The 230686-nt window shown below is 46.5% G+C and carries 218 protein-coding genes and 7 tRNA genes (2 of these 225 only partly in view); 78 read left to right on the top strand and 147 right to left on the bottom strand.

The genetic code is table 11. The annotated features are described in order from the left end of the window. The 6 genes from L0Y31_RS07700 to serS form a co-directional block, all read left to right on the top strand. Nucleotides 1-704: the 3' portion of a pyridoxine 5'-phosphate synthase gene (locus L0Y31_RS07700; RefSeq protein ID WP_234736536.1), read on the top strand. It extends 10 nt beyond the left edge of the window; only the last 704 of its 714 coding nucleotides appear in the window; its start codon lies off the left edge, out of view; its stop codon occupies nucleotides 702-704. A gap of 11 nt (nucleotides 705-715) precedes the next feature. Then, the gene (locus L0Y31_RS07695; protein WP_234736535.1) at nucleotides 716-1216 is read left to right on the top strand and encodes a cupin domain-containing protein; all 501 of its coding nucleotides are present in this window, start codon (nucleotides 716-718) and stop codon (nucleotides 1214-1216) included. Between the two features lie 45 nt (nucleotides 1217-1261). Further along, complete coding sequence (locus L0Y31_RS07690) at nucleotides 1262-3202, top strand: glycoside hydrolase family 9 protein (protein WP_234736534.1); 1941 nt, start codon at nucleotides 1262-1264, stop codon at nucleotides 3200-3202. A 60-nt stretch (nucleotides 3203-3262) separates the two neighbouring features. Beyond that, nucleotides 3263-5173 (top strand): RecQ family ATP-dependent DNA helicase, encoded by a 1911-nt coding sequence (locus L0Y31_RS07685; protein ID WP_234736533.1) that lies wholly within the window; start codon nucleotides 3263-3265, stop codon nucleotides 5171-5173. Nucleotides 5174-5186: 13 nt separating this feature from the next. Further along, complete coding sequence (locus tag L0Y31_RS07680) at nucleotides 5187-6572, top strand: DUF5723 family protein (protein ID WP_234736532.1); 1386 nt, start codon at nucleotides 5187-5189, stop codon at nucleotides 6570-6572. Between the two features lie 145 nt (nucleotides 6573-6717). Next, nucleotides 6718-7989, top strand: coding sequence for a serine--tRNA ligase (gene serS / locus L0Y31_RS07675; RefSeq protein ID WP_234736531.1), 1272 nt, complete (start codon nucleotides 6718-6720; stop codon nucleotides 7987-7989). A 54-nt stretch (nucleotides 7990-8043) separates the two neighbouring features. On the opposite strand, the gene L0Y31_RS07670 is transcribed toward serS, so the two are convergent. From L0Y31_RS07670 to L0Y31_RS07660, 3 genes are read right to left on the bottom strand one after another with little or no spacing between them, the layout of a single operon-like run. Beyond that, entirely contained in the window at nucleotides 8044-9462 is a 1419-nt protein-coding gene (locus L0Y31_RS07670) for an energy transducer TonB (RefSeq protein ID WP_234736530.1), read from the bottom strand. Nucleotides 9463-9511: 49 nt separating this feature from the next. Continuing rightward, on the bottom strand, nucleotides 9512-10957 hold the full coding sequence (locus L0Y31_RS07665; RefSeq protein ID WP_234736529.1) for an energy transducer TonB: 1446 nt from the start codon (nucleotides 10955-10957) through the stop codon (nucleotides 9512-9514). Nucleotides 10958-11017: 60 nt separating this feature from the next. Then, nucleotides 11018-11959: an outer membrane beta-barrel protein gene (locus L0Y31_RS07660; RefSeq protein WP_234736528.1), complete on the bottom strand. Its 942-nt coding sequence runs from the start codon at nucleotides 11957-11959 to the stop codon at nucleotides 11018-11020. A 38-nt stretch (nucleotides 11960-11997) separates the two neighbouring features. On the opposite strand from L0Y31_RS07660, the gene L0Y31_RS07655 reads away from it, so the two are divergent. Genes L0Y31_RS07655 through L0Y31_RS07640 form a run of 4 tightly spaced genes read left to right on the top strand, consistent with a single transcriptional unit; the run spans nucleotide 11998 to nucleotide 17125 of the window. Then, on the top strand, nucleotides 11998-12966 hold the full coding sequence (locus L0Y31_RS07655; RefSeq protein ID WP_234736527.1) for a gliding motility protein GldB-related protein: 969 nt from the start codon (nucleotides 11998-12000) through the stop codon (nucleotides 12964-12966). 57 nt (nucleotides 12967-13023) lie between these two features. Then, nucleotides 13024-14826, top strand: coding sequence for an ABC transporter ATP-binding protein (locus tag L0Y31_RS07650; RefSeq protein ID WP_234736526.1), 1803 nt, complete (start codon nucleotides 13024-13026; stop codon nucleotides 14824-14826). Between the two features lie 55 nt (nucleotides 14827-14881). Then, the gene (locus L0Y31_RS07645; RefSeq protein WP_234736525.1) at nucleotides 14882-15298 is read left to right on the top strand and encodes a Fur family transcriptional regulator; all 417 of its coding nucleotides are present in this window, start codon (nucleotides 14882-14884) and stop codon (nucleotides 15296-15298) included. Between the two features lie 12 nt (nucleotides 15299-15310). Then, entirely contained in the window at nucleotides 15311-17125 is a 1815-nt protein-coding gene (locus L0Y31_RS07640; protein ID WP_234736524.1) for a MutS-related protein, read from the top strand. Here L0Y31_RS07640 and L0Y31_RS07635 read toward each other — a convergent pair. The 9 genes from L0Y31_RS07635 to L0Y31_RS07595 form a co-directional block, all read right to left on the bottom strand. Then, complete coding sequence (locus L0Y31_RS07635) at nucleotides 17116-18051, bottom strand: hypothetical protein (RefSeq protein WP_234736523.1); 936 nt, start codon at nucleotides 18049-18051, stop codon at nucleotides 17116-17118. The genes L0Y31_RS07640 and L0Y31_RS07635 overlap by 10 nt on opposite strands. A 129-nt stretch (nucleotides 18052-18180) precedes the next feature. Then, nucleotides 18181-19392: an ATP-grasp domain-containing protein gene (locus L0Y31_RS07630; protein ID WP_234736522.1), complete on the bottom strand. Its 1212-nt coding sequence runs from the start codon at nucleotides 19390-19392 to the stop codon at nucleotides 18181-18183. A 49-nt stretch (nucleotides 19393-19441) separates the two neighbouring features. Further along, nucleotides 19442-20905, bottom strand: coding sequence for a leucyl aminopeptidase family protein (locus L0Y31_RS07625; protein ID WP_234736521.1), 1464 nt, complete (start codon nucleotides 20903-20905; stop codon nucleotides 19442-19444). A gap of 9 nt (nucleotides 20906-20914) precedes the next feature. Then, on the bottom strand, nucleotides 20915-21982 hold the full coding sequence (locus tag L0Y31_RS07620) for an alpha/beta hydrolase (RefSeq protein ID WP_234736520.1): 1068 nt from the start codon (nucleotides 21980-21982) through the stop codon (nucleotides 20915-20917). A gap of 10 nt (nucleotides 21983-21992) precedes the next feature. Next, entirely contained in the window at nucleotides 21993-22913 is a 921-nt protein-coding gene (gene miaA / locus L0Y31_RS07615; RefSeq protein WP_234736519.1) for a tRNA (adenosine(37)-N6)-dimethylallyltransferase MiaA, read from the bottom strand. Next, complete coding sequence (locus tag L0Y31_RS07610; protein ID WP_234736518.1) at nucleotides 22910-23824, bottom strand: hypothetical protein; 915 nt, start codon at nucleotides 23822-23824, stop codon at nucleotides 22910-22912. Before L0Y31_RS07610 ends, miaA begins: the two co-directional genes overlap by 4 nt. Before the next feature lie 110 nt (nucleotides 23825-23934). Then, entirely contained in the window at nucleotides 23935-25365 is a 1431-nt protein-coding gene (locus tag L0Y31_RS07605) for an alpha-L-fucosidase (RefSeq protein ID WP_234736517.1), read from the bottom strand. Nucleotides 25366-25392: 27 nt separating this feature from the next. Continuing rightward, a complete protein-coding gene (locus L0Y31_RS07600) occupies nucleotides 25393-25902 on the bottom strand; it encodes a thioredoxin domain-containing protein (RefSeq protein ID WP_234736516.1) in 510 nt (169 codons plus the stop codon). After that, the gene (locus tag L0Y31_RS07595) at nucleotides 25899-27137 is read right to left on the bottom strand and encodes an ROK family transcriptional regulator (protein ID WP_234736515.1); all 1239 of its coding nucleotides are present in this window, start codon (nucleotides 27135-27137) and stop codon (nucleotides 25899-25901) included. The genes L0Y31_RS07600 and L0Y31_RS07595 overlap by 4 nt, the downstream gene beginning before the upstream one ends. Before the next feature lie 194 nt (nucleotides 27138-27331). Here L0Y31_RS07595 and L0Y31_RS07590 point away from each other — a divergent pair, with 194 nt between their 5' ends. From L0Y31_RS07590 to L0Y31_RS07560, 7 genes are all read left to right on the top strand, one after another. Next, on the top strand, nucleotides 27332-30637 hold the full coding sequence (locus L0Y31_RS07590) for a SusC/RagA family TonB-linked outer membrane protein (RefSeq protein ID WP_234736514.1): 3306 nt from the start codon (nucleotides 27332-27334) through the stop codon (nucleotides 30635-30637). Nucleotides 30638-30662: 25 nt separating this feature from the next. Continuing rightward, the gene (locus tag L0Y31_RS07585) at nucleotides 30663-32372 is read left to right on the top strand and encodes a SusD/RagB family nutrient-binding outer membrane lipoprotein (protein WP_234736513.1); all 1710 of its coding nucleotides are present in this window, start codon (nucleotides 30663-30665) and stop codon (nucleotides 32370-32372) included. Nucleotides 32373-32471: 99 nt separating this feature from the next. Further along, entirely contained in the window at nucleotides 32472-33803 is a 1332-nt protein-coding gene (locus L0Y31_RS07580; RefSeq protein ID WP_234736512.1) for a c-type cytochrome, read from the top strand. 12 nt (nucleotides 33804-33815) lie between these two features. Then, nucleotides 33816-37208: a VCBS repeat-containing protein gene (locus L0Y31_RS07575; RefSeq protein WP_234736511.1), complete on the top strand. Its 3393-nt coding sequence runs from the start codon at nucleotides 33816-33818 to the stop codon at nucleotides 37206-37208. Next, nucleotides 37205-38542 carry a vanadium-dependent haloperoxidase gene (locus tag L0Y31_RS07570; protein ID WP_234736510.1) on the top strand — a complete coding sequence of 446 codons (1338 nt, stop codon included), beginning with the start codon at nucleotides 37205-37207 and terminating at the stop codon, nucleotides 38540-38542. Before L0Y31_RS07575 ends, L0Y31_RS07570 begins: the two co-directional genes overlap by 4 nt. A gap of 48 nt (nucleotides 38543-38590) precedes the next feature. Continuing rightward, the gene (locus L0Y31_RS07565; protein ID WP_234736509.1) at nucleotides 38591-41113 is read left to right on the top strand and encodes a carboxylesterase family protein; all 2523 of its coding nucleotides are present in this window, start codon (nucleotides 38591-38593) and stop codon (nucleotides 41111-41113) included. Between the two features lie 29 nt (nucleotides 41114-41142). Beyond that, entirely contained in the window at nucleotides 41143-42318 is a 1176-nt protein-coding gene (locus L0Y31_RS07560) for a glycoside hydrolase family 18 protein (RefSeq protein ID WP_234736508.1), read from the top strand. Between the two features lie 308 nt (nucleotides 42319-42626). Here the strand turns inward: L0Y31_RS07560 and L0Y31_RS07555 are convergent. After that, nucleotides 42627-42699, bottom strand: a tRNA-Phe gene (locus L0Y31_RS07555). A gap of 133 nt (nucleotides 42700-42832) precedes the next feature. Here L0Y31_RS07555 and L0Y31_RS07550 point away from each other — a divergent pair. The 4 genes from L0Y31_RS07550 to L0Y31_RS07535 all read left to right on the top strand — a co-directional run bounded on the left by L0Y31_RS07550 (nucleotide 42833) and on the right by L0Y31_RS07535 (nucleotide 46073). Continuing rightward, a complete protein-coding gene (locus L0Y31_RS07550) occupies nucleotides 42833-44173 on the top strand; it encodes a 4Fe-4S dicluster domain-containing protein (RefSeq protein ID WP_234736507.1) in 1341 nt (446 codons plus the stop codon). A gap of 65 nt (nucleotides 44174-44238) precedes the next feature. Continuing rightward, nucleotides 44239-45045, top strand: coding sequence for a (Fe-S)-binding protein (locus L0Y31_RS07545; protein WP_234736506.1), 807 nt, complete (start codon nucleotides 44239-44241; stop codon nucleotides 45043-45045). A 3-nt stretch (nucleotides 45046-45048) separates the two neighbouring features. Beyond that, on the top strand, nucleotides 45049-45588 hold the full coding sequence (locus L0Y31_RS07540) for a hypothetical protein (RefSeq protein ID WP_310587139.1): 540 nt from the start codon (nucleotides 45049-45051) through the stop codon (nucleotides 45586-45588). Beyond that, nucleotides 45588-46073 carry a GAF domain-containing protein gene (locus L0Y31_RS07535; RefSeq protein ID WP_234736505.1) on the top strand — a complete coding sequence of 162 codons (486 nt, stop codon included), beginning with the start codon at nucleotides 45588-45590 and terminating at the stop codon, nucleotides 46071-46073. Before L0Y31_RS07540 ends, L0Y31_RS07535 begins: the two co-directional genes overlap by 1 nt. Here L0Y31_RS07535 and mnmD read toward each other — a convergent pair. Further along, nucleotides 46065-46742 carry a tRNA (5-methylaminomethyl-2-thiouridine)(34)-methyltransferase MnmC2 gene (mnmD, locus tag L0Y31_RS07530; protein WP_234736504.1) on the bottom strand — a complete coding sequence of 226 codons (678 nt, stop codon included), beginning with the start codon at nucleotides 46740-46742 and terminating at the stop codon, nucleotides 46065-46067. The genes L0Y31_RS07535 and mnmD overlap by 9 nt on opposite strands. A 35-nt stretch (nucleotides 46743-46777) precedes the next feature. Between mnmD and L0Y31_RS07525 the strand changes: the two genes are divergently transcribed. Next, entirely contained in the window at nucleotides 46778-47248 is a 471-nt protein-coding gene (locus tag L0Y31_RS07525; RefSeq protein WP_234736503.1) for a DUF4293 domain-containing protein, read from the top strand. A gap of 38 nt (nucleotides 47249-47286) precedes the next feature. Here the strand turns inward: L0Y31_RS07525 and L0Y31_RS07520 are convergent, their stop codons facing one another. Beyond that, the gene (locus L0Y31_RS07520; RefSeq protein WP_234736502.1) at nucleotides 47287-48255 is read right to left on the bottom strand and encodes a KpsF/GutQ family sugar-phosphate isomerase; all 969 of its coding nucleotides are present in this window, start codon (nucleotides 48253-48255) and stop codon (nucleotides 47287-47289) included. A gap of 84 nt (nucleotides 48256-48339) precedes the next feature. On the opposite strand from L0Y31_RS07520, the gene recQ reads away from it, so the two are divergent. The 3 genes from recQ to L0Y31_RS07505 all read left to right on the top strand — a co-directional run bounded on the left by recQ (nucleotide 48340) and on the right by L0Y31_RS07505 (nucleotide 53269). Beyond that, nucleotides 48340-50553: a DNA helicase RecQ gene (gene recQ, locus L0Y31_RS07515; protein ID WP_234736501.1), complete on the top strand. Its 2214-nt coding sequence runs from the start codon at nucleotides 48340-48342 to the stop codon at nucleotides 50551-50553. Nucleotides 50554-50632: 79 nt separating this feature from the next. Beyond that, complete coding sequence (gene purD / locus L0Y31_RS07510) at nucleotides 50633-51922, top strand: phosphoribosylamine--glycine ligase (RefSeq protein ID WP_234736500.1); 1290 nt, start codon at nucleotides 50633-50635, stop codon at nucleotides 51920-51922. Nucleotides 51923-52138: 216 nt separating this feature from the next. Continuing rightward, a complete protein-coding gene (locus L0Y31_RS07505) occupies nucleotides 52139-53269 on the top strand; it encodes a PSP1 domain-containing protein (RefSeq protein ID WP_234736499.1) in 1131 nt (376 codons plus the stop codon). A gap of 31 nt (nucleotides 53270-53300) precedes the next feature. Here the strand turns inward: L0Y31_RS07505 and L0Y31_RS07500 are convergent, their stop codons facing one another. From L0Y31_RS07500 to L0Y31_RS07485, 4 genes are all read right to left on the bottom strand, one after another. Next, nucleotides 53301-54068 carry a carboxypeptidase-like regulatory domain-containing protein gene (locus L0Y31_RS07500; RefSeq protein WP_234736498.1) on the bottom strand — a complete coding sequence of 256 codons (768 nt, stop codon included), beginning with the start codon at nucleotides 54066-54068 and terminating at the stop codon, nucleotides 53301-53303. 92 nt (nucleotides 54069-54160) lie between these two features. Then, complete coding sequence (locus L0Y31_RS07495) at nucleotides 54161-55165, bottom strand: hypothetical protein (RefSeq protein ID WP_234736497.1); 1005 nt, start codon at nucleotides 55163-55165, stop codon at nucleotides 54161-54163. Nucleotides 55166-55194: 29 nt separating this feature from the next. After that, the gene (locus L0Y31_RS07490) at nucleotides 55195-57045 is read right to left on the bottom strand and encodes a M56 family metallopeptidase (RefSeq protein WP_234736496.1); all 1851 of its coding nucleotides are present in this window, start codon (nucleotides 57043-57045) and stop codon (nucleotides 55195-55197) included. 2 nt (nucleotides 57046-57047) lie between these two features. Next, nucleotides 57048-57410, bottom strand: coding sequence for a BlaI/MecI/CopY family transcriptional regulator (locus tag L0Y31_RS07485; protein ID WP_234736495.1), 363 nt, complete (start codon nucleotides 57408-57410; stop codon nucleotides 57048-57050). Between the two features lie 189 nt (nucleotides 57411-57599). Here L0Y31_RS07485 and L0Y31_RS07480 point away from each other — a divergent pair, with 189 nt between their 5' ends. Together L0Y31_RS07480 and L0Y31_RS07475 are read left to right on the top strand one after the other, a co-directional pair. Further along, on the top strand, nucleotides 57600-58070 hold the full coding sequence (locus tag L0Y31_RS07480) for a gliding motility lipoprotein GldH (protein ID WP_234736494.1): 471 nt from the start codon (nucleotides 57600-57602) through the stop codon (nucleotides 58068-58070). Then, nucleotides 58070-58699, top strand: coding sequence for an LON peptidase substrate-binding domain-containing protein (locus L0Y31_RS07475; RefSeq protein ID WP_234736493.1), 630 nt, complete (start codon nucleotides 58070-58072; stop codon nucleotides 58697-58699). Before L0Y31_RS07480 ends, L0Y31_RS07475 begins: the two co-directional genes overlap by 1 nt. Nucleotides 58700-58713: 14 nt before the next feature. Here L0Y31_RS07475 and L0Y31_RS07470 read toward each other — a convergent pair whose 3' ends face one another. Next, nucleotides 58714-59850 (bottom strand): AI-2E family transporter, encoded by a 1137-nt coding sequence (locus L0Y31_RS07470; protein WP_234736492.1) that lies wholly within the window; start codon nucleotides 59848-59850, stop codon nucleotides 58714-58716. 15 nt (nucleotides 59851-59865) lie between these two features. On the opposite strand from L0Y31_RS07470, the gene L0Y31_RS07465 reads away from it, so the two are divergent. The 5 genes from L0Y31_RS07465 to L0Y31_RS07445 all read left to right on the top strand — a co-directional run bounded on the left by L0Y31_RS07465 (nucleotide 59866) and on the right by L0Y31_RS07445 (nucleotide 63999). Then, nucleotides 59866-60735: an SdiA-regulated domain-containing protein gene (locus tag L0Y31_RS07465; protein WP_234736491.1), complete on the top strand. Its 870-nt coding sequence runs from the start codon at nucleotides 59866-59868 to the stop codon at nucleotides 60733-60735. A gap of 160 nt (nucleotides 60736-60895) precedes the next feature. Continuing rightward, nucleotides 60896-61603, top strand: coding sequence for a response regulator transcription factor (locus L0Y31_RS07460; RefSeq protein WP_234736490.1), 708 nt, complete (start codon nucleotides 60896-60898; stop codon nucleotides 61601-61603). 158 nt (nucleotides 61604-61761) lie between these two features. Next, on the top strand, nucleotides 61762-62796 hold the full coding sequence (locus tag L0Y31_RS07455) for a sensor histidine kinase (RefSeq protein ID WP_234736489.1): 1035 nt from the start codon (nucleotides 61762-61764) through the stop codon (nucleotides 62794-62796). 76 nt (nucleotides 62797-62872) lie between these two features. After that, the gene (locus L0Y31_RS07450) at nucleotides 62873-63595 is read left to right on the top strand and encodes an RluA family pseudouridine synthase (RefSeq protein WP_234736488.1); all 723 of its coding nucleotides are present in this window, start codon (nucleotides 62873-62875) and stop codon (nucleotides 63593-63595) included. Nucleotides 63596-63699: 104 nt separating this feature from the next. Continuing rightward, complete coding sequence (locus L0Y31_RS07445; protein ID WP_234736487.1) at nucleotides 63700-63999, top strand: Dabb family protein; 300 nt, start codon at nucleotides 63700-63702, stop codon at nucleotides 63997-63999. Between the two features lie 39 nt (nucleotides 64000-64038). Here L0Y31_RS07445 and bioA read toward each other — a convergent pair whose 3' ends face one another. From bioA to L0Y31_RS07415, 6 genes are all read right to left on the bottom strand, one after another. Continuing rightward, nucleotides 64039-65322, bottom strand: a complete 1284-nt coding sequence (gene bioA / locus L0Y31_RS07440; protein ID WP_234736486.1) for an adenosylmethionine--8-amino-7-oxononanoate transaminase — start codon at nucleotides 65320-65322, stop codon at nucleotides 64039-64041. Further along, a complete protein-coding gene (bioD, locus tag L0Y31_RS07435) occupies nucleotides 65300-65938 on the bottom strand; it encodes a dethiobiotin synthase (RefSeq protein ID WP_234736485.1) in 639 nt (212 codons plus the stop codon). The genes bioA and bioD overlap by 23 nt, the downstream gene beginning before the upstream one ends. A gap of 1 nt (nucleotide 65939) precedes the next feature. Then, a complete protein-coding gene (locus L0Y31_RS07430) occupies nucleotides 65940-67070 on the bottom strand; it encodes an aminotransferase class I/II-fold pyridoxal phosphate-dependent enzyme (RefSeq protein WP_234736484.1) in 1131 nt (376 codons plus the stop codon). A 210-nt stretch (nucleotides 67071-67280) separates the two neighbouring features. After that, nucleotides 67281-68063: a polyprenol monophosphomannose synthase gene (locus L0Y31_RS07425; protein ID WP_234736483.1), complete on the bottom strand. Its 783-nt coding sequence runs from the start codon at nucleotides 68061-68063 to the stop codon at nucleotides 67281-67283. Between the two features lie 105 nt (nucleotides 68064-68168). Next, entirely contained in the window at nucleotides 68169-69503 is a 1335-nt protein-coding gene (gene hemG, locus L0Y31_RS07420) for a protoporphyrinogen oxidase (protein ID WP_310587138.1), read from the bottom strand. Between the two features lie 19 nt (nucleotides 69504-69522). Then, the gene (locus L0Y31_RS07415; RefSeq protein ID WP_234736482.1) at nucleotides 69523-70041 is read right to left on the bottom strand and encodes a DUF4296 domain-containing protein; all 519 of its coding nucleotides are present in this window, start codon (nucleotides 70039-70041) and stop codon (nucleotides 69523-69525) included. Between the two features lie 149 nt (nucleotides 70042-70190). On the opposite strand from L0Y31_RS07415, the gene L0Y31_RS07410 reads away from it, so the two are divergent. The 5 genes from L0Y31_RS07410 to L0Y31_RS07390 all read left to right on the top strand — a co-directional run bounded on the left by L0Y31_RS07410 (nucleotide 70191) and on the right by L0Y31_RS07390 (nucleotide 74475). Next, on the top strand, nucleotides 70191-71057 hold the full coding sequence (locus L0Y31_RS07410) for a DUF58 domain-containing protein (protein WP_234736481.1): 867 nt from the start codon (nucleotides 70191-70193) through the stop codon (nucleotides 71055-71057). Then, the gene (locus L0Y31_RS07405) at nucleotides 71054-71971 is read left to right on the top strand and encodes a hypothetical protein (RefSeq protein WP_234736480.1); all 918 of its coding nucleotides are present in this window, start codon (nucleotides 71054-71056) and stop codon (nucleotides 71969-71971) included. Before L0Y31_RS07410 ends, L0Y31_RS07405 begins: the two co-directional genes overlap by 4 nt. Next, entirely contained in the window at nucleotides 71964-72977 is a 1014-nt protein-coding gene (locus tag L0Y31_RS07400; protein ID WP_234736479.1) for a VWA domain-containing protein, read from the top strand. The genes L0Y31_RS07405 and L0Y31_RS07400 overlap by 8 nt, the downstream gene beginning before the upstream one ends. Beyond that, nucleotides 72977-73552 (top strand): ribonuclease HII, encoded by a 576-nt coding sequence (locus L0Y31_RS07395; RefSeq protein WP_234736478.1) that lies wholly within the window; start codon nucleotides 72977-72979, stop codon nucleotides 73550-73552. The genes L0Y31_RS07400 and L0Y31_RS07395 overlap by 1 nt, the downstream gene beginning before the upstream one ends. A 62-nt stretch (nucleotides 73553-73614) precedes the next feature. Next, entirely contained in the window at nucleotides 73615-74475 is an 861-nt protein-coding gene (locus L0Y31_RS07390) for a hypothetical protein (RefSeq protein WP_234736477.1), read from the top strand. Here L0Y31_RS07390 and L0Y31_RS07385 read toward each other — a convergent pair. The 5 genes from L0Y31_RS07385 to rpmH all read right to left on the bottom strand — a co-directional run bounded on the left by L0Y31_RS07385 (nucleotide 74472) and on the right by rpmH (nucleotide 78143). Then, entirely contained in the window at nucleotides 74472-74984 is a 513-nt protein-coding gene (locus L0Y31_RS07385) for a DUF2480 family protein (protein ID WP_234737140.1), read from the bottom strand. The two genes, L0Y31_RS07390 and L0Y31_RS07385, sit on opposite strands and share 4 nt — an antisense overlap. A gap of 2 nt (nucleotides 74985-74986) precedes the next feature. Continuing rightward, nucleotides 74987-75682, bottom strand: a complete 696-nt coding sequence (tsaB, locus tag L0Y31_RS07380; protein ID WP_234736476.1) for a tRNA (adenosine(37)-N6)-threonylcarbamoyltransferase complex dimerization subunit type 1 TsaB — start codon at nucleotides 75680-75682, stop codon at nucleotides 74987-74989. 73 nt (nucleotides 75683-75755) lie between these two features. Further along, nucleotides 75756-77411, bottom strand: a complete 1656-nt coding sequence (locus L0Y31_RS07375; protein ID WP_234736475.1) for a S41 family peptidase — start codon at nucleotides 77409-77411, stop codon at nucleotides 75756-75758. Between the two features lie 92 nt (nucleotides 77412-77503). Next, nucleotides 77504-77896, bottom strand: a complete 393-nt coding sequence (gene rnpA, locus L0Y31_RS07370) for a ribonuclease P protein component (RefSeq protein ID WP_234736474.1) — start codon at nucleotides 77894-77896, stop codon at nucleotides 77504-77506. A gap of 79 nt (nucleotides 77897-77975) precedes the next feature. Then, nucleotides 77976-78143: a 50S ribosomal protein L34 gene (rpmH, locus tag L0Y31_RS07365; RefSeq protein ID WP_234736473.1), complete on the bottom strand. Its 168-nt coding sequence runs from the start codon at nucleotides 78141-78143 to the stop codon at nucleotides 77976-77978. A 215-nt stretch (nucleotides 78144-78358) separates the two neighbouring features. Between rpmH and L0Y31_RS07360 the strand changes: the two genes are divergently transcribed. From L0Y31_RS07360 to L0Y31_RS07345, 4 genes are all read left to right on the top strand, one after another. Continuing rightward, nucleotides 78359-79810, top strand: a complete 1452-nt coding sequence (locus L0Y31_RS07360) for a M61 family metallopeptidase (RefSeq protein WP_234736472.1) — start codon at nucleotides 78359-78361, stop codon at nucleotides 79808-79810. Between the two features lie 180 nt (nucleotides 79811-79990). Next, nucleotides 79991-80365 carry a BlaI/MecI/CopY family transcriptional regulator gene (locus tag L0Y31_RS07355; protein ID WP_234736471.1) on the top strand — a complete coding sequence of 125 codons (375 nt, stop codon included), beginning with the start codon at nucleotides 79991-79993 and terminating at the stop codon, nucleotides 80363-80365. Continuing rightward, entirely contained in the window at nucleotides 80362-82308 is a 1947-nt protein-coding gene (locus tag L0Y31_RS07350) for a M56 family metallopeptidase (RefSeq protein WP_234736470.1), read from the top strand. The genes L0Y31_RS07355 and L0Y31_RS07350 overlap by 4 nt, the downstream gene beginning before the upstream one ends. Before the next feature lie 136 nt (nucleotides 82309-82444). Further along, nucleotides 82445-83227 (top strand): TonB family protein, encoded by a 783-nt coding sequence (locus tag L0Y31_RS07345; RefSeq protein WP_234736469.1) that lies wholly within the window; start codon nucleotides 82445-82447, stop codon nucleotides 83225-83227. Between the two features lie 34 nt (nucleotides 83228-83261). Here L0Y31_RS07345 and L0Y31_RS07340 read toward each other — a convergent pair whose 3' ends face one another. From L0Y31_RS07340 to L0Y31_RS07325, 4 genes are all read right to left on the bottom strand, one after another. Next, on the bottom strand, nucleotides 83262-83714 hold the full coding sequence (locus L0Y31_RS07340; RefSeq protein ID WP_234736468.1) for a hypothetical protein: 453 nt from the start codon (nucleotides 83712-83714) through the stop codon (nucleotides 83262-83264). 103 nt (nucleotides 83715-83817) lie between these two features. Next, nucleotides 83818-84348, bottom strand: coding sequence for a SixA phosphatase family protein (locus L0Y31_RS07335; protein WP_234736467.1), 531 nt, complete (start codon nucleotides 84346-84348; stop codon nucleotides 83818-83820). Between the two features lie 5 nt (nucleotides 84349-84353). Next, the gene (locus L0Y31_RS07330; RefSeq protein WP_234736466.1) at nucleotides 84354-85544 is read right to left on the bottom strand and encodes a M20 metallopeptidase family protein; all 1191 of its coding nucleotides are present in this window, start codon (nucleotides 85542-85544) and stop codon (nucleotides 84354-84356) included. Nucleotides 85545-85607: 63 nt separating this feature from the next. Next, entirely contained in the window at nucleotides 85608-86312 is a 705-nt protein-coding gene (locus L0Y31_RS07325; protein WP_234736465.1) for an RDD family protein, read from the bottom strand. Nucleotides 86313-86453: 141 nt separating this feature from the next. Here L0Y31_RS07325 and L0Y31_RS07320 point away from each other — a divergent pair, with 141 nt between their 5' ends. From L0Y31_RS07320 to L0Y31_RS07285, 8 genes are read left to right on the top strand one after another with little or no spacing between them, the layout of a single operon-like run. Continuing rightward, the gene (locus L0Y31_RS07320; RefSeq protein ID WP_234736464.1) at nucleotides 86454-87401 is read left to right on the top strand and encodes a stage II sporulation protein M; all 948 of its coding nucleotides are present in this window, start codon (nucleotides 86454-86456) and stop codon (nucleotides 87399-87401) included. Continuing rightward, complete coding sequence (locus L0Y31_RS07315) at nucleotides 87394-88263, top strand: hypothetical protein (protein WP_234736463.1); 870 nt, start codon at nucleotides 87394-87396, stop codon at nucleotides 88261-88263. Before L0Y31_RS07320 ends, L0Y31_RS07315 begins: the two co-directional genes overlap by 8 nt. After that, nucleotides 88247-88960 (top strand): DUF4129 domain-containing protein, encoded by a 714-nt coding sequence (locus L0Y31_RS07310; protein WP_234736462.1) that lies wholly within the window; start codon nucleotides 88247-88249, stop codon nucleotides 88958-88960. The genes L0Y31_RS07315 and L0Y31_RS07310 overlap by 17 nt, the downstream gene beginning before the upstream one ends. Then, nucleotides 88957-90141 (top strand): DUF4350 domain-containing protein, encoded by a 1185-nt coding sequence (locus tag L0Y31_RS07305; protein ID WP_234736461.1) that lies wholly within the window; start codon nucleotides 88957-88959, stop codon nucleotides 90139-90141. The genes L0Y31_RS07310 and L0Y31_RS07305 overlap by 4 nt, the downstream gene beginning before the upstream one ends. Nucleotides 90142-90146: 5 nt before the next feature. After that, nucleotides 90147-91121, top strand: coding sequence for an AAA family ATPase (locus L0Y31_RS07300; protein ID WP_234736460.1), 975 nt, complete (start codon nucleotides 90147-90149; stop codon nucleotides 91119-91121). Beyond that, nucleotides 91118-92455 carry a DUF58 domain-containing protein gene (locus L0Y31_RS07295; protein ID WP_234736459.1) on the top strand — a complete coding sequence of 446 codons (1338 nt, stop codon included), beginning with the start codon at nucleotides 91118-91120 and terminating at the stop codon, nucleotides 92453-92455. Before L0Y31_RS07300 ends, L0Y31_RS07295 begins: the two co-directional genes overlap by 4 nt. Nucleotides 92456-92479: 24 nt before the next feature. Next, nucleotides 92480-93940, top strand: coding sequence for a M20 family peptidase (locus L0Y31_RS07290; protein ID WP_234736458.1), 1461 nt, complete (start codon nucleotides 92480-92482; stop codon nucleotides 93938-93940). Between the two features lie 25 nt (nucleotides 93941-93965). Then, nucleotides 93966-94355, top strand: coding sequence for a RidA family protein (locus L0Y31_RS07285; protein WP_234736457.1), 390 nt, complete (start codon nucleotides 93966-93968; stop codon nucleotides 94353-94355). Here L0Y31_RS07285 and L0Y31_RS07280 read toward each other — a convergent pair whose 3' ends face one another. The 5 genes from L0Y31_RS07280 to L0Y31_RS07260 form a co-directional block, all read right to left on the bottom strand. Further along, the gene (locus L0Y31_RS07280; protein WP_234736456.1) at nucleotides 94356-95285 is read right to left on the bottom strand and encodes a dihydrodipicolinate synthase family protein; all 930 of its coding nucleotides are present in this window, start codon (nucleotides 95283-95285) and stop codon (nucleotides 94356-94358) included. A gap of 34 nt (nucleotides 95286-95319) precedes the next feature. Then, a complete protein-coding gene (locus L0Y31_RS07275) occupies nucleotides 95320-96909 on the bottom strand; it encodes a sodium:solute symporter family protein (RefSeq protein ID WP_234736455.1) in 1590 nt (529 codons plus the stop codon). Nucleotides 96910-96970: 61 nt separating this feature from the next. Further along, nucleotides 96971-98350 (bottom strand): alpha/beta hydrolase family protein, encoded by a 1380-nt coding sequence (locus L0Y31_RS07270; protein ID WP_234736454.1) that lies wholly within the window; start codon nucleotides 98348-98350, stop codon nucleotides 96971-96973. Nucleotides 98351-98437: 87 nt separating this feature from the next. Then, complete coding sequence (locus tag L0Y31_RS07265; RefSeq protein WP_234736453.1) at nucleotides 98438-99817, bottom strand: Gfo/Idh/MocA family protein; 1380 nt, start codon at nucleotides 99815-99817, stop codon at nucleotides 98438-98440. 105 nt (nucleotides 99818-99922) lie between these two features. Further along, on the bottom strand, nucleotides 99923-100459 hold the full coding sequence (locus L0Y31_RS07260; RefSeq protein ID WP_234736452.1) for a hypothetical protein: 537 nt from the start codon (nucleotides 100457-100459) through the stop codon (nucleotides 99923-99925). 231 nt (nucleotides 100460-100690) lie between these two features. Here L0Y31_RS07260 and prfA point away from each other — a divergent pair, with 231 nt between their 5' ends. Continuing rightward, nucleotides 100691-101764, top strand: a complete 1074-nt coding sequence (gene prfA / locus L0Y31_RS07255; protein ID WP_234736451.1) for a peptide chain release factor 1 — start codon at nucleotides 100691-100693, stop codon at nucleotides 101762-101764. A 54-nt stretch (nucleotides 101765-101818) separates the two neighbouring features. On the opposite strand, the gene L0Y31_RS07250 is transcribed toward prfA, so the two are convergent. Further along, complete coding sequence (locus L0Y31_RS07250) at nucleotides 101819-102607, bottom strand: SDR family oxidoreductase (RefSeq protein ID WP_234736450.1); 789 nt, start codon at nucleotides 102605-102607, stop codon at nucleotides 101819-101821. Between the two features lie 180 nt (nucleotides 102608-102787). On the opposite strand from L0Y31_RS07250, the gene L0Y31_RS07245 reads away from it, so the two are divergent. The 3 genes from L0Y31_RS07245 to L0Y31_RS07235 all read left to right on the top strand — a co-directional run bounded on the left by L0Y31_RS07245 (nucleotide 102788) and on the right by L0Y31_RS07235 (nucleotide 104680). Then, nucleotides 102788-103369 carry a LemA family protein gene (locus L0Y31_RS07245; RefSeq protein WP_234736449.1) on the top strand — a complete coding sequence of 194 codons (582 nt, stop codon included), beginning with the start codon at nucleotides 102788-102790 and terminating at the stop codon, nucleotides 103367-103369. A 63-nt stretch (nucleotides 103370-103432) separates the two neighbouring features. Further along, nucleotides 103433-103867, top strand: a complete 435-nt coding sequence (locus L0Y31_RS07240; RefSeq protein WP_234736448.1) for a TPM domain-containing protein — start codon at nucleotides 103433-103435, stop codon at nucleotides 103865-103867. Further along, a complete protein-coding gene (locus L0Y31_RS07235; protein WP_234736447.1) occupies nucleotides 103868-104680 on the top strand; it encodes a TPM domain-containing protein in 813 nt (270 codons plus the stop codon). Between the two features lie 10 nt (nucleotides 104681-104690). Here the strand turns inward: L0Y31_RS07235 and L0Y31_RS07230 are convergent, their stop codons facing one another. Both L0Y31_RS07230 and gpmI read right to left on the bottom strand, forming a co-directional pair. Beyond that, nucleotides 104691-105233 carry a hypothetical protein gene (locus L0Y31_RS07230; protein WP_234736446.1) on the bottom strand — a complete coding sequence of 181 codons (543 nt, stop codon included), beginning with the start codon at nucleotides 105231-105233 and terminating at the stop codon, nucleotides 104691-104693. Nucleotides 105234-105317: 84 nt separating this feature from the next. Further along, nucleotides 105318-106853, bottom strand: a complete 1536-nt coding sequence (gene gpmI / locus L0Y31_RS07225; protein WP_234736445.1) for a 2,3-bisphosphoglycerate-independent phosphoglycerate mutase — start codon at nucleotides 106851-106853, stop codon at nucleotides 105318-105320. A gap of 225 nt (nucleotides 106854-107078) precedes the next feature. Between gpmI and L0Y31_RS07220 the strand changes: the two genes are divergently transcribed. Continuing rightward, a complete protein-coding gene (locus L0Y31_RS07220) occupies nucleotides 107079-107324 on the top strand; it encodes a hypothetical protein (protein ID WP_234736444.1) in 246 nt (81 codons plus the stop codon). A gap of 1 nt (nucleotide 107325) precedes the next feature. Here the strand turns inward: L0Y31_RS07220 and L0Y31_RS07215 are convergent, their stop codons facing one another. From L0Y31_RS07215 to eno, 3 genes are read right to left on the bottom strand one after another with little or no spacing between them, the layout of a single operon-like run. Next, nucleotides 107326-107847 (bottom strand): low molecular weight protein-tyrosine-phosphatase, encoded by a 522-nt coding sequence (locus L0Y31_RS07215; protein ID WP_234736443.1) that lies wholly within the window; start codon nucleotides 107845-107847, stop codon nucleotides 107326-107328. A gap of 57 nt (nucleotides 107848-107904) precedes the next feature. Beyond that, nucleotides 107905-108219 (bottom strand): septum formation initiator family protein, encoded by a 315-nt coding sequence (locus L0Y31_RS07210; RefSeq protein WP_234736442.1) that lies wholly within the window; start codon nucleotides 108217-108219, stop codon nucleotides 107905-107907. A 55-nt stretch (nucleotides 108220-108274) separates the two neighbouring features. Next, a complete protein-coding gene (gene eno / locus L0Y31_RS07205; protein ID WP_234736441.1) occupies nucleotides 108275-109552 on the bottom strand; it encodes a phosphopyruvate hydratase in 1278 nt (425 codons plus the stop codon). 203 nt (nucleotides 109553-109755) lie between these two features. On the opposite strand from eno, the gene L0Y31_RS07200 reads away from it, so the two are divergent. After that, nucleotides 109756-110463 carry a thioredoxin domain-containing protein gene (locus L0Y31_RS07200; RefSeq protein WP_234736440.1) on the top strand — a complete coding sequence of 236 codons (708 nt, stop codon included), beginning with the start codon at nucleotides 109756-109758 and terminating at the stop codon, nucleotides 110461-110463. Nucleotides 110464-110557: 94 nt separating this feature from the next. Here L0Y31_RS07200 and carA read toward each other — a convergent pair whose 3' ends face one another. From carA to L0Y31_RS06835, 72 genes are all read right to left on the bottom strand, one after another. Next, nucleotides 110558-111670, bottom strand: a complete 1113-nt coding sequence (gene carA / locus L0Y31_RS07195) for a glutamine-hydrolyzing carbamoyl-phosphate synthase small subunit (protein WP_234736439.1) — start codon at nucleotides 111668-111670, stop codon at nucleotides 110558-110560. Between the two features lie 155 nt (nucleotides 111671-111825). Beyond that, nucleotides 111826-112371: a 50S ribosomal protein L17 gene (rplQ, locus tag L0Y31_RS07190; protein ID WP_234736438.1), complete on the bottom strand. Its 546-nt coding sequence runs from the start codon at nucleotides 112369-112371 to the stop codon at nucleotides 111826-111828. A 65-nt stretch (nucleotides 112372-112436) separates the two neighbouring features. Continuing rightward, on the bottom strand, nucleotides 112437-113426 hold the full coding sequence (locus L0Y31_RS07185; protein WP_234736437.1) for a DNA-directed RNA polymerase subunit alpha: 990 nt from the start codon (nucleotides 113424-113426) through the stop codon (nucleotides 112437-112439). A 129-nt stretch (nucleotides 113427-113555) separates the two neighbouring features. Further along, entirely contained in the window at nucleotides 113556-114161 is a 606-nt protein-coding gene (rpsD, locus tag L0Y31_RS07180; RefSeq protein WP_234736436.1) for a 30S ribosomal protein S4, read from the bottom strand. 114 nt (nucleotides 114162-114275) lie between these two features. Continuing rightward, nucleotides 114276-114671 carry a 30S ribosomal protein S11 gene (rpsK, locus tag L0Y31_RS07175; protein ID WP_234736435.1) on the bottom strand — a complete coding sequence of 132 codons (396 nt, stop codon included), beginning with the start codon at nucleotides 114669-114671 and terminating at the stop codon, nucleotides 114276-114278. A gap of 85 nt (nucleotides 114672-114756) precedes the next feature. After that, nucleotides 114757-115134: a 30S ribosomal protein S13 gene (gene rpsM / locus L0Y31_RS07170; protein WP_234736434.1), complete on the bottom strand. Its 378-nt coding sequence runs from the start codon at nucleotides 115132-115134 to the stop codon at nucleotides 114757-114759. A 9-nt stretch (nucleotides 115135-115143) separates the two neighbouring features. Then, the gene (gene rpmJ, locus L0Y31_RS07165) at nucleotides 115144-115260 is read right to left on the bottom strand and encodes a 50S ribosomal protein L36 (RefSeq protein WP_038119933.1); all 117 of its coding nucleotides are present in this window, start codon (nucleotides 115258-115260) and stop codon (nucleotides 115144-115146) included. Nucleotides 115261-115300: 40 nt separating this feature from the next. After that, nucleotides 115301-115519: a translation initiation factor IF-1 gene (gene infA, locus L0Y31_RS07160; protein WP_234736433.1), complete on the bottom strand. Its 219-nt coding sequence runs from the start codon at nucleotides 115517-115519 to the stop codon at nucleotides 115301-115303. 8 nt (nucleotides 115520-115527) lie between these two features. Then, nucleotides 115528-116340 (bottom strand): type I methionyl aminopeptidase, encoded by an 813-nt coding sequence (map, locus tag L0Y31_RS07155; RefSeq protein ID WP_234736432.1) that lies wholly within the window; start codon nucleotides 116338-116340, stop codon nucleotides 115528-115530. Nucleotides 116341-116343: 3 nt separating this feature from the next. After that, entirely contained in the window at nucleotides 116344-117657 is a 1314-nt protein-coding gene (gene secY / locus L0Y31_RS07150; protein ID WP_234736431.1) for a preprotein translocase subunit SecY, read from the bottom strand. Nucleotides 117658-117753: 96 nt separating this feature from the next. Continuing rightward, nucleotides 117754-118200: a 50S ribosomal protein L15 gene (gene rplO, locus L0Y31_RS07145; protein WP_234736430.1), complete on the bottom strand. Its 447-nt coding sequence runs from the start codon at nucleotides 118198-118200 to the stop codon at nucleotides 117754-117756. Nucleotides 118201-118207: 7 nt separating this feature from the next. Next, nucleotides 118208-118387 carry a 50S ribosomal protein L30 gene (gene rpmD / locus L0Y31_RS07140; protein ID WP_234736429.1) on the bottom strand — a complete coding sequence of 60 codons (180 nt, stop codon included), beginning with the start codon at nucleotides 118385-118387 and terminating at the stop codon, nucleotides 118208-118210. A gap of 12 nt (nucleotides 118388-118399) precedes the next feature. Then, nucleotides 118400-118915 (bottom strand): 30S ribosomal protein S5, encoded by a 516-nt coding sequence (gene rpsE, locus L0Y31_RS07135; RefSeq protein ID WP_234736428.1) that lies wholly within the window; start codon nucleotides 118913-118915, stop codon nucleotides 118400-118402. A gap of 9 nt (nucleotides 118916-118924) precedes the next feature. Then, nucleotides 118925-119281 carry a 50S ribosomal protein L18 gene (rplR, locus tag L0Y31_RS07130; RefSeq protein ID WP_234736427.1) on the bottom strand — a complete coding sequence of 119 codons (357 nt, stop codon included), beginning with the start codon at nucleotides 119279-119281 and terminating at the stop codon, nucleotides 118925-118927. A 31-nt stretch (nucleotides 119282-119312) separates the two neighbouring features. Next, nucleotides 119313-119870 (bottom strand): 50S ribosomal protein L6, encoded by a 558-nt coding sequence (gene rplF, locus L0Y31_RS07125; RefSeq protein WP_234736426.1) that lies wholly within the window; start codon nucleotides 119868-119870, stop codon nucleotides 119313-119315. 9 nt (nucleotides 119871-119879) lie between these two features. Further along, nucleotides 119880-120278, bottom strand: coding sequence for a 30S ribosomal protein S8 (gene rpsH, locus L0Y31_RS07120; RefSeq protein WP_234736425.1), 399 nt, complete (start codon nucleotides 120276-120278; stop codon nucleotides 119880-119882). A 157-nt stretch (nucleotides 120279-120435) separates the two neighbouring features. Beyond that, entirely contained in the window at nucleotides 120436-120705 is a 270-nt protein-coding gene (gene rpsN, locus L0Y31_RS07115) for a 30S ribosomal protein S14 (protein ID WP_234736424.1), read from the bottom strand. A gap of 24 nt (nucleotides 120706-120729) precedes the next feature. Continuing rightward, nucleotides 120730-121284 carry a 50S ribosomal protein L5 gene (gene rplE, locus L0Y31_RS07110; RefSeq protein WP_234736423.1) on the bottom strand — a complete coding sequence of 185 codons (555 nt, stop codon included), beginning with the start codon at nucleotides 121282-121284 and terminating at the stop codon, nucleotides 120730-120732. Nucleotides 121285-121316: 32 nt separating this feature from the next. Beyond that, complete coding sequence (gene rplX, locus L0Y31_RS07105) at nucleotides 121317-121655, bottom strand: 50S ribosomal protein L24 (RefSeq protein WP_234736422.1); 339 nt, start codon at nucleotides 121653-121655, stop codon at nucleotides 121317-121319. A 3-nt stretch (nucleotides 121656-121658) separates the two neighbouring features. Next, nucleotides 121659-122027: a 50S ribosomal protein L14 gene (gene rplN / locus L0Y31_RS07100; protein ID WP_234736421.1), complete on the bottom strand. Its 369-nt coding sequence runs from the start codon at nucleotides 122025-122027 to the stop codon at nucleotides 121659-121661. Nucleotides 122028-122030: 3 nt separating this feature from the next. Next, entirely contained in the window at nucleotides 122031-122294 is a 264-nt protein-coding gene (gene rpsQ, locus L0Y31_RS07095) for a 30S ribosomal protein S17 (protein WP_234736420.1), read from the bottom strand. A gap of 26 nt (nucleotides 122295-122320) precedes the next feature. Continuing rightward, nucleotides 122321-122515, bottom strand: coding sequence for a 50S ribosomal protein L29 (gene rpmC / locus L0Y31_RS07090; protein ID WP_234736419.1), 195 nt, complete (start codon nucleotides 122513-122515; stop codon nucleotides 122321-122323). A gap of 35 nt (nucleotides 122516-122550) precedes the next feature. Further along, nucleotides 122551-122976, bottom strand: a complete 426-nt coding sequence (rplP, locus tag L0Y31_RS07085; RefSeq protein WP_234736418.1) for a 50S ribosomal protein L16 — start codon at nucleotides 122974-122976, stop codon at nucleotides 122551-122553. Nucleotides 122977-123032: 56 nt separating this feature from the next. Then, nucleotides 123033-123893 carry a 30S ribosomal protein S3 gene (gene rpsC / locus L0Y31_RS07080; RefSeq protein ID WP_234736417.1) on the bottom strand — a complete coding sequence of 287 codons (861 nt, stop codon included), beginning with the start codon at nucleotides 123891-123893 and terminating at the stop codon, nucleotides 123033-123035. Between the two features lie 9 nt (nucleotides 123894-123902). Continuing rightward, nucleotides 123903-124298 (bottom strand): 50S ribosomal protein L22, encoded by a 396-nt coding sequence (gene rplV, locus L0Y31_RS07075; RefSeq protein ID WP_234736416.1) that lies wholly within the window; start codon nucleotides 124296-124298, stop codon nucleotides 123903-123905. A 67-nt stretch (nucleotides 124299-124365) separates the two neighbouring features. Then, nucleotides 124366-124644 carry a 30S ribosomal protein S19 gene (gene rpsS / locus L0Y31_RS07070; RefSeq protein ID WP_234736415.1) on the bottom strand — a complete coding sequence of 93 codons (279 nt, stop codon included), beginning with the start codon at nucleotides 124642-124644 and terminating at the stop codon, nucleotides 124366-124368. A 7-nt stretch (nucleotides 124645-124651) separates the two neighbouring features. Then, the gene (rplB, locus tag L0Y31_RS07065) at nucleotides 124652-125476 is read right to left on the bottom strand and encodes a 50S ribosomal protein L2 (RefSeq protein WP_234736414.1); all 825 of its coding nucleotides are present in this window, start codon (nucleotides 125474-125476) and stop codon (nucleotides 124652-124654) included. A 38-nt stretch (nucleotides 125477-125514) separates the two neighbouring features. Further along, the gene (gene rplW / locus L0Y31_RS07060; protein ID WP_234736413.1) at nucleotides 125515-125802 is read right to left on the bottom strand and encodes a 50S ribosomal protein L23; all 288 of its coding nucleotides are present in this window, start codon (nucleotides 125800-125802) and stop codon (nucleotides 125515-125517) included. A gap of 6 nt (nucleotides 125803-125808) precedes the next feature. Then, nucleotides 125809-126435: a 50S ribosomal protein L4 gene (gene rplD / locus L0Y31_RS07055; RefSeq protein ID WP_234736412.1), complete on the bottom strand. Its 627-nt coding sequence runs from the start codon at nucleotides 126433-126435 to the stop codon at nucleotides 125809-125811. Nucleotides 126436-126439: 4 nt separating this feature from the next. After that, on the bottom strand, nucleotides 126440-127060 hold the full coding sequence (gene rplC, locus L0Y31_RS07050) for a 50S ribosomal protein L3 (RefSeq protein WP_234736411.1): 621 nt from the start codon (nucleotides 127058-127060) through the stop codon (nucleotides 126440-126442). Between the two features lie 399 nt (nucleotides 127061-127459). After that, nucleotides 127460-127765 carry a 30S ribosomal protein S10 gene (gene rpsJ, locus L0Y31_RS07045; protein WP_234736410.1) on the bottom strand — a complete coding sequence of 102 codons (306 nt, stop codon included), beginning with the start codon at nucleotides 127763-127765 and terminating at the stop codon, nucleotides 127460-127462. Between the two features lie 156 nt (nucleotides 127766-127921). Continuing rightward, complete coding sequence (gene fusA, locus L0Y31_RS07040) at nucleotides 127922-130024, bottom strand: elongation factor G (RefSeq protein ID WP_234736409.1); 2103 nt, start codon at nucleotides 130022-130024, stop codon at nucleotides 127922-127924. 508 nt (nucleotides 130025-130532) lie between these two features. After that, nucleotides 130533-131000, bottom strand: coding sequence for a 30S ribosomal protein S7 (gene rpsG, locus L0Y31_RS07035; protein ID WP_234736408.1), 468 nt, complete (start codon nucleotides 130998-131000; stop codon nucleotides 130533-130535). Nucleotides 131001-131069: 69 nt separating this feature from the next. Next, entirely contained in the window at nucleotides 131070-131495 is a 426-nt protein-coding gene (rpsL, locus tag L0Y31_RS07030; RefSeq protein WP_234736407.1) for a 30S ribosomal protein S12, read from the bottom strand. A gap of 132 nt (nucleotides 131496-131627) precedes the next feature. Then, on the bottom strand, nucleotides 131628-131948 hold the full coding sequence (locus L0Y31_RS07025) for a DUF3467 domain-containing protein (RefSeq protein ID WP_234736406.1): 321 nt from the start codon (nucleotides 131946-131948) through the stop codon (nucleotides 131628-131630). Nucleotides 131949-132077: 129 nt separating this feature from the next. Further along, nucleotides 132078-136406, bottom strand: coding sequence for a DNA-directed RNA polymerase subunit beta' (rpoC, locus tag L0Y31_RS07020; RefSeq protein WP_234736405.1), 4329 nt, complete (start codon nucleotides 136404-136406; stop codon nucleotides 132078-132080). Between the two features lie 78 nt (nucleotides 136407-136484). Next, nucleotides 136485-140345, bottom strand: a complete 3861-nt coding sequence (rpoB, locus tag L0Y31_RS07015; protein WP_234736404.1) for a DNA-directed RNA polymerase subunit beta — start codon at nucleotides 140343-140345, stop codon at nucleotides 136485-136487. Nucleotides 140346-140530: 185 nt separating this feature from the next. Continuing rightward, on the bottom strand, nucleotides 140531-140917 hold the full coding sequence (gene rplL, locus L0Y31_RS07010; RefSeq protein ID WP_234736403.1) for a 50S ribosomal protein L7/L12: 387 nt from the start codon (nucleotides 140915-140917) through the stop codon (nucleotides 140531-140533). Between the two features lie 97 nt (nucleotides 140918-141014). Continuing rightward, nucleotides 141015-141551 carry a 50S ribosomal protein L10 gene (rplJ, locus tag L0Y31_RS07005; RefSeq protein WP_234736402.1) on the bottom strand — a complete coding sequence of 179 codons (537 nt, stop codon included), beginning with the start codon at nucleotides 141549-141551 and terminating at the stop codon, nucleotides 141015-141017. Between the two features lie 2 nt (nucleotides 141552-141553). Beyond that, nucleotides 141554-142252 (bottom strand): 50S ribosomal protein L1, encoded by a 699-nt coding sequence (gene rplA / locus L0Y31_RS07000; RefSeq protein WP_234736401.1) that lies wholly within the window; start codon nucleotides 142250-142252, stop codon nucleotides 141554-141556. 24 nt (nucleotides 142253-142276) lie between these two features. Beyond that, nucleotides 142277-142723 carry a 50S ribosomal protein L11 gene (rplK, locus tag L0Y31_RS06995; protein ID WP_234736400.1) on the bottom strand — a complete coding sequence of 149 codons (447 nt, stop codon included), beginning with the start codon at nucleotides 142721-142723 and terminating at the stop codon, nucleotides 142277-142279. 82 nt (nucleotides 142724-142805) lie between these two features. Then, nucleotides 142806-143363, bottom strand: coding sequence for a transcription termination/antitermination protein NusG (gene nusG, locus L0Y31_RS06990; protein WP_234736399.1), 558 nt, complete (start codon nucleotides 143361-143363; stop codon nucleotides 142806-142808). A 26-nt stretch (nucleotides 143364-143389) separates the two neighbouring features. Then, nucleotides 143390-143581: a preprotein translocase subunit SecE gene (secE, locus tag L0Y31_RS06985; RefSeq protein ID WP_234736398.1), complete on the bottom strand. Its 192-nt coding sequence runs from the start codon at nucleotides 143579-143581 to the stop codon at nucleotides 143390-143392. A gap of 12 nt (nucleotides 143582-143593) precedes the next feature. Continuing rightward, nucleotides 143594-143667 (bottom strand) — tRNA-Trp (locus L0Y31_RS06980). Nucleotides 143668-143792: 125 nt separating this feature from the next. Further along, entirely contained in the window at nucleotides 143793-144980 is a 1188-nt protein-coding gene (gene tuf / locus L0Y31_RS06975; protein WP_234736397.1) for an elongation factor Tu, read from the bottom strand. Between the two features lie 64 nt (nucleotides 144981-145044). Next, nucleotides 145045-145116, bottom strand: a tRNA-Thr gene (locus L0Y31_RS06970). Between the two features lie 78 nt (nucleotides 145117-145194). Next, nucleotides 145195-145270 (bottom strand) — tRNA-Gly (locus L0Y31_RS06965). 53 nt (nucleotides 145271-145323) lie between these two features. Beyond that, nucleotides 145324-145406: transfer RNA gene (locus L0Y31_RS06960), tRNA-Tyr, on the bottom strand. Nucleotides 145407-145658: 252 nt separating this feature from the next. Further along, the gene (locus tag L0Y31_RS06955; RefSeq protein ID WP_234736396.1) at nucleotides 145659-146708 is read right to left on the bottom strand and encodes an outer membrane beta-barrel protein; all 1050 of its coding nucleotides are present in this window, start codon (nucleotides 146706-146708) and stop codon (nucleotides 145659-145661) included. A gap of 15 nt (nucleotides 146709-146723) precedes the next feature. Then, nucleotides 146724-147557 (bottom strand): hypothetical protein, encoded by an 834-nt coding sequence (locus tag L0Y31_RS06950; protein WP_234736395.1) that lies wholly within the window; start codon nucleotides 147555-147557, stop codon nucleotides 146724-146726. Continuing rightward, nucleotides 147538-148125 (bottom strand): RNA polymerase sigma factor, encoded by a 588-nt coding sequence (locus tag L0Y31_RS06945; protein ID WP_234736394.1) that lies wholly within the window; start codon nucleotides 148123-148125, stop codon nucleotides 147538-147540. The genes L0Y31_RS06950 and L0Y31_RS06945 overlap by 20 nt, the downstream gene beginning before the upstream one ends. A gap of 151 nt (nucleotides 148126-148276) precedes the next feature. Then, nucleotides 148277-148546, bottom strand: coding sequence for a DUF983 domain-containing protein (locus L0Y31_RS06940; protein WP_234737139.1), 270 nt, complete (start codon nucleotides 148544-148546; stop codon nucleotides 148277-148279). Between the two features lie 348 nt (nucleotides 148547-148894). Next, the gene (locus tag L0Y31_RS06930; protein WP_234736392.1) at nucleotides 148895-149437 is read right to left on the bottom strand and encodes a DUF420 domain-containing protein; all 543 of its coding nucleotides are present in this window, start codon (nucleotides 149435-149437) and stop codon (nucleotides 148895-148897) included. Next, on the bottom strand, nucleotides 149424-150155 hold the full coding sequence (locus tag L0Y31_RS06925; RefSeq protein WP_234736391.1) for an SCO family protein: 732 nt from the start codon (nucleotides 150153-150155) through the stop codon (nucleotides 149424-149426). The genes L0Y31_RS06930 and L0Y31_RS06925 overlap by 14 nt, the downstream gene beginning before the upstream one ends. A 2-nt stretch (nucleotides 150156-150157) precedes the next feature. Then, nucleotides 150158-150484 carry a cytochrome C oxidase subunit IV family protein gene (locus tag L0Y31_RS06920; protein WP_234736390.1) on the bottom strand — a complete coding sequence of 109 codons (327 nt, stop codon included), beginning with the start codon at nucleotides 150482-150484 and terminating at the stop codon, nucleotides 150158-150160. A 21-nt stretch (nucleotides 150485-150505) separates the two neighbouring features. Next, entirely contained in the window at nucleotides 150506-151285 is a 780-nt protein-coding gene (locus L0Y31_RS06915; RefSeq protein ID WP_234736389.1) for a cytochrome c oxidase subunit 3, read from the bottom strand. Nucleotides 151286-151301: 16 nt separating this feature from the next. After that, entirely contained in the window at nucleotides 151302-151868 is a 567-nt protein-coding gene (locus L0Y31_RS06910; RefSeq protein ID WP_407084068.1) for a cytochrome c oxidase subunit 3, read from the bottom strand. A gap of 36 nt (nucleotides 151869-151904) precedes the next feature. Then, complete coding sequence (gene cyoE / locus L0Y31_RS06905) at nucleotides 151905-152795, bottom strand: heme o synthase (protein ID WP_234736387.1); 891 nt, start codon at nucleotides 152793-152795, stop codon at nucleotides 151905-151907. 3 nt (nucleotides 152796-152798) lie between these two features. After that, nucleotides 152799-153818 carry a COX15/CtaA family protein gene (locus tag L0Y31_RS06900; RefSeq protein ID WP_234736386.1) on the bottom strand — a complete coding sequence of 340 codons (1020 nt, stop codon included), beginning with the start codon at nucleotides 153816-153818 and terminating at the stop codon, nucleotides 152799-152801. Next, nucleotides 153793-155673: a cytochrome c oxidase subunit I gene (locus L0Y31_RS06895; RefSeq protein WP_234736385.1), complete on the bottom strand. Its 1881-nt coding sequence runs from the start codon at nucleotides 155671-155673 to the stop codon at nucleotides 153793-153795. The genes L0Y31_RS06900 and L0Y31_RS06895 overlap by 26 nt, the downstream gene beginning before the upstream one ends. Before the next feature lie 33 nt (nucleotides 155674-155706). After that, a complete protein-coding gene (locus L0Y31_RS06890; protein WP_234736384.1) occupies nucleotides 155707-156807 on the bottom strand; it encodes a cytochrome c oxidase subunit II in 1101 nt (366 codons plus the stop codon). 36 nt (nucleotides 156808-156843) lie between these two features. Then, nucleotides 156844-158145, bottom strand: coding sequence for a quinol:cytochrome C oxidoreductase (locus L0Y31_RS06885; RefSeq protein WP_234736383.1), 1302 nt, complete (start codon nucleotides 158143-158145; stop codon nucleotides 156844-156846). Between the two features lie 34 nt (nucleotides 158146-158179). Beyond that, nucleotides 158180-158791 carry a c-type cytochrome gene (locus L0Y31_RS06880; RefSeq protein ID WP_234736382.1) on the bottom strand — a complete coding sequence of 204 codons (612 nt, stop codon included), beginning with the start codon at nucleotides 158789-158791 and terminating at the stop codon, nucleotides 158180-158182. A gap of 15 nt (nucleotides 158792-158806) precedes the next feature. Further along, a complete protein-coding gene (locus L0Y31_RS06875; protein ID WP_234736381.1) occupies nucleotides 158807-159337 on the bottom strand; it encodes a DUF3341 domain-containing protein in 531 nt (176 codons plus the stop codon). 43 nt (nucleotides 159338-159380) lie between these two features. Continuing rightward, on the bottom strand, nucleotides 159381-160808 hold the full coding sequence (gene nrfD, locus L0Y31_RS06870; protein ID WP_234736380.1) for an NrfD/PsrC family molybdoenzyme membrane anchor subunit: 1428 nt from the start codon (nucleotides 160806-160808) through the stop codon (nucleotides 159381-159383). A 61-nt stretch (nucleotides 160809-160869) separates the two neighbouring features. After that, nucleotides 160870-163971, bottom strand: a complete 3102-nt coding sequence (locus L0Y31_RS06865; protein ID WP_234736379.1) for a TAT-variant-translocated molybdopterin oxidoreductase — start codon at nucleotides 163969-163971, stop codon at nucleotides 160870-160872. A gap of 48 nt (nucleotides 163972-164019) precedes the next feature. Beyond that, complete coding sequence (locus L0Y31_RS06860) at nucleotides 164020-165198, bottom strand: c-type cytochrome (RefSeq protein ID WP_234736378.1); 1179 nt, start codon at nucleotides 165196-165198, stop codon at nucleotides 164020-164022. 377 nt (nucleotides 165199-165575) lie between these two features. Next, nucleotides 165576-165646 (bottom strand) — tRNA-Cys (locus L0Y31_RS06855). Nucleotides 165647-165721: 75 nt separating this feature from the next. Then, entirely contained in the window at nucleotides 165722-167515 is a 1794-nt protein-coding gene (rpsA, locus tag L0Y31_RS06850; protein ID WP_234736377.1) for a 30S ribosomal protein S1, read from the bottom strand. 156 nt (nucleotides 167516-167671) lie between these two features. Next, on the bottom strand, nucleotides 167672-168190 hold the full coding sequence (locus L0Y31_RS06845; protein WP_234736376.1) for an HNH endonuclease: 519 nt from the start codon (nucleotides 168188-168190) through the stop codon (nucleotides 167672-167674). A gap of 125 nt (nucleotides 168191-168315) precedes the next feature. Then, complete coding sequence (gene smpB, locus L0Y31_RS06840; protein WP_234736375.1) at nucleotides 168316-168783, bottom strand: SsrA-binding protein SmpB; 468 nt, start codon at nucleotides 168781-168783, stop codon at nucleotides 168316-168318. Between the two features lie 153 nt (nucleotides 168784-168936). Then, complete coding sequence (locus L0Y31_RS06835; protein ID WP_234736374.1) at nucleotides 168937-169533, bottom strand: OmpH/Skp family outer membrane protein; 597 nt, start codon at nucleotides 169531-169533, stop codon at nucleotides 168937-168939. 103 nt (nucleotides 169534-169636) lie between these two features. Here L0Y31_RS06835 and L0Y31_RS06830 point away from each other — a divergent pair, with 103 nt between their 5' ends. Genes L0Y31_RS06830 through L0Y31_RS06820 form a run of 3 tightly spaced genes read left to right on the top strand, consistent with a single transcriptional unit; the run spans nucleotide 169637 to nucleotide 173364 of the window. Then, a complete protein-coding gene (locus L0Y31_RS06830) occupies nucleotides 169637-170527 on the top strand; it encodes a glycerophosphodiester phosphodiesterase family protein (protein ID WP_234736373.1) in 891 nt (296 codons plus the stop codon). 45 nt (nucleotides 170528-170572) lie between these two features. After that, entirely contained in the window at nucleotides 170573-172102 is a 1530-nt protein-coding gene (locus L0Y31_RS06825) for a GH3 auxin-responsive promoter family protein (protein ID WP_234736372.1), read from the top strand. A 32-nt stretch (nucleotides 172103-172134) separates the two neighbouring features. Beyond that, complete coding sequence (locus L0Y31_RS06820; RefSeq protein ID WP_234736371.1) at nucleotides 172135-173364, top strand: 4-hydroxy-3-methylbut-2-enyl diphosphate reductase; 1230 nt, start codon at nucleotides 172135-172137, stop codon at nucleotides 173362-173364. Between the two features lie 13 nt (nucleotides 173365-173377). Here the strand turns inward: L0Y31_RS06820 and L0Y31_RS06815 are convergent, their stop codons facing one another. Then, nucleotides 173378-174937: a glycoside hydrolase family 10-like protein gene (locus L0Y31_RS06815; protein ID WP_234736370.1), complete on the bottom strand. Its 1560-nt coding sequence runs from the start codon at nucleotides 174935-174937 to the stop codon at nucleotides 173378-173380. 287 nt (nucleotides 174938-175224) lie between these two features. Between L0Y31_RS06815 and L0Y31_RS06810 the strand changes: the two genes are divergently transcribed. Beyond that, complete coding sequence (locus L0Y31_RS06810) at nucleotides 175225-175695, top strand: Lrp/AsnC family transcriptional regulator (protein WP_234737138.1); 471 nt, start codon at nucleotides 175225-175227, stop codon at nucleotides 175693-175695. Nucleotides 175696-175779: 84 nt separating this feature from the next. Here the strand turns inward: L0Y31_RS06810 and L0Y31_RS06805 are convergent, their stop codons facing one another. Further along, complete coding sequence (locus L0Y31_RS06805) at nucleotides 175780-176994, bottom strand: tetratricopeptide repeat protein (RefSeq protein ID WP_234736369.1); 1215 nt, start codon at nucleotides 176992-176994, stop codon at nucleotides 175780-175782. A 123-nt stretch (nucleotides 176995-177117) separates the two neighbouring features. Between L0Y31_RS06805 and hpt the strand changes: the two genes are divergently transcribed. Next, nucleotides 177118-177666, top strand: coding sequence for a hypoxanthine phosphoribosyltransferase (gene hpt / locus L0Y31_RS06800; RefSeq protein WP_234736368.1), 549 nt, complete (start codon nucleotides 177118-177120; stop codon nucleotides 177664-177666). A gap of 5 nt (nucleotides 177667-177671) precedes the next feature. On the opposite strand, the gene L0Y31_RS06795 is transcribed toward hpt, so the two are convergent. Next, nucleotides 177672-178958 carry an anthranilate phosphoribosyltransferase gene (locus tag L0Y31_RS06795; protein ID WP_234736367.1) on the bottom strand — a complete coding sequence of 429 codons (1287 nt, stop codon included), beginning with the start codon at nucleotides 178956-178958 and terminating at the stop codon, nucleotides 177672-177674. Between the two features lie 206 nt (nucleotides 178959-179164). On the opposite strand from L0Y31_RS06795, the gene L0Y31_RS06790 reads away from it, so the two are divergent. The 10 genes from L0Y31_RS06790 (at nucleotide 179165) to L0Y31_RS06745 (ending at nucleotide 189537) form a co-directional block, all read left to right on the top strand. Further along, a complete protein-coding gene (locus L0Y31_RS06790) occupies nucleotides 179165-179716 on the top strand; it encodes a YceD family protein (RefSeq protein ID WP_234736366.1) in 552 nt (183 codons plus the stop codon). Nucleotides 179717-179821: 105 nt separating this feature from the next. After that, the gene (gene rpmF, locus L0Y31_RS06785; protein ID WP_234736365.1) at nucleotides 179822-180016 is read left to right on the top strand and encodes a 50S ribosomal protein L32; all 195 of its coding nucleotides are present in this window, start codon (nucleotides 179822-179824) and stop codon (nucleotides 180014-180016) included. Between the two features lie 196 nt (nucleotides 180017-180212). Then, nucleotides 180213-181151, top strand: a complete 939-nt coding sequence (gene plsX, locus L0Y31_RS06780; protein WP_234736364.1) for a phosphate acyltransferase PlsX — start codon at nucleotides 180213-180215, stop codon at nucleotides 181149-181151. A 108-nt stretch (nucleotides 181152-181259) separates the two neighbouring features. Further along, a complete protein-coding gene (locus L0Y31_RS06775; RefSeq protein WP_234736363.1) occupies nucleotides 181260-182249 on the top strand; it encodes a beta-ketoacyl-ACP synthase III in 990 nt (329 codons plus the stop codon). Between the two features lie 56 nt (nucleotides 182250-182305). Then, complete coding sequence (efp, locus tag L0Y31_RS06770) at nucleotides 182306-182869, top strand: elongation factor P (RefSeq protein WP_234736362.1); 564 nt, start codon at nucleotides 182306-182308, stop codon at nucleotides 182867-182869. A gap of 68 nt (nucleotides 182870-182937) precedes the next feature. After that, complete coding sequence (gene accB, locus L0Y31_RS06765) at nucleotides 182938-183420, top strand: acetyl-CoA carboxylase biotin carboxyl carrier protein (protein ID WP_234736361.1); 483 nt, start codon at nucleotides 182938-182940, stop codon at nucleotides 183418-183420. Nucleotides 183421-183500: 80 nt separating this feature from the next. Continuing rightward, a complete protein-coding gene (gene accC / locus L0Y31_RS06760) occupies nucleotides 183501-184844 on the top strand; it encodes an acetyl-CoA carboxylase biotin carboxylase subunit (RefSeq protein WP_234736360.1) in 1344 nt (447 codons plus the stop codon). A 110-nt stretch (nucleotides 184845-184954) separates the two neighbouring features. Then, nucleotides 184955-186688, top strand: a complete 1734-nt coding sequence (locus tag L0Y31_RS06755) for a glycoside hydrolase family 43 protein (RefSeq protein WP_234736359.1) — start codon at nucleotides 184955-184957, stop codon at nucleotides 186686-186688. A 90-nt stretch (nucleotides 186689-186778) separates the two neighbouring features. Continuing rightward, nucleotides 186779-188416, top strand: coding sequence for a sodium/sugar symporter (locus L0Y31_RS06750; RefSeq protein WP_234736358.1), 1638 nt, complete (start codon nucleotides 186779-186781; stop codon nucleotides 188414-188416). 8 nt (nucleotides 188417-188424) lie between these two features. Then, nucleotides 188425-189537, top strand: coding sequence for a serine hydrolase domain-containing protein (locus L0Y31_RS06745; protein ID WP_234736357.1), 1113 nt, complete (start codon nucleotides 188425-188427; stop codon nucleotides 189535-189537). 1 nt (nucleotide 189538) lies between these two features. Here the strand turns inward: L0Y31_RS06745 and L0Y31_RS06740 are convergent, their stop codons facing one another. After that, nucleotides 189539-191968 carry a TonB-dependent receptor gene (locus tag L0Y31_RS06740; RefSeq protein ID WP_234736356.1) on the bottom strand — a complete coding sequence of 810 codons (2430 nt, stop codon included), beginning with the start codon at nucleotides 191966-191968 and terminating at the stop codon, nucleotides 189539-189541. 897 nt (nucleotides 191969-192865) lie between these two features. Between L0Y31_RS06740 and L0Y31_RS06735 the strand changes: the two genes are divergently transcribed. Both L0Y31_RS06735 and L0Y31_RS06730 read left to right on the top strand, forming a co-directional pair. After that, nucleotides 192866-196048, top strand: a complete 3183-nt coding sequence (locus L0Y31_RS06735) for a TonB-dependent receptor (protein ID WP_234736355.1) — start codon at nucleotides 192866-192868, stop codon at nucleotides 196046-196048. A gap of 21 nt (nucleotides 196049-196069) precedes the next feature. Further along, nucleotides 196070-196933 (top strand): glycerophosphodiester phosphodiesterase family protein, encoded by an 864-nt coding sequence (locus L0Y31_RS06730; RefSeq protein WP_234736354.1) that lies wholly within the window; start codon nucleotides 196070-196072, stop codon nucleotides 196931-196933. 162 nt (nucleotides 196934-197095) lie between these two features. Here the strand turns inward: L0Y31_RS06730 and L0Y31_RS06725 are convergent. The 4 genes from L0Y31_RS06725 to L0Y31_RS06710 all read right to left on the bottom strand — a co-directional run bounded on the left by L0Y31_RS06725 (nucleotide 197096) and on the right by L0Y31_RS06710 (nucleotide 199483). Continuing rightward, a tRNA-Asn gene (locus tag L0Y31_RS06725) sits at nucleotides 197096-197169 on the bottom strand. 123 nt (nucleotides 197170-197292) lie between these two features. Further along, nucleotides 197293-197586 carry a hypothetical protein gene (locus tag L0Y31_RS06720; RefSeq protein WP_234736353.1) on the bottom strand — a complete coding sequence of 98 codons (294 nt, stop codon included), beginning with the start codon at nucleotides 197584-197586 and terminating at the stop codon, nucleotides 197293-197295. Between the two features lie 62 nt (nucleotides 197587-197648). Continuing rightward, nucleotides 197649-198287 (bottom strand): 16S rRNA (guanine(527)-N(7))-methyltransferase RsmG, encoded by a 639-nt coding sequence (gene rsmG, locus L0Y31_RS06715; RefSeq protein WP_234736352.1) that lies wholly within the window; start codon nucleotides 198285-198287, stop codon nucleotides 197649-197651. Then, nucleotides 198284-199483: a glycosyltransferase gene (locus L0Y31_RS06710; RefSeq protein WP_234736351.1), complete on the bottom strand. Its 1200-nt coding sequence runs from the start codon at nucleotides 199481-199483 to the stop codon at nucleotides 198284-198286. Before L0Y31_RS06710 ends, rsmG begins: the two co-directional genes overlap by 4 nt. A 107-nt stretch (nucleotides 199484-199590) precedes the next feature. Here L0Y31_RS06710 and tgt point away from each other — a divergent pair, with 107 nt between their 5' ends. Together tgt and L0Y31_RS06700 are read left to right on the top strand one after the other, a co-directional pair. After that, nucleotides 199591-200721 carry a tRNA guanosine(34) transglycosylase Tgt gene (gene tgt / locus L0Y31_RS06705; RefSeq protein WP_234736350.1) on the top strand — a complete coding sequence of 377 codons (1131 nt, stop codon included), beginning with the start codon at nucleotides 199591-199593 and terminating at the stop codon, nucleotides 200719-200721. 191 nt (nucleotides 200722-200912) lie between these two features. Next, nucleotides 200913-202373, top strand: coding sequence for an OmpA family protein (locus L0Y31_RS06700; RefSeq protein ID WP_234736349.1), 1461 nt, complete (start codon nucleotides 200913-200915; stop codon nucleotides 202371-202373). A gap of 94 nt (nucleotides 202374-202467) precedes the next feature. Here L0Y31_RS06700 and L0Y31_RS06695 read toward each other — a convergent pair whose 3' ends face one another. The 19 genes from L0Y31_RS06695 to L0Y31_RS06605 form a co-directional block, all read right to left on the bottom strand. Continuing rightward, nucleotides 202468-203589 carry a DegT/DnrJ/EryC1/StrS family aminotransferase gene (locus L0Y31_RS06695; protein WP_234736348.1) on the bottom strand — a complete coding sequence of 374 codons (1122 nt, stop codon included), beginning with the start codon at nucleotides 203587-203589 and terminating at the stop codon, nucleotides 202468-202470. Beyond that, entirely contained in the window at nucleotides 203586-204194 is a 609-nt protein-coding gene (locus L0Y31_RS06690) for an acetyltransferase (protein WP_234736347.1), read from the bottom strand. The genes L0Y31_RS06695 and L0Y31_RS06690 overlap by 4 nt, the downstream gene beginning before the upstream one ends. Before the next feature lie 2 nt (nucleotides 204195-204196). Next, entirely contained in the window at nucleotides 204197-204802 is a 606-nt protein-coding gene (locus L0Y31_RS06685) for a sugar transferase (RefSeq protein ID WP_234736346.1), read from the bottom strand. Then, the gene (locus L0Y31_RS06680; RefSeq protein WP_234736345.1) at nucleotides 204775-206028 is read right to left on the bottom strand and encodes a glycosyltransferase family 4 protein; all 1254 of its coding nucleotides are present in this window, start codon (nucleotides 206026-206028) and stop codon (nucleotides 204775-204777) included. The genes L0Y31_RS06685 and L0Y31_RS06680 overlap by 28 nt, the downstream gene beginning before the upstream one ends. Nucleotides 206029-206031: 3 nt before the next feature. Continuing rightward, entirely contained in the window at nucleotides 206032-207933 is a 1902-nt protein-coding gene (locus L0Y31_RS06675) for a heparinase II/III family protein (protein WP_234736344.1), read from the bottom strand. Nucleotides 207934-207935: 2 nt separating this feature from the next. Further along, nucleotides 207936-210104: a bi-domain-containing oxidoreductase gene (locus L0Y31_RS06670; protein WP_234736343.1), complete on the bottom strand. Its 2169-nt coding sequence runs from the start codon at nucleotides 210102-210104 to the stop codon at nucleotides 207936-207938. Continuing rightward, entirely contained in the window at nucleotides 210101-210847 is a 747-nt protein-coding gene (locus L0Y31_RS06665; RefSeq protein WP_234736342.1) for an FkbM family methyltransferase, read from the bottom strand. Before L0Y31_RS06665 ends, L0Y31_RS06670 begins: the two co-directional genes overlap by 4 nt. Nucleotides 210848-210877: 30 nt before the next feature. Continuing rightward, the gene (gene asnB / locus L0Y31_RS06660) at nucleotides 210878-212767 is read right to left on the bottom strand and encodes an asparagine synthase (glutamine-hydrolyzing) (protein ID WP_234736341.1); all 1890 of its coding nucleotides are present in this window, start codon (nucleotides 212765-212767) and stop codon (nucleotides 210878-210880) included. A 7-nt stretch (nucleotides 212768-212774) separates the two neighbouring features. After that, complete coding sequence (locus L0Y31_RS06655) at nucleotides 212775-213902, bottom strand: glycosyltransferase family 4 protein (protein ID WP_234736340.1); 1128 nt, start codon at nucleotides 213900-213902, stop codon at nucleotides 212775-212777. A gap of 10 nt (nucleotides 213903-213912) precedes the next feature. Next, complete coding sequence (locus tag L0Y31_RS06650) at nucleotides 213913-214893, bottom strand: glycosyltransferase family 4 protein (RefSeq protein ID WP_234736339.1); 981 nt, start codon at nucleotides 214891-214893, stop codon at nucleotides 213913-213915. Further along, complete coding sequence (locus L0Y31_RS06645; protein WP_234736338.1) at nucleotides 214890-216251, bottom strand: hypothetical protein; 1362 nt, start codon at nucleotides 216249-216251, stop codon at nucleotides 214890-214892. The genes L0Y31_RS06650 and L0Y31_RS06645 overlap by 4 nt, the downstream gene beginning before the upstream one ends. Nucleotides 216252-216303: 52 nt before the next feature. Beyond that, the gene (locus tag L0Y31_RS06640) at nucleotides 216304-217581 is read right to left on the bottom strand and encodes a lipopolysaccharide biosynthesis protein (protein WP_234736337.1); all 1278 of its coding nucleotides are present in this window, start codon (nucleotides 217579-217581) and stop codon (nucleotides 216304-216306) included. A gap of 73 nt (nucleotides 217582-217654) precedes the next feature. After that, nucleotides 217655-218695: a glycosyltransferase family 4 protein gene (locus L0Y31_RS06635; RefSeq protein ID WP_234736336.1), complete on the bottom strand. Its 1041-nt coding sequence runs from the start codon at nucleotides 218693-218695 to the stop codon at nucleotides 217655-217657. Between the two features lie 150 nt (nucleotides 218696-218845). Next, nucleotides 218846-219853, bottom strand: a complete 1008-nt coding sequence (locus L0Y31_RS06630; protein WP_234736335.1) for a CgeB family protein — start codon at nucleotides 219851-219853, stop codon at nucleotides 218846-218848. A 5-nt stretch (nucleotides 219854-219858) separates the two neighbouring features. Next, complete coding sequence (locus tag L0Y31_RS06625) at nucleotides 219859-221052, bottom strand: glycosyltransferase family 4 protein (protein ID WP_234736334.1); 1194 nt, start codon at nucleotides 221050-221052, stop codon at nucleotides 219859-219861. A gap of 39 nt (nucleotides 221053-221091) precedes the next feature. Then, the gene (locus tag L0Y31_RS06620; protein WP_234736333.1) at nucleotides 221092-223464 is read right to left on the bottom strand and encodes a GumC family protein; all 2373 of its coding nucleotides are present in this window, start codon (nucleotides 223462-223464) and stop codon (nucleotides 221092-221094) included. 32 nt (nucleotides 223465-223496) lie between these two features. Then, nucleotides 223497-224306, bottom strand: coding sequence for a polysaccharide biosynthesis/export family protein (locus tag L0Y31_RS06615; RefSeq protein WP_234736332.1), 810 nt, complete (start codon nucleotides 224304-224306; stop codon nucleotides 223497-223499). An 11-nt stretch (nucleotides 224307-224317) separates the two neighbouring features. Beyond that, the gene (locus tag L0Y31_RS06610) at nucleotides 224318-225598 is read right to left on the bottom strand and encodes a nucleotide sugar dehydrogenase (protein ID WP_234736331.1); all 1281 of its coding nucleotides are present in this window, start codon (nucleotides 225596-225598) and stop codon (nucleotides 224318-224320) included. Nucleotides 225599-225807: 209 nt separating this feature from the next. Further along, a complete protein-coding gene (locus L0Y31_RS06605; protein WP_234736330.1) occupies nucleotides 225808-226254 on the bottom strand; it encodes a thioredoxin family protein in 447 nt (148 codons plus the stop codon). A gap of 300 nt (nucleotides 226255-226554) precedes the next feature. Here L0Y31_RS06605 and L0Y31_RS06600 point away from each other — a divergent pair, with 300 nt between their 5' ends. Both L0Y31_RS06600 and L0Y31_RS06595 read left to right on the top strand, forming a co-directional pair. After that, the gene (locus tag L0Y31_RS06600) at nucleotides 226555-227424 is read left to right on the top strand and encodes an aldose 1-epimerase family protein (protein ID WP_234736329.1); all 870 of its coding nucleotides are present in this window, start codon (nucleotides 226555-226557) and stop codon (nucleotides 227422-227424) included. 181 nt (nucleotides 227425-227605) lie between these two features. After that, nucleotides 227606-227968 carry a hypothetical protein gene (locus L0Y31_RS06595; RefSeq protein WP_234736328.1) on the top strand — a complete coding sequence of 121 codons (363 nt, stop codon included), beginning with the start codon at nucleotides 227606-227608 and terminating at the stop codon, nucleotides 227966-227968. 52 nt (nucleotides 227969-228020) lie between these two features. Here L0Y31_RS06595 and L0Y31_RS06590 read toward each other — a convergent pair whose 3' ends face one another. Beyond that, nucleotides 228021-228389, bottom strand: a complete 369-nt coding sequence (locus L0Y31_RS06590; RefSeq protein WP_234736327.1) for a hypothetical protein — start codon at nucleotides 228387-228389, stop codon at nucleotides 228021-228023. A gap of 1302 nt (nucleotides 228390-229691) precedes the next feature. Here L0Y31_RS06590 and L0Y31_RS06585 point away from each other — a divergent pair. Beyond that, nucleotides 229692-229937 (top strand): hypothetical protein, encoded by a 246-nt coding sequence (locus tag L0Y31_RS06585; protein ID WP_234736326.1) that lies wholly within the window; start codon nucleotides 229692-229694, stop codon nucleotides 229935-229937. Between the two features lie 249 nt (nucleotides 229938-230186). Further along, nucleotides 230187-230645 (top strand): GNAT family N-acetyltransferase, encoded by a 459-nt coding sequence (locus tag L0Y31_RS06580; RefSeq protein ID WP_234736325.1) that lies wholly within the window; start codon nucleotides 230187-230189, stop codon nucleotides 230643-230645. Here L0Y31_RS06580 and L0Y31_RS06575 read toward each other — a convergent pair. After that, on the bottom strand, nucleotides 230642-230686 hold the 3' end of the coding sequence (locus L0Y31_RS06575) for a DUF72 domain-containing protein (RefSeq protein ID WP_234736324.1). It continues 882 nt past the right edge of the window; only the last 45 of its 927 coding nucleotides appear in the window; its start codon lies beyond the right edge, outside the window; its stop codon occupies nucleotides 230642-230644. The genes L0Y31_RS06580 and L0Y31_RS06575 overlap by 4 nt on opposite strands.

The raw sequence follows: 230686 nt of genomic DNA, 5'->3' as shown, positions 1-230686 counted from the left end.
TTAGTGTAAATATCAATAAAATTGCGACCCTACGGAACGCGCGGGGCGGCGATAACCCCAATGTTGTCAAAGTAGCCATCGATTGCGAACGGTTCGGTGCGCAGGGAATTACGGTTCACCCCCGGCCCGACGAGCGCCACATTCGTTTTCAGGATGCCCTGGATTTAAAGGAGGTGGTTACTACCGAGTTTAATATCGAAGGGAATCCCGACGACCGCTTTATCGAATTGGTGAGCCGCGTTCGTCCCGAGCAGGTAACGCTGGTGCCCGACGCGGTAGATGCCATTACGTCCAATGCCGGTTGGGACACCATCAGCCACAAGGATTATTTAAAAGGGCTGGTCAGCCGCTTTAAAGACCTCGGCATTCGGGTATCGATTTTTGTTGATCCCATTGAAAAAATGGTGGAAGGTGCCAAAGAAGTAGGAGCCGACCGCATCGAACTATATACGGAGCCTTACGCAGCCCATTATTTCACCGACCGGGAAGCAGCCATTGCCGACTACGTGAAAGCAGCCAAACTAGCGAACGAGCTGGGCTTGGGCATCAACGCCGGTCATGATTTGAGCCTGGAAAACCTAAGCTTTTTTAAGCAGCAAATCCCCGGTCTGCTGGAGGTTTCCATTGGCCATGCCCTGATTGCCGACGCGCTTTATTATGGCCTGGAGAACACAATTCAGTTGTACCTGCGCGAATTACAATAGCCCTCCAAAAAATGAGCCAGCCAGCATCGTATTGGATCGAGAAATACAACATGCAGCCGCATCCGGAAGGGGGCTATTACGCGGAGACGTACCGAGCCGCTGAAACCATTCCGCAGGGAGCCCTGCCCGCCCGTTTCTCAGGTGACCGGAGTTTTAGCACCGCCATTTATTTTTTGCTGGAAGCCCACCACGTCTCGGCCCTGCACCGAATCCAGGCTGATGAGGTCTGGCATTTTTACGCAGGTGGCCCGTTAAATGTATACGTTATTGATCCGACAGGTGAACAGCAACTTATTCGCCTGGGAGCCAATCCAGACCAGGGCGAAGTCTTTCAGGCAGTTGTTCCGGCGGGCTGCTGGTTTGGCTCAAAACCGGCGGAAGGAACCGCGTATTCGCTGGTTGGCTGTACGGTGGCTCCGGGCTTCGATTTCGCCGATTTTGAACTGGCAGAGCGCGCGAGTCTCCTGAAAACGTATCCCCATTGTCATGAAGTAATTCGGTTACTGACTTAAATCAGGCGCTTTACTCAAGCTGTATTTGTCGTAACTTGTGCCCTGATGAAGAAATTGTTGTTGCTGGTTGGGCTTGCCCTGTTTGTTTTCTCTTTTATTCAACCACAGGAAGAACCTCAATCCTGGATTCGTATCAACTGGCTCGGATACCAGCCGCACGGCATAAAAGTGGCGGTTTGGGGAAGCAAAATGCAGGACAGCTTGCAGCGTTTTCAGGTTATTGAGGTAGCCAGCGGGAAGGTGGTTCTGGAGCAGGCCGCCGGACAGGCGTTCGGGGCTTACGGCCCTTTCCAACAAACCTACCGACTCAATTTTTCGACACTTACCAAACCCGGAAAGTATTACCTGCTGGCCGGTACCGCCAAATCGCCGGAGTTTACCGTTGCCGAAAACGTCTACGACGGAGCCGCTGATTTTTGCCTGCGGTACATGCGCCAGCAACGCAGCGGTTTCAATCCTTACCTGAAAGATTCCTGCCACACGCACGACGGCTATACGATGTATGGTCCCATGCCCGACAGCACACACATCGACGCCTCCGGAGGCTGGCACGACGCCTCAGATTACCTCCAATATGTGACGACTTCGGCCAACGCCACCTACCATTTGCTAGCCGCTTTTCGGGATTTTCCGAAAGCATTTGGGGACAAACACGAAGCCAACGGACTGGAAGGAACGAATGGTTTTGCCGACGTACTCGATGAGGCTAAGTGGGGACTGGACTGGCTCCTGAAAATGCACCCCACCGACGACTGGATGTTCAACCAGCTCGGCGACGACCGCGACCATGCGGGTCTGCGGATTCCTAAAGAAGACAGCTTGTACGGCAAAGGCTTCGAACGGCCTGTCTATTTCGCGTCGGGGAAACCACAGGGTCTATTCAAGTACAAAAACCGCGCGACGGGCGTGGCGTCTACCGCCGGGAAATTTAGCAGTGCTTTTGCGCTGGGATATCAGTTATTCCGCACAAAAAATGTTTTTTACGCCGAACAGCTCTGGCGGCGTTCGCAGAGTGCGTATACCATCGGAACCCACAAACCAGGTGTAGCGCAGACGGCTCCGGGACGATCCCGCTATTTCTACGAAGAAGACAACTACGTCGATGATATGGAATTGGCGGCGGTTGAGCTTTATAACGCCTCCCGGATAAAAGGCCAAAAATCAGCCGATTACCTGAACAGTTCATACGCCTACGCCCTCATTGAGCCCATAACGCCTTGGATGGGAACCGACACGGCCCGGCATTACCAGTGGTATCCGTTCATTAACGTCGGACACTATGAACTGGCTAAAAAGCTGGACCCGGCCCGCAAAAAACACATTGTCGATTATTACCGGGAAGGCATTCAAAAGATTCAGGAACGGGCGCAGGGCAATGCCTTTCAGCGGGGCGTTCCGTTCATCTGGTGCAGCAACAACCTCACAACGTCCTTTGCCATTCAGTGTTATTGGTACCGCAAACTAACGGGCGACAAGCAATACCTTGACCTGGAACAGGCCGCCTTCGACTGGCTGTTTGGCTGCAACCCGTGGGGAACGAGTTTTGTGTATGGCCTGCCTTCCTGGGGTGATACGCCCGCTGATCCGCATTCGGCGTTTACGCACCTGAAAAATTACCCGATTGACGGCGGGCTGGTAGACGGCCCGGTTTACGCCAGCATTTATAAAAACCTAGTTGGTATTACCCTAAAAGACGCGGACGAGTATGCGCCTTTTCAAAGCGATCTGGTGGTTTATCACGATGATTACGGCGATTATAGCACCAATGAGCCAACTATGGATGGTACGGCTTCGCTGATTTACCTGCTGGCGGCCAAGCAAACTGATACTAAACCAGTCGTGGTCGCACCGGTCAAAGTGACACCAAAGGCAAAGCCAAAAATCAAGGCGAAGTCCAAGTCAAAAGTAAAATCCCGGAAGTCATCTTCGCGGCGGAAAACAAGCAGCCGGGGCCGTTCGTCGAAATCAAAGAAGCGGCGGCGCTAAATACGGGCTGCTTCGGACGCCGGAATCGGTTATCTTTGTCGAAGGAATAGGACCGTACGAATGACGATTCATCAAATACTGAAGCAAATCTGGGGTTACGATGCTTTTCGGCCTTTGCAGGAAGACATTGTCCATGCCGTCATGCAGGGACAGGATACGCTTGTGCTGATGCCCACGGGCGGCGGAAAATCCATTTGTTTTCAACTCCCGGCCTTAGCGATGGGTGGCGTCTGCATCGTCGTTACACCTTTGATTGCCCTGATGAAAGACCAGGTAGAGCAGTTGCGGCGGCGCGGCATTTCGGCGGCAGCCATCTATTCGGGCATGCACTGGCGGGAAATCGACTCCACGCTGGACAACTGCATTTACGGCAATATCCGGTTTCTCTACGTTTCTCCCGAACGCTTACGAACGGAGGTTATGCTCGAACGGGTGAAGCAGATGAAGGTTTGTCTGCTCGCTATCGACGAAGCGCACTGTATTTCGGCCTGGGGGTACGATTTTCGTCCGCCTTACCTGCAAATTGCGGAGTTTCGGAAGCTCATTCCCCAAACGCCCCTGATTGCTCTAACCGCTTCGGCCACCCCCGACGTGCAGACGGACATCGTCACGAAGCTGGAAATGCAGGAGCCTCAGGTATTTCGGCAATCGTTTGCCCGGGCCAATCTATCTTACTCCGCTTTGTATGAAGAAGCCAAAGAAACCCGGCTACTGAAGATTCTGAATAATGTGCCCGGCACCGCCATTGTTTACGTGCGAAGTCGCCGCCAAACGAGTGAAGTAGCCGAATGGCTCTATCACCACGGCATCAGTGCCGATGCGTACCATGCGGGCCTGACGACCAAGCAACGCGCCGAAAAACAGGACGCCTGGCTGCGTAACCAAAAGCGCGTGATCGTAGCCACCAACGCCTTTGGGATGGGAATCGACAAGCCCGATGTACGCACCGTGGTGCATTTGGACGTGCCGGACAATCTGGAAGCGTACTATCAGGAAGCCGGGCGGGCGGGCCGCGATGGAAAAAAAGCCTACGCGGTTCTGCTTTATAATCAGAAAGATTTGACGGACATTGAGCAACGGGTTGAGCAGCAGTACCCTCCCATAGATGTTCTACGACGGGTTTATCAGGCATTGGCTAACTACGCGAACCTTGCCATTGGCAGTGGCGAGATGACAAGCATAGACTTTGATCTACCAGCTCTCTGTCAACGGTTTAACTTAGCCGTTACCGAAACGCATTACGCCATTCGCCAGCTTGAACTAGAAGGATTTGTCGAACTAAGTGAGGGCTATTACCATCCTTCCCGACTGATGCTTTCGCTCGATAATCGGGCTTTGTATGAATTTCAGGTACTAAATCCCCGCTACGATCCGTTCTTGAAATTGTTGCTTCGGATGTACGGCGGCGAATTGTTCACGCAGTTCATTACCATTTCCGAAAGTGCCATTGGCAAAGCCTTTTTGACGCCCGAACTGGAAATTCGGTCTTTGCTCGACCAATTGCACCAACGAGATGTACTGATTTACGAAAAACAAAAAGACAAACCACAGTTGACCTTCCTGACACCCCGCTTCGATGCCCGCCAGTTACCGATTAACGTAATGGGTATGGCCGAAAGTAAGCAGCGAAGCCAGGACAAGGTTCAGGCGGTAATTCAATACGTACAAAATCCGGTGCAGTGCCGGACACGCATGCTTCAGGCTTATTTTGGCGAAGAGCCGGGAGCAGCCTGCGGTGTTTGCGATACCTGTCTGAAAATGGCTTCCGGAAAAACCACCGATCTGGTAGCTTTACGGCAACAGGTTCATCAACTGGTAGCTGCTAAAAATGGGCAGGGACTTCCCCCCCGCTTACTGGCTGATTCTCTCAACGTTTCCAACGATCACTTAGCTGAAGTAATCCGGCAACTTTTGTCCGATGAAGAGTTGCAGTACGATGCAGCGGGCAATTTGCGCGTCAAATCGAATTAACTTTATCCATTCCATGAATCAGTTTCGATTAAGTCTCTCTGTACTTACCCTCCTGACTAGCTTTGCCTTTTCGGCTCAGGCTCAATTTGTTCCGGGATTATCCAGTAGCAATTACGGGGGTTTATACCGCGTTTTGCAAAATCCGTCGGCCGCCGCCGGTAGCCGTTATCGGTTTCAAATTATTCCCGCAGCGGGTATGGCTACGATCAATCCAGTCGTGTTTAAGTACCTGGTTTCGGATGACTACATGGGTACCCTGCGCTTGCCCTACAGCAACCAGCTAGCCCGCGACCTGCGCGCCGTCGGCTCACTGACCGATGCGCCTAACACCAATTCTTACTCCGAACTTATTGGGCCTTCGGCCCTGATTCGCTTTGGGGGCGTTCATGGTTTGGCGTTACATACCCGTATGCGCAATTACGTATACGGAACGTCTCTGCCTGAGCCACTGACCGAAGCCTATCGCCGTGGCCTGGGTAGCCGGGTTTTGCAGCCAGCATCGGGTAATTTTGCGTTTAATCTGACCAACGAAAGCTACGCCGAAGCGGGTTTAACTTACGGACTGGTTGTCTTCGACGGCCAATTGCACCGCCTCAGAATAGGCGCAACGGGTCGGCGAATTGTGGGTGCTCAACGGCAGTCGTTGAACGCCGCGGGTGGCTACGCCATTCGGGATGTGGCGGGTGCCGACGAGAAGGCACTCGATTTCATCAACGCGCAATATCTGGGCAGTTATACCGTTGCTCGTCAATCATTTAGTCTATCAGGGGGTTACGGCACAGGCTGGGCCTATGACCTGGGTGCTACCTACGAAATAGGTTACAACCGATCCGGCAAAACTTTTGATCCACACACGACCTATACCGACGACCGTCCGGCTTATCTGCTCCGTTTATCGGCGTCGGTAATGAATGGCGGCTCCATTAAATACCCTGGCAGCCAAGCGTTTGCCGGTTCATTGAGCCAAAGCATGAATCAGGAAACCCTGGATGCGTTCGGAAATAATCCAGTTGATTATCTCGTCGCCAATTCAACGCTTCCACCCCGGCCATCGGCGGAAGGCGCCACCACCGTCTCCTTGCAGCGTCAACTTCATCTGGAAGCCGATTTGCGGGTTATGCCAGCGATTTACATCAATGCCATTAAAACCACAAGCATAACCGATGGTCCCAAGCCTTTGCCCGATTTGTTCATCATTACGCCCCGCTTTGAAGACGAAGATGCCGAGCTGGCTTTTCCGGTTTCGATCATTGGAGAAGACAAAAAGGTAGCCGTGGGAATGTCCGCCCGACTTGGACCAATTTCACTGGGAATGAGCGATTTAAACCATTTCATCAATAAGAAGGCAGAAAACCGCAGTACTTTGTTCTGGGTTGGCCTTTCCTTTTGGGGTAAATGATTGTGCCGGTTGCCCGATAAGTTTTCAGGAGGATGCTTAGAACTAAGGCGCACGGCTATTAGTTTTGTTTCATTTATATTTACGCTGGCAGCCCAGAAGTTGCCTGTAAATCAGATTTTGAATAGCAGTCAATAGCAAAATACCCATGCTTCAAGTCCCGTTCATCCGCGAAAATAAAGAAACCACTATAGCTGGCCTGAAAAGAAGAAACTTTCCGCAGGCAGAAGCCATTGTTGAGCAGGTGTTGGATATTGACCAACAGCGGCGCGATACCCAAAAAGAACTTGACAATGTACTGGCCCGCTCCAACGCGAAGGCCAAAGAAATTGGTGCTTTGATGAAAAGCGGCCAAAAAGAAGCTGCCGAAGCCGCCAAAACGGAAACCGCAGATCTTAAGTTTATCTCCAAAGGGCTGGAAGATGACCTCAAAGCCATTGAGCAACAGTTGCAGGACGTGCTGGTAACAATTCCGAACCTGCCCCATAGCAGTGTCCCGGAAGGTCGCTCCGCCGAAGACAACGAGGTGGTGCTGACGCATGGCGATGTTCCTACCCTACCTGCCGATGCACAGCCTCACTGGGAGCTTATCAAAAAATACGACATTATTGATTTTGAATTAGGCGTTAAGATTACAGGCGCCGGTTTTCCGGTCTACAAAGGTAAGGGCGCGCGTCTGCAACGGGCCTTGATCAATTTTTTCCTGGACGAAGCGCTGGCGGCTGGTTATTTCGAAATTCAGCCCCCGATTGTCATCAATGAAGAGTCAGGTTTTGGAACGGGGCAATTGCCAGACAAGGAAGGCCAGATGTACTACGTCAAAGAAGAGAAGCTGTACCTGATTCCTACCGCCGAAGTACCCATTACCAACCTGTACCGGGATGTCATTGTCTCGGAAGACCAGTTGCCGATTAAAAATGTGGGCTATACGCCCTGTTTCCGGCGCGAGGCTGGCTCCTGGGGAGCGCACGTGCGCGGCTTGAATCGCCTGCACCAGTTTGATAAAGTAGAAGTGGTGCAGATTCGAAAACCCGAAGAATCGTACCAGGCGCTGGAAGAGATGAGCCTGCACGTTCAGTCGCTGTTGAAAAAGCTGGAGTTGCCGTATCGGGTGCTGCGGCTCTGCGGCGGTGATATGGGCTTTACGTCGGCGCTGACTTTCGACATGGAAGTTTATTCAGCTGCTCAACAGCGTTGGCTGGAAGTAAGCTCTGTTTCCAACTTCGAAACCTACCAGGCCAACCGCTTAAAACTGCGGTATAAGACAGAAGGCAAAACCCAGTTACTACACACGCTAAACGGATCGGCGCTGGCTCTGCCACGTATTCTGGCCTCTATTTTAGAGAATAATCAGACACCGGAAGGCATTCGTATTCCAGCGGTACTGGTTCCGTATTGCGGCTTCGACACGATTTCCTAAAGGTAATTTTATCTAATGAAAAGCCCGGCTGGTTGGCCGGGCTTTTTTGTTAATCTAGAAACTGATCGGGATTTGAAAACCGACCTCGGTGGGACGTCCGCGCCGCACGGCGGGCTTCCACCTTCCGCTAGTCTCCTGCACTAGCTGTAACGCAGCTTCATCGATGTCTTTCCGAATTCCTTCCACAACTTTCAAATTACACAAGGTTCCATCTGTGCATACGGTAAACGCTACCTTGACCTGACCATGCATACCCTTAAAGGCAAAATCAGGCGAAGACTCTATTTTCCGTCTGATTAAATTGAACATTCCCTTCAGCCCGCCGCTAAATTCAGGCAGCTGAGCTATTCTTTTATATCGGACAGAATCGAGATCCGAGCCGTAGGAGACGCCGCTTACGAACTTCCCTTTGGTGTATTTATCGCGATAACTTAACTGGCCGTTTACAGTTCCGACCCATATTCCTTCCTGCAAACCGCTTTTGATTTTTCCTTCTTCGATAACCCACCCCCTAAAGTTGAAAAATTCGGTTCGAGCCATGCCTTCACCTAACTTAACGTGTTGATTTCCGAGCGAGTCCCACTGATCGATGATCGTAGTTTCCCAAGGCATGTCCCCGGTTACCGTCGCCACTTGCTTTACCTGACCATTGGCGTACCATCTGTGTTCGAGCGGCTGAGCTTGATTGTAATCTGTTTGTAAACGGACCAGCCCATTTGGGTAATAGCAGGTTGTCTTTCCTTTCGACTTTCCGGCTTCGTACAATTCGACAGAATACAGCGCGCCATCAGGATAGAAAGAGTATTGCAGCCCCTGATAGCGGCTATCTTTGTCTTTAATTGCTAACAGCTTGAGATGGATCGTATCGGCTACCGGGCGCTTCTGGCCTAAGACGAAACGCGTTTCGACCGATAAACTATCGGTCTGATGCAATTTCCAGTCAGCATCCTGACGCTTGTATACGCTGGGCCCTGCTATTGGATAACCCAAAGAATCGACCAAAGTAATCTGGCGGAATTGGGCCTTTTGCTCGTCGATCACTAAATTTCCATGCTCGTCGTAGAAGTTAACGATCTTGTCCGGCTCAGCCCCCGTCCGTGTGGGCGAGAATTTTACGCTGTAGGTAAACTCCTGCCGAACGGGCTTGCCATCTTTCAAGGCGGGCTCCCAAGCTTTAAACAGACTCACCACCCGAACGGCCTCCCGGTCGCAGGCGGGTTCCAACGGACGCGTTACATGGACATCTGAAACCGAACCGTCGGGTTCGACAACGCCAGAGACATAAAGGGTGCCTTTAACCTTCTTCACCTCCGCCGAGTAAGGCATATGCTGGTTGGCCTGAATGAACTTTTCCAGCAGCGCATACCCGCCTTTGGGAATGGCTTCCTTTTCAACCGCAAAGGGCTTGTAGATTTCCTGGGCAAACGAAGTAGTAAAGGCGACAAAGAGGAAACAGGTAAGAAATGTTTTCATAAACGTGCGATATGCCGTATTTGAGGTTTTACCGTGTCTTCTGGCAGCGCTAGTATTGAAGATCGAAGTTAATGGGAAGATTAAATAGCGTCCTAACGGGCTTGCCATGCCGAATACTGGGAGTCCATCTTCCGTTCATGGCTTTAACTACTCTGACGGCTTCTTTCTTAAGACTCTCTTCCTCAAGCCCCGAGGCTTCATAATCGCACAAGGTTCCATCGGTACAAACAACAAAACTGACTATTACCTGCCCCTTGATCTGATTACGCGCTGCCTCCGGCGGATAGCGCATAGTTTGTCCTAGAAACTGATACAATGCCTCTTTCCCGCCTTTAAACTCTGCGGATTGAACTGACTGTTTGTAAACCGTAGAATCGCCCGTTGTGGTAAAAGAAACCCCTCCCAGACACAGCCCGTTCGAATAGGTTTCCCGGTAGAAAGGCCGCCCCTCTACCTTCCCAACCCAGATACTATCTCTTTTTCCGTCAAAAACCCTGCCTTCTTCAATCAGCCGACCTTCGTCTTCTACTTGGGATTCGAACCGAGCCACGCCTTGCCCATCTTTAACCCGTTGATTTCCGGACGCGTCCCATTGACTCAACAGTTCAGTCTGGTCCGAAAATTCACCCTTGGAAGCCTGTTGAATCATGATCTGTTTGATCTGTCCATTTGAGTACCAGTTCCAGATACGCACCTTGTCTTCGCCTAGTTGTTCTTCTTCCCGTTTTACCACACCATTTGGATAGTAATATCGGGACTTCCCGGCGGGTCTTCCCATATCATATCGTCTCACCGCAAACAAACTACCATCCGGATAATAGCTATACTGCTCTCCTTGCAACCGCCCCATGAACCGGATGAATATATGCTTCACACGAATGGAATCGGTGTCTGACGTTTTATCTGGATTATCAATGAATTTTTCTTTCTCGGAAAAGGCATACTTTTCACGTTCTTTCCAGCCTTTTCCCCGCCGTTCATAGATTGTGGACCCAGCGGTCGGATAACCCAACGAGTCGACAGGTGCAATTATCTGATAAGCCGCCTGCGCTTCATCCACAACAAGTTGCTGCTGCTTGTCATAATACGCCACAATCCTGTCTGGCTCGGCGCCGATCAACTGCGGACTAAATCTTACGGCATACGTAAATTCCTGACGAACGGGTTTTCCTTCCTTTAAGGCTGGTTGCCAGGCCTTAAATAACTTCAACACACGCATCGCTTCCCGGTCGCAGGCAGGATCGAAAGAGCGCGTTACACGAAGGGCCGAAACCGAGCCATCCGGCTCGACCACACCTGACACAAAAGTGACTCCCTTGATTTTTCTGACCTCGGCAGAATAGGGCATTCGCCGGTTTACCTCAATGAATTTTTCGAGCCATGCTGGGCCGCCTTTGGGGACTGCCTCGCGCTCCACTGAAAAGGGTTTGTAAATTTCCTGGGCAAATGAGGGAGTAAGAACTACAGCGAGTAAAAGAGTAATTATTCTATTCATAAATGTTTGCTTATAGCGACCAATATACTACAAGAAACATTTATTTTTTTAGACTAAATGTTAAAATTTTAGGCCCAATTCCAGCGAGACAATCCGACTTTTTGAGACCAGCGCTGATCCCCGAGCGACATTGGTTAAACCACGCTGGTAGGTCATTCCAATAATAACCGCCTGCGAATTATTCAGCTTGTACTGAATGCCCGTACCTAACAATAACGCAAAATCGCCCCGGCTATACTGGCGCGTCCGGCCTGTTTGTTCCGCCACCTGATACAGGCGATTAATGCCTTGGTTCAGTGGCTTTTCGGCTAATTTGATGTCGAGTACGCCACCGGTCTGGATGTAAAAACGGGCATCGGGAAACAAATTGTTTGCGTACATCTTGGCCGTTAACGGAATTTGTACGTATTGCAGGTTATACACCGATTCTTTCATGGTTGCGCCCGGATTCCAGGTGTCTGAACCATAACTTCCCGGAATCCGATACCCCGACCGAACAATCGTGTACCAAATTCCCGAACTGAAGGCGTAACGATCCTTGAAGAAATAATAATCCAGCGTCGGCCCAATACTCATTCGTACGCCCATTCCGTTGTTGGTGAAACCCGCGTACTCACCTGTACCGTGCGCCGTATTCAGCGTCAAGGAAGGCGCTACGCGAAAGCTCATTTCGACCAGCTTGGACGGACGGTCATAATCGGGCCCTTCGTAGTCATCGCCCTGAATGCGACGGAATACCTTGTCAGCCGCGCTGTTTGCCCGCCGATTGGGCTTACTCCCAGACTTATGCGTCCATTGATCGTCCTGTTTTTTGTCGAACTCATTCTTCGATGACTGTGTTCTACTTCGGGGCTTCTGAACAGTTACTTGGCCATACGTTGGGGTCAAGAGGAATAACCCTACAAGGAGCAATCCACCCATTACTATTCCCTGTTTCGTGCTTCCGAGCAAAAGTAACGCGCGACGGCACGCCAGGTGGTCGAGCGGGTAGGTTTTTTTCATAATTTTGTATGTTTTACCCAGAACCCCCAAAAGTGCGAATGAAGGGTCTGCCACTTATTATCGGCTTAGTAAGTTTACTGATTTTCAATGCCTGTTCCAAACAGGAGCCCGTCACTGTCCAGCGTGCGGATGATCAATTGTTCCAGACCCGAAAACCAGAAGATATACAGGAATGGCTCAACAACAACCGGGATGTGGCGCGCGCTTATTTTGGCACAACGCACTACGGTCAGGACACGGCCTTAGTTAACGAACTATCCAAACGGGTAAACGATAAGGAATTAAGAGTATTGTATGATCAAACGCACGAAACCTTCGGTACGGCAGGTGATCTGGCCGGGGCGTTGTCGGAGGCGTTTACCAATATCCGGGCAAATTTCCCTGATTTTCACCCGCCAAAAGTGGTCGGTATCGTCACGGGTTTTATGGGTCCTGATCTGGCCATAACGGATAGTTTGATTGTTATTGGTCTCGACTGGTTTACGGGACCGAGTGCTAAATACCGCCCTGATGTTCCGAATTACATCCTGAAAAGATACCAGAAAGAATACATTGCTCCCGCTATTGTCCTCGCGATTTCCAAACGATATAATTCCGAAGATCGCCGCGATCAGACGCTGCTGGCCGACATGATTTACTACGGCAAGAGCTACGTTTTTGCCAAAACCATGCTGCCTGACGTACCCGACAGCCTGGTGATTGGCTATTCTGACAAGCAGTTAACGGCTACTTATGCTGCTCAGGAAGCAGTCTGGGCGCATTTTATTGATGCACAGCTTCTGTACCAAACGAATCCAAACATAAAAGAGCGTTATTTGGCCGACCGTCCCTTTACGTCGGAAGTGGGTCCGAAAGCACCCGGTGGCATTGGCCGCTGGTTGGGCTGGCGGATTGTGGGCAAATACAATGATGATAAAGACCCTGGCATCCAGGAACTGATGAACAATGCCAACGCCCGACAACTGTTTGAAGCATCGGGCTACAAAGGGCTAGCTGATGAAAAGTAGTAATTGAAAACAAGTAGCTGAAGAGTTCTGACTCTACCGCTCAATTAACAAGTAACAATGGCAAAACGAGGTGGGAGGTCCGGCCAGGAGGTCGCTCCAGAAGATAAAAAGAAAATCAACAAGGAGAATTTGCAGAAGACCTTGCGCATTTTCCGGTTTGTCCGGCCTTACCGGACGTATTTCATCATTGGTTTCATTTTCCTGGTATTCTCCACGCTAACGACGCTTAGCTTTGGAAAACTAGTGGGGCTGGTAACCAGCGTTATCAGCGGCCAGTCGAGCTTTACCCTGAACGAGGTCGTACTGATTTTTGTGGCGATCCTGATCGTCCAGGCGTTCTTTTCCTTTTTCCGAATTTATTTCTTTGCCCAGGTTAGCGAACGGGCCATGGCCGATGTGCGGAAGGCGGTTTACAGCAAGATCATTACGTTGTCGGTGCCGTTTTTCGAGAAACACCGCGTTGGTGAGCTAACCAGCCGCATTTCTTCGGACGTGGCTCAGTTGCAGGATGTTTTATCCCTCACGCTCGCCGAGCTGTTCCGCCAGGTTGCGACGCTGGTGGTTGGTACGGCGATCATTTTCTACCTCTCCTGGAAATTGACCCTTTTCATGCTGGCGACCTTGCCCCTGCTGATTATTGCGGCCATTATTTTTGGGCGTTATATCCGGAAAATGTCGCGGCAGGTGCAGGACGAATTGGCAACGGCTAACGTCATTGTCGAAGAAACCCTGCAATCGGTTAACGTGGTGAAAGCCTTCACGAACGAGCGTTTTGAAATTAACCGGTATTCAACCGCCATGCAAAAAGTCGTTTCGATTGCGCTGCACGCGGTTCGGTACCGGGGCGCCTTTGTTTCGTTTGTCATTTTTGCGCTTTTCAGCAGCGTGATTGGTATCATGTGGTACGGTGGAAACCTGGTTCTTTCGGGCCAAATGCCGCTGTCGAGCCTGATTGAGTTTATCTTCTATACCGGCTTTATTGGCGGTTCTGTGGGTGGTATGGGCGACATGTACGCGCAGGTGCAACGCATCATTGGTGCCTCGGAGCGCATTTTGGAAATCTTGGAGGAAAAATCAGAGGTCAATACGGACGATGTTGTTACTGCCAAGCCAATTCGGGGCGACATTACGTTCCAGGATGTGCATTTTTCGTATCCTTCCCGCCCTGATGTTCCAGTTCTGGAAGGCATTTCTCTGCGGGTTGATGCCGGTCGTAAAATTGCGCTCGTTGGGCAAAGTGGTGCGGGTAAATCCACCATCATTCAGCTGCTGCTGCGTTACTACGGCATCGATACCGGAAGCGTTACGGTTGACGGGCAGAACATTCAGGATTACAACATCACGCACTTACGCCAAAATATTGCCGTTGTTCCGCAGGAAGTCATGCTTTTTGGCGGTACAATTCAGGAAAATATTGCCTATGGTAAGGCCAACGCGACCGAACAGGAAGTACTGGAAGCCGCCCGCAAAGCCAACGCTCTTGAATTCATCGAATCTTTTCCAGAAGGATTTCAGACGATTGTGGGCGAACGGGGCGTTAAGCTATCGGGAGGTCAACGGCAGCGGATTGCTATTGCCCGGGCCATCCTGAAAGATCCGGCCATTTTGATTCTTGACGAAGCAACCAGCTCGCTGGACGCCGAATCGGAGCGATTGGTGCAGGATGCGCTGGATGAGCTGATGCAGAACCGAACCACGATCATTATTGCCCACCGTCTGGCAACGATTCGTAAGGTAGATATGATTTACGTCATTCGTGACGGCCAGATTATTGAGTCGGGTAAACACGATGAGCTTAGCCTGCTGGAAGATGGTCTGTACGCAAATTTGGTTAAATTACAGTTTGAAATAACAGAATAAACCAGTTTCCGGGGTAGCTAACACCTGTCTGCGGCCCCGGACCTGCCGATATACCATGCATCCATCTGTTGAAAAAACCCTGGACGATTTCCGCCTCCGCCATACGGGCTGTCGCGAAGAAGTGCTGAATGCATTTCTGGAATCCGGTTACGCCCTGGCGCACCACGATATTGAAGAACGCCTGAAAGACAACTTTGATCGGGTTACCATTTACCGAACCCTGAAAACCTTTGTCGATAAAGGAATTTTACACAAAGTTCTGGATGATGAAGGGGGCTTGAAATATGGCCTTTGCCGGGAAACCTGCGGACACCAGGAACACCACCACGACCATGTTCATTTTAAATGTGAAGAATGTGGCCAGACCAACTGCCTGGAAAACGTTCTGATTCCCCGCGTTGATCTGCCCGACGGATACCAGCGTAAAGAAACCAATTTATTGATTCAGGGAGTTTGCCCGCAGTGCCAGTAATTGATGCAACGAATGTCTCTGAACCCCACCTTTTCTGCCCGCCAGCAACAATTTTCGGAATTTAAACAGGCTGCCCAGCAACGCTATAACCAACTGGCTATTTTACGGTTAGTCTGGTTTGTTGGTGTGCTCATCCTGCTTTATGTTTTTTATAAGCAAGATCAGATTAGCTGGCTTATTCTGACTGGCCTCGTTGGGATCGCGGGATTTTTGGCTTTACTTAAACGGCATCAAAAAATACAGCAGGAAAGGGACCGTTATCATTGGCTTGCCTATATCAACGAGGACGAAGCTGCCCGCCTTGAACGAAAATTTAACCGCCCCGAAACCGGCGCGGACTACCTGGAACCCACCCACCCCTACGCGGGTGATTTGGACGTATTCGGGAAGCATTCGCTGTTCCGGTTGCTCAACCGAACGCATACGCAGGAAGGCGAGCGAAAGCTGGCTACGTACCTGCTCTACCCTGCGCCGGAAGACGCAATTGTGCTGCGTCAGGCCGCCGCTGCCGAACTGCAACCCCAGCTCGACTGGCGACAAGACTTTGAAGCCTTGGCCTACCTCAATGAAAACGTCGGGCAACCCTCCGACGAGCTAAAAAAATGGGCCAAGCAACCCGAACTACCAATTCCTGGCTACGCTCAAATCCTTCGGTGGGTATTTCCACTCATAACCGTCACACTCATCGGTTTCTGGCTGTCTGACCTCGTACCGGGCTGGGCGGTGGCGGCTTCGCTACTGCTTCACGGCATTTTATTGAGTCGAGTCGCTGAGCAGACCAAACAAGTGAGTGAGCAGACTTTCTCTATTTCACGCTCGCTCCGAACCTACCGCGATTTGTTCCGGCATGTGTCGGACCTAAAGGTAGAGGCCGCTATTTTGCAACGGCTAAAACTGCGCTTGGAAACCGACCACACAACGGCTGCGGAAGCCATTGGACAGCTAGGCAAGCTGGTCGAAAACCTGAATTACCGACGGAACCCCTACTTTTTTCTGTTTTTTGGTTTGATTTCGCTTTGGGATATTCATTATCTGGTAGCGTTAGAAAGCTGGAAAAAGAAACATGGCCCTCAGCTAGCCAACTGGATCGACGCCCTGGCCGAATGGGAAGCCATCAACAGCCTAAGCGGATTTGCTTACGCGCATCCTACCTACATTGTACCGGCAGTTCGCGAAAATGAATTGCATGTTGAAGCCACACAAGCTCGGCATCCTTTGCTTCCACCGACGAAAAGCGTGGCGAACTCGCTGGCTATCGAAGGCAATGGCCAGACGGTCCTGATTACGGGTTCCAACATGTCCGGGAAAAGTACGTTTTTGCGAACCATCGGCACAAATACCATTCTGGCGCTTTCGGGCGCGGTTGTGGCCGCCGAGCGCTTTGGCTGTTCGCCCGTGCAGGTTTTTACCAGCATGCGCACGCAGGATTCGCTGGAAGAAAGCACCTCTTCGTTTTATGCCGAATTAAAGCGCTTAAGGGCTTTAATCGAGCGCACGCGACAGGCACAAGGCTATCCTGTTTTCTATTTCTTAGACGAGATTTTAAAAGGAACCAATTCGGCGGACCGCCACCAGGGAGCAAAAGCCCTGATTCTGCAATTGCACCAGACAACAGCCTCCGGCTTCGTTTCTACCCACGATGTCGAGCTGGGCGAACTGGCCGAAACACACGATTTTATTCACAACTACAGCTTCCACTCAGACGTAGTAGACGGGCAGTTGCATTTTGATTACACGCTTCGCGAAGGCGTCTGCCGCAGTTTTAACGCCAGCCAGTTAATGCGTTCTATTGGCATTGACATGGAACTTGGACAAGCTCAGAAATAGAGCCAGTAAAACCGCATTTTAGGCCTGACTCTTAAGGTTGGAGCCGGAATTTTGATGTATTTCAAGACTTTGAAGGCAGTTTTGGCAAACGTACTTTTCGGCTTAAATAATTTGATCAGATTAATATCCGGCGCGATATACCACTCGTGACGACCGCCTTCGCCCGTATGCCCGATGCTCCACGTTTCGGCCTCCAACCCCATTCCAACGGACAACTGCAACCAGTCGGGCCAGAAATTTCGAAAGCCTTCGCCCCCAAAATGCTCCGGCGAAAATGAAAACCAGTACGTTTGGTTGATGTAGTCATCGATGGAAAAGCGCTGAATGGCAATCCCTCGCTCTGTAAAATATTTAGGCGTCCGCTGCCAGTAACTCGCCTTCCATTGTGCATCGCGCAAAAAGCCAGAGCGATTTTGCAGCATTGGCCAGAAGCCCCCCACTGTTCCAAAAGCCACATCCCGCCAGCTAAAGCCGTAGTAGGGCGCAAACCCGTCTTTCACTTCAATACCGGCCTGCACAAAGGCGGCCGCGCCCAGCGCCAGCCATTCCGCTTTCCGCTCCGAAGCACCCGCCCAACGAAACGCGTCGTAGTAGACATCAGCGGTGAACACACCACCCATCCAGTGGGCTACTTTATCCAGGTTGCTGGCATAACGTCCGTCCCGCCCTTTGTCAAAATGAAAGGCAGTGCCGTTTTCGTTCCACCATTTTTTTTGCAGGTATACGTAAGTAGAACCAATCGTCAGCGCCGACGAGCCATAAACGATCCAGGAACGGATTCGGCGCGTTTGCGTAGAAAGAGACAGGGAGTCGTCAGGTACTATACGCGTGCTGTCTGGCCCGGCTGTATTTTGTACAGCAAGACTATCCTGCGCCCAACCAGTCAAGGATAGAAGCACCAGATAAACAGACAGCAAAGATTTCAATGGCGAAGCGGTAAAGGTCAAAATAAAATAAGCGCAATGTTACTGCAAAGTACACAAACTTTCTTATTAGGTGCACTTTACGCTAACTTTTACGCTTATTGTTTTGTGTACTTAAAAGTAAGTTACAAACTAGCTCGTGGGTTTATCAGGCACGGGAGCCGATGCGTGGAAGTTATTGTAAATCCGATGCATGTACTCATCGAGTAACGCTAAAATCCGCTCCCGACTGGGGGACTGTACAATGGCGCCAACGTGGTATTCTTTATTGATTTTCCACCAGACTTCCGGGTCTGCAAAACCCGACATATCCGGCCACTGTTGCCGCGCTAACGATACAATCAGGCCCGCATACAAGCCTTTATCTTCGGGAGCGACATACGGCTGACCCAACGCCACGGCGGTTTCGAGCCGCGCCCATTCGCGCCACAAATTAATGCCCGACGACGCTTCAACCATCTCGGCGATGTGCGCCCCGCCTACCCGGGAAGACGTTTCCAGAAAATAATACTGACCGTCGTGGTCTCCCTTGATGTATTCCGAATGCGAGGCGCTATACTGCATACCGAAAGCATTCATCAGTTGGTTGTTCAGCTCGGTTAAAGCCACCGTATCGGGATCGTCGAACGGCAGTACACCCGTCCTGAATACGCCCCCGCCGTGGGCTACCTCCATGGGCGTTGCCAGGTATTGGCTCACCCGTGTAAAAGCCGCTTTTCGATCCACCAGCAGCGCATCGACGTGGTATACTTTGCCGGGTCGGAATTGCTCGATGAGGTAATTGTGACGCCCGTCCCCCAGGGAATGAATCACCTGCCAGGCTTCGTCCAGCGAGTGCACTTTTTTGATGCCGGTTGCCGAGGCTTCCGAACGAGGTTTGATGAGCCAGGGCGCTTCGGTAGCTCGCAGAAAATCCGTAATACTCTGATCATGGAACAAATTGCTAAAGGCGGGCACCCGAATTCCCGCCGAGGCGGCCTGCATCCGCATCGCCAGTTTATCCCGAAAATAATTGGACGTAGTTTGCCCCATGCCCGGAATCCGGAATTTCTCGCGAATTAAGGCTCCTTTTTCCACGTCAAAATCATCCAGTGACACTACCCGGTCAATCTTTCGCGAACGCATCGCATGGGCCAACCCCAAAATCATTTTATCTAGATTTTCCGTCGAATTCGACTGAGCCGGCAAGTAAAATACCTCATCAATCGACTCGAAAGGCCAGGGATAGCCCGCGAGTTTCTCCACTGTTAGCAGATAAACCGTATTTCCCAGCTCTTTACAGGCTCGCATGAACTCTTCGCCCTTGAAATAGGAAGCAATGCACAAAAATGAAAGTTGGCTCATTGGTGTTGAAAGTCGGTTGATGTCCCTGAAAGTATTAAAAAAGCGCTAATCAGGAAAGGTGACGCAGGAAATCAATTAGTAGGCGAATTCCGTAGCCCGTTCCGTTTTTCTGGCTACCAAACTCATTGTCACCGTAAGCCATACCCGCGATGTCGAGGTGCGCCCAGGCTTCGTGCCCTTCCGCGAACACTTCGAGAAATTTTCCGGCGCTAATGGCCCCGGCAAAAGGCTTTCCGCTGTAGTTTTTTACGTCGGCTACGTCCGACTTGATGTCCTCTTTGTATACGTCCCAAAGCGGCAACCGCCAGAGGCGTTCGCCCGTGCGGTCGGCAGCGGCTATCAGAGCATTGGACAGCGCATCGTTTTGAGACAATAAGGCGGCGGCGTGGTAGCCCAGGGCGGCAATGCTATTCCCCGTCAGCGTGGCCAGATCAATCAGCACATCCGGCTGGAAATTGCGCACCATATAGCCCAATCCATCGGCCAGAATAACGCGTCCTTCAGCGTCTGTATCGATAATTTCAATGGTTTTCCCAATGTAGGAGCCAATCACATCACCGGGTTTGGTCGCGCTGCCATCCACCATGTTTTCCGTTGAAGGAACGATACCGATCAAATGCACCGGTAGTGCCAGTTTAGCGGCCACTTCCAGCGTTCCCAGTACGGCTGCTGCTCCGCCCATGTCGCTTTTCATGAGGTGCATGTTCGTCGATGGCTTGATGGAAATTCCACCCGTATCAAACGTGATGCCCTTCCCGACCAAACCAACCTTTTTCAGACCTTCCTGCCCGACTGGTTTGTACTCGGCAATAATGAACGTTGGCGGCAAATCGCTTCCCTTATTCACGGCCAAAAGTGCTTGCAACCCCTGCGCTTCGATCTGTTCTTTATTCAGCACCGTTACCGAGTAACCGTATTTTTCTCCTGATGCCAGCGTCCAATCCGCCAGGGTTTGCGGCGTTTTGTAATTGGATGGTGCATTCATCAGATTCAGAATTTCGTGGTGCGTAGCAGCAATGGCCTCAGCCCGATCCAGAATTTCCTGCGCGGCCTCTTTCTGCGTATCTGGCAGAATAAGCGATAGATGGCCTTCTTGCGTATAAAATGCAGGAGCCGCCGCTTTATCCGTCTGGTATAATTTTAAATCATATCCACCCCAGCGAATCCCCAAAACAACCGCTTCCACTACTTCCGCGCTGAAAGCCGACAAATCGACGCTGACGCTTTGAGAAAGCTTCTTTTTCTGGCGAAAAAAAGTTTCCCGAAACGCCTTTAGCCAATCCATTGCCGTCGGATTTTCCCCTAAACCCAGCAGGTAAACCTTACGTCCTTCCGCCCGATAAACCGGCAATAACTCCTTGGAATCAGCCTTAAAATCCTGTTGTAAAAGAGCTGCCGGAAGATTTACCTCCCCGGCAATTTGGACTAGTTGCTCCGCTAAATCGTCGGTTTGCGCCAGAGGAATAAGGGTGGTTTCCGCGTCTGTTCGCTGGGTATGCAGTTGAATATGCATTGTTTCGTTTTATTGTTGCTCGTAAAATAACCACTCAATGGCCTTGGGAAACTCCCGCCCCCAACGCGCTTCATTATGCTGCCCGTCCGGGTCAATGGTCAACTCAACCGTCAGATCGGCGCACCCCCCGTGGAGGCAGGCACTTTGCAGCCGCTGGAGGTTGGAAATCATATAGGTCGATTCGGCTCCACCTCCGTAGATGTACACTTTTGTCTGCGTAGAGCGCCGAAACTGAATAGCATCAAAATAAATTTTCGGCGCAATCCAAAGGGAAGGCGAAAAAATCATCAGCCGCCCAAACATTTCAGGAAACATCAAGCCGGCATAAATACTAATTAAGCCACCCATCGAGCTGCCGCCAATTCCCGTGTGCGTAGCGTCGGAAAGGGTCCGGTAACGCGCATCAATCTGCGGTTTTAGGGTTTTCGCAATAAAATTCAGGTATTGACGCCCTTTACCACGCCCAAAACGAGTTCGATGCAGAGAAAACTCACTAATTCGTTCCCCTTCCCCGTGATCAATGGAAACAATAATGACTTCATGGCGGCGACGGGCAGCTAAAATAGCCATTTTCTGATCGACATTCCAACTGCCATATTCGGCACCTTCGCCAAAGAGATTTTGCCCGTCGTGCAGGTACAAAACAGGGTATGGCTTACCGGTTGAGTGGTAATCATGGGGCAACAGGACATGAATACGCCGTGTGGTTTCGAGCTGTGGAATCTCAAAATCTTCACTAAGCAGCTCCACGTTAGGTACCTTTTCCGGATCAAACGGCAACCCGTTCCATTGCCAATGGGCCACATAATCAGTGCGGTAGGACTCCGATAAATGAATCGTTCGGTTCGGAATTCCTTCTCCCGTAAAATCCAGTTCAACGTGTTCCCAGCCACCCCGATTGTACTTATATTCAATCAGTTCGGGCAACGGGACTTGTTCGGGAAACTCACAAAAAAAGGTGTTTGGGCCCGTCCGCTGCATCTCAAACAGCGTAGCATCCCAATCGCAAAAGTTACCGGATATATAAACTGGCCGATCATCGTCTACCGGCGTTGTCAGTTCAAAATGTAGAGGCATGTTAAAGTCGTTATCGTTCCACTAATTCCGTTACTTCGCCAACCAGTTCCTCCGTTACTTTTCGTCCATCCAACCAATGAATGGGTATGCCGTCGCGTTCCATCTTCCGAAAAAACGTCATTTGCCGTTTAGAAAACTGATGGATAGCCGTTTCCAGCCGTTGCACCATGATTTCGTACGGTAATTCACCAATCAAATACTGCGTAATAAATTTGTATTCCAGACCGTAAAACACCAGTTTATCAGCGCTAACACCCTTCTCCAATAAGTGCTTTACTTCTTCAATCATGCCGTTGTTTAGCCGTTCGTGCAGGCGGTTGGTGATTCGCTGCCGACGCATTTCAGCCGAAAGACTAATACCAAACACTTGAAAGTCCGGCAAGGACGGCAAACCGGCTAGTTTTGTATCAGGATGCTGCTTGAGGTAAGTCGCGATCTCAATGGCCCGAATCGTACGCTTCCGGGTAGACGTATCGGCCAGCTCCGAATAAATGGATGGCGTCTGGTGAAATACCGTTAATAACCCATCATCCGTTTGAGTTTCCAGCCTTGCCCGAAGACTTTCATCAATCGGAATAGCCGTGAACTGGTGTCCTTTCAGCACCGATTCCAGGTAAAGTCCCGACCCACCGCACGCTATCGGCACCCGCCCCCGCGCCAGAATCTGCGGAACAACGCGGTAAAAGTCCTGCTGAAATTCGTACAGATTATAAGACCTTCCAGCATCAACCAGATTAATCAGGTGATAGGGAATTGACTGGCCATCAACCTGATATTCGTCCAGATCTTTGCCCGTGCCAATGTCCATGTCGCGGTAGACCTGCCGGGAATCTACGCTTACAATTTCACCGTTCAGCTGGTGAGCAAGTTGTACGGCTAATCGCGTTTTGCCACTGGCCGTCGGCCCCAGTATAACAAGTAGCTTTTTCATGCCAGCATTTTTACAAACTTAATACTGCCCGCATTGTAAACAGGTACGTAACCATGTAGCAGCAGTTCTGTTTCGGCTAGGCCAGCGGGCAGACGGTGCGGATAATAACGAATGGCCTCGTTAGGGTGTAGCCAGAAAGGCTGTGGCTCAGTTAATTCCAGGCGTGTAAAGCCCAATTTCTCGTAGCTGCCGCCATCCGACCAATCGCGGTCGGCATAGGTCATCACATCGTCAAAGACAGAGCCATTTGTCTGACGGTCAAGCAGAAAGGCTTTCAGTAATTTGTCTAGACCGCCGATTACCGTACTGTTCAGTTGGTTGGCAAAACGCACCAATTCGACCGAGCGATAGGGCGTTCCATCTCGAACCACTTGTCGGGGGTAACTAAATGTGGCAACGGCCACCAGCAACTCCGTTATTCCCTCCGAAACAAGCTCCGCCTGGGCAGACGCTGACAAAACGCGGAAATAACGTGCGGGCAAAAAAAGACCGTATTTGTATTTGGCGGTAACGGGTGCCTGAAGGTGCGATTTTTCCAGAAAAGCCTCGGCAGTGGGCCGATCAATGCGCCGGGCTTTGGTCAACCGCGCCGGAATCCGCTCCGACTGACCAGCCAGCGCCCGCAAACGCGACTGAACAACCGCGGGTTTCTGTCGCCAAACGTCTTCCCAGAGGTGAATCAGGCGCTTGCCTTCCTGAGAAAAAGCTTCGGATAATTGCTGAAAGAAAAAGCGAACGTCTTGTTCGGACTGAAATACCGTGTAGGTGTCCAAATCAATGAAATGCAGCACCAAAGACGAGTTGACCAGTTGGAATAAAGCAAACGGCGTACGCTTATTTGACAAAAGACGCTCTAATTTTATGCCTTCTAACGATAACTGGCTGACAATCTGCTCTGCAAATAAGGACATTCTTCAAGGGATAAAACGAAGTAGTGGCCCATCCCCTGTTTTTGAAACGGGCAGGCTACAGGCTAACAAAAATAGCGCGTAAACCTACCCGTTTATACTGAACGTTTGAATTAGCTTACTTTAAAGACCCAAACGGGCTGATCGCGTAGCTTCTTCCGCGCGGCTTCCGGGACCGAAACAGTGATTCCTGTAGCGGTTTTCTTCCACGATAGGGTTTGTTTATTACCCAGCAAAGTCACCGATTTGGTCGGCACGATGGGCAGCGTTACCGTAGCGGGCAGGGTCGTTTCCGATTCAGTTGGCAGGTATGAGGCATAGCGAACCGCGCCTTTGCCTGTTAGTGCCCATTGACCCTGGCGGTAGGGAGCCAACGGTTTCGTTTCGTAAATAGACTCCCCGTTGACCTGCATCCAGTCGCCAATTTGCCGCAGGCGGTTGTAGGCTTCTTCATGCCATTCGCCGTCGGGACCGGGCGCTACGTTCAAGAGTAGGTTTCCATTTTTAGACACCACATCAACCAGCGTCTGCACCAGCTTACGAGCCGATTTGAAATTTTCCTTTGGAATATACGACCAGCTATCCCCCATGGTCATGCACGTTTCCCAAGGGATAGGCATGTAATGATCGGGGATTTGCTGCTCGGGCGTTACGTAGTTTTCAAACTCACCCGAGACGGTCCGGTCAACCACCAGCAAGCCGGGTTGATGCTGCCGGGCCATACCGGCGATGCGGGCCATGTCAATATCCTGATTGTATGGAATGGTGCGTTGCCAGCTAACCGTCGAATCGATGGTACTGAACGGTCGCACCCAACCGCCGTCAAGCCAGAGAATATCGACTGAGCCATAGCCCGTCATTAACTCCTGAATCTGGTTGTAGGTAAAGTCCTTGAATTTGTTCCACTCGTCCGGGTATTTTTTCGGATCGTAGTTGACATTGCGGTCTTTAGGCGGAAAATAAGGCTTCCAGTAATGCTCGTTGTGCCAGTCAGGTTTCGAGAAATAAGTCCCCAGCATGAAATCCTGGCTTCGGAAGGCGGCCAAAATTTCTTTGGTGACATTTCTGCGCGGGTTTGCCGAAAATGGCGACTTGGCGTCCGTGATTTTGTAGTCGGTTTGTTTGGTATCGAACATGCAAAACCCGTCGTGGTGCTTGGTCGTAAACACGAGGTATTTCATGCCCGCTCCCTTGGCTGCATTCGCCCACCGCTCCGGATTAAACTTCACCGGATTAAAGGTCGTTTGCAGCTTTTCGTAAGCATTTTTGTAGTCGTACCAGTTCGCCGAGTGCGGCCCTTTGCGCTCGCACCAGCCTTCGTCTTCGGGACAAAGCGACCAGGATTCCACGATGCCCCACTGGCTGTAGGTCCCCCAGTGCATCAGCAAACCAAATTTTACGTTCTGCCACTGGTTGAGTTTCTGCTTTACTAACTCGTCCTTCGGCCAGACGTACTTACTGTGATTTTGTTCCGAATGCTGCTGGGCAAAAGCCGCAACCCCCAGTTGCAGAACCATGAAGAGCGTCAGGTAGCTATGTTTCATTGTGTAATCTTTTTATAATCGAAATACTTATTGGTTATTAATCAGGCACCCAACGGCTGTGGTCTTGGGAACAGCCACCGCCCGGTTGTGTAGGGCGGCCTCGATGGCGTCTTTGAGGTAGAACTGAGTGGGCGCCGGACGGTATTTACCCAATTGATAGAACTGATCATCAACGCTTCCCCGGTACAGAATTTTATCCGACCCAGAAACCAGAATAACTTCGGGCGTGGTGGTAGCCTGGTAGCGCTTTACCAGCCGGTGCTGGGGGTCTAGTCGGCGCGGAATCCGCAGCGAATAAGCCCGTTCGAACGCACCCACCTCCTGCGGGGTTACGGTTTCGGTGGGATAAACCGCTTCGAAAGTCACTCGCCCGGCGTAGGCATCGGCCAGCGCCTGAATGCGCTGGGTTGTTTTCTGGGAAATCGGGCATTCTGTTTCCAGAAAAATAAATACCCGCAGCGAAGGGTCCGGTTTCAGAGCTACTAACCCAACGATCAGCATACCCAGAATAGCCTCAAATAGATAGCGTTTCTTCATCGGTCAAAAGCAGTAAACAGATTTTCCATGACATACGCATGGGTCCCCAGCCATTTGGCTGTGCCGTTAAGTTTCGTCACTTCGATGGTTAGCTCCTTGCGGAAGCCGCTCAGACAGTATTTATTAATAGCCTGCTCAATTGGATTTGTAATGAAGATAGCCGCCTCAGCCAGCACCCCGTCAACGATGATGATTTCGGGATTAAACAGATTGACCGCAATGGAAAGTCCTTTCCCGAGCTGGTACCCCGTCTCGTGCAACAGGTCAATGGCAAAGGAGTCTCCCTGGTGAGCCGCTTCAATAACGTGGTTAATCGTGATTTGGCTAACGTCTTCCTGAAAGGCCGACAATTTCGAGACGCGGTTACTTAATACAGCTTGCTGCACCCGGCGAACCAGCGACGAAGCCGACGTGATGGTGTCCAGACAACCTACTTTCCCACAGTAGCACAGCTCGCCTTCCGGGTCAACCTGGATGTGTCCCAACTCGCCCGCAAAACCGGAAGCGCCCTGAAAAACTTCCCCGTTCAGAATAATTCCGAGGCCAACGCCCCAGTCAATGTTGATCGACAAGGCGTGCTTTTTGCCTTGTCCGCCTCCGAAGCGATTTTCGCCCAGAGCCGTCGCTTTAGTATCGTTGATTAAATAGGCCGGTATTGATAGTTGTTGTTCCAGCCATTCGGTGAGTGACTGATCTGCTTTTTTAAGATTGGGGTAGGTCAGGTTTAGTCCCCGGTTTGTATCAATCAAACCGGGCATGGCCAGCCCTATCGCCAGAATATCCGATTGGGGAATGGCCGAATTGGCCAGCGTCTCCGTCACAAATTGAACCAGAAAATCCAAATACTCTTCCTTATCCGCCAATCCATGCGCCGTGGTGTGCTGAAAGATGATTTGACGCACCGGATTGATAATCATTAAGCCGGTTCCATGCGTACTGATGTCCAGCACCACCACATAATGTCCGTCTGGCTTAAGGCCAAACAACACCGGACGACGGCCGCTGTTGCCCGTAGCCGTGCCAATGGTATTCACCCACCCATTACTTGTAAGCTGTTCTATCAGGTTTGTAATCGAAGGCACACTGGTATGAATGGTTTCAGCTAAACGGGCCAAAGTACAAGCCCCCTCCTGATACAAACAAGACAGCACATTTTTCTGATGCTGGCTTTTCTTGTAAAGAACAACTGATTTTTGGTTTACAGATTCATCATTAATGGGGATAACTGGAAGCATGGTTGTATTTTGGTATTAAGAGAATGTGACTTATAAGTCCAATATTTAACAAATATATTTCCTCATCACGATTCAATTTTAAAAAAATTAATTAACAACGTTTGAGTTATACAAAAAAAGAACAAAATTTGGCTCTATAATTATTTTCCTTAAAATCATTTTAGATTTTTCATGTAAGCATCATTATTCCATTTATGAACAGACTACTACTCATTTTTTCTTTCCTGGCGATTTCAGTGTTCGCGGGAGCACAAAACCGACCCACTATCTCTGGTGTCGTTAAAGATGAACAGGGGGGTACTTTGCCGGGCATATCGCTTTTGGTGAAGGGAACCACCACCGGAACCAGCACGGATGCCAACGGCGCATTCCGGCTGACGCTTCCCAACGCAAACGCCGTTCTGGTTGTCTCTGGCGTAGGTTATTTACGGCAGGAAATACCCGTAGGCAATTCAACAACGCTTGCGATTACCATGAAAGAAGACCCTAAGTCGCTCGACGAAGTGATTGTTACGGGCTTCGGGGTAAAGCAGGAAACACGCAAGCTAGCGTACGCGGCGCAGGAAGTTCAGGGTACCAGCCTAACGCGGGCAAACACGCCTAACCTGGTGAATGCCTTACAGGGTAAGGTAGCCGGGGTACAAATTGACCAGGGATCGGGTGGCCCGATGTCTTCTTCACGGATTCGTATCCGGGGTAATGCATCCTTGAGCCCGAACACGCAGCCTCTTTTTGTGGTGGATGGCGTTCTGATTCGTCCGGCCACAACGGGTGCCGACTCATGGGGTGCCGCGCAGGATTTCGGGAACATCATGAAAAACCTGAACCCTGACAACGTGGAGACCATGACGGTTCTGAAAGGTTCTGCCGCCAGTGCACTCTACGGCTCAGAAGCCCTGAACGGGGTTATCGTTATCACTACCAAAAAAGGCCGCGAACAGAAAGGCTTGGGGGTTTCATACAACCACACGTCTTCGTTCGAACACGCTTACCGCTTCGTGGATGTTCAGAATCAGTACGGTGCCGGTTTATCGCCTACGTTCCCTAAAGCAGCGGATGGCGTTGAAACAGTTGAGTCGCAGAACAGCGCCTGGGCTTATTCATTCGGCCCTAAAATTGACGGACGCATGGTTCGTGACCTGGACGGTCGCATGGTGGAGTGGAAAGCCAATAATCCGCTCGACTTTTTCCAGACTGGCCGTTTCACAAACCATAACGTAGCCATCGAAGGCAGCAACGACCGGGGTTCATTCCGGGCGTCGTACTCGAACCTGTACAACAACACCATCATGCCGGGCGGTGCAGAGTTAAAGCGGAACAACTTTAACATTCGCGCTACGCAGAAACTCGGAAAGGTGCTGAACCTGGACGTAAGTGCTGACTATACGCTCAATGACAACCTGAACCCAATTCGGCAGGGTGGTACGTACAATCCAGTTTTCCGGTTTGTGTATGGTCGTCCCCGGACGCTTGACATCAACTACTGGATGGATAATTACAAGTCTCCCCTGGGTGGCCGGAGAACGGGCAGCGTTGATGATCCATACAGCATCAGCCAGTTTTTGTGGGAAACATTCCAGTACACGACGTCTCGCAACGAGAAAATCTTCCGGGGAAATATTGACGTAACAGCTAACATCACCCCTTGGTTGACGGGACTTGTACGCGCCAATATCCAGAACGAATTATACGCTACTGAAAATAAAAACTTAGGTGCTGGGGTAGGTTTCGCAGGTGGAGAATACTCGCAATATTCACAGGCTAACACACAGTCCCGTGTCCAGGCTTTGCTAACGGCAAGCCGTGACTTCGGTCCTCTTTTCCATTTGAACCTGACACTCGGTGGCGAGACCAACCGCATCAACGGTGGACGTGAATACCGCCTACGGACGGATGGTGGCCTTCGTATTCCTGGCGAATTCAACCTGCCAAACTCGGTTAACCCTGTTGTTGCCGATATTTCAGGAGGGCGACTAGCTCCGTCAAAGCGTACGGATGCAATCTATGCTTATGGTGACCTGAGCTACAAAGACGCTTTGTTCCTGAACTTCACAAACCGGCTTGACTATTCATCGGCGTTGACCTACGCCAATGGAACAGGCCAGTATTCGTACTACTATCCATCGGTAGGTTTGGCCTGGGATTTCACGCAATCCATCAAAGGCTTACCCAATCAGCTTTCATTCGGTAAACTGCGCGGTAGCTACGGTTTCACGGGTGGTGATACAGATGCCTGGATTACGAACCAGACTGGTTTCTACTCAGCGGGTAATATCTTCACGTCAATCAACGGACAAATCCAGCGCTATGGTTTCCGGGATAACGTATTGCCTAACTACAACTTGCGGAACCGTCTGGCCCGTGAGTGGGAAGTGGGTGCTGACCTGCGGTTCTTCGGCAACCGGTTGGGCCTCGACGTGGCAGTTTACAACAAGCTGACCCGGAACGAGATTTTCCGCCTACCTGTCGCTCAGGAGTCTGGCTTAAACGAACGGTTGGTTAACGCCGGTAAAATCCTGAACCGAGGTGTCGAGATTTTGCTGACAGGTACCCCAATCAAGACGAGCAAATTCCAGTGGAATACGTCGTTCAACTTTAGCCGCAACCGGAACAAAATTCTGGAATTGGCCGATGGAATTAGCACCTACGAGTTGAGCCTTGCCTTCGGAAACGACGTTCGGTCGATTGCAAAAGCAGGTGGTGATTACGGAACAATTATTTCGGGGTATGCTTTTGCCCGGGATGCCCAGGGCCGGAAACTGATCGGACCTGCCAGCGGTACAACCGGTGGTTACATGACCTTCCTGCGTAGCCAGGCCGCCGGACAAGGCAGCAAGGAACTGGGTACGCTGCTGGAAAACTTCCTGCTCAGCAATGTAAACAACTTCCAATTCGGTCCTTTCGCCGCGACGTTCCAGGTTGATTCTAAAATTGGTGGTGTGATGGCCTCATCGACCCACGCTTACGGATCGGCTTTCGGTAGCTTCAGCAACAGTTTGTCTGGCCGGGATACAGAGTCAGGCGGTATTACGTTTACTGACGCTCAGGGTGTTGTGCGCAACGACGGTATCATTCCAGATGGCGTCCTGAACGCGGGTGTAACCGCAACGGTTGATGGCCAGCAGATTGATCTGGGCGGTATGAGCTACAAAGATGCCGTTGAAAAAGGGTACCTCAAGCCTATTCCTGCTTACGCTTACTACGACAACTTGTCGAACTGGGGCTCAGGGATTCGGGAATATTCTGTTTTTGAAAATTCTTGGGTAGCTGTTCGGGAAGCTTCTATAAGTTATGAGCTACCGGCTTCGTTATTAAATAAAGTAAAAGTGCAGTCGCTACGTGTCAGTCTGGTTGGTCGTAACCTGGGCTACCTGTACCGCACGGCCAAGGATGGCATCAACCCGCAAGGTCTGCTGAGCAACAAGGCAGGTGAATTTGCTGAGTATGGTGGATTGCCTTTCAGCCGGAACATCGGCGTAACGGTAAACGTCGGACTTTAATTCTTAAATCGGACTTTATATAAACATGATAACGTCATATAAAAATTATGTTTCTGGATTCCTGGTAGCAGGTACGCTATTGTTCGGAAGCTGCCAGAAAGAATCTTTTGTCGAAACAAACGTCAACCCAGAAGGGTTGACGAGCGTTCCGCCGGCGAGTCAGTTCCTGAATGCAACAGTTAGCATTCACGATCGCGACTTCGAAGCTTACTACGATTTTTACCGCCGCATCATGCCCTGGATGCAATATTCAACGGGCGTAACGGGCAACGGTCAGAATTTCACCCAGGTTTACGACAACTTTGGCCAGCGCTATAACGCACTTTACACCACTGTTGGAAACGCCCTGAGCGATGTCGAAAGACTGGTGGCCAACCTGCCTGCTGAAGAGCAGCCTCGGTATGTTCACATGATTCGGATTGCCCGGGTATTGAAGGCTTATTACGCTTTCTACGTAAGTGATGTTCACGGCAGCATTCCTTATACAGAAGCTTTCCAGGCCCGTTACGGAGGTACCCAGACGCCAAAGTATGACACACAGGCGACTCTTTTTGCCACACTGGATACAGAGCTAAAAGAAGCCATTACGACGTTAAAGACGCCGCAGACGGCTCCGCAAGTGGCCCTCGGGACCAACGATCAGTATTACGGTGGAAACACCCAGCAGTGGGTAAAAGCGGCGAATGCGTTACGCCTTAAAATCGCCATGCGCCTGAGCAAACGGGATCCGGCCAAGTTAAAAACAATTGCTCTGGAAGTATTAGCTTCTCCCGCATCTGATCTGATGGGTAGCAATGCCGATAGCTGGGTATTCACTACTCCTGCTGGTTTCACGGGAGATGCCAACTCCAACTTCTTTCCGGAAGTGTTGCGGGCATCCAAGCCGTTGGTTGATTTCATGTGGGAAACGCAAGACCCCCGCAATGATGCTTTCTTTACGCCGAATGGTTACTCACAAGCCAACATTGACTTGCTGATTGCGAACCGACAACTACCAGCAGGTACAAGAGAGTCAACGCGGCGGTATGTGGGTGGATTTACCAGCCCTGACCAATCGCAGGCCGCTCAGAACATCCAGCGCTTTTATACCGCGCGGACGGTGCGGGTCAATAATGCCACGACTACAATCGATACCCTTTCGTTCATTCAGCCCCGCTTATTCCAGGCTTCGTACGCTGTTAACGGAACGGTCGGAACAGGTCGTAATTATTTCCCAGTGATTAACTACGCCGATTTCTGCCTGATGCGGGCTGAATTAGCCGCTACCGGCATCACAACCGAAAGTGCTAAAACGTGGTATGATACCGGCGTTACGGCATCCCTCGACTGGTATGATTCAGTGGCCCAGGGCGCTCAGGTAGCGAACTATACGCCCATGACGGCAGCCGAGAAAGCCGCGTATCTAGCCCAGCCTAAAGTAGCCTTTAACCAGGCGAAAGCACTGGACCTGATTGCGAGCCAGCAATACATCCACTTCCTGCGTCAGCCAAGCGAAGGCTGGGCAACCTGGAAGCGGACCGGTTATCCCAACGCCACCTCAACGCTGGTTCTGCCTCCGCTGGTATCGAACGGAGCCGTGCTGACTATACCGCGTCGCGTTCCACTGGGTATTCCGTCGCCAACGGAGCCTAACTACGAAAACCGGAAAGCTGCTTACGACGAAATGGCGAAGGAGCCTGGTTTTGGCCGGGATTTACAGGACGCCACGGGTCGGGTATGGTGGGATAAACTCTAACCCAACTTTGCTGGCTGATTTCGCCGGATAGTTTGTATTTTCGTCAATCAATAGTCCACCCCGCCAACGTTGGTGGGGTGGTTATTTTCTTTTATAGCCATGCGACAGCTTTTTGCGGGTAGCCTGATTGGATTGATTTGCCTGGTTTGGGGGCAAGCCGCGATTGCACAGAAACAAACTTTTTACCAGGATATTCAGCCCCTAGTTCACGAGAAATGCGCTGTCTGCCACCGCCCCGGCGAAGCGGCTCCATTTTCGCTTATTACTTACGAAGATGTGGCAAAACGCGCTACATTCATTAAAAAAGTAATCAGTAGCGGCTACATGCCTCCCTGGCGTAACGACGATCATTACGTAGCCTTTGCCAACAAGCGCAGTTTAACCACTGAGCAAGTCAATGCCATCACCAGCTGGATCGACGCAGGGCTGCCGAAAGGCAAAGTCCGGCGTGAGGCGGAGGAAAAATTTCAGGCCCGCGCTCAAGTCGGTACGGGTTACCACCGAGCCCCCGATCTGACCTTAAAGCTAGCCAAACCGTTTATGCAGCAGGGCGATGGCAAAGAGCGGTTCATGGTGTTTAAAATTCCTTTTGAACTTGCTCAGGAAGCCAACGTTGAGGCCTTGGAATTTACCTCGACCAATAAAAAAATCATTCACCACGCCAACTTCGCGATCCACCCAGTCCCCGACACCACTATTTCCCTGACCAAAACCATTGAACAGGTGGACCTGAATTCCCCAGACGCCTGGCATTATCAGGAGTGGATGCCGTACAAGAAAAAAATGACGTATTACGGCGGCTGGATCCCAGGCGCTTCGGCAGAAACCTACCCGAGCGACATGGGCTGGGTGATGCCTAAACGGGGTGTCGTGCTGTTAACGGTCCATTTTGGTCCAGCCGGAAAAGACGAAGAAGCCATTAGCGGCGTGAATTTCTTCTTTAAGAAAACACCCATCAAACGAACCGTCAACGTGATTAGCCTCGGTTCGGGCGGAATTGCTGAAAAAGAAATCAAGCCGCCTCTATTGCTGTTTGGTGGGGAAGTGAAAACCTGTAGCCTGAAAGTTGCCTACCAGAACAAACCCATCACACTGCTCTACGCCTGGCCGCACATGCACCAGATCGGCAAGGAATTTACGGCCTTCGCCACCTTGCCCAATGCCGACACCCTGAAACTGGTCCACATCCCGGAATGGGATTTCCGCTGGCAGGAATTATACCGCTACGAGAAACCGGTCATCATCCCAACGGGCGCGGTAGTCAATGTGGTTGGCACCTACGACAACACCGACGCGAACCCGATGAACCCTAACAAACCGGCCCAACTCATCACGTCGGACGGGCAGATGCGGAGCGATCAGGAGATGATGACCCTGATTCTAATTTACACGACTTACGAACCCGGAGACGAGAACCTGCGCTTTCACTAACTTCGCCGCCTCATGCCCCGTTTATCCATTCTTGTGCTGGTTGTTCTGCTGGCCGTTCCTGGCTGGTGGGCCATGCGCCCAGCCTCTCCCCCGCTGTTTACCCGCCTATCGGCTAAGGAAACGGGTGTAACGTTCACAAACCGCATTCAGGAGTCTGACTCGCTGCATATTTTCCATTACGAATACCTCTACAACGGCAACGGCGTCGGCGTCGGCGATTTTGATGGGGATGGAAAACCGGATTTGTTTTTTTCGGGAAATACGGTCCCGCATAAATTATACCTGAACCGGACGCCGACGGGGATTCAGCCCGCCAACTGGAAATTTGAAGACGTAACGGTCCAGGCAGGGGTCAGCGGAAATGGCACCTGGGGGACGGGCGTGAGCGTGGTGGATATCAATGCCGATGGCCTGCTGGATGTCTACGTTTGTCACTCGGGTAAGTTTAGGGCGGATAAGCTGGTAAATGAGCTGTTTATTAATGAAGGCGTCAAGAACGGCGTACCCCACTTTCGCGAACAAGCTCATCAATACGGCCTCGATTTGCCCGGAACGCAAACCACCCAAGCCGCTTTTCTCGACTACGACCGCGATGGCGACTTGGATGTCTTTATCCTCAATCATTCCAACCACACTTTCAATCCGTTACTGAACACCCGCAAGCTGCGGGCCACGCCTGATATGCGTTACGGCAATCGGCTGCTGCGAAACGATCAGGGGCAGTTTAAAGATGTAACTCTCGAAGAAGGCATTCTGAATAATCCCATCAATTTCGGTTTAGGCATTGGCGTAGCTGATATCAACAACGATGGCTGGCCCGACATTTACACAACCAGCGATTACACCGAACAAGACTGCCTTTACCTCAATCAACACGATGGTTCGGGCAAACATACGGGCTTCCGGGAGTCGATTCGGAGCAGTATGGCCCACACCTCCAAGTTTTCGATGGGCTGCGATATTGCCGATTACAACAACGATACGCTACCTGATATCGTCACCCTGGACATGCTGCCAGCAGACAACCACCGGCAAAAAATGCTGAAAGGAGCTGACGAATACGATATGTATAAGCTTCTGATTGACAGCGGGTATGTACGGCAGCAAATGCGCAACATGCTCCAGCTCAATCAGGGCACCGATTTGCAGGGAGCGCTTCGTTTTAGTGAAGTGGGGCAACTCGCGGGCGTATCGACCACCGACTGGAGTTGGGCGGCATTACTGGCTGATTTTGACAACGATGGCTGGAAAGACCTTTTTGTTTCCAACGGGTATTTGCGGGATTTTACTGATCTGGATTTTATGAAATATACCGTCGCTGACGCCAAACTGGCCGAGGCCGCGCGGGGCAACCTGAATTTCCAAACGTTGGATCTGGTCAAGAAAATGCCGTCCAATCGGCTGTCCAGCTATGTATTTCGCAACAACCACGACTTGACCTTTAGCGACCAGTCGACGGCCTGGGGCATTGACCGACCCGCCGTATCGGGCGCTTCGGCTTACGCGGACTTCGACGGTGATGGCGATCTGGACCTGGTTGTTTGTCATCAGAATGAGCCGGTTTCGCTTTACCGCAATAATGCCAATCAGCAACCCAATGCGAGTCATTTTTTGCGTCTGCGGCTAATGGGCGATGGAGCTAATACGCAAGCGTTAGGGGCGCGGGTGGTACTAGAAACAAATAACGGAAAACAATTGCAAAGCGTCTCGCCAACGCGCGGTTATCAGGCCTCCGTCGAAACAACGCTTCACTTTGGCTTAGGTGCCGAAACCACCATCAAACGACTGACCGTCTACTGGCCCGACGGACGGCAAACCGTGCAGCTTGCTCCACCTATTGATCAAACGCTGGTAATTAATTCGAGCAGCAAACAGGCTGTTTCAGCCTTGACAACTGCGTCCCCTACGCCCTGGTTCCGGCCTTTGTCCATGCCTTCGATTCTGCCTTACCAGCATCGGGAAAATGATTTTATCGACTTCAAGGTTGAAGTGCTGATTCCATACCAGCTATCTCGTTTAGGCCCCGCTTTAGCGGCGGCTGATGTTAACGGCGATGGACGCGACGACCTGTACCTGGGTGGAGCGGTGGGTCAGTCTGGTGAATTATGGCTTCAACAACCCAATGGAAACTTTGTCCGCAGCAGACAGCAACCCTGGCAGATAGAAATCGCCAGCGAAGACGTTAACGCCCTATTTTTCGACGCTGACCGCGATGGTGATGCAGATCTGTATGTCGTTAGCGGCGGCAATGAATACGAAGCGGGCGCGCCCGAATACCAGGATCGCTTGTACCTGAACGACGGGCAGGGCGGCTTTAGCCCCGCCGTAAAAGGCGCTTTGCCCACCATGCGCGATAGTAAAATGGCCGTGGCGGCGGCTGATTTTGACGGCGATGGCGACCTGGATCTATTTGTCGGTGGACGCGGGCAGGCGGGTTCATTTCCGAAGCCATCGGTTAGTTTCCTACTTCGTAACGACACTCCGGCCAACGGCCCCGTTCGCTTTACGGATGTGACGGATGAGCTGGCGCCAGAATGCCGGCAAGCTGGGATGGTGCAGGCCGCCGCCTGGGCCGACCTTGACGGCGATAAAAAGCCGGAACTCGTGTTGGCCGGCGACTGGATGCCCGTACGGATTTTTCGTAATCAACGCGGGAAACTGACGGACAACACAAAACAGGCCGGCCTTAGCCAGAGCAACGGGTTGTGGGCGGCTCTTTTACTAACCGACATCGATCAGGACGGCGATATTGATATTGTGGCGGGCAATGCCGGACTTAATAACCCTTTCAGAGCTAGCACAGCCGAACCGATGTCTGTTGTGGCGGGCGATATGGATCAGGATGGCATAATTGATCCGGTCTGGACGTACTATGTTCAGGGCAAGTCCTACCCCGCTGCTTCGCGCGATGAAATGCTTGATCAGGTAGTACCGCTACGGAAGCGATTTTCCCGCTATCAGCAGTATGCTGACGCCACCGTTGAGACAATTTTCGGCCCGCAAGCGCTTGCCAAAGCCATGAAAGTTGAAGCGTACGAACTGGCTTCGGGCGTCTTTTTAAACCAGAACAACGGCACCTTTGCGTTTAATACGTTTCCGCTTGAAGCCCAATTTTCGCGGGTTAGCAGCTTGCTGGCGAACGATTGGGACGGCGACGGTAAGGTGGATTTGCTCCTGGCGGGCAATTTTCATCCGTATCGGGTGCAGCATGGTCCATGTGATGCTAGTTTTGGGGCTGTTTTGCAAAATACCGGTAGCGGAAAATACAAAGTACTTCCCCCCCGGCAGTCTGGCTTATGGGCCAGCGGCGATGTCCGAACGGGCATTCAGCTACGCACCAGTTCAGGGCGCAAACGGTTTGTTTTTGCCCTGAATGATGGTCCATTAATCGGTTACGAACAATGAGAAAGAGGGCTTTTTTTTTACTGCTGTTAGCTACGCTGGTATACGATCGAAGTCACGCGCAGAAACCTACTCGTGTTCCTTATGACCGGCAGCTATTGCACCAGGCACACGAAGCCTTGACTCAGGTTATTGTCGCCGATATTTTTTCGCCCCCGGTGGCTTCCCGCATCTATGTTTATGCACACGCAGCAGCCTATGAAACACTGGTTTTGTGGCCAAATGGTCCGTACCGGTCAGCGGCGAAGCAGTTACCGGGTCTGACGCCATCACCTTCCATCGACCTGACTGGCGCTGATCCAGCGTTAGCCGCTACAGAAGCCTTTTTGGCCGTCGGACGCGCTTTGGTTTTTTCGGAAAAACGCCTGGAAGAATCCGCACAAACGATTTGGAATCAGGCAGGCAAGAAGGGCTATTCAGCGCAGAAAATGGCGGCTTCGCGGGCAGTGGGACAGCAAATGGCCAGCCACATTCTGGCCTGGGCGGCGGGGGATTCCTACCGGCAGACTCGCTCGCTCCGACGTTATGCCCCCAAGAAACAGCCCGGAACGTGGTTTCCAACGCCACCGGGCTATATTGCTGCTATTGAACCCTACTGGGCAAAAATCCGTCCGCTGGTGCTGGATTCTGCCGCGCAATTCAAGCTGGTAGCACCACCCCCTTTCGCCACTACGCCGGATAGTCGGTTTTATAAGACTGCCCGCGAGGTGCATGATGTGGTCAATCAGTTGACACCGGAGCAACGCCTGATGGCTAATTTCTGGGATTGCAACCCCTTCTTTATCAATACCCAGGGGCACATGAATTTTGCCAGTAAAAAACTGTCGCCGGGTGGACATTGGCTGGCCATTGCGGGTCAGGTATCCCGGCAAACGGGCGCTGATCTGCTTAAAACCAGCGCGGCTTATTTCCTGACCGCAGTAGCCTTATTCGACGGGTTTATTAGCTGCTGGGACGACAAATACCGCTACAACCTGATCCGCCCCGAAACCTACATCAATGCCTATATCAACGAAAGCTGGAAACCGGTTTTACAAACGCCCCCGTTCCCGGAATACCCCAGTGGCCACAGCGTTATTTCGACCGCTTCGGCGGTGATTTTATCGCATTTATTTGGTAACAAAATCGCTTTTGTAGATAGCACGGAAGTGCCCTACGGTTTGCCTACGCGAAAGTTTACATCCTTCAAGCAGGCAGCCGATGAAGCCGCTATTAGCCGACTTTACGGCGGAATCCACTACCGGGAAGCCATCGAAAATGGACAGCAACAGGGCGAACAGGTGGGTAATCAGGTATTAAATAAACTTCAGTTAAACCCTTCATACTCAAAAAAATAATCCTTTTCCAAGCGTGTATAAAACAAACGACCTGATCAGTTACATTTCATGAACAAACGAATTACAAGTGCTTTACTTTTACTCTTACTAGGTGGGCAGACACAGGCGCAGACTACCCAGCCAGCCCCTTCCGAAGGCTTTCAATTTAAGAAAGGCCTGATCGCGCTGACGGGCAGCCGCTACGGCCGGGAGGCGATTTATACCGACCCACTCGCCTATCAGTTGTATACTGGTTCGCTCAAACAACCAGCCGCCGACGCCGTATTCGGGCAGGACGAGCAAGGGCGGGAAGTCAAATGGCTCCCCGTTACAGCGGACAGCTTGAACCGGCTTCGTCCCCAGCGTAACGCGTTTCGGAGCGGAGGCGCGCCGGCGGGTCCCGGCGTGGTGGCGGGCAGCCTGCGGGGTGGTATCGGCGGCGGTGGCGGGTACACTTACCTGACTTACCCAGCTACGCGCGAGCAAGTAGCACTGCTGAATATTAAAGGCAACAGCAACGTGTACGTAAACGGCGAACTGCACATGGGTGACGCCTACAGCATGGGGTACATGCATATTCCCGTTCGGCTGAAAAAAGGCGTGAATGAGTTTTATGTTCGGGGTATCTCGATTACAGCCGGTCTGGAATTCTCAACGAAAAAAGCGTTACTCCGCACCGATGACCCAACCTTGCCCAGCATCCGGTTGGGTGAGTCAAACGCGGCGCTGCAAGGTGCTATTGTGGTCGTAAATATGTCGGTTACTCCGCTGACCGATCTGCAATTGAAAAGCAAAGTTGCCAATAAAGAGGTGACCACTACCTTACCCGCCATACCACCCATGTCGAGCCGCAAAGTAGCATTCGGATTCAACGGGACGGGAGTCAGTGCCAAAGGGGCGCAAACTTGCAACCTGAGCCTGTCGCAAAAAGGCAAGTTGATCGACGAAGCAAGCCTGTCTGTTGAGGCGACTGCCCCCGGTGCGTCCTACAGCCAGACGTTTATTAGCCAGATTGATGGAAGTTTGCAATATTACGCGGTAACGCCCCAGCCGACCAATTCAGGTCCGGCGGCCTTGTTTCTGTCGGTACACGGAGCCGGTGTTGAAGCCAGTGGGCAGGCGCGCGCGTACAAACCAAAAGACTGGGGCACGCTGGTAGCCGCTACCAATCGCCGCCCGCGTGGGTTCAACTGGGAGGACTGGGGTCGTCTGGATGCGCTGGAGGTACTGACCATCGCTAAAAATCAGTTTAAGCCCGATCCGCGCCAGATTTACTTAACCGGCCACTCGATGGGCGGGCACGGCACCTGGTTTCTGGGCGCTACTTATCCCGACAAGTGGGCAGCCATTGCTCCCTGCGCGGGTTACCCAACGCTCAAAGAATACGGTTCTGCCGACGGCGTGATTCCCGATGGCAGCAGCAATCCGCTGGAGCAGATTTTGTTGCGCGCCGGGAATCAGAGCGATGTACTGAAATTGACAAACAACTATAAACCACTGGGCGTGTACATCTTCCACGGTGATGCTGACCGGACTGTGCCCGTTACGTATGCCCGTCAGATGCGTAAAATGCTGGGCGAAACACAGCCGGATATGAGCTACTACGAATACCCCGGCGGAAGCCACTGGTTTGGCGATCATAGTGTGGACTGGAAGCCTTTGTTTGACTTCTTTAAATGGCACCAACTGCCTGTCGATTCGACCGTCAACACGATTGATTTTACGACGGCGAACCCCGGCATTTCGGCGAGCTATCGGTGGGCTTCAGTGGAGCAGCAGCTTCAACCGCTGGTTTATAGCCGAATTCAGCTAAACCGCACTGCTCAGGGAATTTCTGGCACAACCAGCAACGTTGCGGTTCTAAAGTTGGCCCTAAATGAGTTTGGCGCTAATAAGGCCGTAAAAATTACGCTGGACAGCCTATCTGCCATTGACTACAAGACAGCCAGCGCCAGCGACACGCTAATCCTACGCAGAGAAGGGGGCAAATGGAGCCAGACGGATCGGCTTAGCCTAAAGCAAAAAGGACCTCACCGCAACGGAACGTTCAAGGATGCTTTTAATAACCGAATGGTGTTTGTGTACGGTACAACCGGAACAGCGGCGGAAAATGAATGGGCGTACAACAAGGCCCGCTTCGATGCCGAGACTTGGTATTACCGGGGCAACGGCGCGGTAGACATCATTTCCGACAAAGCGTTCGACGCGGCGCGCTACGCCAACCGGGGCGTAGTTCTTTACGGCAACCAGACTACCAATCGGGCGTGGAATTCACTGCTGGCGGCCTGTCCGATTCAGGTTAGCCGGGGTCAGGTAACAGTCGGGAGCGAGCGTTTCACGGGTGACGGTCTGGGGGCTTATTTTGTCTGGCCACGCGCCGACAGCCCTACGGCTTCGGTAGCCGTTGTGGCTGGAACGGGTATGCCGGGTATGAAAGCGGCTAATGCTAACCAATACTTTGCGGGTGCGAGCGGCTTCCCGGATTTTATGGTGTTCGACATCAGCATGCTCCGGGACGGTGGAAAAGGCATTAAAACCGCCGGTTTCTTTGATAACAACTGGTCTTTAACCAATCAGACATCCACCAAGTAAGCTCGCCATTTCATCACCAGATACACACTATGAATCGTTATTTTCCAATACTTGGTTTTCTGCTTACGGGCCTGTTTTTCGTTGGTCAGGCTACCTCCACGCAGGCACAAAAAGCGTCAAAGCCTTACGTGATTATCGGTTACGTAACGGACAAAGGCTGGACGAAAGAGCAGATTGAGGCGAACAAACTAACGCACATCAATTATGCCTTTGCAGTGCCTGCCCAGAACGGCGAGCTAGCACCGCTCAATGCCCGGGACTCCGTAAACCTAGCTGCGCTGACTTCGTTAAAAGCGGTTAATAAAGACCTGAAGATTCTCATCTCGATTGGCGGCTGGGGCGGCTGCAAATACTTCTCCGACGTTGCCTTAACCGATGCAGCTCGTCGCAAGTTTACCAACAGTACGGTAGCGCTGCTCCGCAAACACAAACTCGACGGAATTGATATCGATTGGGAATATCCGGCGCAGATTGGGGCAAACAACATCTATCGGCCCGAAGACAAGCAGACCTATACCCTGCTGCTGAAAGCCTTGCGCGAGGGTTTGGACGAGCAGGGTAAACGGGACGGCCGCACGGGTAAAAACCACTACCTGCTAACGACCGCGACCGGCGTAGACACGGCGTTTGTCAACCACACCGAACTCGGTAAGGCCCAGAAATACTTGGATTACGTCAATATCATGACGTACGACATTTATCACGGCAACGACAAAACGACGGGCCACCACAGCAACCTGTACCAGTCAGCAAAAGGTAATCAGTCGCGGAACAGCTCGGCAGATGGCGTGGAAGGCCACATCCGGGCGGGGGTTCCGGCTAGCAAAATTGTTTTGGGGATTCCATTCTATGGACGCGGCTGGGCTAACGTGACCGACAAAGACAATGGGTTGTATCAACCGTCAACGGGAGAGCATTCATTTATCAGCTACGATAAATTGGCGGCGGAATACATCAACAAAAACGGTTACACCCGCTATTGGGATGCCGACGCCAAAGCACCGTATCTCTGGAACCCGCAGAAGCGTTCGTTTATTTCCTACGCCGATGCGGAGTCGTTTACGCCCAAAATCGAGTATGTAAAAGCGAAAGGACTAGCTGGCGTGATGTTTTGGGAGTACTTATACGATCTGGAACAGAAGAAGCTTTTGAATAAGTTAAGCGAGGGCTTGTCGGCTCCCAGTAATGCCAAAAAAGGCAAATAGCCGGCACTTTTGATTATTAGTTCGGCCCGGGAGCAATTGCTGTTCTCGGGCTTTTTCTTTTCGAAGCGTTGGAAACATTGTAGAGTTTTTCCAGGTATTACTAGTATGCGCGCCCCTATCCACTTAAAATATCCTTTTTTGTCCCTCTTCCATCCTACTTTTTACTATTTCTGCTTGTAGGTACTGAGCGATCAATTATATTTGAGTATAAATAGTATGCAAGCATACCTTTCTTAAACAAATGGACTGTATTTTTTGTCAATATGAACAAATAAAAAGCCCCGCTGGTGGGCGGGGCTGTCTGGAAGTGGTGATGGACGGAGTCGAACCGCCGACACAAGGATTTTCAGTCCTTTGCTCTACCAACTGAGCTACATCACCGTTACCGCGAACGGTCATCGTTTGTGGGTGCAAAGGTAGCGCAATTATTTGCTTTCATGCAACACTTTTGACCAAATAAATTTAATAAATAATCGAATATTGACTCAATACGCTGATAGACAAGACACAAAACATGACAATAATTCAGCAAATTTTATTCATTATCGCTTTAGCCACTGTATCCTGGCTGATCGCAAAGCGCGTTAAGCTTATTCAACGGACCATTCGACTGGGTAAACCCGAAAACCGGACCGACCATCCTCAGGAGCGGCTTAGCATTATGCTGCGCGTTGCCTTTGGCCAGAAAAAAATGATGACCAACTGGACGGTTGGCATCATGCACTTCATTATTTACGTTGGCTTTCTGATCATCAATATTGAAGTGCTGGAAATTATTCTGGACGGCATTTTTGGAACTCACCGGCTTTTTGCCCCTTACCTGGGTGCGGTCTATCCGTTTCTGATCAACGTCTTTGAAGTGCTGGCCGTTGGAGTTCTAACGGTTTGCGTGGTCTTTCTTTGTCGCCGCTACCTGACGCGGGTAGGCCGGTTTCAGCCCGAAAGGCACCGGGAAATGGGCCGTTGGCCCCGCCTGGACGCGACTTTAATTCTGACCCTTGAAATTCTCCTGATGATTGCCTTCCTGACCTGGAACGCTTCGGACAGCGTTTTACGAGAACGCGGCGTTGAACACTACGCCCAGGCTTCGACAGGTGATTTTTTTGTAAGTCAATTTCTGAAGCCGCTGTTCACAAACTGGGATACCACGGCCCTGATTGTCTACGAGCGATTTGCGTGGTGGTTCCACATTCTGGGTATTCTGGCTTTCGGGCTTTACGTCACGTATTCAAAGCACCTGCACATCGTGCTGGCCTTCCCAAATACGTATTTCTCGGATCTGAAGCCCAAAGGCGAGATGAACAACATGCCCGACATTACGAAGGAAGTTCAACTAGCCCTTGGCGTCGCCCAGGCCGACCCGAACGAAGCCCCTGCTGAAATTGGTCGCTTCGGAGCGAAGGACGTATTTGATTTATCGTGGAAAAGCCTCATGGATGCCTATAGCTGCACAGAATGCGGTCGTTGTACGGCGGCCTGTCCCGCCAATATTACCGGCAAAAAACTGTCGCCCCGAAAGATCATGATGGACACCCGCGACCGGCTGGAAGACATTGGCCGCAACATGCAGGCGCATAACGGCACCTTCGAGGACGATAACAAAACGCTTCTTAATGATTATATTCTGGTGGAGGAAATCAACGCTTGCACCACCTGTCAGGCCTGCGTGCAGGAGTGCCCCGTGAATATCAATCCGCTGGAAATTATTCTGCAATTGCGCCGCTATAAAGTCATGGAAGAAGCCCAGGCGCCCGCCGCCTGGAACGCCATGTTTAGCAATGTCGAAAACAACATGGCGCCCTGGAAATTTTCGCCCGGCGACCGATTCAACTGGGCCGACCAAGTCAATCAATAAATTTCACGCATTTCGGGTCTGTAACGTTCGCTTTGAAACAGCCCGATAACCGAAGTAAATAACCTATGGACGCAACCCCTGAAAAAACATATAAAGTACCGACCATGGCCGAACTAGCCGCCAACGGCGAAGAACCAGACGTTTTGTTCTGGGTCGGCTGCGCCGGTTCGTTCGATGATCGGTACAAAAAAGTAACCATTGCTTTTGTCAAAATCCTGAATCACGTTGGGATTAAGTTTGCCGTTCTGGGTACCGAAGAAGCATGTACGGGCGATCCGGCCCGGCGTGCGGGCAATGAGTTTTTGTTCCAGATGCAGGCGATGGGCAATATTCAGGTTTTGAATGGCTATAACGTCAAAAAAATCGTGACAGCCTGCCCCCACTGTTTCAATACGCTCAAGAACGAATATCCAGAGCTGGGCGGAAACTACGAGGTCATTCACCATTCACAATTCCTGCAAGGGCTGATTAATGAAGGAAAAGTTACGCTCAAAGGCGGAGGCACCTTCAAAGGCCGGAAAATTACGTTTCATGACTCTTGCTACCTGGGCCGGGCCAACAAAATTTACGAAGCCCCGCGCGAAGTTTTGCAAACCCTGGACGCCGAACTGGTGGAGATGAAGCGGTGTAAAACCAAAGGACTTTGCTGCGGAGCGGGCGGCGCTCAATACTTCAAGGAGCCGGAACCGGGCCGGAAAGACATCAATGTCGAACGCACGGAAGAAGCGCTGGCGACGGGTGCAGATACCATTGCAGTTGCCTGCCCGTTCTGCATGACGATGATGAGCGATGGCATCAAAAACAAAGAGCGGGAAGATTCTGTAAAAGTATACGACTTAGCGGAACTCCTGGCGCAGGCTCAAAGTTTGTAAAGTGTGTTCGGGCAAACTGAACACAACGAACGAGCAATTACGGCCATGTGGATTGATTTTGATCAACTTTCTGATACCGCGCGGATCTGGATTTACCAATCTAGCCGCCCCTTAACTGAGGCCGAAGCGGCGGCCATCGAGCAGAATTTGCAACCTGTGGTAGCCAATTGGGCAGCGCACGGTACGCCGCTGCTGGCCTCGGCGGCGGTTTATCACAATCGCTTTGTGGTTATTGGTGTCGATGAGGGGCACCACCAGCCTAGCGGATGCTCCATTGATGCTTCGGTAGGCTGGGTTCGCGAAATGAGCAAGGCGCTCAACGTAGACTTTTTCGACCGTTCGGTGGCTTATATTGCTGCGGATGGATCGGTACAAACGCTGGCTTTACCGCAATTGAAAGCTGCCGTAGCGGAGGGGACCATTTCGCCAGACACCACCATTTTCAATAATTTAGCCGCAACAAAAGCCGAACTCCAGCGTAACTGGCAGGTCAAAGCTTCCGAATCCTGGATGAAGCGGTATTTTAAAAACCAGACGGTCTAATGGCAGAAACTCTTGTTCTTCCGCAGACAGCTGACCGCCAGGAAGTATACGATAGCTTGTTGCCCCAACTGGAAGCGCTGACTACCGACGAACCAGATCTGGTGGCTAACCTGGCAAATATAGCCGCCGCCCTGAAAGAAGCTTTTGGCTTTTTCTGGGTGGGTTTTTACCTGAAAAAAGAGTCGCAGTTGGTACTTGGGCCGTTTCAGGGGCCAATTGCCTGCACGCGGATTCAGCTTGACAAAGGCGTTTGCGGAGCCGCTTATTCCCGCCGGGAGACGATGCTGGTGCCAGATGTTGAGCAGTTTCCAGGGCATATTGCCTGTAGTTCCGCCTCCAAATCCGAAGTCGTCGTTCCTGTATTCGACAAAGACGGCCAGGTCGCGATGGTGCTGGACGTAGACAGCGACGAACTGAATGATTTTAGCGAAACCGATGCACGAGCGCTGGAAAAAGTAGCTAGCCTGATTACTGCTTTACTGTAATATTGCCCGGAGTACTTCTCGTTTTCGGGCGGGACCGGGATGTTTTTCGACCAAAAATCCGGCGGCTTTCAGATTACGCTGTACGTATCCTTTCGAACAGTATGTGGTTAGAATGCCGCCGGGTTCCATCATTCCCGCAACCAATTCGAAAATTTCCTGCGTCCAGAGTTCGGGCTGGCCTTCCGGTGCAAAGGCATCGTAATAAACGAGATTGTAAGTCTGCATCGCCCGAAAATCCTGTAGCTTTCCGTTGTGTTTCCACAGCTTAAAGAAAAGCGTTAGCTCAACCCACTGATTCCAGGCGGCCTGGTGCAGGGCTACCGTTTGATCGGTGTGAAGGACCTCATCAAAATTCAACTGTTCGGCTTCGCTTAAAGGCAGCGGGTAAGCCTCAATCGACGTATACTCAACTGATTTCTGCGCCTTTTCTACTTCGTTTAGAGTTAATAAGGCGTTCAAGCCTGTTCCGAAACCCATCTCAAAAAGCCGTATCTGGTCGAAACGAGCAAAGGCCGCCTGTAGCCCTAATTCAATAAAAACCCGTTGTGATTCCTGCCACGCGCCGAATATAGAATGGTAATGCTGCCCAACTTCAGCGTTCCAGACTGAATGCGAGCCATCGGCCGTGATTACTAAGCGCTCCTGCGTTTTATTTTCCGAGTTGCTCATTGTATCTTCGCGGGGTTAAAATTTGCATAATTTGTATGATACAACGTGTTCAAAGCATATTTCTGTTTTTAATTGCCGTGTCGATGGGTGTTTTGCTAAGTACGCCCATTTGGGAAAAATCAGGCCTAAATAACGAAACGGCTCAACTAACGGCCTTACGCCTCACACACACGCAGGGAACGTCTTCAGTCATCACGCCCACGTATTATTTAGCCATTCTGGCCGTTCTGGTGCTTGGCATTTCTATTTTTACCATTTTCAAATTCCGCAACCGCCTGCTGCAAATGGGTATGTGCGCGGTAAATGCCATTTTGCTGACAGCAACGATGGGTGTCGTTCTGTACCTGACGCTTTACAAAGCCAAAGAATTCTTCAATCCTACTGATCAGGGAAACTTTACCTTTGGCTTCTATGCGCTGGTAGCGGCCCTGATTTTTAACATGCTGGCCAATCGTTTCATTCGTCGAGACGAAAAACTGGTGCAAGAGTCGAACCGGTTGCGCTAAGACACGACGGCCTCGGTGGCTAAGCCGAGGCTACTTTCTTACACCAGCCCTTCCTTCAGCAAATCGTGCAGGTGGACAAATCCTTTCAGCTGGTTTTCTTCTATCACGATTAATTGCGTGATGCTCCGATCCTGCATGATCTTCAAGGCTTCGGTAGCGTAGTCATCCGGCGCCACGGAAATAGGCGATGCAGTCATAATATCACGAGCGTGAAGGCCTGTCAGGTCATCATGCTGATTGAGCATTCGGCGGAGATCACCGTCGGTGACAATACCCAGCACTTTCTCTTCATCAACAACCGCCGTACATCCCAATCGTTTGGACGTCATTTCTAGAATAACTTCGTGGATGGTGGCTTCCGGCGAAACGGCAGGCAAGGCGTTGTGCGGGTAAATATCACAAACTTTGAGGTACAGTCGTTTGCCGAGCGCCCCGCCGGGATGGTAACGGGCAAAATCCTGTCGGGTAAATCCCCGCGCCTCCAGCAAACTAACGGCCAGCGCATCGCCCAGCGCCAGGGTTACCGTAGTGCTCGTTGTTGGTGCCAGATCGAGCGGATCGGCTTCGCGGTCGCAGGGAGCCACTAAAACAAAATCGGCGTGCGTGGCCAAATAAGAATTTGTCTGGCTGACCAGCGCAATAAGCTGTACACCGGTTCTTTTCAGAAGCGGCACCAGCACTTTAATTTCGGGCGTATTGCCACTTTTGGAGATGGCAATGACCACATCGCTGGCCTGAATCATGCCTAAATCCCCGTGAATTGCATCGGCGGCGTGCATAAATAGCGCCGGAGTACCGGTCGAATTGAGGGTGGCAACTATTTTTTGGCCGATAAGCGCACTTTTTCCAACCCCGGTAATGACAACCCGACCCGAGCTTTGCAGGATAGCTTCAACAATTTGTTCAAATTCATCACCAATAAATTCAATTGCCTGATGAATTGCGGCGGCTTCGGCCAAGAGAACATTCTTAGCCGTTGACTGAATATTTTTTTTAAGTAATTTCAACGTTGCTTTAGTCAAATAGTTTTTACCTAACTTTATAGACAAAGATACAGCTAAAAATAGGACAGTAATTCTCTGTGATTTGAGATGATAACGCAGCAGGTAGACCAGACAATACAAGTCACTCTAAAGGATAAGCTTAAAGAAATATTCGGATATAGCCAGTTTCGGGGCGATCAGGAGATTATTATCCACAATATTCTGGCCGGGCAGAATACATTCGTCATTATGCCGACGGGTGCCGGAAAATCATTGTGTTACCAGTTGCCCGCCCTGGTGTGCGAAGGAACGGCTATTGTGATTTCTCCCCTTATTGCGCTGATGAAAAACCAGGTGGATCAGTTGAATGCTTTTGGCATCAACGCCCAATTCCTGAATTCAACGCTGACCAAGGCCGAAATCAACAAGGTAAAGCGCGACACGCTCGACGGTACGCTCAAACTACTTTACATTGCGCCGGAGTCGCTGACAAAAGAAGAAAACTTAGATTTTCTTAAAAAGGCGTGCATTTGCTTCGTCGCCATCGATGAAGCGCACTGTATCTCTGAGTGGGGACACGACTTCCGGCCCGAATACCGCAAGATACGGGGCATCATCGACAGCATCGGTAACTTACCCGTTATTGCCCTGACGGCCACCGCTACGCCTAAAGTTCAGCAGGACATTATCAAAAACCTCCAGATGGAGGATGCATCGGTATTTAAAACGTCATTTAACCGGAAAAATCTTTACTACGAAATCCGCCCGAAGATTGATGAGAAAAAACAGCTCATCAAATACATTAAAAACAACAAAGGAAAATCGGGTATTGTCTACTGCCTGAGTCGCAAATCGGTTGAAGAAATTGCGGAGCTGCTGACTGTCAACGATATCAAAGCCCTGCCCTACCACGCGGGTCTTGACCCACAAACGCGGATGCACAATCAGGATGCCTTCCTGAATGAAGAGGCCGACGTTATTGTGGCTACCATTGCCTTTGGAATGGGAATCGATAAACCAGACGTGCGGTTCGTGATTCATTACGACGCGCCCAAATCGCTGGAAGGCTATTATCAGGAAACGGGCCGGGCGGGCCGCGATGGGCTGGAAGGTAACTGCATCATGTTCTACAGCATTGACGACATTGTTAAGCTGGAGAAATTCAACAAAGACAAATCGGTTACTGAACGCGACAACGCCAAACACCTGCTCATGGAAATGGTGTCGTATGCCAATCTGGGTGCCTGCCGTCGCCGCCAGCTTCTGAGCTACTTCGGCGAATACATGGACAAAGATTGCGGCTTCTGCGATAACTGCCTGAAACCGACCGAAAAATTCAAAGTACAGGATGAAGTAGTGCTGGCTCTCCAGACCATTTTTCAAACGGGCCAGCGCTTCGATGCCGACCACATTGCCGATGTTCTGACTGCCACGGACAACCAGTACATCAGTAGCTACGAGCATGATCGGCTAGACGTTTACGGCAAGGGCAAGGAGATCAACGAAAGCCAGGAATTCTGGTGCTCGCTGATACGTCAGTTGACCATTTACGGATACATCGATAAAGACGTTGATAACTACGGCATTCTGAAATTGAGTGCTAAAGGAGCGGCCTACATCGAAGACCCTTATTCGGTAGCTCTCTCGAAAGACCACAATTACACGCAGGCGGAAGAAACCAAAAGCGAAGACGAGGACAAAGATGCCGGTCCTTCGTCGGGGAACGCGTACGACGAAGCCTTACTTGGCTTGCTAAAAGCGCTCCGGAAAAAAATAGCCAAAGAGAAAAACCTGCCCCCTTACGTAATCTTCCAGGATCCGTCGATGGAAGAAATGGCAACGACTTACCCGACTACGCGCGAAGAAATGGCGCAGATCAACGGGGTCGGGATGGGGAAAGTGGCCAAATTTGGCAAACCGTTTATTGACCTGATTTCCAAATACGTAGAGGAAAACGACATCGAAACCGCGAAAGATGTGGTCGTGAAGTCGATGGTTAATAAGTCGAAAGTAAAAATTTACATCATTCAGCAAATCGACCGTAAAGTAGACCTCGAAGAAATTGCCGAAGCCAAAGGCTTGTCGATGGAAGAGCTTACGGAAGAAATTGAACACATCTGTTACTCCGGTACGCGCCTCAATCTGGATTATTACATTAACCAGATCATGGACCGTGACCGCCAGGAAGAGATTTTCGATTACTTCATGAGTGCTGAAACGGATAATATTGGTGTTGCCATGCGTGAGTTTGCCGGTGATGACTTTTCGGAAGAAGAGCTCCGGTTGATGCGCATTAAATTCTTATCAGAAGTTGCTAATTAGCGTGAATGATGAACCATGAACCCGACAACGTGCTCACTGCGCGCTTCGCTTCATCGTTCATCATTCATTAACTTTCCTAATGAAAATACTAATACTCGGTTCGGGGGGAAGAGAACATGCCTTTGCTTGGAAACTATCCCAAAGCCCCCTTTGTGATCAGTTGTTTGTAGCGCCGGGAAACGCCGGTACCGCTCAAGTTGCTACCAACCTGCCAGTGGCCGCCACTGATTTTGAAGCAGTTGCAGACCTTCTTCGCCAGCATCAGATCGATTTGCTGATTGTTGGGCCAGAAGAACCACTGGTCAAAGGCATCGTTAATTTCCTGCGCGCCAAAGAGGAATTTGCTAGTCTGCGGATTGTTGGCCCTGACCAGCAAGGCGCGCAATTGGAAGGCAGCAAGGACTTTTCTAAAAAGTTCATGGATCGCTACGGCATTCCAACGGCGGCTTCCCAGACCTTTACGACGGAAAACCTGGAAGAAGGCATATCGTACCTCGCAGCTCATTCCCTGCCGATTGTGCTGAAAGCCGATGGTTTGGCCGCCGGGAAGGGCGTGATTATCACAGAAGATCGGACGGAAGCGCAGGACGTGCTTCGTCAGATGCTGAGCGGCGAAAAGTTTGGTGCGGCCGGCAGCAAGGTCGTTATAGAACAATTCCTGCGTGGCATTGAGCTGTCCGTTTTTGTTTTAACCGACGGAACCAATTACAAAATCCTGCCCGAGGCCAAAGACTACAAGCGGATTGGCGAAGGCGATACGGGTCCTAATACGGGTGGTATGGGCGCCGTGTCACCGGTTAAGTTTGCGACGAATACCTTCCTGAAAAAGGTAGAAGAAAAGGTTGTTCAGCCAACTTTGTCTGGTTTGCAGCAAGAAAATATTCATTATCAGGGCTTTATTTTTGTGGGCCTGATGAATGTGAAAGGCGAACCTTATGTTATTGAATATAATACCCGGATGGGTGATCCCGAAACCGAAGTGGTGCTGCCCCGCATTCAGACTGACTTTGTTGAACTCATGGCTGCTACAGCCGACGGCGAACTAGACAAAGTAAATCTGAACGTTTCTCCGCAAACGGCGGTGACGACCGTGGTCGTGGCAGGCGGTTATCCAGACGCTTACGAAAAAGGCCATAACATTACGGAACTCGCTTCGTTAGAAGATGTGACAGCATTCCACGCGGGCACAGCCACCGGCCAAAATGGGCATGTCACCACCAATGGCGGGCGTGTTTTGGCGCTGACGGCTTTGGCTAATTCGCTGGAAAATGCCGTTCAGAAATCTCAGAAAGCTGCCCGAACCGTGCAGTTTGACGGGAAATATTACCGGAAAGACATCGGGCTTGACCTGATCCGGTATCAGGATTAGTTAAGAGTTAAGCGTTAATAATTTGGCTTACAATCCAATCATGCTTGTTAACTCTTAACTCCTAACTCTTAATCGTGCTGGTAAAACCAGCCTTAACTATAAAGAGTTATGGGATGTAAATCATGTACAACCGGAGGGTGCGGTTCGCGAAAAGCGGACGGAGCCGTATCTGGTTGCCGCAATAATGGGGCCTGTGGCACTGGCGGATGCAATAAAATGAACGTTTTTGACTGGCTGAGTAACATGGAGGCTCCCTCCATTCACCGGTTTGACGTAGTAGAAGTTAAGTTTAAAGGAGGTCGGAAAGAATATTACCGCAATCCGCACCAATTGGATTTAACAACGGGTGATTTTGTGGTAGTTGAAATGCAGACAGGTTTTCATATTGGCTGTGTTTCGTTGCAAGGAGAACTGGTTCGGCTGCAAATGCTGAAAAAAGCCATCCAGGTAAATGACGATTTAAAGGTAATTCACCGGGTTGCGGCCCCGAAAGACCTGGAAAAGCATGATCAGGCTATTGCTCGTGATTTGCCGACGATGTACCGCACGCGCGAAATCGTTAAAGAGCTAAAACTGAACATGAAGCTGTCGGATGTAGAGTTTCAGTCTGACAACACTAAAGCCACGTTTTATTACTCTTCAGACGAGCGGGTTGACTTCCGGGAACTGATTAAATTGCTGGCATCTGAATTTAAGATTCGGGTCGAAATGCGTCAGATTAGCCTCCGGCAGGAAGCAGGGCGGCTCGGTGGGATTGGCTCTTGTGGTCGTGAACTGTGCTGCTCGACCTGGCTAACCGATTTTAAAAACATCACGACTTCGGCGGCGCGTTATCAAAACCTGTCGCTGAATCCCAGTAAACTGTCGGGCCAGTGTGGACGCCTGAAGTGCTGCCTGAATTACGAGCTTGAAACGTACATGGATGCGTTGCGCGATATTCCGCAGGTAGAAAAGCCTCTGGAAACACAGAAAGGCCGCGCTACGCTCCAAAAGACGGATATTTTCCGGAAAATCATGTGGTTCGGGTATAGCACCGAAAGCACCTGGTATCCGCTTCCAATCGCTCGGGTATTGCAGATCATTGAGCTTAATAAGCAAGGAGTTATTCCTGAATCGTTTGATGTGCTTGAGCCCATGGGCGAGAAAAAAGAAGGCCTGAAAATAGCCGCCTTAAACAGTGATCTCGAACGGCTGGATAAAAAATTCAGCACGAAAACGGATCCTAAAAAGAAGAAACGCAAGAAAAAACCATCCGATGGTCAGGCCGTTCAGGCCAATGCTAATGCTGAAAAGCCGAAGCATAATCAGAACGGCCAGTCTTCAGAAAGAAGAGGGCCACGGCAATAAAAAAGCCCCGACTCACTGAGTCGGGGCTTTTTTAACTTTTTTGTTCCTGGGCCAGGAAATCTCTCAAACAGCTTCGAATGGCCACAATCAGATCATATTCTGTGGCTTTGAGCACTACTTCTTCGGGTAACTTACAGAACTTGACAAAAGCCGACAGACGAGGTCCTTTCAAATCCGTAATCCGGGCGAGCCAGACTGTATCCATGCGTGTTTCGTATTGCTGCTGCCGGATTTCCTGCTGGAATATTTCCTGTGTTCTGCGCTCACGTTTGGCCTGTCGGCTGAACTTACCGTAAAGGGCTGAAACGGGACCCTTAAAAGTCATTTTCGGGGCCAGATTCTGGTAATCATACCCCGCACGCCCGTTCTTGCCCAACGATATACCCGCAATGTCGCGCGGTGCTTCAATAATAATTTTGGGTTTTATGACAGGATTTAGCTTTAGAAACTGGCGCTTAAATTCTTCTTCCGTCCAGCCTTTTAGGGTAAACTCCCTCAGATTAACCACATCAGGAACCAACTTTATGATAAGCTCTGCTTGCTCCGGCAGAACAACTATCTTCACTGTTTTATAGCCTACACACGATACCTGCAAGGTGTCGCCCGCTAATGCGCTTAGCCGGAAATACCCGTTTTCATCGCTCAGCATTGCACGTCGGTTTTGCCGGTTCTGCACGGTTGCCTGCGGGATGGGTTTGCCGCTCGGCTCATCCCGGACATAACCGGTAAGAGGGACTTGCGCCAGAGCAGCCGATTCAATTCCTAGCCCGATAATTAGGAACAGTAACCATTTTTTCATGGGAGTAAGGTTTTGGCCTTCCCAACATAACGAAAAAGGACGGCATGCCGCGTACCGTCCTCTCTTTTTAACATTTTTTAGTAGCAACCGCCTTAAAAATCACCGGAGTAGAACGGGCTGAACACGTAATAGGTGCTATCGCGCCGCTCCCGTTTGGGGGCCGTTTCGATAAAAAGCACGTAACGTCTGTCTTTTTCTATGTTGTTGCCCTCAGGCGACAAGGTACCCGGAGCCCATTCGTAGTAGGGCCGCTCACGGGAATAAAGCATTTTCACCTGACGAACATGAATTTTCTCAACCGCCGCCGCATCAACTTCCTGATCATCAATGAATACCGTCATGTCTTTGCTAAATTCCTTGTAGACCTGGAGGTAATGATTTTTGGTTCGCTCAACAAGCGCGTCTCTCCGCTTGAAAAAAGTAGCCTCCAGCAAACCGTTCATGGTATAGGAACGTGAATTGCCCGTTGGATGATCGGTAAGTGCCATCGCCTTCGCAAACGCGAAAAAGTTTGTCCGCAGCGAGTCTGTTGCCATACTTGCAGCAGGGCTAGTTTCAACCAAAAGCTTGTAGCTGGTTTCAGCCATTTCAGAATTTTTGCTGAGCAGAAAAATTTCCACCACGCGATTCGGGTCAACCTTAGCAAACGGGGTAGAATCTACCTGAACCCCATTGATGTAGTAATCGATGCTTTTAAAATTGGCTCCTTTCAGAGAGAGCCGATTCTTTTCCATAGCCAATGTAAGACCACCATGTAAGCTAGTGTTGGATTGATAATTTCCTTCTTTGGATTTGTACAGCCCTTGCTCAAAAAACCAATTTTTGTGTCTGAACTGATTAAAGAGAACGCGACTTTTATTTGTTTCCGGCAGCTTTGAAGGACTATCTCCCATTAAGACTTCTTCTACCAGGTTAACCTCTTCCGGTTTTTTCTCTTCCCGCCAGTTTTGGCAAGCCATGATAACGGCAATCGTCAATAACCAAAGCAGTCCATAACGCCACCAGGCCCGGTCGTGGTCGGTGGAGTTGATCATCCGAATCCGTTCTTTGACCCCCGAACGCTCGAAGTGATTCGTGAATGTATATCGATGTTTCATTAGTAGGACGTACTTGTTAACGAAAACCATTACTCATTGACATAAAGCAATACATGCCGGTCTATACCCTTAGAGGTACTTTTTGTTACGACAGCATGAAGCTTTTCCAGGTTTATACTCCGTACGGCCTCGACGTTTACAGGCTGGTTATTGATGTAGTAAGCAGCCGGTTTATCGTAGGGTGCCAGCTTACCCGCATCATCAATATAAACACCTAGATTTGAATTACGCAGTTTAGGATTATTTCTCAATACATCACCACTGGCCGATGACGAACCATATCCTTCTCCCTGACCTATCGATTTCTCACCTTCATAAATGAGATAATTCATTTTGTGGGCTTTGATCCAATCGGTGACTTCCTGTTCATCGGCGGCAACCTGAACCGCTAATTCTGAAGGCAAGCTAAATAATTTTAGTTCTGCAACCGGACCAATGCCGCATTCTCCTTTTGTGCCAATATAGCCTCCCATAGACGCAATCGGCTTCATGGTTATGCTTGTTTGACTTCCATCGTCTATCTCACAATAGCCACTTCGTTTCATGCTTACTTTGGCACGAGTGACGTAATGATTGAGCGGATCGTAGCGAATCTCACTTAGATCAAATGTGTAGCCAAATTGCTTCGCTTCCTGCCGCAACGCCATCAGATCATCCAAGGTAATATTGGGTGTAACAACCCAGTATAGTCGATCTCCCTGCCGTTTAAAAAGCTGGCGAACTGGTGCTTTTTTAGCTTGACCACTAGCCACAGAATCAGCAATCGTTACTAACTCTGGTTTATTGACAACTTCGTCAAGAACGGATTCGTGCTGGCTTGAGTCAACCGCAGGGAAGGCTAACCCTGTTGGTTCTTCTGTTAGCACTTTTTCGGCCGGCTCTTCCCGCTTGTCCGCTGTTTTTTGTAGCGTTTCTCTGGGTGAGGTCAACAAAGTCACTGTGGATTTTTTTACGTTCCCGCTGCCGATAGCCAGGGTTGCTGTACCAAGCATAGCTAGCAGAACGCCCCCATAACCCCAGGTAGAATAGTTGGAAAAACGTCGATTCATCATGGCAATTCGCTGTTTAATGCGGTGACTATTGAATGAATTAGCCAAGGCCTTCGGCTTTGAATTGGCCGAAAAACTGGCTTTTAGCAAGTGATACTGATACGCTTTCCGGTCAACGCCTTCCTCCAGCACTTCCCGATCAACTAAATATTCCAGATTTTCCTGAACAAGTCGCTGGTGCCACCACACAAACGGATTTATCCAGAACACGATTCGCAGCATTTCACTGGTTAAAATATCCAGACTATGCCATTGCCGACAATGCACCCGCTCATGCGCTAAAATTTGCGCTAACTCATCAGGATCGTACCGGTTACTGTCTATCACAATCCAGTGAAAGAATGAAAACGGCGAGCTCACGGCCTCATTTTCAACTAGCCAAACATCTTCTTCCCGCTCTTTCTCCGAGCGTGTAATCAGTCTTGTCAGCGAAGTCAGTTGCAGCAGAAAATGCAACCCTAGCAACCCTACTCCTACCGCATACAACCAGCCCAACACCACCAGCCAGTTGATGGATTGATCTACAGAGGGTGCCCTCATGTCAAGATGTGCGCCCGGAAAATCGTTTATGGGCTGCCGAAGGACTACCGGGGGCGTTGCCGCCTGAAGCTGGGGTAGAGCGGGTAAGGTTTTCTGCACCAGCTGACGAACAGGCTCTGGCCGAAAATCGGGTAGCTCAACCAGCGGCAAACCCAATGACAGGACAACATTGAACCAGAGCAAATAGCGATTCAGCTCAAACCACGTAGCCCGACGAAGCAAAAACCAGTAGCTGAGCGTCAGCACGCCCATAATCAGACTCGCTTGCAACAGATAGATAGGGAGACTCATAGCTACTCACCTTTTTCGATCATTTTGATGATATCCTTTAATTCGTCTACGGAAATTTTATCCCTGCGCGCGAAATAGCTGACCAGATTTTTGTACGAATCATCAAAATAATCCGACACTACTTTTTTGAGTACAAAGCGATTTTGGTAATCTTCCTTAGCAATAATCGGGTAATACTGGTGCGTATTGCCGTAGGCCTGGTGGCCCACATAGCCTTTCTCCTCCAGATTTCGAACAATGGTCGAAACCGTGTTGTAGTGAAGCGGCGGATCAGTAAAAAAAGGCAGCATGTCCTTTACAAACGTCTGCTCTAGTTTCCACAAGACTTGCATCACCTCTTCTTCTTTAGTGGTTAATTTTTCCATTTCGTTAAAATTATTTATTGGATTGACCCGCTTATTTAGCCGGATCGTGAACTGACTTAAATCCAAGTTATAACGATTTATATAGTTTGCAAACTATTTTTATAGTTTTTTATTTAACGCTTTTTTCCCGGGAGCACGCGAAATTGGAATCTTAGACAGACACTTGTAGTTTTGTAAAAAAAGGAAAGCATGAAAACCTATAAGCATTGGCTCCTTGGCCTGGTTTTTCTGATTGGCGGCTGCGATACCAATGCGGTTTTCAAAGAAATTTATGACATTGAAGGCGGGAAATGGCATGTGACGCAGGTGCCGTCTTTTTCTTTCCAGATTGCAGACACAACGGCCACCTATTCCATTTACTACAATGTGCGCAATAGTGTATCGTATCCTTATTATAATCTGTATATCCGCCGCAACCTAATCGACTCTACCAAGAAAAATCTGGAATCGCGGCTGGACCAGCTCATTCTGCTCGACCCTAAAACGGGTAAACCCTATGGTGATGGCCTCGGCGATTTATTCGATCACAAAATAAAAGTGGTTAGCCAATACCGCTTTCCTCATGCGGGTACTTATACGCTCCAGTTGCGGCAATACATGCGCCAGAACCCCCTGCCCGAAATTTACAGCATAGGAATCAGCGTGGAAAAAGACATCTAATGGAAAAATACCTCTCTTTATTTCCGCTTAATCTGGTTGCTTATCCGGGCGAAGACCTGAATCTGCACATTTTCGAGGAACGATACCGCCAGCTCATCAACGAATGTCTCGCTACGGGCGAAACGTTTGGGCTGCCAGCCTTCATCAACAACAAGATGCCGGGTTACGGCACCGAAATGCGCGTAACTACGTTGCACAAACGCTATGATGATGGCCGCATGGACATTAAAACCCAGGGGTTGGGCATTTTTCGGATAGTAAATCACCAAAACCCGGCACCCGGTAAATTATTCGCGGGAGGCAATGTGGAGACGATTGATACGCCTGCCGAACAAGGCGCGTTCCAGTCTGAATTGCGGAGCCAGGTCCTGCGGCTTTACGAACTGCTAAAAATTGAGGCGACTGTCGATTTCGAGCCGCCTCTGCTCTCCTACCGGATTGCGCACAAAATCGGCCTGTCCGTCGAGGAAGAATACAAGCTTTTAACCATTGCAAGCGAAGACGAACGGCAGCAATTTCTGATTCGTCACCTCAAACGCGTGATGCCCGTTGTGTCGGAAATGGAACGTACTAAAGACCGCATTCGGATGAATGGCCACTTCAAGAATCTGGATCCGCTAAGTTTTTAACGCAAAACGCCCCGTCAATCCACTAACTTTTTGACCGGCTTGGGTAACTTCTGCTTGATTTCTTCGACGTTCATGGGTCGGGTTTTCTGTCGTTCGGCTTCGCCGATCAGGAATCCGTACGGCTTGAGCGGTTCCACGGCGTCGAAGATTACTTTCAGAATGGCCGTCATCGGCAAGGCCAGCACCAAACCGGCTACGCCCCATAACTGCCCCCACATCAACAAAACGATAATGGCCGCCAGTGGGTTGATACTTACTTTAGAGCCGACAATGTAGGGCGTTATGAAATTCCCTTCCAAAATCTGAACAAACAGAAAAACGCCGACAACGCCCAAAGCTACCAGGGGATTATCGTTCGACAGCAGGGTAAAAAGAGTTGGTAGCAACGATCCGATCAAAATACCGACGTAGGGAATCAGGATCATAACGGCCCCAAAGAAGCCAAAAAACACCGCGTAGTCGACGCCCAGAATAAACAGGCCCGTTGTGTTCAGAATGCCCACAATCACGATTACAGAAACCAAGCCAACCAGGTAATCTTTGACGACTTCGTAAATCCGACCCAGAACCGAGTCCAGTTTGGCCCGCTTCGTCGAGCTAAATACTTTGTAAAAAAAGGATCTAAAAAAGTCCCGGTACAGCATCAGGAAAAAGATGTACAGGGGCATCAGGGAAATGGTAGACAGCGTATTAGTTGTTGCCAGAAGCGTGGTGGTAAGGATCGAGCCACTTTCGCGAATCAGGTTATTGAAATAACTCCGGGCTTCGTTCATCTGCTTCTTCCGGTCGATGTTCAGGTTATTCTCCCCAAACTCCAACGCCTTGTCAATCATCATGTTTGCCTTCTCCATTAACTTAGGGGCTTCGCTGGTGAAGTTGGAGATCTGGAGTGAAATCAGATAGAAAAACAAATACAACGTCCCAATTACCAGTATGAGACAGATAATAATTGCCAGCACCCGGGGCACTCGCCAGGATTCCAGTTTGCGGTCGATGGGATAGAGAATCATCGCCAGCAGCACCGAAAAAATCAGTGAAACGACTAATTCCTGCATGACCGACATCCAGTAAACCAACAGCGTAATTGTAATTAATAAACAGGCAAATTTGACATAAGCCGGTAACTTTAGCTCCGCGTATTTATTCTCCATCTTTATTCTTGAATAATGCCATCATTTTTAATTTTTCTTTTCTCGCTTAAAGTAGCTTTTTGCACCTGCCATGCCGAAAATAAACAGAGCGGTTTTCGAAGCGGTCGATCGCACTACACGGTCAAACGCCTGGGAAGGTTGCCAAAAGCCATTAACGAAAGTTCGGGTTTAGTGTACCGCTCCGGTTCCAATACGTTCTGGACCCACAACGACAGCGGTGGCCGTCCAACACTGTATGAGGTTTCTCCAAATGGTATGCTGCTTGATTCATTACCGTTGCCCTTTCTTTCGAACATCGATTGGGAAGCCATTAGCCAGCGGGACTCAACGGTACTCTTCATCGGTGACATTGGTAATAACCAGAATACACGCCGAAAGTTGACGATTTATCGCGTTCGAGTTAAACAACCCGATCAACCGGAAGTAATTACGTTTCAATACGCTAACCAAAGGGATTTTCCGCCGGCGAAAGATACGCGGAATTTCGATAGTGAAGCCCTGGTGTATGCCCACGACTCGCTGTTTATTGTCTCAAAAAACCGCTCCCAGCCCCGGCGACCCGTGAATCTGTACGGCATGCCCAGCCAGCCCGGCGACTACAAACTGCTTCCAAAAGATAGCGTCTACCTGAAAAGTATGGTAACCGATGCCAGCCTCAGCCCCGACGGCAAAACGCTGGCTGTTCTGACGTATGGCAAGATTTTTCTGTTCGAAACCAAAGACGGAGAGGTGTCTTTTGGTAAACCAAACCGCTGCCTGCGTATCCCACGCGGGCAAACCGAAGGCATCAGCTTTGTCAACAACACAGATTTTGTGATGTCTAACGAACGGGGAAAGCTTTTTCTGGTCAAAAAGAAACAAAGGAAACAAGCACCGAATCGGTGACACTGAGTTCAAATAGTTATCAGCCGCATGTGCTTCGGAGTGAGGATAATATTTTCTTACTCAGCGCCTTTATTAAGTTTTTGTTAAGACTTATATTGTCTTCATAAAATTGCTGATACACAGCGTACCTTCGAATTCTATTTTACCAACAAGCAAACCAATGAGCGCAGCCAAAGCTTCGCAACAACTGCATCGTATACTGGTTGTCGATGACGACCCGGATATCGTCGAATTGCTCCAGTACAACCTCGAAAAAGAAGGTTACGATGTCCGCACCGCTCCCGATGGACGAAAAGCGGTAGAGACAGCCCGCAACTTTTCTCCCGAACTTGTTTTATTAGACATCATGATGCCCCATATGGATGGCATCGAAGCCGGCAGACAACTGCGCGAAATACCCGAACTCCGCCAAACGTATATTCTTTTCCTGACGGCCCGTTCGGAAGAATATTCTGAAGTGGCTGCTTTTGAAGTAGGTGCTGATGACTACATCACCAAACCCATCAAGCCGCGCGCGCTGATGAGCCGCATCAACGCCCTTTTCCGGCGGGAAGCGCAGAAGGCTGATACGGGCGATCAGGTTCAGGTAGCCGACCTGGTGATTAGCCGGAAAAATTATACCGTGACGCAGGGCGAGAAATCAGTTGTGTTGCCGAAAAAAGAATTTGAGCTCTTATTCTTCCTCGCGCAGTCTCCTAACAAGGTTTTTAACCGGGAAGAGCTGTTACAAAAAATCTGGGGTGCTGATATTTACGTTCTGGAGCGTACCGTTGACGTTCACATCCGGAAGCTCCGCGAAAAAATTGGCGAAACGTATATCCGAACCCTGAAAGGCGTTGGGTATATGTTCACCGACCAGCCCGAATAAAAAGGCGAAGTAATCGTTTCCAGCGAGCGAGGCGCATGCTTCGCCCGCTGGAAATAACTCTAGTTCTTCGTTGTAAGCCGCGTAGTAGGGTCCACGCCAACTGGATCCATTGGAAGTTTACCGGCAACTTCTCTTTCTTTTCTGCGTAATTTTGTTGCATGTCGCTCAGTCCCCGTTTCATTGCCTTTTTACTCGCTTTCCTGATTGCCGTCAGTACGGTTGCCTTTCTGACGTTTGTGGAAGGCGTTACGAAAAACATGCTGTTTGTAGCGGCGGCGTCTTCGCTGGTGGTCTCGTTTTTTCTGATTCTTTTCGCCATTGAGCTTCTGGTCTACCGCGAAGTGAACAAGATGTACAAAACGATTCACAAACTGCGGATGCGGGATTTTTCGGTTTCCCGCAAGAACCTCATCAAGAGCAACAATCCATTCAAAAAGCTGAACGACGAAATTTTTGTTTACGTCGCCAAAAAGCAGCAGGAAATTGAGGAATTGAAAAAGCTGGAACAATTTCGGCGCGAATTTCTGGCCGATGTTTCCCACGAGCTGAAAACGCCCGTTTTCGCCGCGCAGGGCTTCATTCATACGCTCATCGACGGCGCAATCGACGACGAATTTGTACGGGATAAATTTCTGGCCAAAGCCGCCAAAAGCCTGGATGGTTTGGATGCGCTGGTGAAAGATCTGGTTGCTCTTTCTCAGATGGAAACCGGCGAAATCAGAATGCATTTCGAGCAAGCTGATTTGAGCCACATTACCCAGGAAGTTTTTGAGCAATTGGAAAAAACTGCCCAGAACCGGAATACAACCCTCAAGCTGAAAACCGATGTTCCAGGACCGGTTTGGGTCAAAGTCGATACCCAGCGCATCACGCAGGTAATGACAAATCTGGTGGAAAACGCCATCAAATATGGCAACGATAACGGCAAAGTGCTGGTTACGCTGGAAGAAGATAGAAAGCACATTCACGTGTCTATTCGCGACAATGGCCCCGGCATTCCGCCCGAACACCTCAGCCGCATTTTTGAGCGTTTTTACCGCGTAGACAAAAGCCGTTCGAAAGAACGCGGTGGCACCGGCCTGGGACTCGCCATCGTCAAACACATCCTGAATGCCCACAAGACCAAGATCACGGTCATGAGCAAATTGGAAAAAGGAACGACGTTTAGTTTCAAACTGGAAAAGTCGGAGTAGTATTCTTCCATAAAAGCCATCTTTTGCAGGAACTTTAGGGGTTGGGGCTAAGGTTAATTCTTACGAACTTTGTACTATGAAACTGCAATTTGAAGACCTCATCGTTTTTGAGAACGAGGATTATATACTGATTAACAAGCCCCCGCACATTGCTTCGCTCGACGAACGCAGTGCCGACAGACCGCTTAGCATTCTGCGGCTGGCCAAAGCGTACCACAACGACGCGCAGCTTTGCCACCGATTGGACAAAGAAACCTCGGGTATTTTAGCCATTGCCAAAAATCCGGAAGCGTATCGACACCTGGCTATGCAGTTTGAACACCGGGATGTTACCAAGCGTTACCATGCCGTTGTTGATGGCGTTCACGATTTCGAAGGGATTTCGGTTTATCTGCCAATTGCGCCTCTTAAGGATGGCACGGCGGTACGCATCGATCGCCAGAAAGGAAAAGTAGCCGAAACGATCTTTAACACACTGCGGGCCTATCGTTCGCATACCCTCGTTGAATGCATGCCCATCACGGGGCGAATGCACCAGATTCGGGTTCACCTGATGTGTTTAAAAGCGCCCATCGTTCAGGATCCAACCTACGGCGGCAAACCCATTTTTCTGTCGGAGATCAAGCGCAAATTTAACCTCAAGCAAGGAACCGAAGAACAACCGCTGATTCAGCGCGTGGCACTCCACGCCCACTCGCTGACGTTTGCGCTGCTCAATGGGGAAGAAACCCAGTTTGAAGCGCCGTATCCGAAAGATTTTGATGTATTGGTAAAGCAGCTTGATAAACATTCGCTTTGATAAACACGGAACTTCGGCACGAGTGAGCGTCAAAATAGGTAGTCGATGCAGATTTTGTTACTTTGCCGTTCTGAACCTTTTATCACGTTTGCTCTTTTAGAATCATGTTTGTTCACACAGTTTTCTTTTGGCTTAACCATCCTGATAACAGCGAAGATCGGCAAGCCCTGCGCGATGGCCTGGAAACCCTTAAAAGCATTGATGTTGCCAGCGCAACTTATGTAGGGGCGCCCGCCGATACCCGTCGGCCTGTCATTGACCACACGTATGACTGGTCGCTGACGTTGATCTTTACCGACAAAGCGGCTCACGATGTCTATCAGGAACATCCAACGCATCTAAAATTCGTAGAAAACTGCGCCCGTTACTGGCAACGCGTGCAGGTATATGATGCGGTCGAGTAATAGAGAAACGGGGCGTAAGTAGTTGCGCCCCGCTTCGTTTCAAACCTCTTTAGCCAACGTATCCAGCAACGCCTCAATCTGCTGGTATACAAAAGTTAGCTGTTCTTCTGTAATGCAGTAAGGCGGCAACAGATACAAGACATTTCCCAAGGGGCGCATCAGCACACCGCGTTCCAGCAGAAACGCATAGGCGACATCCCGAATGTTGTTGAAGTAAGACGTTTCACCACCCAGATGCAGATCGAAGGCCAGAATGGTGCCGCGTTGGCGAACATGGCGCACGACCGGATGCTGCACAAGCTGCTTCGCAAAAGTCTGGTGCCGGTCGGCAAGCCATTGAATTGCGGTTTTGGTCGCTTCCGATAAGGTTAGGTCGAGACTGGCCAGGGCCGCCGTACAAGCCAACGGATTGGCCGTAAAGGAGTGCCCGTGAAACAAGGTTTTGTGTTTATCCGCCGACAAAAAAGCCTCGTAGATCTGTTCTGAGCAGGTCGTTACGCCCAAGGCCATCGTGCCACCCGTCAAGCCTTTAGACAGGCACATCAAATCAGGCTTCACGTCGGTCAGATAATGCGAAGCGAATAATTTTCCGGTACGGCCAAACCCAACCATTACCTCATCGGCAATGGCAAGTACTCCTTTTTTTTGCGCCGCCTGGATCAACTTGGTCAATATTTCCGGCTCATACATCACCATACCGCCCGCTCCCTGCACCAGTGGCTCAAAAATAAAAGCGGCCACGTTTTCGTCCAACAGGCTTTCAAACCGCGCCAGTACTTCTTCTTCACGGCCAGGAATTGGCGCGGGAATGTATTCTACGTCAAATAGAAAAGGCACAAAAGGAGCCGTGAAGGCACTACGCCCCCCAACCGCCATTGCTCCAAACGTATCGCCGTGGTAAGCATCTTCCAGTGCAATGACTTTGGTACGTGGTTTTCCGATGTTATGCCAATACTGAAAGGCCATTTTCAAAGCCACTTCAACCGCCGTAGAGCCATTATCCGAATAAAAAACCTTCGCCTGATTGGCAGGCAAAAGGGGCAGCAAGCGTTCGGCCAGCTCAACGGCGGGATTATGCGTAAAGTCTGCGAAAATGACGTGTTCCAGCGTAGTTAACTGCGCCGCTACTTTCTCCGCAATGTAGGGGTGCGCGTGTCCGTGCAGGTTCACCCACCACGACGAGATAGCGTCAATAAATGTCCGGCCGTCTTCCGTGTAAAGCATCGTCCCCTCGCCACGCACTATAGGAATTGGCGGCAGGGCCGTTTTCATTTGGGTGAACGGGTGCCAGATTACCTTTTTATCGCGTTCCTGTAAAGTCATAAGGAATTTTAATTTCGTCTGTATAACGGCTTATTACTTCTTTGGTCAGCCGTTCTTCCCAGCCAACGCGCCCCAGACAGGGCAAACCAGAGTAGTTTAAAATAAAGTCTTCGGTAGCCGGAACCGATTCTCCGTTAAAAATAATTCCCAGCGTTGGAATATTCCGACTCTTCAGGGCTTCGATGGACAAGAGGGTGTGATTAATGCTACCAAGATAGTTCTTTGATACCAGCACCACCGGCAGACCCCAACGTTGTACCAAATCAATATTCAGGTCCCTATTATTGAGTGGTACCATCAAGCCCCCTGCCAGTTCGATCACAAGATGGTTTTCCGTAGCGGGAACATTTAGCTGATCCAGCGAAATTTCTACCCCATCGATTGCCGCAGCGGCGTGGGGAGAAAGCGGCTCGGTCAGTAAATACGCTTCCGGGTGAAACTGCGAGGCAGCATTGGAGATCAAATTCCGAACGGTTGCCTTATCGGAGTCGGTAACCGCTCCCGACTGGATCGGCTTCCAATAATCGGCCCGAAGCGCTTCGACGAGTATCGCAGAAGTCACCGTTTTCCCGATTTCTGTACTAATACCCGCAACGACAAATTGCTGTTTTTTCATGCTATACTTGATTCACGGCTTGCAGAAGCGCCAGGATTTGGGCTTCTGTATTAAACGAATGCAGGCAGATCCGGAGCCGCTCGCGTCCGGCTGGTACGGTTGGACTCAAAATGGGCCGTACATCGAAACCTGCCTGTTGAATTTGGAGGGCCACCGTCCGACAGGCGTCATTGCCTGGTAGGATTAATCCCTGGATGGCACTTTCGGTTAATAACCATTCTTTGTCAGGTGAATGCAACAATGCCTGTTCCTGAAACAGCCTTCTTAGCTGGTGCAACTGCTCAATCGTAGTGGATTGCGTTTGCAAATAAGCATAAGCGCAGCGAATGGCCAGCAAACTATGAGGAGGCAAGGCCGTGGTATACACAAAAGATCGGGCAAAATTTATCAGATAGTCGTGTAGCACTCTGGACCCAACAACAGCAGCTCCATGTACCCCCAAACCTTTTCCAAACGTATGTACCCGTGCGAACACCTGCTTTTCCAGCCCCAAAAGCGTTACCAGGCCCTCTCCTTTCGGGCCAAAAATACCCGTCGCATGTGCCTCATCGACAATGAGGGCGGCACCATAACGCACGCAAAGAGCACAAATCTCCGGTAAGGGAGCCAGATCGCCATCCATCGAATAGACCGATTCAACGGCTACATACACTGTTCCGGTGGCCTTTTGCAACTTGGCTTCCAGATCAGACAGGTCATTATGCCGGAATTTATACCGATTGGCGAGGGAAAGCCGCGCTCCATCAATCATGCTGGCGTGAATCAGCTCATCGGTCAACAGGGTGTCACCGCGTTGGGGAACACTGGCTAATAGTCCTACGTTAGCGTCATAACCTGAATTAAAAATCAACGCCGCTTCAGCTCCGTGAAACGCTGCAATCTCCGCCTCTACAGCCTCAGTCAATGCATAATTCCCCGCCAGCAAGCGTGAGCCTGTGGAGCCGTTAGTTAAGTTTGGCTCTTGTTGTCCGGCTTGCTCAACTAATGTCCTTAATTCTGCCGATTGGGCAAAACCCAGATAATCATTCGAGCAGAAGTCAACCAGTCCCGTGGGTTGTTTGAGCTTTCTAAGCAGCCCCGCCGCCTGGCGATTTTCGAGTAGTTGATGCAGTGCTCTTTTAGCTTTTTCCAACTTGTTCTTAAAGAAAATTAGATAACAAAAATAGCAAGGTTAGGGAAATGATAAAGAAAGTCTTTTGGAATGGAACCTCTATAAACGTGCATAAGTCGGGAGTTATCCACAATTAATTGTGGATAACTCCCGACTTATGCACGTTTTGTTTCGTAAAATAAGATAAGTCGTTTTTAATATATTTTTGGTAACAATTAAGCAACTTATTCGTTACACTACCTCAGTAGCCACTTTCTCCTCAAGCTGTTTTGGCTTTTTCTGAGGCGGGATATAATGCTTGAAGTAGCTGCCGATTTTCATTTGCAAGACACCAAAGACCGCTTCCTTGAAAATCTTGCTCGACATTTTTGATTCTCCCTTCGTTCGATCCGTGAAGATAATGGGAACTTCCGTGATTCGAAAGCCATATTTCCAGGCTAAAAATTTCATCTCGATTTGAAAGGCGTAGCCTACAAACCGGATGTTGTTTGTTAGGATGGTTTCCAGCACCTTGCGTTTGTAACAGATAAATCCGGCGGTCGGATCCATAATGGGCAGGCCCGTAATAAACCGTACGTAATGCCCTGCAAAATAAGACATCAGAACGCGTCCCATTGGCCAGTTCACCACATTGACTCCTTTGATATACCGCGATCCAACAGCCGCATCATGTCCTTGTTCCGAACACGCTTCGTAAAGCCGAACCAGATCGTTTGGATTGTGCGAAAAGTCGGCATCCATCTCGAACAGGTGCTGGTAATCCTGGGCCAAAGCCCAGCGAAAACCATCGATGTAGGCAGTACCAAGTCCTAGTTTTCCGCGTCGCTCCATTAAGTGCAAACGACCGCTAAATTCCCGTTGCAGATTTTTTACACGCACGGCTGTTCCGTCGGGCGACCCATCATCCACAATCAGGACATCAAACGGCACCGGCAGCTCAAACACGTTGCGAATAATCGCTTCGATGTTTTCGATTTCATTGTAGGTCGGTATGACCACTAAGCAATCCTTCATAGTCGTACCTCGGCTATACTTAAACTAATTAAGCAAATAACACTATTTTCTGCCATTTTAGTGCACAAATCAGCGAAGACTAAGGTTAAAAGTTGTTAAAACCCATCAGGCGAGTTGCCACTGGCCGAGCCTTTTCGCTAGCTCCTTGCCTTTTCGAATATTATCAGGCAAACTGATTCCACCGTGCCAGTTGGCGCACACAAACAGTCCGTCTGCTTCGAGCGCTGGCAAGTGTCGCTTTGCTTCCGCATAAGCCAGATCATACTGCGGAATGGCCCGCTCCCACCGCGCCAGCCATTGGTGAACTGGTTTTAGCGCCTTGATCCCGAATGCCTGCTTGTGCTCGGCAAATACCTTTTCCAAAATCGCTTCATCGAGCAACTCTGTATTAGCGGCTGCTAACCGACCGCCAACAAAGGTGGTTAGCAGTACTTCATCGGCAGGGCAACGGTCATCAAAAATAGAGCTGTTCCAGATGTGTCCGGCGCAGAATTGATTCTCTATTCTCGGGTTCAACCCACCAAATCCATTGAGGGGATGCGCCACATCCGCCCGTTTGTAAACGCTATGCACGGCTGTCATTGGTGGGTAATCCAACCGCCGAAAAGCTTCTGCTGCGCCCGGATACGTAAGTTCCAGTAGCTTTGCCGCCGCGCTGGTATCCGCCGCGAGCACCACTGCATCAGCTTGAAAAGAGCCGCTGCTCGCATCAACCAGCCAACCATTTTCCGTCCGGATCAAGCCAGTAACCGGATCATTAAGTTTTAAAGCCGTTAATTGGTCAGCAATGGCTTTTGGCAACATCTGCATTCCTTCCTTAAAACTCACCATTTGCTTTCGCTCTCCCCCCGCCGTTTTCATGAAACCCCGCAGCACCGACCCATAGTCACGCTCGTGCTTCAGCAGGCTTGGAAACGTCTCGGACACCAGAAGCCGGGATGGATCACCTGCGTAAATGCCCGTTACGAAAGGCGTTAGGGCATAATCCACAATTTCTTGCGAAAAGCGACGCCGGAAAAACTGACTTAACGTCTCATCCGGCGGCGACACCGTTCGGTTATTGCGTTCTTTCCAGATGGCTTTCAGCGTTTCCCAGCTAAAAAAAGAAGGTCCAAACAAAAGCGATAACGGGCCGGAAGGCAATTTCCGGTAGGCTCCGTTTCGGAAAATATACCGGGATTTGCTAACGGGCTTGCTAAATCGCAAATCAGGTGTCAAACCAAGCGCATCAATATCGTTCAGGAGGTTTTGATCCACCAGGAGCGAATTAGGTCCCAGCTCCCGCAAATAAGAAGCTCCGTCAGGGGTTGTCTCCCGCCGCGACCGAATCACCCCGCCCGGTTCTCCGGCCGCCTCAAACAATTGATATGGAATGCCTTGTTTTTGCAACTCGTAGGCCAACATCAGCCCCGAAATTCCTGCTCCAATGATAACAATCATTATTTTATGCGTTGGTGCCTCAGCTTTGGGGCGTGCGTTCGATTTTTAGTTGCTCTCTCAGCTTCAATTTTTTGAGCGATGGCTTTACCCGTAAACTATCGTTCGCTTTTTTGGATAAGCTGTCTTTTTTCGGCGTCGGGGTTGGTGCCGCCTTCAGCCTTTGCAAGCTATCCTGTATCTGTAATTTTTCTGTAACCTGCTTATAGACATCGGCCATTTTAGCCGGATTCGAAGAGTAATATCTGTAGCTTCTGAAATAAGCCGCCGTATCAATTTTGTGCTTTTTGTAAATCTGGCTTTCCAGGCGCTTGTAAATCAGGGTAGTCGAATCGGCCGAGATTACGCCTAACTTACTGGCTTTCGCTTCCGCCAGGTGTATTTCGGTAAGCACCTCCGCCATTTTGTCTTCCGGCAACACATCACTGGGCGTTGTCTCGGAGGTGGTCTGACACGACCAGGCAAACAGCAATATGCCAATGACCCAAATCACACTCAGCCTCTGTTTTCGGTAGTGATGTGCTTCTTCTTTTGTTTTCATTAATTTTGTCAAAATGCCTTTTACACAAAGGTCGGAAATTTATAGGAACACTACTTACCGCAATTAAGGCCGACAAAAATCTATTTCTGCCGGTTTCTTTCGTTTACCTTTAACGGAACTGCGTTCCTATCTAGTTAACCAAATCAGGCATGGACGAATTCCTGAAGAAGCTTTATAAATACGAAATCCGCATCCGAAAAGCCGTAAATTCCCAGATGCGCGGCAATTTCCACTCGATCTTTAAAGGGTCGGGGCTGGAATTTAGCGACTTGCGGACGTATCAGTATGGCGATGACGTGCGCGCCATCGACTGGAACGTATCTTCGAAAGGACACGGTACGTTTGTAAAGATTTTTCGGGAAGAAAAAGACCAGACCGTATTTTTCGTTGTCGATGTCAGCGCTTCGCAGGAAATTGGCACTTCTGAGCGTTCCAAATTGGACACTACCAAAGAAGTCTGCGGCGTCCTGACCATGTCGGCCATCCGGGAGGCCAGCCATGTTGGGCTGTATTGCTTTTCCAACCAGAAGGAAAAATACATCAAGCCGTCCAGCAGCATGAAGCACGGTTATCAGCTCATTATGAATTTGTATAAGCTGCAACCGGAGTCGGTTAAAACAGACCTGGCGGGTGCCCTGCTATTTGCCCTGAACGTGCTGAAACGCAAAAGTGTCGTTATTCTGATTTCTGACTTTATTGATACCAATTACGAACACAACCTGAAAGCACTGGCGCGCAAACATGATCTGGTGGTTGTGCATATGTACGACCGTCGCGAAACCGCCCTTCCTCGACTGGGCATTATTCCCGTTTATGATACCGAAAGCCGCCAGACAGTCTGGATAAATACATCCTCTTCGGCGTTTCGGGAACAACAGCGGCAAACTTTCCGGGAAAGTCAGCAACAGCTTGAGCGGCTTTGTCGCCAATACAACGCCAACTACGTTGCCCTCGACGCGCAGGAAGATTACGTACCCCGACTCATTGAACTCTTCCGTGTCCGGCAACAAAAATGAAATGGATTGTCTTTTTTCTGCTTGGTTTCTTTTTCGGGGTAAATCCAACGGTTGCCCAGGCACCTCGCGGGGTTTTCCTGACGGATACGATGGAGATTGGGCAGCCTTTTCAGTATTCATTGCGGGTACGCCATCCGGCCAGTCTGGAACTCCTTTTTCCGGATACAGCCCGCCATTTCAGGCCGTTTCTGGTTCGGGACGTTGATATTTTTACGACCTCCACGGATGCTACCGGTAGCCTAGACAGCGTTGTCTATACATTGGTTTCGTTTGAAACAGGTCAAGCGCAACAGCTTCGGGTGCCTGTTTTTACGGTAAACAGCCCGCAGGATTGCACGGCTTTTTTTTCCAATACAGACACGATCTACCTCAGAGAACGCATTCAGACAACCCGGCTCGACACCCTGCAACTTTCCACGGAAACGCAGGTAATTGCTTTGCGCCAGCAAATGAACTACCCGTTTTTGCTGACTATTCTGGCGGGCATCGTGGCGGTGGCGGGTGTTGTTTATCTCTTATTTGGTAAGGCGATCAACACCCGACTGGCGCTGTATCGAATGCGTCGGCAACACCAGGAGTTTGAACGGGCCTACCTGCGTCTGACGCGAAACCTGAATCCAGATACGGCTTCTGAAAGCGTTGGAAAAACAATCATTATCTGGAAAGAATACCTGGAATGGCTGGAAGACAAACCTTTTTCGACCATGACCACCCGCGAAATGGCCGATTCCATGCTGGATGATCGGCTAGCCGACGCTCTGAAAGAGATTGATGGCGTTGTGTATGGCGGTATGTACTCTGACCAAACCCAGGCTTCGCTGCGAGTTCTGCGCGAAATTGCGGACCATTCCTACCAACGGCAACGGGCCAAAATCGCCGAAGCTCAACAAAAAAAATTACCGACAAATGATTGATTGGCTCTCCTGGAAATGGTTCACCTTGTCGCAGCTTCGGCAATTTAGCTGGGAATCGCCGTATTATCTGTACGGTATTCCGGCCTTGCTCCTGCTGTTTGGGCTACGTTCGCTGCTGCAAAATCGGTCCAAGCAACGGTTGGGCGTGGCTTTTAGTCGCGGAAAATTGAAACCAAGCCTGATCACTTCACTTCGGCACCTACCGGGTATTTGTCTGGTTATTGGAATGACGCTTATTCTCATGGCGCTGGCCCGCCCCCAGATTGTACGGGAACAAACTGAAAATATTTCGGAGGGAATTGACGTGATTCTGGCGCTCGATATTTCCTCTTCGATGAACGAAACGGACCTGAAACCCAACCGCCTGGCGGCGGCTAAACGGGTAGCACAGCTTTTTGTCCGCAGCCGCCCCGACGACCGGATGGGGCTGGTTATTTTTGCCGGAGAAGCTTTTTCTCTGTGCCCTTTAACCACCGACCATGACCTCTTGAACAGCTACCTAACGGACCTTGACGACAGCATGATCAAAACATCCGGCACCGCCATTGGTAGTGCGTTGGCGGTGTGTATCAACCGGATGCGGGAATCGGCCTCAAAAAGTAAGGTCGTTATTTTACTGAGCGATGGCGATAATACAGCCGGAAACCTCGATCCGATCATTGTGGCGCGATTAGCCAAGGCGTTCAACATTCGGATTTATACCATCGCTGTTGGCAGGCCCGAAATCCCTCGCCTGGGTGCCCTTGCTTCGGCGGTAACCATTGACGAAGGCATTCTGACCACCATTGCGGGGATTGGCGGCGGCACCTTTTTCCGCGCAACTGACGCCCGGCGGCTGCAAACCGTGTTTCGGGAAATTGACCGGCTGGAAAAAGCCCCTGTCAAGACAAAGACTTATAAGGATATTAAAGATTACTACCGCGTTTATCTTTACTGGGCAATCGTTTTTCTGTTGCTCATTCTGTTGTTGAAGAGTACCATATTTGGAAATATTCTGGAAGATTGATGCTACGATCGTGTTATAATAATCAGGTTATTGAGGCGGGTCTTGATGAGGTTGGCCGGGGCTGTCTGGCGGGGCCGGTGGTAGCGGCTGCCGTTATTTTGCCCTCCGATTATACCCATACCAAACTCACTGACTCTAAATTATTGAGTCGTTCTTTGCGGGATAAACTACGCGTTGAGATTGAGCGGGATGCCATAAGCTGGGCCGTCACGGAGGTGTCCAATGAGGTGATTGATCAGATCAATATCTCCCAGGCCAGTTTTCTGGCCATGCACCGAGCCGTTGAATTGCTCTCTCCGCAGCCCGAACACCTATTGGTTGACGGAAATCGCTTTCGGCCTTACCCCCTGATTCCGCATACGTGCATCGTCAAAGGCGACTCCAAATTTTTGTCCATTGCGGCGGCTTCCGTTCTGGCCAAATGTTACCGGGATGAGCTAATGGAGAAATTAAGCGAAGCGTTTCCGCAGTATGGCTGGGCCAAAAACGTGGGCTATCCGACACCCATCCACCGGGAAGGCATTCGGCAGCACGGCCCCTGCCAGTGGCACCGAAAAAGCTTTCGACTGGTCTGATTTTTTAGGGTATTCCAACGCATCCAACTGGAAAGGGGTCCAGATCTAAAACCCTGACTGTCATGAAAAAACTCTCCCTGATTGCGGTACTACTGGTAGCTCTTGGAAGTTGTGGCCCCAAAGACTCTACGCCGGAACCTTTGTTGACTGGCGACCCGCTTTCGGTTGAATCGAAGCGGACGAATACGCCCTCGGCTTCGCCGGCTGGATTTCGCCTCCTGGAAAGCCGTTACACGACCAATCGTACTTCTGTTTCTACTTTTGTCTACAACGCCGCCGGACGTTTGCTGGAGTTCAATAATGGCCCGAATGGTCTGGAAAGCAAAGTGACGTACCATTGGCCAAATGACAGTACTCTACGAGCCGAACTCTACAGCACCAATCTGTTTTCAAGTTCCACTCCAAGCAATCAGCCTTTAAAATTAAGTTCGTATCTGGAGATTGTCCATAATCCAGCCAATCAGGCAAAATGGCGTCGATCTTATCTTGCCCAGGATAAAGCAACTGAATACCGCAGTTATTCCCTGTACGAATACAACGCGAACCAACAGATTGTCAAGATCAGTATCTATGCACCGACTAACGTTTTGGGGTCTTATACCACCTATGCGTATGATGCAGCCGGAAACGTGCAAACCGAGAAATACTACGCCACCACAAACGGCCAGCTCGATTTAATCAGTACAACCGTTTATGAACACGATCAGAAACCGAATCCGTATCACACCACGGGGCGGAATGAAATAGTTTACGACCGCAATACCAATAACATAACCCGCCAGGTTGTTACCCGCACTTTTGAAGTGAGCGGTATTCCAAGGGTTTCCGAACATCGGTGGCGCTTCGAGTACCGCCCCGATGGCTACCCCAAACGCATGATTTACGACGACGGCAGTTACGAAGAATTTATTTACAACCGTTAAGCTTTCGGACGCTTATACAACGGCACAGTACTGCACGGCTCGCCAAACATCAAACTCTGAACCACGGGTTGCAACAAACGAGTCACTTCAACGTAGGCCGCCGTTGGAACCGGCACTTTGCTGCATCCCTTTACAACCAGCTTCGTGTCCCGAAACGATTCGATGTCAATTTTGGCAATGGCGTCAAAATAAAGTTTTTCTTCCAGATCTTGCAGCGAGCCGTAGACCACCAGATTGGCGTGCGGTTGCAAGTTCAGGGTTAGCAGCATATACGCCCAAGTCGGTACAATGGCATCTTCAGAGCACGTAATGGCCACATTTTTGCCCGCATACTGGCTCCAGTCGTGGGACTTCAGGAAATCCCGAAAGTCTTTTTCTTTCAGAATCAGCCCCATATACAGATTATCCTTCAGGTCATAAACGATCCGCTCCCCTGTATGGTAGTAATCTTCCAGATCCAGCGTTTGCAGGCCACTTTTGGCGACGCGGTTAATAATTTCGGTTTCCATACTCATTGAACAATTGCTTTCCGGGGCTTGGTTCCCACAAAATCTTTCAGGTAAAACGGCTCGAATAAGGCTACGTTTTCAAACTTCGTGTCAGCGTAGGCCAGGGCCGCCAGTTCACCAATCGTTCTGGCCGAAGGATGAATCAGCCTTTCCGGGAAAATAGCGTTTTCCTGATGGCTCAAGACTGGCTTGCATTTGGCGGCACCATTGCCAAAAAATACAACAGGACGCTGCGCCAGCACCTCAGCAAACGAATGCTCATCGACAATGGTTGCGGCGGTTGCTTCTATCTCCTGACCATCAGTCATATAAACCGCGGAATAAACCTCCATGCGCCGGGCGTCAATCATGGGGCATAGGCCGTGCGCCGGGGAGTAAAAAGCGCCCATCTGGCGCGCCATCGCTTCCAGGGTGTTGATGGCAATCATCGGCTTATCCAGCGCAAAACACAAGCCTTTGGCCGTCGATACGCCAATCCGTAAGCCCGTATAAGAACCAGGGCCTTTGGCCACGGCAACCGCGTCGAGGTCCGGCAATTGATGCCCGGTATGCTGCACCGCATCACGAATCAGGGTGGTTAACATCCCCGAAGATGATTTCTCCGCGAGTAATTCGTAAGCCGCTAACAAATTGCCGTCTTGGTGCAGGGCTACCGAACAGACGGTAGTGGACGTATCAATACTTAGAATAAGTGCCATAATAAAAACAAGTCATGCCGATAGTTGGGCGAAAACCCAGTATCGGCATGACAAAAATACAAACAGTCGGTAATTACTTGCCGCCTTTTAAGGTTGCCTGGTATTTGTTCATGTCTTTGAACAGGTCCAGCGCTGCCTTGATCTCCGGATCGGTCGCGAAGGAAGCTTCTTTCAGACCCTTTTGCAGGTAATAATGACCCGCTATTTCCTGCTCCAGCAACCCCTTGATTTCGCTTTTAAACGTCATCAGGTCGGTGTCTTTGCTGTGGGACACCTTTGCTTTCAACGCTTTCAACTGATCCTGAATCTGGTCGAAGTTTTTCTCTTTTTTGGCCGATGCTTCCAGCGTACCCAAGTCTTTTTCGACCTGCGTAGTGTAGTCGTACTCCTTATCTTTGAGCCAGTTCTCAAAATCTTTGTACTCGGCATCGGTCAGGCGAAACTCGCGGGCAGGTTTTATAGTCGGATGCTCGTTGTGGTATTTAACGGCATAATCGAAAATCAATCCTTTGTTAGTCAGACTCAACGCAATAGGCGTCGGAACCACTGCCTCCGTTGGAATATCGGGCGTTACTCCCCCGCCGTCGTAAACGACACGGCCATTTTTCGTTTTGAAGGCCGTTTTCAACGAATCTGGAATCTTCCCAACGCTCCCGTCCGTATTTCGATGGCTGTAGTCAATGGCCTGAATACAGCGCCCGCTAGGAATGTAATATTTCGCCGTGGTGATTTTCAGCTTGGTGTTAAAAGACAATTCCCGCGTTGTCTGTACCAATCCTTTGCCGTAGGTACGCTGGCCGATCAGTACGCCGCGGTCGTAATCCTGAATAACACCCGAAACAATTTCAGCCGCCGATGCACTCCGGCTATTGGTCAGGACAACGATGGGAATATCCAAATCCAGCGAGGGATTGAGTGCCGTGTATGTCTTATTCCACTCGGTGACTTTACCTTTAGTCGTAACAATTTCAGAATCTTTCGGGACCCAAATGTTGGCAATATCGATGGACATGTTCAAGAGTCCGCCCGGATTTTCACGAACGTCGAGCACCAGCTTTTTCATTCCTTTGCCCTTCAGCTCTACAAAAGCATTCCGCACTTCACGCGAAGCCGTCGCGGTAAAATCCTTCAGATCGATGTAACCAACGTCTGCCGACAACATACCATAATAAGGCACGTTGGTCATTTTCACCACGTCGCGGGGAATCGCCAGGTCCAACGGATCTTTGGCACCCAACCGCTTCACGGTCAGTTTGACTGCCGTATTGGTCTGACCACGGAGCAATTTGTCGGCATCGGAATCGCGGCGGGTTTTGATGTCTACTCCATCTACTTTAACAATCTCGTCGCCAATTCGCAGACCAGACTTTTCAGCAGGTGTTCCGTCATAAATCATCATAACGATGCTTTTTCCCTGCCGTTGGCCGATGAGTGCACCGATACCGTTGTAACGGCCCGTCGTCATGGTCATGTAATCTTCAATCTCGTCTTCGGCGTAAAAATTGGTATAGGGGTCCAGCGCCTTTAGCATGGCATCGATGCTGCTCTTGACCATGCGATTTGGATTGACCTCATCGACGTAGTACAGGTTCAGCTCTTTGAACAGCGTGGCGAAAATATCCAGGTTTTTGGCAATCTCGAAGAAGCGGTCGTCCTGCTTGAAGGACATAAAACCCAGCCCACCAGCCAACAACGCCGTAGCCGCCGCAATAGTGAAACGTTTTTTCATGAGGTAGGACGGTAATTTTTAGCCGTCTGTTAAAGCTGTGTGTAAGGAAAATATGGGTAACTGGCAGTCAGACCATCTAATCAAAGGCTGATCTACATTTTAGCCAGTACTAATTTCATGCTTTTTTCTATCTCTTCAAACGAAATTTTTTGCCGGGCGGTATACAAAAAGGCAATGTATTCGGGCGCGTTTTTGGATTTTTCGGGAGTCCCGAATAAAAACGGTTTGTTTTTGCGGTATGCTTCGCGAATTCGGCGACGAAGCAGGTTACGGTCAACGGCATGTTTGAAGTTGCGTTTGGAAACCGTAATTAAAATAGCAGGCAAAGGAGAAGCATCCTCTGCGGAATTTTCGGGCACGGGCAAATACAATACCCGAAACGGAAAAAGGTAGAACGTCCGAACGGTCGAGCTACCTTTTTCAAATAACTGGTCAATGACTTTTTTGCTGCAAAGCCGCTCTGATTTATGGAACGTTTGCCGCATAAGTCATGGAGAATTAAAGTTAACGGACAACTAGCTAGCTGATGATTCCACCAGCCATTTATGCCTGTAACCTCAATAATTAGAATTTAAAGCGTTCGCCTTTTTTCTCGTCGGAGACAGTCAGCTTATGACGACCTTTTTTGCGACGAGCGGCTAATAATTTGCGACCACTAGCGGAAGCCATACGTTCGCGGAAGCCGTGCTTGTTTCTCCGCTTACGGTTCGACGGTTGGTATGTTCTTTTCATGACAATCTATGCGTTTGATATCGTTGTTCCTAAAAGAGTCCGCAAAGGTAGGGAATCTTTAGCTATGTAGCAAGTAGCTTTCACCTTTTTATAGTTTTCATAAACAAGCGATTAACTTTACTGGTCTACTTATTAGCTTCGGACGGCTGATCCTTATTGATAAATCCGTTATTCAATAGCTTTTATCCGTTGTACCAACGTTTCTGGAACGTCTTATGCATTACAAACTTTTTTCTGAAAATCCCGCCTCCCGCTCGCTCAACGTGGAATGCCACCTTGCTGATATTGACACTGAGAGTGTTGAGCTTCAACTACCAAGCTGGCGTCCCGGCCGGTATGAGCTTCAGCATTTTGCCAAAAATATTCAGCAATTTGAGATCACGGACATAAACGGTAACCCACTGATTTTCCGCAAAATAACCAAAGATCGCTGGCACATACAAACGGAAGGAATTTCAGAACTGGTGGTTCGTTTTACGTATTACAGCAACGTAATCAATGCCGGAACGTCCTACGCCGACCATCGCCTGCTCTACATTAACCCCGTCAATGTCTGCCTCTATGCTGAAGGCCGCCTGCACGAACGCTGTACGGTTGAACTCGGTATTCCCGATGATTGGCAAATAGCCTGTGGCCTGAAAAAAACTGGCCCAACGACGCTGGTAGCAAACGACTTTTACGAACTGGTTGACTGCCCGCTCATTGCTTCGCCAGATTTACAACATAATCAGTATGTCATCGATGGCATTCCCTTTCACGTTTGGATTCATGGCAACTACCAACCTGATTGGGAGCGGATTAAATACGATTTTACGCGGTTTACAGAAGCACAACTTCAGTTATTTGGCGCGTTCCCGGAGACTGAGTACCATTTTCTGACCCTGGTTCTGGACACTCCCTATTACCACGGAGTTGAGCATCGTAATTCGACCATGCTTGTTCTTGGGCCGCCCGAAGATGGTCTTTACGTCGATTTGCTGGGCGTTAGCTCCCACGAATTATTTCACACCTGGAACATTATCCGGATTCGCCCGACAGAGCTGCTGCCGTATGATTTCACGCGGGAAAACTACTTTCCGACCTGTTTTGTGGCCGAGGGCGTCACTACCTATTATGGTGATCTGATCCTGCGCCGTTCGGGTGTGTTCAGCGATGAAGCTTACCGCAAAGAACTGCACGTTTTATTTAAACGACACTTTGAACAGAGCGGTCGGGCGGCACAATCGCTTGTCGAGTCCTCCTGGGATTTGTGGCTGGATGGCTACGAAAAAGGAGTTCCCGACCGGAAAGTTTCCGTTTATCACAAAGGTGCTATTGCGGCCATGATTCTGGATTTGCACCTCCGCCGAAAAACAAACCACCAGACCACACTCGATAATGTGATGCGCATCATGTGGGAGCGATTTGGCAAACCGTTTATAGGGTATAGCCTCGACGATTACCGCGCTGTTTGCGAAGAAGTAGCGGGTGAAAAACTGGATTGGTATTTCGATGCCTGCATTTTTAGTAATCAGCCGTTGGAAATGCTTCTAAATGATTATCTGAACTTTGTTGGGCTGCAAATAAGCTATGAGTCAGGTGACACGACCTCGCTCCTTTTGCACGATCTGGAGGATGCTGACGGGCAGGAAGAGCGCAAAAAGTGGTGGACGGAGCCAAGCGCTTAGACTCTATCGTTACCCCCTATCCTCGCCTGAAAAGCTATTAAATTCACTTGGTCTTAATCCGCTATCTTTTATGGCGGATTTTCTTTTAAACTTTTTAACTAATTAATTAGTTGTAAAACTAACACATTAGTCTTACATTAGCTGTATCAATTTATTCCAACTACAACAAGTCTTATTACAATGCAGGTACGTGAACTCACCAAAGCCGAAGAAGAAATCATGCGGGTATTGTGGAAGCTGGAAAAAGCGTTTGTGAAAGACGTTTTGGCGGAGCTTTCCGATGAGCCAAAACCAGCTTACAATACAGTTTCTACCATCATTCGGATTCTGGAAAAGAAAGGATTGGTAGGCTACCGGGCTTACGGCAAAACGCATGAGTATTACCCGCTGATCACGGAAGAGCAGTACAAGCAATTCCAGACCGAGCAGTTGATGTCCAACTACTTTGATAATTCGCTGAAAAAGCTGGTTTCGTTTTTTGTCAAAGATCGGAATCTATCGTTGAAGGAAGCCAATGAAATCATCGAACTCCTAAACCGTAAAAAAAACGTATGAATGCAGTAGACTATTTTCTCAAAGCCAACCTGTATCTGGTGTTATTCTACGCCTGCTACTGGTTATGGCTGCGGCGACATACCTTTTTTAAACTGAATCGAGCTTATCTGATCGGTTCCGTTTTGGTTGCGTTGCTTCTGCCGCTGGTCGAATTATCGACCCAGACAGTTGAACAACTGCCCATGCCCATTGGGGTTATAACGCTGCCCGTGACCGTATTAGCTCAACCAACCGAACCAACCGGCCCCGATTGGAAAATTATTAGCTATGGGGTATATGGCTTAATAGCCGCACTAATTTTCGTTCGGCTATTATCCCGGTTGACGGGCGTTAGTCGGTTAATTGCTCGCTCCCGACGAGTTCCTCGGGAAGACCACGTGCTGGTGCTGCCTGAAAAAAAGGAGGTGCCGTCTTTTTCGTTTTTCCGCTATCTGGTGCTTAACCCAGTGGATGCTCAAGAACACCAGAACATTGTTTGTCAGCATGAAATGGTGCATATCCGGCAATGGCACAGCGCCGACATTCTGTTTTTTGAGCTGGTTCAGGTTGTTTTCTGGCTTAATCCGGTTTTTATATTCTACAAACAGGCCATTCGGCAGGTTCACGAATTTCTGGCCGACGAGAGTGCTAACGACAAAAATCAATACGCCACCTTTCTGGTGGAATACGCCTTCAATGCGCAGCCAGACAGCCTTGCCAACAGCTTTTTTAACCCTTCCCTGCTGAAAGAACGCATTCTGATGTTGCACAGCCGCACGACCAGCCGCTGGGCAGTCGGAAAATATTTACTGGTGATTCCACTAGCAACCGGATTGCTGGCGATGACCACGGCCCGGGAAGAGCTTACCAATCTGGTTACATCGGTAGCAGATGAAAAAGTTACGGTTACCGGCACCGTGTTCAATCAGGATAAAAAGCCGCTGGCCGGGGCAACGATCATTGTCAAAGGGACAACAACGGGGGCATCAACGAATAAGCAGGGAACTTACCAATTGAAAAACATAGCGGCCAATGCTGAATTGGTGGTCAGTTTTGTCGGCTATGATTCTCAGGTAAAAGCCGTTGCGGGCAAAACCAGCGTTGACTTTACGCTAGCCCAGCGCCCGGAAGTACTGAGTGAAATAGTCGTGGTGGGCTTTGTTCCTGAAGTCAAACCAACAGTTCCTGAAGAAAAATCTACCGCAGAGAAATCGGACAAAGTATTTACGGTGGTCGAGCAAAAGCCGGAATTTCCGGGGGGAATCGAAGCCTTGCAGCAGTACCTGGCCCGGCACATACGCTACTCAGCCGCCGCCGCTCGCAGCAATATCCAGGGGACTGTTTTTGTTGATTTTATTATTAATCAAAACGGCGCCGTAAGCGACATAAAGGTGCAGAAAGGGATTGGCTACGGCTGCGACGAAGAAGCCGTTCGGGTGGTTAGCCAGATGCCCAACTGGACGCCAGGAAAGCAGAACGGAGAACCTGTCTCGGTCAAGTATACAATACCCGTTCGGTTTATGCTGGAAGGCAACAAAAAACTTCCGGCAGAAGACTTATCGAAAGGTGTCTTTGCGCCTAATCAGTGGGATGACCCAGCGCCGCTATTTATCATCGACGGAATCCCCCAGGTAGATCGTCCTGCTCCTGGACAAATAAACCCTAACAACATTCTATCGATTGATGTGCTCAAAGATGCATCAGCAACCGCCCTTTATGGCGAACGGGGTAAAAACGGCGTCATTCAGGTAACCACCAAAAATGCGTCGACTCAGCAAAAGGCTACTGCCTTTAAGAATCAGCTCAAAATCTATACAGACCGAAAGCTACCTGCCACCTACTACGTGAACGATCAGGTTATTACACGCGAGGAAGCGAGCGAAATATCCCCGAATACCATCGAGCGGATCGACGTTAACCACCAGGCAGACCCGTCCGAAGTCCGAATCTATACCCGAAAATAACCTTCTTATGAAACCTCCGCAGCAAGTAGTCAAGCATTGGCTGAACGCTTGTCAGTCCGCTTTCGCGTTCAAGCCGGAAACCGATTTTTTAATTAACCCTTTTCTAAATTCTTCTACCCTTAAACAACGCATTCTTATGTTACAACAATCCAAAACCAATCGGTGGGCACTGGTGAAATACGGTGCCGTTGCCGCCTTGACTACTGCCGTTGTCGTGTTCGTTGCTGCCTGCGAAGACCAGTCCAAGAAGGACGTCGTTCAACAGGAGTCGGCTACTGCTAGCTCCGCCGCCAAAACCATTTCGGGCCAGATTCTTTCGCCGGATGGCAAGCCGTTAGCTGGTGCCAACATTGAGTTAAAGAATCAATCCAGAGGCACTTCAACCGATGCAAACGGTAATTTTATTTTTTCTAACGTGCCGGGTAATGCCACGCTGGTTGTTACGTTTGATGGTTACCCTACCACAGAAATCGCCGTTGCCAATCCGGCTGCCGCTCCCAAACGCGGTAATCTTATCGTCAAAATGGGAATCAGTTCTGCTGCTACTAACCTGCCTACAAAGCCGCGGGTAGATGAAGAAACCAGCCCGTTGGTCGATGGAAAGATTTTTGCGGTAGTTCAGCACCAACCCGAATTTCCGGGTGGTACGCCAGCTTTGTTCGAATGGCTGGGTAAAAACATGCGCTATCCAGAGGCGGCGGTTCGCGCCAATGTATCAGGCCGGGTTTTTGTCAACTTCATCGTAACGACTGATGGTAGCATTAAGGATGTAAAAATATTGAAAGGGATGGGATTTGGTACAGATGAGGAGGCCAAACGCATCGTTGCAGCCATGCCGAAGTGGAAACCAGCTATGCAGGATGGTAAACCGGTTAATGTCCGTTTTAATCTGCCCATACACTTTTCTTTGGAAGAGTAACAAACAAAAAGCCCCGATTCGGTCGGGGCTTTTTTTATCGTGTTTTTTTAGGAAACAGCTTCAAGAAATCTTCGTAAAAATCCCGGTATCCATCGGGCGCATCTTTGCCTTCCCAACTGACGTTAAACTGCGTTTTTGACTTTTTCCAAGCTACTGACGCATCCGGCGTTTCCGATTTTGTTGCCTTAACAGTCTTCACTTTCAGCTCCTGCTCTAGTTTTTTAAAGAGCGCCTGGGTTTTTTCCTTCGGCTGCTGGCCAAGTTGCTGGTAAGAACTATCAGTGGTATTTCGGTAAAATAGTAAGCCATTTTCAAGCATTCGGTATTCCGGGCGGGCTTCCCCGTTGCCCACGGTGACCACAATTTGACGGCCCGTATAGCGATTGGGGAAGGTTGAACCAGTTGGCTGCTGGGCTTTACTAACAACTACATTGAGACTAATGACACTAAAAAGAAGAATCAATACGCGAACGATCCTTATACACATAACCAATAATCAGATAATAGTAACTATTGGTATAACTGCATTTATCCGGGAAAAATTGCACAAAAACCTTTTTCAATCTGCTTGTTAGTCCTAAAAATCAGCCTCACGGAGGTGTTGGCTCCCCATACGTACTTTCTCGGAGGCGGACGGATTTACCAAAAAGTCCTCTTTCGAGCGTAATTCTCAGTAGGTTATCAAAATCGTCTGATTCTATTTTCGTCATTCTCGGCTTGACGCCTAATCCTCTGGCAATTTCCAAAATGGTATTGCTGTGACCTACCACCAGAACGTTTTTTCCCTTCATGCGCTCCAGCCTTTGTACAATTTCCTCCGTCGAACGAGCTGAATACGAAACGATGGGCAGGTTTAACTGACGGGCTAGTGGTTCGGCCGTTTGCCGGGTTCGGCGGTATGGCGTGGTTAGAATGGAATCAATCTGGGCGTTGATGAGCGCCCCGGCCAGGTCTTCGGCCCGCTGGAAACCCACTGGCGAAAGGCTGGTTGTGTCGGCTTCGCTCACCTTCTCCGCATGCCGAACAATATAGATGGTACTGGTCGAGCAGGAAGAAAGACTAAAAATAGCCAAACTAACTACAATCGTCAGGTAAAAAGGACGCCACGCAATGCAAACCATAGGCTTTATTTTTGGGAGCTTAACTCGTTAATGGCTAACCAACTCATTAGACCCGCTCCAATTTCCAGCGCCGACTCGTCGATGTCAAACGTAGGCGTATGCACGCCCGAGATAATGCCTCGTTCTTCGTTGCGCGTTCCCAGCCGGTAGAAACAAGAATCAACCACCTGCGAATAAAACGCAAAGTCTTCACCGGCCATCCAGAGATCCAGGTTAATGACGTTTTCTGAGCCCATGTAAGCCGTGGCGGATGAGCGCAGCCGCCGCGTCAGCTCAGGGTGGTTTTTAAGGAATGGATACCCGCGCACAACGTTCAGTTCGCAGCTTCCTCCCATTGCTTCGGCCATGCCCTCGGCCAGTTTTTTCATGCGCTTCAGGCCATCTTCGCGCCACTCTTCGTCCATGCAGCGAAACGTTCCTTCAATATGCACTTCGTTCGGAATCACATTCGTCACGCCATCGGCAATAAACCGCCCGAAAGACAAGACCGACGGGTTCGCCGGTTTGCGGTTCCGGCTGATAATCTGCTGCAACGCTACAATGATGTGCGAAGCGATCAATACAGGGTCGATCAACTGGTCTGGCATGGCTCCGTGGCCGCCTTTGCCTTTCACGGTCAGGTACAGTTCGTCCGTGCTGGCCATGTACATGCCTTCGCGGAAGCCAATTTTCCCCACCGGAATATTCGGTGCCACGTGCTGCCCAATCATGCTGGCCGGGGCCGGATTTTCCAGTACACCGTCTTTGATCATGAGCGACGCTCCGCCGGGCGCTTTCTCCTCCGCCGGTTGAAAAACAAGCTTAACGGTGCCTTCAAACTGGTCACGTAGGTTTTGCAGAATGCGGGCCGTCCCGAGCAGTGAGGATGTGTGTACATCGTGTCCGCAGGCGTGCATCACGCCCGGAACAGTCGATTTATAAGGCACATCGTTCGCTTCCAGAATGGGCAAGGCATCCATGTCGGCCCGCAACCCCACCACCCGGCTGGTCGGATTTGTTCCTTCAATAATGGCCACCAGACCTGTTCCGGCCACGCCTTCCTGCGGCGTGAGGCCAATCGCTTTCAGTTGCTCGGCGACAAACTTAGCCGTGTTGTATTCATGAAAAGACAACTCTGGATTGGCGTGCAGGTGCCGCCGGTTGGCAACGATATCAGCCGCGTATTGACGGGCCAAGCTTTTAATTTGATCTTGCATAAGTATGGGTCGCCAAAGCGATGGTATTCTGTGAATTGGCCGGTAAGGGCAAAAACACAGGTGCTAGTTCATAGCGATATGTTGATAATCGTTCAGTAATGTCTGGAGAAAAACACGATCTTCCAGGTCTGTTTCAAGGCTTAATACCTGTTGCACCTTCCGGGCGGTTCGTTCGGCAACCTCGGCATTTCCCCGCTGCACAACCCCCCGGATAATTTGTATATCCCGATCAGACAGGTTTTTTACTTCTGGAAAACGCACCTGATAATTATCAGGCAAATTGCCGTAAACCACCTCATGGAGCGCTACGGTAGCATTTAGTTTTACGACGGTAGTCCCGGCGGCCACATCCCCCACCCGCTGGCCACGCCCACTAACCGCAATCGCGATGATTGCCACGATTCCTCCAAAAACCAGCGGTGACTCAAGCAACCGCAGCAGCCACCGAATGACATAACCGCCTAGATTGGGTTGTGAGCCATCGAGCCGGACCACCCGGATATTCACCGTTCGCTTCCCCAGGCTCTGCCCGTTCATGAACACCTCCGACAGCAGGTCATAAAACATGATGGGAAGGTAAAACAGAGCCAGAGAAAAAAATGAACTCATGACATTGATTCGAATCACGTATCTACTTAGCCAGCCGACAAGCATGAACCAGACCAGAAAAATCACATAGTCAATCAGGGTTGCCAGAATTCGGTCGCCAATGCTGGCGGGTTCGTATTCCAGCAGTACGTTCTGGGATGTTTGGATCGATACGCTCACGTCACGCTAAAAGTCAAAAACAGGCTACCCGTATGGGCCAAAAGTCGAAAATAGAAAAGATTTATGAATTCCTGCCTATGATTTCCCGGAGGTTCCGTATTTTGGAGAGACTCTTTCGACTTTAACTCTTAACCTATTTTCATGCGTGAAGCTATTTTTGTTAAGCGCAATACCGATAAATGGAAGCAGATCGAATCGGTGCACGCAACCGATCCGGATATTTTAACGGAACGGTTTATTGAGCTGACCGATGATTTGTCGTACGCGCGGACTTTTTACCCCAACGCCCCCGTCACGCGCTACCTCAATGGCCTCGCTGCCCGCATGCACCGCGATTTGATGCGCAACAAACGGGAAGACCGAGGCCGCTTCGTGACCTTCTGGAAGTACGAGTTGCCTCTGCTCTTCCGAAAAACACACCGCCTGCTGCTCGTGTCGTTCGTTATTTTTATGGTTGGCGCGCTGCTAGGCTGGGTTTCGGCAGCCAACGACGAAACGTTTGTCCGGTTGATTATGGGCGATGGGTATGTGAACATGACGCTGGAAAACATCCGCAAAGGCGATCCGCTGGCCGTTTATAAAAGCCGGGGGCAGGCCGATATGTTTCTGTCTATTACCATCAATAATATTCGGGTTTCGTTTGTCGCGTTCGTACTTGGCCTGATGGCCTCCGTCGGAACCATTAGTGTGCTCTTTCAGAACGGAGTGATGCTGGGTTCGTTCCAGTATTTCTTCTACGACCGCGATTTGTTGGTGAAGTCTGTTTTAACGATCTGGATTCACGGAACGCTCGAAATCTCGGCCATTGTCATTGCCGGGGCCGCCGGACTGACACTGGGAAACAGCCTGCTTTTTCCGGGCACCTATTCCCGGCTGGAGTCGTTCAAGCGGGGCGCGAAGCAAGGCGTCAAAATCATTATTGGCCTTATTCCGATTTTTATCACTGCGGGGTTCCTAGAGAGCTTTGTCACCCGCTTGCCGCTGCACCCGGTAGCAAGTTCGGCCATTATTCTCCTATCGGCAGCCTTTCTGGTATGGTATTTTATCCTTTATCCAATTCAACTAAACCGTAACCAGCCTCATGATTAATTTGTACCAGCAACGCGATTTTAGCGAAAAAATCAATGTAACATTTCAGTATGCCATTCAGGAAATGAGAAGCCTCGGCATGGCCTTGCTGTACATTGCCGGTCCGCTGGCGCTCGCTAGCGGAATTATTAGCGGTTATCTGCAAGCCACCGTTACAACAGGCATCCAGGCGGGCACGCGTGTTACCCCCTTTTTTGGCACAACCTCTTCTCTGATGCTCGTCTTTTTGACCTATTTCCTGACGCTATTAACGGGCCTTCTTGTTAGTTTGGTTGTTTATGCCCATCTAAAAATTTATGACCGCACAAATGGCGGCCCCGTAACGGTTTCAGAGGTATGGGAAGAAATTCAGGCCTCACTTGGGCAGTCTATTGGCGTTGGTATTGTCACGTTGTTGCTTACCATCCTTGCTTTCTTTGTGTTTTTTTTTCCGGCGATTTATTTAGGCGTTGTTTTTTCGTTAGCCATCATTATTGTGGTGTTTGAACGGCCCGGCCTTGGGCCAACCATCAGTCGCTGCTTCAACCTGATTCGCGACAAGTGGTGGTCTACGTTCGGACTGCTTTTGATTATGGGGATTATCGTTTATGTTATTAGCTTCATTTTCAACGCCCCGCTCATTGCGTTTACCCTGCTTAAATCATTTCGGGTCCTCTCCGATATCCCGGAGCCATTTACCATTCTGGCAACAATCATTAGTACCATTGGTAGCTCGGTGATGTCGGCGCTGGGAGCACTGGCGCTGGCTTTTCAGTATTTCAATCTGGTAGAGCGCCAGGAAGGCCGAGGCTTGCTTTCGGATATTGAGAGCATCGGCTCCACACCGACAAAACCACGATTTGACGATGAAGGTGATTATTAATCGACGGGTTAGCTGGTGCTTTTTCGCGCTGCTTTTCTGGCTAAGTTGGGGCGGCTTCGCCCAGCAACCAGCCCAGAATGATCGCAGCCGGATAGAACTGCGCCGCCTGAACCAGGATAAATTGGAAGACTACCGAACCAGCCGCGACTACCAATATGACCGCGAGGCACCCCCACCGCAAAATCCACTGGCGAAGTTTTGGGCTTGGGTAGTTGGTAAGATTCAGTCGTTTTTGCGGAGCAGCGCGTACGAAAATGTCTGGCAGTACGTCTTCTTAGCCGTCTTTGCGGGCTTTGTCATCTGGCTGTTAGTCAAAGCAGATGTTACCGGGATCGTTTTTGGAAAAGCAGCCAAAAAATCAGCACTGGGTTACCAAACCATTACCGACAATATTCACGAGATTAACTTCTCGGAACGCATTGAAGAAGCCATTGGGCAGAAAGCGTATCGCTTAGCCATACGATTATTGTATTTGCAAACCCTTAAGGATCTCTCTGACCGTGAACTAATTACTTGGAAACCAGACAAAACAAACCACAGCTATGTCCTGGAACTAGCACAAACACCTTACCAGTCCAGGTTCGCGGAATTAACCCGCCAATTTGAATATGCCTGGTACGGTGACTTTCCAGTAACCGAAGAACGGTTTGGAAGCATTCGGGAAACATTTAGACAATTTTTTGGCTCAGCACGTTGAAAATCAACCGATACCTGCTTATTCTCCTGCTAACAGTCGTCGCCTACGGCCTGTTTGAGTATTACCGTCCGAAGCCCATCGACTGGCGGGCAACGTACGTCAACAAGGATAAGATTCCGTTCGGGACCCGGGTACTTTACGAATTGTTACCCGAATTCCTGAATGACCAACCGGTGGAAGTTTCCCGACTGCCGGTCTTCAACCAACTGACTGAAACGAAGCTGCCCGCTCGTAGCAATTATTTCTTTGTCTGTGAACGCATTAAACTAAGTACGTTCGATCAAACAAAGCTGCTTCAGTATGTCGCGAAGGGGAACAACACGTTTTTGTCAGCTTACTATTTCCCGGATTCACTGGCCAAAACGCTGGGGTTCAAGGCCGACCTGAGAGCACCATCGCTGCGCGATACGACCCTGGGGGTTAATTTCGTTAATCCCAGTCTTCGTCGTAAAAGTCCCTACCATTTTCGGTACGATGATGGGCGGAATTTCCTGGAGCCTACTTCCAACCGCGTGACTGTCCTGGCCCGAAATGCCCGTAACGAGCCTGTTTTCCTGAAAATTCCGTACGGAAAAGGCGTGTTTTACATTCATAATTTACCCCTTGCTTTCACCAATTATTACCTCCTCGACCCAAACAGCGAAGATTTTGCTTCGAAGTCACTCGCGTACTTACCTAAATGGCCTACTTATTGGGATGAATACCAGAAACGCGGTCGGTTTGATGAAAATGAGCAGACACCGTTGCGCTACGTACTGAGTCAGGAACCGTTGCGCTGGGCTTACTATTTGACCCTGGCCAGTCTACTTCTATACGCCATCTTTGCCGGAAAGCGAACGCAACGCATTATCCCCATTGTCGAAAAGCCGAAGAACACGTCCCTTGAATTTGTGCAAACGGTGGGTGGACTGTATTTTCAGCGGGGTGACCATACCAATCTGGCGCAAAAGAAAGTGCAGTACTTTTTTGCTTTCCTTCGTGAGCATTATCTGCTAAATCCGTCCTATCCTGACGAAGAATTTAAAGAAACGCTTTCCCAAAAAAGTGGCGTTTCGCCTGCTGATATTCGCGATTTATTCCGGGTCATTGCCTTTGCGCAGCAACAGACAACCGTGAGCGAGCACGATTTATTGGTCTTAAACGAGAAAATTGAAGCGTTTTATAACCTTACCAAGAACTAACGATTATGTCTCCATACGAATCCCGACTAGATTTATCCGGCCTTCAGGCTTCTGTAGACGCCATTCGAGCCGAAATTAGTAAAGTCATTGTCGGGCAACCCCAGGCGATTGACTGGCTGCTCACCGCGCTGCTTGCCGATGGGCACGTGCTGATTGAAGGCGTCCCCGGCGTAGCTAAAACCCTTACCGCAAAACTTTTAGCTAAAACCATCTCGGTGCAGTTTAGCCGGATTCAGTTTACGCCCGACATGATGCCCTCTGACGTGCTGGGTACGTCCGTCTACAATCCTAAAGTGTCCGATTTCGAATTTCGGCAAGGACCGATTTTTGCCAATATTGTCCTGATTGACGAAATCAACCGGGCGCCGGCCAAAACCCAGGCGGCCCTGTTTGAGGTCATGGAAGAACGGCAAATCACTGCCGACGGCACGACCTACCCGATGACCGAGCCGTTTATGGTACTTGCCACCCAGAACCCCGTTGAGCAGGAAGGAACTTACCGGCTGCCAGAAGCGCAACTCGACCGTTTTCTGTTCAAGATCATCATCAATTATCCCGATTTATCCGACGAGGTTAACATCCTGCGAGGGCACCACGAACGCCGCAACCTCGCCGATGCGCTCGATGCGGTTCAAGCGGTTTTGTCCGCCGACCAATTGACTGAATTGCGCGCACAGGTTCACCGGGTACACGTTGAAGACAAACTGTTTGATTACATTGCCCAGATCGTGCATAGCACTCGCGCGAGCAAATCGCTGTATCTGGGGGCTTCCCCACGCGCTTCGGTTGCCTTGCTCAACAGCGCGAAGGCCCTCGCTACGCTCCGGGGCCGCGACTTCATAACGCCCGAAGACGTACAGGAGCTGGCGGCTTCGGTGCTTCGCCACCGGATTATCCTGACGCCCGAACGGGAAATGGAAGGTGCTACCGCCGACGAAGTGATTGCGCAAGTGGTGCAAAAGATCGAAGTACCCCGATGAAAGCGCTTTATTTTTCTCGCCGCGTCTGGCTGCTGCTCATTGCGTTGATCCTGGCCTTTGTGGCGGCTTACGTTATACCGGCGCTCTTTCCGTTTGTGCGGTTGGCGTTCTTTGTCAGCCTCTTTCTGCTGGTTCTGGACGGTGTGCTGCTGTTTCGGGGCAGGGCTAAGATGTTCGCACGCCGCGAAGTTCCCGACCGATTATCCAATGGTGATGAAAATCCCATTGATATTTACCTGGAAAACCGCTTTGCCTTTAAAACGCATCTGGAGATCATCGATGAAATACCGTTTCAGTTTCAACGCCGCGACATTCTGTTTCGGGCCACGCTGAAACCCAACGAAACGAAAACGATCCGGTATGACCTTCGGCCCACTAAACGGGGTGAATATAATTTTGGCGCGGTAAACGTGTTTGCCATGACGGCGCTGCAATTGTTAAAACGCCGCTTTCAGTTTTCGCAAAACAAGATGGTGGCCGTTTACCCGTCGTATTTGCAGATGCGTCAGTATGAACTGCTGGCCATTTCTAATCGCCTCACTGAATTTGGAATTAAAAAAATCCGTCGGCTGGGGCACAGCATGGAATTTGAACAGGTGCGGCCTTATGTAGCTGGTGACGATATCCGCACGTTGAACTGGAAAGCTACGGCGCGGCGTTCGGATGCGCGCGGCTCCTCCTTCATGGTCAATGCCTATCAGGACGAGCGTTCACAGGCGGTTTACTGCCTCATCGACAAAGGTCGGGTGATGAAATCGCCTTTTGAGGGTTTGACGCTGCTGGATTATGCCATCAACGCCACGTTGGTGCTAAGCAATATTGCCTTGCAGAAACAAGACCGGGCGGGCCTGGTCACCTTCTCGGACCGGATGGGCCAGTTCGTTTCGGCGGAGCGGCGACCGGGGCATTTGCTACGCATTCTGGAAGTACTCTACAAACAGAAAACCCGGTTCTTGGAAACTGATTACGAAATTTTGTACCAGCACGTTCGGACGCATATTCGCCAGCGAAGCCTGCTTTTGTTGTTTACCAATTTTGAAACGGTCAATGCGTTGCACCGCCAATTGCCTTATTTGCGTCGGCTGGCGAAGGACCATCTGCTGATTGTTGTCTTTTTCGAGAATACGGAATTAAAAAGCCTCCTGGAAAATCCGGCCAATAATACAGAGCAGATTTATCAGAAAACTATTGCGGAGAAGTTTTATTACGAGAAAAAACTAATCGTGAAGGCGCTTCGGCAGTACGGTATACAAGCCATATTGACTACGCCGCAGGAGCTAACGGCCAACACCGTCAATAAATACCTGGAACTCAAAGCCAGAGGAATGATCTGATAGTAAACCAATTACCCGTTTGGTATGAAACGATTTTTACGTCTATTGCTTATTGCCCTTGTTCTGCTGGCGGTTATTCTGCTCGTTAATACGTTCCGATTTAAGTCCAAACAACTAACCGATGTACAAACTGCACCGGCGGTGCCCGTCAACGACTCGGCCATTAATCGGCTCGCAGAAGCCATTCGGATTCGCACGGTTTCCTTCACGGATTACGCGCTCACGGACACCACTCAGTTTGATCAGTTTGTTCAGTTTTTGAAGCGCTCGTTCCCGCTCACGCACGCGCAGCTCAAGCTCGAAACGATCAATCAATACGGGCTGCTGTATGAATGGAAGGGACAAAATACCAGCCTGAAACCGGCGCTTTTGATGGGGCATTACGACGTGGTGCCCGTTATTCAGGGAACGCAGCGCATGTGGAAACGCCCCCCTTTTGCCGGATTAATTGAAAATGGCGCTATTTATGGCCGGGGAACACTCGACGACAAAAGCGCCGTTTTGGGCTTATTTGAAGCCGTAGAAGGTTTACTAAAAGCCGGTTTCCGTCCGCAGCGAACCCTTTATTTATCCTTCGGGCAGGACGAAGAAGCCAGTGGTCGACGTGGGGCCGCGAGCATTGCCCGCACGCTTAAAGCGCGAAAAATCAGTCTGGAATATATTCTGGACGAGGGCGGTATCATCAAAACAGACGGTGTTCCGGGCATCAAGAAACCCGTTGCGCTAATTGGCATTACGGAAAAAGGCTTTGTCAGCCTTAACCTGAGTGCTCGCTCCAACGGCGGCCACTCATCGATGCCGCCGCCCCAGACCAGCATTGGTCTGGTAGCCAGTGCCGTCAGTAAACTCGAAGCCAATCCGTTTCCGGCGCGACTGGACGCGGGAGCCAATTTTATGTTTGATTACATCGGTCCCGAAATGCCGTTTGGGCAACGCCTAGTGTTTGCCAACCGCTGGCTCTTTGGTTCGCTGGTGAAGAAAATCATGTCGGGCACCAATTCGGGTAACGCGGTGCTGCGGACTACCACTGCCCCAACGATTTTCAGCGCGGGGGTGAAAGATAACGTATTACCCATTGATGCCACCGCAACCGTCAATTTCCGAATCCTGCCCGGCGAATCCGTTCAAAGCGTGATTGAGCGCGTCAAAGAAGTGATTGATGATGAACGCGTTCAGGTTAGCCAGTTCAAAAGTCTGGACAGCAATCCGGCCCCTATTTCCGACCCTACTGCACCGGCCTTTGAAGTCATCCACCGGACTATCAGGAGCGTTTTTCCGGCGGTGGTTGTTGCACCTTACCTGATGGTTGGCGGAACAGATGCCCGTTATTACACAGATTTGTCGCCTAACGTGTACCGGTTTACGCCTTACCCCATGAATGACGAATCGCTTAAAACGATTCACGGCACCAACGAGCGGTTAATGGTCGCCGATTACCGGCAGATGATTCGGTTTTATACGACCTTGATTCGCAACAGTCAGTAAACAAATTCCCATTAGCTACCTTACCATGATTGAACAAATTGAAACACCGAACGCTCCGCTTCCCGCCGGGCATTACTCCCAGGCCACCGTCTGGAACGACCTGATTTTCGTAGCTGGCCAACTGCCTATTCGGCCCCAGACCAACGAGAAACTAACGGGTTCCGTTGATGAGCAAACCCAACAGGTGCTGGAAAATGTAGAGGCTATTTTGGTTGCTGCCGGAAGCGATTTGGCGCATGTTCTGAAAACGACAGTTTATATCTCCGATATTTCGCTTTGGAGTCAGATTAACGCGGTTTATACAACTTTTTTTGGCGAGCATAAACCCGCCCGCGCGGTGGTTCCGACCAAAGAATTGCACTATGGCTTTCTGGTGGAAATCGAAGCGGTGGCGGTTCGAAAGAAAGCCGATTAATCAGGCAAAGGTTAGTTCAAGATCGTTTTTCAGCTTGCTATAAGCAGCAAACAAGGTATCGACTTCCTTCGCTACAGCCGGGGTGAACAAACCCACATCCCGCCGGGTAAAAGTTGAGAGTTCGAAGCCTCTTTTTTGCAGGAAATACTTGGAAACGATGGGATATACCTGGTGAATGACATCCATTGTGTCCACTAAAAACTGCTGCACTTTGGCTACTTCCTCCTGCTGGTCGCTGTCGTTGTAATTGTTGCAAAGCCAGACAATCAATTCCGGGAAGAAGTTACCCTGAATGCAGGAAAGCCCCGCCGAACCGGCCTTTAACGACTCAACGGCGTGGCCCATGTAAGCGTCGTAAATGCCTAATTTCGAATCCGAGGTCAAGCGCACTTTTTCGCTGACTTGCTGAATAGACAGGCAGGTATCTTTGTGGTAAATAAATCGTCCCGTAGCGGCAAACTGCGCCAATTGCTGCGGCGAAATCAGGCGCTTGTAAGGTACTGGGCACTCATAAAAACCAAGCGGAACCGCATCCGTATGCCGCAATAATTCAAAAACCCGTTCGTCAAAAATAGCATCAGACTCCTCTTCACTGGCCAGCAGCCCCGTTATGACAATGACGGCCTCCGTTCCAGTATCGTGTACTTTTTTGATGAAGTCGGCCTGCTTCGAAATAGCACCTCCGAAGGTTCCGGTTGCCACGACGGGCACGGCGCCGTTAGTTACCTTAATCACATGCTCAATTAACTGAATGCGCTCCGATTCACTGAGTTCAAACATTTCGCTCGACAGGCAATTGGCAAACAGCCCAGCGGCCCCGGCTTCCAGGTAAAATTCGGTCAACCTTGTCAACGCGTCGAAATCAATTTGCCCTTTTTCGTTGAAGGGTGTGAGCATAACCGGAATAAAACCTTTTTCTGGCTTTTCCATGATTTACGATGGATAAGATGTTGAATAAATCGATTCAGGATGGCGTAACCGCCGCCGTTTCTGCTTCTTTTCGGGAGCGTGCTCTGAGCTTTGTCAGCAAAAGACCAATCAGGAAAATAGTCAGCGTTCCGACTACGATAATCATGTTGGTATGCAGCGGATTTTTCAGGAAGTGATATTCCTGGGGAAGATTGCCCGAAAACGTCATCCAGAGAATCACTAAAATACCGATTAGCGTTGCCATCAGGGCTTCGTGGTTCCGCGTCTGCCGGCTAATGATTCCCAGCAGAAAAAGCCCCAGCATACCCGCCGCGAAAATGCCCGATAGCGTCCACCAGATGTCCAGAATGCTTTTGACACCAATCATGGCGATGCCCGCTACCAGACCTAAAACACCAAAAACTACGGTCGCTACGTGCAGTAAAGTCAAGGTACCTTTGGCGCTTATATTGGGGTTGAAATAGCGTTTGTAAATATCTTCCGTAAAAACCGTAGCCGACGCGTTCATGCCGGAACTGATGGTACTCATAGCCGCCGATAGAATGGCTGACACGATCAGGCCAACCAGTCCCGCCGGGATTTTTGTCACCATAAAATGGGGCATCACCTTATCGCCATAATCGGCTGGCGTTAGGGTTGCCATCAGGTTGGTAATTTCTGCTGCCGATGCCTGGGCCGGTAACCGTTCGGAAGCAACTTTATATTTGATGGCTTCAATCCATTCAGGATGCAGGTTGTAATACGCAAAAAGGCAGGAACCGATGACGAAAAACAGCAGGGAGGCGGGCAGGTAAAGCCAGACACACAGCCAAATCGACTTCGAGGCTTCTTTGGCCGACGACGTTGTGTGATAGCGCTGAATGTAATTCTGATCCATCCCAAAATTGTTCAGGTTGATAAAGAAGCCGTACAGCAAAACAACCCAGAACGTCGACTGCGTAAAATCGAGCGAGAAACTTCCCAGACTGAACTTGTTGTTTTGGGTACCAATTTCAATAATCCGAGCCGTGCCGCCCGGCATTTCGGCTACAATCAGGTAAAGAATCAGCAGGGCACCGAATGTCTTGATGACGGCCTGTACTACCTCGGTCCAGATGACCGCTTCCATGCCGCCCAACACCGTATAAATAATGATGCAAATGCCCATCACCACCATGATCAACTCCATGGAATAACCCGTCAGCGCTTGCAAGCTGAGCGCAATTCCGAAGAAAATTGACCCCATACGCGCTAACTGAGTCAGCAGAAAGCAAACCACGGCGTAGGTGCGGGCCCAGGGACCAAAACGATGTTCCAGGTGCGTGTAAGCCGAAATTTCGCCGGTATGCCGGTAAAACGGAACAAAAAATCGGGAGGCAGTATAAGCTGCCAGCGGCATCGACAAGCTAAAAACAAAAGCGTTCCAGTTGCTTCCGAAGGCTTTCCCCGGAACACCCAAAAACGTATTGCTGCTCAGAAAGGTGGCGTAGATGGATAGTCCGATGGCCCAGCCCGGTATCCGACCGGATGCTTTGGTGAACTGCTCGGCGTTCTTTGTCTTTCTCGAAAAATAAAAGCCAACCAGCACCATGCCTATAAGGTACGCCAGAATAACGGCTAGATCAAAGAGCGGCAGACTTTTCATACAGTATGGTTAAGGGAAAAGGCTAACTTTTTGGATATTACTCCATCTAAACCAATAAGGACTATTTTTTCACCATCTTTTCCAATTCATCGAAGCTGCGAATGGCGTTTGCGGGTAGTTTTTCGCCTTTCTCGCCAAAAACATACAGAGCCGGGAAGGCTTCAATGGTGCATTTCGACTCGTCAATCTTACCGCTCTTATCCTGAATCCGTTTTATATCCAGATTGAGGTATTTGGCCAGAAACTCGTATAAAGCCAGACGCTTATTAACGCCAAAATCGTGTCCTTCCTGCGGTAAGTGAACATTTGTTACCAAATCTGTTTTGCCGTAAAAACCATACGTCCGCTGCAAAAACGGAAACTCGTTTTGCGGCACAAACTGTGTCCAGTCTTTTCCGTCGGAGACAATGAGCTGCGGTCTCGGAGCCGCCATGGCCGCCACTTCGACGTTGTTGGTGCCGCCGCCGCACAGGTGAACACCCATGCCGCTCTCGCAGGGGCAACCGCCGCTGTGATACGAGGACACCATCACCACCGGCGCACTGACCGTAATGCGATCATCCAGAGCCGTCAGCAGCATGGTTTGGCTACCCCCGCCCGAGGCGCCACTGATGGCTACCCGCTTCGGATCAGCTTCTTTCAAGGTCAACAGCCAGTCCAGAATACGCATCCCATTCAGCGTTTGAATGGTGTTAGCCAGACTCCGGCGGTGGTCTTCCGTTTTAAATTGCAGGGCTGATTCGCCCCAGGCAAATAAGTCATAACTAAAAGACATCGCACCCATACGCGCCTGCATCGCACAACGGTACTGACAATCAGCCCGGTAGCGACCATCGCCAAAATGACCATCTGGACTCAGAATAACCGGCACCGGCCCTTTTGCTTTCAGCGGTCGGTAAAGCGAACCCGTTGCATATAGACCCGGCAGCGTTTCGATGGCTACGTTTTCGACGGTGTAGCCGTCCATGATCCGTTTGTTAGTAATAATTGGCTTGCTATTTGGTTGGGCTGGCAACTGATCAAATTTCAGGGCATTCCGCATGCAGCTTTTCAGTTCAGTTTTTCGCTTTTCCCAGCTTGCTGCGTCGCTGTACAAACTAGCCAAGTAAGCAAGTTGCTCTTTGCCTTCTTCCGGTGTTTTCAGGTGGTATTGAAACGCCTGAAGTTTGTATTTCCCCGTGCCTTCTTTTGCAAAGGTTATATCCTGTGAGGCCAGAATATTGGTCATTGTTTTCTCCACATCCGGGCGAAAGCGCCAACCCGCGTAGGAGACATATTTTTCCTTGACCAAATCCTCTGGATAGCGAATCTTCACCGAATAGCGGTTTTCAATTTCCTGAATTACCATCTTTAACGGAACCCGAAAAGCTTCGTCGGCGGTTTGTGCCTTTGCTATGAAAGCGCCGCAAAGCAGCCAGATAGCCAATGTTATCCTAAGCATGAAAAGGTTTGTTTTCTTTTGTCTAGTTAAAGCTGGCATATTATAAAAAAGGAGCATCCGTTCCGATGCTCCCCCTATTAAATTTTCTTACATCACCCAGCCCTGGCGGTATTCGCGTTTCAGATGCTGGTTCAGTTCGGGAGCGTTGGTGAATTGCATGTTGGCCGCATCCCAGGTAATCTTGGTGCCCTGTTTGTAAAGCGCAGCAACGCCCAGCAGCATGGTTTCGCACAATGGCCCCGCGTATTCGAAGGGTGAAACGGCTTTTCCGTTGCCTTTGCAGGCTTCGGCCCAGTTGCGTTCGTGGCTCATACCAACGCGTTTGAAGGTCTGTGCTGGTTTCTTGTACGAATCCATCTTTTCCTTAGGCAGTAAGCGTGGATTGCGTCCGTAGGTTTCGTGAATTAGTTTGCCTTTTGTGCCAATATAAAGCACTCCGCCCCCTTTATCGACGGCCTGATCACCTAGTTCAATGGGTTTCGGTGGCAGAATACCTCCATCAGTCCATGTCAAGGTGATAATCGGATTCTTCTTATCGTTGGTCGCAAATTCATACGTCACCATCGACGCAATTGGATAGGTCTGCATCGGGCCTTTCTTGTCGTTTTGCCCCCAGGGCGTAGCCGATGCTTCCACGCTGATTGGGGCGCTTAGACCCAGCGCCCAATACGGATGGTCGATGAGGTGGGCACCCATGTCGCCCAACGCACCAACCCCGTAATCGACCCAGCCGCGCCATTTGAACGGAGTATAGGCCGGATTGTAGGGACGGTAAGCAGCCGGTCCCAGGAACAAGTCCCAATCCAAGGTATCGGGTACGGGTGGCGTATCGGTTGGAGCCGGAACTCCCTGTGGCCAGTGCGTCACCGGGCGGTTTGTCCAGACGTGTACTTCTTTCACTTTTCCAATGGCCCCGTCTGCAATCCACTCGTTGATGGAACGAGCATCATCGCTGGAATGGCCCTGGTTGCCCATCTGGGTAACAATCTTAGGATTTTCCCGCGCCATACGCGCCAGTTCCCGCGCTTCCCAAACGGAAACGGTTAGCGGTTTTTGCACATAAACGTGTTTACCCAGTTTCATTGCCGCCGATGCCTGAACAGCGTGCTGGTGGTCGGGCGTGGCAATGATTACGGCGTCGATGTCTTTCTGGGCTTCCAGCATTTTCCGGTAATCCTTATACCGCTTGGCACCCGGATATTTTTCAAAGACAGGAGCGGCGTACTTCTGATCGATGTCGCAGAGAGCAACAATATTTTCGGTGGGGGCCAGCGCATTGATATTGCCTTTACCCATGCCGCCAATACCGATAGCCGCCACGTTGAGTTTGTCCGAAGGTGCGATAAATCCCGAGCCGCCCAGGACGTGGCGCGGTACGATGGTGATACCCGCCAGCGCCAGCGACGCCCCTTTGACAAAACCCCGGCGGCTCACGGAATTGTCTGACTTTATTTTCTGATCGTTCACAAGTAGAAAGGTTTATAAGGGTAAGTGTTCTTTAAATAAAAGCAGCTAGCCGTTCCTTTTTTACTACTTGTTACCCATTTTTTCTACCCAGCTAACGAATTGTGTCTAACGGAGTTTTTTAGGATCTACCCGCCGGATTACTTCGCTCTTGCTGAAGACGACACGCCAGATGGCAAACGGTTGGCTGGCCTCATCGGAGCAGGTTTTACAGATGATATTTTCGGTTGGAACCGCCGCGTTATAAATCAAGAGCGTATCGCCGATCGGTTGGATATTGTCACTCTGGGACAACTTTTGCTTTGCGTTATACAGGTAAGCATCCACCAGCTCACGCTCCTTGGCTGGCAAGGCGACGTTCTTCGCGTCGCTGGCCCGCAGCAGATTGATCTGAACGCCAAACTGTTTTTCCAACTTTTGAATGGCGGCCAGTTTCTCTGGATTACACAATTCCTTGGCCCGTTTTGGCTCGGCTTTCGCCAGCTCGTCGGCCACTATTTTCTCGGCTGACTTAACAACAGCCTTCCCCCATTCATCTACGGTGCTTGTTAATTGAGCGCTGGTGATGCGCTTGATTTTCCGGTTGTTCATTTCCTGCGCCAACTCCCTAGTGTTCTGTACGCGTTCAGAATTACAGGATATCATTAAAAACGCAAGACCAAAGATCCAGGCAAATGGAAGGCAGAAACGAGTAGGGTATTTCATTGTCAGGAACTTAATACGTCTGAATAATGTCATTTATGAAGATAACGAAACGATGATCAGATTCGTTAGCAAAGCTACAAATCAACGGTTGACTGAGCGAATTTTTGTAACTTTGTCTCTACGGCAAAATCAATTGCCGATCATTCCTTGGATCTAGTCTTTTAGAAATACATGATTCACCAGTTAGAAGCCATAAAAGAACGATTTGGCGAAGTTTCTCAGCAAATTATGATGCCCGAGGTCGTCTCCGACCAGAAACGGTTCATGAAGTTGAGTAAAGAATATAAAGACCTGGAAAAAATTGTTCAGCAGTATAAGGCTTACCAGAAGCTGCTCAACGATATTGAAGGGGCTAAGGACCTTATTGCCAACGAAAAAGACGAAGACATTCGGGAGCTAGCTAAAGCCGAGCTTGACGAGTTGTGGCCTCAGCAGGAGCCGATGGAAGAGGTTCTGAAAGAATTGCTGATTCCGAAAGACCCCAACGACAGTAAGAACGTCATTCTCGAAGTTCGGGGTGGTACAGGTGGCGACGAAGCAGCCATTTTTGCTGGCGACCTTTTCCGGATGTACCAGCGTCTCTGTGACCGCATGGGCTGGCGGATGTCGCTCATGGACTTTACGGATGGTACGGCAGGCGGTTATAAAGAAATTATCTGCCAGATCGAAGGTGAAGACGTTTACGGCAAACTGAAATTTGAGTCGGGTGTGCACCGCGTCCAACGCGTTCCAGCAACCGAATCGCAGGGACGCATTCATACCTCGGCAGCCAGCGTTGCCGTGCTTCCCGAGGCGGAAGAAGTTGACGTTGAGATCAACATGAATGACGTTCGGAAAGATACTTTCTGTTCGTCAGGTGCTGGTGGACAGTCGGTTAACACCACGTACTCAGCAGTTCGGCTAACGCATATTCCGTCGGGTCTGGTAGTGCAGTGCCAAGATGAACGTTCGCAGTTGAAAAACTTCGACAAAGCATTAACAGTATTGCGGTCGCGTTTGTACGAGATTGAGTTGCAGAAACACAACGACGCCATTTCATCCCAGCGGAAATCGATGGTTGGAAGTGGTGACCGTTCTGATAAAATCCGGACGTATAATTACCCCCAAAGTCGCGTTACCGATCACCGCATTGGTCTAACGGTTTATAACCTGCCAACGGTGATGGATGGCGATATTGACGAATTTATTGAGCAGCTTCGGATTGCGGAGAATGCCGAACGCATGAAAGAAGCGCAGGTAGCTTAATCTTCCTTTTTTTTGATGACAGGAGCCCGAGACTAGTTTTCGGGCTCCTTTATTTTACAAGCTTCCGGTTTTGCCGCCATCGACCGGCACGTTAATGCCATTGATCGAGGTCGCAGCGGGCGTACATAAAAAAGCAACGGCAGCCGCTACTTCTTCTGGCTCGACAAAGCGTTGCGTTGGAATTTCACGCTGCATCTGCTCGACTACCTCTTCTTTCGACTTGCCTGAACTTTCGGCCCGCATGTTCAGCACCGATTCCAGACGGGCGGTTCGCGTGTAACCCGGCAATACGTTATTCACCGTAATGCCAAAACTTCCCAGTTCCAGCGACAGCGATTTTGCCCACTGAGCCACGGCTCCCCGAATCGTATTGGATACGCCCAAACCCACAATGGGCTGTTTAACGGATGTGGAAATGATGTTGACAATTCGCCCATAGCCCGCTTCCTTCATGGCTGGTACGAGCGCCTGCACTAGTTGCTGGTTGTTAATCAGATGCGCAGCGAAAGTTTTTGTAAATTCTTCCGGCTTGGCGTCGATTAAGGGTCCGCCCGCCGGTCCGCCGGTATTGTTAATCAGAATATGGACGACTGGATTTTCAACCAGATAAGCATCCAAAGCAGCTTTCACCTGCTCCGTTTGGGCGAAGTCCGCTACCAGATAGCGATGCGTTTGCCCTTGCGTTGTATCCAGTTTCTCAACGGCTTCTTTTAGTTTTTCTTCATTTCGGGCGAACAAGGTTACATTCGCACCGAGCAGGGCAAGTTCGACGGCACTGGCCCAGCCAATTCCCTGGGTACTTCCGCAGACAAGAGCCGTTTTTCCTTTAAGTGACAGATTCATACAATATGTGTTTAATTCCAGGGGCTTCTATCTGCAAACTAAAATGAAGCAGAAGCCATCCATTTCCAACCATCAACACAGATATATGGTTAATAGTTGAAAAGGCCCAATTGTGTAATATATTCACAATATATGCCTTGTTTTGCGCAACTTTGACGTATTAACCTATTCAACACAACCATGTCAAGAGGTCTCATTATTGGTATTGTTATAGCACTTGTTTTTGTTGTATTCGGATGTAGCTCCTACAACGGCTTGGTCGATAAAGATGTTCGGGTTGATCAAGCCTGGGCTAATGTACAAACTCAGTATCAACGGCGGGCAGATCTGATTCCTAATTTGGTAAACACCGTGAAAGGGGCGGCTAACTTCGAGAAAAGCACATTGGAGTCAGTCGTTAAAGCACGGGCCAGCGCTACGGGTATCAACCTGAATGCGGATCAGCTAACGCCCGAAAATATTCAGCGTTTTCAGCAGGCACAAGATCAGTTAAGTGGTGCCCTGTCGCGCCTGTTGGTGACAGTCGAGAAATACCCAGACCTGAAAGCAACCCAAAATTTCCAGGAATTGCAATCCCAGCTTGAAGGAACGGAAAACCGGATTACGGTAGCGCGTAATGATTTCAACGGAGCCGCAACGGAGTATAACCGTTCCGTTCGTTCGTTCCCGAACAATATTTTTGCTGGTGTTTTTGGTTTCCAGCGTCGGGGTCTTTTCGAAGCGTCTCAGGCAGCTCAATCGGCCCCATCGGTACAGTTTTAATCCTAGAAAGCCATACGAGAAGCGCTAAGGCTTTTTGTATGGCTTCTTATTCTTTCTTACGCTATGTCGGCCATCAACTTATTTTCGCCAGAGCAGCAAAAACAGATTGTTGCAGCCATTCAGGAAGCTGAGGGCCATACATCGGGCGAGGTCCGGGTGCATCTGGAAGCAAAATGTGCGGAGTCGAATGTGTTAGACCGTGCCGTACAGGTTTTTTACCAACTGGAAATGGATAAAACGGCCCAGCAAAACGGTGTCCTTTTTTATCTGGCGACGGAAGATCATAAGTTTGCCATTTTGGGCGACAAGGGCATAAATCAGGTTGTTCCAAAGGATTTTTGGGAGTCAACCAAGGAGTTAATGCGTACCCATTTCCGCCGCGGACAGTTTACAGAAGGATTGTGCCAGGGCATCGAACAGGCCGGGCAACAGTTAAAACAGTATTTTCCTCGTGCAAACGATGATAAAAATGAGCTTTCTGACGAATTATCTTTTTAAATGACAAACACACCTCTGACCATACGCCTGTTTTCGCTTTTGCGCAGCGCTTTGCTCTTGCTTTTTCTGCTGGTTCAAGTGGGCGCATTTGGACAGGATATACCAGAAGGAATTCCGCCCCGCCCTAATCCGCCTCGTTTGGTCAATGACCTGGTGGGCATTCTAAAGCCCAACGAACGGGAGCAACTAGAGCAAAAATTACGCGCTTACAACGACTCAACCTCTACTCAGATCGTTGTTCTGATTGTTAAAACAACAGAACCCTACCCTATTGGAGACTTTAGCTTTCAGGTTGGACGCGCCTGGGGCGTGGGTCAACAAGGGAAAAATAACGGCCTTATTTTAACCTGGAATCCACAAGCTCGCAAGGTCTTTATTGCTACAGGCTACGGACTTGAAGGGGCCATACCAGACGCCATTGCCAAGCGGATTGTTAGCCAGATCATCACGCCGCACTTTAAAAAGGAAGAGTGGTATGCAGGTTTAAATGAGGGGACTAACGAAATTATTCGCCGTGCTACGGGCGAGTATCAATCAGAGGAGTCTGGTGACAGCGAAGGCTACGGCATTTTTGCTATGCTCCTTATTCTGTTTATCATCCTCATTGTTATCGCCTGGATTGGACGCAACCGGGGTGGCGGCGGCAATCGTTCGCGCGGTGGTGGCGGCTTTTTCCCTTTCCCTTACACGACATTCTCTGGCTGGGGCGGTTCCTCAGGCAACTGGGGCGGTGGCGGTGGCGGAGGCGGTGGAAGCTTCGGCGGGTTCGGTGGCGGTAGTTTTGGAGGCGGTGGTGCTGGTGGGGACTATTAGTCCCTGGCACTTATCTAATTTTTCCTTCGATCAGGAATGGTTTTTTCTCCAACCAAGCTAGTTGCTGGTATCCTTCGACGTGGTATTTGCTAACCGTTCCTTCTTTGGTTTGTAACCATACCATTCGCTTGGATTCGTAGAGAGAATTTTTTGTCGCCAGAATAGCTTCAATTCGTATGGGTTGGCGGTTCACAGAATCGAGCGAAATTTTCAGGTAGCCAACGGGAAGCTTTTCGCCTTCTTTAAGCTGGTATTCGTAGGTAAGTGAATCAGGACGGGTCACCCGATAACTAGCCTGATAGGCCTGTTTATTGATATCGGCTTGCAGAAACAAATCCAGTTCGCGGGTCCAATCAATTTCGTTGGTCGTTTGCAAATCGCGTCCGCCGGCCAGACCAATCTGCTTCTCTACGGTTGGTTTTTTCTTGTTTAAAACCGCGATCTGTTTTTCGATGTATGATTTGAGATCATAAAACTGACCGCTTGTCGCTTCTTTAGTGGGGTTGGTGCAGGCTGTCAGACTTAGAAGCAGCAAGAAGAATACGTGTTTCATAGGGCAAAAAATTTCCCCCAACCAGTTGGTCGGGGGAGGTACGGTCTATGATGGCCGAACATGAACTTTCGCGAAAAAGTTTATTTACGCTACAATCAGGCTTTCTCCATTCATATCGGCTGGCTGGGGAATACCCATCAAAGCCAGAATTGTTGGTGCAATATCGGCTAGTTTGCCACTTTTCATCTTGGGATGTAGGGTATCATCCACCAGAATACAAGGCACTAAATTGGTCGTATGCGCGGTGTTCGGTGTACCGTCTTCGTTAAGCATGTAATCGGCGTTCCCGTGATCAGCAATGATTATGGTTGTATATCCGTGCTTCAGGGCGGTCGTAACGACAGCTTCGGCGCACTGATCAACCGTTTCAACGGCCTTAATAACCGCTTCAAAAACGCCGGTATGACCGACCATATCGGGATTGGCAAAGTTAAGGCAAACAAAATCAACGTCTTCTCGCTCCAGCTCTGGAATAATGGCATTCTGGATGTCCCGTGCTGCCATTTCGGGCTTTTCGTCGTACGTTTTTACATCCTTAGGCGATGGGCATAACAGGCGCTTCTCACCGTCAAAAACCTGCTCTCGCCCTCCCGAAAAGAAAAAGGTAACGTGGGGGTATTTTTCCGTTTCAGCAATGCGAATCTGCTTTCTACCCGCTTTAGCCACAACCTCTCCCAACGTATTAGTCAAATTGTCCTTATCAAAGATCACCTTTACGTCACTAAAATCATTGTCGTAATTCGTCATGGTGACGTAATAGAGCTTTAGCTTATGCATGCCCTGCTCTGGATAATCCTGCTGCGTCAGTGCCATTGTAATTTCACGGCCCCGGTCGGTACGGAAGTTGTAACACAGCACCACATCGCCTTCGCTAATTGTAGCAAGAGCTGTGCCTGCTTCGTCGGTAACTACGATTGGCTTAATAAACTCATCCGTTAAGCCTTCTTCATACGAGCGTTGAATAGTTGGCAACAATTCATCGGCCTTAACGGTGGTTCCTATGCCATTCACCATTACATCGTATGCCATTTTAACGCGTTCCCATCGGTTATCCCGATCCATGGCATAAAAGCGCCCAATCACACTGGCGATTTTCCCTGTAGTCGTGTTCAGGTGTTCCTGCAAGTCAGTCAGGTAGCCTAAACCGCCTTTAGGATCGGTATCACGGCCATCCATAAAGGCATGGATGTATACATCCGATAAACCTTCAGCAGCGGCAATGGAACAAAGTCCTTTCAAATGGTTGATGTGTGAGTGAACACCACCATCTGAAACCAGACCAATAAAATGAATTTTTTTACCGTTGGTTTTGGCGTAATTCAGGGCATCAGACAGTACAGCCTCTTTTTCGAGCGTATGCTCCTCAACAGCTTTGTTAACTTTTACCAAATCCTGATAGACAACCCGTCCGGCTCCCAGATTCATATGGCCGACCTCTGAATTACCCATTTGTCCCGCTGGTAAGCCTACGGCTAATCCTGACGCTTCCAGCGTACTATTGGAATACTTCGTATATAACGAGTCGATAAAGGGCGTTTTAGCCTTGGCAATGGCTGACACTTCCGGCTTGGTAGCGATACCCCAGCCGTCCAGAATCATTAGAATGACTTTCTTATCCATAGTTTTCCTCAGTGCCAACCGCTTGTAAACAAGTTAGCCAGCTATCATTTTGTTTGTTAAAGCCCATCGAAGCATACCATCGATCAGCAGAACTCGCCGCAAAGTTATACTGCTATCTGTCAAAAGGAAAACCAATTTGAGACCATAATTGTGAAAATCCACGAACATTTAGCCTGAAAAATGGTAATGTTAATACTGACACCAAGCTAATTGAGGCACACGCATATGGAAGATGAAAATCAGGAATACGAGAAGCACCTCGATTCATTGTATAAAACGGTAAGCCAGGTCCAGCACAATTGTGCCAATGACGAGCGGACTGAAAAGCTTCAGAGCGTTATCGGCATGGTTTACAGCATCCTTCTCATTGAAGGGCCACATAATCTGGATGAAGTATTGCGGGTTAATTATCCCAATTACTACGATGATGGAGAAATTCCGTTGTTAGGCTACGGCGAAACGGATAACTAATCTATTGCTGCGTACCACCCGCCACTAGATTATGTTGATCCACGATGTAATTTAGTAGGTTATTGCAACACCGGTAAGCAATCTGATAGACTTGCTCGAAGACATTAGCCTCCTCGTAATAAGGATCGGGTACGTTTGTGCCCCCTTGTTCAGGATCGTCAACCAGGGGATCGAATTCGCGCAGTAAAAATGTGTTTTCTTCGCTGTAAAATCCGGTACTGCGGTGGCTGGCGTATTGAATGGCATCGTAATTAGCTTCATCCATCGCAACCAGGTAGGTAAACTGCACAAAATCTTCCCCGCTTAATCGGCGGGCACGGTGCGTTAGTGTAATTCCGTGCTTAAGGGCATTTTCTCGAGTGCGGCGGTCGGGTAAATCCCCGACGTGATAGGAAGCAGTTCCCGCCGAATCACATTCAATCTGGCCGTCTAATCCCCGCTCCTCCACCAATTGCCGAAAAACGCCTTCTGCCAGGGGTGAGCGGCAAATGTTTCCCAGGCATAAGAACAGAACAGTAATCATAAGCAATCATTCAAACCCGAAAGAAATCAAGCGGCTGGCTGCACAATCGCCCGTTCTTTATTTCTCAATCGGTTCATTGTTCTCATTAACCAGCACATAGACTTCCTCCCCGTTCTTTTTCATTAAGTAGTTTTCGCGGGCGAATTTTTCCTGAGAGCGAGCGCTTCCAAAAATTTCTTTCCGTTGTTGCTGTATTTTGGCAATTTCTTCCTCGTAATAAAGCCGGTCGGTTTCTAATTCGCGGAGCTTCCACCAATTCCGAAACTGGGTGCCTAAGTCGTTGGTGTCAAAACCAAGCATCCAAGCAAACAAAATAACACCGGTTACTACGTAGAAATTTTTGCTGAGACGGATAAGCTTTTGAACGAACATAGACGTATAAATTAACCGTGAGCGGCAGAAAACCGCTCACGGTACGTACTATTAATTACATCTTGATTCCCGGGAAATAAGCAACATCGCCCAGTTCTTCTTCAATACGAAGCAATTGGTTGTACTTCGCCATCCGGTCTGAACGTGAAGCCGATCCTGTTTTGATCTGACCCGTGTTAAGCGCAACGGCCAAATCAGCGATGGTCGCATCTTCCGTCTCACCAGAGCGGTGCGACATGATGTTTTTGTATGAATTCCGTCTAGCCAGATTAACCGTGTCAATCGTTTCGCTCAATGAACCAATCTGGTTTACTTTTACCAGAACGGCATTGGCGATACCCTGCTCGATACCTTGTTGCAGACGAGTTACGTTGGTTACGAACAAGTCATCACCAACCAATTGGGTTTTCTTGCCAACCAGATCGGTAACTTCTTTCCAGCCATTCCAGTCATCTTCGGCCATACCGTCTTCAATTGAAATGATTGGGTATTTCTCCACCCATTCCTTCCAGTAGTTGGCCATTTCGGAGGAGCTCAATTTATCGCCCGTCGATTTCTTGAAGTGGTACGTTCCAGAAGCGGCATCGTAGAATTCAGAAGCAGCCGCATCCATAGCCACGTAAATGTCCTGGCCCGGACGATAACCCGCTTTCTCGATAGCTTGCAGAATGATCTCGATAGCCTCGACGTTCGAAGGAATATTTGGTGCAAAACCACCTTCGTCGCCCACGTTCGTAGACATCCCTTTGCTTTTCAACACTTTTTTCAGTGAATGGAAAACTTCCGTTCCCCAACGCAGGGCTTCCGAGAAGGTTGGTGCGCCTACTGGCATAACCATAAATTCCTGAAAATCGATGGAGTTATCTGCGTGGCTACCGCCATTCAGAATGTTCATCATTGGAACAGGCAGGGTGTTGGCACTAACACCACCAATGTAGCGGTACAAAGGCAAACCAGCCTCCTGAGCCGCCGCTTTGGCAATAGCCAGCGATACACCTAAGATAGCATTCGCTCCCAGACGGCCTTTGTTTGACGTTCCATCCAGATCAATCATGATCCGGTCAATCACATTCTGATCATATACAGATAAACCTACCAGCTCTGGATAGATCAGTTCGTTTACGTTCTGAACGGCTTTTAACACACCCTTACCGACATAACGTTTCGGATCATCGTCGCGAAGCTCAACAGCTTCGTGTGAGCCCGTTGAGGCGCCCGATGGAACCGCAGCCCGGCCTACAAAGCCATTTTCTGTGCGTACATCTACTTCAACGGTTGGGTTACCTCTTGAATCCAGAATCTGTCTGGCATGAATAGTCTGAATGATACTCATTGTGACTGAAGGGGATTGTTTTGTTTCAGTGAAATAATGAAATTCAGGCCACAACGTTAAAGATATTGCGATCTTGCTATTGCGCCGAAATGATTACCAATGCTTGGCGATAAGCCAATTTTGGCCGTACAAAGTAACGGATTTTTCGCGATTGTGCGGAACTGTATGTGTAAATTGCGTATTACCAATAAAAGACTAACTCCATGCGCTATAAGTCGGTTTTCACTTTTCTGGCTTTATTGACCAGTATTAGTGGGTTTGCTCAGAAACCTGTTCTCTTGACAGCTGATCGTTCTGATTCTTTGCTTCGGGCTCAACCGAACATTCAAGTGCTGGATGTTCGGACTGCCGGCGAATATGCCAATGGCCATTTGACAAACTCCCGCAATCTCGATATCCGCGATTCTACGTTTGCCCAAAAACTTAAAGAGCTTGATCCTAACAAACCCGTTTTGGTCTATTGCCTTTCCGGTGGACGCAGCGCGAAAGCCTCAACTATATTAGCTAACCAGGGATTTAAGCAAGTATATGACATGCAAGGTGGGTTCGTTCAGTGGACCGCTGGTAAGCGCGCTATAGAAGGCGGTAAGACTAATCCAAAGGGCGCCCTCTCGATGGAAGAGTTCAAGAAGCTTACGAAGTCTACCAAGCCAGTTTTGGTTGATTTTTACGCCAAATGGTGCGCTCCCTGCCAGCAAATGCTTCCGATGATCGATCGCCTGAAAAAAGAGCTAGCCGATAAAGTAACCATTGTTACCATCGATTATGATCAGAATCGCTCTTTAGCGCAACAATTAGGCGTTGACGAAATACCTACTTTTCTCCTTTATAAGGACGAGAAAATTCAGTGGCGCGGTCTTGGAACCGTTCAGGAAGAAACCTTTAAGGAAAAAATTAGGAGTCACCAATAAGCTTTAGCTCTATATTGGATTGACTCAATGGCTTTTGAATTATTCTATAGAAACCATAAAAAAGTCCGTACCAGCTGGTACGGACTTTTTTGTATTATTTCGTTTCCTTAATTAAATCAGTAAACTGATCGAACAAATACCGCGAATCATGCGGTCCTGGTGAAGCTTCCGGGTGATATTGAACCGAAAAGGCCGGCTTATCTTTCCGTCTGATTCCTTCGATAGTTTTATCATTTAGGTTTACGTGCGTCAACTCAACGTCTGGATGTTCCATAACTTCTTCTGCACGCACCGCAAAACCATGATTTTGTGATGTCACTTCGCACCGACCTGTGATTAGGTTTTTTACTGGATGGTTCAATCCACGGTGCCCGTTATGCATTTTGTACGTTGATAATCCGCTAGCTAGCGACAGAATTTGATGCCCCAGGCAGATTCCAAATAGGGCTTTTTCTGTTTCAAGCGCCTGTTTAACTGTTTCTACCGCATAAGGCATTGCCGCCGGGTCACCGGGACCGTTCGATATAAAATAGCCATCTGGATTCCAGGCAGCAATTTCCTCAAATGGCGTTTTTGCGGGAAATACCCGGCACTGTGCACCCCGGTCAGTCAGGTTACTCAGGATACTTTTTTTGACGCCCAGGTCAAGAACAGCTACTCTAAATTCGGCGTTTGTACTATCTAGATCATAGATCAGCTTTGAACAAACTTCCGAAGACAGCTCTAAACCTTCCATATCTGGAACAGCCTTCAACTGGTCTAAGAGTAAACCAGCGTCCAAAATTTCAGATGAGATGATGCAATTCATCACCCCTTTATTCCGGATGTGGCGCACAATTTGCCGCGTATCTACTCCACTAATTCCAACAATATTTGCTCGCTCAAAATATGCCTGTAACGATGTATCGGCAGTATAACGTGAGTGAATTTGAGAAAAAGAATTGCAAACCATACCGCTAATCTTCACCCCATTGGATTCCTCTTCGTCCTGAAATTGGACTCCATAGTTTCCAATGTGCGATGTGGTGTTAACGATAACTTGTCCGAAATACGACGGATCAGTATAAATCTCCTGATACCCTGTCATACCCGTATTGAAGCAAATCTCGCCTCCCGCTGTACCAATTTTACCCAGCGCTAACCCTTTGAAAACGGTACCATCTTCAAGTACCAGCAATGCTTCTTGTTGTTGTGAACGCTTCTGCATCAGCTTTATTTAAACTTAAAATATTAGCTATGAGACATGAGATTTGTCTTTTTAGTTCTTTTCTCTCGTCCCTTTTAACTTTTATTTAATTACAGTTCAAAAAAAAGGGCTAAACCGTACGGTCAGCCCTTTTTCTTATGTGATTTTGGAATCATCTATTCTTTCGGCGCTTCCGCTTCGTCAGTTGATTCCGTTTTCGTTTCTGGAGCAGCTTCTACTGCTGGTGCTTCGGTAGTTGAAGCGGCAACTGGTGCTGCCTCAGCAGTAGCGTCAGCCTTACGGCCACCACGACGGCTACGACGTGTACGCGTTGCTTTTTCTTCAGTAGCCGCCAGAAGCGTCTCGTTGAAGTCTACTAGCTCGATGATGCATTTCTGCGCATTATCACCAAGACGAACGCCCAATTTAATGATGCGTGTATAACCGCCCGGACGAGTAGAGATTTTGTCTGCTACTGTGTTGAACAATTCTTTCATCGTCTCTTTGTTATTCAGATACGAGAAAAGAACGCGGCGGTTTTGGTAAGTATCTTCTTTTGCACGCGTCAAGAGCGGCTCTACGTATTTACGCAGTTCGCGGGCTTTCGGCACTGTCGTTTCGATCCGCTTGTGCAGAATCAGCGAGGACGCCAAGTTTGACAGCAAGGCCTGTCGGTGCGAGTAAGTCCTGCCCAGGTGGTTATCTTTTTTACCGTGTCTCATGGATGTTAACTATTGCGGCCAGATCTTGTGCGTCGCTTCACAGCCTGCACAAACGGCCAGGTATTTTAGTCCTCGTCTAATCTGTATTTACCAATATCCATGCCGAAGGTTAGACCCTTTTCGGCAACTAGTTGTTCTAACTCCGTTAATGATTTTTTACCGAAGTTACGGAATTTCATCATGTCTGAAATCTCCAGTCTAACCAGATCGCCTAGTGTTTTAACATCAGCGGACTTCAAACAGTTGTATGCGCGTACCGACAAGTCCAGATCTGCTAGCGGTGTTTTCAGAAGTTTGCGCATGTGCAGCATTTCTTCATCAACAACATTATCTTCTTCTGGTTTGGCAGTCTCAAAGGTCATTGTCTGGTCTGAGAACAGCATGAAATGCTGAATCAGAATATGGGCAGCACCTTTCAAAGCCTCTTCTGGGTGAATTGATCCATCAGTCTCAATATCCAGGAGCAGTTTTTCGTAGTCTGTTTTTTGTTCTACCCGCGTATTTTCAACGCTGTAACGAACGTTTTTGATTGGCGTATAAATAGCATCAATCGGAATATGTCCGAAAGGAAGCTCGTTTGCGCGAGGCTCATCAGCAGGAACATATCCGCGGCCTTTCTCAACGATAATTTCCATTTCAAACTCACGGGTATCGTCGATATGGCAGATTTCCAGTTCTGGATTCAACACTTCAAACGAAGCCGAGAATTTAGAAATATCGCCTGCTTTAAGAACCGGTTGATTTTTAACCGTAACGGTAATTTTGTTGTCGACCATTTCCGAAATTTTCTTAAAACGAACCATTTTTAGGTTCAGAATAATTTCAGTAACATCTTCAACAACGCCTTCTATAGACGAGAACTCGTGCAAAACGCCGGGGAACCGTACGCTAGTAATTGCGTAGCCCTCCAACGAAGAAAGCAGAATTCTCCGCAATGCATTCCCGATTGTCACGCCATAGCCCTTTTCGAGCGGCTTGAACTCAAACAACCCGTGAAAGTCGTCAGCTCTTTCCATGACAACTTTGTCGGGCATTTGGAACGCTAGTATTGACATACGAGTTCGTAGTTTGGTGTTAGGCGGCTTGGAACCGCTGTTGATATATAAAATCGTTGTGCATCAATAAATTGACACAATAATCGTCCGATAAATCCTTTTTTGAAAGGATTTATTGGACGCCAACGATTACTTGGAGTATAATTCGACGATTAACTGCTCGTTCACATTTTCCGGAATCTGATCGCGTTCTGGAAACGCGGTAAACGTGCCAACCAATTGCTGGTTGTCCCAATCTAACCAATTATAGCGCTTGTTGCCACGTCCTGATAGGCTATCTGAAATAGCTTCCAGTGACTTTGACTTTTCGCGTACACCAATTAATTGACCAGGCTTCAATGAATAGGAAGGGATGTTCACTACTTCACCATCAACAATGATGTGTTTGTGAGAAACAAGCTGGCGGGCAGACCGGCGAGTTGGCGCTAGGCCTAAACGGTAAACCGTGTTGTCCAGACGGGCTTCGCACAATTTCAGCAGGTTTTCACCTGTGATACCTTCTTTAATAGTAGCGCGGTGAAATAGACTACGGAACTGGCGTTCCAAAATTCCGTAGATATATTTTACTTTTTGTTTTTCCTGTAACTGAACTGCATATTCTGATTGCTTCCGCTTGCGGCCGCGACCATGCATACCAGGTCCGTATGCTTTCTTTTGCAGGGCTTTGCTGGGGCCGAGGATTGGCTCGCCAAATTTACGGGAGATTTTGGCCTTGGGGCCTGTATATCTTGCCATTTTACTGTTAACTTAATGAATAAAACTTGAACGATGAACAGATACAACTCAATGTCACCTGCTCGTTATTCATCCTACTGTTGCCAACTATACGTTAGCAAAGCGAACGTTGTATTAAACACGACGACGCTTAGGTGGCCGGCAACCATTGTGTGGCAGCGGCGTAATGTCTTTGATTGATGTTACCTCAATTCCTGAGTTTTGGATTGTCCGGATGGCAGATTCACGACCTGCACCAGGGCCTTTCACAAAAACTTCTGCTTTACGCATACCAGCTTCGTGAGCTACGGCAGCGCAGTTTTGGGCAGCAGTTTGAGCAGCGTACGGCGTGTTTTTCTTTGAGCCTTTAAAGCCCATTTTACCTGCCGATGCCCAAGAAATTACTTGTCCTGAACTGTTAGTTACTGAGATAATGATGTTATTGAACGTAGCCTTGATGTGTACTTGGCCTACTTGTTCAACAACTACAATCCGCTTTTTCGCTTTATCCTTGCGTTTTGCTTGAGCCATTTTTTTGAGAGTTTACAGCTTCCAGTGCTTAGCAGGCAGCAGTATGAGGGTAACTGCCTACTACATCCTGCTTACTGTTCACTTATTACTTAGTCGCTTTTTTCTTATTGGCAACTGTCTTCCGTTTCCCTTTCCGTGTCCGGGAGTTGTTTTTAGTATGCTGACCACGAACTGGCAAGCCTTTCCGGTGACGAAGTCCACGGTAACATCCAATATCCATCAAACGTTTGATATTAAGCTGAACCTCTGATTTCAGAGCACCTTCAACTTTATATTCATTCGTAATGATGTTACGGATTGCCGTTGTTTCATCATCATTCCATTCGCTGACCTTTTTATCAACGCTGATTCCTGCTTGTTCCAGGATTTTCGTAGCCGTACTACGACCGATACCGAAGATGTAGGTCAATGCAATTTCACCACGCTTCCGATCGGGAATATCAACACCTGCAATACGTGCCATATCCTTAAATTAACCTTGTCTTTGTTTGTACCGAGGATTCTTTTTGTTAATAACGTAAAGTTTGCCTTTGCGGCGGATCACTTTACATTCAGCACTGCGCTTTTTGATTGACGCTTTGACTTTCATGGTCTTGCTCCGTTGCGGTTTAAAGTTAGAACCTTAACCCTTATTTATACCGATAAACAATTCTTGCCTTTGTCAGGTCATACGGAGACATTTCAAGCTTCACCCGGTCACCCGGTAGAATCTTTATATAGTTCATCCGCATTTTACCAGAAATGTGAGCCACTACTTCATGCTTGTTTTCCAGTTGTACCCGGAACATCGCATTAGAAAGTGCTTCTACTATTGTACCGTCTTGCTCGATGGAATTCTGTTTTGCCATACTATGCCTTACACTATCGTAGCCTCATTAGTTCCCACCATGAGAGTCGTATTAGCTGTTACTTCCTCAATGTATTGGAACGTAGTTAGGATTTCTGCTTGTCCTTTCCGTATCGCTACGGTATGTTCGAAGTGTGCAGAAGGTTTGCGATCAGCGGTACGGATTGTCCAGCCATCACGCTCCTGAACAATATTTTTCTTACCAAGATTAATCATCGGTTCAATAGCGATGACCATTCCTTCTTTAAGCTTTGCTCCTTGGCCTCGTTTTCCATAATTTGGAACCTCTGGACCTTCATGTAGATTCTTACCAACTCCATGACCGACCAGCTCCCGAACAACGGTATAACCAAATTGCTCAACATAACTTTGAACGGTGTAACCGATATCTCCTACTCTACCTCCTTCAACTGCTTTACCAATACCAGCATATAAAGACTGTTTTGTACGAGTTAGTAAATCACGGACTTCTAATGCAATTTCACCTACAGGATAAGTATATGCACTGTCACTATGATAACCGTTCAATTTCACTCCGCAATCAATAGAGATAATATCTCCTTCTTTCAATTCGTACTTGCCTGGTATTCCATGAACAACTGTTTCATTGACTGAAATACAAAGCGAAGCTGGAAAACCATTATACCCCTTAAAAGAAGGAATCCCTCCGTGATCACGGATGAATTCCTCAGCTGTGCGATCTAATTCTTTCGTTGTAACGCCGGGCTGAATTCGTTTTGCAACTTCAGCATGCGCTTTACCCAGAACTTGAGCGCTTATTTTAATGAGTTCGATTTCCTGGTCGGACTTCAGATAAATCATTTCTTATGCAGTAACGCTTTCTGCGCGGCCCTGTACACGTCCTGACTTCATCAACCCTTCATACCGACGCATCAAGAGATAACTTTCAATTTGCTGTAAGGTATCAAGAACAACCCCAACCATAATCAGCAAAGAAGTACCTCCAAAAAACGTTGAGAAGTTTCTTGTCATTCCTAACAATACTCCGATCGATGGTAAAATAGCAACTACTGCTAACAAAACAGCACCCGGTAATGTAATTCGATCGAGCACTTGACCAATGTACTCAGAAGTCATAAACCCAGGTTTAACACCCGGAATAAAACCTCCGCTACGCTTCATATCATCTGCAATCTGGTTTGGATTAACCGAAATTGCCGTATAGAAAAACGTAAAGACAATGATCAGGAAGCCGAAAAGTACATTATATTGCCAAGTAGTATAATCTGAGAAAACAGTAACTACTGAACCAGCAAAATCACTTTTTTCAGCGAACAGACCTCCTACTAAAGAGGGAACGAACATCAGTGCCTGAGCAAAAATAATTGGCATTACACCCGCAGCATTAAGCTTAAGCGGTAAGTACTGGCGTTGGCCACCTACAACTTTGTTACCAACGATTTGCTTAGCATATTGAATCGGAATCCGGCGAACAGCTTGCGTTAGAACAACTGCACCCATTACCACAAAGAACAATGCAACGATTTCTAATACAAAGATCAGCAACTGGCCTGTTCCCCGTGACTGGGCTTCTCCAAGAAGTGCACCTGGAAAACGAGATACAATACCAATCATGATTAGCATTGAAATACCGTTTCCAATTCCTTTGTCCGTGATCCGCTCACCTAACCACATACAGAAAATCGTACCTGCCGTTAAAATGAATACAGATACTAATTTAAAAGTAACGGGGTTAATTAGAATGGCTTCGTTTGGAATCGTAGTTGTCAAATACGTGGTAGCCTGAACTGCGGTTACCGCAATTGTCAGAACACGTGTAATCTGATTTAAGCGCTTCCGGCCCGATTCGCCTTCCTTCTGCATTTTCTGGAAGTAAGGCAAAGCCAGCGTTAACAACTGAATCGCAATGGACGCCGAGATATACGGCATAATCCCCAGCGCAAAAATCGACGCCTTACTAAAGGCACCACCTAGGAATGTATCAAGCAAACCTAATAACCCTTGAGGAGTTAGATTCAATTGGCTTGGATCAACACCAGGCAATACAATTTGAGAACCCAATCTGAAAACGGTCAGGAACAGCAGGGTGTTCAAGATACGCGTTCTCAACTCCTCAATGGAAAAAATGTGCTGAAGGGTCGTGATAAATCGTTTCATCTGCTTCTTATTGCTTCTTGGATCTCCTCAGACTAAAAGCCAAAGGAACTAGTTATCCAAAGATACGACTTTTTGCGCTGTTTACCTAAATGACGCTTACAGCTTTACGGCTTTACCACCAGCCTTCTCGATAGCCTCAACAGCCTTCTCAGAGAAAGCATCCGCTGAAACTTCGATTGCAGCACTTAATTCACCGCGGCTCAAGATTTTAACCTTGTCATTTTTACCAATTAAACCATTTTCTAGAAGAAGATCACGGTTTATGGTTGTTGCATTTGTTTTGCTTATCAATTCCTGAAGTGTATCCAAGTTGATAGGCTTGTACTCAACGCGATTAGGATTGTTGAAGCCGAACTTAGGTACCCGACGCTGTAATGGCATCTGACCACCTTCAAAGTTCTTTTTCGCACTGTAACCCGAACGAGACTGAGCACCTTTGTGACCACGGGTAGATGTTCCACCCATACCCGACCCTGTACCACGGCCAACCCGTTTGTTTACACGGACAGAGCCTGGTGCTGGTTTCAGAGAGCTTAAGTTCATGGTATTATTAGATTTCTTCGATCTTCACCAAATGTTGTACCTTGCGGATAATTCCGGCTACTGCGTCGTTGTATTCCAACTCAACGCTTCGATTGATCTTACCCAGACCTAGCGATTTAATCGCAAGTTTCTGTGTTTGTGGCCGATCAATCGTACTGCGAACCTGTGTGATTTTAACCCGTGCCATTCTTTTTTTTGCTTAGCCGTTAAAAACCTTACTCAGGGCAACACCACGCTGTGAAGCAACTTGATACGGAGCCCGCATCTTCAACAGAGCATCAATAGTTGCCTTCACCACGTTATGTGGATTTGACGAGCCTTTCGACTTCGCCAATACATCTCTGATCCCGGCGCTTTCCAATACAGCACGCATTGCACCACCGGCAATTACTCCTGTACCTGGAGAAGCTGGCTTCAGAAGAACGAAGCCTCCGCTAAACTTGCCTTCCATTTCGTGAGGCACAGTGTGCTTCAGAAGGGGAACTTGAACAAGATTTTTCTTAGCGTCTTCAATTCCTTTAGCAATGGCGTCTGTTACTTCGTTAGCTTTTCCCAGACCGTAGCCGACTACACCGTTGCCGTCGCCAACTACCACGATTGCCGCGAAACTGAACCGGCGACCACCTTTCACTACTTTCGCAACGCGATTGATAGCGACGACTTTTTCCTTCAGTTCCGACTCGTTTACCTTAGCAGGTCTTGTATTCGTTACCATGTTCTTTGCTTAGAATTGAAGGCCTCCTTCACGAGCGCCATCAGCCAGTGCTTTTACCTTACCGTGATACAAATAACCATTCCGGTCAAAAACAACGGCACTTACGCCAGCTGCTGTTGCTTTTTCAGCCAATTTCTGGCCTACTTGCTTCGCAATCTCTACGTTAACACCTTTTTTATCTTTGCCATTGATTTCAACGGATGAAGCGGCAGTTAATGTCTGCCCCTTTACGTCGTCAATAATCTGTGCATAAATACGTGTATTCGAACGGAATACGGATAATCTTGGTCTCTCGGTTGTACCGGAGACCTTTCTCCGAATTGAATGCTTAATTCGCAGTCTTCTGCTTGTTTTTGTGACAGCCATTTTCGCCTGTGCTTATTATATGGTTCACCAATTACTTCTTGGAAGAAGACTTACCTGCCTTACGGCGGACAACTTCACCAACGAAACGGATACCTTTACCTTTGTAAGGCTCAACTTTCCGCAACGACCGAATCTTAGCAGCTACATCACCGATGAGTTGTTTATCGATCCCTTCCAGAATTACTTTAGGATTTTGCCCTTTTTCCGTTACTGTTGTAACTTTAATTTCAGCCGGAATGGCAACATATACATCGTGAGAATAGCCCAACGTCAATTGCAAAATATTGTTCGTTGCAACTGCTTTGTAACCAACCCCAATGATTTCCAGATCAATCCGGTAACCTGTGCTAACACCAGTTACCATATTATTGACCAAAGCACGATATAATCCGTGCATAGCCTTATGCCGTTTCTGATCACTTGGGCGAACTACTTTTAGTTCACCGTCAGTGATTTCAACTTTAATGTCAGAACTGATTGCCTGCGACAGGCTACCTTTAGGGCCTTTTACGGTAACAACATTACCATTTTCAACCTCTACAGATACCTTTTCCGGCAGTGCAATTACTTTATTACCTACGCGTGACATGGTTTCAGATTAGTATACGTAACACAATACCTCACCGCCTACATTCAGCGTACGGGCTTCTTTATCCGACATAACGCCTTTTGACGTTGACAGGATCGCGATGCCAAGTCCGTTCAGTACGCGTGGCAGCTCTTCGTGGCCCCGGTACTGGCGTAAGCCTGGCTTGCTGATACGCTGCAAGTCGACAATGGCCGGCTGCTTCGTCACCGGATTATATTTGAGGGCGATTTTGATTGTACCTTGAGGCCCTACTTCATCAAACTTATAGTTTTGAATAAAGCCTTTATCGTACAATACTTTCGTTATCTCCTTCTTTATATTAGAAGCAGGGATTTCTACAACCCGGTGCTTGGCACGGATTGCATTTCTGATGCGAGTCAGATAATCTGCTATTGGATCAGTATTCATTTTGTCCTGATTATTAGCTGCAAACCGCATCGACCGACCGCCCCTTCTAGACTCGGCCTCAAATTGGCTTGCAAAATTACGGAATCGTTTTTAGAATCGCAACGGTGAATCGCACGAAACGTCGAACCGTACGAGCGCGCTAGCGCTATAGTTTATATTACCAGCTCGATTTCGTTACACCTGGGATACGACCCGCAGAAGCCATTTCGCGGAAAGTTACCCGAGAGATTCCGAACTTCCGCATGTAACCACGCGGACGACCTGTTAGCTTACAACGATTGTGGACGCGTACCGGCGATGCATTGCGCGGCAGTTTGTCTAATCCGGCATAATCGCCGGCAGCTTTCAGCGCTGCACGCTTGGCGGCATATTTCGCTACCAGATGCTCCCGCTTACGTTCTCTTGCTTTGATTGATTCTTTTGCCATGTTTCTATGTCCGCTTATTCGAACTTATTTCTTGATATTGGCAAACGGCATTCCTAACGCTTTCAATAGCTCGTAGCTTTCTTCGTCAGTTTGAGCCGTAGTTACGAACGTGATGTCCATCCCTGAGATCCGTGCCACTTTCTCAATAGAAATTTCTGGGAAGATAATCTGCTCCTTCACGCCGAACGTATAATTTCCGCGTCCATCAAAACCTTTATCACTGACCCCTTTGAAATCACGTACCCGAGGTAATGCAACAGCAGTCAGACGATCTAGAAATTCGAACATCCGCTCACCCCGTAGTGTCACCTTCGCACCAATCGGCATATTCTCCCGCAGTTTGAAGTTTGAGACGGCCTTTTTAGACAGTGTAGGTACTGCCTTTTGACCCGTGATTTGCGTTAATTCATCGACACCAACGTCAACTAATTTCTTATCGGCGACAGCCGCTCCAATGCCCTTGTTCAAGACGATTTTCGCCAAACGAGGCACTTGCATGACGCTCTTATACTGAAATTTATCTTTCAGCTGGGGAACGACTTCCTGTAAATATTTTTCTTTAAGTCTCGGAGTTGCCACTGTGTTTCCGCTTTAAATATCCAAAACCTGATCTAGATAAAGTTGCCCGACTTTTTGGAGTACCGCTGCAACTTACTTTTGTCGTTCAGCTTCCGGCCTGTGCGTGAGGCTTCTCCCGTAGCAGGGTCGATTACCATCAGGTTACTGATGTGAATTGTACCTTCTGTTTTTTCAATGCTACCTTGTGGATTAGCGGCTGAGGGCTTAACATGCTTTGTGATTATGTTAATACCTTCTACCGTTGCCCGTTGCTTATCTACGAGTACACGCAGAATTTTGCCGGTCTGACCCTTTGAGTTACCAGAGATAACCTTTACAGTATCTCCCGACTTAACGTGTAACTTTTTAGGCTTATTTGCTACTGTCTTCATGTCTTAGAGAACTTCTGGAGCCAAGGAAACGATTTTCATAAATTGCTTCTCACGTAACTCCCGCGCTACAGGCCCAAAGATACGTGTACCACGTGGCTCATCGTTATTGTTCAAAAGAACGGCTGCGTTGTCTTCGAAGCGGATGTAAGAACCGTCTTTACGACGAATTTCTTTTTTTGTCCGCACAACAACTGCTTTAGAGACTGTTCCTTTCTTCATTGTGCTTGAAGAAAGCGCCGCTTTGACCGTTACTACAATTTTATCGCCTATGGAAGCATAACGCTTACCTGTACCGCCTAGTACCCGAATAACGAGTACTTCCTTGGCACCGCTGTTGTCTGCTACGCTTAGACGTGATTCTTGCTGTATCATGGGTTACTTCGCTTTTTCGATGATTTCGACTAAACGCCAACGTTTGTTCTTACTCAGCGGACGAGTTTCCATGATGCGTACTGTATCACCAATACCACATTCATTTGTCTCGTCATGAGCTACCAATTTCTTTGTACGGTGTACAAATTTACCGTACATCGGGTCTTTTACTCGACGGTCAACGGCAACAGTGATGGATTTCTGCATCTTGTTGCTAACAACCTTCCCGATACGTTCTTTTCTTAGATTTCTTTCTTGCTGTTCCATGGATCAAAAGTGTTGATCGGTTGGTCTTAGGCCTGACGGCTTTTTTGCGCCAGCTCAGTATTTAGTTGAGCGATCAGCCGGCGTGTTTGCCGGATACGCATCGGGTTTTCAATAGGAGAAACAGCATGCGCAAATTTCAGTTTTTGCAGACGGTCAGTTTCAGCTACTACCTGCTCCTTCAATTGCTCAACGGTTAGTCCTTTGATATCGTTCTTTTTCATGGTCTTACTTTATAAATTCGTTAAACCTGTCGGGCTTACTCCTGTTCCTGATAGTCCCGACGAACGATGAACTTAGTCTTAACCGGCAATTTCTGAGCGGCCAAGCGAAGTGCTTCACTCGCGATAGCTAGGGGAACACCCGTTGCTTCGAACAGAATAGTACCGGGTTTGATAACGGCAACCCAGTATTCGGGAGCCCCTTTTCCTTTACCCATCCGTACTTCAGCCGGTTTCTTCGTGATCACTTTATCCGGGAAAACACGAATCCAAACCTGGCCTTCACGTTTCATCGCACGAGTAACGGAGATACGAGCTGCTTCAATCTGACGCGCTGTAATCCAACCTTCTTCGAGCGATTTGATCGCAAACGATCCGAAAGCAATCTGGTGACCCCGGGTAGCAAGACCCTTGATCTTTCCTTTCTGCTGCTTACGAAACTTGGTTCTTCTTGGTTGTAACATTGTCTTATTGCATCTGAGGATCTACGCCTTTCAGCATTAATCCGATGTTCAATTTACTATTTTCTACGTGGGTTTCCGCCGCCTGCACCACCCCGGTTGTTGCCGCCACGGCCACCGCCGCCACCTGCACCACCCCGGTTTTGATCATTACGGCCACGGCGACGATCTCCATCACGGCCTCCATCGCGACCGCCATCACGACCACCACGGTCATTGCTGCGACGATCTCCACGGTCACCACTGCGTTCGGCCTGCACTGCACTTACTTGCGCAGCTGGGGAAAGATCACGTTTACCGTAGATTTCACCCTTGAAGACCCAAACTTTGATACCAATCTTTCCGTATACCGTTTGTGCTTCAGACAGCGCGTAATCGATATCCGCACGGAGTGTATGCAAAGGAACGCGTCCCTCTTTATACTCTTCTGTACGGGCCATCTCAGCACCACCTAAACGACCAGATACGCGCACTTTGATTCCCTGAGCACCTACACGCATGGCTGAGCTAATTGCTTGCTTCATAGCGCGACGGTAAGAAATCCGAGCTTCCAACTGCTGAGCGATTGTTTCACCAACCAGCTTAGCATCGATTTCTGGACGTTTAATTTCGAAGATGTTGATTTGAACGTCCTTGCCCGTAATTTTTTTCAGCTCTTCTTTGATCTTGTCTACTTCGCCACCACCTTTACCGATAACGATACCTGGACGGGCAGTATGAATTGTCAGAGTGATCCGTTTCAGCGTACGCTCGATAACAACACGAGCAATAGCACCTTTCGGAATACGAGCCTGGATATATTTACGGATTTTAACGTCTTCAACCAGCTTGTCAGAAAATTCTTTACCGCCATACCAGCTTGAATCCCATCCTTTAACGATGCCAAGCCGCAGACCAACGGGGTTTACTTTTTGTCCCATTCTGTTGTCTTATTTTTCTGAATTATCTGTAGTATCGTCTTCTGAAACCGTTAGGAGGTTCTGAGCCGCGCTATCTACAACCAGTGTGATGTGGTTGGAACGCTTACGGATCCGATGACCCCGGCCTTGAGGTGCCGGACGTAACCGCTTCAGGATACGACCACCATCTACGAAGACTGTTTTTACGAAAAGATCAGCATCTTCAATACTATCCCCTTCGTTTTTTACTTGCCAGTTAGCTACTGCTGACAGCAGTACTTTTTCCATCACCTTGGCACCTGACTGCGGTTGAAAACGCAGAATACCAAGGGCTTTGCTAACCTTCTGGCCACGGATCAAATTGGCTACTAACCGCATTTTACGAGGCGAAGAAGGCACATCTTTGAGCTTTGCTATTGCTTCCATTTTTTGTTTTCTGGTTTGTAGTCTAAAGTTTGAGAGTTCCTCAAAACTTTCAACGTCAAACTAAATGTTAACGACGGCCTTTATCTTTCTTCGCAACGTGACCCCGGAAGTTACGGGTAGGGGCAAATTCACCCAGTTTGTGACCGACCATGTTTTCCGTTACATATACCGGAATAAATTTGTTGCCGTTGTGCACAGCAAACGTATGGCCGACGAAATCTGGAGAAATCATTGAACGACGAGACCAGGTTTTGATCACCGACTTCTTTCCAGAGTCGTTCATCGTGTCGATTTTTTTCTCCAGACGAAAATCTATGTAGGGACCCTTTTTAAGTGAGCGTGCCATCTACGACTTATTTTTTCCGTTTGCTAATAATCAGTCTATCAGAGTACTTGTTCGCTGGGCGAGTCTTCTTGCCTTTTGCGTACAAACCTGTGCGTGAGCGAGGCTGTCCACCGGAAGCACGACCTTCACCACCACCCATCGGGTGATCGACAGGGTTCATAGCTACACCACGAACACGAGGACGAATTCCTAACCAACGGTTACGGCCTGCCTTACCGATGCTAACGTTCATGTGATCCGGGTTTGATACCGAACCTACCGTCGCCAGGCAAGTAGACAAGATACGACGTTGCTCACCAGACGGCATACGTACAACGGCGTATTTCTCTTCACGAGCAACTAGCTGAGCGTACGTACCTGCACTGCGAACAAGTGCACCTCCTTTACCTGGTTTTAATTCCAGGTTATGAATGATTGTACCGATTGGCATTGAACCTAAAGGCAATGCATTTCCAACTTCCGGAGCAACTGAAGGACCACTAACTACTTGCTGACCAACGGTTAAACCTTGTGGTGCAATAATATAGCGTTTTTCTCCATCTGCGTAGAACAACAGAGCAATACGAGCAGAACGGTTTGGATCGTACTCAATCGTTTTTACTGTTGCTGGAACATTTGCTTTATCGCGTTTGAAATCGATAATGCGGTACTGTTGCTTATGCCCGCCACCAATGTAGCGCATTGACCGGCGACCCTGATTATTACGGCCACCTGTTTTCTTTATCGACACCAGCAAGCTTTTCTCCGGAACGTTTGTCGTCACATCGGAGAAGTCCGGAGCCACGCGAAAACGTTGACTCGGGGTTACTGGTTTCAGTTTCTTAACAGCCATTTCTAACTAATGCGTTTAGACTTCGTGGTTAGAACCCCTTAGATTTCGGCGTAGATATCCAGTACTTCGCCTTCCGCCAGGGTCACAATCGCTTTCTTCGTTGTTGAAGTACGACCAGAAGTAACCCCTTTTTTTGTGCTTCTTGACTTTGTATGTCCGATGCTACGCAATGTCTTCACATCCGATACTTTTACGCCATACATTTTTTCGATTTCTTTTTTGATCTCGATTTTGTTGGCATTCAGCGTCACTTCGAAGCCATATTTACCCTGCTTATTGAGGGCTGTCAACTTTTCCGTAATAATCGGTCTCTTTAATACACTCATGACTTTTTACGCGAGGAGAGTTTCTAGCTTCGAAAGTGCACCTTCACTGATCAGCAGTCGGTCAGCATTAATCAGGTCGTATGTATTTACCTGATCAGCCGTTACAACTTTTGCTTTTTTCAGATTGCGGCTTGATAGAACAACATTCTTATCCACGTCGGGCAGAATGAGCAGCGTTTTTGTTTCTGCTGCCTGGAAAGCATTCAAGAAATCAATGTATGCTTTCGTTTGCGGCGCTTCCAGTGTAAAGTTTTCTAAAACAGAAACACTGTTTGCTTGTGCTTTTGCAGCAAAGGCTGACTTACGAGCCAGTTGCTTTACTTTTTTGTTCAGCTTGAAAGAGTAGTCACGGGGACGGGGACCAAAAATGGTACCTCCACCTACGAATACTGGCGATTTAATCGAACCAGCACGTGCGCCACCTGTTCCTTTTTGCTTTTTAATCTTGCGGGTAGAGTGAGCGTTTTCAGCGCGTTCTTTCGCTTTGTGCGTACCTTGACGTTGGTTAGCTAGATATAGCTTAACGTCCAGATAGATCGCGTGCTCGTTCGGCTCAATTCCGAAGATGGCGTCTGACAGGCTAATTTGCTTACCCGTCTCTTCGCCTTTCGAGTTATATACTGCTACTTCCATCAGATTACTTCTCTAAGATAACGAACGAATTTTTTGCGCCCGGAACTGAACCACTGATCACGAGCAGATTCTGATCGGCTAGCACTTTCAGGACACGCAGGTTTTGAACTTTCACGCGGTTACCGCCCATGCGGCCTGCCATGCGAATACCTTTGAATACACGAGAAGGGAAGGAGCAAGCACCAATGGAACCTGGGTGCCGCTGGCGGTTGTGCTGACCGTGTGTTTGGCCACCAACCCCGCCGAAACCGTGACGTTTCACAACGCCTTGGAAACCGCGTCCTTTGGCTGTACCAACTACATCAAGAAAATCACCTTCAGCAAAGATATCCGTAACGCTTAACGATTGGCCCAAAGTCAATTCATCTGTGAATTCTTTGAACTCAACCAGTTTACGCTTTGGCGTAGTGTTGGCTTTCTTGAAGTGGCCCAGCAATGGTTGCGTAGTACGCTTCTCTTTCTTTTCGCCGTATCCGAGCTGGATAGCTTCATAGCCATCTTTCTCTTGCGTTTTCACTTGCGTGACTACGCAGGGACCGGCCTCAATTACTGTACATGCCAGAGCCTGCCCGTCAGCATTGTACAGACTGGTCATCCCAATCTTTTTTCCTATTAAACCAGACATGGTAAGTTGTTGTAAAGCAGGAATTTATGATAAATGAATAAAAAAACGGAGTGCAAAATTAGCAATAATCTAATCCGATTACAACTCCTATTTCCTTTATTCTCAAAATTTTACAGTTTCCAGCAATAAAAAAGGCCAGGCATATAAACACCTGACCTTATAATTTGGTAGCTCTATCAGTAGATAGTTACCAAACAAGTCAGATGCGGTTTCCTGGAAAGGACCTTCACCCGCGTATGTTTTTGAGAACTAAGTTCTTATTCGGACTGCAAAGGTATGATAATTTCTTTTATAGAAAAATTAGAACGAATTAAATTTCTATAAAAATCTAATGCCGCTGGCAAATCACAAAGGAATTGCACAGCGGCATTTTATCAAAGCTGTCTTTCGACGAGAAAACTATACCTTAATCTCTACATCAACGCCACTTGGTAATTCCAGTTTCATTAACGCATCTACCGTTTTAGCGCTCGTTGAATAGATATCAACTAAACGCTTATACGTACACAATTGGAATTGCTCACGCGATTTCTTGTTTACGTGCGGAGAACGCAGTACAGTAAAGATTTCTTTGTCTGTTGGCAAAGGAATCGGACCATTAACAACAGCACCCGTTGACTTTACCGCCTTAACAATTTTCTCAGCCGATTTGTCGACCAGCATGTGATCGAACGACTTCAGTTTGATACGAATTTTTTGATTCATGTTTTTGGATTGGTTCTGAAAAATAGGACTCGTTCCCGACGCGCCGTTCGTTACCGAAAGAACCATTTACTCCGGTAACGCAACTATAGAAAAATCACTAATGAACGAGCGTGTACTTGTTGACACTCATCGTCCATTAGTGATAGCTTATTGCATTTATGCTCTTACTGTTCCTTTGGCTTTAGCTACAATACCTTCCGCCAAACTAGTTGGCACTTGCTCGTAGTGCGAGAAAGTAAGGTTAGCTGTTGCCCGTCCAGATGACATGGTACGCAAGTCAGTTACATAACCAAATAATTCTGACAGAGGCACGTCAGCTTTGATTACTTGTGAACCAGCACGTGAGTCCATACCTTTCATAATACCACGACGACGGTTTAAGTCACCTGTGATTGGACCAGTATATTCTTCAGGCGTTAATACTTCAACTGCCATAATTGGCTCCAACAGGCGTGGACCAGCATTTTTTGCTGCTTCACGGAAACCAATCCGAGCGGCTAATTCGAAGGATAGTGAATCGGAGTCAACGTCGTGGAATGAACCGTGGAACAAACGCACTTTCATTGAATCCAGCGGATAACCGGCTAGTGGTCCGTTAGACATAGCTTCTTTGAAGCCTTTCTCAACTGATGGAATGAATTCACGTGGAATTACCCCACCAACGATGCCGTTAACAAACTCTAGTCCTGTTTTTCCTTCTTCACCAGGCATGATTTCAAACACGATGTCCGCAAATTTACCGCGACCACCCGTCTGCTTTTTGTATACCTCACGGTGTTCAAAGTTCTTCGTCAGCGTTTCTTTGTAAGCTACCTGCGGAGCACCTTGGTTTACTTCTACCTTGAACTCACGACGCATCCGGTCGATGATAATTTCCAGGTGAAGCTCACCCATACCACGAATAATGGTCTGGCCAGTTTCTTCGTCAGATTCTACTTTCAACGTTGGATCTTCTTCGATCAGCTTACCAATTGCTTTCGAGAAGTTATCCTGATCGGCTGATTTCTTAGGTTCGATGGCATACCCGATAACTGGATCTGGGAAGACCATTGATTCCAAAACAATCGGATTTTTTTCGTCAGAAAGTGTATCTCCTGTTTTAATATCCTTAAATCCAACTACCGCACCAATATCGCCAGCTTGTAGCTTATCGATTTGGTTTTGCTTATTAGCGTGCATTTGGAAGATACGAGAGATACGCTCTTTGTTGCCAGAACGCGTATTCAGTACGTATGAACCTGAATCCAAGGCGCCAGAATAAACCCGCACAAAGCACAAACGACCAACGTAAGGGTCAGTAGCAATTTTAAATGCCAGTGCTGAGAATGGATCTTCAATGCTTGGATGACGAACTACTTCAGCATCCGTATTTGGATTTGTCCCTTTGATTTCAGGCTTATCGATCGGTGAAGGCAACAGGGCCATCACATAATCAAGCATCGTTTGAACACCTTTGTTCTTAAAGGAAGAACCGCAAAGCATCGGAACGATTTTCATTGAAATCGTAGCTTCACGAAGCGCTTTTAGTATTTCAGCTTCTGAGATCGAATCTGGATCTTCGAAGTATTTTTCCATCAGCGTATCGTCGAACTCAGCAATGGATTCGAGCAATTGCTCACGCCAGTACTGTGCATCTTCAACCATATCATCTGGAATAGGAACTTCGGTAAAGGTCATCCCCTTATCTGATTCATTCCAAACAATACCCCGGTTGTTGATCAAGTCAACTACACCTTTAAATTGGTCTTCTGCACCGATTGGTAATTGCAGCGGTACAGCATGGCTGCCCAGCATTTCTTTTACCTGCTTGCAGACATTCAGGAAGTCTGCACCAGCCCGGTCCATTTTGTTAACGAAGCCAAGGCGAGCAACGTTATAGTTATTTGCCAAACGCCAGTTTGTTTCTGACTGAGGCTCTACACCATCAACGGCGCTGAATAGAAACACCAAGCCATCCAGAACGCGCAGAGAACGGTTTACCTCAACGGTAAAGTCCACGTGACCCGGCGTATCAATGATGTTTACATGGAATTTGTCACCCCGATAAGTCCAGTTAACAGTCGTAGCTGCTGAAGTGATGGTGATACCACGCTCTTGCTCCTGCTCCATCCAGTCCATGGTAGCCGCTCCTTCGTGTACTTCACCAATTTTGTGGCTTACCCCGGCGTAGTATAAAATCCGCTCGGTCGTAGTGGTTTTACCAGCGTCAATGTGGGCAGCGATACCGATGTTGCGTAGGTATCGAAGATCAGTTGCCATATTGAATTATCTAAGAAGTTTGTTTATGCTCACTTTTTAATTCACTCTTAAGTGCCTTTAAATGAACAGATGTAAAGAGGACAAATGTTCGTTCTGAAATAGACGCTTTTCGTGAATCAGAGCGCAAAGGTAGTGAGTTTCAGTTGCAAAAGCAACGCTAATCCAGGACAAATCGAAAAGTTAACCTAGATTTAACCGTACTGCTTTTAAAATGAAACGGGATCATTTAGACAGGACACCCTTAGCAATCAAATACGGAATAAGAAGCCAGAGTAAACCTTTAATCAAGAAAAAGAAGAACCCAAGCCAACCAACACGTTTAACCCAGGATTTGAAGCGATCATTCATGAAGGAAGGCAGTGGCACGAAGTAGCCTTTAGTTTCTTTGCGTTCAATCGTTTTACGTAAATATGTTTTAAATAGTTCCTTTGCCTTTCTTGGTGTAAGCCTATAAAACAAAAAGACCTTCCCGATGGAGAAGGTCTTTTCAAGATGTATTAGATACAGCTTAGAAGCGGAAGTGAGAGAACGCTTTGTTCGCTTCGGCCATCCGGTGCGTATCATCCTTTTTCTTAACGGCTGCGCCTTCACCTTTCGATGCGGCCACGATTTCCGCTGCCAAACGATCTACCATGGTTTTCTCACCACGTGAACGGGCATACTTGATCAGCCATTTCATGCCTACTGATACCTTACGGTCAGGACGCACTTCCGTTGGAACCTGGAATGTAGCACCACCTACGCGGCGGCTCTTCACCTCAACTGAAGGCATAACGTTGTTCAACGCTTTCTTCCATACTTCGAGTCCATTGTCGCTGGTTTTTTTCTCAACGATTTCTAGTGCATCATAGAAGATAGAGTATGAAATACTCTTTTTGCCCTCATACATGAGGTTATTCACAAACTTCGTTACCAGAACTTCCCTGTATTTAGGATCTGGTAAAACGTATCTTTTCTTAGGTTTTGCCTTTCTCATGATCTTCAGATATTAATCTTACTCTAAACGCAGCTTTGTTTATCTACGCTCAGTGCGAATTTCTCTTACTTATTTTTTCTTTCCTTTTGCAGGAGCTCCTTTACCAGCTGCTGGAGCCTGGCCTGGTTTCGGACGTTTTGTACCGTATTTCGAACGGCTTTGCAGACGACCATTCACACCTGCTGTGTCAAGCGCACCACGAACGATGTGGTAACGTACCCCTGGTAAATCTTTTACCCGTCCACCACGTACAAGCACGATTGAGTGCTCTTGCAGGTTATGGCCTTCACCAGGAATGTATGCGTTTACTTCTTTTTGGTTCGTTAAACGAACACGGGCAACCTTACGTAGTGCCGAGTTTGGTTTTTTAGGCGTTGTCGTGTACACACGCGTACAAACACCGCGACGCTGTGGGCACGAATCTAAAGCTGGTGATTTTGACTTAAAAACCAGCTTTTCGCGACCTTTACGTACTAACTGTTGTATAGTAGGCATTTTATCTGAATTTGTATAAATGCAGTATTCCGGGAAAATCGGAGTGCAAAATTAGCAAAACCCACTTCAATACCCAAAACGATCCTGACTTTTTTTTGCAATTCCTTCTTAATCAGCAATATTGACGCACTGTTAGGCCTCTCCCATGGGGCCACCAAACTGAGAAGGAAAGCGAAAAGCTTCATCTGCACCATTGATATCCCCGAAAGCCTCTTCGTATTTACGGATATTTTCTTTTAATGCTGACAATAGACGCTTTGCGTGTTCAGGTGTTAAGATAATGCGGGACTTTACCTTTGCTTTCGGAACGCCAGGCATAAGCCTGATGAAGTCAATAATAAATTCACTATTTGAATGGGCAATCATTGCCAGATTAGCATAGGTGCCTTCTGCTATTTCCTCCGTCAGTTCTATATTGATCTGACTTTCCTGTTCTTGTTTTTGCTCTTCCATGAGACACTCTAGTTAGTATTATCCCTTTACAATAGACACCTTATTGTTACGAACGTCACGATTTAGTATGAAAAAGCAAAGGTCAGGCCATGAGGCCTAACCTTTGTTCACTTGTTCGTTATACGCTACCTATACCGTTTCCCGGCGCTTGTTGCGTGTAAACTTCTCTTTATTTTCAACGTATGATTCGTATTCTTCTTTCGAACTAACGATGAGGTTCTGATAACGACGAACACCCGTTCCTGCTGGTACTAAGTGACCAACAATGATGTTCTCTTTCAGTCCTTCCAAGTAATCCGCTTTACCACGAATCGACGCTTCGCTTAGCACTTTGGTTGTTTCCTGGAACGAGGCCGCTGACAGGAAGCTTTCTGTACCCAACGAAGCCTGGGTGATACCCAGCAAGGTTGGTTGCGAAACCGCAGCCATCGCATCCCGTACTTCAACGATACGTTGGTCGCGACGCTTCAGCGTTGAGTTTTCATCACGCAGACGACGAACCGAAATAATCATACCAGGTTTCAACGTCTCAGAGTCGCCGGCTTCCGTAATGACTTTCATGTTCATGATCTTATCGTTTTCATCGCGGAATGACCACTTGTCAACAACTTGACCCTCCAGGAAGTTTGTATCCCCTGCATCGATGATTTCAACCTTCTGCATCATCTGGCGAACAATCGCTTCAATGTGCTTATCGTTGATTTTCACCCCTTGCAAACGGTATACTTCCTGAATTTCATTCACCAGGTATTCTTGTACTGCCGTTGGTCCTTTGATAGCCAGAATGTCTGAAGGTGTGATTGCACCATCTGACAGCGGATCGCCGGCCCGTACGAAGTCATTATCCTGAACCAGGATGTGCTTCGACAGCGGAACAAGGTATTTTTTACGCGTACCGTCTTTAGACTCGATGTAAATCTCCCGGTTACCCCGTTTGATGGTACCATACGTAACAACACCATCGATTTCCGATACAACTGCCGGGTTCGACGGGTTACGGGCTTCGAAAAGTTCGGTTACCCGTGGAAGACCACCGGTAATATCGCGTGTTTTACCTACGTTACGAGGAATCTTCGCCAGCGGTTGACCAGCTTTGATATCAGCACCGTTCTTCACAACCAGACGAGCACCTACCGGAAGGTTATACGCTTTTTCATTTGTATCCTCCAGCAACGTACTTGTACCACGAACCATGATGGCCGGGTTTTTCGTCTTATCGCGACTTTCGATGATCACCATTTCCTGGAAGCCTGTCTGTTCGTCAAACTCCTCACGGTAGGTAATTGCTTCTTCAATCGCTTCGAATTCCAGTTTACCAGTAACTTCCGACAAGATAACGGCGTTGTAAGGATCCCAAGCGCAAAGCTCATCTCCTTTTTCAACGCGCTGTCCTTCTTTCACCCGTAGGAAAGCACCGTATGGTACGTTGTTGCTGATCAGAATCAGGTTTGGATTTGTTGGATCGACCACTTTTACCTCACCAGAACGACCCATTACAACCGTTACAGAATTTCCTTCGTTATCCGCCGACTCAACTGTCCGCATTTCTTCAAATTGGACAACGCCGGAGAATTTCGCGCGGATCGATGCATCAACCGCAATGTTTGATGCCGTACCACCCACGTGGAATGTACGAAGTGTTAACTGTGTACCTGGCTCACCAATTGATTGCGAGGCAATTACACCAACCGCTTCACCAATATCTACCATCCGTCCTGAAGCCAGGTTACGTCCGTAGCATTTGGCACAAACGCCTTTTTTCGCTTCGCAAGTCAATACAGAACGAATCTCTACTGTCTCGATGCTTGTTTCATCGATTTGAGCAGCGATCTCTTCATTGATTTCCTGACCAGCTAATACAATCAGATCTTTCGAAAGCGGATCGTAAATATCGTGTACGGAAACACGGCCCAGGATCCGTTCTGATAGTGGTTCAACGATATCTTCGTTGTCTTTCAGAGCAGAAATCTGGATACCACGTAGCGTACCACAGTCATCTTCCGTGATAATTACGTCTTGCGCAACATCGTGTAGACGACGAGTCAGGTAACCGGCATCGGCTGTTTTCAAAGCCGTATCGGCAAGACCCTTCCGCGCCCCGTGTGTAGAGATAAAGTACTCGAGTACGTCCAACCCTTCTTTAAAGTTCGAAAGAATTGGGTTTTCAATAATCTCACCAACTGAGCCTTGCAGGTTTTTCTGTGGCTTAGCCATCAGACCCCGCATACCACCCAACTGACGAATCTGTTCCCGCGAACCACGCGCTCCAGAGTGCATCATCATGAAGATAGAGTTGAAACCTTGCTGGTCGCCCTCTAGTTGCTTCATCAATGTCTCTGTAATCCGTGAGTTTACGCGCGTCCAGATATCAATTACCTGGTTGTAACGTTCGTTCTCCGTAATAAGACCCATCAGGTAGTTCTGCCATACGCTTTCTACTTCCTGCTTGGCCTCCTGGATCAGACTTTCTTTAGTTTCCGGAACCTTAACGTCATTCAAACCGATTGACAAACCGCCTTTAAAGGCCATTTGGAAACCAAGTTCTTTGATATCATCAAGGAAGTGCGCAGTCCGCGCCATTCCAGAAATTTTGAAGATATATGAAATGATTTGCTGAAGTTTCTTTTTCGTCAGCAGCTCATTAATGTATCCAACTTCTTCAGGAACCGCCTGGTTAAACAACACCCGGCCAGCTACCGTTTCAATGATTTTAGTTTCTAATTCGCCTGCTTCATTCCGAACTTTCGTCCGAACTTTGATATTGGCGTGTTTAGAAAGCTTTTTCTCATTGATGGCAATAATTACTTCCTCAGATCCATAGAACGTCATGCCTTCACCCACAATTGGGTATTCTGGCGTACTACGACGACCTTTGGTTACGTAATATAGTCCCAATACCATGTCCTGCGAAGGTACCGTAATCGGCGCGCCATTGGCAGGGTTCAGAATATTGTGTGAGGCTAACATTAACAGAGAGGCTTCCAATACCGCTTCTTGTCCCAGTGGAACGTGAACCGCCATTTGGTCACCGTCAAAGTCAGCGTTGAAGGCCGTACAGACGAGTGGGTGCAGCTGGATTGCTTTTCCCTCAATTAGTTTCGGCTGGAAAGCCTGAATACCTAAACGGTGCAGTGTTGGAGCCCGGTTAAGCAGTACAGGGTGTCCTTTCAAAACGTTTTCCAGGATATCCCAGATGATAGGGTCTTTCCGGTCAACGATTTTCTTGGCAGACTTAACGGTTTTAACAATACCCCGTTCGATCAACTTCCGAATAATAAACGGCTTGAATAACTCAGCCGCCATGTCTTTCGGCAAACCGCACTCATTGAGTTTTAGCTCTGGACCAACAACGATTACTGAACGACCGGAGTAGTCAACCCGCTTACCAAGTAAGTTCTGACGGAAACGTCCTTGCTTACCTTTCAGCATATCTGACAATGACTTCAGCGCACGGTTCCCTTCTGAACGAACGGCGTTAACTTTCCGCGAGTTGTCAAATAAAGAGTCAACAGCTTCCTGCAACATCCGCTTTTCATTCCGCAAGATCACCTCAGGTGCTTTGATCTCAATCAGACGCTTCAGACGGTTGTTCCGGATAATTACCCGGCGATACAAGTCATTCAAATCCGACGTTGCAAAACGACCACCATCCAAAGGAACAAGTGGGCGTAGTTCTGGTGGAATAACAGGTACCATGCGAATCACCATCCATTCAGGACGGTTTTCAACGCGGGTGTTTGCATCCCGGAAAGCTTCTACAACTTTTAGTCGTTTCAGGGCTTCTGCTTTCCGTTGTTGCGATGTATCTGTAGCAGCAGCGTGACGTAGGTTATACGATAGCTCATCTAGTGCTACACGACTTAGCAACATTTCAAGCGATTCCGCTCCCATTTTGGCAATGAATTTCTGCGGATCGGTATCCGGCAGTAATTGATTGCCACTTGGCAGCTTATCAACGATATCCAGGTATTCGTCTTCAGTCAGGAAATCTAATTCCTGTACGCCATCTTCTCCTTTAATACCGGGTTGAACGACAACATAACGTTCGTAGTAGATAATCTGATCGAGTTTTTTAGTCGATAACCCTAACAGATATCCAATTTTATTAGGAAGGCTACGGAAATACCAGATGTGCGCTACTGGAACAACCAGTTCAATATGGCCCATCCGTTCCCGACGAACCTTTTTCTCCGTCACCTCCACCCCACAGCGGTCACAGATAATGCCTTTGTAGCGAATACGTTTGTATTTACCACAATGACATTCCCAGTCTTTCACCGGCCCGAAAATCCGCTCGCAGAACAAACCGCCCATTTCAGGCTTGTAAGTTCGGTAGTTGATCGTTTCTGGCTGCGTAACTTCTCCGTACGAACTTTCCAGAATCGATTCAGGCGATGCCAGACTGATCAGAACTCTAGAGAAATCGCTGTTGAGTTTCTTGTTCTTTTTGAATGACATTGGTTGGAGTTTTATAAGTTTAACTGTTTTTTAGTCGTATCCTGGAGGATAAGCTATCCTCCAGGATGTTGACTTTTACTAATCCAATGTAATTTCCAGCGCAAGACCACGTAATTCGTGGACAAGTACGTTGAATGATTCCGGAATATTTGGCTTCGGCAGGTTTTCACCTTTTACGATTGCCTCGTATGCTTTCGCACGGCCTACAACGTCATCCGACTTGACCGTCAGGATCTCCTGAAGAATGTGTGACGCACCGAACGCTTCAAGCGCCCATACTTCCATTTCTCCAAAACGCTGTCCACCGAACTGAGCTTTACCACCCAATGGTTGCTGCGTAATGAGAGAGTATGGTCCGATTGAACGGGCGTGCATCTTGTCATCAACAAGGTGACCAAGTTTCAGCATATAGATAACTCCAACCGTAACGGGTTGATCAAAGCGTTCACCTGATAAACCGTCATAGAGATAAGTACGGCCAAACTCTGGCAAGCCCGCTGCATCTAGTTCCGCCACAACTTCACCTTCCGTAGCACCATCAAAAATTGGCGTTGCATACTTACGACCCAGTTTCAAGCCTGCCCAACCAAGAACAGTCTCATAAATCTGGCCCAAGTTCATCCGTGAAGGTACCCCTAGTGGGTTCAATACGATATCTACCGGCGTTCCGTCCTCAAGGAATGGAAGGTCTTCGTCCCGTACGATCCGCGCGACAACCCCTTTGTTACCGTGGCGACCGGCCATCTTATCCCCTACTTTCAGCTTACGCTTCTTAGCAATGTAGACTTTAGCCAGTTTCACAATACCTGCCGGTAGTTCATCACCCACCTCAAGCGTAAAACGCTCACGCTTAAAGCGACCTGTGATTTCGTTGCGACGGTTGTTGTAGTTTTTCACCATCTGGGTCAACAGACGGTTAGTATGATCGTCTTCTGTCCAGCCTTCAAGAAGTAAATCAGCCAGAAGGTTTACTTCTTCTGCCACTGCGTAGCTACTTTCATCACGGTATGAGTTTTTGTCAGGGAATAAGTTATCCGTCATATTCTTACGGGTAAACTTAACGCCCTTACTCATAATCTCATCACCAAATTTGTGACGAATACCGAGTGATGTTTTGCCTTCCAGCAGGGTTGACATTTTGTTGATCATCTTCTCACGAATACCGATCAACTCACGGCTATACCGCTTCATCAACGCCTTGATTTCTTCTTTATGCTTCGAACGCTCATCCTTATTCGGACGAGAGAACAACTTAGTATCGATAACAACCCCTTTTAACGATGGTGGCGCCTTTTTCGAGGCATCCTTCACATCACCCGCTTTGTCACCAAAGATGGCGCGAAGCAGTTTTTCTTCCGGAGTTGGATCACTCTCCCCTTTTGGCGTGATTTTACCAATCAGGATGTCACCTTCTTTTACTTCAGTTCCAACCCGTACGATACCGTTTTCGTCCAGGTTACGAACCGTTTCTTCTGAAACGTTCGGAATCTCAGCGGTGAGTTCTTCTTCTCCACGCTTTGTATCACGCACTTCCAATTCGAATTCCTCAATGTGAATCGAGGTAAAGATATCATCCCGAACAACGCGTTCTGAGATAACAATGGCATCCTCAAAGTTGTATCCCTGCCATGGCATGAAGGCAACTTTCATGTTCCGACCAAGTGCTAATTCACCACCTTGGGTTGCATAGCCTTCGCAAAGTACATCCCCTTTTTTAACCCGCTGTCCCTTCAACACCATCGGTTTCAGGTTGATACAGGTATCTTGGTTTGTACGACGGAACTTGATCAGGTTATATTCTTTGACGTCATTATCGAAGCTCACCAGACGCTGGTCATCGGCCAGGTCGTAACGAACTTTAATAACTGTCGCATCAACAAATTCAATAACACCATCTTCTTCTGCGATGTAAAGTGCACGAGAGTCAACCGCAACGCGGCCTTCCAGTCCTGTACCTACAATCGGAGCTTGTGGCCGTAACAGAGGTACAGCCTGACGTTGCATGTTAGAACCCATCAAAGCACGGTTAGCATCATCGTGTTCCAGGAATGGAATCATAGAAGCAGCCACCGATACAATTTGGTTTGGCGCAATGTCCATGTACGATACGCTCGTTGGCTCAGACATCGGGAAGTCACCTTCAAAACGAGACTTGATCCGATCGTTACCAAACGTACCATCCGTTTGAACTTGCGAGTTCGCCTGAGCAATGTAATGCGTATCCTCTTCTTCTGCGGTCAGGTAAACAACGGGTTTTTCAAGCACCTTACCGTTTTCAATAGCCCGGTAAGGAGTTTCAATAAAGCCCATGCTATTCACTTTCGCGTATACACAAAGCGAAGAAATCAAACCAATGTTTGGTCCTTCCGGCGTTTCGATTGTACAAAGACGACCGTAGTGTGTATAGTGAACGTCACGTACCTCAAAACCTGCACGCTCACGAGACAGACCACCTGGCCCCAGTGCTGACATTCGACGCTTGTGCGTCACCTCAGCCAATGGGTTCGTTTGGTCCATGAACTGCGACAGCTGGTTAGTACCAAAGAACGAGTTAATTACGGAAGACAATGTCCGAGCGTTGATCAAATCAACCGGTTTGAAGTCTTCGTTATCACGTACGTTCATCCGCTCTTTGATTGTCCGAGCCATACGGGCCAGACCAACACCAAATTGCGCATATAATTGCTCCCCTACAGTCCGTACACGACGGTTGCTCAAGTGGTCAATGTCATCGACAACTGCTTTGGAGTTAATCAAACCAATCAAGTATTTAACGATAGAGACAATGTCTTCCGTCGTCAATACTTTTGTGTCAGCGGCTACGTCAAGACCTAGTTTCTTGTTAATCCTATAACGACCAACATCACCTAAATCGTAGCGTTTATCTGAGAAGAACAAGCTCTGAATAATTTCACGAGCCGTTTGTTCATCCGGTGCTTCTGTATTCCGTAGCTGGCGATAGATTTGCTCAACAGCCTCTTTTTCCGAGTTTGAGCTATCTTTTTGCAGCGTATTATAAATAATGTTGTAATCAGCCACGTTCATGTCCTCCTTATGCAGGATGATTGATTTAGAGCCTGATTCAACAATCGTATCAATGTCGCTTTGAGATACAGCAGAGTCGCGCTCCATCAATACCTCATTACGGCTAATTGAAACAACCTCACCTGTATCTTCATCCACGAAATCTTCTGTCCAGGTTCTTAGAACCCGCGCAGCTAGTTTCCGACCGACTACCTTTTTCAGATTGGCTGGTGTTGCTGGTACTTCTTCCGATAGACCAAACAGATCTAGAATTTCTTTATCAGACCCAAAACCAATAGCACGTAGCAAAGTCGTTACCGGAAACTTCTTTTTCCGGTCGATATACGCATACATGACATTGTTTACGTCCGTTGAAAATTCAATCCAAGAACCTTTGAATGGAATAATACGAGCAGAATATAGTTTCGTGCCGTTCGTGTGCTTGCTCATTGAGAAGAACACACCTGGCGAACGGTGTAATTGAGAAACAATTACACGCTCAGCTCCATTGATTACAAAAGAGCCTTTAACAGTCATATAAGGAATATTACCAAGGAACACTTCTTGTTCGATGGTTTCGAAATCCTCATTGTCTGCATCATTGCATGAAAGCCGTAATTTGGCTTTCAGAGGTACTGAATACGTCAACCCCCGGTCAATGCATTCGTCAACTGAATACTTCGGTGGATCAACCGAATAGTCAATAAACTCCAGCACGAAATTTTCGCGGGAGTCCGAAATAGGAAAGTTTTCCTGGAAAACTTTAAACAATCCTTCTTCAGATCGATTATCCGAGGGAGTGTCTAGCTGAAAAAAATCTTGAAAAGACTGTAACTGAACATCCAAAAAATCCGGATATTCGATCACTGGTTTAATGTTCGCAAAACTTTTACGCGTGGTTATGTTCGTGGCCAAGGCTTCTCTGCGTTTAGTTCGTGATCGAGGCTCATTCGTCCGTAATAGGGCGTAAACGGACAACGCATTTTCCCGGAAAATAGTTTATTTGCCGGCTATTAGTTCGTCTATCTCCAAACAGGAAAAGACCTGACGTTGGTCAGGCCTATTCCTTTGAAGAAATCCGTATCTGTAGAATCGTATGATTACTTAACTTCTACTTCAGCACCGGCTTCTTCCAGTTGTTTTTTCAGTGCTTCAGCTTCGTCTTTCGCTACACCTTCTTTAACTGGCTTAGGAGCACCGTCTACCAGTTCTTTCGCTTCTTTCAAGCCAAGACCAGTTAAGTCTTTCACCAGTTTAACAACGGCTAATTTACCAGCACCTGGGCTTTTCAGGATAACGTCGAAAGACGTTTTCTCAGGAGCAGCCGCAGCAGCGTCACCTCCACCTGCAGCACCACCTGCTACCATCACCGGCGCGGCAGCAGCCGGCTCGATGCCATATTCATCTTTCAGAATAGCAGCAAGTTCGTTAACTTCTTTAACCGTCAGATTAACAAGCTGCTCTGCGAACGCTTTCAGATCTGCCATTTTCGTATTATTTGATTAATTGTTACAAGATTGATTTAGATACTCTTGGCGCAAGGCCATATTTTTTTATCGGATTACTAGCCCAAGCTTAAACCACTCAGGCAGCTTCGCGCTCCGATAATGTCTTGAGGATACCAGCCAGTTTGTTGCCACCACCTTGCAGACCAGAAATAACATTTTTGGCTGGTGATTGTAGCAGAGCAATAACATCGGCGATAAGCTCGTTTTTGCTTTTCAGCGTCAGAAGCGTATCCAATTGATCAGCGCCGATAAACAAGCTATAATCAACAGAGGCTCCTTTTAATTTCAACTTATCATTCCCAAGTTCCCGACGGAAATCCTTGATTAATTTTGCCGGTATTTTACCAGATTCAGAGGTGAACATAACACCTGAGAATCCCGTTAATACTGTATCTTCAAAAGAAGAATAATCTGTATCCAGCGTCTGAAGAGCCTTTTTGATAAGGGTATTCTTAATAACGCGGTATTCAACACCTCTTTCAAAGCACAACCGACGTAGTCGATTCACTTCAGCAACTGTCATGCCACTTGCGTCGGTGATGTAGAAGTAAGGAACTTCTTTGAACTTTTCGCTCAGTTCCTCAATAATGGCTCCTTTTTCTTCGCGTGTCATGATTATATACCAGCTACTGTCGATTTGTCAATTACAACACTTGGACTCATTGTACTCGACAAATGAATCGTTTTCACATACGTTCCTTTTGATGAAGAAGGTTTCAAACGCATAAGGGTTGCAATAACTTCTTGTGCATTATCAGCCAGTTTATCTGGATCAAAAGATACTTTTCCAATACTCGTGTGAATGATCCCGAATTTATCAACTTTAAAGTCAATTTTACCCGCTTTCACTTCACGCACAGCCTTGCCAACTTCTGGCGTAACCGTTCCTGATTTTGGATTTGGCATCAAGCCGCGTGGACCTAGAACCCGGCCCAGCTTACCAACTTTTGCCATTACGTTAGGCATTGTAATGATAACATCTATATCAGTCCAGCCTTGTTCGATTTTCGAAATGTAATCGTCCAGTCCAACGTAATCAGCACCTGCCTCTTTTGCTTCAGCTTCTTTATCCGGCGTACACAGTACTAAAACGCGGACGGTCTTACCCGTACCGTGTGGTAGTGTTGCAACACCCCGAACCATTTGGTCAGCTTTGCGGGGATCAACGCCCAAACGAACGTCGATATCTACAGATGCATCAAACTTAGTGTAGGAGATTGTTTTCAGAATCTCTGCAGCCTGCGCCAATGAGTATGACCCTTTAGAATCAAACTTTGACAGCGCATCTTTTTGCTTTTTTGTCAGTTTTCCCATGATCTTCTCTGAATTTGGCTGCCGTTATTTAGTTTCGAAAGGGGCTTCACCTGTAACAGTAATACCCATTGAACGAGCCGTTCCGGCAATCATTTTCATTGCTGATTCCACTGTGAAGGCATTTAAATCAGCCATTTTAGTTTCAGCGATCTGACGAACCTGATCCCACGATACTGATCCAACTTTGTTCCGATTTGGTTGTGCCGAAGCGGTTTTAACCTTTGCAGCTTCCATCAGCAAGATGGGAGCAGGGGGAGTTTTGATGACGAAGTCAAATGACTTGTCTTTGTAGTACGTAATCAGAACAGGAAGTACAGTACCTACCTTATCTTGCGTCCGTCCATTGAACTGCTTGCAGAATTCCATGATATTCAAACCTTTGGAACCCAGCGCCGGACCAATTGGAGGAGCAGGATTGGCTTGACCGCCTTTTACCTGCAGCTTCACGTAACCAGCTACTTCTTTTGCCATTGCTTAAAACATGTTAAGCTACGCCCTGCAAATGACTATCTAACCGGGGGAAGCGCGTCAGAATTGTCTCGGGCATCGCAATTTAACTTTCCTTTTCTACTTGTGCGTAACTCAGCTCTACAGGCGTATTGCGCCCGAAAATTTTGACAACGACATTCAGTTTTTTACGCTCATCGAATACTTCTTCTACCGTACCGATAAAACCACTGAATGGGCCATCAACTACCTTCACCGACTCGCCTTTAATAAACGACAAGGTTGGTGTCGATACTTCTTGGGTAACTTCATCGACTTTACCCAAAATCCGATTTACCTCTGCTTGACGAAGGGGCACTGGGACTTTTGTCGGACCATTGCTGTTTCCTAAAAAGCCTAATACACCAGGCATACTGGTGATTACGTGCATAACTTCGCCGTTCGATAAATCAGCAGAAATTAAAATATAACCTGGAAAAAAAGTCTTCTCTCGAACACGCTTTTTTCCATTCCGCATTTCATATACCTTTTCAGAAGGAATCAGAATTTGCGGAACGTAGTCACCCAAACCTTGTCTGTAAATTTCATTTTCCAGATAAGACTTGACTTTTTTTTCCTGGCCCGAAACAGCCCGGACGACATACCATTTAACTCCGCTATCCATTCTTTGTGCTGGTTACTACGTGCGCCTTAAAACGACTGATAAAACAGGTTCAGGCCGTTCTCGAAGACAAAATCAATTAAGCCCACCAGTAAGGCAAAGATGAGCGACGCTACTAAAACTAGCGTTGAGCTAGCCTGTAAATCACCAAACTTGGGCCAAGTAACATTTTGCTGAACCTCTTCCCAAGAAGCTTTTAGAAACGCAGTAAATTTGTCCATCTGCATTATGATTGGCACGGGTGGAGAGATTCGAACTCCCATCAACGGTTTTGGAGACCGCTATTCTACCCTTGAACTACACCCGTATGGTACAACTGTAAAAATTACAGCCCGACAGGTTTCAAGCCTTTCGGGCTGCAAAGATACTAAATATCTAGATAAAAACAAGTGCATCTCCCTAAAGAAATGCACTTGCAATCATATACTTGAATTAGTCAAGAATTTCTGTAACCTGACCAGCTCCTACAGTACGGCCACCTTCACGAATCGCGAAGCGAAGACCTTTTTCCATAGCAATTTTGTTGATCAATGTTACTTCAATTGTGATGTTATCACCTGGCATAACCATTTCTACACCAGCTGGCAGAACGATTTCACCAGTAACGTCCGTTGTACGGAAGTAGAACTGAGGACGGTATTTGTTAAAGAATGGCGTGTGACGGCCACCTTCTTCTTTCGATAGTACGTAAACCTCAGCCTTGAATTTAGAGTGCGGCTTAACCGAACCTGGCTTACAGATTACCATACCACGACGGATATCCGTTTTCTCAATACCACGGAGCAACAAACCTACGTTATCACCAGCTTCTCCACGATCCAGAATTTTCCGGAACATTTCAACCCCAGTTACAACTGATTTCAGGTTTTCTGCACCCATACCTAGGATTTCAACTTGCTCACCTGAGTTGATGATACCACGCTCAATACGGCCAGTAGCAACTGTACCACGACCTGTGATTGAGAACACGTCTTCAACTGGCATCAAGAACGGCAGATCTGTCTGACGAGGAGGCAGAGGGATAAAGCTATCCACGGCTTCCATCAGTTCGTCAATGGTTTTAACCCACTGAGCGTCGCCATTCAAACCACCCAAAGCAGAACCTTGGATAACTGGAATGTTATCGCCGTCGAAGTCATAGAAGCTTAGCAGTTCACGAATTTCCATTTCAACGAGTTCCAGAAGTTCTGGATCGTCTACCATGTCCACTTTGTTCATGAAAACAACCAACTGAGGTACACCTACCTGACGAGCAAGCAGGATGTGCTCACGCGTTTGTGGCATCGGTCCATCAGTAGCAGCAACTACCAGGATAGCACCATCCATCTGGGCAGCACCTGTAACCATGTTTTTCACATAGTCAGCGTGACCTGGACAGTCAACGTGCGCATAGTGGCGGTTAGCTGTAGCGTACTCAACGTGTGATGTATTGATAGTGATACCACGCTCTTTTTCTTCTGGAGCGTTGTCAATTGAAGAGAAGTCCCGTACTGCGGCCAATCCTTTTTCGGATAGCACCTTTGTAATGGCAGCCGTCAGCGTCGTTTTACCGTGGTCAACGTGACCAATCGTACCAATATTGACGTGAGGCTTGGAACGGTCAAATGCTTCTTTTGCCATTGTTGGAAAAGCTTAAAGTTTACTTGTTATTGTTTCTGTTATTGTATGAAATTTGCCGTTTCAGAGCCGTTAAGGGGATTTGAACCCCTGACCTCTTCCTTACCAAGGAAGTGCTCTACCACTGAGCTATAACGGCTTCTATTACTAACAAAATAATGAATAATGCTAAATGAAAATGACTATTTATTCATTGTTCATTAAACATTATTCATTATGGAGCGGGAGACGGGGCTCGAACCCGCCACCTGAAGCTTGGAAGGCTACCGCTCTACCAAATGAGCTACTCCCGCTTGTTAATTCAAAAATCATAAAAGCTGTATAAAAAAACATCAATACAACTTTGTGGGGAGTGGAGGATTCGAACCTCCGAAGGCGTTCGCCAGCAGATTTACAGTCTGATCCATTTGGCCACTCTGGAAACTCCCCGATACCCTTATAAAAGCCATTCAAACATTTCTGTTTTCACTGCCTTTGTCAATGGAGTTGCAAAATTATATTGTTTTTAAATCTTTTCAAATGTTTACTCAAAATTATTCTTGCAGAATTTTTAAACCAATGATTTTGAGCACTGTTACAAAAATAATAGCTACAAAAAAGTATTCCGTCCAGTGAAAAAATATCCTTCCAATGGCAAAATTACTTTTTTGTAGCTCTTCTTATTACCTAGCCTTTCAGCAATTAAAGGCTTATTCCAAAGCTAGCAACTCGAACATCGGGGCCTAAATTATCCTTGAAAAGAGGACTCAGATCATATTTTGCGAAGAAATTAACCCGCGCGAGCCCTAAGTGCATCATCATTCCGTAACGAAAATCGTTTAAATGAAAATTAGAATGGCTTCGGTCTGCACCCATGTTGTCTGGCTTTACTTTTGTGTAGCTATCAATCCGGTAGTTGACATAAGGACCAACACCTATGTGAAAAACCCGTCGGCCACTCGGATTGTAAAAAGAGACGCGTGGAACAAACGGAATTCCGATTGTGCATACGGTCAATTTACTTTTATCAAGCCGCTCCACATTTCCATTGGCATCTACTCCTTCATAGAAGATAACTCCATTATCTCTTTTATCCATGCGGGTATTGCCATCGAACATAAAGTTATTCCAGGCTACTTCTACTCCATAATAGAGCTTGAAAGCTACTGTTTTCCCCCGCACGATTGTTGGCAGCTGTCCCAGGCTTAGGTTGAAATACCGTGACCCAATGGGACGTAGTTCATAGCTTTCTACGGGATATGCGCTCAGTGCATTCTGCTCGATTAATGTATTCAAACCAATCGAAGCGCCAAATACGCTCCAGCGGCTCCAGCTATGGTTCTTTCGGTATTCACGGGGCCGCACAGAATAATCCTCATCTTCTTTATCAAATCGCTTATCGCTGCTTCTTTTTTGCTCATTGCCATGCTCCCGCACCGTAACCGTTACGTTACCCTCCCCGCGTGTTACTACCAAAACAGTATCTTGCAGGTACCGGACCGTATTGTTGCGATCCATTACCACAAATGTGTTTCCGGCATCGGCAGAGTCAAGCTTCATTCCCATATCACGAATAATCTTATTTATGTCGTAATTGGTTAACTCGCGAATTCCATTTCGATCTATAGAATGAATAACTAGCCGTGTCTTATTTCCGAATAAGATGACCAGTGAATCTTGTTCCGCCGTATAGTTGGCTGCCATTCCAAGGCTGCCTAGTAATAGAAAAACACTTGTTAGTAAGTATTTCATGAGTTTATTTGTTGTTTAGTCGTTTCTAAATGCTCTGGAGCGAAGCTGCTCATAGGATTCGCCAATTTTCTCTTTGCCATCATGTACTTTATCTGATGCTTTCGCAAGTATGGTATTCGGATCTATTCCGGCATCTTTCAGATTAAGTGGTTCCCCTTCCCGCAAGTTGTTAAATTGGCGTACCAGCCTACCCAATCGCAAACGCTTTTTCTTAGTCTCTTGCGCTACTATCTCTTCTGTTTCATCGACTGGATCTATTCTGGCGATTATTGGCTCATCAAGTTGCACAACCAGCGTTCTTGCAGGTTCTTTTTTTACCGACACTTTTTCTACGGCAGTCAAATGAATCTGCTTTTGTTCTAATTGATCCGTATTCTCAATTGGCTTTATTACAGGCTCCCGAACTTTGGCGAGCAATTTCTCCTCCTTAAAAGAAAGAGATTCTACAGGCTCCGAGATCTGCTCTTTTGAGCTTTTACGTGAATCAGTAACGCCTGGCATTTTTTTCATTTTATTGTTACCCACTGCTGTGAGTTGCTCAGTTTTACTGAGTTCTTCAGCTTTTTGCTCGCTTTGTTCTTTGCCGTATACCTTTTCTTGCTTTTTTGCTGCTATATGGTTTTCACTAATTGTAGGCTCTTGCTTCTGCCATTCAGACCGACTTATTAATAAAGTTAATAACACGCTAGCCGCAGCTGCATACCACCAAACGCTCCCAATTCGGCTTTCTCGTTGCAGGGGTTGCGGATGCAAACGTTTTTGCATTTCGTCCCAATTTGCCCGCTTCGGTTCTAAGCTATGCTCATTCAGCTTTTTGGCAAAAAGGTCGTCAACGGGATGCTGTTTCATAATCCAGATAGTTTTTTTTTACGTCCAAGTGTGCTAATTGCTTTTGCAATAAGGCTCGAGCCCGGTGCAATTGCGATTTTGACGTACTTTCTGATATTCCTAATGATTCGGCTATCTCGGCGTGATTATATCCTTCGATAGCATATAAGTTGAACACGGTTCGGTAACCTTCCGGTAATTTTTCTAATAGGTTTAATAGGTCTTCAGCTTGGATATTTTGATCGGCAAACGCTACATCTGCCGTTGGTAATGCATCATCCAAGGCAACCTCTGCAAGCCAATGTTTGTTACGGCGTAGATAAGTCAACGCTTCATTAACCATGATCCTGCGTACCCATCCCTCAAAGCTTCCTTCACCTTTGTACTGGTCAATCCGCTCAAACACTCGCATAAACCCATCCATCAAAACTTCTTCAGCTGTAAAACGATCTCCAATATAACGAGCACATACCGTGAGCATACGACTTGCATACCGCTCGTAAACCACTTTCTGGGCCCGAGCGTCGGCGCGTTGCAATGCACTGATAAGTTGCGCTTCTGTTATAAAAAAGGGTATAATTCGAATCATAGCTGAGGTCGATTCATCAGTAAGATGCGCAAAACCAAGTCATAGGTTGCATGTGTTTTCAAATTTTATTCATCTAAAACGAATATTATAAAAAAGGCTCTGCAACAACTTTTTCAGTTATCACAGAGCCTCCTATAATTCTTAAGTTTACTTATAATCTGGGATCGTAGCTTATACCTGAAACATAGTGTAACCAAACGATTCTAGAGATGCGGAAATTAATGGGTGTTATTAAAACCAGGGCTGGACAAATAATACCTAAATAAATCCAGGAGCTTGGATCATTAAATCCATAGAACAGAGTAAATCCAATCAGCAACGCTAACCCGCCGGATAACATATAACTGACGTACATAGCTCCCCAAAAATAACCTGGCTCAATCTCAAATCGTAAATTGCAGTGAGGACAATGCTCATGCATGTTGTCGAATTTGGCAATTTTATACCAGGGATACTTAAAAATTTTGCCTTGTCTACATCTAGGACAGCGCCCTTCTAACACGGCTTGTGATTTCGATACGTTGGCCATGTTCTTTTTTACTGTTTCGGTACCAGAGATAAGCAATAACTGTTACAATTAAATACGGCGCAGCCAAAAGGTACAAGATGCCAAAATTTAATCCTGTGGCTACCATGTTGCGCCCATTACTCATCGTGCTCTCGACCGTTCCCCGGCACATAGCACATTGGGCCGTTGCTTGGTTTATGGTCAAGAAAACAAAAACTCCTACTAATAATAACTTATGCCAACCTTTCATCCTGCTTTCTTTTAATGGTTGTAATAAGGCTTGATCAGAAAATACACAACTACGCCGGTTACGCTCACATACAGCCATATAGGATACGCCCATTTAACCACAGCCTTATGCCGGGCAAACTGTTCAGTAAGTGCGTAGTACACAGCCCTCAGTACAAACCAAACGACTACAATTGATAATAGAATATGCGAGACTAGTAAGAAATAATATACGGGTCGAATCCACCCTTCTCCTCCGAAAGGAGTTGATTCATTCGAAAGGTGGTACAATACATAACTCACCAGAAAAAGAGATCCTAGCACAAATGAAATCAGCATCGTTATTCGATGCGCATTTACGTTTCGCTGTTTAATGAAGTAAAGCCCTAGAATTAATGTTACGGAAGTAATGGAGTTGATTCCAGCATTCAGATGCGGCAATGATGTTGTCCAAACGCCCAGATCAATTTTTTGTCGCACGCCTAATAATACAGCTACTACCACTGGAATAGCCACTGCTAGAACATTTATGAGCCGCTCAATATTTTGTTTTTTTTCTAACTCAAGCGTTGCCATTGGTCAAGTTATTTTTTGCATACACATCGAGTAACACCCGGATTTCCAGGATTAGCCGATCTACATCTGTTTTATCCGTACTTTTGTAATAGCCTCTAATGTGTCCTTCTTTATCTACTAATACAAACCCTTCATTGTAGGCAAACGTTTCTTTCTTAGGATTTATAATTGGCCTTTCATTAAATCTGAACTCATAATCGGCTACCCGTTGTACAGACTTGTGCGTAGGCTGACCTAAAGTCCATTTGTCTGGCATGTTGCCCCACTGGTGTTGCAAAGGACGAGCAGCTCCCAGCCTATCCATTAAGGTTAAAGCAACAATTTCAGACTCTTTGTTGAAAATATCCAGGATACGAGAAATCTGCCCAGCGGTCTGTAAACAAGTTTGATCACAAACTGATCCGGTGAATGAAACAATTACAATTTTATCCTTAAAGTCTTTCGTACTTTTAAGTTTCAGTCTGCCTGATGTTGAATCTTTTGGAGGAACAGATAAGGTATAAGAAGGAACGGTATAGAAAACCGTATCCTTTGGACTCTCCCACCAGTCAGCATCCGGACTAGCCCGCACTAATACATCCCCAGTTGAAGGGTTAGTTAGCGGATAGTACGTTTTCAGACTAAAATGATTTTCCCCAAAAAACCTCAGAAATAAAAAAACTAAAGCCGGAACCACCAACACAAGGATGAGGGCTCCGGCTTTTATGATTTGTTGCATTTTTATCTAAGTTGGAAGATTGATCCACCCTCCATTAATAAAGCAAGTAATAGCCAAACAACAAAAATACAAGGTAGAAGAACTGACCAGATTAGCGTCTTTACTTCATGCTTTAAGTGCATGAACTCACCAACGATGTAGAATGCTTTCACAATTGTCAATCCAATGAAGATCGCAATTTTCAGTGTACCCGCTGGTATTGTAAAGGCGATTAAAAACTCAAGGGCTGTGATTGCGGACAAAATGTAAAATGTACGCCAGATTCCTTTTGTCTGCGGAGGTGCAATTTCGCCCTGCTCGTGCTCGTGATGATATGTATGCTCTGCCATAATATTTCTAAAACTTACGGATTATACTAAATAGAAGAACGTAAAGACAAATACCCACACTAAATCAACAAAGTGCCAATACAAGCCTACTTTCTCTACCATCTCATAGTGGCCACGACGCTCATATAAACCAGTTGAAGCCCGGTAGAAGATCAGGATATTCAGTACAACCCCTGACAAAACGTGTGTTCCGTGAAAGCCAGTGATGAAGAAAAACAGATCAGCAAAGGCAGCAGGACCATATTGATTTTCTACCAGGTTCGCTCCAAAAACCGTATGCGACACCCATTCACCATTTATATACTCCTTCATGATAGTACCCTGATCGGTACCATGAATAAAGTGGCTCCATTCCCACGCTTGGCTTCCTAGGAAGGTAATACCACCAATAATAGTCCAGAGCATGTATTTCTCAACGGCTGCCCGATCCCGACGATGTCCTGCTTCTACCGCAAGTACCATAGTTACTGACGAGAAAATCAGGATAAATGTCATGATCCCAACAAATACCAGCGGAGCATCTACGCCATGCAAAAATGGCAATGAGGCATAAACCTTTTCCGGTATTGGCCAGTACAAATTTGAAAAATGAAATTCACCATGAAGGGCCGGATCGTAAGCGGGGAAACTAAACCGGATTAGTCCATACGTTACCAGCAAAGCTGAGAATGTAAAGGTATCCGATAATAGGAAGAACCACATCATCAACTTACCGTAACTTGCTTTCATGGGTTCCACTCCACCCATCCAGGTCTTTTTGTCGAATGCTGGAGTTTCCGCCGTTGTAACCGTAGCAGCCATGCTCTATTCTTTTAAATCAATTGAAGTACAATAAAAAGCCTAATAAATAAATCCACAAAATATCTAGAAAATGCCAATAGGTATTTGCGATTTCAATCTGCGTTAGATTTTTCGCATGGATTTTCAAGTTAAATGCTGCCCGTAAAGCGAATAGCAATACAAACAAACCACTGATTAAGTGAAAGGCATGTAGCCCGGTAAATACGTACATGAATGAACCTGAAGGGTTACCAACAAAGTACACATTTTGAGCTACCAAATCTCTCCAGCCTAAGTATTGCATGACCAGAAAGAGTAAGCCGCACACAAAAGTAATAGAAATTGCCGTTTTCAAAACGCCAAAATTGTCTTTTTTTGCGGCATTGTAAGCCCATTGCATGGATGCACTGCTGATAATCAGGACTCCTGTGCTATAGCTGAAAATAGCAGGAATCGTAAACTCCAGCCAGTTTCCTTCAGCCCTCCTCACCAAATACGCACTTGTCATCGACGCGAAAAGCATAAGTATGCTTACGATAAATAGCCAGAGCGTAAATTTTTTGGGATTCATAGAGAGCGTCTCTTCGGGCTCTTCTTGAATCATGGTTAATGTTTTAACTGAATCACTCATTAGTTGTTGCTATAATTTATCCAAAAGAAACGCGATCTGCACCACTGGAAGGTACAGGAACGATCCAAACATAATTTGTAAGGCTGCTTTGTCTGTACATCGTCTCATTAGATGAAACGTTTGCGCCAGAAACAAGATTCCAAAAATCATAGCTATAATAGCTGAATTAAACCCTGTCATACCCATTACATAAGGTAACCACCCTACTGGTAGTAGGAACAAGGTGTAAATCATGATTTGGAAAGCAGTATCAATATTTTTTTCTCCTGCCGATGGCAAAAGCTTAATATCTGCACGTTTATAGTCTTCATCTGCCACCCAAGCAATGGCCCAGAAGTGAGGGAACTGCCAAAAAAACTGAATGGCGAAGAGAATACCTGGCTCTAGTCCAAAATGGTTAGTTGCTGCTATCCATCCAATCATGGGCGGAAATGCTCCCGGTAGCGCCCCAACAAATACAGCAATCGGACCCACCTTTTTCAATGGTGTATATACGAAGCCATAAAGAAGCAAGGACAAGATTGATAAGGCACATGCCCGTAGATTAAAAAAAGCCAGGAAAATATAGCATCCAACTACAAACAGAATAAAACCAAAAATAGTAGCTTCCTGCACACTCAAACGTCCACTCGGTAGCGGGCGTTTAGCAGTACGCTTCATTAGCTTATCACTGTCTTTTTCAATAATTTGATTGATGATGTTAGCAGCTCCTGTAATGGCTAATGATCCAAGTAAGAGCATTACTAACTTATACCAGGATAGATCGTTTACGGCTAAACTATACCCGAAACCTCCCGATAAGGCAACGAACATTGAAAGACGAAACTTCAAAAGCTCTGAATACGCTTTTGCTTTGTCAGACAGTGTTAATGATTGTAGAATATTTGTTTCTGATTGCATTCTTTAATGAGAGTAAGAAAGAGCGTTGGCTGATTTATTTTTCAGGAACGTTTGTGCATTGATCATTAACAAAATTACAAATTGTGCACCTAACATGACAATAGCCACTGTTAAATGTATAGGTTGTGCGAAAGCAGGAACACTTAAATACGATAGTAGAATACCCGTTAAAATTTCTACTGCTACAGCAATGGCTAAAATGGTAGCCCAAGTGGATAGTTTAGCATCCAGCTTGCTGTATTTGCGAAGCCGATAAATTAACAGTAAATGGACTCCGAATACTACTATTGAAAAGGAGCGATGAATATAGAATGGCAAGCCCAAACGTTCGATCCAATACATTCTTCCTGCTTCTCCCATCCTCACAATCACTTCATCCATTGCTTCTCGAACCTGGGTTCCAAAAACAACCTGTATGGTTGACAACCCAATCACCCAGTAAAGGACATTATTTATTGCTGTTGTCGGTATTTGACTAGAAATGCTCGAATAGGCTTCTGCATTCGAACGAACCATAACATACAAAAGCGCAAATACTACTATGATTGCTAGCAGCATATGCAAGGTTACCATGTATGTAGCTAGTTCAGTTGATACAACTTTTGCTCCTAGCCAACCGTTTACACCTATTAGAACAAATGCCACCAAACTACCATAGAAGATAGCTCGGTCAGTTTTCAAAAATCGAATTGAAGCAAGTAGAGTAGCAAATACGAGCAAGCCAGAAAAAGCACCCGCTAAACGGTTTATGTATTCTGTCCAGGTTTTTGCTGCATTGAATACAACTTCGCCCTTTAGTTTTGCCCCGTAAATTTCAGCGTAGTTGGGGGGGAGCTGTGATGAGGTTGTAGGTGGAACCCAACTCCCAAAGCATTTCGGCCAGTCTGGACAACCCATTCCGGAGCCAGTGCTTCTGACAATACCACCAGCTACAATGAGTAGGTAAATGGTAATTACTGTCAGAAGGGCCAGCCTCCGGAATAAGCGTTCAGATGTATTAGTGAGGTTGTTTGAATTGGTCATTATAATTCTGCGCCTCAATCTCCTTCTCAATTGCAATCAGTGCATTTTCATGCGGCAGGTTAGACTCTGGAGTTTGAGAAAAAGGTACGTTTTGCGGAATGAAATCTCCCTGCGCACCTGGCTTGCTATAATCGTATGGCCAACGATAAACAGCTGGAATTTCGCCTGGCCAGTTTCCATGACCCGGTTTTACTGGCGTTGTCCACTCCAGCGTATTAGAGTTCCAAGGGTTAGCCGAGGCCTTACGCCCTTTGAATATACTATAGAAGAAATTGATTAGGAATAAGAACTGAGCTCCAAACGTAAAGATAGCTGCTAAGCTCACAAACGTATTCAAATCGCCAAACGTTTTAAAAGCATCATAGCTAGTAAACGAATAGTATCGACGAGGGAAACCAGCAATTCCAATATAGTGCATCGGGAAGAAAACCAAGTAAATTCCTATGAACGTACACCAGAAGTGAATATATCCTAATTTCTCATTCATCATGCGACCAAAGAACTTAGGGAACCAGTGATAAACACCCGCCAGGAATCCAAACGCTGAAGCAGCTCCCATTACAAGGTGGAAGTGAGCAACCACGAAATACGTATCGTGTAATTGAATATCCAAAGCACTGTTCCCTAAAATGATCCCTGTTAGACCACCTGAGATAAAGAAGGACACCAGACCGATTGAAAATAGCATTGCTGGCGTAAAGATGATATTACCTCGCCATAGTGTCGTAATGTAATTGAACGCTTTCACCGCTGATGGTACAGCAATAATCAACGTCAAGAACATAAAGATTGATCCCAGGAAGGGGTTCATTCCTGAAACAAACATATGGTGCGCCCATACGATAAAGGCTAAGAAGGCAATTCCAATCATTGACGCGATCATCGCCCGGTAACCAAAGATCGGCTTCCGCGAGTTCGTAGCAATAATTTCAGACGTAATACCTAGAGCTGGCAGTAGTACGATATACACTTCTGGGTGTCCTAAGAACCAGAATAAGTGCTGGAATAATACGGGGCTACCACCCATATTTGGCAAGGCTTCACCACCAATGTAGATCTCAGATAAATAGAAACTTGTTCCGAAGCTACGGTCAAAGATCAACAACAAGGCAGCAGACAATAATACTGGGAATGAAATTAACCCTAGAACAGCCGTTAGGAAGAATGCCCAGATTGGTAGTGGCAATTTACTAAAAGACATTCCCCGCGTACGAAGGTTAATTACAGTTGTGATGTAATTGATTCCTCCTAAGAGTTGGGAAACAATGAACAAAGCCATACTGGTAAGCCACATGGACATTCCCAAGCCAGACCCTGACATTGCTTTTGGTAATGCACTCAATGGCGGATAAATTACCCAACCACCAGAAGCTGGTCCTGTTTCAATGAAGAGCGAAACAAACATGATCACGCTAGACAAGAAAAAGAACCAATAAGATAACATGTTCAAAAACCCTGATGCCATATCACGGGCACCTATCTGTAATGGAATCAGGAAGTTTGAAAACGTACCACTTAAGCCAGCTGTTAATACAAAGAACACCATAATGGTTCCATGCATAGTCACTAAGGCTAGGTAAAACTCTTTATCCAAACGACCGCTTTCATCAATCCAGTTTCCTAGAATTGGGCGAAGCCATTCCAATTTCATGTCTGGGAAACCCAGTTGTAAACGGAATATGATGGATAATGAAGCCCCAATAATTGCCCAGAAGATACCAGACAGCATGTATTGCTTTGCAATTGTCTTGTGATCTTCTGAAAAAATATAGGTTCTAATGAAGCTTTGATGCTCGTGGTGGTCATGCTCTTCGTGATGAGCAATCGACGTTACGTGCGGTTCAACAGTTGCCATATATCAGGTACAGTCTAATCTTGTTCAAATAAATTATCGCATTGAAACGCTTGCAGTTGCAGTCGCGGTTCCTGTCGTATCAGCTTCACTAGCTGCTCCATCCTGCGGCAAATATTTTGCTGCTTTGCTTTTTAGATTAGCAGGTATGCGAGAAGCATAATCTGGGTTTTGTGAAAGCCACGTTTTGTGTTCCGAAACCCATTTGTTAAATGCATACTCATCTTCAACAACAACGTTCATCTTCATTGAGAAGTGACCCTGTCCACAAACTTCTGTACAAGCCAATTCATATTTGAAGTTAGGATTACCTGTCTCAGCTTTCATTTGGTCTGTTGTTTTGTCAGCAATAAACCAAAAGCGAGTTGGCATTCCTGGAACAGCATCCATCTTAACCCGTAGGTGAGGCAGAAACACACTGTGCAAAACATCACGAGCACGAATCTTCAAAAGCACCGGCTTTCCAACTGGAATATGTAGCGTATTATCAGTAAAGTCATCGAAAGCTGCTTCATCCGATAAATCGATACCCATTGTGTTACCTGGATCGATCAGCTTATAATTATAATTGCCTAACTTGTTATCATCAACACCGGCATAACGGGCTGTCCAGTCAAACTGTTTTCCCATTAGCTCAATTACAACAGCATCTGCTGGTGCCTCAGATGTAATATCTCGCCAAGCACGCCAGCCTGTGAATACAAGCAATGCCATTACTACAGCTGGTATAACCGTCCAAATCAGTTCTAACTTGTGATTTTCAGGATAGTATGTTGCTTTATGACCTTCCCGATACTGATACTTATAGGCAAAGAAGAATAGCAACGTATTGGTCACAACGAATGCAGCTGTAATTACAGCCATTACCAGCCAGAACAAGGAATCAGTCCGACGTCCATGGGGCGTTGATGCTTCTGGTAAAAAGAAGTCAGAAGCATGAATAAATGACCATGCAGCCGCTATTGTGCCTAGTACTAGAAAAGCTAAGAATAAAACGGCATTGATTCGATTACTCAAGCCAACCCGAGTCTCCGTTTGATTGCCATTCAGACCTTTTAATAGAGAGGTCAATCGCGTTAGTACTACGATGGTCAGTACCAGGAATACTAGCGACAAAAGTCCTACAACGTAAACCATATTAGCTGTGGGTAAGAGTAATTGTTAATTAGTGCTCTAAATATCGTGATGCAATGATTCTTCGAGCATTGGATGATTTTTTGCGATCAAGTTTCCTTTGGTCAACTGAGACGATACTGACCAGATAAAAGCACTTGCAAAAATTAGGATCATTCCAAATTCTATTGGTCCAAAACCACCATGCTCGCCGACCGTTCCTGGCATAATATTTTCCCAGAAGTCAAAGTAATGACCTACTATAATCGACCAAGCAGCAACTTTCAAAATAATTGGCGTCCGCTTTGAGTCTCTTGGCATCAATACTAGAAAGGGAACAACAAAGTTTAACAAAAGATTAACGAAAAACGGAGCCTGATAGATCCCTCCATAACCACTAAACCGCTCCCGGTAATAAATCGTTTCCTCTGGCAGGTTAGCATAGTAAATAAGCATAAACTGCGCAAACCAAACGTAAGTCCAGAAAATACTAAAGGCAAACATAAACTTGCCTAAGTCATGCAGGTGGCTTTCGTTAACCGCTTGTAAATAACCACGTTCCCGTAATGTAACAACAACTAGCGTAATGATAGCCAAGCCTGTTACATGCCAGCTTGCCAGTGTATACCATCCAAACATTGTAGAGAACCAGTGCGTATCAATTGACATCACAAAATCCCAGGCCGATGTTGAAGAGGTTACGCCAAATACCAGTAAGAAGGCAACGCCAAACTTGATGCTTTTTTCATAGTATTCTGTTCCGCCATGTAAATCTTCTTGCAGCGAAAAGTCCCGTAGTTTCTTCCACAGGAAGTACCAAGCTACAAAATAGAAAACGATACGACCAACAAAGAAAGGTGTATTCAGGAAGCCGTGCTTTCCGGCAATAACACGATCATATTCTGGGCTGTTTGGATCATATAACCCCTCATGCGTCCAGTGGAATAAATCGTGACCAGCTACGAAGAAAGTAACTAGCATCAAAATCCCTGCTATTGGTAAGAAAGCCGGCAAAGCTTCTGGAACGCGTTTGAAAACGGCTGTCCATCCAGCTTGAGCTAAATAGTTATATGACATAAAGAACATCCCAATTACAGATGCTCCTGTAAAATAAACGCAGTTTAACCAAACATTTGCCCATAAACGGGTTGTCCATTTAAAAGCATGATGTCCCCCTTCTGCCGCTGCATGCTCGTGGGCTACTTCTGCATGCCCATGATCACCTGCACCAGAGGCTAACAGATAAGCACCGAGGGCAACAAGCAATACACCTGCTACACCACCGATAATTAGCCGCCGCTTGCTATCCGCTGTAAATTCAAATTGTTCGTCTAACGACGGTATAGAATGAGTATGAGCCATTACCTTTCTATGAATTATAATGCACTTGCTGTAATTATCCTTCGTTTTGCAGCTTTTGAACGTAGTGAACAATCTTCCATCTTTCTTCCGGTGTCATTTGTGAACCATGTGGCCACATCCGACCTTTTCCGTGTGTTATGACGTGGAAAATATGTCCATCATTCATCGGTGCTAAACCCGAATAGATTGGAACCCCTTTGTATTGTTTCGCTACAGGTCCATCTCCCTTGCCACCTTCACCATGACAGTGCTGGCAGTAACGCGCATAGTATTCTTTTCCTTCAGCTAAAGTCTTTTCGCTTAAGGCAACCGGGTTGGTTAGTACGCGTTCTGAGATAGTAATGCTATCTGGGTTGATGTTGTAAACCATTAAGTCTTTTACTGACCGACCCGTGCTATCAGTAAACGTAGTATGGTAATTACGGCGAGAGACTGTACCACGTACAGGCGTCCATAGGTTACTACCATCCTTATTATATGGATTTTTAAATCCGTCTATTTGCTTATACGGCTCGTATCCGACGGGATCATACATATTTGGGGCATATTCAGTCCCCGTACTATCATGACCACGCTTACACGCCGAGAAAGTCAGCAGGGCTGCCGCCATCACTAAAAGCGAACGGTTCAGACGCATGAATTTCATGTGTGTCAATCGTAATTAGAATTGTTTGATATTCACTTCGGCAGCACCGGAGCTTTTTAAAACACTAGATATTTCAGCTTCAGACAATTTGTTTTTCTCCAAATCAATGGCCATCACAAATTTATTGTCTGTGCTACGAAGGTCAAACATAAGTGGTTTAACAGTTGGTCCCAAGCCATTGGAAACTAAGAATGTGCCTACCATTCCAAGAGCTGTAAAAAGAACTGTAAACTCGAACATAACCGGTATATAAGCCGGATATGCATATGGATCCTTACCACCGATAACCATTGGCCAATCAAACTTCATGGTGTATAGGGTCAATGCCACCATACACAAAAAGCCTGTTAAGCCAAACAAGAAGGCTGCAATACCAATGCGGGTACGCGGATGGCCCAACGCTACATCTAATCCGTGAATGGGAAAAGGTGTATAAACTTCGTGGATTCGTACGCCTGCCTCCTTTACATCTTTAACCGCCTTCAGTACGACATCATCGTCGTCATAGACGCCTACGAGAAATTTGCTATTATGAAAATCAGCCATTCTGGTACGATACTATTCTGTTAATTCTGTCTTGACTATAATCCTACTCTACGTCTTTATTGTAGGTTGGATTAGTTACACGTTCTCCTTTTGCTACCCCCGCAATCGACTTGGGAAGTTTCTCAGACGATGATCTGATAATTGCTTTTACTTCGAACATGTTAATAACAGGTAAGAACTTAGCAAATAGCAGGAACAACGTGAAGAACAAACCAAAAGAGAAGATGTAATCGCTGATATCAAAGATCGTCGGTGTGAACATAGCCCAGCTTGACGGAAGGTAATCACGGTGCAGCGAAGTAACAATGATCACAAACCGCTCAAACCACATACCAATGTTCACAACTACTGACAATACAAATGTCCAAGTAATGCTCCGGCGAATTCTGCGTGACCAGAACAGCTGTGGGGAAATTACGTTACAGGTCATCATCGCCCAGTAAGCCCACCAGTAAGGACCAGCCATCCGGTTAAGGAATGCATAGCTTTCGAATTCAACACCTGAATACCAGGCAATGAAGAACTCAGTAATATAAGCTACCCCTACAATCGAACCCGTTAAGGTGATGATTTTATTCATCGACTCAATGTGCTCGAAGGTGATATAATCTTCCAACTTAAAAACCACCCGTATGATCAACATTAGGTTTTGCACCATAGCAAATCCTGAGAAGATGGCACCAGCTACGAAGTAAGGAGGGAAAATAGTAGTGTGCCAGCCCGGAATAACGGACGTAGCAAAGTCCATACTTACAATCGTGTGTACAGATAGTACGAGTGGTGTTGAAATACCAGCCAGAATCAAGCTGATGTATTCATACCGTGCCCAAGTTTTAGCACCTCCGTTCCAGCCTAGCGAGAACACACCATAAATATAGCGTGATACTTTGCTAGTTGCCCGGTCGCGAATCGTAGCTAGGTCAGGAACAAGTCCAATGTACCAGAAAACGAGTGATACGGTGAAATAAGTACTAATTGCAAAAACGTCCCATACCAGTGGTGAGTTAAAGTTAACCCACAAAGAACCAAAGGCATTCGGCAAAGGTAGCGCCCAGTGAGCCATCCAGGGGCGGCCCATGTGCATTAGGATAAATGTTGCGGCGCAAATAACGGCGAAGATCGTCATGGCTTCAGCAGCCCGGTTGATCGACGTCCGGTATTTCATCCGGAACAACAAAAGAATGGCTGAAATCAGCGTACCGGCGTGACCGATACCGACCCACCACACAAAGTTTGTGATATCCCAGGCCCAGCCGATTGTTTTATTCAATCCCCAAACACCTAGTCCTTCCCACCAGGTCCAGAAGACGCAAGCCGTTCCATAAATTAAGACGATAAAGGAGATAGCAAACGCAATGGTCCATTCACGGGTTGGCTTGCCTTCTACCTGGCGGCAGATATCCTCCGTTACGTCGGCGTATGTTTTACCCCCGGTTACTAGAGGGGTTCTTACGGGTGATGTAACGTGCATGGGTTATAAAAGTTGAATGCTGTACATTGACTAATTACTAATCTGAATCTAAAGAAGTTATTTAAGCTTCTTGCTTAGGTTCCTGATGGGCAACTGGTTTTGGTGCTTCATCCTTATTCCGAATTTTCGTCAGATAAGAAATTTGTGGCCGTACGTTGATTTCCTCCAGAACCTGGAAGGCCCGTCCTTCTTTCTCTTCTTTCAGCAGTTTAGAAATTGAGCTTTCTGGATCGTTCATGTCACCAAAAACAATACCACCTGTAGGACATGCTTGTGCACAAGCTACCTGAATTTCATCTGGATATGGTCTTCTGCGCTCTTTCTTAGCAACCAGTTTACCATCCTGAATCCGTTGTACACAGAATGAACATTTTTCAATAACCCCCCGTGAGCGAACAGTCACATCCGGGTTAATTACCATTTTACCAAGATCGTTGTTATAATGGTAATCGAAGTTATCGTTATCAAAGTACTTAAACCAGTTGAAACGACGCACTTTGTATGGGCAGTTGTTCGCGCAATAACGCGTACCAATACAACGGTTGTACGTCATTTGGTTTAACCCTTCTGTGCTGTGTGTTGTTGCTAATACTGGACATACGGTCTCACACGGAGCATTTGAACAGTGTTGGCACAGCATCGGTTGGAAAGTAACCTCTGGGTTTGCCGAAGCAATCTCAATCGCTTTCCAATCTTCAGGATCTGCATCGCTGCTATAATAGCGGTCAATACGAATCCAGTGCATTTCACGTCGGTTGATTACCTCCTGGCGACCAACAACCGGAATGTTATTTTCAGCCTGGCAACCAATAACACAAGCACCACAACCCGTACAAGAGTTCAGGTCAATAACCATTCCCCACGAATGGTTTGGCTTTGCGTAACCATCCCACAAGCTAATATCAGTAGGCTTAACCGCCCCTTCCGAAGTTTCAACTTTCGGGAAGTAGCGACCCGCTTTTTTGTCTTTCTTGTAAGCAGCTAATACCGTCTCTTGGAGAACTGCCCGACGCCCCATTACAGTATCGTGGGTTTGTGTCTGCGCAATCTCGCGGCTTCCACTAGCTTTGCTAACTTTTACATCTGCTGCAAATGTCAAATAACCATTCGTAACTGATGCTAAGCTATATGCATTTTTACCTACGCCGTTAGCTGATTTTCCAGCCTTTTCGCGTCCGTAACCAATCGCAACTGATACCGTATTGTCGGCTTGTCCTGGTTGAACTAAAACTGGCAATTCAACAGCAGGTTTACCAGTCACTTCAATAGAAACCAGATCATTCTGCTTAACGCCAAGTTCTTTTGCTGTCTTTTGTGAAATACAAGCGTAGTTATCCCAGCAAGCCTTCGATACTGGATCTGGCATTTCCTGAAGCCACGGGTTATTAGCCATGGCGCCAGTTCCTAAGCTTACTTTTTCGTACAACGAAAGCTCGAAGCCAGTAGCATTTGCTTTATACCGTCTGGCTACACCAGCGGCAGCGGTTGCAACAGCAGCTTGATTAAATGTAGCTCCAGATGCAGCTTGAGCAGTTTTTGATTCGAAAACACCTTCATGCAGTGCTTGAACCCAAAATTGTTCAAATGAAAGGCTGCTACCTGCCTGCGGATAAACCGTTGAACGCCAGTAATTCTTAATTTGAGCTTCATAACTCGTGTTCAGACCAGCCCATTTCAACAAAGAAACTTGTGGTTGACGAGTTTTGAAAATCAAATTAATGGTTGGCTGTGTCAGGCTATAAAAACCTGCTTTTGGCGAAGCATCATCCCAAGACTCCAGATAATGCGGTGTAGGGCAAATATATTTACAAAGTGATGCAGTCTCGTCAGCCCGATCTGAAAAAGATACAGATAAGGCTACTCGTGATAAGGCATCTTTTAATTCTGTACCCCGTGGGTGATCATATACGGGATTAGCTCCGTAGAAAATAACCCCCTGAACTTGTCCACCCTTAACTTCGTCAACGAACCGGTTCATTGCAGCATCATTCCCTTGACGATAATAAGCCGGACGGTTCAGGTCAATGGTAGACCCATAGCTGTTGAGCAGACTATTCAGTGCATTAACAAGTACTTGGACGTTTGGATCATTTGAACCTGATACAACCAATGAAGCACCCCGAGAGGCCGCTAGATCAGTGGCTGCTTTGTCTAAGTAAGGAATGTCAATAGCAGGTGCGCTGATAGCAGCACCACCTAACTTCGCAGCAACTTTATTATAGAGGCTAGCCACAACTAAACCTTCTTGTGAAGGTTTGATAGCAGACCGGTAATCGGCGTTCGAGCCCGTCATGGACAAGCCCGTCTCAAACTGATAATGTCTTGACATATCAGTTCTGTTACCAGCATTAGCACCTACTTTACGAGTTGCTACGTATTGATCTGTATACTCCAAAGGAGCAATCCAAGTTCCTAAGAAATCAGCTCCAATGCTTACAATCGTTCTGGCTTTGCTAAAATCATAAGAAGGCACAACTGCCTGATTGAATGATAGCTGGTTAGCCTGAATCAGCCCAGATACTGAGTTAGCATCGTACTGAATGTGAGTAGCTGTTGGATATTTAGCAATAAATGAGGCAATAACGGCTTTTGTAGAAGGACTCAAAATCGTTGGAGAAACGATTCGAATAGCGCCGCCCCGCTGAAGCAATGCCAAAATGTCTTTATCCGCCGTATTCCAGTCAATATCAGCTTCGCCGCGTTTAGGTCCTTTTAGTTTATCAATATCGTACAATGACAATACAGACGCCTGAACCCGAGCTGAAGTTCCTCCTTTAGTAATTGTTGATGAAGTGTTCCCTTCAATTTTGATGGGTCGTCCTTCACGGGTTTTCACCAAAACAGGCACATAATCACCACCTTCACTATAAGTAGAAGCATAGTAATCAGCAATTCCCGGAAATATAGTTTCCGGCTTATTAATATAAGGTATTGCTTTTCTTACGGGCGCATCGCAGGCAGCCAAAGAAACAGCAGCCATACCAAAACCCAGTACTTTTAAGAAATCCCGACGATCACTACCGATTCCGTCGACAATGCTTTCAGATTCGGCAGGTTTATCAAGATTGGTATCAGAAAACTCTTTATGTGCGTTCTTTACAAACGATTCTTCGTTCCGCAGTTCTTCAAGTCCTCTCCAATACCGTTTTGTAGTATTTTCCATATAGGCCTGATAATCAGATCAATCAATTATGAATGGTTCAAGCTTGGATTAATAGTGGCATTTTGAACACTCCAGACCACCGATGTTTGCAACACGTAAAGGTTCTTTCGAGCTTTTGTTGTGGAGTGCTACTAACTTGTCGTAATAAGCATTGCCTTTTGTGTTCACTTCTGTTTTACGGTGGCAGTCAATACACCACCCCATCGTCAGTGAAGAGCGCTGCTCCATTACTTCCATTGTTTCCACTTCTCCGTGACAAGACTGGCATTGTACACCACCAACATTCACGTGTTGTGCGTGATTGAAGTAAGCCAAGTCAGGCAAATTGTGAACACGAATCCACTCAACGGGCGTATCAGACTCAATAGCCTGATAAATTTTCTGAATTTCCGGTGATTCTTTTTTAATCACGCCGTGGCAATTCATACAGATGTTAGCAGAAGGAATAGTAGCTGACTTTCCTTTGTTCACACCAACGTGACAATAGTTACAGTCGATCTGGTATTGGCCAGCATGTAACTTGTGCGAGAAAGCAATAGGTTGCTTTGGTGCATAGCCTTGCTGAACGCCGACACTATACGCACCATCCACCGTCTGTTTTACAACGATAAAAACAAAAAGCCAGATAACAATTGACCGAAGCGTGCTGTTCCCAGCAGCTGCCGCCAGATTTTTACGGAGGCCTGTAACGAACGAAGTACCTTCTTGGCCAGCTGCCGGTTGTCCACCAACGGCTTTAGACAAAATGGTAACAATAACTAGTAGTACACCCAGAACGAGTAACATAACTACCAGTAGAGCAACAAGCACAAAAGTAAATAGACCGGATGGGCTTTCGTTGCTGGCAGCAGGAGCGGCGCCTGCAGTTGCAGCTGCGCTACCCGTAGGTGCAGCCTCGACAGCAGGTTGACCAGCAGATTCAATGTAAGCAAGGATACCACGGATATCGTCTTCCGAAAGGTCCGGAAAACTTTGCATAATTGTAGGTTGGTATTGGTTATACAACGCTACAGCATATGCGTCTCCGCTTGAAATAACTGCTTGTGGGTTATGAATCCACTTAATTAACCACGCTTCATCCCGGCGTTTGGTGATGTCTTTCAACCCCGGGCCTATCACCTTCTCATCTGTCACAGCATGGCACTGCTGACACTGGTTGGTAAATAGTTGCTTGCCTTTCTCTACATCAGCGCCACCACCAGCTGGTGCGGCTGCGTCTTGAGCCATTATCGAGTAACTTCCAAATAGCAAAGACAACGCTATTACCAGCGAATTGCAGAAATGCTTAAACCTCTTGTGAATCAGTAAGAAACTAAGAAAATTACTATGCATAGGTACTTATTAATTTTCCATTAACGCACAAAAGTAAGTCAGGAACGGTTCTTATCAAACATAAACGGTTTGATATTTTGACCGGATTCTTTATTTATACTTCTTCTAAGTAAGCATTCTAAACGACTGTTTTGTACCTTTTTATATTATTTTTTAGTCCTAAATTTTAAAAGAAAAATGCCATCAGTTACCGGAAACAAACCGCATATCTGATGGCATTACTTTACTACTCTTCTAGGCCAATTGAAGGCTAGAAGAGTCCTATTTTCAAGAGGTTCCGAGCGGATTCGAACCGCTGTACAAGGTTTTGCAGACCTCTGCCTAGCCACTCGGCCACGGAACCGTTTTATATGAAACGTGGCGCAAACTTAACACAAAAAGTGGTTCAGTCTACGCCACGCTCAAAAATTATTAACTTTTATTCGCCTTTCCGACCACGGCCTTCAAACTGCTCTTTCAAAGCAGCTAGTGCATCCAGGTCACCAAGCGTAGCTCCCCGTTCTGCCTCTTTTGGCGCAGCTTGAGGCTTTGGAGCGGCAGCAGCTTTCTTTTCAGCTGGCTTTTTCTCCTCTGTTTTCTCCTGCCAAGTCTTTGAGTGCGACAACATAATGCGCTTCTCATCTTTCGAGAACTCCTGAACTTTAAAGTCAAGTGATTCACCTATCTCAGCCATCGAACCATCTTCTTTCGCTAGGTTTTTCAGCGAAGCGAAGCCCTCGATACCGTAAGGCAATTCAAGCGTAGCGACTTTATCGTTTTTAGACAAGATTGTAGACCGGTGTACTGAACCTGGGGTGAAAACGCTCTCGAATGTATCCCAAGGATTCTCTTCGAGTTGCTTGTGACCCAGTGCCAGACGACGATTCTCAACGTCAAGTTCAAGAACGATAACTTCTAGCTCTTCGCTCACTTTAATGAAGTCAGAAGGGTGCTTGATCTTCTTCGTCCATGACAAGTCAGACACGTGAACCAGACCATCGATGCCTTCTTCCAATTCCAGGAATAAGCCAAAATTAGTTAGGTTACGAACAACGCCTTTGTGACGAGTCCCAACGGCATATTTTTCAACCAGATCAGCACGTGACCAAGGATCAGCAGTGAGTTGCTTGATACCTAATGACATTTTACGGTCATTGCGGTCCAGCGTCAACACAACAGCTTCTACTTCATCATTTACTTTCAGGAAATCCTGCGGATTCCGTAGGTGCTGTGACCACGACATTTCTGATACGTGGATCAAGCCTTCTACACCCGGCATGATTTCCAGGAATGCACCGTAATCAGCTACATTTACGATGCGGCCTTTTACGTGAGAACCAACCTGAATTTCTTCAGACAGTGAATCCCATGGGTGTGACTGAAGTTGCTTCATACCCAGTGAAATCCGTTTTTTATCTTCGTCGAAGTCGAGAACAACAACGTTGACTTTTTGATCCAGGCTTAGTAGCTCGGACGGGTGGCTGATACGACCCCACGAAATATCCGTGATGTGCAACAGACCATCTACACCACCAAGGTCGATGAACACACCGAAGTTGGTCATGTTTTTGATCACCCCTTCCAGAACCTGGCCTTTCTCGAGGTTCGTCAGGATTTGCTGACGTTGTGCTTCGAGGTCTTTTTCGATCAGTACTTTGTGCGATACAACTACGTTATCGTTCGCGTAATTGATCTTCACTACTTTCACTTCCATTTTCTTACCAACAAACACATCGAAATCGCGAATTGGCTTCACGTCGATCTGAGAACCTGGTAAGAAAGCTTCAATGCTATAAATATCAACGATAAGTCCACCTTTCGTCCGACGTTTCACAAATCCTTCAATTACTAGATCTTCATCCAGTGCTTGCTGAATTTTTTGCCATGCCGTAATTACTTTGGCTTTCTTGCGCGAAAGAACAAGCTGGCCGTTCGGGTCTTCCTGATTTTCTACGTAAACTTCTACTTCGTCTCCAATTTTCAGGTCCGGCAAATCACGAAATTCGGATGCTGGTACCAATCCATCGGATTTGAAGCCGATGTTCAAAATTACTTCCCGGTCGGTAATACCAACAACGGTACCCTTCACTACTTCTTTTTCATTTACCTGCGCGAGGGTGTTGTCATACAACTCTTCCAGACGGCTGCGCTCTTCTGTCGAGTAGCCGTAACCGAAACCTTTGTTGTCTGCTCTGTCCCAATCGAATGCAGGCAGTTCTTGCGTTTTAGCCATAAAAATTTAGTCTTGGCCCATTGATACATCAGCCCCCGGGCCTTCCTGGCTGAAATTTGGTCTAAAAAAATAGGTGATTTTGAAAAGGAATGCAAAAATAAGCACCTTTCAGCGATTTTAGTTCACTGATAGTCAAAAAAATGCAGGTTTTGTTTTTTAGTTGTAGATACCTTTGTCGCGTTTGCTCAAATAAGGCATCCAACTATCGTCAACGGAGCCAGAGAAATCACGAAGAAATACCAGGAAGGAAGGCTTGAAAGGCTTGTGGTGCATGCGCATGTTAGCTTCCTCCGGGGTTAAATCTCCTTTTCGGGAATTACAGCGCTTGCAGGCTGAGACTAGATTATCCCAATTGGTCTTTCCACCCCGCGATTTTGGCAGCACATGATCCAAGGTAAGTTCTTCCGTTGTTCCGCAATACATGCAACGATGGCCGTCGCGCTTGAAGATGTTTTGCCGATTCAACATAACCCCTTTGTACGGAAGGTGCACGTATCGATGTAAACGAATAACTGTAGGAGAAGGGTATTCACTGCGTACCGTACGTAAAACGTAAGACTCTGATTCAGCAACCAACTCTGCTTTATTGAGGTAAACAAGCAGAAATGCTTTCGGAACTGAGCAAATGCTCAACGCGCTGTAGTCTTGATTTAGCACCAGTACTTTCCTGCCCATATTGACGTCTGGCTCCTTTCTTTTTTAGCAATTTATCAAAATTCTTTATTATAGAAACGAACGAAACGGTAAAATTTATATTAATCATTTAAAATTAAGTACCTGATTATCATATGTGAAGAAGGTCAATGACGGTCCCGGTCCATTTCCCGGCTAACATCCCGCTCTTTGATTGACTCCCGCTTGTCGTACAGTTTCTTTCCTTTTGCCAGTGCGATGTCTACTTTCGCGAAACCCCGGTCATTGATAAAAAGCCGAACGGGTATAATCGTTAAGCCTTGATCCGTTAATTTGTTGACTAGCTTCCGAATCTCTTTTTTTTCAAGCAGTAGCTTCCGGTCGCGCAGCGGCTCGTGGTTATAATGCGTTCCTTCCGTATAAGGTGAGATGTGCATCTGCCGGATGTACAGTCCATCATTCAGGAAAAGACAGTAAGCATCGCCTAGATTGACCTTAGCCTGCCGAATCGATTTTATTTCTGTTCCCGTCAGCATAATTCCCGCGGTATACGTTTCCAGAAACTGGTATTCAAACGACGCCCGTCTGTTACGGATGTCTACATGCTTTGCTATTGTTTTTGTCTTATCGGCCATAATAATTTATCTTCTCTCTGGAAACTCCAACAGCCTTGATTGCTGCTGACAAGTGCCAGAAACTCTTCCTGATAACGCGTCAAATGTATTAATTTGTTAACAAAAAACCCCGGAATCACTTCCGGGGTTGCAGACTAAGCCAATTGATACTGCTTATTTCTTAGCCTTTTGTTTTTCGTCGTATTCTTTATTCAAACCAGCAATGATTTGCTTCGTAGCATCCATTGACTGATCGGCAAAAAGAATACCGCCCCCTTTGGTATAGCCTAACACGAAATCATGTTGGTTTTGTTTATTCACTTTTTTCAGATAATCCTGAATTTGTGTATACAATTCATCGTTTTTCTTCTGCTCTTCTTCCGCCAAACGCTGGGCTGCCTGCTCGCGGTAAGCCACAAAATCCTGCTGCTTTTTCTGTAGAGCGGCTTCGGTAGCCCGGCCTTGCTCCATCGTCATGGTTTGCGCTTTCTGCTGGAAAAAGGCAATTTCATTCTGTAAAGAGCGCCCTCTTGCATTTAACTCATTGTCGAGCTGGAACCGCTTACTTTCCAGCAGTTTCCGGGTATCCTTGAAGTATTCGTAATTTGTCAGGAGAGAGTCAACATTTACATAGACTACTTTCCGGGAAGGAGCAGTTTTGGTTTCAGTAGTTACGGGTTCAGCTTCGGATTTGTTTGAAAATTGCAGGTAGTACAAGTAGGCAACGGCAACAGCCAATACCACATTTAGAATCAAGGATGCTTGTTTCACAATAATTAGGTATTAATTAGTTAATTGAAAGTAACAAAGTTACAATTTTACACCGTACGATTGCTGTGTCTATTCTGCGTATTTTTGCGATCGATTTTTAGCCATGCCTTTACGCTTCGTTTTTGCACTTCTTTCTCTAACAACCTCCGCCTTGGCCCAGCCTCTTCCCTTTGACATACAGGGCCACCGGGGCTGCCGAGGTTTAATGCCGGAAAACTCCATTCTAGCCTTTCTCAAAGCCCTTGATTTGGGCGTGACAACCCTGGAGCTCGATGTAGTCATCAGCCAGGATCGAAAAGTAGTCGTTTCCCACGACGCCTATATAAACTCCAGCTTTTGCCTCGATCCTAGTGGAAAACCTATTAACAAAAAGAGTCAGGAAGAGCTAAATTTGTACTTAATGACGTATGACGCCATTAAAAAGTACGACTGTGGCTCGCAAGGAAATTCGGCTTTTCCGCAACAACAACTGCTTAAAGCAACCAAGCCGTTACTCAGCGAAGTGATTGAAGCCGCCGAAAGCTACCGAAAACAAAAAAATTTACCTTTTTTTGCTTATAGTATTGAAATTAAAAGCACCCCGAAAGAATATGACGTTTCCCAGCCGCAACCCGCTCAATTTTCGGACTTGGTCTATGCTATAATTCTTGAACAACTTCCGCCGGAGCGGGTTATACTGCAAAGTTTCGATTTCAATATTTTGGCCTATTGGAACGAACAAATAAGGGCAGGAAGGTACCAGAAAGTACAGCTGGCAGCATTGATATCTACTCTAAAAAACGTAAACACGCATCTTAAAGCCTTAGGATTTACGCCCGCTATTTATAGTCCTTATCATTTGCTCGTTGGTAAACGAAAAATTCTGCGAATTCATCGGAAAGGCATGAAAGTGATCCCCTGGACAGTGAATAGCCCTAAACGCATGAAAAAATTGAAAGCATGGGGCGCCGACGGACTAATTACTGATTATCCGGACCGAGCGAAAGCCTTGTGATTGAGAGGATTTATTTATAGGTTCGTTGCAATTAATTTTTGATTTATGACTTTGCTCAACACTACCCTGAAATGGCTCCTGCAACGGCGACTGCCAACCATCGAGGCAATGATGAAGCGTCCAGACGTGGCGCAGCAAAGTATATTTCGGCAATTAATCGAGAAAGGGCGCCGAACAGAATGGGGTAAACTTCACCAGTATAGCTCTATTCATACGGTTAAAGATTTTCAGCAACGGGTACCGGTTTCTTCCTACGAAGATCTTTTCCCTTATATTGAGCGCACCATGAAAGGAGAACAGAACATTCTGTGGCCCTCTCCTATTCACTGGTTTTCCAAATCTTCAGGTACAACCAACGCCCGTAGCAAATTTATTCCCGTCTCTTCCGAATCGATGGACGATTGCCATTTTCGGGGCGGCAAAGACCTGATGGCCCTTTATATTGCCAATCGGCCAGATACAAAGGTATTCGAAGGCAAAGGCTTATCCATTGGAGGTAGCCTCCACGAAAACCCCTATAGCAAACACGGCTTTGCGGGGGATGTATCGGCAGTGATTACCAAAAACCTGCCTTCCTGGGCCCAATATATCCGCACTCCGTCAGTAGAAGTTGCGCTGATGAGTAAGTGGGAAGAGAAAATTGAGCGCATGGCCGAGGTTACTGCCAAAGAAAATGTCACCAGTATCTTGGGCGTTCCAACCTGGACTTTGGTTTTGCTGGAACGCATTCTGGCCTTAACGGGGAAGAAGAACATCCTGGAAGTGTGGCCAAACTTTGAGGTTTTTATTCACGGAGCGGTCGCTTTTCAACCCTACCGGGATCTGTTCACACAGTCTATTTTCCCGTCTAAAGACATTACGTATCTCGAAACCTACAACGCTTCGGAAGGCTTTTTCGCCATTCAGGACGACTTGAGCAAAGTAGGAGAAATGTTGCTCATGATGAACTACGGTATTTTCTATGAATTCATACCGATGGATCAGGCAGAGCAACCGTTCCCCAAAGCACTGACTATCGAAGAAGTTGAGTTGGATAAAAACTATGCGCTGGTTATTTCCACCAATGGGGGGTTGTGGCGCTACCGCGTGGGAGATACCGTGCGATTCACATCGTTGAATCCGTTCCGTCTGAAAGTCAGTGGCCGTACGAAGCATTTTATCAACGCTTTTGGTGAAGAGGTCATTGTCGAGAATGCTGAAACAGCCATTACACGCGCCTGCGAAGCAACCGGCGCCGCGGTGAAAGACTACACGGCCGGTCCAATCTACATTGGCAGCGGCACCCAGGGCCGCCACGAGTGGATTATCGAATTTAGCCAAGATCCGCTTAGTCAGGATCGGTTCAATCAGGTGCTGGACGAAACGCTACGTGAAGTCAACTCCGACTATGACGCCAAACGCTACAACGACATGGTTCTGCAAAAACCAATCATTCACGTAGTACCGCGCGGTACGTTTTATAGTTGGATGAAAAACCGGGGCAAAGTCGGTGGACAGCACAAAGTACCCCGTTTGAGCAACACCCGGGAGTACCTCAACGATATTTTAACCACGCTTGAACTGGGATTACGCTGATTCCGTTTTGTTCGTAACTGACTATATACTTAATGAAATCGTTTAATATTCCAGCGCATTACCGGAGTCGTATTATTAGCCCTATCAAAGAGTTTCGCCGGAAACGGGATAAGCTAAAACGCGATTTTACTCCGAGCGTCCTGGATTTTGGACCTGTCCGCTTCTTGATTGCTCGCCATTTCGGGTTTTGTTATGGCGTAGAAAACGCGATTGAAATTGCCTACCGGGCCATTGCTGAAAATCCGGGCAAACGCATTTTTTTGCTGAGCGAAATGATTCATAACCCGGACGTCAACCGCGATTTGCAGGAACGGGGCGTGCGATTTATCATGGATACGGCCGGCAACCAGCTTATTCCCTGGAGTGAATTTACTCCCGACGATATTGTTATTGTCCCTGCCTTTGGCACTACCCTGGAAATTCAGCAACAGCTAGAGCTTGCCGGTCTGGATCCGTATAGCTTCGATACGACCTGCCCGTTTGTCGAGAAAGTTTGGAACAAAGCCAGCCAGATTGGGAAAAAAGATTACACGGTTATCGTGCACGGAAAGCCCAGCCACGAAGAAACGCGTGCTACTTTCTCGCACAGCAAAGAGTCGGCCCCGACTGTTGTGGTGAAAGACATGGAGCAGACCAAGAGACTAGCTAAATACATTACCGGCGAGTTACCTACCGCTCAGTTTTATGAGGAGTTTGCAGACCAGTACTCCGACGGCTTTAATCCCGAAACGGACCTTCAGCACATTGGTGTCGTGAATCAGACGACGATGTTAGCGGCGGATACCCAAAGCATTGCTGATTACCTGAAATTGGTTATGATTCGCAAATACGCGCTTTTGCCCGAGCAGGTTGAGGAGCGTTTTGCCAATACGCGGGATACCCTTTGTTATGCCACGAATGACAATCAGGATGCAACGTATGCTTTGCTAACCAATCCCGCCGATTTTGCCATTGTGGCCGGAGGTTATAAAAGCTCTAATACGTCGCATATCGTTGAGCTTTGCGAAGAAAAATTGCCGACCTATTTCATTGAATCAGAACAAAAGATTTTGTCCCGCAACCTGATTCGTCATTTCAATCTGCACACGAAGCAGGAAGAAGTAGCCGAAAATTTTATCCCGGACAAAGAACCAGTAACTATTCTGCTGACTTGCGGAGCTTCTTGCCCCGATGCTATTGTTGAAGGAATTCTGTTGAAAATTGTGTCTTATTTTGAGAATACGCAATCGCTCGAAGACGTAATCCAGCCATACCAAGAATAGTCAGACACCAGCCTTATTGCTGTGATTGTTGTACGTTAACCCGGATCAAGGCGCTCTCGTTATGAAGCCGGTCAACTGCCGTCAGCACATACACGTAGCGCTCACCCGGTTTGGCAGTACGGTCGAGGTAATGGGTTGTTTTTTCGCCAACACAGATCGACAGAATATGACGCGGATCTTCAGTGCGTACTTTTTCCTCCTCGTTGAAACGATAAACTACGTAATAACGCACCTTATCTCCGTCGGCAGCATCTTCTGGCTGCTGCCAGGTTAGTTCCATGCCTATGGGCGTCGGAACGGCCTTTGCCTGACGAGGCGGATAAGGCGGCTCCGCATCTTTCCAGGGCATGGGCGGCACCAGCGCCGGATATCGGTTTAAGTCTGTCAGTAAAGAATCCCGAAAATTGCCTAAGTTTCGGGTTAGCGACGTAGAACTGAAATAGATGCTACCATGAACACCCGAGAATTGCCGATTATACCGAACCTGATTAGGCAGTTCTTTTGGGTTCATCCAGTTTTTGTCCTTGTCCCGAACATTGCCGAACCGGTAGACACCGTGTCCAATGTACAAATGCCGGTTGAAACTATTCCGTGTCCACCACTCAACCAATGCCCGGTACGGCACCTTGTCAAAACCGGCACTGAAATATACCTGAGGAGCCACGTAGTCGATCCAGCCTTCTTTAACCCATTTTCGCACGTCAGCGTATAGGTTATAATAAGCCGTCATGCCGCCATATGTTGGCGAACCTTCGGGATCCTGGCTATGATTTTTCCAGACGCCAAACGGGCTAATTCCAAATTTCACATAGGGTTTAGCTACCTGAATGGAATCGTGCAATTGCTTAATGAGCTTATCGACGTTTGTCCGCCGCCAGTCGTCTCTAGATTGTCCGTTATAAAAGGCCCGATACGTTGAATCATCCTTAAAGACCTGACCTGGAACAGCGTATGGGTAAAAATAATCATCGAAGTGAATGCCGTCCACGTCGTAATTTCGCACAATGTTGGTCACCACGCTAGCCACGTAGGTTCTTACATCAGGCAATCCCAGGTTGAACAGTTTTCGTTCGCCATAAGGCAACATCCAGTCAGGGCGGCGTAGGCTAATATGATCGGGCGCGACAACACTTTTCTTGCTAAAGGTGGCGCGATCGAGATTAAACCAGGCGTGAAATTCCATCCCCCGGCTGTGCGTTTCCTGGATCATAAATTCCAGTGGATCGTAAAAAGGCTCCGGTGGCTGGCCTTGTTTTCCCGTCAGCCAGTAAGACCAGGGCTCGAAGCTCTTGGCATAAAAGGCATCCGCCGCCGCTCGTACCTGCACAACGACGGCATTGATCCCAGCCCGCTGGTGTTGATCCAGAATATTAATAAATTCAGCCTGTTGCTCCTCCGCGAGTAAGCCTCCTTTGCTGGGCCAGTCCATATTACCCACGGTAGCAATCCAAACGGCGCGAAATTCTCTCTTCGGCGGTGATGGCGTCTCTTCAGCCGCTTCTGCGGTTGGCTGCTGGCGGCTTCCAAACAGAAAAACAAACAACAAGGGGAAAATTGATGCAGGAAAACTCATACTCTATTAACGACTCAAATCAGCCTTTCTTGAATATAATTTTATAACTAACTTATTAGTTATAGTTGTAAATTCATTCTGCAAATCTATAAATTACGGTGATTCTAAACCAATTGCTTAAAATATCATTTGGTCTATCTAGCTTTTCATGTAATTTTGAGCAGAAAAAGATGCTTTAAAACAAACCATATTTTACTATTTAGTAGGATATCAATATATCTTTAGAAAAAATAAAGATTTGATTTAGTTTTGTGGCATCTTTATGGTTGGATAAAGTTAGTAACAACATGTCAGTCACCAAACTTGATCAGATTGATCGTAAAGTCTTAGAAATTCTTCAAAGCAACGGCCGGATCACAAACGCGCAACTTTCTAAGGAAATTGGCCTTTCTCCAGCGCCTACACTCGAACGGGTCAAGAAACTAGAAACTTCCGGGATTATCCAGAGCTACCACGCTCAGCTCAACCGCGAAAAAGTAGGTCTTGGAGTAACCACCTTTGTTCAAATTACCTTAGTTGGTCATAAAAAACAGGTAACAGAATCCTTTGTTGCCCGTGTGATGGAAATTCCAGAAATCGTTGAATGCCACCATATCACCGGTTCTGGTGACTTTTTGCTTAAAGTTATTGCTAAAGACATTGCTTCTTATCAGCACCTGATGCTCGAAAAGATCAACGAAATTGAGGAAGTTGCCAGTACCCAGACAATGGTAATCCTTTCCACGTTCAAGGAAAGCAAAGTTCTGCCAATTCCCTGATAAAGCATTGATGCCCAATAGATAACGCACTTAAACGCTATTATCTATTGGGCATCTTTAATTATTTACTTCGCCAGAAATGGCTTATTTCCGACCCCGTCGCTCATCACGCCGGGATTTTTTATTGCCTTTTAGCGCTTCTTTGGCTTCTTTGTACTGGCTGGACTTTTTATCAGCCTTATCGAGCACTTCCTTGTAATACTGCTGCGCCTGCTCGTAATTCTTCTCTGCCGTTGCAATCTTGCCCAGGCTCAATACCGACGCCCAGTAGTACCCTGCGTCAAATGAGTTCGTCTGTTTTGCATACTCGATCGATTTCAGGAAATACTCTTTCGCAGTAGGCAGGTTATGCATGTAATTGTAATTGATATAAGCTAAGATATAAGCCGCCGTTCGGCCGCTCACCCCTTCATAGCCCGGTTGCCCCTGTTCAATTTTAGCCAGAATACTTTTCGACACGGCATCCGCTTCGTTGATGTTTCCACGCACAAAAGCAGTCCGGGCGTAATACCGCTCGAAAAACGGATTGTCGGGATATTGCTTCCACATGTACTTGGCCAGGTCGTAGGCTTTGTCATACTGGTTTTCCATGCTGTAAATCTGAAGCAGGAAATAGCGCGCCTCGACCCGGGTATAGAATGCATTATTTGACGTTTTTTCCAGTTGCTGAATTCCAAGATTCTTGTTTCCCTTGGGAAAAAGCATCAGAATAGGTTTCAACAAAGGATAATTTTGTGGAATCCATTGCGCGTAGTAATTGAACAAACCATCACCAAACAGCAGTTCAGGACTTAGATCACCATTGTTTTTGCACTTGTCAAAATACTTTAGCGCATTCTTCCCGGCAAAGGTCGCTTTTGTCCATTTTTTGCGCTCCGAGTAAAGACGGCCTTTAAACCCATACGCTGCCGAAAGAAAGAACGCAGCCTCTACTTTATCTTCTTTCTCATCATATAGCTTTTCTGCCTTTACGATGGTCGAGTCCATATAGGCCAGAAATTTATCGTCGTAATCCGTCACGTCCGTATTGGGAACAATCTTCCACCACTCGGCCAGGCCGATCAGAAAATAAGGCATGGGGTGGTTGGGAAAACGCACGCGCATCCAGCGAAACTCTTTGTCCGCTTCGTAAAATTTATAATTATACAGGTTATTGATTGCTTCCGCCGATTCAATCTGCATCCCCGGATGCTTTAGAAGCATATCGTATTTTTTATCCAGCTCCCGTGGGTCATATATCTGCGCCTGTGTGGAGATAGCCAATAGCAAACCTGTAATAAAAAAAACTAATCCTTTCATTTTCAACTTTTAGGTCAACTTCCTCCTATCAACGTATATTTTGACTTTCGAGTTTATCCATTAAAAATTTTTAACCCATCTAGTCATGCATTACCTTTGTTTCTTACAATTCGGCTCTGTATTATGCTTACTGTCAAAGACAAAACGTTCGTTCCTTTTATCAATCAGACAACCATTGAAAGCCGTATTGCTGAATTAGCAAACCAGATCAATCAGGACTACAGCGGCAAAGAGCCCTTCTTGGTCATCGTACTGAATGGTGCTTTTATGTTTGGCGCCGAGTTGATGAAAAACCTGACGATCGCCTGCCGTGTGACGTTCATTCGCGTTGGTTCCTACCAGAAGACCGAATCAACGGGCGTCGTCCGCGAAATTCTGGGATTAACTGAAAGTCTTACCGGCGAAGATGTGATTCTTCTTGAAGATATTGTCGATACAGGTCTGACAATCCAGCAGGTCCGCCAACAAATAGAAACGCATAATCCAGCCTCGTTGGCAATTGCTACGCTCTTGTTTAAGCCTACTGCGCTCAAAACCGAGGTAGACCTAAGTTATGTTGGCTTTGAGATTGAAGACCAGTTTGTGCTCGGCTTTGGCTTGGATTATGATGGCTTTGGCCGTAATACAAAGGAGATTTTAGTCCTGGAAGAAAACCACAAAGAAGCAGTATAAATCTTTTATTGCAACTGTCCTTCGATCCAGTCCAGTCCTCTTCCAAATAGCGCTTTCGCAAATCGAACTCGGTTGTCGAAATCCGCATTTGCCGATTTCCCGTCGGCAAGAAACTCACGTATCAGTCGGGCATTATCGTGGGCATAAGGACTAATAACTTCTTCATCACTATCATTCCGGTATTCGGCAAAAGCAGGTAAATCGGCGTCAAAATGCTGAAAAAACAAATGCCCCTGCGGTGTCCGAACGGCACAAAGAATTCCACTGGCACGATTTGTTGAGGGAGCCAGACTTCCTTCCAGTCCACGTTTTAGAACAATGGCCGCGTCAAAACCAGCCATGAGCGCCAGTTCAGCCATTTTCATCTGGTAAGTAATGTGAAAAACAGACGTTACTAGTATCCGGGCTCCGCAGGGATTAAGCAGTTTTTCCAGCGTGGATAAAAACGGACGCTTTATCAAAACTCGACGCCGATCAATCCAGCGATCCAGGGCGGGAGAAAGTGCCTTCTGGTCAAGCACCCAGCCATAAGGCTCAGCAGGTATGGCTAATTCATGATTACTCTGTAAAAGATGACAGCCCAGATGAAGAAATAGATCGTACGCATTAAGGGTGTATTTAGGCCCAGGCGTGCGGCTTACCATCGAAACCACCCCGTAGTCACGCTGGCTGAAAAACTGGGCCAGCAATGGCGTTATCATGTACGAATGATTTACCCCATCGAATGGCTCAGCCAGTTGAATAAGCGGCTTCGTTACGCAACTTACCTGCTGAAAACCCGGCGATAATGTTTCCATTGTCGCCATGTATAGACCTTTATATTCATCGTTGGTTTCGTGCCGGACACGCAAAATACTAACGGCCATGGCCCTGAAGGCTTCACAACTTGCCTCCTCGCTTTCCTCTTCCGCGAAAAGAAATTTGCCTAACTGATAGGCTTCGCTAAGACCTAAATTATGACCCCGAAGCAATTTGGTAGCAATCGGAAAGAGGTTGCTTGGTAAACCAGGACAAACTTTATTGATCAGAAACATAGGATGCGAAAAAGCTCCTTTTCCCCAAATGTCCTCGAGTGTGCGTTCTTCGTCGGTTGGGCCTTTGGCCAGCAGCGCGCCAATAAAAGCTCCTTTTTGTAATGAATCCACCTCATTAGCCAGCAAAACGCGCCGACATTCAGCCAGTAAATCAGCCGGTAAAGGTTTGCTTCCGTTTTTACCGATACCAATATGCTGAATTGCCCGGCCAAGAACCGTTGAAGTTGGCTCAGCCAAGACAGAGTTTAGAATTGCCATAATGCAGATAAATTCCAACGAAAATAACGGCTAATATAAAACATGCCATACTACATTTGGCTGAATCGAGTAATTATTTCTCTTTATTTCGAATTATTCGTTTAAAAAAAGGAAATAATATTGTCCCAACCTTTTTATAATTTTTGGCTTGTTATTTTCTGATTTAGAAATACTTCGTAACTTTGCGGACTATTTTGAGAAGCGACTTGAAAGAACTGAAAAAATATACGATTCAAATCGTTGGGCTGGAAAACCAGGCGTATGAATACGACATGGAATCAGGTGATGCTTTCTTTGAGGAGTTGGAGCAGAATTTGATTCGCCGTGGACATTTCAAAACGCATGTGGTTTTAGACAAGTCTTCAACTATGATTCGGCTGGATTTCCACATGCAGGGCGAAGTTGAATTGATTTGTGATCGCAGCCTTGATCCTTTTTACGAGCCGATTGACGTCCAGCAGCGGCTCTTTTTGAAGTTTGGCGATCGTAACGAAGAGCTTACCGACGAAATTGAACTGATTACCTGGAATACGCAGGAAATCAATGTAGCCAGATACATTTTCGATTTTATTGGCTTATCGCTCCCCGTTAAGAAACTACACCCTAGATTTCGTCCCGATGAAGTGGACGACGAAGACAATGAGGAAGAGGGTAAACTGATCTACAGTTCCTCGCCAGAAGACTCAAGCGATGATGATACGCAAGAGCCGCCTGTCGATCCTCGCTGGGAAGCATTACGAAAATTAAGAGATAACTAGAACTAACCAGTAAAGCTTCAGCGCCGCAATGTGATAAAGAAAACAGATTTGACATTTTGCACCTTCGCTGAAATTTTACGATTATAATTAACTGACAACCGAGATATGGCACATCCCAAACGCAGACACTCAAGCACACGACGTGATAAGCGCAGATCGCACGATAGATTGACTTCAAAAGCTTTGTCAATTGATGCAACAACTGGCGAAATTCATGTTCGTCACCACGCCCACGTTTACGAAGGCAATTTGTATTACAAAGGCAAAGTAGTCATTGAAAACTACGCTCCGACCGCTTAAAGTAGCCTATTAGTTAAATTAAGGGTACTTTTCAGGCAAAATTTCTTAGTCTCTTTACAGGGATTTAGAGTGCAAAAAAGTATTTCCCGCTACACACGGAACGTATTAACTGACCGTTGCCAAGTGGGAAATACTTTTTTTTTGCCTGTCATCTACTAATTTTACGCCTTCGTTCATCGTACCCAAATAAATATCAATGAAAATTGCAGTTGACGCAATGGGTGGTGATTTCGCTCCGGAAGCAATTGTTGAAGGAGTTGTGATGGCCGCCAAGGAATTATCGGATGAAGTAACCATCGTTTTGGTGGGTAAACAGCCAGTAATTGAAGACCTGCTAAACAAAACCAGTTATAAAGCCTCCAACATCGAAGTTGTTCATGCCGAAGATGTTGTAGAAATGGGTGAGCACCCCACGAAGGCGCTTTCTCAGAAACCCAATTCCAGCATTGGAGTTGGGTTTAAACTTTTACGCGATAAGCAGATCGACGCGTTTTGTGGTGCCGGAAATACGGGAGCGATGCACGTCGGAGCGCTGTTTAGCGTTCGGGCTATTGAAGGCGTACAACGGCCTTGTATTGCTGGTTTTGTTCCCCAGATTGCTGGTGATTACGCGGTAATGCTGGATATTGGCGCTAACGCCGATTGCAAACCCGAAATGCTGGACCAGTTTGGCCTGATCGGGTCTATCTATGCTCAATACACGTTTGGCATCGACAAGCCCCGCGTTGCCCTTATGAACATTGGCGAAGAAGAAGGCAAAGGCTCATTGGTGGCTCAGGCGACCTATCAACTGTTAAAAAATAACCGGCGGATTAACTTTGTCGGAAATATCGAAGGGAAAGATATGTTTCTCAATAAGGCCGACGTGATTGTTACGGATGGTTTTACGGGTAACATCCTGTTTAAAATGGGAGAATCGCTTTACGATATGACCAAAGCACTGGGAATCAGCCACGACTTCATCGACAAAACAAATTATGAATCTGTTGGCGGCAGCCCAATTGTTGGCGTAAATGGCAATGTGATTATCGCACATGGCATTTCGTCTCCGTTGGCCATTAAGAATATGCTATTCTTAGCCAAAAAACAGGTAGAGTCAAACGCATATCTGAAAATAGCTCAGGCATTGAGTTAAGAATTTTCGAATTTGTTTTCTAGCTCCTTCATGAAGGAGCTTACGAAGCCGTTTCCGGAATTTTTCCCGCAACGACAAATTCGATAAAACCAGCAAGTACCCCGCAGTATGACTAAGTTGAGAGCGGCAATTACCGGAGTTCACGGTTATTTACCGGATTACATCCTGACCAACGCAGAGTTGGAAAAAATGGTGGATACAACCGACGAGTGGATTACTTCTCGTACTGGTATCAAAGAACGCCATATTTTGAAGGGCGAGGGGCTAGGTACGTCGCACATGGGTGCGGAAGCTGTGAAGGGGTTACTCGCGAAAACGAATACGCGTCCAGAAGAGGTAGAGCTGTTGATTTGCGCCACGACCACGCCGGACTATGTGTTTCCCTCGACAGCCAATTTAATTTGTGATATGTCGGGCATTCGATCCATCGGGAGTTTCGACATCCAAGCAGCTTGCTCTGGCTTTTTGTACGCATTAACCATTGGTACGCAGTTCATTGAAACTGGCAAATACAAAAAAATAATTGTAGTCGGTGCCGATAAAATGTCGGCTATTATCGATTATACAGACCGGACTACCTGCGTACTCTTTGGCGATGGAGCTGGTGCAGTCCTGCTGGAACCCACTGAAGAAGATACCGGAGTACTGGATTCAATTATTCGTTCCGACGGCATCGGACAGCACCACTTGTTTCAGAAAGCAGGCGGAAGCCGCTACCCACCCACGCACGAAACAATCGATAAGCGATTGCATTACGTGTACCAGGACGGTCCATCGGTCTTTAAATTTGCCGTTAAAAACATGGCAGACGTTTCGGCGGAAATCATGCAACGTAATGGCTTACAAGGCAATGATGTAGCGTGGCTAGTTCCTCATCAGGCAAACAAGCGCATTATTGAAGCCACTGCCAACCGCATGGGTGTTAGCATGGACAAGGTAATGCTCAATATTCATAAATACGGAAATACCACGGCGGCAACCATCCCGCTGTGTTTGTTTGATTACGAGTCTCAACTCAATAAAGGAGATAACCTGATTTTAGCAGCCTTTGGGGGCGGCTTTACCTGGGGTGCTGTTTACGTAAAATGGGCTTATTAGTGAGCTCGTAATCGAAGTTAATCTATCTAAACTGAATAATCATAGTTCAAAAATTTATGGCAACGACCGCAGACATTCGAAATGGATTAGTCATTAACTTCAACCATGACTTGTTCCAGATAGTTGAATTTCAGCATGTCAAGCCGGGCAAAGGCGCTGCTTTCGTCCGTACGAAACTGAAAAGCCTCACGTCAGGCAAAGTTCTTGATAATACCTTTAACTCAGGGGTTACTATTCTTCCTGTTCGCGTAGAACGCCGGAAGTTTCAGTTTCTGTACAAAGATGAAGCTGGTTTCAACTTCATGGACAACGAAACCTTTGACCAGATCAACCTGAGTGAAAAACTGGTTAGTGCTGCCGATCTGATGAAAGAAGGCCAGGAAGTTGAGATTCTGATTAATGCCGAGACAGAGACGCCGCTTTCCTGTGAACTTCCCGCTTTTGTGGAATTGGAAGTAACGTACTCCGAACCAGGTATTCGGGGCGATACAGCCAACAGCCCAAAGAAAAAAGTGGAAGTAGCCACGGGAGCAACCATCATGGTTCCTTTGTTCATTGAACAAGGTGACAAAATTCGCGTTGATACACGTACATACGATTACGTAGAACGAGTAAAATAATAGCAGTAAATTTTCGGCTGTGTATTACCTTAAATGCCTGGCTAAAAACTTACTCTTGACCAATTCCTATGGAAATCAGAGATATTCAAAAACTCATCGACTTTATTGCACAATCCGGTCTGGACGAAGTGCATGTTGAAACTAACGACCTCAAGATCAGCGTTAAACGTTCTGGCCAGGCTACCGTATCAACTTCTACTCCAGCACCAGCGCTATTGCCAGCCGCTCAACCCGTTGCAGCGTCAAGCCCTGCCCCAGCTTCAGCTCCTGCTTTACCCCCCGCTGCTCCTGCTAAAGCTGATGAGTCAAAATACGTAACAATCAAGTCGCCTATGATTGGTACTTTCTACCGCTCGGCCAATCCGGAGACGCCTTCTTTTGTAGAAATTGGCGACGAAGTAAAAACGGGCAAAGTAGTTTGTATCATCGAAGCGATGAAACTCTTCAACGAAATCGAGTCGGAAGTTTCTGGCCGTATCGTTAAAGTGCTCGTTGAAAATGCTACCCCGGTAGAATACGATCAGCCATTGTTCCTTGTCGAACCTATTTAAAGAATGAGAGGGTGAAAGAGCGAAAGAGTGAGAAAACAACTTACTCTTTCGCTCTTTCACCTTTTGCTCTTTCACTCATTATGTTCAAGAAAATATTAATCGCCAATCGGGGAGAGATTGCTCTACGCATCATCCGGACATGCCGCGAAATGGGCATCAAAACGGTTGCGGTTTATTCGACAGCCGATCGCGACAGCTTGCATGTTCGGTTTGCCGATGAGGCCGTTTGTATCGGTCCGCCAATTAGTCGTCAGTCTTACCTCAATATTCCAAATATCATTTCAGCCGCTGAAGTAACCGGTGCCGATGCCATCCATCCAGGCTACGGTTTTCTGTCAGAAAACGCTGAGTTTTCGCAAATTTGCGCGGATTACGGCATCAAGTTTATTGGTGCTACGGCTGAGCAAATCAACTCCATGGGCGACAAGGCCACGGCTAAAGCAACCATGAAAATGGCGGGCGTACCGGTCATTCCTGGCTCCGAAGGCCTTCTCGAATCGCTTGAGGAAGGAAAGCAATTGGCGGCTGGTATGGGCTATCCGGTTATTGTTAAGGCAACAGCCGGTGGTGGTGGCCGTGGTATGCGGATCATCAAGGGCGAAGCTGACTTCGAAAAAGCGTGGTTCGACGCCCGCATGGAAGCCGGAGCCGCTTTTGGCAACGATGGTCTTTATCTGGAAAAGTTCGTTGAAGAACCCCGCCACATCGAGATTCAGATTGTGGGTGATCAGTACGGTAAGGTTTGTCACTTGTCCGAACGCGATTGTTCGATTCAGCGTCGTCACCAGAAATTAGTAGAAGAAACGCCTTCGCCGATCATCTCGCCAGAACTTCGCGAAAGAATGGGAGAAGCCGCCATCAAAGGCGCTTCCGCGATCGGTTACGAAGGAGCCGGAACCATTGAATTCCTGGTCGATAAGCACGGGGAGTTCTTTTTTATGGAGATGAATACCCGGATTCAGGTAGAGCACCCGATTACGGAAGAAGTAACGGATTTCGACCTGATTAAGGAACAAATTAAGGTAGCAGCCGGCGTACCTATTTCGGGTCGGAGCTATACGCCAAAGCTCTATTCGATGGAGTGCCGAATCAACGCCGAAGACCCCGCAAACGGTTTCCGCCCATCACCCGGCAAAATCACGAACCTTCACTTCCCCGGCGGCCACGGGGTTCGCATTGATAGCCACGTTTACAGCGGCTACACGATCCCCCCTAATTATGACTCCATGATTGCCAAACTAATTGTTTCTGGTCAGTCGCGAGAGGAAGTTATTACGCGGATGAAGCGGGCTTTACAGGAGTTCGTGATCGAAGGTATCAAAACAACGATTCCTTTCCATATCAAATTGATGGACGATCCAAAATTCCAGTCGGGTGAGTTTACAACCGCCTTTTTGGAAGGATTTGACTTTAGCACTTTGTAATTTATTTAGTCCAAGCTATTGGATGAGAAGAGCCGGAAGCGAAGCTTTCCGGCTCTTTTTTTATAATTTCAGCCCACCTAAATGCAATGAGTCCAGTAAAATAAGTCTTCATGAAAGTAGCCCCTTTTTTTTCGCCTAAAAAAGCCGTCTTTGCTTTCTTCCTTTGTTTCTATTTTGCGCTAAACCAGCAGGCTTTGCCTCAGGTAGTTAAACAATATCAAAATCCAATTCTGGCCGGTTTTTATCCCGATCCTAGTATTTGCCGGGTTGGGAACAATTATTACCTGGTTAATTCCACCTTTGCTTATTACCCCGCCCTGCCTATTTTTCAGAGTACTGATTTAGTCAATTGGAAGCAAATTAGCAATGTTCAAAGCCGCTTGGATCAGTTTAACTTTGACGGTTTGGGCGTATCAAGAGGTATTTTTGCGCCTACCATCCGGTATCATAAAGGGACTTTTTACGTTACCTGCACCCTGGTCGATGGCAAGGGTAATTTCATTGTCACTTCCCGAAATCCGGCGGGTCCCTGGTCCGATCCAATTTGGTTACCGCAGGTAAATGGCATTGATCCGTCTCTATTTTTTGACGACAATGGCAAAGCTTACTTGATCTACAACAGCATTCCACCCGATAATAAGCCGCTTTACGACGGTCACCGCACCATTCGAATGTATGCTTTTGACGTACAGCAGCTAGCCGTAACGGGTGAGGAAACAATTTTGGTTAATGGAGGCACCGACATCAGCAAAAAACCAAGCTGGATTGAGGGACCTCATATTTTCAAAAAAGACGGTTTCTATTACCTGATTGCCGCCCAGGGCGGTACAGGTTACGATCATTCGCAGGTTGCATTTCGCAGTCGGCAGGTTACTGGCCCCTACGTTCCTTACGAGCACAATCCCATTCTGACGCAGAGAAAACTAGACCAAAATCGCAATTGGCCAATTACCTCAACGGGCCATGCCGACTTGGTGCAGCTTCCCAATGGCGACTGGTGGGCTGTCTTTTTGGGTTGTCGCCCATACAAGCCTTTCGACCAAGATTATTACAATACGGGCCGCGAAACCTTTCTGGCTCCGATACGGTGGAAAGATGGCTGGCCCATCATTAACCCAGATCACGAAGTAGTTCAATACCGCTACCCTGCTCCCAAGTTGGCTGCGGCGCTAAAACCAGCCAAGCCCACTAACGGTAATTTTCAGATCAGGGATAATTTTGATAAACCCAAGCTAGATTGGGACTGGCTTTTTCTTAGAAATCCGCGGACAAGCTGGTATAGCTTAGCTGAAAAAGCGGGTCACCTAACCGTTGAGGTTCGTCCCGAAGATTGCTCTCAGAAAATCAACCCGAGCTTTATCGGACGTCGCCAGCAGCACCTTTTCGGCTCAGCCAGTACGTCGTTTCAGTTCTCGCCCACTTCAGCCAACGAAAAGGTTGGTATGCTGATTTTTCAAAACGAGGAGCATTTCTATTTTCTGTGCAAATCCATTGAAGCTGGTCAGCCAGTTGTGCAGCTTTACCGATCAGCGAATGGTATGCCACCCAATCAAATGGAGTTATTGGCTACGCAGAACCTCCCAAAAGAAAGCGCGGCACCAAGTCCATTATTCTTGAAAATTGAAGCGAAGGGCGATACGTATTCGTTCTTTTACGCGCTTCAGCCCACAAGCTGGACACTGTTGAAGGACAAAGTAGAGGCCAAATTTTTGAGCACGAAGGAGGCGGGCGGCTTCGTCGGCTGCCTCTACGCCTTGTATGCTACCTCACTGGGCAAAACGTCAACCAATAAGGCTCACTTCGACTGGTTCGATTACACCGGGTCGGATGAAGTCTACAAATAGTTTATTTACTCTTCGGTTCGGCATCACGTATAAAGTTTTGAATAAAAATTAGTCTATTTTGCATTGTTTTAGCCTAAATCCTTCCTTCTGATGAATCATTTACAACCCGCTGACTACGCGGTGTTTCTACTTTATTTCATTCTCGTATCCGGCTACGGCTATTGGGTTTATCGCCGTCGGAAAAACAAAGAAACTGATACAAAAGACTTCTTTCTGGCTGAAGGTTCACTAACCTGGTGGGCAATCGGTGCTTCCCTCATTGCCTCCAACATTTCTGCCGAACACTTTATTGGCATGGCCGGATCGGGCTTTGCCATGGGACTGGCCATTTCCTCCTACGAATGGTTTGCCGCCGCAACGCTCATTGTGGTTGCGGTTTATTTCATTCCGATTTACTTAAGCAACCGCATCTATACCATGCCGCAATTTTTAGCGCAGCGGTATAACGATACGGTGAGTACCATTCTAGCCATCTTCTGGCTGGTAGTTTACGTGCTAGTCAATTTAACGTCTATTCTGTATTTGGGTGCCGTAGCTATCGAGTCGCTGGCGGGCATTTCGTTTACAACCTGTACCATTGGGCTTGCACTTTTTGCAATTTTCATTACGCTGGGCGGCATGAAAGTAATTGGCTATACCGATGTGGTTCAAGTAGTTGTGTTAATTGTTGGCGGTTTAGTAGTGACCTACTTGGCCTTGGACCTTGTCGCGGATAAAGTAGGTGTTTCTGGCGTTTGGAATGGAATCCTCTCGCTACGGAAGGAAGCAGATACGCATTTTCACATGTATTTGCCCAAGGGCCACCCGCATTACAACGAATTACCGGGTATGGCTTTGGTCACGGGAGGCATGTGGATCAATAATTTTTCCTATTGGGGATGTAATCAATACATCGTGCAACGCGCTTTGGGTGCCGATTTGAAAACGGCCCGAAGCGGAATTCTTTTCGCCGCCTTCCTGAAGTTACTGATTCCCCTGATTGTGGTTATTCCCGGCATCTCGGCGTACGTCCTTTTCAAAAACGGTATTTTTCAGGAGGCCATGACGGGTGCGAACGGGCTGGTTCGTCCAGACAATGCTTATCCCGTTTTGATGAATTTGTTGCCAGAAGGCATGAAAGGGCTGGCTTTCGCTGCGCTGACAGCAGCTGTTGTTGCCTCGCTGGCTGGTAAATGCAACAGTATCTCGACTATCTTCACGCTCGACATCTACAAGAAATTTATCGATAAAGATGCCTCCGAAAAAAAGCTGGTGCGAGTAGGGCGTTACGCGGTGGTGGTAGCCTTTGTGATCGCCATTTTTATCGCGCCGATGCTGCGTTCCTTTGACCAGGTTTACCAATACATTCAGGAATATACGAATTTCGTTTCGCCGGGTGTTTTTGCCATTTTCCTGTTGGGATTCTTCTGGAAGCGCACCACCACACGGGCCGCTTTGACGGCAGCTATTTTGAGTATTCCGCTTTCGGTTCTACTTAAATTCTGGCCAGAAGTAATGAATCTGGTTGGCGTTCAGGCAGACGAAATTCCATTCCTCCACCGAACTATGTGGGTTTTCTGCCTGGATGTACTGCTCATGATCGGCGTGACACTTACTGATCCCGCTAGCGTCAATAACGAAAAGGGGTTAACGATTGACAAGCGATTATTTCGGGTTTCGCCTTCCTTCATAATAACCTCAGCGCTGATTTTAAGCATCCTGGCCGTATTGTATAGCGTGTTTTGGTAGATTGCAGCATGAAATCCGTTGTATTAGCCATAAGCCTGCTTTGTGCTACTTTATCTGCCTACGCTCAATCGTTGAAGACTGAATTAGATTCCGTAATGAGTCGCCACTTCCCGGCCAAATCACCGGGAGGGGCTTTGTTTGTCCAGATTGACGGGAAAATAATCTACCAGAAAGGGTACGGCTCCGCTAATTTAGCTAAAGCAACGGGCGTTACTCCGGCGACGAATTTCCGGATGGCGTCGGTTTCCAAGCAGTTTACGGCCATGTGCATTTTGCTGTTAGAGAAACAAAAAAAGCTGTCTGTTGAGGATAACCTGCTCCGATTTTTCCCGGATTTTAATTCCAAGGTAGGTCAGAAAGTAACGCTTCGGCACCTGCTAACGCATAGGTCTGGTCTGGTTGATTACGAAACCCTGCTCCCACCCAAGCGAAAAAACCAGATTTTTGATGCTGAAGTGGTTCAATTGCTCAAGCCGCTGGACAGCACTTACTTTGAACCGGGCACCTCTTTTCGGTATAGCAATTCTGCGTTCTGTGTGTTGGAGCAGGTGGTCGAAAAAGTTTCTGGCCAGCCTTATTTATCCTTTATTCGTCAGACCATTTTTGACCCTCTAGGCATGAAGCAAACGACCCTTTATGATCCTCCCAAAGGCATTATTCCAAATAGGGCAATGGGGTATGCACCGGGCGAGAAAGAAGATGAAGTCGTGCCAGCCGATCAGAGCGTCACCAGTGGAACCAAAGGCGATGGCTGTATCTATACGTCCTTAATCGATTACCAAAAGTGGTGCAAGGCCTTAGAAGACAATACGCTTCTTGATCTTACCGCCGCTTTTGAGCGTATTAGTTATCCTATTGAAAATACAGAACAAGCCTCTTACGGACTGGGTTGGTTTCAGTACCATCCCGACGAAAACACGGCTGAGTATTTTCATTCGGGGAGCACATCTGGGTTTAGCACGTTTGTGGTGCGAGTTCCGGCGAAGAAGACAACCATTGTGCTGTTTTCTAACCTGGCCGATAACACTGCTCCTTTCGAGGAAGTACTAACCACCATTCGCGTTGCCTCAGAAACAGCGCCGCTGATTGACGTATGGGCACTGCATGATTTAACGCAGTAGATTACCGGCCTCCCCTATCGTCGTTGCTTATTTTCTTGCTTTGCTTGCTACCCCCGGCATTCATCTGACCAAATCGCCATTCGAACGTAAGGCGAGCCGAGCGGTTAACAAAGAAGTAACGGCCCTCGCTCCTAAAAGATGGTGCCGATTCAGTTGCCGTTTGCCGTATCCCCCGGCTGAAGGGATTGTTTACTCCTAACGTTAAGCTAGCTTTTTTGTCCCAGAACTCGCGTTTCGCCGAGAATCCGTACCAGTAAAATCCTGAATTGGTCCCTTGTAAGCTGATCCAGCCCGAACCATAGCTCCCGTTTGCCTGCAAGGTGTAATTATTAGGCAATTTATACGTGCTATTGAAATTAACATTCCAAATCATACCGCTGTTGCCCTGTTTGAGGGCCGGACTATACAAATCGATATAGCGTAGATCGCTACCGCCGTTCATAGTCCAGTTTTTATTGATTTGCCCGGATAAATTTATGTTCAGTCCGTACGCTTTCCGCTGGGCTATATTTTGGGGCTTCACAAGCGATACACCCGTAGAATCAACCGTTGACAGAAACTCAATCGCATTATCCGTCTGCCGCCAGTAAAGTGCCGAATTGATCGATACGCCTTTTTTTGTGGTTACACTATGAGACAGTTCTGTGGCGTGGCTCACTTCCGGATCCAGGTAAGGATTACCCGTCTGTAGGTTTTTAGGATCGCTGGCGTTGAGCCAAGGATTCAGATACCAGATTTGAGGCCGCTGAATGCGTTGCGTATAGCTAACTTTCAGCGTATGTGTTTTGAGGCCCTTGGACAGAGTTACGCTAGGAATAAGATTGTTATACTGACTGGCTAGAGCCGTTTTCGTCGTTAAAAAATTGCCTCGAATATCCGTATGCTCAAAGCGTGCACCGGCGTTAAGGCTCCATTTTCTTTTAGTCTCCATCCGTAGCGCTGTGTAACCGGAGTAAACGTTCTGTGTATAATCAAAATCATTTGCCTGAGTGGGGTCTACAATCCAGCCCTTCTCAGCGTCTCTTAATTCTTCAACCCGGTATTCGCTGCCGATGTCACGCAGAATGGCCTTCGCGCCGACTTCCAGTTTAAAGCTTGTGGTATCTTTCGCTCCTTTCCGTGTAAATGGGTGGGTATAATCAGTTTGCAGCGTATATTCCTTGTTACGGCTATAATTGGTGCTATGCTGCCGTAACAAAAGTTGCTCGGATAAGGAATACCGGTCTGTATCGTAGAAGTAATTATCAGGCATCAGGCTGAATTGGGTCAAGAACGAGAACTCCTGCTCTGGCTTCTTAAATGTCTTGGTATACCCCAAATCAAGCTGTCCGTTTCCATAGGGATTACGAAAGCGAATGTCATTCCGAAACGCCTGCAAGCTAACTCCCGCCGGATCGGTCAGGTTATTAAACACTCGGCTATCGTTTGGGAAATTCCCTCCCCAAACATTGGCCGCAAAGTTGATACGGCTGGTTGAATCGGGGTCATAATCAATACTCATCTCGCCATAGCCACCGGTCCCGGTATTGTCTCCCGTACTGATTTGGGACAATATATTAACTGGCTTTCCATCCAGCAACGTTGTCCGGTTTGTCTGTATATCCCGAATATTCCGGTATTGGTAGCCGTTGGCAGCCAGCGACAGCCCCCATTTCTTTTTCTTTAACGCCAGATTAGTCCCTAAGCCGCGGTTAAAGTTACCGGCGGTGGCATTGACGGAACCATTGAATCCCTGCAAGGCTTTTTTGGTAATGATGTTAATAACCCCAGCCGAGCCTTCTGCGTCGTACTTGGCACCCGGACTAGTAATGACTTCAATCGATTTGATCGTATTGGCGGGCATCTGCTTCAGGGCATCGGCCAGGTTACGGGCCATCATGGCGGACGGTTTCCCATTGATCAGCACTTTGAGGTTACTGTTTCCCCGCATTTGAACATTTCCGTTTAAATCAACGCTCAGGGTCGGCACTTTTCGTAGTACGTCAGCAGCAGTGCCACCCGCGTTGGAAATGTCTTTTTCGGCGTTGTAGATCAGCCGATCGCCTTTGTCCTCCACCAATGCTTTCTGGCTCACAACGGTTACCTCACCCAGCGTTCTATCTTCCGGGGTCAATTGATTTTTTTCTAAACGCAGGGTAGGGTTTGAGTTGGTCAGCACCACCGGTATTGTTTTCGTTCGATAGCCTACGAAAGATATTTCCAGTTGATATTTTCCTAACGGTAGATTTGTTAACCCAAAAGCTCCGGTCCCATCCGTTGTGGTACCTGTGATGAGTTTTGCATCGGCTTTGAGTGCTACGGTAGCAAAAGGGATTGTTTTGGACGTTGTAGAGTCCGTAAGGACGCCGGTGATTTGTCCGGCTTGGTCAGATTGGGCGAGAAGTCCACCTGACCAGAGGGCCAGCATGAGTAAAAGGAAGAATTGTTTCATTCGTATTTGTTGGTGGTTTAGGATTTCTGGGTAAAAGTATACCACAGAAAGAAGCGCTGACGCTGTCTTAACACACTTTAACAAGTGAGTATAACGGTTTATTCAAACGCTCATGCCTGAGAGATGCAAGAAAGCGGACAAGAGTTGCGCGAGTAAAAAGAGAAAATTCCGCTGATGTTTAGTTGCAGAACGGTAGGCTTTAAGAAAATAAAAGCAGAGACAGAATACTAATTCTGCTCTGCTTTACGGTGTATTGACCAATTTGGCATCCGCCAGTAGGGCCTTATTAAGGGAAGCTCGTGAGAGAGTAAATTAGCTTTCAGCGCGAAAACGACACGGACTATAAGCATACCAGTCAATTAGTTCCGTTCTAGGTTCATATACGGCAAGGGGGTTGATTGAGTCATGCGTTGCCAAATCAGATAAAATAGCCAACCCCTCATTTCTGGAAGAACACGGTAACATTTTGTATTTCCCCCGCAGCAAATAAATAACGATAAATTTCATCTGTATGGAATTTGGAATAGAACAAGTCTGCCAGGAGCAGAATTTTGAGTTCTACTAAGACGGCTTAATTCCAAAAACGTCAACGATCCATGCAGAAGATATAGGTGAACAACAGGTTTAAGGTAGTGAACTGTAAAAATATATAGGTGAACAGTTTTTAGATTTTAGTCATAAAAAGCATTCCATAGAGATTAAAGAGCGACCATAACCAGATAAAACCTACTTGGGGCCAACAAATAAAAAGCGACTTTACCAAGCACGGAGATGTTATTAAATCGCTGCTGTCCGGCTTTTCTACGCCTGAATAATGATACATAAATAACAGATCGGTAACATCTAATTAATGCAGCGACGCTCTCTTTGCAGCGGGAAATTCATCACCCCCGTTTCATGAAAAAAAATCTATTTTCGACGCTTTTATTGCTTCTTTTGGCTTGTTTCGGGATATCCGAAACAATGGCCCAAACCACCCAGGCTTCCATTGCCGGGATTATTTCGGATAAACAGCAGGCTCCCCTGCCCGGCGCTACAGTTCAGGTACGCAATGAATCGACTGGTTTTTCTACCGGTACTGTAACCAATGCTCAGGGTGAATACTCCTTTAAGGAATTGCCACTGGGAGGTCCTTACACCATCAAAGCCACTTTTATCGGTTATGGCGAACAAAAAAGAACCGGTTATGCGCTCAACCAGGGCGATGCCGTCCGGCTAAACTTGGTTATGCAGGAAGATGCGCAGTCGCTGGAGGTGGTTCAGGTTGTGGCTTCTGGTCTGAAAAATAAGACGGAATACCTGGGTGCCGCTACGGCTATTTCGGCCCGATCAATCGCTACGCTGCCCGTCAATGGCCGGAATTTCACCTCGCTGATGGATCTTTCGCCGCTGAGCCGGGGCGGTAACCTATCGGGTCAATTGGGCTCATCTACCAACTACACCATCGACGGGATGAACGCCAAAAACCCGACATCGGCAGGAGCAACTACCAGCCGCAGTGGGGCACCTTATTCAATTTCCATCGAAGCCGTTCGGGAATTCAAGGTAGTTACGAACCAGTACGACGTGACTTTCGGCCGTAGCGGAGGTGGAACCGTCAGCGCGGTAACCAAAGCCGGTACGAACCAATGGACCGGTAGTGCTTTTAATTATACACGGGCGGGCTGGTTGTCCAGTCGGTACGATATTCGGGGCAACGTACCAACGAATGATTTTTCTACCAATCAGTACGGTTTCTCTTTGGGTGGTCCGATCATAAAGGATAAATTACACTTCTTTGCTGTCTGGGATCACCAGCAGGATTCTCGCCCGTTGATCATTGCTGATGTTCAGTCACCTGTAGACGAAAACCGGTTTAATGTAACGCGTGAAACCCTGGATCGGTACGTAAGTATTGCCCGTAGTAAATACGGAGTGGCCAACACGCAGCAGTATGGCACCTTCGACAAAGGTCGGGGTTCCGATGCTGCCTTTGCCCGTCTCGACTGGCAGATCAATCGCAAGAATCTGTTAACCATCCGGAACAACTTTACCAGCGACCGCAACAAACTCGGTTTAGCGGACAACACGGCCATCAACATTTATGAGTCGTACGGAGATGATTATAACAAGGATAACAGCTTGCTGGCTACCTTACGGACTTCGCTGAACCCACGGCTTACCAACGAGCTGAAGCTTCAGCATCTTTATACGTATCAGGACAGCCGCCCGGGCGATCAACTCCCTGAATCAAACATCCCCCGCGCTATTGTGGAGAACGTAGTTTCGACTATTAACGGAGCGAACCGCTCGACCAGCATCCAGATGGGGGGCCACCGCTTTGCGCAGGAGGGCTTCACCAACAATGTGCTTCAACTGGTTGATAATGTGTATTATAATACCGACAAAATTCAATATACATTCGGAGTTGACCTGATGTATACGCACTCGCGCTCGCTATACGGAAGCGAGGTAAACGGTCGTTTTCACTATATTGGATTAGACAATTTCGAGCAGTTAAAACCGTACCGTTATTACCGGGAAGTGCCGCTGGTAGATGATCCTACCGTGCGGGGAAGCATTCTGAATGCCGGTGCCTACGGACAAATGAGCACCCGCTTGGGCGCTGGTCTGGTCATGACGGCTGGTTTACGCCTGGATTATGCTCACTATCCATCGACCTCACTGAATGAAGTGGTTTTGGCTGACCTCAACCTCCGGACAGACAATAAGCTTCGGTCTTTTGTGGTACAGCCGCGCTTGCAATTAAACTGGGACGTAAACGAGCGGCATACGGATTACATTCGGTTCGGAGCGGGGATTTTTGCGTCTGATATCAATAACTACGTAATTATCAACAACCTTACCTTTGATGGTAAGCATCTGGCGACGGTGGATGTTCGCTCTCCGAATATTCCAGCCCCTGACTTTGCGGCGTACCGGAATAATTACGCCAGTATTCCTTCCTTGAATGCATTCCAACTGCCTACCATTAACATGACAGGTCCCGATGCGCGTGTACCGATTATGTACAAAGCGAACCTTTCTTACAGCCGGTTCCTGACGGATAAGCTCAAAGTGGGTATTGCCGGTTATATGACCTTAGGGCGTAATAACTACATGTACGTGGATCGCAACATGGTGGCCGAACCTTTCTTCCGACTGGCTAATGAGGGCAATCGGGGTGTATACGTTCCCGCCAACACAATTCCAGAAAATAATGGCGCTGCCGACTGGTTGCAAGGGCGGATTAGCCAACGGCTAGGCCGCGTGCTGGAGCTAAACAGCGAAGGAAAAGTAAACCAGTTTGCCGTGGTAGCCGATGCCACATACCAGTATTTCCGCGATGGCGAAATTTCGATGAGCTATACCTGGAATGATACGAAAGACAATACTTCTTTCAACGGAAACGTGGCCAATACTGCTACTCTATCGTTACCTGTTAAAGACGATCCGCGTGATTTGAGCAAGATGACGTATTCTGACAACCACTTCCGCCATAAAGTAGTATTCTACGGTACCCTGCCTTCGTTCTGGGGCGTTACGGTTGGCGTACGGTATTCAGGCCTCGGTGGAACGCGTTACTCATTGCTTTCAGGAGGTAACACCAACGGTGATTTCGTATCGGGAACCAATGACTTGGCATTCATTTTCGACCGATTCAGCGAAAATGTACCCGCCAATGTTAAAACAGGCTTACAGGCTGTTCTGGACAACCCTGATGCCAGCCAGAGCATCAAGGATTATATCAATCAATACTCTGGTCAAATTGCTGAGCGTAACGGTGGAATCAACGGATTCTATGGTGTATTCGACGTGCGGGCTAGCAAAAAAGTGCGGTTGTTCCGCAACCATAATCTGGAAGTATCGGTCGATGTATTCAACTTTGCCAACATGCTCAAACGGACTTGGGGCGTTAACAAATCGCTGGGAACGCAGGCGCTGTATGCATTGGGTATTCCGAGAACAGCTACTACAGAACAAGTACCTTTTTTCAGCCAGGCAACACAGCAGTTCAATTACCGAGTCAATACGGCGGGTGTAGTTTCACCGTCGGGAAATCCTTTCCAGGTTCAGATTGGTGCCCGCTATAATTTCTAAGCTTAAAAATTCAATCACGCTATGCATAAGTTAGGACTTCTGGGGCTACTACTTTGTTCGCACATGCTGGTAGCCCAGCATTCCTTGGATCGACAGGGGCACCGGGGCGCTCGGGGGCTAATGCCGGAAAACACAATTCCCGCGATGAAAAAAGCGCTGGATCTGGGTGTTCAAACGCTGGAACTGGATGTGGTTATCTCGAAGGACAAGCAAGTGGTTGTCTCTCATGATACCTACATGGCTTCGGATTTTATTCTAAAACCGGACGGAACGCCTATTCTGGCAAGCGAGCAAAAGGATATCAATCTGTACCAACTGACTTACGCTGAAATTAAGAAGTTCGACGTAGGCAGTAAGCCTCATCCGCAGTTTCCGCAGCAGCAGAAGTTTACGACGTACAAACCGCTGCTGGCTGTTCTGATTGATTCGGTGGAGACCTACGCAAAAGCCAAAGGATTGCCGCAGCCGCAGTATAACATCGAGATCAAATCCACACCCGCGTCGGACAACAAATACCATCCTGAGCCAAAGGAATTTGTGGATCTGGTTATGAAGATATGCCAGCAGAAGAAACTGGGAAAGCGGTTAACGATTCAGTCGTTTGATGTTCGGCCTTTGCAATTAATCCATAACCAATTTCCGGACGTAACGCTCTCTTACTTAACGGCTAATCCGAAAACCTTGGCAGAGAACCTTGCTGTATTAGGCTTTGTTCCACCCGTTTATAGTCCTTATTACAAGACGGTTACGGGTGACTTGGTTAAGGCTTGTCACAACCAGCAAATGCGGATTGTTCCGTGGACGGTTAATACCAAAGCTGAAATAGACGAGATGGTTAAATTAGGTGTAGACGGGATTATCTCTGATTATCCAAACTTATTTTAACGGCTAGTTTAGTCCTACATTTTTATACAAAAGCCGTACCTGATCGATCAGGTACGGCTTTTTTGATGCCAGCATCGCATCATTCGCGGTCAATTTCAAACGACGTATGATTGATCCAAATAAAAAAGAGGTTACCACTTTCGTCGTAACCTCTTTACAATGCTCCCGAAGCTGGGCTCGAACCAGCGACCCTCTGATTAACAGTCAGATGCTCTAACCGACTGAGCTATTCGGGAGTGTTATTGTGGTGCAAAAGTAGAGCAGCTATATCTATTTTGCAAGTGATTCCCATAAAAAAATTGTCAAATCACCGCTATTTTTGATAAGTCTCTGATTCTCTACTACTCTACTTTTGCCAATTAATACCGGTTTCCGCCCGGAACACGCTCCAGAATAATCTCCTTGATCCGACGAGCATCCCCTTTGGTGAAATTCTTGATGATAATTTCAGGCCGCGCCCGGGGTAAAACCCGAATCGTTGAAAAAAACAAGCCACTGTCAATTTCAACGCCGGATATGTCGGCATAGAAAACAAAATTCTCGTTGCCGCCAATCAGCTTGCGCGTGCGGAACGTAACACCTTTGTCGTCCAGAACGACTTCATCGCGATTAATAGGGTCTTTAAAACTGCTGGAACGAAATATGTCTGCCATAGAAAAATTTGTTATAGGTGGTAAAATCTCGAAGGCCCCAATAAACCGACGACTTCGGGATTCTACGACTGCTTCGGTATATAAATGATTTTTTTTGTCTCAAAAAAAGGCTCCTCAAAGTAGTCAGATAATTCATAAATCCGGTATCTCTCCTTGATTTCCGCTAATTCTTCTGCTAAATCGCCGCCTTTCAGGTATAAGACGCCATTGGGTAACGCATTGTTTCCCGCTTTGTGAATTTTATACCGAACCCAGCCAATAAAAGGATGTAAACGCGTCACAGCCCGGCTGACCACAAAGTCATAGGTCGTATCCAGTCGCTCAACCCGGGCTTGCTCTGCCTTCACGTTGGTTAAGCCCAGCGCCTGCACCACTTCGTTAACAACCTTGATCTTTTTCCCAATACTGTCCACCAGATGAAAATCGGCGAGCGGAAAAAGAATGGCTAGCGGAATGCCCGGAAAGCCTCCCCCCGTACCCACGTCCAATATTTCAGTGCCCGGCTTAAACTGGATCACTTTAGCAATTCCCAGTGAATGCAGCACGTGCTTTTCATACAGCGCATCAATGTCTTGCCGGGATACGACATTAATCTGCGCGTTCCAATGCCGATACAATTCGTCCAGCGCCGCAAACTGCTCCTGCTGCCGGCTAGTCAGCTGGGGAAAATAAGTTAGTATTCGTTTTAATTCTTCGTTCATCGCCACATGATTTTTCGATTGCGCCGGGGCCATAGCGTTGTTACACCCATCACCGCATAATAAATACTCAACACTAAATCCATCGCTGGTATGGCCAGCCAATGAACCGTTTTACCGAGTCGGTAGCTAATTCGTCCAACTACCACCCAAAATAAAATGAATCGGAGGAGAAATAAGCCGACAGCGCCAATTATCAACTGACCCGTTGGTTCATGCACTATTGCTTCTTCCCACTTTACCCAGGCAAGTCCAGCCATGATCAATACGGGAATGCTCGTTAGCCAGCTCATAATGTGCGAAAAAGACAAAATACCCAGCCAAAGTTTATTTTTCAGCCTGTAGTATTTCCCTACGGATAAATGCCGGCGCTTCTGGTACCGCCACGCCGCCACGGTCTCTTTCGGAATCGACTCCACAAAGGTAGCCGGGTGCAAACAAACAGCCACATTTTTACCCGTCGCCACTTCGTTCATAAACAAATCATCATCACCCCCCATTACGCGCATGTGTGAGTAAAAACCTTTGTTAGCCAGAAATAAATCGCGGCGATACATCAGATTTCGGCCAACACCCATGTAGGGCTGACCGGCCAGCGCCAGCGAGAAATATTGAACCGCCGTATATAAGGTTTCGTAGCGAATCAGTCGGTTAAGCCAGCCGGGCCGTTTTTCGTACGGCGAGAAACCCAATACAATTTCTTTTGCCGGATTGGCTAGATGGGCCACCATACCAGCCAGCCATTCAGCGCTTGCCGGACGACAATCAGCATCGGTTACTAATATTATATCGTATGTTGCTTTACGAATCCCAGTAGTTAATGCATACTTTTTGGGAGTAACATGATCATAGTCGTGATCAATATGATAAAAGCGTAAGTGCTCAAATTCCTGTGCGGCTTCTTCCAGAAAAGTACGCGTTCCATCCGTAGAGCGATCGTTCATCACAATCACTTCAAATGTTGAGTAGTTTTGCCGGTCGAGAATCGGCAGTAACTCACGCAGATTTTGCAGCTCGTTCCAGGCGCAAACAACAATGGAGACACCTGCCTGCGGTTGAGCCGAGACAACATTACTTATAAGTTCACCAGCCGGCAATACCCGGCTTTTGTAAAAAGCAGTTCGGGAGAAAATAGCGACGATATAAAAAAGCTGAACCAAAACGGCAGCCGCAAAAAAGGACAAGAAGAAATAGAGCACAGAAACGTTACGAGTTAACTAAATCACGTACAAATGAATAGTTTTGCAAATTTATAGGTTACCACTATACATTTAGTAGTTAACCTTCGACTTTCGATTAGGACTTTATGACTTTTACGATTGAAGCGACCGACCCAGGGTCAAAAGCCCGGGCGGGCGTTGTTACCACTGATCACGGTCCCATCCAGACGCCCATCTTCATGCCTGTTGGAACGGCAGGAACAGTTAAAGCGGTTCATCAGCGCGAACTGGAACAAGATATTAATGCCGATATTATTCTTGGAAATACCTACCACCTCTACCTGCGTCCCGGTCTAAACGTGCTGGAAAAAGCCGGTGGTTTGCATGCGTTCAATGGCTGGAAACGCCCCATTTTGACCGATAGTGGCGGTTATCAGGTTTATTCGCTGTCCAATACCCGCAAGATCAAGGAAGACGGAGTTACCTTCAAATCCCACATCGACGGTTCACCGCATATCTTTACGCCGGAAGGAGTTATGGATATTCAGCGCAAGATTGGCGCGGATATTGTTATGGCTTTTGACGAATGTACGCCTTATCCCTGTGATTATGAATACGCTCGGAAGTCGATGGAAATGACCCACCGCTGGCTGCAACGTTGCGTTACCCGTTTTGACAGTACGGAAAGCCACTATGGCTATCAGCAAACGTTGTTTCCGATTGTGCAGGGCAGTACGTACAAAAATCTGCGCATTCAATCGGCAGAAGCGATTGCTTCTCACCAGCGCGAGGGAAATGCCATTGGTGGTTTGGCCGTTGGCGAACCCGCCGAAGAAATGTACGAGATGCTTGAGATCGTGAATGGAATTTTGCCCGCTGATAAGCCCCGTTACCTAATGGGAGTCGGGACACCTGAAAACATTCTGGAGGCAATTGCGCTTGGTGTTGATATGTTTGACTGTGTAATGCCTACCCGAAATGCCCGCCACGGCATTTTATTCACAACTCAGGGAATCATTAACATCAAGAATGAAAAATGGAAAGATGATTTTAGCTCGATCGACGAAGAATTGGGTGGCTATGCTAGTACATATTATTCGAAAGCGTACCTTAGACACCTGATAAAAGCGGAAGAGTTGCTGGCTGCGCAAATTGCCAGTCTGCATAACCTGACTTTTTATCTTTGGCTGGTTCGCCAGGCCAGAGCGCATATTCAAACCGGCACATTTGTGGAATGGAAGAGCCGTATAGTCAGAAAAGTAATGCAACGCCTCTGATTGTAGGACTAAAGAGATTTTAAAATAATAATTTTAGATATATTGGCACAAACAAAGCTAGAAGTATCTTGTTTGTAAACTAAACGAAAAGATTTAGCTTTGCGGCTAATGTTCGGAACTTACGTCAACCTTGACATATGTCCACTAACCACACTATTCAGATTCAACTACCAAACAATAACCTGATAAGTATGAAAAAAGTATCCCTGTTTGTGAAGGCAATGGGGTTGGGCTTGTTGGCATCGGCCAGTGCTTTCGCCCAATATAACCCGAAAGCCTCGTATGAGGGGCCTGCGAAAATGAACACCTGGTCTGTATCCATTCACGGTGGCCCTACCCAATTTTTCGGAGACCTGAGGGAATATGATTTCTATCCGGTAGGTAATACCAATTCCGATAGTTACAGCGAACGGGGAACATGGTTCGTCGGAGCAGCCGTAGGAAAACAATTATCGCACCTATTTGGACTCCAGCTGGGCGCCAACCTCGGAAATCTGGCAGGTATGAAGCGCCGGCAGTATTTCTCGTATTTCCGCTCCAACTACCAACAAGTAGACCTGACCGGTTCTGTCAACCTGAAAAGCCTACTGTTCGGTCCTAACAAAATGAAGCACTGGAAAATTGATGGCTATACGGGTATAGGCGTTCTGCGCTTTAAATCTACCGCCTATCAATTAGGTTCAGGCCGTGTTCAGCGCTTTACAAAACACAACGCTGGCGATGGTACTGTGACACCAGCGGGTTACGAAGCGGACTGGGTGATTCCAATCGGAGCGGCTATTCATTATGAAATCAGCCCTCGTTTTGACATCGGTCTTGATTTCCGGATCAACCACGTTAACACCGAACGCCTGGATGCAACCATTGGTGGCGACAACTCAAGCGTTTACGACCAAGTAGGTAGCCGTGGGTCTTTCGATAACACACTTGCTCGCAAAGGGTCTTCTTCACTGGATAAATACGGTTACGGTTCCTTTATGGTTACTTACAAATTAGGTAAGAACGCCATTCGGGTTAAGAAAGAAAACGGAAAATACGAATACGATACAACCAAAGGTACTTATCACCTGCGTTGGACCGATCCTCGTAACCTGATCAAACCACCAGTCATCCTGACTCTGGAGCAAATCGACTCAGTAGCGAAGGCAAACCGTCCTAAAGACATCGATCCTCGCTTGCTGCTTGACTCTGATAACGATGGTGTTTCTGACTACTTCGACCGTCAGCCAAACACGCCAGCAGGTAGCATCGTATCGGGAGCTGGTGAAGCCATCGACTTTGACAAGTACGTAAGTGCTGCTCTGCCAGGAATTGCTTGTGCTGAAATCTTCGCAAACGTTCAGTTTGATACTGATAAGAACATCATCAAGCCGCAGTATTACGAAATGCTGAACAAGGTAGTAGAGTTACTGAACAAAACTCAGTGCCGTCTGCAACTATCAGGTCACGCTGACCGCCGGGCATCTGACCGTTACAACATCGCTCTGTCACGCCGCCGTGTTGAAGCTGTTAGAAACTACCTAGTTAAAGCAGGTCTGAACGACGCAAACCGTATCGTTATCGATGCATTCGGTTCATTCAAACCAATTGGCGACACTTCGCGCAATGGTCTGCAGAAAAACCGTCGGGTTGAATTGCGGTTAGTACCGTAATCAAACCAGTAACAATAAAAGAAAACCCCGCTCGCGATCGCGAGCGGGGTTTTCTTTTATATAGATATTAATGCTTGCCTTAACGAGTGTACTTTCAAAATAAAGTCTTGATCGTATCTACTATGCGCGTTAAGTCTTCCTGGCTTAGATTAGATCCCGAAGGCAAACACAAACCCCGATTGAATAAATCTTCACAAACGCCGCCTCCGTAGTAAGGTGCTTCCTCAAAGACAGGCTGTAGGTGCAGAGGCTTCCAAAGCGGACGGGCCTCAATGTTTTCTGCTTCCAGCGCTAGCCGCAAGTCTTCCCGGGAAATTTCAGCAGATTCGTTAACGACCAGTGCAGATAACCAACGATTGGAAAAACTATCTGCAAGCTCCGGCTGAAACTCAATAAATGGATACGCTTTAAGCTCCTCCTGATAAAAGTGGAAATTAGCCCGCCGCCGTTCAATCCGCGTGGGTAACACCTCCATCTGTCCAAGTCCAATGGCCGCGCAAACGTTGCTCAAGCGGTAGTTATACCCAATGTGCGAATGCTGGTAGTGTGGTGCTGGGTCTCTCGCCTGCGTAGCCAGAAAACGCGATTTGGTAATCAACGCCTCCTCATTACCTAACAAAGCTCCCCCGCCGGAAGTAGTGATGATCTTATTTCCGTTAAATGACAAAATTCCTAGCTTCCCAAAACTGCCCATTGCCTGGCCCTTGTAGGTTGACCCCAATGCTTCGGCAGCGTCTTCAATGAGCGGTATTCCGTATTGCTCACAAATAGCCTGGATAGCAGTCATCTGGGCGGGCATGCCGTATAAATGCACTACAATAACGGCCTTAGGCTTCTTGTTCTTTTTCAGGCGGTCTTTGATCGCTTCTTCTAAAGCGACTGGGCACATGTTCCAGGTTTCTCGTTCGCTATCAATGAAAATTGGTGTAGCGCCCTGGTAAGCAATGGGGTTGGCACTCGCAGAAAACGTGAATGACTGGCACAAAACTTCATCGCCATAGCCAACGCCTACTAAGATTAAAGCAAGATGTAAAGCCGCTGTTCCAGAAGACAAAGCCGCCGCGTGTTTGACACCCGTATAGGTACAAAGTGCTTTTTCAAAGGCGTCAACATGTGGTCCTAGCGGCGCAATCCAATTGGTATCGAATGCTTCCTGAATGTATTTTGTCTCATTACCGCCCATATGCGGTGACGATAGCCAGATTTTTGGTTTCATAGCACAGGCTCTTGGTATTTAATGATTCGACCGGGATTTCCATAAACAACGGCATAGTCAGGAATGTCGCGCGTTATCACTGCCCCGGCTCCGATCGTAGCCCAACGGCCAATGTGCAAGTTAGGGACAACTACAGCGCCTGCCCCAATCAGGGTTCCTTCACCTACTTTTACGTTACCGCAAAGGGTAGCGTTCGGAGCGACATGCACAAAATCACCAATAACGCATTCATGATCGACCGAAGCACTTGTGTTGATGATCACGTGCCGTCCAATTTTCACTTCTGTCTGAATCACTGCACGTTGTAGAATGACACTCCCTGCGCCAACCGACGCATTTTTATCGATTATGACTGTCGGATGAACGATTTGCCCAAAGGCATGCTTACTGTTTGCCGCCAGTTGGTACCGAATAGCATTGTATCCAACCGAAATAATCAGGTTACTTTCGGGTAAAAACTGAGGGTTATATTTCCCTATAACCGGAATATTCCACAGGCTTTTTTTGCTCACATCATCATCAAAAATTCCTTCAACGGGAATGGAGTAAGCTTCTAAACAGCTAATAATTACTTTGGCGTGTCCACTGGCTCCGAATAGCAGCATAGTTAATGATTACCGGTAAATCGCTCCATCGTTACCGAGGTTGCGGATGAAATTCCTTCGGGACGAATAAATTTCTTGAGTGTCAAGGCTATAATTTTTACGTCCAGATAAAACGATACATTATCTACATACCAGACATCATAAGCAAATTTTTCCTGCCAGGAAATTGCATTTCGGCCATTAACCTGCGCCCAACCCGTTATTCCAGGCTTTACATCGTGCCTTCGCCGCTGCTGGCTATTGTACAAGGGAAGATAGTCGACCAGCAAAGGCCGGGGGCCGATAAGGCTCATATCTCCTTTTAGCACATTTAGTAACTGTGGCAGTTCATCAATTGACGTTTTGCGTACTAGCTGGCCGACCCAGGTCAGGCGTTCCTTGTCTGGCAACAAATTACCTACCGCATCGCGCTTATCATTCATCGTTTTGAATTTGATAATGCGAAATACGCGGCCATGTTTACCCGGACGTGGCTGTAAAAAAAACGCTTTCCCCTCGTTGGCTACGCTTAAAACTATGGCGGTGATCAGTAAAATTGGCCAGCTAAGCAACAGCCCCAGTAAAGCAAGCGTGTAATCGATCAATGGCTTGAACCCTGTCCGATACATTTTTCCAGTATAGTTATGTAGTTATCGGCTAGTACCGTTCGATCAAAATGCTTCTTCGCATACAGGTAACCATTGGTTCCCTGCTTTGCGATCAGGTCTGGATTTTGCAGGTAGTTTTGAACTTCGGCGGTATACTTGTCCGGGGCTTCAGGCTCGACAAAAACACCGGCTTGCGCTTCCTCTACCAACTGGCGCGAAATACCATCAATCACCATTAGGATCGGTTTTTTGCAGGCCATATAGTCGAATGTTTTATTCGAATAAACCGTCTTAAAGGTATCGGCTTTTTTCAGCACCGAGGTCCCTAAATCCGACGCCAGGATAAACTTAAAAACCTCTCGCTTGGCTACTGAATCAATGAACCGGACATTTGCCAAGCCGCGCTGCTGGGCATCTCTCATCAATTCTTTTTTCTGCATGCCATCGCCAATCAACATGAAATAAGCCTTGGTATCTCGTAGTCGTTCAGCCGTGTCCAGAACCTGCACCAGGTGATTGGCCACGCCATGCGCACCAACATAAGTGATAACTAGTTTATCGTCGATGCCTAGCTCACGGCGGAATAGTTTGGCGTCAAAGGTATGCAGGAGCTCCTCTGAAAGCGAAAAATCAGCTGCGTTGGGAATGAAACAGATTTTCTCGGCAGGTACACCTTTCTTTTGAATCAATGTGTCTCGGAACGCTGGTGTCAATACGTTTATCAATCTGGCCTTTCGGTAAACAAATTGTTCAAACCAGTACGCAAACCGAATGATCAGTTTATTGGTCAGTACGCCCGTATCAATAGCCGATTCGGGCCATAAATCCCGAACTTCAAAAACAAAGGGCACCCGCTTAATACTGGATAACACATAAGCCGTAATGCCCACAAAAAGCGGCGGTGAAGTCACTACAATTACATCATACTGGCCTTTTATTTTGAACATACCGGCCCAGATACTCGAAAAAACAAACGAAAAATAAGCCCACAAGCGGCCTAAAAAATTTACGTTATAAGCTTCCGAAACATGGCAACGAACGATATTTACACCGGGCACGTAGTCCTCCTGGTAGAAATACTTACCCTTGTATTTATCCGATTTAACGCCTTTCGTATAACTCACCATTCCAGCCAGTACAGTTACCTTATGTCCTTTTTCGGCCCAAAGACGACTCATTTCATTCCAGCGGGAACCACCGCCTTCCTGGCTGTCCAGAAAATATTGGTGTATCAATAAAATGCGCATCAATTAATCAGTAATGGTGTATTCAATTCGGGTGGTTAGCTGATTCTCCTGCGTTGAGAAGACCAGTTGCTGAGTTGCTACCTTAACACCGTATAGCCCGGAATACCAGCCATCCCGCATTTCAGCAACTAGTTTTTTCCCGCCCGCATCGCTAGCCGAGATTTGGCAATTTTCAGAAAAGTCATCCGACGGATTCCAGATCTGTTGTAGCGGAAGGCCAGCGGTATGGCTAAATATATCAGTTATTTCCCAGACAAAACTATTTTTATATTTAAGAACCTTGCGTGTATGCGTGATGCCTGGACTAACATGCGCAAAAGCTTGAATGGTTCCTTCAAAGATATAGGCTTCTGCCGTTTCCGAAAGACTTGCTTCTACGGCCTGCGACCAATCGAACCAGATGAAACGAGGCCCTTTTTCCATTTGGTCGTAATGACCTAGCATTACTGTATTGTGGGAAGCTGTTCCATTAAAAAAACGCCGGAATGCCTCTTCAGTATTGTATTTATACGAGCCAGCATCCCGTAAAATATTCCTGCCCTTCACCCAAATATCCAGATGCAGATTGTCGGCCTGCGACGGACGGTCTTTGTGCCGCCCGCAACGTACAAAAGTCAGCGTCTCTCCATCCCGAATCGTGTAATATCCACCAAGATCAAACCTATTTAACGCCTCCTCGGGTGGCTTTTGCCAGACATGGTTAGTTGGTTGATGCAGGCCGTACCAATATGCATCTTCCTGCCATTCTCCCGGACCATACCCTAAATCAGCGGCGACGCAACTAGCTAATGCCTGAAGTTGTGGCCGATAATCACGATAACCACAATTGTTTAGCGGAAAAAACAAAGCGCCATCATTAGCGCCGTAGTTGGGCAACCAACCCGACTGATCCTGACAAGCCCGGAGAAAATGAATAGATGCTTCTGCGCGTTGCTGCACGACCGGACTCAAGGTTTCCTTATTAATCTTCGACAGTTGTAACGCCCAGGTAAGTAACTGAACAACAACCCGATGATAGTTCATCGAAAACTGAAGAAAGCTTCCATCTTCGTAAATCTGGTATGCAATTTCTTCTTCAAACCAGCGTTTGCCGTCTTTGTGCCACTGGTTGGATTCTGGAAAAAAAGGCATCAACAGACCAACCAAATACAAAGCCAATGTCTCCGTAATGGCGTGGTTGTTCCGAACGGCAATGCGCGAAAAATTGATATGCTTGTAAACGTGCTGAATCTGCCAGTGAATGCTATTTAATATTGTCGAGAAGGCTTCTTCTGTCAGAGCGGGGGAATCACGGTAATAATATAAGGCAAAAATCCAGTTTAAAACCCGCAACGAAATTTCCTGACTGCATCGGTAATTAGGCCCCTGGTTTAATGGGTTAGCCGCTATCCACGACAGAATTTCTGCCACGACAAAATCCGAACAATCGTGTTCAAAATGGTAATCGTAGCGAATCAGCGTCAGGATGTAAGCAAACCGCGACTTTTCCCAAACCGCTTTGATATCACCTGAAACAGGGGAAAAGTCAGGAATTTCGGTCCAGTGCTTGAGCGGATACGTATAACTATTATCCGGATTGGTAACCCAATCGTAATTCAGGCCAAGCGGTTTATAGTCAGCGTTAAAGAACAGAATATTACCAGCCAGAATTTCCTGCGCCGCCCGCTGTAAGGAAGGAGTTTTCTGCTTTGGAAACGCTACTTTCTCGCGGCTGACAAAAAAGAAAGGTTTAGCCGATTGTTTCCAATTGGCCTGTGTAATGAATGTCTTTGGCGTAAACGTGGTTGGAAAATTTTTCTTCAGTAAACCAGTCCGCCGTTTTACTTCATGGCCCAGCCGATACCGGACATAGCGCCATCCCATATTTTGCCATAGCTGACGCAGTAATTTAACCTTTTGCCGCATGTTCAGGCTTCAGCATTTGCAAATACGTTTCCAGTAGACTCTTTAGGAGCTAACATTTCCGAAATGGCAATCCATCGGCCTTGTTTCAGGCTCTCAATAGCAGCTAACGTAGCGCGCGAGGTATTAATTAACTCCTCAAATGGAATAAGGGCGTCTCCACCCTGCTGAATTTGCTGGACCAGTAGCTCAAATTGCTTGCGGTGCCCTTTATCTAGTTTGGTTTTCAGACTCGAAAAGCCCTTAAATCCGAAGCCGTCCAATGTCCGGAAATTATCCAGAACAAAGGTTCGTTCTTGCGAGTAAACCTCAACCCGCTCTTTGGAATAGGCTTTATGGCCGTTCGAAAAGTAGTTTACTACTCCCGTTGATCCATTAGCAAATTTGAGCAGAATCGAAGCATTGTCTGTCGCTCCAGTTGGGTTTTCACCCATCGCATTCATACAAACCTGTTCGACGAGGCTGCCCGTCAGAAAAGTCATCAAGTCGATAAAATGACAAGCCTCACCAAGGATTCGTCCACCACCGATTTTAAGATCATGCACCCAAGAACTGGCAGGAATAGCACCGGCATTCATCGTAGCAATGACATTCATGGGGCCGCTTCCCAGCAGCGTTTTCATCTTCTGGACGTGCGGCGAAAAACGGCGGTTAAAGCCAACGGTCAAGGTACGGTCAGCCACTTGGTAAGCCTGGATGATTTTTTCAAGCTCGTCGGTATTTAGCGCAAGTGGCTTTTCCACAAAGACGTGTTTTCCCGCATTCAGTGCTTCAATGGTCATCGACGCGTGTTGGTTATGCCGCGTCGTGATCATCACCAGATCGGTTTCTTTGTCGTCCAGTATCGACTTATAATCGGTTGTGCTGTTACTAATCCCATATTTTTTCGCTAATGCGGTCCCATTCACTCCGCCCGAACTAGCAATGTATTTGATGGTTGCCGACGAGTCTTTCATATTTGGCAGAATGGTCATCTTGGTGAAATTCCCCGCTCCAATAATCCCAATAACTCCTTTACCACCCTTAAACGTAGCTGATGGCAGACTTTCGGTGGTGTTATACGTTGCTTTCTCTGGATAGGTAAAAATAGTAGCAATAGACCGTGAAGTGCCAATTCCCCCGTATATATCCCGAAATGACGCCAACGGAATAACCTCGCTTATCAATGGCTTAACATCTAATTGGCCCGCTGCCAGCGCTTGCAGTATGGCTTCAAAGTTTCGTTTTTCAGTCCACCGAACAAAGGATAATGGATAATCCACCCCTTTTTGTTCGTAATCGTCGTCATAACGGCCAGGTCCATACGAACAGGAAACCTGAAAGGTGAGTTCTTTCTCGTAAAAGTCGGCTCGTTTCACATCCAGACCGATTACGCCCACCAGAATGATTTTACCCCGCTTCCGGCTCATGTGCGCCGCCTGGGCAATGATGTCATTGCTTTTATTGGAGGCCGTAATAATAACACCGTCAGCTCCTACACCATTGGTCAGGTTTTCAATGTACTTGACGGGGTTTGTACCATCGGAGAGATTAACGGCCAAAATGCCTTTTTTCTGCGCAATACTTACTTTTTCAGCATCAAAATCAAAACCTACTACCCGGCATCCGTTGGCCCGAAGTAGTTCGGCGGTTAATAGCCCAATCAGCCCCAAGCCTATCACCACAACCGTTTCACCAAACGTAGGCGACAACAATCTAATTCCCTGTAAACCAATAGATCCAATGACGGTAAATGCGGCTGCTTCATCGGTTACCTGGTCTGGAATCGAAGCGACCAGGTTTTTAGGAACGCACACAAACTCGGCATGTTGGCCGTTCGAAGCCACGCGGTCCCCCACCTGAAACTCGGTTACTCCTTCCCCGACGGCCATGACCCGACCAACATTGCAATATCCTAGTGGTAGAGGTTGTTCCAGTTTATTGAAAACAGCCTCGAGGGTTGGCATCAACCCATCCGTTTTGATTTTATCTAGTACCTGTTTTACCTTATCTGGTTGCTGCCGAGCTTTTTCAATCAAGTTTGCTTTCCCAAATTCAACCAGCATACGCTCTGTGCCGAGTGAAACCAAACTACGCGTTGTCCGAATCAGAACGCAGCCTCTTCTGACAATCGGGGCGGGTACTTCCTCTAATAAGGTTTCGCCGTTTTTAAGATTTTGTATAATTTGTTTCATGCGTTTTCTTTAGGAACTGCATATACAAAAAGAGTATTATCTTCATCCAATTTGATTGGAGCATCTTTATCAAGATTGTATATATTATAATCATCAGATAGCAACTCTCCAAATACCTCTTTCTCATCACTATTGCTATGAAACTCCATAATAATAATTGGCTTATAAATCTTAATTGTATTAATTGCACCGCGCAATACATTCCCCCCAAATCCTTCTACATCAATCTTAATTAAATCAATCTTTTTAATCGATTTCTCCTTTAGATAATTATCTATTGATATAGCTTCTACTCTGTTGCCTTCCGTATATGAAACTTTGCCTGTGGTGGAAGTAGGGCCTTCATTAAAATAGAGTATTCCATTTCTATCGCCAACCGCTTTCTGCTCAATAGTCCAATTTGAAACTGTATTTAGTTCTTTTATCCGATTACAATAAATATAGTTTTCATAAAAGGGTTCGAAGCTATATACATGGCCTAAAGGGGCACTAGCCGCAGATAATAAGCTATAATATCCTACATGTGCACCGATATCTATAAAAACAGTATCTTGTTTCAGGTATTTCAGAAACAATTTAGTCACGTTAGGCTCATAATAGCCTTTGTGGTAAGCTCTTCCAATTGAGGATCCTAGTATCCACTTATATCCTGAAAGTTTTTCAAGCCCTGAAAAAGTAGTTACTTTGCCTTCATATACTTTATAATATAATTTATGGAATAGCTTTTTAATAAAGAGATACATAGCAATTAAGGATTATAGTTAAATAACTACTTAGTCAACGAACTGCCTCATCCAACTTTCAATTGCTAAGAGCGCCCAAATAGGATAAGAAGCGTCAATATATCCCTTTTTGTTATCAACAAGAAGTTGCTGGACCGCCTCGTAATCAAATAATCCGCGCTTTTCGATAGATTCATAAGACAAATAATCATCAATAAGCTCGCCTAAATCATTAACTATCCACTGTCGTACGGGCGCCCCAAAACCAGCTTTAGGACGGTAAATTATTTCTTTTGGTAGATACCGTTCCATTACCTTCCGAAGCAAATATTTCGTTGTTGTTCCTTTCAATTTCAGAGCCGGCGGAATTTTTGTACTAAATTCCACTAATTCCTTATCTAGGAAAGGAACCCTGACCTCTACACCTACTGCCATACTCATCTTATCTGTGTAGTTTAGATTATGGTCGGCAAGAAAGTATTTAAGATCCCAATAAAGCATTTTATTGAGATTATTTGTTTCAAGCGGTATATTTTTCAGTGATTCAATTAACTGATTTATAGGAGAATAATTACTAAGATATTGTTTATGTTTATCCGCTACTAAATTATGCAGTATGTGAGTTGGTAGCCAGGAAAAGAAATTAGAATAGCGAACTAACTCTGGCTGGGCAATATCCTGAATCAACTTGCGAATTCGTCGGGTAAGGGGCCTTTTTGTATTAAGCGGGGTAACTAAACGAGCAAGGGAGAGCTTCACTACTTGCGGCAATAAGTGAAAATAGTTTTCATAGTACAAAGCCTGATGACGTCGATATCCCGAAAATATATCATCTCCAGCAGTGCCTCCTAGCAAAACAACATACCCATCCTCACGCGCTTTACGGCAAATATTTAATACATTTAGGGGGGCAGCATCTGCTTGTGGCTCATCAAGATGATAAATCATTTTATCAAAATCTTTGACGATATCCAGTTTAGCATTTACAATTTGCAAATCTGCATTTAAGAATCTGGCTACCTTAACGGCATAAGGTAAATCGTCCGCAAAGCCTTCGAAGTTTTTCCCTCCACTGCCTGTGTCAACCGTGTAACATTGCAGCTTACGCTCTGGATATAAGCGGCGCGCCATGGCTACAATAGCACTAGAGTCTAGGCCTCCTGAGAGAAAAAAACCAACGGGGACATCGGATAACAATTGACGCTCGACGGCTTTCAGTAATTTCTCATCAAGTTCATCTATTAACTCTTCTTCAGATTTAGTACTATAAGAGCCATCAAAGGTTAATTCATAATATTTTGTAATAGAAAAAGTTGACAGATTTCGGACATTAACTTCAATGTAATGGCCAGGCAATAGTTTTTTTACATGCTTAAAGGGTGTCTTTTCACCTGGAGACCATAAAAATTGAATATAGTTAAGAATTGCTTCGTGATCGATAGACTTATCAAAATCAGAAAGCTTTGATAAAGCCTTAACTTCGGAAGAAAAGAAAAGTACTTCCTTATTAAAATAATAATAAAGCGGTTTTATACCAAATTGATCACGGACAATAATAAGATCCTGCGTCTGCTTGTCATAAATTGCCAAAGCAAAAATGCCATTCAGGCGATTAAATAAAGCTTTACCAAACTCAATGTATCCATATAGTATTGTCTCAGTATCGCTAGTAGACCGAAATGAATATTTATCAGTAAGCTCCTCCCTTATGCTTAAATGGTTATATATTTCTCCGTTGAAAATAATAACATATCGCTCATCCTCTGAAAGCATAGGTTGATGTCCATTGGATGAAAGGTCAAGGATAGACAACCGACGATGGCCTAGCTGAAGGTATTTGTCTGTAAAAATTCCCTCATCATCTGGTCCTCTATGTGAAATAGCATGATATGTCTCAATAAGATCATTGTTAGAAGAAACTGCCCCGACTATACCACACATCAAAGTATCAATTAAAGAGCTCTAGATATTCTTTCTCAAAATTTACACTTTTTATGTAATTTTCTGCTACACCAACTGCATTCTTTGAAATTTTCTGATATTCCTCATTAGACACTGTAATGCAAAACTGGACAATATCAATCCATTTCTCTTTTTGACCCAGAGAAATATCCCAACCAGCATTGATCGGAGCGAGGTTTTTCCACTGGGTTTGATCACTAATTAAGACAGGAACACCTGCTGACATAGCCTCAATAATAGCATGTCCAAAATTTTCACCAAATGTCGGCAAGACAAAAAAATCATATTTATGTAAAACTTCATTAATTAGCTCGTGAGCTATGGTACCTTTATAAGTGATTATACATTTAGAGGCTTTCTTTGATATTATTGCCTGACACTCTTTCCAATATGCTTCATCAATAGGTCCAAAAATATCAAAAGTTATAACTCCATTAAAATCATTTTTTAGTAGCTCTAAAAAATAAATCAATCCTTTCTTCTGCGTTATACGGGATATATAAACAAAGCTTACTTGATCACTTCTTTTCTGATAGTACTTTCTGGGTGCCAAAAGGCTAGTAGTATCTGGAGCTAATCTAATATCGCGGTTACCAAAAAGTTGGCTTATAGAAACCTTTTCAACATAATCAGTAGCGTGCCATATGATTTTTTCTAAAATAAACTTTTTAACAAACCATATATAAGGTTTTTTCTTATCTTTTTTAATAGAAAGAGCTCCAGAATGCAGTTCACCTCTAGGAGCTACTATGATTTTATTTCTTAAAAGAAAATTATTTAAAAATAAGTATCTTGTAAACTCAGACATTAAACTATTTGTATAAATAAAATCATATTTAATCGAACAAAGAATTTTGTAAAATCTTGATATTGTTACTGAAGATGGACTTAGATAAAGTATGGTATAGTTGTCTTTTTTTATCCATTCATCAATCTTAATATCTTTAAATGCTTCTTTGTCTCCAGCATCTCTATCTCTTGTAACAATAAAAACATTATAATATTTATTAAGAATTGGAATAAGGCTTTCTATTGATCTAACAGGTCCTCCCGATTTGTATGAAGGTGTAAACCGCTCTATAAAGATCAATATTTTTTTTTTAACGTTTTCCATAACGATCTAACTAAATATAGTTATAAATAGCTGCATATTGTTGAGCAATCGAACTTAATTCAAACCTAATAAGATTACTGTACCCATGTGTTATTAATTTTTCTCTTAAAGAATCATTATTCAAAAGTTCTAGTATAGCCTTTCGAATAGAATTAGGATCAAATGGATCAACAAAATAAGCACCTTCACCAGCAATTTCTATCATTGGGCTTATTTTGCTAGTTATTAATACCCTACCAATAGACTGAGCCTCTAAAATCGGCAACCCAAATCCTTCATAGGTTGAGGCAAATAAAACAATATCTGATTCTATATATTTTTCTATTAAAATAGATTTGTCTATATCAAAAAAATTATCATAGTCTATATGAAATTGATTTAATAATTGCTCTTGAGATCGGCATAATTTGCCGACAATAATAAGTTTACATTTAATACTAGCAATAGCGTGAATAATATTTTCTAAGTTTTTATTAAATCCTGTACCAACTTGAAGTAATATCGGATAAGCTGTATTGAATCCTTTTTCTATTTTATCAAATTCGTTATCTATAGGATTGTATATTATTTTAATTTTATCGGTTATTTTTTCACTTATCTTCAAAAGGTCCTGTTTTGTTTTCTCAGATATAGTAGTTATAACATCAGCTCTAATCATCGGTAGCTTGTACCAAAAGAAATAATACACCCAATATTTTAGCGTATATTTTGATAACCTGTGCAAGAGAACGCAATCATGTATTGTTAATACTACCTTTTTATACTTAGGCAGGCACAAAATTGAATAATGAGCATCACCTGTTATATGAATGATATCACTTTCAACGTTTCTTAGAAAAAAAATATTCTTTAGAACATTAAGTATGCTTGTTGAATGCTGAGGCAATTTCACTTTATCTAATAATAACTCTTGGGTTATTGCGTCAAAAACCTTTTCAATGCTCTTAAAATTAGCTCTATCTTTTCTATATATTAATACCGTCTTTTTCATATTTTTATAGACCTTAGTAACTCTATTGATTTGTATAAAATAAATACAATCAAAGCCGACTTCATAAAGCTATTAAAAACAGTCAAGAAATCAGTTTCTATTCCTACGGCAGTCACCCAGAGTATTGGTAACCATAAAATGATAGTTGGCCTTACCGAATACAATCGCAAACTAAATGAAAATAAATAGTTAAGTAGTAATCCATAGAAAAACATAAAAACACAACCGCCAATACTTGAAAAGTTCACATAAGCCTCTCCTAAAATTCCAATATTGTAGCTATGCTCTTCATGAAGACAATCTCCTAAGAATCGGCAAGTCATATATTCACCCCCTGTTTTTGGCTTATCAACCCAAGCAAACCTAGGAACAAATGTTGATAAAATACTAATTAGAATGGTTTCGCCGTATGCATATGGCTCATTAATGGGCACATATTGTATAGCTCTTGCAACGTATAATCCATTATTAAAACGGTTTACTAACCCATATATATGATCTGGTTCTACAAGTATTTTAGGATTTGCTATACGTTCTGTTACTAACTGATACATATAAGCAGTATCTGCTATTTTTTCAGAGCCTGACCAAGACTTTGCTCTATAATCAGCTTTTAATGACTGTATTAAGGCTATAAAAATTATACCAATACCAAATATAAAATATTTAATTTTGTAGTTAAGATCTGCTCCATAACAAATAATAATAATACCTATCACAAAAACGAAGAGTGGATTACCAAACATTCCAGACCGAACTATATCATATAGTATAAAGGCAACACATATCAAGATTATTGCTTTTTTATAAGTATAATTAGAATAATACGCATAAAATATAGCAGCGTAGTAAGAGAAGGCAATTATCTCTAATATACTTTTAATAGATGATGGAACATAAAGTGCTATGATATGACAGCTTATACCTATAATACATAAATAAGTACTAATAAAGCCTTTATCTTTTAGGTAAGAGCGTAAATCAGATTTTATTTCTTGAAAAGATATTGGTAATGAGTTAAAAGCATTAAGTCTTAAACCGAAAACAAAAGCTACAACTGCAGGCAAGGAATATGAAAGGTAACTTACAGAATCTATAGGCATATAAGTACCCCATAAGGATCCATGATAAGAATTCTCATCAAAAAAATAATAACACAATATTGGAGATATTAGCCAACATAAAAATGCATATATAGCAATTAATTCAAGAATCACAATTTCACGACTAAATTTATTAATAAAGTCACTTATCAAATAAATAAAGATTATAATTGAAAATGACTCAAATAAATTAAAACCGATAAGAAATAATATTACATTAACCAGTAATAAGGCTATAATTTTATAATTTATCATATACAATATATCCAGACATTAAGACGATTAATTGTCGGTTATAGAATTTAAATTATCTAATTTCAATATATTTAAAATTAAACAGATATAAAATCACGCAAAATTGAACAAAATAACCTGCTAAGGTAGCATAAGCAGCTCCTATCATACCAAAGGATGGTACTAACATTATATTAAATGGTAAGTTTATTAAAAAGTTAAAAAGCATTCCATAAAAAATATATTTAGTAGCACCATAAGAATAAAACTTAACTTCCATAAATTGACATGTATGTGAAAAGACATAGGCTAAAGCAATTACAGGAATAATATAAAAAGATTTATTATACAGTTGAGATAGTAGTAAAATACCAATTTGGTTATAGAATATAAATAGAAATATACATAATGGTAATGAAAGAACAAAAAACAATAACATGTACTTATATATAATTACGTTTACCTTACTGGATAATACTTTATCTTTTCTATATTTATAAACGATAGGCATCAAATATTGATTAAAAGGCGCAGCAACAATGGCTATTTTAGCCCCTAGCCCATAACCAGTAGCATAGTATCCTACTTCTGTCTTATTTAAATAATAGTCAATTATATATCTATCCGCATAGTTAACTATCCATCCAAAAATTGTGTAAACCAGTAATGGCCTTACATACTTGTAAAGGCTTTTAAACATAATTATTTTATCTATCTTACTTACTTTACCTAAATTAATATCGCCAAGTAATTTTAATTTATATAAACGAAATAGAACTAATAATGTTAAAATAAAATAAAGAAATATATAATTAGTCCACAGTAAAACTGAGTTTGCAGCAAAAAAAACAATTAAAACATTTAATATAACTAAATTGATAAAGGGATTTATGGCTTGAATAAAAGCAATACTTTTATATTTAAAAGACAAATTTAGATATGAGTTTAAGAACATAAAAGAGCTTTGGCTTATACCACTAAGAACAATCAATACCACATAAAGCCTATGATTAAAACAAAAAGAGTATATTAGAGATGCTATTAAAATAAACAAATATATTTTTAGCAAGAATGTACTATAATAATGTACTACTTTGTCCTGATTGGCAACTTGCAACTCCTTCATATAGCTTTGTATAATTGGATTTATAACGACGCTATAAAAGAGTAACATACCAGTTAATTCAAGATTATATACACCTAGATCATTTGGTAATATATATATAGAAATGAGTTTTCCATACAGTAATGTTAAAAGTGCACTTAAGATATGTCCACTACCTAAAAAACTTATATTCTTCCAGTCACTTAATAAATTTAACTTACTAATAACTTTATTTTTAAAACCCATTTTGAACGTAATACATTATAATATTAAACTTCACCATAATTTTACACAAAAAAGTTTATGAATATTTAATATATTAGAGTAGACTGTTTAATATTGAGCCATAACTTGTTCCATAGTCATCCCAACTATATTCTTTTTGTAAAAGTGAAGCATGTTGCTTTAATTCATTTAAAAGTATTTTATTTTCGTATAGCAAAGTAATATGATCGGATATTGCTCTTGAAGATCTAATTGGAATAATATATCCATTAACACCATTTTTAATAAAATCTCCAGCACCCGTATTATAGGTCGCAATAACTGGAACTCCACAGCCAAGCATTTGCGGAATAACCATAGATAAGCCTTCTTCTATTGACGGCTGTATACCTATATCACATTGCACTATATAGTCAGCTAATTTATAGTGATTAACATGACCAAATATTTTCCAATTGTTTTTAATATTTTTTTCTAAGAAAGGCTCAATTTCTTTGGAAACATTTCCAATAAACCAAACTTCATATTCTGTTTCTTTTAGCGTTAAAAGTTTAATAGCTTCAAATAGATATACTAATCCTTTTCTTATACTAAGAGTGCCCAAATAAAGTATTTTGAATCTTTTATTATTTTTGATATCCAAATTTTCTTTGTTAAAATACAAACTAACCCCATATGGAATATGAATTAACTTTGCTTCTGGTATTGAATTCTCTAAAAATGTTTGCTTTACAAATTGCGAGGGAATAGTAATAAAATCTGCTTCAGAATACTCTGCTTCCTCTTTATCTATTGTTTTTGCATCAATACTGAAATTGAGTCCATAGCGTTTATATTCGTCAATTAGTATTTCATTTTGATATCTTATGTGACTAGATCCTCGTTCTATTATTGTTATTTTATTATCTAGTTTTGCTTGACGTATTGTATTTAGCGACATTCCACTCCAACCAATAATTATTTTATATAAGTCAGGATTCTGCTTTATACTTTTTGCAGCCCATTTGTCAAATTCTTCATTAAGCTCATAATGAGATTTTAAGTTTAATCGTGCTATAATAGCTAAATGAATATTTGTTGATATATTTTTAGGGCAAATTATTTCTTTATCAATACGAGAGACAAAACGTTTCATCAGAGTATTCTTCTGATGTGCATATAAGGTATATAGTTTTGTTAAAATAGCTCTCCTTTCTAACTGTTCGGCTAGATTAAAGGCGTGGAACTTACCTGAACAAGAAACTATAACCATTATATGTTGAGTCTACTTAGTAATTTTTTTGCATTAAGATGCCCAAATTGACACCAATTTATTTACTCTTTCAAGATAGGTATGCTTATTTTTTACTAACTGATAACTTTCCCTAATAATATTATTGGCTGTAGAAGAATTTGTTAGAATCCATTCAATTCGACTCAACAGATTTTCTTTATTGTTGTAGTATAAAACCGACAGTTCGTCTTGAAACTCATCATCAAATTCAGGACAAACGCTTGCTAGTTGCAATCCACTCGAAATTGGTATTTCAAAAAACCGCATATTAGCAGCTGGAAAGCAAGTATTATCAATAATGTTTAGATTTATTTTGCTTTGATTAAGCATTAGCGAGTATTCTTTACCTACAACTTGCCTTTTTTGAATACTTTTTTTTAATACATCGCTCTTATTTCTGTGCCAGTCGCTTCCCAATATTATCATCTTTATATTGGGGAAGTTATTCCCAATATAAGCTAACGTTTCTTCTCGCTCAGGCCTTAATGCACCAATAAATATTAAATCGTTTACTTTTTTTTGAGGTATAGATGATATATTATGTAGCTCTGGGTCCGCAGCAAGTGGTAGCCAGTTCACATTCAAAAAACCTAATTTTTCAAAAATAGGCACTGAATTTTTACTATATGTTGCAACTCCATCGTAAAGTTGTGCTGACTGATGAACATGGGCTTGTAAGTTAGTCAATGGATCCGGCCATATTAAAATAAACTTAGTTTGACATACTGATTTGACAAATGCAAGTGTACTATATAAAACAGGTGCATTGCAGAAAACTAAAACTAAATCTGGTTTTGTCTCTTTAATATAAAGGGCTAACTCACGGTTAACTTTTCGTTGCCAAATATCTACAGGTATAAATTGATTAAATAATGAACCTACTTTTCCAAATTTTATGTAAGGTTGTAAATGATTATAAATATTAAAATATTCTGTTATTACACCAATCTTTGTGAAAGCTCTATAATACGAGGCCTCAAGTGAGTAATTAGCGCTATAACCTACTAATAATACTTTCATAACTCTTATTTTAAGAAGGTATCTTTAATTACAGAGAGGATAGTCCCATAACTATATATACCTACTTTTTTAGAAGATTTATCTCCCATTTCAGATATTTCTTCTGTATTTTTTGATAATAATTTTTCCAAGATTAAGCTCAATTGAACGACATCTCCTGCTTGGTATAAAAAACCATTATGACCTTCTTCTAAAAGATCTTCTGCGCAGCCAACTTGATCAGATAATACAATAGGAAGTTTAAAATTCATTGCCTCATTAGTAGACAGACCCCAAGTTTCTCCAACTCCTGAGCACATTACATAAACATTTGCAATAGAATAAAAATTTGCAATTTCCGACTGATTAATAAAACCTGTTAGATAAACATTTTGCAATTGGTTTTCTTTAATATAGCTTTCTAACTCTTTTCGCATATCTCCTTCCCCCATAAATATCAAGCTAACATTGGAAGGCTTTATCAAATGATAGGCTTTTAATAAATCTATTGGCCGTTTTTTATTAGTATATTTTCCTGAATAAAGGATAACTCGATCATTTAGATTAATACCAAGCCTTCTACGAATTTCGTCTCTTTTAGGATAATTGATTAGGTACTGCTCTCTAAAAAAATCATTATTTACTGCATAAGGCATCCAAATAAGCTTTTGATCTTTGACTCCAAAATATTCGTAGAAGGCCTTATTTTGCTTACCAATATAAAAAAAACGATCAACTAGTGGAAAAAGAACACTCTTAAATATCAATTTTCTTCTTAATCTTGAGAGTTTACTTTTAGACCATTCATGGCATAATGGACTTTCGCCTCGTAAACATACCGTATGGCCAAATACTTTCGAAAAAAAAATAGCTAACCAATTTGTTGCATGTGCCCATCCGTGAATCCATATAACACTTTTTGGCGCTTTCCATAACTGATAGATAATTTCTAAATTCAATAAGCCCCAGAAGGAATATATTGATGGATTGGTAGAATTATTTTTTAAAATTTTATAAGAATATCCATCTAATAGCGATAAGTCCCATTTTACATTTACTCCAAATAATTTATCCAGCTCAGCATTCAAACCATAATTAGAGCAGTAATAAACGTTTAATTTAATAAAGCTATCTTTTGCTATATACTGATATAAAGGGGCAAAGTATTGAATTGGATGACTATTAATAATAATAACATTGATAGGCGCAGGTTCCTTCATAATATAGTAAAATAAGTTATTCCTCCTTATTCTATTTCCTCACCATAAATTTGTTATTTTAGTATACCAAGGTTTTTTACTCTTGGTTACTTTATCCTCTGAATATCCATATTCACTCGTATAAGAATACCCGTAGCCATAGTCTCCACCATAGCCATAATTATATTCGTAATCTTTTTTCGGAATAATTCCATTTATTAATAATCCCATATTATTAAAACGCTTTTCCGAATAATGAGTAGCAATGTTTTTAAGATAAGCCTTTTGCGTATACATATGTCGTATGATATACAACGTCATATTAGAGTATTTAGCTAGTATTAAAGCATCACTTACTAAACCTATAGGAGGAGTATCAGCTATAATAAAGTCAAAACTTTCTTTCAAGTCATTGAACAATCGTTTCATCCTTTCTGTACTGAATAATTCAGAGGGGTTAGGCGGCGTAGGTCCACAAGGAATAAAATATAAATTGGGATATCCTTCAACAGGAAGTACAATTTCGTCTAACGTCGCTTGGTTTGCTAGATAATTAGAAACGCCTTTAGCCGTAGAAATATTCAAATACTTATGCAATTTTGGTTTTCGCAAGTCTAACTCTAACAAAATTACTTTTCGATCAGTAATAGCTAAACTAGCTGCTAGATTAAGAGAAATAAACGATTTCCCTTCACCACTAATACTAGATGTTACTAATATAGTTTGACTACTTTCATTATCAGTATTAAGAAATTGAATGTTAGTTCGTAGAGCACGAATTTGTTCTGAAAGTACAGAACGACTCGTTGCACTTACTTCGAGCGGTGAGCTTACATTAGCTTGCACTACTTCCCCAATAATTGGAACCTTAGTAATCTCTTCTATCTGTCCTTTCCGGGCGATTTTACTATTAAAGAAATCAGTTAACCAGATGAAAAACGTAGGAATTAGAAGGCCTAAAGTAAGCGTAATAAAAAATACAAGTCGACGAATTGGTCTAACTGGTGTTGAATTAGCTTTTGGTGGATCAACTACTCTTAAATCTGACACTGTTGAAGCATAAGACAAAGCAGTCTCTTCCCGTTTTTGCAATAAATATGTATATAACCCGCCCTTTATGCTTTGTTGACGTGAAATATCAAGCAATTTTCTTTCTTTTGTCGGAACAGATCTAATAAAAGCTTCTAATTTCGCATTCGACGATTGAAACTTACGCTGCGCATTTAATAATGCCTTTTTTAACGAAGTTGCATTGTCTGAGATATTTGCTTTAGTAATTCGTAATTGGTTATCAATTGTTTCAACAGCCGAACTTGTCTCAGGCAAAGTTTTAATTATCTTTTCCCTTTGTAACTCTAATTCAACGGCTTGTTTAATCAGGCCTAATAAAGTAGGATCTTCTAACCCAATCGTAGCAGGAACTATACTTCCTTTGGTAGGCTTACTTTGCACATACTTCTCTAATTCCTGTAGAGCACCAAGCTGAATTGCAACCTGATTTAATTGAGTGTCGCTATCTTTTACCTTTTCAAGAAATACTGTTGATTCCGCACTTAGATCTACAATACCCGATGAAGTTTTGTAAGTTTCTATGTTTTGCTCAACATTGGTTAATTCTTTAGCAATAATTTTCAAGCGATCATCAACAAATCGCAATGTATTTGAAGCTACTTTATTCTTATCTTCTAAGGATGCTAAATCATAAAAATGAACGAGCCGATTAAGATAGGCAACCCCCTTTTCGGGCAAAGTTGTTTCCTGAGTTAAGACTAGAATAGATGAGAAACGACGCGGCTGCGAAATTTTCAGACTGGTTACTAAATCATTAACAACATCATCTTTATGATTAATTTTAACCGTAATATTTGGATGGGCAATATTTGCAGACCGCTTTTGGAATTGTAATAAGCCATAGGGAGTTTTTACTACTTTACCATATGGGTAGCTGACACCTTCAAGTACGACCTGGTTTTTATTGATCAAAATCTCGAAAGGCTTTTGAAAAGCTATGTCATTAGCTTTTACTACGTAAATCCGCAAGGCATTATCAATAAAAATCTCTTGATCCCGCAGGCGTCCTTCAACCATATAGCTTACGTCGAATCCTAATTCATCAACCACCTTTTCTGTTAGTGCCCGAGACTTTAAAATTTCCATTTCGTTTTCTACCACCTTTTTTGGAGAAAACATATCCAACTCCTGTAGTATATTTTCTTTTGCTGAACCTGCCTGTTCGTCTTTTATTAAAACGCTAGACTGAACACTATATGTAGGCTGGGTATAGCGTAGATATAGGTAGGCAACTGCAGTACAGACTGCTAATGATATAGCAAACCAATACCAATTCTTATAATAGCGGATTAATAGAAATTTATAGTATTCCTTAACCGCTTCGTTTCCAAAATCAGATGTCTTTGAATTGGCAGAACTCATTAGTTCAACTTATTATAAATTGGTGAAGTATATTATCGCAAAACATTGGCTGTTACAATACCAATCAGCGAGAGACCACTCAAAATAGTTGGTAGCCAAGGAAATAGTTTTCCAGCCAGTAACTTCTTGGATTTCTGCGGCTCGACATAAATCACGTCATTGGGCTTTAAATAATAATATGGCGAGCTAAACAAACTGCGATCGTGCAGGTCTATACGTCCAAATTCCCGCTTCCCGTCAGCTTCACGGATAACCAATACCGATTCGCGCTTGCCATAGATTGTTAAATCGCCAGCCATGCTGATGGCTTCGGGCACCGTCAAACGGCTTCGATGAATATTTAATACAGTTGGCTTATTTACTTCGCCCAAAACAGAAACCTGAAAGTTTAATACTCGTACAGTCACAAAAGGATCACTCAAGTGCTTTCTTAAGGGTTCTTTAATCAATTCGGAAGCCTCCTGCGTGGTCATATTCATCAGCTTTACTTTTCCCAACATCGGAAAATCAATTTGCCCTTCTGTATCCAGTACGTAGCCCGGAATCTGGGTTACTTCTTCGCGGCTACTTCTTACCGCCAATACAGGATTGAAAACTAGATCGGCTTCTTTGTTTAAGCTTGATACCGTAATGCTAATCTCCGTTCCTGGCTGGAGCCGGAAGACCGGAACGTTGACGGACGACTGTACACTGTCTCTCGCCTCAAGTATCTGAAAGTAAGTTACTAAATCTTTACTTTTTTTGCCTTTCTTATCCTGCGCGAAACTTAAACTATAGATGAAGTGACTAAAAAATAGAGCTAAAAATAGAGTCTTCCAAAAGTTCGTATAAATAGACTTCATTGGGTATTTTATTAAACTCGTAAAGTCACGATGCTTCGATCCAAGACAGCTTTTAGGTCATACACAACAGAATGACTGTCTTTTTTTAATTCTAAAATATTCATCTGCTTAAATTCCTGATGCGAAACAGTTACTAGTATCGCGTCATATGAATTTTTGCTTAGCTGGTCACAGAGCGAAATGCCGTATTCATGCATGACCTCGTCCTTAACGGCCCACGGATCATACACATCTACATTAATGCCAAAGTCCTTTAATTCGAAGTAAATATCTGCAACTTTCGTATTTCGAATGTCTGGGCAATTCTCTTTGAATGTAAAGCCTAGTATTAGGACGTTGCTCCCCGCAATAGGTATTGCGTGATGAATCATTCCTTTTACTAGTTTATTGGCAACGAAGTAGGGCATATCGTCGTTGACACGCCTTCCTGATAAAATTACCTGCGGATGATAGCCTAAACTCTGAGCCTTATACGCGAGGTAGTAAGGATCTACGCTGATGCAATGCCCACCTACCAGTCCTGGCTTAAAATTGAGAAAATTCCATTTGGTTCCTGCTGCCTCAAGTACATCCAGCGTATCGATCCCCATCCGATCGAAAATCAAAGCCAGCTCATTTACGAATGATATATTTACGTCGCGCTGCGCGTTTTCGATGGCTTTAGCTGCTTCAGCAACTTTGAGTGATGCCGCCCGGTAAGTACCCGCCTGTATAATAGAGCGGTAGAGCTGGTCTACAAAATCGGCTGCTTCGGGCGTAGAACCCGACGTAATTTTCAAAATTTTCGTAAGTGTGCGCTCTTTGTCGCCCGGATTGATGCGCTCCGGCGAATACCCACAGAAAAAATCAGTATTGTAAGTAAGTCCACTGTATTTTTCCAGTACCGGTACACATTCTTCTTCCGTACAACCAGGATAAACGGTTGACTCATAGACAACAACGCTTCCTTTCGTTAAATACTGGGCAATATTTTGTGAGGCTTTTAAGAGAAAACTCAGATCAGGGCACTTATAACGATCAATTGGAGTCGGTACAGTAACAATAAATACATTACAGCCCGCCAGTGCATCTGACTCATGAGCATAAACAAGCTGTGGGTTGTTGACTAATTCTTCTTGCGAAACTTCACGGGTACGGTCATATCCGCTTATTAACTCTTCAACTCGGCTTTTATCAACATCAAAACCAACGGTTGGATAGATTTTGCCAAACTCAAGTGCCAAAGGAAGCCCCACATACCCTAAACCGATTACTCCGATTCTCAGACTCTCAGAGGCTATAAAAAGAGGCATACTTACTGAACATTACTATGAGATTAAAAGAATTTGAGCAATTTAGAGTCTGAAATGTAATACTTTTTTATCAAATATTCAGACATTGAGCGGTCAATTTATATCCATTTCGTTCAAGAAATGACAAGAATTATACCGCGTTTTCGACACTAAAATAAAAAAAATGCCCGGACAATTACTGTCCGGGCATTTTTCACGTATGTAAGTTATTATTTAACGCTCTTCCCAATAGCGATCAGCGCATCGGCAGATTGAGCACCAATCACTTTTTTGACTACCCGGCCATTGCCATCGATAAAGAACAGTGTCGGGTAGGCCTCTAGTGGATACTGGCGTGCCAGGGCGGGGCCTTCCCCCTGCTCCATGTCCATCTTCACGTTGATAAACCGCTTGTTGAAATAATCCCCAACTTCCTTTTTCGTAAAGACGTGCTTCTGCAAGAGCTTGCAAGGGCCGCACCAGCTTGCGTAGGCATCGAGAAAAATTATTTTATTCTCGGCTTTGGCTTTTTTCAGGATAGCTGCCCATTTCGCATCCGTGAACACGATTCCGGCATCAGCTCCCTCCTTATGTTTTGGTCCCTCTTCGGCACCAGCATTCCATACTAACCCCACTAACAGCAACAGCAAAAGGGGCATCCAACGGGTACTTTGCATAAATCCTTTGATTCGTTTAAGTACATCTATAACGATGAAAAGCAACGATTTCGTTTCCCAACCTACCTAGTTTCCTGAGCAGCGAAAGAAAACTCCTAGTACAAAAATAGCGCTTTAGGCAGAAAAAGAATGCATTTTGAGAGACATGCCCACAAAATTAACGTGCCTTAGAAGCCCTTCCCCAATGAAAAGCGCCTACAACATTAACTTACTAATCAGCACTTTTGCTTTTTTATCTGTTTGTGTTCATAACATTTAGCCTTATTTACGACTTTCTTAGCTATCCGATATTCTACACGCATGACAACTCTCGAAAACGATTTTTTACGCGTACTTGTCCGCCCAAAAGGCGCAGAATTAACCTCTATTTTCCACAAACCGACAAATACCGAACATTTGTGGCAGGCAGACGAAGCCATCTGGGGCTGGCACGCTCCCAACTTATTTCCGGTTGTAGGTGGCTGCCTGGATGACCAGCTTCTTATTGACGAACAGACCTACTCCATGGAGCGTCACGGTTTTGCCCGGAAATCCACGTTCTCGGTCATTGAATCAACCCCGGAAAAAGCAGTTTTCTCGCTTAAAAACAACGCCGATACTGAGTTAGTTTATCCTTATCGCTTCGATTTCCAGGTTGAATACCAGCTCGACGGCCCTGTTCTTACGGTAGTTTACCGAGTTCTTAACGAAGACAACAAGACCATTTACTTTTCGGTTGGCGCGCACCCTGCTTTTGCCGTTCCCTTCTCGCCAAATGAATCTTACGAGGATTATTTGCTGGAGTTTCAAAAGGAAGAGCCTCTAGAAAGACATCTTTTGTCTCCAAAGGGCTATTTCACGGGCGAAACCAGTCCTATTTTAGCAGTTGGCAATCAGCTTCCTTTAACGCGTGATTTATTCGATCAGGATGCACTTGTGTTCAAAAACCTTGATTCGCGGCGGGTTACTATCCGAAGCCGGCATCATGATCACTGCATTACGGTTACTTATCCGCCCTTTCCGTATCTCGGAATCTGGGCTAAACCCGGCGCTCCCTTTGTTTGCATTGAACCCTGGTTAGGTTGTGCAGACTCCGAGGGAATGGCTTTTGATATTAGCCAGAAAGAGGCCATTCAGCACGTAGATGCTGGTGAACTTTTTGAAGCGGGGTTCACCATTGGTATTCAGTAAAGCCTTTGACTGATGCGTGTCCACGCTCTAAAAAAGCACTTAACCGATGTAGTTAAGTGCTTTTTTAGTTTGAATTGTATCCTCCTCTCCGAAAAGATACGAATAGGGCCAGTAGCTCATTTTCTTGGCTTTCATAGCTATCTAGCTTGTTTTGCATATTGATCACTTTTACCAGCAACTCATGACTAATAAACCCGTTAAGGCCAAATTGCATGGTATTCTCGACTATGCCTTCGCCGGTGTCCAACTGACCCTACCCGCAATCCTTGGTATCAATCCAACTGCCGTTAAAACGTACCGAGCCATTGGCTTAGGCTTTTTGACAGCCAATGCTTTGACCGATACGCCCGCAGGTATATATCCTGTCATTTCTTTGCCAACTCATAAAAAGGTGGATGCGGCTTCAATTCTTAGTCAATCACTGCTCACTTTCGCGCCTTTTATCCGGAAAGATCAGACGGCTCTAAACTTTCATTTAGGATTTTTAGGAGCAGCCATTACCAATTACCTCCTAACCGACTACCAAAGCCAGCCAAGAAAGTAACTCAAGTGAAGGCCAGGTTCTCGTTCAGCGCGGGTTCCGATTGTGCGATCAATCAGCGTGCGCGCTGCGTTGAACCGTGCCAATCCGTTAGAAGAACAGTCAGACCTGCCAGCGCAGTGAAGCCAATGTTAAACAGCCGTGCCCGTGGATCTTTGCGAAAGGGTTTTGTGAAGGTCTGTAGCGCAAACTGCCCTACATTAAAAGGGTCGATTTTTCCATGCCTCGGAAAAGGAATCAGCGGTTTTACGGCTGCCGGCTGGTCGGTTAGGGAAACATATACCAGAAGGGCCAGTGCTTCAGCAGTATAGATTTTCTTCACGTCCGGGCTGAAATTCAACACGGTGGGAAAGGTAAGCAAACTACCAACTAGGGCATAGTCGATTAAGCCATGCATTCGGGGCGTAATGAGTTTTGTATTCATAAGTATAAGGGCTTGTCAAACTGCTTTCGCGTAAGTCTTTTACTTATTCGCAAAACTGTGACGCTAGATTATTGTTTGATCGCCAAGCCTTACGGATTTCCGAATCGAAGAAGACCAGCATGGTCGGAAATTCGTCTTAACCGACTTAGAGCGCAGTGTTTTGACATACTGTACAGAAGCACTTTCACAACGTATACGGATAGACCCTAATTCAACAAAATCTTCTTAAAAAAAGGGGTTCCATTACCAGACATAAAGAAAAGAATACCAGCCAAAAGCGACAGGAACGGATTCAATAATCCAAACATGGAGTATATTCCGATTACTGATCCGGCGAATCAGAAAAGCAATCCTACTAGGGCAAGCATAATCGGAATACCGAAAATAAAATTCAGAATAATGTTTCCTCCTTTATTCCCCTGATTCCGTATACCAGCATTATAGAACTCAACGACGCTGCAATCATAAGTAGACTGATCAAATCTCCTTCACCTGTTTCTCATCCAGCACCCATTCCATCTGTTTTCATTAGCCCCGTCTGGATCGGTGAGCCCTTGCTCCTATCCAGCTGCGAGCACGTGTCTTAAGGGCCAGGCCGTATCACGCGCCTGAAATACAAGTTGATCCAATCAGTTATCTTTTGCTACTGAACAATTAGTTATCAGACAGTAAAATTTGAAAATTTGCACCTGAGATGCTTTTGAAGCTCAATCCAGAAAATAAAGATGCTGACTAGTAAACGGTTCTTAATGGGGTAGAATATTTCCTAAAATACAGCTTTCAGGAAAATAGACTAGCAAAAAAAGTGGCCTTAATTCGATAAAATGACAATTTTTTACTAATTTGTTCGCACCTATCCAGATTATGGTGGGACAGAAAAAAAGCCTTACAGCCCGGCTTACTAAGTCCGGGTTTTGTTTTTCAAGCCCTCCCTATTATTCACTTCGCTTTTGGATTAATACGCTGCTTCTTTGTACAAAACCTTACTTTTTTGACCTTTCTCTCAGCGATTTCACCCAAGCTGTACGATAATTTAATTTTTACTGTACGCCATATTATACCAGCTTATTTTCCAGACAATTAATAGACAACCAATATGAATTTATCTTTGCATCTTAATAAAATACCTAATTAGTTGCTTGGCTGGTTAAGTATTTCCTCCTAGTTTTATCCACGAATTAAGGCTTAGCTTTGTCATGCTGGCTGTCATTCCACCGTAAAGTTTAGAGATAGTTTTTTGTCATTTTGGGGCGAATTATCAGAACGACAATTTCAGTTTCTATATAATTACTCACTAGACGTATGAAAAATACATTCATCATCGGTGTTTTCCTGCTTTTTTGGGGATTGACCGCTGCTTATCTCATTCATTTGGATTGGTGGCAGCCTTATCTTTACAGGTCGATCGGTTGGGGCGTAGCCATCATGGTTGGAATGAGTATCAGTGCTTCTGTAGCCATTATTCTGTTAAATCTTACTGATTGGGTTCTTGATAAAATACTAGTTATCGAAACAGATAACAACATCATCACACCCATTAAAAACTAAGCCATTCGCGTCTGTCAAGTGCCTATCCTTAACCGTTGGATGGGCCTTGTTCTTCAGCAACTCTTACAGTCTTCTAAATCTTTCGGGCGAAATAGCATAGGCAAATCGAAGGTGGTGTATTTTTACGCGTTTGTACCTTAACGTATCTTTCGTGTAATCGACCCGCTAATGATCCACCGGTTTCCAATCCAGCTACAAACGGAACGACTTCTCCTTCTACCTCTCAATTATTCGCAACTAGTGAAGTACATGCGTACCGATCGTTACGATCTGGAACGTGAGTTGAAATTAGATCCTCATCCTAGAGATATACCGCCGGCGCTGGCCGAGGCGCTTGAATACGGAATTTTGCCCACTGTTGCGAATGCCACCGAAACAGTCCTCTTCTCTACTTTGTGGACCATCGTGCATAAAGAACAAAATGTAATGATCGGGGATTTGTGCTTCAAAGGCGCCCCGGACGAGAACGGCGAAATTGAAATCGGGTACGGAACCTATCCAGACTTCCAGTGCCAGGGCTACATGACAGAAGCCATTGGCGCCATGATCGAGTGGGCAATGGGTCAGGAGGATGTCCGCGCTATCATTGCCGAAACAGAAAGCCATAACCTGGCTTCCCGGCGAGCCCTGGAAAAAAACAAGTTTAAGTTCTTCAAGCAGGAAAAAGACATGCTTTGGTGGCGGCTGGATTTTCCGCAGCCGCGCTAGAATAAGCTTCCCTGTATTACCTCGGGTCGCAAGGTTGGCTC

Origin of the sequence: Tellurirhabdus bombi (genome assembly GCF_021484805.1) — a bacterium.
Classification (GTDB): Bacteria; Bacteroidota; Bacteroidia; order Cytophagales; family Spirosomataceae; genus Tellurirhabdus; species Tellurirhabdus bombi.
This window is presented reverse-complemented; position numbering and strand designations above follow the sequence as displayed.

Bases quoted from the DNA above. Each gene is read 5' to 3' on its own strand.
- L0Y31_RS07345 (WP_234736469.1), top strand. From the start codon at position 82,445: ATGTTACAACAATCCAAAACCAATCGGTGGGCACTGGTGAAATACGGT.
- rplJ (WP_234736402.1), bottom strand. From the start codon at position 141,551: ATGACACGCGAAGAAAAAGGAGCCATTATTGAGGAACTGAGCGAAAAG.
- L0Y31_RS07590 (WP_234736514.1), top strand. From the start codon at position 27,332: ATGAACAGACTACTACTCATTTTTTCTTTCCTGGCGATTTCAGTGTTC.
- plsX (WP_234736364.1), top strand. From the start codon at position 180,213: ATGAAAATTGCAGTTGACGCAATGGGTGGTGATTTCGCTCCGGAAGCA.
- L0Y31_RS07230 (WP_234736446.1), bottom strand. From the start codon at position 105,233: ATGAAACACGTATTCTTCTTGCTGCTTCTAAGTCTGACAGCCTGCACC.
- rpsM (WP_234736434.1), bottom strand. From the start codon at position 115,134: ATGGCACGTATTGCAGGTGTTGATATTCCCGATCGGAAGCGTGGTGAA.
- L0Y31_RS07300 (WP_234736460.1), top strand. From the start codon at position 90,147: ATGTCTCCATACGAATCCCGACTAGATTTATCCGGCCTTCAGGCTTCT.
- L0Y31_RS07220 (WP_234736444.1), top strand. From the start codon at position 107,079: ATGGAAGATGAAAATCAGGAATACGAGAAGCACCTCGATTCATTGTAT.
- L0Y31_RS06940 (WP_234737139.1), bottom strand. From the start codon at position 148,546: ATGCATGAGCATTGTCCTCACTGCAATTTACGATTTGAGATTGAGCCA.
- L0Y31_RS06665 (WP_234736342.1), bottom strand. From the start codon at position 210,847: ATGTATCTCTTTATTAAAAAGCTATTCCATAAATTATATTATAAAGTA.
- L0Y31_RS07680 (WP_234736532.1), top strand. From the start codon at position 5,187: ATGAATCAGTTTCGATTAAGTCTCTCTGTACTTACCCTCCTGACTAGC.
- L0Y31_RS06895 (WP_234736385.1), bottom strand. From the start codon at position 155,673: ATGGCAACTGTTGAACCGCACGTAACGTCGATTGCTCATCACGAAGAG.
- L0Y31_RS06955 (WP_234736396.1), bottom strand. From the start codon at position 146,708: ATGAAATACTTACTAACAAGTGTTTTTCTATTACTAGGCAGCCTTGGA.
- L0Y31_RS07260 (WP_234736452.1), bottom strand. From the start codon at position 100,459: ATGATATCCTGTAATTCTGAACGCGTACAGAACACTAGGGAGTTGGCG.
- prfA (WP_234736451.1), top strand. From the start codon at position 100,691: ATGATTCACCAGTTAGAAGCCATAAAAGAACGATTTGGCGAAGTTTCT.
- L0Y31_RS06795 (WP_234736367.1), bottom strand. From the start codon at position 178,958: ATGGCAATTCTAAACTCTGTCTTGGCTGAGCCAACTTCAACGGTTCTT.
- rplB (WP_234736414.1), bottom strand. From the start codon at position 125,476: ATGGCTGTTAAGAAACTGAAACCAGTAACCCCGAGTCAACGTTTTCGC.
- rplK (WP_234736400.1), bottom strand. From the start codon at position 142,723: ATGGCAAAAGAAGTAGCTGGTTACGTGAAGCTGCAGGTAAAAGGCGGT.
- rplP (WP_234736418.1), bottom strand. From the start codon at position 122,976: ATGTTACAACCAAGAAGAACCAAGTTTCGTAAGCAGCAGAAAGGAAAG.
- L0Y31_RS07685 (WP_234736533.1), top strand. From the start codon at position 3,263: ATGACGATTCATCAAATACTGAAGCAAATCTGGGGTTACGATGCTTTT.
- L0Y31_RS06845 (WP_234736376.1), bottom strand. From the start codon at position 168,190: ATGGGCAGGAAAGTACTGGTGCTAAATCAAGACTACAGCGCGTTGAGC.
- L0Y31_RS06950 (WP_234736395.1), bottom strand. From the start codon at position 147,557: ATGAAACAGCATCCCGTTGACGACCTTTTTGCCAAAAAGCTGAATGAG.
- nusG (WP_234736399.1), bottom strand. From the start codon at position 143,363: ATGGATAGCGGAGTTAAATGGTATGTCGTCCGGGCTGTTTCGGGCCAG.
- L0Y31_RS07475 (WP_234736493.1), top strand. From the start codon at position 58,070: ATGGAAAAATACCTCTCTTTATTTCCGCTTAATCTGGTTGCTTATCCG.
- L0Y31_RS07210 (WP_234736442.1), bottom strand. From the start codon at position 108,219: ATGTTCGTTCAAAAGCTTATCCGTCTCAGCAAAAATTTCTACGTAGTA.
- L0Y31_RS07330 (WP_234736466.1), bottom strand. From the start codon at position 85,544: ATGCAAGATCAAATTAAAAGCTTGGCCCGTCAATACGCGGCTGATATC.
- L0Y31_RS07400 (WP_234736479.1), top strand. From the start codon at position 71,964: ATGATTGATTGGCTCTCCTGGAAATGGTTCACCTTGTCGCAGCTTCGG.
- L0Y31_RS06820 (WP_234736371.1), top strand. From the start codon at position 172,135: ATGAAATCGTTTAATATTCCAGCGCATTACCGGAGTCGTATTATTAGC.
- L0Y31_RS06805 (WP_234736369.1), bottom strand. From the start codon at position 176,994: ATGAAAGGATTAGTTTTTTTTATTACAGGTTTGCTATTGGCTATCTCC.
- rpoC (WP_234736405.1), bottom strand. From the start codon at position 136,406: ATGTCATTCAAAAAGAACAAGAAACTCAACAGCGATTTCTCTAGAGTT.
- tgt (WP_234736350.1), top strand. From the start codon at position 199,591: ATGACTTTTACGATTGAAGCGACCGACCCAGGGTCAAAAGCCCGGGCG.
- rpsN (WP_234736424.1), bottom strand. From the start codon at position 120,705: ATGGCAAAAGAATCAATCAAAGCAAGAGAACGTAAGCGGGAGCATCTG.
- rpsA (WP_234736377.1), bottom strand. From the start codon at position 167,515: ATGGCTAAAACGCAAGAACTGCCTGCATTCGATTGGGACAGAGCAGAC.
- rplV (WP_234736416.1), bottom strand. From the start codon at position 124,298: ATGGAAGCAATAGCAAAGCTCAAAGATGTGCCTTCTTCGCCTCGTAAA.
- L0Y31_RS06825 (WP_234736372.1), top strand. From the start codon at position 170,573: ATGACTTTGCTCAACACTACCCTGAAATGGCTCCTGCAACGGCGACTG.
- tuf (WP_234736397.1), bottom strand. From the start codon at position 144,980: ATGGCAAAAGAAGCATTTGACCGTTCCAAGCCTCACGTCAATATTGGT.
- hemG (WP_310587138.1), bottom strand. From the start codon at position 69,503: ATGATTGTTATCATTGGAGCAGGAATTTCGGGGCTGATGTTGGCCTAC.
- L0Y31_RS07630 (WP_234736522.1), bottom strand. From the start codon at position 19,392: ATGAGCCAACTTTCATTTTTGTGCATTGCTTCCTATTTCAAGGGCGAA.
- L0Y31_RS06890 (WP_234736384.1), bottom strand. From the start codon at position 156,807: ATGGTTTACGTTGTAGGACTTTTGTCGCTAGTATTCCTGGTACTGACC.
- L0Y31_RS07560 (WP_234736508.1), top strand. From the start codon at position 41,143: ATGAATCGTTATTTTCCAATACTTGGTTTTCTGCTTACGGGCCTGTTT.
- rplO (WP_234736430.1), bottom strand. From the start codon at position 118,200: ATGAACTTAAGCTCTCTGAAACCAGCACCAGGCTCTGTCCGTGTAAAC.
- bioD (WP_234736485.1), bottom strand. From the start codon at position 65,938: ATGAAAAAACAGCAATTTGTCGTTGCGGGTATTAGTACAGAAATCGGG.
- L0Y31_RS06615 (WP_234736332.1), bottom strand. From the start codon at position 224,306: ATGAAGTCTATTTATACGAACTTTTGGAAGACTCTATTTTTAGCTCTA.
- rpsQ (WP_234736420.1), bottom strand. From the start codon at position 122,294: ATGGAACAGCAAGAAAGAAATCTAAGAAAAGAACGTATCGGGAAGGTT.
- efp (WP_234736362.1), top strand. From the start codon at position 182,306: ATGGCAACGACCGCAGACATTCGAAATGGATTAGTCATTAACTTCAAC.
- rplR (WP_234736427.1), bottom strand. From the start codon at position 119,281: ATGGCTGTCACAAAAACAAGCAGAAGACTGCGAATTAAGCATTCAATT.
- L0Y31_RS07245 (WP_234736449.1), top strand. From the start codon at position 102,788: ATGTCAAGAGGTCTCATTATTGGTATTGTTATAGCACTTGTTTTTGTT.
- L0Y31_RS06735 (WP_234736355.1), top strand. From the start codon at position 192,866: ATGAAAAAAAATCTATTTTCGACGCTTTTATTGCTTCTTTTGGCTTGT.
- L0Y31_RS07645 (WP_234736525.1), top strand. From the start codon at position 14,882: ATGCATCCATCTGTTGAAAAAACCCTGGACGATTTCCGCCTCCGCCAT.
- L0Y31_RS06810 (WP_234737138.1), top strand. From the start codon at position 175,225: ATGTCAGTCACCAAACTTGATCAGATTGATCGTAAAGTCTTAGAAATT.
- L0Y31_RS07285 (WP_234736457.1), top strand. From the start codon at position 93,966: ATGATTGAACAAATTGAAACACCGAACGCTCCGCTTCCCGCCGGGCAT.
- L0Y31_RS07410 (WP_234736481.1), top strand. From the start codon at position 70,191: ATGGACGAATTCCTGAAGAAGCTTTATAAATACGAAATCCGCATCCGA.
- L0Y31_RS07280 (WP_234736456.1), bottom strand. From the start codon at position 95,285: ATGGAAAAGCCAGAAAAAGGTTTTATTCCGGTTATGCTCACACCCTTC.
- L0Y31_RS07450 (WP_234736488.1), top strand. From the start codon at position 62,873: ATGAAACTGCAATTTGAAGACCTCATCGTTTTTGAGAACGAGGATTAT.
- L0Y31_RS06930 (WP_234736392.1), bottom strand. From the start codon at position 149,437: ATGGCAACGCTTGAGTTAGAAAAAAAACAAAATATTGAGCGGCTCATA.
- accC (WP_234736360.1), top strand. From the start codon at position 183,501: ATGTTCAAGAAAATATTAATCGCCAATCGGGGAGAGATTGCTCTACGC.
- L0Y31_RS06730 (WP_234736354.1), top strand. From the start codon at position 196,070: ATGCATAAGTTAGGACTTCTGGGGCTACTACTTTGTTCGCACATGCTG.
- L0Y31_RS06815 (WP_234736370.1), bottom strand. From the start codon at position 174,937: ATGAGTTTTCCTGCATCAATTTTCCCCTTGTTGTTTGTTTTTCTGTTT.
- L0Y31_RS07575 (WP_234736511.1), top strand. From the start codon at position 33,816: ATGCCCCGTTTATCCATTCTTGTGCTGGTTGTTCTGCTGGCCGTTCCT.
- rpmC (WP_234736419.1), bottom strand. From the start codon at position 122,515: ATGAAAAAGAACGATATCAAAGGACTAACCGTTGAGCAATTGAAGGAG.
- L0Y31_RS07480 (WP_234736494.1), top strand. From the start codon at position 57,600: ATGAAAACCTATAAGCATTGGCTCCTTGGCCTGGTTTTTCTGATTGGC.
- L0Y31_RS06590 (WP_234736327.1), bottom strand. From the start codon at position 228,389: ATGAATACAAAACTCATTACGCCCCGAATGCATGGCTTAATCGACTAT.
- L0Y31_RS07395 (WP_234736478.1), top strand. From the start codon at position 72,977: ATGCTACGATCGTGTTATAATAATCAGGTTATTGAGGCGGGTCTTGAT.
- L0Y31_RS07620 (WP_234736520.1), bottom strand. From the start codon at position 21,982: ATGCCTCTACATTTTGAACTGACAACGCCGGTAGACGATGATCGGCCA.
- L0Y31_RS07360 (WP_234736472.1), top strand. From the start codon at position 78,359: ATGCATTACAAACTTTTTTCTGAAAATCCCGCCTCCCGCTCGCTCAAC.
- L0Y31_RS07460 (WP_234736490.1), top strand. From the start codon at position 60,896: ATGAGCGCAGCCAAAGCTTCGCAACAACTGCATCGTATACTGGTTGTC.
- L0Y31_RS07390 (WP_234736477.1), top strand. From the start codon at position 73,615: ATGAAAAAACTCTCCCTGATTGCGGTACTACTGGTAGCTCTTGGAAGT.
- L0Y31_RS07215 (WP_234736443.1), bottom strand. From the start codon at position 107,847: ATGATTACTGTTCTGTTCTTATGCCTGGGAAACATTTGCCGCTCACCC.
- bioA (WP_234736486.1), bottom strand. From the start codon at position 65,322: ATGACTTTACAGGAACGCGATAAAAAGGTAATCTGGCACCCGTTCACC.
- rplD (WP_234736412.1), bottom strand. From the start codon at position 126,435: ATGGAAGTAGCAGTATATAACTCGAAAGGCGAAGAGACGGGTAAGCAA.
- L0Y31_RS07235 (WP_234736447.1), top strand. From the start codon at position 103,868: ATGACAAACACACCTCTGACCATACGCCTGTTTTCGCTTTTGCGCAGC.
- rplX (WP_234736422.1), bottom strand. From the start codon at position 121,655: ATGAAGACAGTAGCAAATAAGCCTAAAAAGTTACACGTTAAGTCGGGA.
- rpsC (WP_234736417.1), bottom strand. From the start codon at position 123,893: ATGGGACAAAAAGTAAACCCCGTTGGTCTGCGGCTTGGCATCGTTAAA.
- L0Y31_RS07660 (WP_234736528.1), bottom strand. From the start codon at position 11,959: ATGAAAAAAACCTACCCGCTCGACCACCTGGCGTGCCGTCGCGCGTTA.
- rpsJ (WP_234736410.1), bottom strand. From the start codon at position 127,765: ATGAATCAAAAAATTCGTATCAAACTGAAGTCGTTCGATCACATGCTG.
- rplW (WP_234736413.1), bottom strand. From the start codon at position 125,802: ATGAGTGTATTAAAGAGACCGATTATTACGGAAAAGTTGACAGCCCTC.
- tsaB (WP_234736476.1), bottom strand. From the start codon at position 75,682: ATGGCACTTATTCTAAGTATTGATACGTCCACTACCGTCTGTTCGGTA.
- L0Y31_RS06655 (WP_234736340.1), bottom strand. From the start codon at position 213,902: ATGGAAAACGTTAAAAAAAAAATATTGATCTTTATAGAGCGGTTTACA.
- L0Y31_RS06695 (WP_234736348.1), bottom strand. From the start codon at position 203,589: ATGAAACCAAAAATCTGGCTATCGTCACCGCATATGGGCGGTAATGAG.
- asnB (WP_234736341.1), bottom strand. From the start codon at position 212,767: ATGTGTGGTATAGTCGGGGCAGTTTCTTCTAACAATGATCTTATTGAG.
- infA (WP_234736433.1), bottom strand. From the start codon at position 115,519: ATGGCAAAACAGAATTCCATCGAGCAAGACGGTACAATAGTAGAAGCA.
- L0Y31_RS07565 (WP_234736509.1), top strand. From the start codon at position 38,591: ATGAACAAACGAATTACAAGTGCTTTACTTTTACTCTTACTAGGTGGG.
- L0Y31_RS06885 (WP_234736383.1), bottom strand. From the start codon at position 158,145: ATGGCTCATACTCATTCTATACCGTCGTTAGACGAACAATTTGAATTT.
- rpsH (WP_234736425.1), bottom strand. From the start codon at position 120,278: ATGAATACTGATCCAATAGCAGATTATCTGACTCGCATCAGAAATGCA.
- rpsE (WP_234736428.1), bottom strand. From the start codon at position 118,915: ATGGTAACGAATACAAGACCTGCTAAGGTAAACGAGTCGGAACTGAAG.
- L0Y31_RS06755 (WP_234736359.1), top strand. From the start codon at position 184,955: ATGAAAGTAGCCCCTTTTTTTTCGCCTAAAAAAGCCGTCTTTGCTTTC.
- L0Y31_RS07250 (WP_234736450.1), bottom strand. From the start codon at position 102,607: ATGAATCTGTCACTTAAAGGAAAAACGGCTCTTGTCTGCGGAAGTACC.
- L0Y31_RS07610 (WP_234736518.1), bottom strand. From the start codon at position 23,824: ATGTCCTTATTTGCAGAGCAGATTGTCAGCCAGTTATCGTTAGAAGGC.
- L0Y31_RS07550 (WP_234736507.1), top strand. From the start codon at position 42,833: ATGACAATAATTCAGCAAATTTTATTCATTATCGCTTTAGCCACTGTA.
- rsmG (WP_234736352.1), bottom strand. From the start codon at position 198,287: ATGAACGAAGAATTAAAACGAATACTAACTTATTTTCCCCAGCTGACT.
- L0Y31_RS06920 (WP_234736390.1), bottom strand. From the start codon at position 150,484: ATGGCAGAGCATACATATCATCACGAGCACGAGCAGGGCGAAATTGCA.
- L0Y31_RS07500 (WP_234736498.1), bottom strand. From the start codon at position 54,068: ATGAAAAAATGGTTACTGTTCCTAATTATCGGGCTAGGAATTGAATCG.
- L0Y31_RS07295 (WP_234736459.1), top strand. From the start codon at position 91,118: ATGAAAGCGCTTTATTTTTCTCGCCGCGTCTGGCTGCTGCTCATTGCG.
- L0Y31_RS06720 (WP_234736353.1), bottom strand. From the start codon at position 197,586: ATGGCAGACATATTTCGTTCCAGCAGTTTTAAAGACCCTATTAATCGC.
- L0Y31_RS07240 (WP_234736448.1), top strand. From the start codon at position 103,433: ATGTCGGCCATCAACTTATTTTCGCCAGAGCAGCAAAAACAGATTGTT.
- L0Y31_RS07595 (WP_234736515.1), bottom strand. From the start codon at position 27,137: ATGCTTCCAGTTATCCCCATTAATGATGAATCTGTAAACCAAAAATCA.
- L0Y31_RS07580 (WP_234736512.1), top strand. From the start codon at position 32,472: ATGCGACAGCTTTTTGCGGGTAGCCTGATTGGATTGATTTGCCTGGTT.
- L0Y31_RS07670 (WP_234736530.1), bottom strand. From the start codon at position 9,462: ATGAAAACATTTCTTACCTGTTTCCTCTTTGTCGCCTTTACTACTTCG.
- L0Y31_RS06700 (WP_234736349.1), top strand. From the start codon at position 200,913: ATGAAAAAAGTATCCCTGTTTGTGAAGGCAATGGGGTTGGGCTTGTTG.
- L0Y31_RS07405 (WP_234736480.1), top strand. From the start codon at position 71,054: ATGAAATGGATTGTCTTTTTTCTGCTTGGTTTCTTTTTCGGGGTAAAT.
- L0Y31_RS07375 (WP_234736475.1), bottom strand. From the start codon at position 77,411: ATGAAAAAACGTTTCACTATTGCGGCGGCTACGGCGTTGTTGGCTGGT.
- L0Y31_RS06675 (WP_234736344.1), bottom strand. From the start codon at position 207,933: ATGCGGCAAAAGGTTAAATTACTGCGTCAGCTATGGCAAAATATGGGA.
- L0Y31_RS06630 (WP_234736335.1), bottom strand. From the start codon at position 219,853: ATGAAAGTATTATTAGTAGGTTATAGCGCTAATTACTCACTTGAGGCC.
- cyoE (WP_234736387.1), bottom strand. From the start codon at position 152,795: ATGCAATCAGAAACAAATATTCTACAATCATTAACACTGTCTGACAAA.
- L0Y31_RS07290 (WP_234736458.1), top strand. From the start codon at position 92,480: ATGAAACGATTTTTACGTCTATTGCTTATTGCCCTTGTTCTGCTGGCG.
- L0Y31_RS07185 (WP_234736437.1), bottom strand. From the start codon at position 113,426: ATGTCAATACTAGCGTTCCAAATGCCCGACAAAGTTGTCATGGAAAGA.
- L0Y31_RS06860 (WP_234736378.1), bottom strand. From the start codon at position 165,198: ATGGCTCAAGACGCAGCCGCACCAGCTGGTGGTGGCGCTGATGTAGAG.
- L0Y31_RS06745 (WP_234736357.1), top strand. From the start codon at position 188,425: ATGAAATCCGTTGTATTAGCCATAAGCCTGCTTTGTGCTACTTTATCT.
- rplF (WP_234736426.1), bottom strand. From the start codon at position 119,870: ATGTCACGCGTAGGTAATAAAGTAATTGCACTGCCGGAAAAGGTATCT.
- mnmD (WP_234736504.1), bottom strand. From the start codon at position 46,742: ATGAGCAACTCGGAAAATAAAACGCAGGAGCGCTTAGTAATCACGGCC.
- L0Y31_RS06685 (WP_234736346.1), bottom strand. From the start codon at position 204,802: ATGTATCGGACAGGGTTCAAGCCATTGATCGATTACACGCTTGCTTTA.
- rpmD (WP_234736429.1), bottom strand. From the start codon at position 118,387: ATGGCACGGGTTAAAATCACACAGGTTCGCAGTACGATTGATCGGCCA.
- accB (WP_234736361.1), top strand. From the start codon at position 182,938: ATGGAAATCAGAGATATTCAAAAACTCATCGACTTTATTGCACAATCC.
- L0Y31_RS06620 (WP_234736333.1), bottom strand. From the start codon at position 223,464: ATGAGTTCTGCCAATTCAAAGACATCTGATTTTGGAAACGAAGCGGTT.
- L0Y31_RS07415 (WP_234736482.1), bottom strand. From the start codon at position 70,041: ATGAAAACAAAAGAAGAAGCACATCACTACCGAAAACAGAGGCTGAGT.
- rplC (WP_234736411.1), bottom strand. From the start codon at position 127,060: ATGTCTGGTTTAATAGGAAAAAAGATTGGGATGACCAGTCTGTACAAT.
- L0Y31_RS06635 (WP_234736336.1), bottom strand. From the start codon at position 218,695: ATGAAACGTTTTGTCTCTCGTATTGATAAAGAAATAATTTGCCCTAAA.
- L0Y31_RS06600 (WP_234736329.1), top strand. From the start codon at position 226,555: ATGACAACTCTCGAAAACGATTTTTTACGCGTACTTGTCCGCCCAAAA.
- secY (WP_234736431.1), bottom strand. From the start codon at position 117,657: ATGAAACGATTTATCACGACCCTTCAGCACATTTTTTCCATTGAGGAG.
- rpsD (WP_234736436.1), bottom strand. From the start codon at position 114,161: ATGGCAAGATATACAGGCCCCAAGGCCAAAATCTCCCGTAAATTTGGC.
- serS (WP_234736531.1), top strand. From the start codon at position 6,718: ATGCTTCAAGTCCCGTTCATCCGCGAAAATAAAGAAACCACTATAGCT.
- L0Y31_RS07310 (WP_234736462.1), top strand. From the start codon at position 88,247: ATGAAGGTGATTATTAATCGACGGGTTAGCTGGTGCTTTTTCGCGCTG.
- L0Y31_RS06625 (WP_234736334.1), bottom strand. From the start codon at position 221,052: ATGAAGGAACCTGCGCCTATCAATGTTATTATTATTAATAGTCATCCA.
- rpmJ (WP_038119933.1), bottom strand. From the start codon at position 115,260: ATGAAAGTCAAAGCGTCAATCAAAAAGCGCAGTGCTGAATGTAAAGTG.
- L0Y31_RS06830 (WP_234736373.1), top strand. From the start codon at position 169,637: ATGCCTTTACGCTTCGTTTTTGCACTTCTTTCTCTAACAACCTCCGCC.
- L0Y31_RS06775 (WP_234736363.1), top strand. From the start codon at position 181,260: ATGACTAAGTTGAGAGCGGCAATTACCGGAGTTCACGGTTATTTACCG.
- rplQ (WP_234736438.1), bottom strand. From the start codon at position 112,371: ATGAGACACGGTAAAAAAGATAACCACCTGGGCAGGACTTACTCGCAC.
- hpt (WP_234736368.1), top strand. From the start codon at position 177,118: ATGCTTACTGTCAAAGACAAAACGTTCGTTCCTTTTATCAATCAGACA.
- L0Y31_RS06680 (WP_234736345.1), bottom strand. From the start codon at position 206,028: ATGCGCATTTTATTGATACACCAATATTTTCTGGACAGCCAGGAAGGC.
- rpsG (WP_234736408.1), bottom strand. From the start codon at position 131,000: ATGAGAAAGGCAAAACCTAAGAAAAGATACGTTTTACCAGATCCTAAA.
- L0Y31_RS07340 (WP_234736468.1), bottom strand. From the start codon at position 83,714: ATGTGTATAAGGATCGTTCGCGTATTGATTCTTCTTTTTAGTGTCATT.
- L0Y31_RS07445 (WP_234736487.1), top strand. From the start codon at position 63,700: ATGTTTGTTCACACAGTTTTCTTTTGGCTTAACCATCCTGATAACAGC.
- map (WP_234736432.1), bottom strand. From the start codon at position 116,340: ATGATTTATCTGAAGTCCGACCAGGAAATCGAACTCATTAAAATAAGC.
- L0Y31_RS07485 (WP_234736495.1), bottom strand. From the start codon at position 57,410: ATGGAAAAATTAACCACTAAAGAAGAAGAGGTGATGCAAGTCTTGTGG.
- L0Y31_RS06595 (WP_234736328.1), top strand. From the start codon at position 227,606: ATGACTAATAAACCCGTTAAGGCCAAATTGCATGGTATTCTCGACTAT.
- L0Y31_RS06580 (WP_234736325.1), top strand. From the start codon at position 230,187: ATGCGTACCGATCGTTACGATCTGGAACGTGAGTTGAAATTAGATCCT.
- rpsK (WP_234736435.1), bottom strand. From the start codon at position 114,671: ATGGCTCAAGCAAAACGCAAGGATAAAGCGAAAAAGCGGATTGTAGTT.
- L0Y31_RS06945 (WP_234736394.1), bottom strand. From the start codon at position 148,125: ATGATTCGAATTATACCCTTTTTTATAACAGAAGCGCAACTTATCAGT.
- rpsL (WP_234736407.1), bottom strand. From the start codon at position 131,495: ATGCCTACTATACAACAGTTAGTACGTAAAGGTCGCGAAAAGCTGGTT.
- L0Y31_RS06645 (WP_234736338.1), bottom strand. From the start codon at position 216,251: ATGATAAATTATAAAATTATAGCCTTATTACTGGTTAATGTAATATTA.
- carA (WP_234736439.1), bottom strand. From the start codon at position 111,670: ATGCAGAAGCGTTCACAACAACAAGAAGCATTGCTGGTACTTGAAGAT.
- L0Y31_RS07535 (WP_234736505.1), top strand. From the start codon at position 45,588: ATGGCAGAAACTCTTGTTCTTCCGCAGACAGCTGACCGCCAGGAAGTA.
- L0Y31_RS07690 (WP_234736534.1), top strand. From the start codon at position 1,262: ATGAAGAAATTGTTGTTGCTGGTTGGGCTTGCCCTGTTTGTTTTCTCT.
- L0Y31_RS07025 (WP_234736406.1), bottom strand. From the start codon at position 131,948: ATGGAAGAGCAAAAACAAGAACAGGAAAGTCAGATCAATATAGAACTG.
- L0Y31_RS07275 (WP_234736455.1), bottom strand. From the start codon at position 96,909: ATGAAAAGTCTGCCGCTCTTTGATCTAGCCGTTATTCTGGCGTACCTT.
- L0Y31_RS06605 (WP_234736330.1), bottom strand. From the start codon at position 226,254: ATGCAAAGTACCCGTTGGATGCCCCTTTTGCTGTTGCTGTTAGTGGGG.
- L0Y31_RS07465 (WP_234736491.1), top strand. From the start codon at position 59,866: ATGCCATCATTTTTAATTTTTCTTTTCTCGCTTAAAGTAGCTTTTTGC.
- recQ (WP_234736501.1), top strand. From the start codon at position 48,340: ATGATAACGCAGCAGGTAGACCAGACAATACAAGTCACTCTAAAGGAT.
- rpmF (WP_234736365.1), top strand. From the start codon at position 179,822: ATGGCACATCCCAAACGCAGACACTCAAGCACACGACGTGATAAGCGC.
- L0Y31_RS07570 (WP_234736510.1), top strand. From the start codon at position 37,205: ATGAGAAAGAGGGCTTTTTTTTTACTGCTGTTAGCTACGCTGGTATAC.
- rpsS (WP_234736415.1), bottom strand. From the start codon at position 124,644: ATGGCACGCTCACTTAAAAAGGGTCCCTACATAGATTTTCGTCTGGAG.
- L0Y31_RS07640 (WP_234736524.1), top strand. From the start codon at position 15,311: ATGTCTCTGAACCCCACCTTTTCTGCCCGCCAGCAACAATTTTCGGAA.
- L0Y31_RS06915 (WP_234736389.1), bottom strand. From the start codon at position 151,285: ATGGCTGCTACGGTTACAACGGCGGAAACTCCAGCATTCGACAAAAAG.
- miaA (WP_234736519.1), bottom strand. From the start codon at position 22,913: ATGAAAAAGCTACTTGTTATACTGGGGCCGACGGCCAGTGGCAAAACG.
- L0Y31_RS06585 (WP_234736326.1), top strand. From the start codon at position 229,692: ATGAAAAATACATTCATCATCGGTGTTTTCCTGCTTTTTTGGGGATTG.
- L0Y31_RS06650 (WP_234736339.1), bottom strand. From the start codon at position 214,893: ATGAAAAAGACGGTATTAATATATAGAAAAGATAGAGCTAATTTTAAG.
- L0Y31_RS06875 (WP_234736381.1), bottom strand. From the start codon at position 159,337: ATGGCTGATTTTCATAATAGCAAATTTCTCGTAGGCGTCTATGACGAC.
- L0Y31_RS06910 (WP_407084068.1), bottom strand. From the start codon at position 151,868: ATGATTCAAGAAGAGCCCGAAGAGACGCTCTCTATGAATCCCAAAAAA.
- rplN (WP_234736421.1), bottom strand. From the start codon at position 122,027: ATGATACAGCAAGAATCACGTCTAAGCGTAGCAGACAACAGCGGTGCC.
- L0Y31_RS07525 (WP_234736503.1), top strand. From the start codon at position 46,778: ATGATACAACGTGTTCAAAGCATATTTCTGTTTTTAATTGCCGTGTCG.
- L0Y31_RS06865 (WP_234736379.1), bottom strand. From the start codon at position 163,971: ATGGAAAATACTACAAAACGGTATTGGAGAGGACTTGAAGAACTGCGG.
- L0Y31_RS06750 (WP_234736358.1), top strand. From the start codon at position 186,779: ATGAATCATTTACAACCCGCTGACTACGCGGTGTTTCTACTTTATTTC.
- L0Y31_RS07490 (WP_234736496.1), bottom strand. From the start codon at position 57,045: ATGAGTCTCCCTATCTATCTGTTGCAAGCGAGTCTGATTATGGGCGTG.
- fusA (WP_234736409.1), bottom strand. From the start codon at position 130,024: ATGGCAACTGATCTTCGATACCTACGCAACATCGGTATCGCTGCCCAC.
- L0Y31_RS07625 (WP_234736521.1), bottom strand. From the start codon at position 20,905: ATGCATATTCAACTGCATACCCAGCGAACAGACGCGGAAACCACCCTT.
- L0Y31_RS06640 (WP_234736337.1), bottom strand. From the start codon at position 217,581: ATGGGTTTTAAAAATAAAGTTATTAGTAAGTTAAATTTATTAAGTGAC.
- smpB (WP_234736375.1), bottom strand. From the start codon at position 168,783: ATGGCCGATAAGACAAAAACAATAGCAAAGCATGTAGACATCCGTAAC.
- L0Y31_RS07320 (WP_234736464.1), top strand. From the start codon at position 86,454: ATGCGTGAAGCTATTTTTGTTAAGCGCAATACCGATAAATGGAAGCAG.
- rplA (WP_234736401.1), bottom strand. From the start codon at position 142,252: ATGGGAAAACTGACAAAAAAGCAAAAAGATGCGCTGTCAAAGTTTGAT.
- L0Y31_RS06670 (WP_234736343.1), bottom strand. From the start codon at position 210,104: ATGAAACAAATTATACAAAATCTTAAAAACGGCGAAACCTTATTAGAG.
- purD (WP_234736500.1), top strand. From the start codon at position 50,633: ATGAAAATACTAATACTCGGTTCGGGGGGAAGAGAACATGCCTTTGCT.
- rplL (WP_234736403.1), bottom strand. From the start codon at position 140,917: ATGGCAGATCTGAAAGCGTTCGCAGAGCAGCTTGTTAATCTGACGGTT.
- L0Y31_RS07350 (WP_234736470.1), top strand. From the start codon at position 80,362: ATGAATGCAGTAGACTATTTTCTCAAAGCCAACCTGTATCTGGTGTTA.
- L0Y31_RS07470 (WP_234736492.1), bottom strand. From the start codon at position 59,850: ATGGAGAATAAATACGCGGAGCTAAAGTTACCGGCTTATGTCAAATTT.
- L0Y31_RS07455 (WP_234736489.1), top strand. From the start codon at position 61,762: ATGTCGCTCAGTCCCCGTTTCATTGCCTTTTTACTCGCTTTCCTGATT.
- eno (WP_234736441.1), bottom strand. From the start codon at position 109,552: ATGAGTATCATTCAGACTATTCATGCCAGACAGATTCTGGATTCAAGA.
- L0Y31_RS07600 (WP_234736516.1), bottom strand. From the start codon at position 25,902: ATGAAGAAACGCTATCTATTTGAGGCTATTCTGGGTATGCTGATCGTT.
- L0Y31_RS07665 (WP_234736529.1), bottom strand. From the start codon at position 10,957: ATGAATAGAATAATTACTCTTTTACTCGCTGTAGTTCTTACTCCCTCA.
- L0Y31_RS06880 (WP_234736382.1), bottom strand. From the start codon at position 158,791: ATGAAATTCATGCGTCTGAACCGTTCGCTTTTAGTGATGGCGGCAGCC.
- L0Y31_RS07505 (WP_234736499.1), top strand. From the start codon at position 52,139: ATGAACGTTTTTGACTGGCTGAGTAACATGGAGGCTCCCTCCATTCAC.
- L0Y31_RS07585 (WP_234736513.1), top strand. From the start codon at position 30,663: ATGATAACGTCATATAAAAATTATGTTTCTGGATTCCTGGTAGCAGGT.
- L0Y31_RS07545 (WP_234736506.1), top strand. From the start codon at position 44,239: ATGGACGCAACCCCTGAAAAAACATATAAAGTACCGACCATGGCCGAA.
- rpmH (WP_234736473.1), bottom strand. From the start codon at position 78,143: ATGAAAAGAACATACCAACCGTCGAACCGTAAGCGGAGAAACAAGCAC.
- L0Y31_RS06925 (WP_234736391.1), bottom strand. From the start codon at position 150,155: ATGCAACAAATCATAAAAGCCGGAGCCCTCATCCTTGTGTTGGTGGTT.
- L0Y31_RS07335 (WP_234736467.1), bottom strand. From the start codon at position 84,348: ATGGTTTGCATTGCGTGGCGTCCTTTTTACCTGACGATTGTAGTTAGT.
- rnpA (WP_234736474.1), bottom strand. From the start codon at position 77,896: ATGCGGCAAACGTTCCATAAATCAGAGCGGCTTTGCAGCAAAAAAGTC.
- L0Y31_RS07200 (WP_234736440.1), top strand. From the start codon at position 109,756: ATGCGCTATAAGTCGGTTTTCACTTTTCTGGCTTTATTGACCAGTATT.
- L0Y31_RS07605 (WP_234736517.1), bottom strand. From the start codon at position 25,365: ATGAAACATAGCTACCTGACGCTCTTCATGGTTCTGCAACTGGGGGTT.
- L0Y31_RS07425 (WP_234736483.1), bottom strand. From the start codon at position 68,063: ATGAAGGATTGCTTAGTGGTCATACCGACCTACAATGAAATCGAAAAC.
- L0Y31_RS07650 (WP_234736526.1), top strand. From the start codon at position 13,024: ATGGCAAAACGAGGTGGGAGGTCCGGCCAGGAGGTCGCTCCAGAAGAT.
- L0Y31_RS07270 (WP_234736454.1), bottom strand. From the start codon at position 98,350: ATGCTTAGGATAACATTGGCTATCTGGCTGCTTTGCGGCGCTTTCATA.
- L0Y31_RS07355 (WP_234736471.1), top strand. From the start codon at position 79,991: ATGCAGGTACGTGAACTCACCAAAGCCGAAGAAGAAATCATGCGGGTA.
- L0Y31_RS06900 (WP_234736386.1), bottom strand. From the start codon at position 153,818: ATGACCAATTCAAACAACCTCACTAATACATCTGAACGCTTATTCCGG.
- L0Y31_RS07695 (WP_234736535.1), top strand. From the start codon at position 716: ATGAGCCAGCCAGCATCGTATTGGATCGAGAAATACAACATGCAGCCG.
- nrfD (WP_234736380.1), bottom strand. From the start codon at position 160,808: ATGCACGTTACATCACCCGTAAGAACCCCTCTAGTAACCGGGGGTAAA.
- L0Y31_RS06740 (WP_234736356.1), bottom strand. From the start codon at position 191,968: ATGAAACAATTCTTCCTTTTACTCATGCTGGCCCTCTGGTCAGGTGGA.
- L0Y31_RS07315 (WP_234736463.1), top strand. From the start codon at position 87,394: ATGATTAATTTGTACCAGCAACGCGATTTTAGCGAAAAAATCAATGTA.
- secE (WP_234736398.1), bottom strand. From the start codon at position 143,581: ATGGACAAATTTACTGCGTTTCTAAAAGCTTCTTGGGAAGAGGTTCAG.
- L0Y31_RS07385 (WP_234737140.1), bottom strand. From the start codon at position 74,984: ATGGAAACCGAAATTATTAACCGCGTCGCCAAAAGTGGCCTGCAAACG.
- L0Y31_RS06610 (WP_234736331.1), bottom strand. From the start codon at position 225,598: ATGCCTCTTTTTATAGCCTCTGAGAGTCTGAGAATCGGAGTAATCGGT.
- L0Y31_RS07495 (WP_234736497.1), bottom strand. From the start codon at position 55,165: ATGAAACATCGATATACATTCACGAATCACTTCGAGCGTTCGGGGGTC.
- L0Y31_RS07655 (WP_234736527.1), top strand. From the start codon at position 11,998: ATGAAGGGTCTGCCACTTATTATCGGCTTAGTAAGTTTACTGATTTTC.
- L0Y31_RS06690 (WP_234736347.1), bottom strand. From the start codon at position 204,194: ATGCTGCTATTCGGAGCCAGTGGACACGCCAAAGTAATTATTAGCTGT.
- gpmI (WP_234736445.1), bottom strand. From the start codon at position 106,853: ATGGATAAGAAAGTCATTCTAATGATTCTGGACGGCTGGGGTATCGCT.